Raw genomic sequence first — 198130 nt, forward strand, 5'->3', positions numbered from 1 at the left:
CGAAATCGTGCTGCTGTTCTGAAAAGCTGGGCATCTCCCATGCTTATCATTCCCTATGAGATCGAAACCCTCCAGCAGGAGCGGCCATGGGCCAATTGGCTCTTGGTGGCCGCGTGCACGCTGACATCGTTGTTCTTCCTCTTTGATGCGGAGTGCGCCCAGGCGCTGACGCCCCTGGTGCTCCAAGGCTTTTCTCTCACCGGGCTACTGGGGAACGTGCTTCTGCATCAGGACCTCATTCACTTGGTGGGGAACATGCTTTTCCTCTGGGTCTTTGGCAATGCCATCTGCATGAATATCGGCAATCTCCGCTATTTGGCGGTGTTTGTGGGCTGCACGCTGCTGGCCGGGGTGGCGCAGGTTCTACTGGATGGTAGCTCCACGGTCGGGGCTAGTGGAGCGATCAATGGGATCGTGGGCATGGTGCTGGCCATGTATCCGCTGAACCGGGTCTATCTGTTCTGGTTTTTTGCCATCCGTGGCGGCAGTTTTTCCTGTCAAGCCTGGGTAATCATCCTGGCTTGGTTTGCCTTCGATGTCTGGGGAGCCTTGGGTGGGGGCGACATGGTGGCCTACTGGGCCCACTTGGGTGGTTTTCTCGGCGGGGTGAGCATCGGCCTCAGCGGGCTGCATCTGGGTTGGTTCCAGCTGATCTGTTATGACAATCGCTCCCTGCTACAGATCCTGCGCAAGGAGCCGCTGGAGGGGTGATCCAAACGTGTCAGCAGGGGAGCGGAATTAAGGTCGCGCTCAGTCAAGTTGAGGAATGGACTAAACCCCGATCGCTCATAGCAAATCTTATCATTCAAACGCTTCCTCGACGACCTCACCATCCAGATTCTCAGGGCGGGCCACATCCAGCAACCAGAGGGCGGTGGCGGCTGTGTCGTAGGTGTAGAGGGTGGGCTTGGTGATGCTGTGCTGCTTTTTCACGCCCTGACCCCAGGCCACCCAGGGGATGGTGGTGTTGTTGATGATCGGCTCAAAGTGGCCTTTGTCTTTACCCCCATGGTCGGCGGTGAGGATGATGGTGCTGGTGTCCAGGATGCCGGCACGCTCGATCGCTGCCAAGACGTTGGCCAGAGCTCCATCACAGACCTTGAAGGCCTCCATCTGCTCTGGGCTGGCCCAGCCGTATTTATGCCCTGCGCTGTCGATGTCGGGGAAGTGGATGAAGCAAAGCTGAGGTTTCTTTTCCACGATGTAAGGGGCCGCCTGGGCGGCGACATCGGTAGCAGGCACCAGCTTTTTTTCCTCGCTGGCTGGGATGGGACCGTAGGTATAGGCACCGCCGCAGTTAAACATGTCCAGGCTGTCCTTTAGCCACAGGTGACGGAACTTGATCTTGCCACAGAAGAGCGCGGTCGTGAGATCAGGTTTGGCGGCTTTGGTGAGGGAGAAAATCGTCGGCACCTTCACCACGCCACGCATGGGAAAGTAGTCGTTCCAGTCGATGCCATGCTGAGAGATATCCACACCGGTGAGCATGGAGGTGTGGCTGGGCAGCGTCTTCGAGGGGATGATGGTGTTGGCCTGCCAGGTGTGAGCGCCCTCGGCTGCTAGGCGCTTGATGGTTGGGGCCTCCGCTTGCTGGAGGATGGTGGGATTGCAACCATCGAAGCTAAAGATGAAAACGTGCTCCGTGCGCGGGGCTGCAACGGCGAGGAGGGGGAGAAGCCAGAGGAAAGTGAGCAGGCGCATGGGCGAAATCAAAATCAGGCAGGGACGAACGCGAGCAAGCCCTGCGTTCTGCCAATCAAAAGGGGGCCTTAGCAAAATAAACTTTTCTCTTCCACGCTGCGTGGGGTGTGATATGAGGCAGCGTTCTCTCAACACGACCTGCATCTCATGAAGCTCTCGCTTTCTTCCCTCGTCATTCTCACCCTGTCATTTTCCATGGTCAGTTGCAGCACGGAGGAGCGGGATGGCCGCCAGTATCACGGCAGTGGGGGGAACCCCGTCCAGGGCCGCATGGGCGTGCAGTATAAGCGCATGCGCAGCGCTGCGGGAGAGCCTGCTCGCACCGATGACGGCAGCCTCTTTGGCAGTTCCAACAGCACTGAGCCTCCAGGCTTGCTGGACCGCAATGAGACGCCTGACGAACCTGGGGTGAAATACCGCATCAAGGCCCAGCAGTCCCCCAACCCGGCCCAGAGCCGCATGGGCGTGCGTGTCTCCCGCGAGAAAATCACCGAGTAAAGAGAGCCTTTCCAAGAGCATCGAGAGCTCGTCCAGGGATCGCGTCAAGCGGGCGTGAGTTCCGGGTGATCGGCTGTTTGATCGCTAAAGGTTCAGAGTCTCAAAACCCCACCTTGAATGGAAGGGGGATAGAGATTCATGGCGTCAGGGATTCTGCCGAAGCCGAGGCTCGAAATCCTGAGAGAGACCAGCCTTCTAACGGGCGGGATTCACCACCAGAGAATATCCACCAGCACGGTGGCCACCATGAGCAGGCTGATGAAGAGGCGTGCGATGAGGCCGGCACCGGTGCCGAGGAGGGTACCCCAGGTGGACTTCACCGCAGGAGCCATGCGCTTCTTCGCAAACAGCAGTTCAAAGATCAGACCTCCGGCCAAGGGCCCCAGGATGAACCCCAAGGGCGCAAAGAACAGCCCCACGATGCCCCCGACAAACACCCCCGAGATGCCCCAACGACTGGCTCCGAACCAACGTGCGCCTAAGGCCCCGGCAGCCATATCGACAACGTAAGCCAGCACCAGCAACAGCGCGAGAATCACGATGCCCTGCCAGCTCATGCCCGCCTCTGGTAGCAAGAAGGTATGAATGACCCCGGCGAGGAAAAGCAGCAAAGGGCCGGGAAGTAACGGCACCACAGAGCCAATGACTCCGACCAGGAGAAGGCAGGTGGTGAGCGTCCAGACGCCAAGCACCTCAAAGGGGATATTTTGGAAGAACTGAACGAACGCCTCCCAAGTCTGTGCGAGCCAGTCCATTAGGCGTTAGGGTTCGTGGTGGAGATGGCTGATTCGTGCCAGGTGATTTTGTTCGCGATAGGCTGGCGTACGCTGCGTGGCCAGCTGAGCCCTGGGCGCGGCCAGCCGAGATACATCAGCCCGACGCAGCGATCCGTGTTTTGCAGGCCTAACCAAGTTTGAAACTCAGGCGTCTCCAACACGGGAGGCGAGGACCAAAAGGAGGCGAGGCCGGCAGCGGTGGCACTGAGCATGAGGTTCTGTAGCGCACAGGCCATGGCTTCGAGCTCTTCCTGCTCGGGGATCTTATTCCCGCCTTTACGCTCCATCACACAGGCGACGATGACCGGGGCCAGGAGTGGATTTTCCCCCATCTTCTTCAGCTTGTCCTCGCGGAACTCAGCGGCAGGAGTGGTCTGGCGATAGAGGTTTTGTAAGCTCTCCGCCAGCGTCTGCCGTGCCTCACCTTGGAAGATGTGAAAGTGCCACGGCTCGGTCATGCCGTGATTCGGCGCCCAGGTGGCGTTCTCCAGCAGCTCCGTCAGCAAGGCGGCCTCCACAGGGCGCTGCGGGTCCATATCCACAGGCTTGATGGAGCGGCGATGGCGGATCAGCGCGGTGGTTTCTGCGAGGGAGGGGAGTGTCATGGGGGCGGGGTCTCGATCACATTCGAGATACGACACAGAACCGCGCGCGTCCACTGGCGGAGTGAGTCAGGGTTGATTCAGAATGGGGACCGGAGCGTTTGACTTCTTCGGTATCTGGAGCCAGCGGCCTCACGCTCCCCACGCCACTTCGATCTTTTGCTTGTGCTGCTCATGCGCGGGGTTCAGTGCGCGCAGTTCGAAGACCAGCTTCTCTGCTGTAGCGGTGGCGAGGACCCAACCATTGGGGCGATCGGCTCCGAAGACATAGGCCACGGGCGGCAGATTGATCCGATGGATGCCCGTGGCTTCATCCACGCTGTGGCTCCAGTTGTGCGTGTGACCATACACAAAGGCCTTCACTTTCTTGTGCTTGGCCAGGACCTTGAACATCGCATCGCTATCCTCCAGCCCCGTGTGCTTTTGCCCCTCAGCCACGGGCATCTGGGGATTGTGATGCACCATCACTACGGTGGGTTTCGCGGGTAGTTTAGCCAGGGTGCGATCCAGCCAGCCGAGCTGATCCGTGCCGAGTAAGCCAGGCGTTTTGTTCACCTGATCCAGGGAATCCAGCAGCACCCAGTTCATGAGGGCGCTGGAGAGCGTGCTCACGTGCTTACCCTCCAGCGGGCGCGGGTCCTGCACACTGGTCAGAGCGGCCATGAAGTTCTTGCGATGATCATGATTCCCCAGCGTGCAGTGCACGGGTAAGCCCGCCTCGCGCAGGGGCTGGATGAGCTTGGCAAAGGTGCTGTAGTCAGCAGCCTCGCCCGCCAGATACGCACAGTCGCCATTCACCAGCACGCCATGCGGTTTACTACCGAGCTTCAGCACTTGGTTGGCACAGCGGCTCAGATTCTCCGCCATGATCACGCCTCGCGCCTCAGCAGCCGGATCCGCAGCGATGTGGGTGTCTGAAAACAACACCCACGTTTGCTCCCAGGAAGGTGCGGCAGCCAAGACGCTACGCGGGGCCAAGGCGGCCGCGAAGGCGGTTTGGATCCAATGGCGGCGGCTGAGAGCTGGCAGGGTGATGGGCATGATGAGTGGCTATTTTAAAAAGGAGCCTATCGGGAGTGGGCATTTCTGACAAGCGTGTCTGAACAGACAGAATACGGAATCAAATAGACCTTTCATTTCATGCAGCACTTGGCATGCTCGTCGCGCATTCTCTCCCGCGCATGTTTCCCGAAATCTCCTCTGTCGCACGTTCGCTTGGTATTGCTGATGATCACCTCTCCCTCTATGGACGAGATAAGGCGAAAGTGTCGCTGAAGGCCCTGGAGAGCCGCCCGCAAAAGGGCAAACTCATCCTCGTCTCCGCCATCACCCCCACACCGGCAGGGGAGGGTAAGACCACCATGTCCATCGGCCTCGCGCAGGGCTTGAAAAAGATCGGTCAAAGTGTGGCCTTAGCCCTGCGGCAACCTTCCATGGGCCCGGTGTTCGGTCGCAAAGGCGGAGCCACTGGCGGCGGCAAAAGCACTGTGCAACCGGCAGAGTCCATCAACCTCCATTTTACCGGCGACTTCCATGCGATCACGAGTGCGCATAATTTGTTATCCTCGGTCATTGATAACCAGCTCTTCAATCAGCAGACCCACCTGCATCCCGGTGGTGTGCTGTGGAAGCGCGTGCTGGATGTGAATGACCGCGCCCTGCGTAGCCTCCGCACCAGTGTAGGCAAGAGCACCGAACGCAGCGCCGGCTTTGACATCACCGCCGCTTCCGAGGTCATGGCCATCCTCTGTCTCTCCGAGTCCCTGGCCGACTTGCGCGAGCGCCTGGACCGCATCGTCATCGGATTCACCGCCGAGGGTACGCCTGTTTTGGCCAAAGAATGCCACGTCACTGGAGCCCTGCTCGCTCTCCTGCGCGATGCCCTCCAGCCCAACCTCGTGCAATCCGTGGAGGGCGTGCCCGCCTTCCTGCACGGCGGCCCCTTTGCCAACATCGCCCACGGTTGCAACTCCGTCCTCGCCACCCGCATGGCCCTCGCCCATGCCGACTACGCCGTCACGGAGGCAGGTTTCGCCTTCGATCTCGGCGGTGAGAAGTTCATGCACATCAAGTGCCGCCAATCCGGCCTCAAGCCCGAGGCCATCGTCATCGTCGCCACCGTCCGCGCGCTGAAGATGCATGGTGGAGTCGAGCTGGATTCCCTCACACAGCCGGACCCCGCCGCACTTTCCAAGGGTCTCGAAAACCTCGCCGCCCATCTCGATAGCGCCGCTCAGTTTGGCCGCCCTGTCATCGTCGCCATCAACAAGTTCACCAACGACAGCGCCGAAGAGATCGCCCTCGTCCACGACTTCTGCCAAGCCCGCGGCGTGCCCTGTGCCACCGCCGATGTCTTCGGTCAGGGGGGGGATGGCGCCGTGGAGCTGGCGGAAAAAGTCCTCGCCGCCCTGCCTTCCGAGTCCAAGCCCCTGCCTTATCTCTACGACGCCCACGCCCCCGTAGAGGAGAAACTGCACGCCATCGCCACCCGTGTGTATGGCGCCAGTGGGGTCGAGCTCACGGAGGCTGCTCGTGAAAAGCTCGCCCTCTTCACCCGCAACCACTTCGGCCACCTGCCCCTGTGCATGGCCAAGACCCAAAACTCCCTCTCCGACGACGCCAAGCTCCTCGGTCGCCCGCGCGGTTTCACCATCACCGTGCGCGACTTCGAGATCGCCCACGGAGCCGGCTTCCTCGTCGCCCTCACCGGCACCATGATGCGCATGCCCGCCCTGCCCAAAGTCCCCGCCGCCGAGCGCATCCAGGTCAGCCCGGATGGCGTCATCAGCGGCATTTGAGGCCAGGATCGTCTCGCTCACCCAGCCTGCTGAGAATCGGCCCATCACGATTCCCGTTCCCTGTTTGTAGACACTATTCAGTTTGTCCACAAACCCAACCCATGCCCGCTCTACGCCTTTGGCGAGCAAGTCCATGACCCTGTGCGCCATGGGGCGTTTTTGCGCACAAATTGTGACAAGTCCAGCCCGAGCCGACAAACCCAGCCCGTGGCTGCTCTATCGGCACGGACGGTCGAGCTTCGATCCTTCACCGAGCTTAGCCGACTCACAAATCTCAAAATCGCTCTTGCATCTTTAGACCGAACGGTCTAAAACGTCTCTTGCCGAAACAAAAACACCCGCCGATCATGCCTGCCCTCACCAACCCAGCAACCGATACCAAGGAGCGCATCCTGGATGCGGCGGTGGGCATCGTGCTGGAAAAGGGGTTCAGTGGGGTAGGGATCAATGAGATCCTCAAGGCGGTGAATGTGCCCAAGGGCTCGTTTTACCACTGGTTCGCCTCCAAGGAACAATTCGGGGTGGAGCTGCTGCGCTATTTCGGGGCGAAGGCCCTGGCTTACACGCGCAAGTGGCTGACGAAAAAGGACCTGCTGCCGAATGCCCACGAGCGACTCGTGGCCTTCTATGAAGCGCGCATTTCCATGATGCTGGAGCAGGATTGCCAGCAGGCCTGTCTGGTCTGCAAGCTCTCCGCCGAGGTCTCCTCCTGGAGTGAGCCGATGCGGGCGGAGGTGGCTGAAAATTACGAGCAGGGCATCGCGCTGCTGCGGCAGGTGATCGAGGAAGGTCAGGCCCAGGGCAGCATCCGCGCCAGCCTCCCAGCGAGCCAAGCCGCGAGTGTGGTCCACGATGCCTGGCTGGGCGCTAGCCTGCGCAGCACGGCGAAGCATCAGGTGCAGCCACTGCGGGATTGCCTGCTCTTTATCCGCAGCTACCTCGTCCCCTGACGCCTCTCTTTTTTGTCTCGAACTAGACGACTGGTCTAATTTAAGCCTTTCCCATTATGAATGCCTCCCACATCGCCTTCGCTCTCCTCATCCTGAATGTGGTGGTGCGGCTGCTCGCCCGCTGAGGGCCAGCGCAACGGCCTCGTCTGCTCCCGACTCCTTTTGGCCCCTTTCTTCCGCCACGGCGGAGAACTCCACAAAAACGAAATCGAAACCTAAAAGTTAACGTCACACTCGCCCCAGATACGCAAAGTTAGTTAGTCGTCCATTCACCTCAACACCCACGATCATGAGCACCCAAACCAAACTCGCCAATCAAGTCGCCCTCGTCACCGGAGCCAGCAAAGGCATCGGCGCCGCCATTGCCAAAGACCTAGCCAAAGCCGGGGCCGCCGTCGCGGTCAACTACGCCTCCAGCAAAGCCGGGGCGGATCAAGTCGTCGCTGAAATTACCGCCGCAGGTGGTAAGGCCATCGCTGTGCAGGGGGATGTGGCGAAGCCCGAAGATGTGACCCGCCTGGTGGAAGAAACCGTGGCTGCCTTTGGTAAGATCGACATCCTGGTCAATAACGCTGGAGTCTATGAATTTGCTCCGCTGGGCAGCATCACACCGGAGCATTTTCATCGTCAGTTTAACATCAACGTCCTCGGCTTGCTGCTCACCTCTCAGGAGGCGGTGAAACACTTCCCGGCCACGGGGGGCAGCGTCATCCACATCAGTTCCACCATCACCAGCATCAAGATGCCCGGGAGTTCCGTTTACACAGGCACGAAGAGCGCGGTGGACTCCATCACCTCCGTGATGGCGAAGGAACTGGCCGCCCGCAAAATCCGCGTGAACTCGGTGAACCCGGGCATGGTGGAGACCGAGGGCACCCACAGCAGCGGCATCATCGGCTCTGACATGGAGAAGCAGGTGGTGGCCGACACTCCCCTGGGCCGCCTGGGCCAGCCCGATGACATCGCCAAAGTCGTTACCTTCCTAGCCTCCGAAGACGCCGGCTGGATCACCGGCGAGGTCATCCGCGTGAGCGGCGGTGTCGGCTAATTTTTACACTCACCCAAGCGAGCCTAAATCGGCCTTGATTGAACAGCTCAAGCTTGCCGACGAGTTGTAGAATTCCTGAGCTCGTCGGTTGAGCCGTTTCACCCAGGTCGCGTGCTTCGTTGTTCCTCATCCTGCACCACGACTGCTATTTCCTATGAAACAGGCTTCTCACTGTCTCAGCTATCTCAAAGGGCAATCCAAGATCGGTATCATTGGCTCCGCAGAGATCGGCTGGACCTTGGCGGTCAAATGGGCTGCTCATGGTCACCGCGTCCTCATCTCTAATCGACGGGGTCCGGCAAGCCTTTTGGAGTCCGTGGCCGAAGCTGGAGTGCCTCTGACTGCGGCTACGGTTGAAGAAGCCATCTCCTGTGAAGTCGTGCTGATGGCAGTCCCGTGGACTCAAATTCCGCAAGTCCTTCGAGCTGACCTGTCATGGAACGACCGAATCTTGATTGATCCGTCCAATATTTTCACTTCCTACGCACCTAACTATACGGTCGCTGATTTGGGAGATGATTCAGGCAGTGAAATCATTGCCCGGCTGGCACCTGGAGCCCGTGTGGTCAAAGCCTTTAACACATTGCCCGCCAGTACAATGTTTGCACCCCCGCCTGAGGCTGGGTTGACTCGTGTGAGTCTGATCGCTGGGGATGATCCCGAGGCTCTTGCCACCGTGGAGACCCTTGTCAAAGATGCGGGTCTTGCTCCTTTAGTTGCTGGAAGCCTTGCGATCGCAGGACGTCAGCTCGAATTGAGAGGAGCTTTCAGTCTGATTGAGCTCTTCACTCGAAAAAGATCCGCCGCAATATCAGAGACCTGAGGGATCAGTGATTGAAAGTCTCGCAAGAAACTTCGTTTGGGGAGAACGGTCGGTGCCCACGATGAAGCCAACTGTCGTCGCTTTGAGTCGTCGCCTAGATTGCATAAGGGGGATCTGTTCTGACGACCCTGTTGATGCATCCTGATCGGTCTTTGTGCTGCCGAGAGGAAGCAGGAGGAGGGGAGGGTAAGAGGCTGCTCACTCGGAAACGTGATTCTTCCTGGTTTCTCATTTGCACCGGGCGCGGCTTCCGATTACAGGCCGCGCGTGCAAAAAGCTTTCGTTCTCGGTGCAGGTCTTGGGGAGCGGTTGCGGCCGCTGACGGCGCAACTGCCGAAGCCCCTTATTCCTGTTTTTCATCGCCCGCTTATCACCTACTCTTTTGATCACCTGATGCAGGTGGGCATCAAGGATTTTGTGGTGAATACGCATCACATCCCAGAGGCTTATGCACAGGCTTTCCCTGCGGGCAGTTATCGTGGTGCAGCCATCAGCTTTAGAAATGAAAGCCCTGTGCGTTTGGAGACCGCGGGAGGCATCGCCAATGTTAGGGATCTGCTCAATGAAGAACCCTTCATCGTGTATAATGGTGATATCTTGACGGACTTGCCCCTTGATTCGTTGTTAAAAGAACACAGGGAGAAGGAGAATCTCGTCACCCTGGTATTGCGGAGTTTCGGTCCTGCCTTGCACATTTCTTATGATGTGGAAACGGGCCTGGTTACCGACATCCGCAATAAACTTGGCACGGGTCGTGAGGGGGAATATCTCTTTACGGGTATCTATGCCTGCCAGCCGGAGATACACCGGTGGCTGACGCCGGGGAAGGTGGAATCTGTGATTCCTATCTTTCTGCGAATGATCCAAGAAGGGGCTCGTCTCGGGGCCGTTGTCGTGGATGATGGCCAGTGGTGGGATTTGGGCAGCCGGGCTGCTTACTTGGCAGCCCATCAAGCGCTGCATGAGCAGGGGAAAGCCACGGCATCGGCAATTCATGCCTCGGCACAAGTATCACCTCAGGCCGAACTCCGCGGACTCAATGTGATTGGGGAAGGTGCCGTGGTGGAGGCGGGTGCGGCTCTTGAGGACTGTATCCTTTGGCCTGGAGCCACTGTCGCCGCCGATGCGGTCTTACGTCAATGTATCATCCGCAGTGGCATCCGGGCAGAGGGAGTGCAGATGAGCACGGATATGTGATGAGGGGATAAGATCAGGGGGATCCCTCTTTGCTCGGACATCATCTGTCAGGATTCAAACCGCCGCCCGGCAGGGTAGGAGCCGATGCTGCGGATCACGGCACCATCCGCCCGGGTCTGATCCAGGGCTGCGGCCACGGAGGCTTCAGCTGGGGAGCCCTCGATCTCGATGTAAAAGCGGTATTGGTTAGGTTGCCCGCGGATGGGGCGGGACTCCAGGCGCTTCATGTTGATGGCCTTTTCACTCAACGGCGTGAGGAAGCGGCAGAGGCTGCCGGGGCGATCTGGCAACTCCACCACCAGCGCCGTGCGGTTATTGGCCGTGGAGGCTGGGTTTTCCTGATGCCCGAGCAGGAAGAATTGGGTGATGTTGGGTACCTCGCCGGCGATGGGGAAGTGCAGGATCTCCAGCGCATGACGCACCGCATTCTGCCGTGGGCCGATGGCGGCGGCTCCTGCCAGCGTGGCGGCTTTTTCAGCGGCCTTCGCTGTGCTGGCCTCCACCACACGCTTGGCATGCGGATAGTTCAGCTTCAGCCATTCATCACAGTGGAAGAACGGCATGGCGTGGGAGTGGATGGTCTGGATCTCTGGGCCGGTTTTTCCCAGCAGGGCCAGTTTCACATCCAGCGTCAGCTCTTCCATGATGTGGAGCTGGCAGCGCTCATCCACGAGGCGGTCCACCGTATCGATGATGAACCCGCCGGAGGAGTTTTCAATCGGCACGATGCCCAGCGCCCCGGGATGGCTGGCGATGAAGTCAAACACCTCCCCGATGCTGGCCTTCAGCTGCACCTGAGCCGTAGGAAATCGCTTCTCCGTGAGCAAGTGAGAGAAGCTGCCCTCGGGGCCGAGGCAAGCGATGCTAGGGATGGGGGAAGGGTGCGCAGGGTCACTCATGCGTGCCGCCCATGCTCTACCGCAGAGGCGGGCAGGTCAATGACCAATGACCAGTGACCAGTGACCAGTGACCAGTGACCAGTGACCAGTGACCAGTGACCAGTGACCAGTGACCAGTGACCAGTGACCAGTGACCAGTGACTATGCCCCGAGGCTGAGATATTCCCGCACCGTGTGGTTCATTGCACGGCGAGCTGGGGGGTAAACCTGCGCCACATGGGCCAGGGTATCATCCAGGGCAAACTCCTCCGCCAGGGCATGGCGACCGGCCGCCTCCAGATGACTCACCACCACCTGCTCATAGAACTCCAGCTTCGGTGCCCCACGGCGCTCAGCCCGGTAGCGCAGAAAGTCTGGATACAGGCTGGTCAGCACCATGAACTGATTGGCACACTGCACATGGATGAAGAAACGCTGGTGACTGTCCGCATTCTCCAGGGCGCTGATGTAGTCGATGCTGTAGAGGCTCTCCAGCTTCCGCTCAGGCAGATTTTGCGCTGCGGTGGCCGGCAGGCCAAAGTCTGCACACACGGAGGCGATGTAATCCGCCACCTCCAGATCATCCACACCCACGCGCTTCAGCGTATGCCGCACCGTGACGTAGAAGAACAGCTCAGGTGAGAGGAAGGCGGCTTGACGGCTAACTAAAAGCGCTTCAAAGAGCTTCGGGTGATCCAGGATCATCCGCACCGTGTCCGGATCATCCAGGAGAGAGACGAGGCTCTCTTTCTCTCGCTGCGTCATCGCGAGCGCATCGCGGATAAACTGCCAATCAGCCGACGTGAAACGATACCAACAACCGGGGCGAGGGAACCTCATCATAATGTGGGGAGTTTGGATTCAAGAACCCTCCAAGCATTGGCCGTGCCAGAAGTGTTCATCCTCTTGGATGGGAACCATAGCTTTTTTGTTCGACGCCTTTTGAAGATTGTTGTCAAAATCGGTTGATCCTCCTTGAGGCGTTTTATTTCTACAAAAAAAGATCACATGGGTAACCATGCGACTTTTGTCTGTTAATGCCGTTTGGTCCGGGAAATGATCGTCTCTCCCACTCAAGGCACTAACCCACTCACGGCGCGCAGTCGCAGTCCAGGCAGCCGTGGGTGGCGCAGGTGCGGCAGACCTGCTGCACCTGATCACGTAGGCGACGCCTGGCACGCAGAAGCCTAACATTGAGCGTGTTTACGCGCTGGTTCGTCGCTTGGGCGATCTCGGTGGCGGATTCTCCCTCCAGATCGATGCGGCGGAGTAACTCGGCATCTGCCGAATGCATGGCGGGGAGCAGCTTCATCACGCACTGGCACACGTGGCGTTCGTCCTGGGCATCGGGTTGAGTCGCCATTTCCATCTCCAGCTTTTCCAGCGCCTGACCGCGCACGTTACGCCGACGCTGCACATCGATGATGGCATGGCGGAGCACACGGTAAAACCAGGTGACCACGCCCTCCGAGTCCTCTGGTACATGCTCGGCACGCAGGGCCTTGAGCAGGCAATCCTGCACGAGATCTTCCGCCAGCGAGGCATCGCTCAGGCGCGAGCGCACGAAGCCGGTGAAGGCGGCGCGATGTTCCAGCAGAGTTTCAGGCAGCATAGACACGATGAGGGGAGTTCCCTTCAAGATACGCACAGACAAGCCGGAAATCTCCGTGTAACAAAGTTTCAACCCGTGCGTGGGCAGTGATGAAGGGCTGCCAATGGCCTTTCGTTTCATCTCCAACGTTATCTTTCTCATGAGCTCTTCTTCCCACGATTCTCCGCGCCGCTCCTGCTGCCACACGCCCGCTTCGGAGCCTGCTCCCGCGAAACCTGAGCCCACCTCGGCGGGCTGCTGTCATTCTCACCCACCCGAGCCTAAACCGGCGGCCCCCAAGTCTGGCGGCTGCTGCCATGGTCACGATCATGGGCATGGTCATGACCATCATCATGCCTCCGTCACACCTTCCGGCTCGGCCAAATACTTCTGCCCCATGTGTCCGGGTGTGGAGTCAGACAAACCGGGCACCTGCCCGAAATGCGGCATGGCGCTGGAGCGCAATCCCTCGTGGAAACCTGCGGCTAAAACGATCTACATCTGCCCCATGCACCCCGAGGTGCGGCAGGATCACCCCGGCACCTGCCCCAAGTGCGGCATGGCCCTGGAACCAGAGACGGTGACTGAGGCGGATGAGGACGATGACCATGCCGAACTGCGGGACATGACCCAGCGTTTCTGGATGAGCGCCGCATTGACGTTGCCGGTCTTCATCACGGCCATGGTTCATGTCATTCCCGCCTGGAGTCATGCTGCTTGGGCCACCAGTGAGACGAGCCGCTGGATGCAGGTCATGTTCACCACCCAGGTGGTCTTCTACGGTGGAGAGCCGTTCTTCGCACGGGCTTGGCAATCCCTCCTGCATCGCAGCATGAATATGTTCACGCTGATCGCTCTCGGCGTCGGGGCGGCGTATGGATTCAGCTTCGTGGCCATGCTCGCGCCGCAGTGGTTCCCGGCTTCTCTGGGCGATGCCCATGGCAATCTGCCGCTGTATTTCGAGGCGGCTGCCGTCATCATCACCCTGGTGCTGCTGGGGCAGGTGCTGGAGCTGCGGGCACGTGCCCGCACCAGCAGTGCGATTCAGGAGTTGTTAGGCCTGCAACCGAAGACCGCACGGCTGATCACGCCGGAGGGAGACAAGGACATTCCTCTGAGCGAGGTGAAGGCGGGGCAACTCCTGCGGGTGCGTCCCGGTGAGAAGATCCCGGTGGATGGCGAGGTGCAGGAAGGCCGCAGTCATGTCGATGAATCCATGCTGACGGGGGAACCGGCTCCGGTGGAGAAACAACCCGGGGATGCCGTCACCGGCGGCACCTTGAATCAACACGGCAGTCTGGTGGTGCAGGCGCAGCGCGTGGGAGCGGAGAGCCTGCTCGCGCAGATCGTCCATCTCGTCGGTGAAGCGCAGCGCAGCCGGGCTCCGGTGCAGTCGCTGGCAGACCGTGTGGCCGCGTGGTTTGTGCCTGCGGTGCTTGCGTGTGCGGCGCTCACGTTTGGCCTATGGTGGAGCTTCGGCCCGCAGCCCGCACTGGCCTATGCCATTGCCAATGCAATCGCGGTTTTAATCATCGCCTGCCCGTGTGCTCTGGGCCTCGCCACACCGATGAGCGTGATGGTGGGCATCGGGCGTGGAGCGGGCATGGGCGTGCTGATTCGCCAGGCCGCTGCCATCGAAAAACTCGCGCAACTGAACACCCTGGCCGTGGATAAAACCGGCACGCTGACTGTGGGTAAACCGGAGGTCACCGACCTGATCCCCGCGCCCGGCAGCACGCTCATGCCTGATGAAGCCCTAAAGCTAGCTGCCGCTCTGGAGCAGAGCAGCGAGCATCCGCTGGCCCATGCCATCGTGCAGGCGGCGGAAAAGAAACAGCTCGCTTGGCCTAACGTTGTGGATTTCAAAAGCATCCCTGGGGAAGGCGTCAACGGTCAGGTGGGGCATCAGCAAGTGCACATCGGTAAAGCGGACTTTCTCAAGCGCGAGGGTATCACGGGCGTGGAGGCTCTCACCCAGTTGGCTGAGCCGCATCAGGCCGCTGGACGCGGAGCCATGTTCCTGGCCGTGGATGGAAAAGCCGCCGCCGTGCTGGTGGTGAGTGATCCCATCAAGTCCACCACCCCCGAGACGCTGGAGAAGCTCCGTTCCCTGGACATCTCCGTGGTCATGCTCACGGGCGACCATGAGACGACCGCCCGCCACATCGCCAGCAGCCTGGGCATCCAGCGCTATCATGCCGGAGTCACCCCTCAGGATAAGCACCGCTACATCACCGAGATGAAGCGCGAGTCGGGAGCAGTTGTCGGCATGGCAGGGGATGGCATCAATGACGCGCCTGCACTGGCAGAGGCGGATGTCGGCATCGCCATGGGCACCGGCACGGACATTGCCATGGAGAGTGCACCGGTGACCCTCGTGAAAGGGGATCTACGCGGCATCGTGCAAGCCATTCGGTTAGGCCGAGCCATGATGAGCAATATCCGCCAGAACCTGCTCTTCGCCTTCCTCTACAATGGGCTCGGCATCCCGCTGGCAGCCGGGGCGCTGTATCCCTGGTTCGGCTGGCTGCTCAGCCCCATGATCGCCGGGGCGGCCATGAGCCTCAGTTCCGTGTCCGTCATCGGCAATGCGCTGCGGCTGAAGACGACGAAGCTGGACTGAGCCCAGGAGAAAACCCTGACTCAGAGCGAGAAACGGGAAGACCGCAGAGACTTGATCCCTGCGGTCTTGCCCTCGTCAAATCCTTGTTATGGACCCCGCAGCCTGATTTTTCCAGGCAGCATACCATTGAGGAAAAAGCCGTTGCCAAAGCTGTCCCCTCCGCCCTGGAGCATCACGCCAAAGATCTTCTGGGGCTTGGTGACGCCGGTGGGGATGACGGTGCCGGTGAAGAGGCCCGTCTTCGCATTCAGGGTGATCTTCAGGTTCTCCGGCGGGTTCACCGTCACGACGACTTTGTTGGCTGTGCTGACGGTAAGCGCCTTCGTGGTCAGGACGGCGAACCCACCGCCGGTGAGGTCTGCATTGCCCGCACCGGCGGGGTTCCAGATGGTGAGAGCGCGCTGGCCTGCCGCCGGTGGCACCCACTTGGCCACGCGGGAGCTGGAACTCACATCCAGGGCAGGCAGTTCCACGCTCTGGTTGGAGCGGCCTGGGCGCAGCAGCTTGAACGATCCCGAGTTGATGTCCTGGCTGGCCGTCGGCAGGTTTGCCTCGCAGAGCGCGCGGCCCAGGCCTTTGTAAAGGGAGGCCCCCATCCGTGCATTGTTGCCCTCACCCACCCCGCCGCTGGCGAGGACGGCGGTGCCGTCAAAGAGCTTGCCCGTCAGCTTGGCATCTCCCGCCGCCGTCACCTTGATGGTGGCCGTAACGAGTTGCGGCACATCACCGCCGCCGACGACATCCGCAAAGGTGAAATAACCCGCGACCGGGCAGGGATTTAGTGCGGTATAGTTTGTTAGTCTGACGATCTCCGTCACCGTGCTGCCCAGCTCCCCGTCACTCAGCGTGACGCGGTAGGTTTGGTCGGCGGCATTCAGCAGCTCGATGGTCAGGGTGCGGACAGGACCTGTGACCGGGCCGAGGCGGACGGTCAGGCGGCCATCCACCAGCTTGCCGGTGAAGGGCAGGCTGCCACGTGCCATCACCAGCTTACCGGACACCATGCCGGTGGCGGTGATCTTGATATCCAGGCCGCCTGTGATGCCCGTGCCTCCGGCATCCATAAAGGTGGTCAGCCGCCCGGCCTGGGGCACGACGAGGTCATCATCTTCAATCGTCACCGTCAGCACCGTATAGCCTGTCGTCTGCAGATCTGGCGTCTCTGCATTGACAAAGAGGGTGATCGTTTCCTCGCCTTCGGAAAGGCCGTCATTGAGGATCTGCAACTGGACAGAGGCCTGCGTCTGGCCCGGCACCAGGTCCACGGTGACCGGGGCAAAATTATAGTCCAGTTCCGGCTTGGCCCCTGGAGCGCTCGTCGAAACGAGCGCGAGCACCTGCATGCGCACATAGCCCCCCGCTGCAGCACGAACGAGTGGAATGTTGATCCCCCCCGCATCCTCCCTGACCTGCAGATTTTCCACCAAAAAGCCGGCAGCGTCCGTCGGCTCCCCGCTCCGGATGGCAACGCCTGCCGGCGAGCTGCCCCCCACGCTGGCACCAGGGCTGGGGGCGGAAAGGACCAGGTTGAAAGTCTCTGCGGGCAGCTCCGTGAAATTGATATCCGGCACGATGGTCAGGTTCACCGTCTGCTGCCAGCCGTTCTGATCGTTGACCGGATTTGGAAAGTTCAGCACGGTATTGATGGCCGTGTAGTCGGAGCCCGCCGTGGCGCTGCCATTGGCCGTGCTGATCGTGACATTGGCGGCCACCAGGCCCGCACGGAAGCGCCGCACGTGAAAAGCCGTGGTGCCCTGGTTTTCCCCGACGCTGTTCGGCACGCTGGCGATCTCAAAGACCCCAGGATTCCCCTCCGGATAGTAGCTGAGAAAGAAGGTCCCCGCTTGGCCGCCAAAGCCGCCGACCCAGATGCGGTAGGGCGTGCCTGCGTTGGCGTTGAAGACCACCCGGCTGTTGTTTTGATAGCCGTCATCGTCATCGGAGGCCACGGGCACCAGGGTCTGCAACGTATTCCCGGTGAAGACTGCCACCACGGTATCCAATGAGTTGTTAGGCGTGCGCTCGCTGAAATTGGTGTCCACCACCGCCTGGCCGTTGAAGCCGGGCGTCCAGACATACCACACCCCGCTGCCCGGCGTATCATCCGCCAGCGTCGCCGGGCTGTCGTTGACGTTGGTGGCCCCGTCATTGTTGCCTGTCACGGTGCCTTGATCGCCGGGGAGCCCGATCGCATCTCCAAAGTAGTCGTTAGGCCGCGGCGTGGACTGCAGGGTGATGTCAAACAGCCCGTTGGCCTCCACACAGACGCAGTAGCGCCGTCCGGCCACGGTGGAAAAGACCAGCGTCTCAATGTCATTCGGCAGCACGTTGTTCGTCTCGGCCAGGAACTTCAGCGTGCCCGCGTTGCCATCCGCATCGGTCATTTCAAAGACGGCGGCACGCACGCCCGGCTTGTCATCGATGATGATGCGGTTGAAGTCGGTCGTAAAAACGGCGTCATAGCGATACCACACGCTGCGGGCCAGTTTGCTGCCGCCGATGAAAGGGTCCAGCGCATCCGGGGTGGACCCGACGCCGGTCTGATTGAGAAACACGGGTGAGGTGGTGGTCAGCACCCGGGCTTTATCAAATTTGTCATTCACCGGAGCCGCCGCATGGGCAGCCAAAGGGGCCAGCAAAGCCAGCAGCGCCAAGGCGCGGAGTGGGGGATGTTTCATAGTGGAGGGGGACCGGGAATGCCCCGGCGCTGCGCCCATGCTGCACGCGATGTCTCCACCGGGGTATTCGCCAGCCAGCGAAAAAGCATTCGCGGAATGGCGAATAGGCGGCGCGCAGGCCCTGTGATAATGTCCGGCCTTATTCAGCCCATGCCGAAGATCCTCCTCATCGAAGACCAGCCGCAGATGCGCCAGAACGTGGCCCTGATCCTGGAACTGAACGGCTTTGAAGTGGCCGTGGCGGAAAACGGCCTGGAAGGCGTGGCCAAGGCCCGCACCTGCCGCCCGGACCTCATCCTGTGCGATGTCATGATGCCCGACCTGGACGGTTACGGCGTGCTGCATCTCCTGCGCAAGGAGGACTCGATGCGTGCCCTGCCCTTCATCTTTCTCACCGCCAAGGGCGAGAAGCAGGAGCAGCGCACGGGCATGAACCTGGGGGCCGATGATTACCTCACCAAACCCTGCTCCGAGGCCGACCTGCTCTCCGCCATCCACGTGCGGCTGCGGCGGAATCGCGACATCAGCCACCAGGCCACCGTCTCGGCCCGGCCCGACTTCCGCAGCGCTGCGCCGCTGGAGTCCCTGGGCCTCACGCCGCGCGAGGCCGAGGTGCTGCTCTGGGTGGCGCAAGGCAAAGGCAACGCGGAAACGGCCAGCATCCTGGGCACCAGCGAGGCCACCGTGCGCAAGCACCTGGAGCACATCTATCCCAAGCTCGGCATCGAAGGGCGCGGTGCCGCCAGCTTGATCGCCATTGAGCGTCTCAGCAAGACCAGCCCCGGATGAAAGCGGCCGTCCTCTTTGCATTCCTACTCGCTGCTACAGCCGTGCAGGCCCAGCAGCCCACCCTGGCCGAGGTCTTTGACCTGCCGCCACATGTCACCGCGCAGGAGCTGACCCAAAAATCCCCGGACCGCACGCAACGCTATTTGGTGAAGTGCGTCGTTATGTTTCAGCGGCGGGATGGCATCTTCATGGGCTATGGCGGCGGCAGCAATTTCATCCTCACCCCACGCCGCAGCTCCACCTGGCCTGCCGGGCTCACCCCGCAGCGCCTGCGCCCCGGAGATGAGGTGGAGCTTTCCGGCATCCTCGTGAACTCGCGCGAGCTGCTCCAGTTGCATGACGTCATCTTCCGCGTCACCGCCCGCGACCGCCCGCTGCCCGTCCCCATCGAGCTGACCGAGGCGCAGTTGCCCAGCTTCCCCCACAAATGCGACCTGGTGCGGATCACCATCCCTTTGCGCTATGTGGCGCAGAGCCGACTCTCGCCCGGCCATTTCATCATGCGCCTTTTTTTGGGCGAGACCCATCGCGTCACCGCAATGGTCGGTTCATCGGCCAGCCTTTCGCGCGATCACATCCTGGATGGTTACATGGTGGAGGTCACCGGCTTCCTCACCCGCCAGAATGTCAATGAGTCCTACCTGTGGATGCGCACGCCGGAGGATATCCGCGTCTTTGGTCCCGGTCCCACCTTGCAGTTGCAGCGCCGCTGGCAGTGGGGCACGCTCGCTTTCATCCTGCTCGGCGGCATCACCCTCTGGATCATCGCCCTGCGCCGCCAAGTGAAGGCCCAGACCCATGCCTTGGTGGAGACCAACGAGCGGTTGAAGGCTAGTGAAACCGAACTCATCGCCAACCTGGAAAAGGAAAAAGAGATCAACGATCTGAAGAGCAGCTTCGTCAGCCTGGTCAGCCATGAATTCCGCACTCCCCTGGCCGTCATCCTCAGCTCCACGGAGCTGCTGCGCAATCACATGGCCCGGCTGGGGGAGGATGCCCGCCGGACCCAGATGGACAACATCATCCAAAGCACGAATATCATGTCCGGCATGATCGAGGAGGTGCTCCTGCTGGGCAAGGTGGAAGGTGGCCGCATGGTCTGCTCCCCCGTGCCCATCGATCTGGCCGCCTTTGCTGCCGTGCTGGTGGACGAAGGGCTCTCCGCCACCCGGCAGCGCTGTCCCATCCGTCTCGAAATCACCAACCCGCCAACCCACCAGGCCATGGCCGATCCCGCCCTCCTGCGGCATATCTTTTCCAACCTCATCAGCAATGCCGTCAAGTATTCCCCCGAAGGCAGCCCCATTGACTTCATCCTGACGCCGCAGGGAGACGATGTGGTCTGCGTCATCCGCGACCGGGGCATCGGCATTCCGGAAAAGGACCGCGCGCATTTGTTCGAGGCCTTTCACCGCGCCGGCAATGTGGGTCAGCGCAACGGCACCGGCCTGGGCCTCGTCATCTGCAAACGCTGCGTGGAACTGCATGGCGGGAGCATCCACATCGAAAGCGAGGAGCAGGAGGGCACCGCCGTGACGGTGACCCTACCCTTGTTTAAAAAGACCGAGGCTACCGACTGACTCTGTTGGGAAAATCTAAAGACAATTCTCGGGTTGTAATAAAGCTTCGATATAATGGTTAAAAACCTAATTCGTCCAGCAAGCTAGACTAGGCGCCCGGCGTTTGCATAAGAGCCGTGCTGTCGCCATGCACCCGCATTCCCTGCTTTATGAAACGATCCCTGATTTTCCTGCTGACGGTCTTTAGCATTTCCGCACTCCCAGCTGAGGAGGCGAAGGAATATATCAATGAACTGCAAGAAAAGCGCAGTGGCACTCCCGTAGTGATCAAAGACAAAGAAAGCATCCGCACCGAGGCTTTTTTCAAACCGCCCGTGGAGATCACTGTCGTGGCCAAGACGAATTCAACCAATCTCCGCCTCAGCTATGCGGCTGATCAGCTCATCTTCAACTGGGAGGGAAATGCCAGCCAACTCCGTGTGGATGGTGGCCCAGCGGCAGGCAAACACAAGTTCGGTGCTGGCAGCATTCCGACCAATCGCTATGTGACCGTGCGTTGGGTGGTGCTGCCGCATCAGCAGACCATCTATGTCGATGATCAACTCCGCTATCAGCATGAGGGAGATTACTCCAAGATCAACAATCCCGTGGGAGTGTTTTGCCACAAATCCAAAGTCTCTGTGAAGTCCATCCTTGTCCGTCCCTTGACGCCGTGAAATCTGCCCAGAAGTAGCCATGTCAGCAGAGGAGCTTAGTGCTGAGGCACCATCTTGGCCTCAGTGCCAGGCTCCCACTGTAAGCCCCACTCCCTCATGGCGCGGAGAATGGGGCGGAGGGCCTGGCCTTTGTCGGTGAGTGCATAGGCTAGGCGCTTGCCGCCCTCAGGCACGGGCACGTGGGTGAGGATGCCATGGGCTTGGAGCTTCTCCAGACGATCACTCAGGATGTTGGTGGGAATGCCTTCCGGGGAGGCGGTGAAGTCTTTGAAACGTGATCGGCCTAACAGAAGATCTCGGATGATCAGGAGTGACCAACGATCACCAAAGATATCCAGCGAGCATGCCACCGGGCAGGGGGAACGACGTGGGCTGGAAGCCGATGAGGAGGCGGCGCTTGAGCGGGAAGGCATGATGGTCAAGGTGAGGGTATATCACTTGCAATCCACAACTATTTTGCTTGCATAATGAAAGTAAAATAGCACGATGGATGGGATGGATACCACAGATACTCCCTTGCTCGAGCCTCCAGGTGCTGGGCTACCTGCTCTAGAGCTTATGCTCGTGAGATGGTTCTTCCGTGGCTATGTCTGGGGTGGCAGCGTTTCTGCCTTCACGACACGGTTTGAAGAAGAACGGCAGCGGGTTAGGGAGCTCATCTCCGTGTGTGACGAGGCCTTGGGCGACAGGCAGGTGCTCATCCCACGCCCGCGTGGTTTGGAGGACAGTAGCCGCCACTGGTCTGTCTGGATGACGTTGGAGCACCTACGTCTGATCCATGAATCTCTGCGCAAGGTGATGTTGGCTCTTAGCCGAGGCGTGAGTCTGGAAGGAAAGGCCAGCACGGCTGCGGTGAAACCTCCTGTCGGAATCACGTCCTCAGTCATTCCGGTTTATGAAGCCTCCTGCGACGCGTTGATCTCCACGGCACAGCAGATAAAGAGCCTGAAGACGGAGCTGAAATTTGCGCATCCGTGGTTTGGGCCTCTGGATGCTTATGGCTGGTATGCCATGGCTCCCTTTCATCTCCGTCTCCACCGCGCTCAGATCCAGACCATTTTGAAAAGGAGTCGGATGGTATAATCAGGGATTACTTAGTTGTTACGAAGGGAATGTAAGCCGTCTTGGATGGCCGACAAAGAGTCATGGATACTCTCGAGAGTTAACTTTCATGACAAACATCACGTTGCCTGTGGAAAGGAGTGCGTCATAATGCGCGCCCTTTTCCACCATGTCTTTCTCAGCACCTAAGCGTATTGTCCTGAAGTTCGGCACCGGCATTCTCACGAAAGTGCATGCGCCAGAACCGGATCCTGTGCAGTTGCGCAAGTTGATGGAAGCCGTGGCCCTCTTAAAAGCGGATGGTCACAGTGTGGTGGTGGTTAGTAGCGGTGCCGTGGCTTCGGGTCTAAAACCCATCGAATTGAACGAGCGGCCGACGGATATGACGACGTTGCAGGCCTTGGCAGCAGTCGGGCAGCCTCATCTCATGCACGCTTATGAGAATTTGTTGAGGGACCATGGTCTGCATGTCGCTCAACTGTTGGTCACCCATGAAGATCTGGAGAATTATGATCGTGCACGCCGGGTTAAAACTACCCTTGAGCGCTTGCTTGAATTCCCTCAAATCGTGCCTGTGATCAATGAAAACGACAGCGTGGCCATTGAAGAACTTCGCTTTGGAGACAATGACAAGCTGTCTTCTCGAGTTGCTCGCCTCTGGGGGGCAGATTTGCTGATGCTGCTAACCAGCGCGCCAGGCTTGCTGAAAGACATCAATCGCCCTGAAGATGGCCCCATTTCTCATGTGGATGATGTGGATCTAGTCATTCATCATGCCCAGGAAGAAAAAACGAAATTGGGCACTGGCGGCATGATTTCGAAACTTCGTGCGGTGCAAGACGCCGTCAATGGAGGGGTGGATTGCATCATTGCCAGCGGCCGTCACGCGGAACAAATTCCAGCTGTCGTGAAGGGCGGGGGCATTTGCACCCGTTTTGCAGCACGGAAGTGATGGAAAAGAGATGTAACTCAAGCGCTACTGCGGTGGGCCGATGTTCCAGCGATAAAAGTGGTCCAAAGGAGCATGAGTGCCGCTCGTTTGGTAATCAGGGAGATCGGGGTTTTCCAGATCGAGTTGGCGGCTGATCACGACGCTGCCGGAGTAAGTGGAGGTGATGCGATCCTGCGTGCCCTTGAAGGTCTGAGGAGACGAACTGCGTTTCTTGACCAAGCTCTGGGCGATGAAGTGCACGCGGTAGGTGTTGGAGCGTGTGGTCAGACGAGAATACAGGTGGGCGTAAGGGCGCTCCTTGCTGTTGTCTCCCGTGATCCGGTGTCTGGCCCAGAAGGCTTCCATCTCGCCACGGGTGACTTTTCCCGAACTGGATGTCAGGCCTTCCGGCACGAGATAGTGCTCACAGATTTGACCTGGGGTGAGAAAGACATTTCCAGGGGCAAAGACTTCCTGATCCCAGAGATCTACGGTTTGTTCGGCGTTTAGATGTGCGCGAAAGCGGTCATCAGGGCTGCTGCCATCCTTGTAGCTCGACGCTGCCGTGTCTGGGATAGCCATGAGTGTTTCAGCCTTCAGCGCGGCATGCAGAGCGGTGGCGCGGGTGATGTGGCGGAACGGGAGGATCTGATGGTTGAGGTTGATCTTTCCCTCAGTTTCCAGGTGGGTGCTCAGAGGTTCCGGTTCCAGCACGGGAGACCAGAAGAGGTCTAACAAAAGATGATCGGGAGGTGTTTGCGCTCCGAAATGGGTGGCTTGAGGTCTGAAAAGGAGCGTCTGCCAGGGCACCTGGGCACGAGTCCCGGAGGGTAAACTGCCAAACATGACTGGAGAAGGCAGAAGTCTCTGAGGGCTGAAGGCCGCCAGAGAGACGGGAGGCACGGTGGTGCCTGTCTGGGAGACATTGGTAAAGTAAGGGAGCTGCCCGGTGCGAGCCGCCGCCCAGTGACCATCGTCGGGGCGATTGATGTAAGGGCCGTCGGGAGCATTGGCGATGCCGTTATCAAAGTCGCCCGTGATGTTGGGGGTGGCATCTCCTCGGCGACCTGCATCCAACCTTTGACCATTGACGACATCCTCGAAGGTATGGCTGATCCATTCTCCGGTGTTCAAAGGCTGAACTTGGAGATCTCGGTCTGCCAAGAGAGGTGGCATGTCGGAGGTGTAGGCGGAAGCAAAGCTCAGATCGGGGAGGTAACCCGAACGCTGGGTGGGGTCCACCACCAAGATCTGATCTCGAAGGCTATGCACTTGCGGAAGCCGACCCCAATGAGGATGTGGTGCAAAGACAGGCGTATTACCAAGAGCAGATCGGCTTTCCGCCCAGCGTTGGGCTGCGGTGAGGCGATAGTCCCCATGCATGGGGGTGAGAGATTGGATCACATCTTCGGCGGAGATGAAGGACGTGCCTGTCTTCGCTGCGGTTTCCATACGAGTGGCGAGGTCTGGCTGGGGAACATCTCGGGCAAGGCGAGGCAGCCGGAGATGAAAGGACGCAGGAATGTCTGGGAGGGCCAGGGGCACCACCTGTAGGAGATCGGTGGCACTGGTGCTGGCTGGTGCGTCGTAGAGGGCAATCTTGAGCTGATTGGTTTCATCGGGCGGGGCCTCAAGGGTGAGCACTGGCGGTTCGGATGATTCCTCCACCCGCACGACGATGGGCTTGAACTGTAGCATGCCGGAGGAGAGTCCGCGCACACCCAAGCTACCACCCGCACCAGACCAAGAGCTGGGAGGTAAAGCCGTGGATTCGGCTTCAGTATGGGTGCTTTTAGGCTCAAGAGGAATGCCGTTGATGTAGTAGGTCGGCAGCGGGGCTTTGCGGTGATCCACCTCTAGAGTTCCTGGGGCTCCACCCGCGAGTGCGAGGTTGGCAAAGGGGCGATAGTCCGTCCAACCTTGGCCAGGCAGGAAGGCCTCCACGAGGAAACCCACATCCAGTTCACGATCTCCAGGCTTGGCTGGGTTTTTCTCATCTTCCAGAATGGCACGACCTTGCGGGCTAGGTTCCCCCTGGATCTTGCCGTCGGCATCCACCTCGGCTCGGCAGGTGATGATGAGAGCCACTTCACTGATGGTGAGACTGCGGCCAAAGCCCTGCGGGTAATTGGTGCTCGCCGCCGGGGTGATGGAAGGTGAGAGAATCATCGGCGAAACTTGCCCAAAGCCTTCATGCTCCACCCCTGGACAGAGCACGGAAAACTGCATGATATCGGCGAGTTGATGCTCCGCAAAATTAGCCGAGCGCACATAGTCCATCATCTCAATCAGGATAGCATCACGATCATCTCCGTATTTCGCCAGGAAGGTGGAGTAACCTTGGCTAGGTCGCTCAAACCCCGGCACAGCGCGACTGGTGAGGGAGCGCAGGTGCTCGAGCAATACGCGATTGGCACCACCCATGTGACCGCGGAAGTCCATGATGCCATTGCCGGGCTCAGAGCGTTGGACGAAATAGGGACGGTTTTTGATGTAAGTGCTGAGGGCCATCTTGTGGTTGAAGACGGTGTCACGGCTGGTGTCTGGACTGCCCAGAGCATTGCCATTGGTTAGGGTCTGCGCATGCATCGGCCACATGGATATGCGGGGGGTGCCGAACAGGGTGGTTTCTGGCCCCGCACTGCGAGCAGTGAGGAAAAAGGGGCTCTTCTTCAGCAGGCTAATGGATTCAGGATGATCCTTGAAGAAGGGACTCAGCCTTCGCTGAGTAGAGGCGTCTTCATCGGAGTTTCCTTCCCAGAGGCCGGGGAAGCGATTGGCATCCACATGGTCGAAGAGCAATTCATCGACGCTGCTGTAGCGGCTTTGGCGCACGGATTCCGTGGGGGCTTGACCCCAAAGTGCAGGCCAGTCTGTGGCCGTCGTGCCGCCGACGGAGGTGGAGGTATCACGCTCCGCAATGGTGAGACGACCCAGCCGCCAGAGATTGCGGGCATCTCGCAGATTCATCTCTTCCATGCTGGAGCTATTCGGCACCGGGAACTGCATGGGAGATTGCCTGCGATGCGGAAGCAACACGCTGCTGAGGCAAACGCCCGCTGGGTGGCCTGGCTGGCGCATGTATTCCAGGCGGGAAGGGAGCGTCTGCGCTAAGGCGCGTTCCTGGGAGGTGTCCGCACGTGGTGTGTCCCAGAAGGATCCTTCTGCGGCCGTGTTGATGTTCACCTTGCTGGTTTCATCATCCACCCAGAAGGCGACGCGTCCGACGATGGGGTTGCTGCGGGTTGCTTTCTTATTGCCAGGAGCGGTAAATCGGCCGGTAGTATCCAGCGTGCCGAGCGTGCCGTCCTGCAGCACGTAGAGCCAACGCACAGGCATCGGCAAACGTTGCTGATCGGCGTTTCGTTTGCTTGGCCCGAGGGCACCTTTCTCTTCGAGGTAACGAAAGCCCTCCACGGACGATTTAGGATCGTTAGACCAGGCCCGTGGGTCCACGATGGGGAAGCTCAGGCTGCCATCGGGTGCGCGCACCGGCTCATTGAGATCAATGAAGTCATCGGGCTTCGTTTTCCAATCGTCTGGGAGATCGGCGGCCACTTGAGTCAAGGCGGTGGCTGTCATGCTGTTGGAGCTGTAGAGCTTATACAACGTGTTGAGAGTGCCATCCATGTTGTGCACACGGATGGCACCGGGTTGGCTGGTCCACGGCTTCGGTGTTTGGGAGGGAAAGGTCTGCTCGGTTGCCTGTCGCAGTTGGGCCAGAGCCACATTCACCGCCGTCATGGCATGAAGTCGCGCCCGCTGTTGGTCCACCACAAGGGAGGATTCCTTTCGAGCTTCTCCAGAAAGGGTCAGGAAGGCCGCCATCACCACCATCATCAGCGCAAGCATGCTGAGGGTGATGATCAAGGCCAAGCCCTGCCGAGGTGAATCCGGCGGTGGAGAGCTAACCTGTGAAAAAGGAATCATACGCAGGTGATAGGGCTGGCTCAGCGGGCTTCAGGTTGTTTGAGCAGGAAGGCTCCAGAGTAGATGGGAGTGGTTTTGGCGGTTTCATTGCCCCCAGGGATTTGAGGCAGTAGGAACCAGCCAGCGGCTTTGACTTCGCCCTTACTGAGGCGGACGATCTGACCGGAGAATTTCACGCCTTTGCGAATGAGGGGTGGGCTTGTTTCAGTGAGGCTGAAGCTGCCAGTGATCGAGCCATTGGCTTTGTTCACCTTCATCGCGATCTTCGCTGGATTTGAAGCACTGCTGAAGTCCACCGTGTCGTTCTCTGTCCAAACCGCATCGGTGATGCTCGCGGCCGTGTTGGAGGCTTCAATGCCCGCGCTTTCAAAGAGGACATCGACTGATCCAGCTTCAGGCAACCCGAGCACGATGGGACCTTTCGCCGTTGGTGCCAGATAACCACCTTCGATGGTTAGGTCGATGGGGTCAAATGCGTCGGGATAAGTGCGGCCTTTGGTGAGGGGTTTCTGCCAAGTGGCCGCACCCGTGACGTGGTTGTCAATGAAGAGACCGTCGGCGCTGGCGGCCACCTGCCAGCGGCCGAACAGACTGCCTTTGCCACCATACAGAGCGGCGTAAACAGCCAGCTCTCCATCTGGACCCAGTGTTGTGGAGGCGGTGAGGGCCTGACCATCGGCTGTTTTGCCCACCACTTTGAGTGTGCCCGCAGGCAGGATGCTGAAGGTGGCGAAACCAACACCATGAGGAATGGAATCATCTGCGAGGTCGTCTTCATCTGCCAGATCCAGGGCCACGCTGTAGTAGCCCTCTCGAGTGCTGGCAGGATTGAATTTCTTATCCCAGATGAATCGCCAACCGTCTACTTCAGCCGAACCATAAGTGCCGCTGATCAAATTCGTCTCGGCATTCAGGGCGAGGCTCAATTCGCTGCCATTCACCATCACCTGCACTTGGGGTGAGGTGGCTGCCAGGAAGCCTTTGGCGGACTTTGTGGTTTTACCTGATTTGACCTTCACCGTGAAGGCTCCGGTGGTGGTGGTGACGAGGCCAATCTGACTGCCTAAGCCCTCATTGGCTGTCCCGCGCGAGGCGAGCCCGGTGAAGTTCCCAACGAGGCCGCTCGGCAGGGGTTTCACAATCAGCGGCACGCTGAGGGTTGCACTGGTCCCACCCGAGTTGACCGCGCGGATTTGCACAACGGAGACGCTCGGAGAGCTGGTGCGGCCAAAGATGGCTCCGGTGCTGGAAGTGTATTTCAAACCTTTCGGCAGCCCTGTGATGATGAACTGTTCGGGATAACCTGAAGCCGTCACGGTATAGGCAAAGTCAGCACCAGGATAAGCCACAGGGAAGCTGACCGGATTAAGCACAGGGACGGGCTTGGTGGCGGCTACTTGCAGACTGAGGCTTTGGGTTGAGGCGAAGTCGTGACTGCTCTCTACAACCTGCACGGTGAAGTTGGCGATGCCGACTGTGGTAGGGGTGCCACTGATTACGCCCCCCGGGCTGAGCTGAAGCCCTGCTGGCAAGCTGCCGCTAGCAAGAGTCCAGGTGTAGGGAGAGCCGCCGCCTGACGCTGAGAGCGTGGTTTCATAGGCCGTTCCGGAAACCGCGAGGGGGAGGGGATCTGGGGTGATCTGGAGATCAATCAGATCCCAGGTGAAGGTCTTGTTTGTCGTGAGGTGATGGCTGTCTTCAACCTGGATGGTGAACTCAAAGTGGCCTCCTTCCGTGGGGGTGCCGAAGAGCTGTCCGTCTGGGCTCACCTGCATGCCTGCGGGTAGATCACCGCTTGGCTGGCTCCAGGTATAGGGACCAGTGCCTCCAGAGACGTTGAGGAAGATGATGGTCGATTCACCGGTCTGATGAGCGGCTAGGCTCGCGCTATTGGTGATTTCATAAGGGAGCACGGTGATGGTGAACTCGGCCTCTTCTCGGTGAGAGGCGGCATCGCTGACTTCAGCTGTGAAGGTGTATTCACCGGTGGCTGTCGGTATGCCGCTCAGGATACCTCCGGCACTTAACGTTAGTCCTGGGGGCGTTTGGCCTGTGGTGACTTCCCAAGCGAAGGGCTCCACCCCTCCTGAGGCTGCGATACTGCGTGAGTAAGAGGTGCCCACACGGGCCATGGCTAGAGGAGAGGTGCTGAGGATCTCCAGAGGAGCCGGGGCTTGCGGTGCACCAGCCATGCCGCCAACACTCCAGGCCACGTCCATGGAGGCTGCCGTGAAGCTGCTGAGCGGTGCAATCGTGCGTTCGGTGACTAGCTCTGAGCCGTCACTTTGCAGATCACGGACGACGGTCAGGGTGGTGGGTTCGGTTGAGTTGTCTTTCCAAGGACCGCCGTTGTCAGAGACGCGAACGGTTTGCACCACGTCGCCGTCGCCAGGAGTTAACCCATTGGTGCGGTAGCGCAGGGCTAGGTAATCGATGCCATCCACACCAACGATGAGCATTTGAGGCTTGGTGCGTTCGGGATCGGCCTCATATGGGTCTCCGGCGAAGACATATTCTCCGGCATTGTTCAGGCCATCTTCATCAGCATCAATGCCAGAGGCTGAGATACTTTCGTTCAGATAATCGTCCTCTGCGCCAAGCACCGTGTTGCGATGGTTGAACATCAGCGTGCGCCAGAGCGCATAGGTGGTGGGGGCAAACAGAGCTGTGACGGTGATATCATTGGCGGGAAAGGTCACCGGTAGAGAGCTGCCTCGGGTGACGGTGCCATCGTAAACCCAGCCTGTGGTGCGCCAGCCTGATTCAGGGTCACCGAGGAGGGTGAGTTCTTCGCCTTCCAGGAAATAACGTCCATCCGAAGTCAGGGGCAGATTTTTATCCACGGTGCCTGGCCGGCTATAACGAGTGAAGGGGCGTGAGCGTGTGGCGAGGAGGTAACCCAACTCCTGATGAAAGGACGCTCCAATGACGACATCGAGCTGAGCCTTCCACAAAGGCATGGAGGCGGCGGGTGCGGCAAAGACGACTTTGAAATCGCGGATGTTGAGACCGGTGAGATCCCACTGAAACGCACAGACAATGCGTTCATTGAAGGCCCCTGTTTGCGGATCATCCATACCGCGGAAGGACGGGGTGAGGGTATGGGATTGACCTCCCTGAACATAGACGAGCTGCACGCTGTTCACATTCAGTCGTGAGCCACCGGTTTGAGTTTGGAAAATGACATTGGTGACCTCATCGCTGCTGTCTGCGGGAGGTTGATAGGGCACTTCGAATCTCACAATGTCTGAGAAGCTGTAGATGGCTCCCGAGGACGTGATGAAGGCATCGGTCGCGCCGTTTTGAATCAAGACCGTGCGAGAGATGTCCGGCGTCGCGGGATTGTCATCGTGATCCACAAAGACCGTGCTGGGATTACCCGCTCCATCGGTGCCCGGACCGTTACCCTCGTCTGGAGGGAGAAGCCCGGGCGGGTTTTGATAGTTGTAGTTGATGGTTGGAGGGGCCTTGAATAGGTCCCAATAGGCAAAGTCCGTGCCACCCTCGGCGCGGATGGACGGGATGATGAAGGTGCCATCCTGAGCGTGACTCACGCCCAGAATGGAGAGGAAGGACAACCCAAACGCGGCGCACCATGACAGCGCAGCTTTGGAAGAAAGACGGGGGGATAGGATACGACGCATTTGAGATGTCCTCAGAGATAGGCGGAATTAGGGAGCGACTGTTTGTTCGAGGCTGAAGGCTCCAGACAGGATCGGGGAGGTCTTGGCGGTTTCGTTCTCACCAGGGATCTGGGGGAGCAGGAACCAGCCGACGGCTTTGACTTCGCCATCGCTCAGTCGGACGATCTGGCCCTGGATCTTCACGCCTTTGCGGACCAGAACCGGGGTGCTTTCCACCAAGCCAAAGCTGCCCGTGATGACACCGTTGGCTTTGTTCACCTTGAGGGTCACAGCACCAGGGTTATCGGTGCCGTTGAAGTTAACGGTATACTTATCGGTCCAGCTAGCGCCTTCCACATCAGGATTGATCTCGGATGCTTCCACACCGCCTCCCGCAAAGCGGAGGTCGATAGCACCCGTATCTGGCAGCCCGAGTGCGACAGGACCTTTGGCTGAGAAGCCGAGGTAACCGCCTTCGACGGACAATTCCACATCCTCAAAGGCCGCTGGATAAGTGCGACCTTTGGTTTCTGGTTTGGACCAGGTCAACTCACCAGTGACGTCGTTACCGAGGAAAAGACCTTCGGCGTCTTCAGCAATCTCCCATAGACCGAGGATGCTGCCTTTCTTGGCATAGAGGCCGGTGTAAACAGCCACTTCTCCTTGAGGCCCCATGGCCGAGGCGGAGGTGATGGTCTGGCCATCAGCGGTCTTACCCACGATTTTCAGAGTGCCTGCAGAGGCGACGGTGACAGTGGCATAACCGAAACCGTGAGGGATGGTGTCATCCTCCAGGTCATCTTCATCCGCCAGATCAATGGCGACGCTGTAGTAACCTTCGCGCGTGCTGGCGGGATTGAACTTCTTATCCCAGACGGTGCGCCAGCCTTGGATAGAGGCGGAGCCGTGAGTGCCGGAGACGAGTTGTGTTTCATCATCCAATGTTAGGCGGAGTGGGCTGCCATTCACATTCACGGAAATGTGCGGGGCATTTCCGTTCAGGAAACCTTTCACCGACTTGCTCGCAGCGGCGGACTTCACGGCCAGTGTGTAGGCCCCGGTGCTGGTAGTGGTGAGGGTAAAGGTGCTGCCGAGGTTGGCATTCGCGTCTGTGTCTCGTTCAATCAGACCGGAGAAGCTTCCGACGATGCTTGGGGCCAGGGCTTTGACAATCAATGGAGCCGTGACCTGGGCACTGGTGCCCGCACGGTTGCTGGCGCGAACCTGAACGAGATACACACCGGCCACGGTGGTCTTACCGGAGATCACACCTGTGGTGGCCACATACTTCAATCCTTTCGGGAGGCCCGTGATCGCAAACTTGTCGGGGTAATTGGTCGCTGTGACAGTGTATGCAAAGTCGGTCCCTGGAGTGGTGGGAGTAAACGAAATGGCATTCACTACAGGTGCTGGCAGAGAAGCCGACACGATCAGGTTCAGTTCCTTGCTCACAGAAGATTCTTCTGCATCGGTGACGGTGAAGGTGAGCTCCACTTCGCCAGCTTCTGTCGGCACACCGGAGAGGGTGCCTTCTTCCGCATTCAATTGGAGACCTGCGGGTAAGGTCCCCGCGGTCAGTGTCCAGGTGTAGTCCGGTTGGCCAGCTTCAGCCTCAAGCGAGGCGGAGTAAGCTTTGCCAACGACCGCCGTTGGCAGCTCACTGGTCACGATGGCAAGGCCTGAGACGACATCCAGCACGTAGGTGGCTTCGGCTGCGTAGTCTTCACCATCTTTGGCTGAAACGGTGAAGGTGAGGGACCCGAGTTCGCTCGGGGTGCCGCTGATTACGCCTTCGGCACTCAGGCTCAGGCCTTCGGGCAAGGTGGATGCTTCCGCCAAGCTCCAGATGTACGGGGTGTTACCTCCCGTCGCTTCGAGTTGCACGGAATAAGATGTGCCTTTCACCGCATCCGCTAAGACTTCCGTGGTGATCTCCACCGTCTTGGCGCGCATCGTGTCGCCCACGTAGCCGTAGCGGCTGTATTTGGTGTCCACGACCACTTTGTCGAAACTGTAATGCTGCTGGTTAGGCACGCCTTTGATGTCAATGGAGTAGGTAGCTTGGTTGCCGGGAATCTCCCACTTGGCCCAGAGCTGAGCGGTGCTGGCGCTGGGGCCTTGCACAACGATGGTGGGCTCAATGTCGTTAATGGAGCCAATGTAGATTTCATTGGCAAAGTCTGAGCCGCCCATGCCGCTGCTGGCGGAGGCGATTTGCAGGATGATGGTGGTGTAGCCCTCCTCACCCACCACGCCATTTGTCGGCACGGTGATTTGTTCGTCGAGCGTCAGGTCCACTTTAGGATCAAAGGAAAGCAGGTAGAGATTTCCGCCGCCGCTGAACTGGTGGATTTCTTCGTTCTTCGTTTGGAAGCGGGCCAAGCCCATGGAGTCACTGCCGATATCAGGCGTGTTATCATTGATCACCGTGGCAGGTCCGGTGACCCCGAAGGTATCCCAACCAAAGTAGGTGGTGCCACTGGTGCCACGGCCGCTCGGCGCAAGAATGCCTGACGTTTGCTCAAGGATCGCGGCCACAGGCGTCGGTTCGTTGAGGACCATGGTGTCGCCAATCGTCTCCCCCTCTGCACTCCAGAAGGTATCTACTTCGATCTTGTCAAAGCTGTAGGCTAACGTGTCGGGTGCCCCGGTGATGGTAAAGGTGTAGCTCTCGGCATTGCCCTCGAGTTGCCAGACCGCCCAAAGTTGGCCGCGCCCCGTTTTGTTGGTGCCTTGAATGACGGTGGGGGATACACCACCAATGTCACCCAGGATATAAGGGGAGGGGAAACCTCCATAGAGTGTGACCAACTGGACCACGATGGTGGTCTTGCCCGTGACACCCGGTGTGCCTGCCGTGACCACCGTTACTTCCTCAGAAGGTGGGTTTGCAGAGGTGTAGAAGTTTCCGGTGCTTGAGGTGTGATCTTCCTCAGTCGTCGTGCGGAAGCGCACGCCTTCGGGAGGGTTTGCACCGATGTCGGGCGTGGTGTCATCAATGGGGGTGGAGATGGCTCCAAAGCTGTCCCAGCCGAAGTGGGTCGTGTTTGCACTGCCGCGGGTGACAGGCACCACGTGCGTGGATTCTTGCGTGAGGACGTAGTCAACCGCCAAGGCGGAGGCACTGCTTAAGCCGAGGCTTAACGCCGCGACTCTTGAGAATAATTTGTTAATCATGTGGGAGGGTAATGAGCAGGAACCGGGTGTTGAACCTGGGTCTCATTAGCTCCTCTCACCGCTTCGATGCTTCGCTCACCATGCTTGGAATTGTCGGTGAATTGTTTTTTCGCAAGACGGCGTCAATCCATGGCAAACGAGAGCAAGCCGACGGGCTAGAGCGGATGAATGAGCAGTGCGATTCGAAAACATTGAGAATGCATCGCATTTATAAAATGCCTCCGTTTGCCTTACATACCTCTCCCTCCTGGCTGTGGAATCACAGTCAACGGGTGGGTATGGGGACTGGGCAATGGAGCGAGGCGATTCATTCTGATGCTCTCTGTTGTTGCCTGAATTTCCATGGCGAAGGAGTGCTCCATCTCGCTTCGGGGCAGGAGGTCACGATTAGGCCTCAGACCTTGATCTGGTGCCGTGGTGTCACATCTGCCGCACGCACGCATACCCGAGATAAGCATGAGTGCCTGAGTCTGATCTACCCGGATGAGTGGATGGATGAGTGTCTGGAAGAGATCATGCCGCAGGTGCCTGAGACGATCCGGCATCTGGTGTCCTCGGCCCTGCCCTCGGGTTTCTTCCTGGGCCGTTCCTTGACGGCGGAAGATTTCGTTTGGTCCCGTAGCCTCATGATGTCCTGCCTGAGCGATGCGGCGCGGCGCATGCTGGATACCGCACGCATGACAGACTTTTTGTTGCGCGAACTTTTTGCCGCTCCTGAGGTCGATGAGTCTGCGGAACTCATGTCCCGTGCTGAGCGAATTGCCCGTGAACGCGTGGAGCGGGTGAAAAACGAAGTGCTGTTACACCTGGATGAAAATCATAACCTCGAGTCATTGGCGAGTGCGGCAGGGTGCAGCCCGCCATACCTCAGCCGCACCTTTGCTCAGATCGCAGGCATCCCGCTCATGCTATGGATCCGGCGCGCGCGCGTGGAGCGTGCAGCGGAGCTTATCGCCAGTGGTCGCTGCAATGTCTCCGAGGCGGCCTTTGCGGTCGGCTACAGCAGCTTTTCTCACTTCAGCCGTGCCTTCCATGAAGAGAAGGGCGTCTCCCCTAGCAAGTGGATCACCCATCTTGCCAGCACAAGAGTTCCGTAAACCTACGTATTCGATTCCTATGAAACCAAACCTCCTCTTCACTCTCCTCTGTCTGGCGGCTCCCGCTTGGCTGAGTGCCGCCACACCACCTCCTGATCTCCCGGCTCCCGTCTCCAGCTTCGGTGCAGCGGCGACTCCGCAGGGCCTTGTCTATATCTATGGGGGCCATGCAGGTGCGCGACACAAATACAATCGTGAGGATGTGAATGGGGATCTTTACTTCTGGAAGGAAGGCATGACGGCTTGGGAGAAACTGGGCACCAGCGAGCCAGCTCAGGGTGCCTCTCTCATCGCATTGGATAATCGCATCCTGCGCATCGGCGGCATGGCAGCGCAGAATGGCAAGGAGGAGTCGCAGAGTCTTTGGTCTAGTGAAACCACCTCCGTCTTTGACCTGTCGAAAAAAGCTTGGTCAGAGCTTCCGAAGTTTCCCGAACGTCGCTCCAGTCATGACAGCGTCCTCATCGGTGACACCTTATATGTCATCGGTGGTTGGTCTTTGGGCGGTGGCACGGTGACCCATGCGGAACCTCATTGGCATGACACCTATCTGACGCTGGATCTCACAGACCCCAAAGCCCAGTGGCAGACCCACAAGCAGCCCTTCAAACGCCGCGCTCTGGCGGTGCAGGTGATGGGGGATAAGCTCTATGCCATCGGGGGCATGAACAGTGATGATGAACCCATCACGGATGTGAGTGTGCTGGATGTCAAAACTGGTGAGTGGACCACGGGTCCGGCATTACCTGGAGGACGTGTAGGAGGATTTGGCTTCAGTGCCATCGCACATGAAGGGCGTCTCTTTGCCAGTGGTCTGAGCGGTGTCTTGCTGGAGCTGCGCGGAGATGCCTGGGTGCCGATCGCCAAATTGGAACACCCCCGTTATTTCCATCGTCTCGTGCCGGGTGGAAAAGGTCAGCTCATTGCCTTGGGCGGTGCTAGCCATAAGGGGCCGAAGCCCTCACCGGAAATCATTGCTCTGCCTGCCGCAGACTCAGCCCCCCTGGAGATGACGGAGGCTCCTGCCCCTGCAAAAAAGCCTCATGAGGGGGCCTCGGCTCCCTCCCTCTCTTGGCCCGCCAATGTGCCTGAGGCCGAGAGTGATTGGCCTGGCTATCAAGGCCCTCGTGGGAATAGCACCACCCCAGAGGTGGGTTTTCTCACCGCTTGGCCAGCGGATGGGCCGCGTGTGGCTTGGCGCGATCATCTGGGCATAGGCCTCGCTAGCTTTGCCGTGGTGGGGGAGAAGGTCTATACCGCCTCCAATGATGGCCAGGATCATGACACGATTTGGTGCCTGGCGCTGAAGACGGGGCAGGTGCTCTGGAAGCATGAAATGACCGTGCCGACCAAGAGTCATGAGATGGCAATTGTGCCCTACGGTCCTGCTGCCACGCCCACGGTGGCGGGGGATCGTCTCTATGCTCTCAGTCGAGAGGGGGATCTTGTGTGTTTGAATGTCCAGACGGGCGAGTTGGTTTGGCAAAAAAGCCTCATCCGTGATCTCGGTGGTAAACGCCCTGTTTATGGCTATGCCAGTAGCCCTGCGGCAATTGATGGGAAGCTTTATCTCGATGTAGGAGGTAACACAGGTTCCACCGCATGTCTGGCTGCGGATACGGGGAAGGTCATTTGGCAAAAGGGAAAAGGGGAGGCGGGCTACAGCACCCCTTTCATCATGCAGCATGAGGGGCAATCGGCCCTCGTGACCTTCAAAGGCGAGGCTCTGGAACTGCGTAATCCTTCGGACGGAAGCTTGCTTGCGGATTATGCCACCACCACGCGTGATTTCTGCAATTGCGCGACCCCCATCGTCACTGGCAAGACCCTCTTCATCAGCCATACCGGTGGCATGGGCGCACGTGCCTTGGACTGGGAGAAGGATAAGCTGACGGAGCGTTGGTCAGACCGCAGCCTTGGACTGCTTTTTCATAGCGGTCTGCCCTGGGGAAATCACCTCCTCGCTTTCAATGACTCCTTGCGCGGCAGCAATGAACTGCGTCTGATGGATCTCACCACAGGCGAAGTGCTCTGGAAAAATACCGAAATCCCGCGAGGCAACGGTGTGCTGGCGGATGACGGTCATGCCATCTTCCTGACCAATCTGGGTGAGCTCATCCTCGCGAAAGTCGGGGCAGATCATCTGGAGATTCTTTCCCGAGTCCAAGCCCTGCCTGCGAAAGCGTGGTGTCAGCCCGTGCTCAGTCATCGTCATCTCCTCTGCAAGAATAATAATGGCGATATCATTTGTTATGACTTGAGCAAGTGATGGAGCTTTTGCACGGACCGTCACGGCGTTGGAGATCTGTGCCGTGGTCGTCCTGCATGGTTTTGTTCAGCCAACCCATTGAGTTATTTTGCGCAGGATCACGATTATCCTTTATCTAGGGACGCGCTTTTGGGAGGCTGCTTGCAGCGCCTTCATGCATGAAGATTCCGTCCGCTTTTATCCTTTCGCTCCTGCTTGGGGCCGACTGCTTCAGCGGGATTTCCGCCAACGCTGAAGAGCCCCTCTTCGATGAGACCCAAGCGCTCACTTTGTTCGCCTTCGATGAGGTCTCCATCCCGCATGTGCAGAATCTGCGCGTGGAGATGCGCTCTCCCAAGAAGCACCCGGCCAATCCGGTGCTCAGACGCGGTGCTCCAGGTTCACCAGATGCCAAAGGCGTGCAGTTTTATGGATCGATCCTTCGGGAAGGGGACAAGTTCCGCCTGTGGTATGTGGCCTTTGATGATGATAAGAAAAACAAAGTGGCCTCAGAACGCTGGCGTGCGGCTTATGCCGAAAGCTCCGATGGTGTGAATTGGACGAAGCCGGATCTGGGCCTCGTGGAGTATGCAGGTAATAAGCACAACAACCTGATTCTGACCGATCCTGCTCCGCTGGGAGTTGTGAATGTGAAAGTGCTGCGGGATGATGAAGATCCTGATCCTGCTAAACGCTACAAGATTTCGAGTCATGTCTATTTTCGCAACACGCGTCGATTGGGCACCCTGGCTCCTTTTGTGAGTGCGGATGGCCTGAATTGGCGCATGGAGCGTGAGGTGGAGACGGTGAAGGCAGAGCTCCAGATTAAGGATGTGGTCTTGCCCCCGATTCACTTCGAGCCCAGTGGGGGCTTGTATAAGTGGCAGGGGATGTTTTATGCCTCAGGTCAAAACTCCATGAATGCCGCGCAGCCCTATCATGGACGAGTGGCACGTGTGTATCGGTCCGCAGATTTTAAGACGTGGTCACAGACGAGTAGTGTTTCTCTGGTTCGGGATGCACAGCATACCTTGTTAGGTGCAGGACGGAGTCGGGAAGGCGAGCAAACCCATGAAGGGATCAGCGTGTGGAATCGGGGGAACATGCTGCTCGGCATCTTTGGTATCTGGCATGGAGCCAAGGAGTGGAAGGATGTCACGATCGATCTCGGTCTTGCGCTTAGCAATGACGGAATTCGTTTCCGCCAGCCTGTGCATGAGTGGACCTTTCTCAAACGAGGTGACGATGGTGAGTGGGATCAAGGGGGACTCATCCAGGGACAAGGCTTTGAAAACATTGGAGAGCAAACCTTGGTCTATTATGGAGCTTGGGACCCGCGACATTGGGAGGAAGAGCCGGATCGAGGGGGCGTTGGCATTGCCATGCTCCCGCGTGATCGGTTCGGCGATCTCATTGTCGAAGAAGCGGGGAAGGGCACTGGCGATTATCAATTGCCTGAGATCACCAGCGAGTTCGTGACGGCTGCGATCCCGATGCGAGGGCGTGAGGGACTGTTTTACGTGAATGCGGACGGACTGGGCGATGAAGCCGGTTTGAAAGTCGAGCTTCTGGACTCACTGGAAAAGGGGCTGCCTGGATACTCCGGTGCTGATGCCGCGATTGTGAAGACAAGTGGTTTCCAAACACCGGTGCTCTGGTCAACCCCCGAGTCAAAGGGCAAGCTGCCTGACCAAGTGTGTTTGCGCGTGACCTTTGAAGGGAAGCGAAACACGCAGATCCGTCTCAGTGCAGTCTACCTCCGATGAGTGGCTCGGATGATTGGATGACTTCTCGCTTCAAGCTTGGCTTGAGCAGCGGATCAAACAAAACAGCCCGCTGAAGAGCGGGCTGTTTAAAGACTGAAGTGGGGGATCCGCGAGTCGATTAGATCTCGTCTTCGATCAGCTCAATGTTCTTGCCACCGAGCTTTTCCAGGAAGGTCTTGGTGCCTTCTTGGGAGAACTTGGGATCGCGAGCTTCGATGCAGACGAAGAATGTATCGTCAGAGAACTTGGCGAAGCGCTTGGAAACGAACAGAGGGTGATTCAGGCGTGGCAGGCCGATGAAGGACAGCAGACCGAAAAGCACGGTGAAAGCCGAGAAGAGAATGGTCAGCTCGAACATCACAGGGAAGAACGCTGGAAGCGTCCAGATGTGGGTGGGCTTGGCCTGAACCACGGTCGGATATGTCTCAGCCAGCTTCTGGAGGAAGCCGAAGCCAATGTCCGACCAGAAGGTGGTCTGGGTCAGGGTCTGCAGGGTGAAAGCCACGCAGGTGCCAGTCATCCCGCCGAAGAAGACGAACCAAGGCAGCTTGGAGCGTTTCACACCCATGGCATGGTCCATGCCGTGGATCGGGAAGGGAGAATGAACATCCCAGCGCTGATAACCAGCGTCCCGGACATGCTCAGCGGCATGGTAAAGATCCTGAACGTTGTCGAACTCAGCGAGGAAGCCGTGGACGCGTTTAAGTTTGGTGCTCACGATGGATTTGAAATTGAAGATTTAAAACCCGGATCAGGCGGCAGACTTGGCCACATGGCGGTCAGGATAGTTCATCAGGTCTTCTTCCTGGACGCCTTTCTCACCATGACCATCGTTGTGAGGATCAGACTGAGGCAGCACGCCTTTGACTTCGCCGATGGCAATGACAGGCAGGAAGCGCAGGAACAGGAGGAACAGCATCATGAACAGGCCGAAGGTGCCCAGGAAGGTGTATTTATCCACCCAGGTGGCCTCATAGACGCGCCAGGAACCCGGGGTCAGGTGACGCTCCAGAGTGGTGGCGATAATCACGTAACGCTCAAACCACATGCCGGCGTTCACGCACATACAGACGATCATCACGACCCACAGGTTGTGGCGGAAGGGGCGATACCAGAAGAGCTGCGGGGCAAACACGTTGAACCCGAACATGAAGTAGTAAGCCCAAGTGGAAGGACCATACAGACCGCGTAGCTGGAAGGTCTGAAGTTCGAACTTGTTCGCGCTGTAGTAGGCGATGAAGAACTCCATGCTGTAGGCGTAACCGACGATCGTCCCCGTGAGGAGAATGATCTTGGCCATGTTGTCGATGTGCTTCGGCGTGATCAGATCTCCCAGACCGTAGATCTTGGAAACGGGGATCATGAGCGTGAGCACCATGGCGAAACCACCGAAGATAGCACCTGCCACGAAGTAAGGAGGGAAGATGGTGGTGTGCCAGCCAGGAACGACGGAGGTGGCGAAGTCGAAGGACACCACGGAGTGCACGGAGAGCACCAGCGGGGTGGAGAGAGCCGCCAAGAGCATGTAGGCCGTCTCGTAGTGGCTCCAGTGGCGGTTGGCACCGCGCCAGCCGAGAGAGAAGATCCCATACAGCGCCTTACGGAGACCGGGTTTGCAGCGGTCGCGGAGGGTGGCAAGGTCAGGAACCAAACCGAGGAACCAGAAGATGGCGGAAACGGTGAAGTAGGTGGACACCGCGAACACGTCCCAGAGGAGAGGGGACTTGAAGTTCTGCCAGATGGCGTTGGCGTTCGGGATCGGAGCCAGGAACCACACCATCCACACACGACCGACGTGGAAGGCCGGGAAAAGACCGGCACACATCACGGCGAAGATCGTCATGGCCTCAGCAGCCCGGTTCACCGACGTGCGCCACTTCTGACGGGTCAAGAACAAGATGGCGGAGATGAGCGTTCCGGCGTGACCGATACCGATCCAGAACACGAAGTTGGTGATGTCCCAGGCCCAGGCGACGGGCTGCTTCTGACCCCAGACACCGACGCCGGTGGAGATGAGGTAGGCGAAGCAGAAGACCGTGAGACCTGTGAGAAGCACGGACGGAACGAACAGAATCCACCAGAGGAGGGGCTGCTTGTTCTCGACGATGCCGCAGACGCGGTTCGTGATCCAGGAGTAGGAGCGGTTGTTCAGGACCAGGGGCTCGCGGTCCAGAATGCGTGCGGAGCCTGTATGGGCTTCCGTAGAGTGGGTGGTAGCAGTGGCTTCCATGTTTCCGGCTTAGATTTGGTGGGCGCTCCAGGCGGCGATGTTCTCGGCCCCAGGCATGGCGGGATTTGGGTTGCGCAGACGGGCCAGGTAGCTCGTGCGAGGACGGGTGCCGATGTATTTCAGCAGCTCGTAATTGCGCGGGGAGGCCTTGGACTTCACGACGGCAGACTTAGGATCAGCCAGATCGCCAAAGACGATTGCATCGGTCGAGCAGGCAGCCTGACAGGCTGTCTTGACGGAGTCGGTCGGGATGCGGAAGTTCTTCGAATCACGCTGCTTCTGCTTCTGCAGGATCTTCGCCGACTCGAGGCGCTGTACACAGTAGGTGCACTTCTCGATGACACCGCGCATACGGACGGTGACGTTCGGGTTCTTCTGAAGCTGAAGGGACTCGCGGACGCCGGTCTTCTCCTTGGTGGAGAGAGGGCCCCAGTAGAGTTCGTCGAGCGGACGCTTGTTGTAATCGAACCAGTTGAAGCGGCGGGCCGTGTAAGGGCAGTTGTTGGCGCAATAACGGGTGCCGATGCAGCGGTTGTAAGCCATGGCGTTCAGACCATCTGTGGTGTGCACCGTGGCGTTCACCGGGCAGACGGTTTCACATGGAGCCGATTCGCACTGCTGGCAGGCTACCGGTTGCTGCACCATCTCAGCATTTTCGAGCTGCTCGACGGTCGGCTCGATCATGACGTCATCCGAAGGAGCGTTTTGCTCACCCCAGGTGGCGGAAGCAAAGTAGCGGTCCATACGGATCCACTGCATGAGACGACCTTTGCGGACCTGATCTTTGCCGACGACCGGGATGTTGTTCTCGGAGGTGCAGGCAATGTTACAGGCGTTACAACCCAGGCACTTGCTCAGGTCGATGGTCATGCCCCACTGATGCTGCTTCTCGTAGTCGAAGCCTTCAGGGTTGGTGGCGCTTTTCTCGCCCACCTGACCTTTGTAGAAGGAGATGTTCTGAGGGATGTGGCCATCCATGCCGGTGACTTGGGCAAAGTCAGGCTTTTTGGCAAAGGTTTCCAGGGTGGCTTCGCGATACAGCGCACGGCCTTCCATGGTGTTGTGCTCCTGCGTGATGGCCAACTCGTAAACTTCGTCGAGTTTCTCGATCTTGGCACCGGTCAGCACGAAGTCGCTCAGGCTCTTGCGCAGAGGATAAGCATTGAAACCGCGATGGCTCTTCTTGGCTTTCTCCGCGTTACCAGAGGCAACGAAACCGAGGTTTTCCTGACCGTAACCGACCGGGATGGAGATGGAGTTGGAAACGTGGCCTGGAGCCTCGATGGCGGCGATGGTCAGTTCAGCGCCATTGACGGTGATTTTCACCATCTGGCCTTCTTTCAGCCCCAGAGAGCGGAACGTGGCGGCACCGATAAGAGCGGCGTTGTCCCAGGTCAGCTTCGTGACGGGATCTGGAGCTTCTTGAAGCCAAGCATTGCTGATGTAGCGGCCATCATACACACCGGAGTCCGGGGTGAGGACCACTTCCAGAGAGTCGGCTGAAGGAGCAGCGGGGACAGCGGCTTTGGAGACTAGGCCAGCCACAGCGGCGGTATTGATCACGCCAGCGGACTTCACATAGGCGGAACCTTTGAGGAAGCCGTCACGTAGGGTGGCATTCCACTTCACTTCGTCGAGGCTACCCGCCACAGCGGTGAAGGTGTCACGCACGGCCTGGTAGGCGGCGTCTTCGGGGGCAGGTGCTGCAGGATCAGCCGCTGGAGCCACAGGGCCCAGCTTCTTCCGCCCCAGGAGGGCGAGCAGCACTTCATTTTCGCTAGAGCCGTCGTAGAGAGGCAGGATCAGTGGCTGCACCACCGAGTAGGTGCCGTCTGCAGCGCGGGCATCACCCCAGGATTCGAGGTAATGAGCGGCGGGAATATGTAGAGCGGCCTTGCGAGCGGTCACATCAGCCAGATGGCCGACGTGGATGAGCTGGATGGCTTTGTCCTTCAGCGTGGCGGCTAGGTCGGCAGCGCCGGGGGCATCAAACAGCAGGCTGGAAGGGCTCAGGGAAACGATGGTCTTGATCTTGCCGGACTCGAGGCCGGACTTGAGATCAGCCAGCGTGCCGAGTTCGGTCTCACCCGTGGACTGGAGTAGAGCGATGGTGGAGCCGTAGGCACCCAGAGCGTTGTTGATGGCAGCCACCAGAGCGTGCACTTCAGCACCGTAGCGGGAGCCAGCAAGGACGAGGGATTTACCCTTGTTATCCTGAAGGTCGCGGATGGCTGGGGCCAGCCACTCTTTCAGACCTTGAGGTGCGGTATCGGCCAGAGCTTTGGCGGAAGCTTCACCGAGTTCAGCGGCGATGACAGCGGCTGCGACTGGAATAAGGCTTGCGGCGAGAGGCTTGCGATGGTCCGCCATACCACCGGTGACGGTGTAGCGGTTCTCGAGCTGATACAGACGGTTCATGTCACCGCCTGGAGTGTCCTTGGAGCGCTGCTTGGCGAAGTGCTTGATGGATTCACCCGCAACAGGGTCGATGCCGAGGAAGTCGCAATCCAGAGACAGGATGCGCAAAGCTTGGCTCAGACGGACGAAGGTTTTGACGCCTGCGCCGAGGATGTCTTTGTTAGCCACGTCCTGACCTTCGGTTGACAGGGCTTCGTAGCCGATGAGGCTGGCCTGTGGGAAGGCGGTCTTCACTTCACCCAACAGACGGTGCGTGGTGGGGGAGGTTGTGCGGCCGACGAGGATGGCCAAATCTGCACCGCCCGCTTTCTTCGCGGCTTCGGCGCTCTGGGTCAGGAAGCTATTGACGGCATCCCAGGTGGTCTTTTTACCAGCGGCCAGCGGGGTGCTGGAGCGCTCAGGGTCATACAGATCCAGCACGGAGGCTTGAGCGTAGCTGTCGAGGCCACCACCGAGAGGGTGGAGGGGGTTGCCCTGAAGATGGGTCGGGCGGCCTTCATGCGTGATGGCCACGATCGGGGTTGCACCCGTCGCGGTGGGTTTCACCGTGGCATAGAGCAGAGGCTTGCCGGGGACCATCCACTCCACGTGATCCGTGTAGGGGAGGATGTTGGTCAGCGGACGGCGGCAGGAGGCGAGGCCCATCATGGCCGTCGAGGCTCCCATCAGCTTGAGGAAATCACGGCGCGAGGTTTCGCGCTCTTCGTCATTGAGGGTGTCACCAGCGGGGAATTCGACACCGAGCTTGTTCAGAAACTCCGAGCGGCGCTCCAGCTCGGCACTGCTGCGCCAGTAGCGCTTGCCAGTCTGCGGCTCTTCGGGGTGGTTCCAGATGCGTTTCATGTGGGGCAGTTAAAGAGGGGCGCAGGGGTTAGCGGTGGCAGGCGGTGCAGTTTTCAGGGGGCTGAATCTGCCAGTGCTTCTTGAGTTGGGTTCCCACTTCGAGCTGGGTGACGTTCTCACCGAAGGTCGTGGAGGCCAGAGAGACGAGGTCTTCGACTGTGGTGGCTTTTTTACCTTCGCTGATGGTGCCGGCAATTTCGTCAGCCTTCACACCTTTCGCCAGGAGGCCTTGATAGAAGGAAGTGCGGTCCAGTTGCTCAGGCTTGTAGTTCAGGTTGGTCACTTGCTCCAGCGGGCGCAGCTTTTGCTCAGGATTGCGGTGGCACTCAAGGCACCAGCCCATGGACTGCGGCTCAGCGTGCTTCACCACTTCCATCTCATTGATCTGGCCATGGCAGGACTGGCAGGAAATGCCGCGGTTAAGGTGGGCGCTGTGGTTGAAATAAACGTAGTCAGGAGCCTTGTGGACCTTGATCCATGGCACGGGCTGCTTCGTCTCATTGGCCTTTACGACCATTTCCAGTTTCGGACTGGAGGACTTGATGTTGCCTTTGCCTGGACCATGACAGTTAAAGCAGGTCTGGTTCGTGGGCACGTTGGCATGGCTGGAGTTCTCCGCAAAAGAGTGGCAGTAGCGGCAGTCTAAGCCCAATTGTCCAGCGTGAATCTTGTGTGAGAAGGGCACCGGTTGGGTCGGCTCATACCCTACGCGGGTGTATTTCGGTGTGAAATAATAAGCGACGCCAACACTCACCCCAAAAGCGATGAATGCGACCCCGATGGCTAGCTTGAGTGGCAGCCAATTGGTCCAACGCGGAAAGAAGTTACCCATAAATCTCGGTGAATGTGCTTGTGAAAAATTTCACAAGCAGGCTGGAGAATAGAAGTCCGGCAAGGCTTTGCAACTCTGGAAATGATTTTTTTAGCGGCTTGAAAGCACTTGAAATTCGTTTTTGGGAGTCACCATTCGAGCCACAGAAGCTTGCGCTTAAAGTCGAATGTGACCCGGTAGTCCTTGAGGAAAAAGCTGCCGATTCGGGGGATGCCCGGGGAGATGTCCACCTCGGCATCCCGGTAGGTGCCAGAAAATACGTTCAGGTCTTTCAGCTTCACGGTGCGCATGTTGGCCTCCGAGGAGGTGACGGTGCCACCGATGGATAACAAATAGAGACCTTCGATCTTCTGCCCCTGGTTCTGGAGCTTGAGTCTGGCGGCGATTTCTTCGTTGATTTCGATGCCGTTGAAGGAGCCGCTGTCCACCAAGGCTTCCCATGAGACTCCGCCGGACTTGACGGTGATGAAGGGCACGCCCTTTTTCACTATGAAAGGGGTTTTGGAAGTGCGAGCGCCAGGCCGTGCGGTGTAGTTCTGACCGAAGCCGAACACCGCTCTGTTCCTCGGATAGTCGAGCGTGAGGTAAGTGCAGTTCTCATGAGCGAGGTCAAAGCCCAGAAGGCTCTCCGGGAAATCGGCCAAATACAACATCTGGCTCTGATAGGTGCGGACAAAGCAAGGGTAGTCATGCACGGACCAAGTGCCGACAGTGAGTGGGTCCAGCAGACCGATCCGCCCCTGCTCGCTGCCGACCACGCCCTTCATCTCTACCGTCATTTCGGTCGGGTTCAGGATTGGCAGCTTCTTTTTCACCGCGAGGCTGGCCTGGATCATGGTTCGGGAGGCTCCTGTATCTAGCATCATCGGCACTTTACCCTTGGGGCCAATCTGCACGTCCACAATGGGGAGACGGGCCAGGATATCCATAGGCACGGTCACTGGAGCGGTAGGGCGGGGGCCATGATGCTTCAGCATCTCCATGAATTGTGCTTTGGAGACGACCTGGGTGTCTAGCTTGGCTAAGGTGCCAGCGGAGACCGGTCGATGATCGGCCTTTTCGACACACTGAGTTAACAGAAGAGGCGAAAACAACAGTGAAAGGGCGGAGAGCAGTCGCATCGTGCATGCTCTAACGGTCGCTCGAAATCTCCGCAAGGGTGGACTCACCTAAAAAAGAAAGTGCAGGGCAGGGGGCCACGACAGGGGCGACGAAAAAGGCTGCATTCCCGCAGACAACCCCTGCCAGATGGGGCTAAGCTGTCTGCATGTCACCGGATTGGCCGCGTCTTTTTCCCCTCGAAGACTACCGTTTTCCCATGGGGTTGCGGCGCGGGAATATCGCAGCTTTTTGGCATCCTCAGGACGGCTCAGGGCAGATGGTGAAAGAGCGTCAGAGGTGGCTTGAAAAGGACCGGCAACATTATGTGGCGGAATTGGCCGAGGCCGCGCCGATTTTGCAAGAAGCTCGTGCCTGGGTGCAGAAGATCACCACGCAGTGCGAGCCGGATTGGGCCGTGCTTTCTTCAGGGCTGGAGGGAGACGTCGACCCTGTGCTGCTAGGTGGCGAGGTGGTGTTCCCCTCCGGTTGGTCCCTGCCTGCAAAGTTGGGGCAGCCTCTGGAGAGCGTGCATGGTCCTGTGCCGGGGCTTCAGACCGCACTTGGCAAGTCGATCTCGGCTTTTCTCCGCCGTGTGGAGGTCGGGTCTGCCTGGGAACGGGAAAACTGGGGACTAGGTGCCGATGCGGAGCTTAACCACCATCCCTCCCGCCTTCTTCCGGGTCTAACAGCCCGGGCCAGTCTGGCGGACACTTGGATTCGTCTGGAGCGCCAGTTTCTCACCCGACTCCCGGTTTTCAAGACCATCCTCTTTGGAATCCGCGTCAGTCATCATCGTCTGGAGGAAGTGGCCCGGCTTCCTCGCATCGCGGCAGGGATCATTCGCGCCTTGGAAACCATGCCCGATGCCGTGGCGGAGTATAAGGGATTGCTCGAAGCGAGAGTTGGGCTGGTCCAGGAACTTCAACTCACTGTCCCGGATGCCAGCGGTAGTGGCCTGTGAGAGGGTATTCAAACAGGCTGTTTTCCAGCTTGGGGCCACGACCGATGTTGTGCACGATCCAGGGGGTCTCACCGCCATCCGGAGCAGGCACCACCAGGGCGATGTGCGGGAGCTTGCCTGCTACGGTACAGGTGATGAGATCGCCAGGACGATAGTCTGCGGCTTTTTGGGTGATGGGAAGTGAGGCTCCTTTGCGCTTGAAAAAGACCTGAAGGTTAGGCACTCGGCGGTGATCGATGTTCGAGTCGGGTTTACTCAGACCCCAGTGTTTGGGATAGGCGGCAAAGCTGCGTTTCATGTCCTCATGCACCAGCTTTTGCAGATCGAGCCCAAGAGCCCGGTAGCTGCGGATGATCTCGTCGGTGCAGACTCCCATGTCAGCGGGCACGTCTCCGCCTGGGTAGGGGATGCGAAGGTAGGATCCGTCATAACGCACGGTGTGGGCTGTTCGATCCAGGGCTGCATGGCATAGCCGGGTGGCAAAGCTCTTGTCCTCTGTCGGCAGTTGGGCCCGTGAGGCGGACGTCAGTTCTGGAGAGTCTGCACGGCATGAGCTGGTGAGGAGAATGAGGATTGCGGAAAACAGCAGGCGCATGAGTAGATGATACCCTTGGATGCCGGGGAAGGCGCTGGCGTTGAGAATCTCGGACGAGACCTTGATGCTCAACGTCTGCCGAGCCTCTGAGCATGGATAGGATGGCTGATTCCGGCCCTGCGATGGACTTTCCCGTGTGAATGACCAAGACCGGCTCAGCTTTCGCAAGAATGGAGGGGTGGCTTCGTATCTCGGGACGATTCGTTTTGTCCTTGGCTTGGTTAGGCTGGGGCTGGTAACCTATTTTAACTCGACCTTTCATCGCCATGTTTCGCATTCCTGGAGCCCTCGGCAAAGACCTGTGTGACAAAGATCTGGGCATGACCCGGCGTGACATCCTGCGTATCGGCGGGGCCTCCATGATGGGGCTGACGCTGAATAACATGTTCCGAGCCCAGGCTGCCTCGGCAGGGTCCGCCGCCGCAGGGCGCGCAGGGTGGGGGAAGGCCAAGCATGTGCTCATGATCTATCTCCAGGGAGGTCCTAGCCATCTGGACCTGTGGGACCCGAAAGAGAATGTGCCAGATAAAGTGCGTTCGGCTTTCAAAACGATCCCCACCAAGATCCCGGGGCATCACTTCACTGAGATCCTGCCTTCCCTGGCCAAGGTGAATGATAAGTTCACCACGATCAATTCGATGAGCTACACGCCTAACGGATTGTTCAATCACACGGCGGCCATTTATCAGATCATGACCGGCTACACCACGGATAAGGTGAGCCCATCCGGCCAGCTCGAGCCACCGAATGCCAAAGATTTCCCCAACTTCGGTAGCAACATCATCCGACTCAAACCGATGGATGAGCCCATGCTGCCCTTCGTGATGCTGCCGCGTCCGCTGCAGGAATCCAATGTGGTGGGCAAAGGCGGCACTGCCGGCTTCTTGGGCAAGGCCTATGATCCCTACACGCTCTATCCCGATGGTGATGACCTGGACATGGGCAAGATGGACCGCATCAAGATCGAGGATCTGCAACTGCGCCCCGACCTCTTCAGCGTGCGTCTCCAGCGCCGTGCCAAACTGCGCGAGGCCATCAATGACCAGATGCCCACCATTGAGGCTGCCGTGAAAGACATGAGCCTGGACAGCTACTACGATCAGGCTCTGAACCTCATCGCCAGCGGACGTGCTCGCGATGCCTTCGCTCTGGATCGCGAATCTCCAAAGCTGCGTGACCGTTATGGCCGCAACACCTTTGGCCAGAGCTGCATGTTGGCGCGTCGTCTCATTGAAGCAGGCACTCGTGTTGTCGAGCTCATTTGGCCGAAGGTGGCCAACTCGGATAACCATTCCTGGGATCATCACGTGGGCCTCACTCAGCGCATGAAGAACCAGAGCGGACCGATGCTGGATCAGGGCCTCAGTGCTTTGTTTGAAGACCTGGATGCCAGCGGTCTGTTGGAGGAAACTCTCGTGGTGGCCTTGGGTGAGTTTGGCCGTAGCCCAGAAAAAGGCGTCTCCACCTCTGGCAATGGCAACAGCGCCGATGGTCGCGACCACTGGCCGTATTGCTACACCGCCATCATTGGTGGAGCGGGCATCAAGCGTGGTTACGTCCACGGCAAGTCCGACAAAACGGGTTCCGCCCCGGTCGAAGATCCCGTGCATCCGATGGAGCTCCTGGCCACCATTTATCACGCGGTGGGCATTGATCCTGAGACGATCGTTTACAACCACCTCAATCAGCCTCGTGAGCTGGTGAAAGCGAAGCCGGTGACGCAGTTGTTTGCGTAAAAGCAGACTGGTTTGAATCCAGGGCTGGAGGGAGTGAGAACAAGCTCACTCTCCCGCACCGCTTTTCGGATCCAGGGCATCCCGCAGGGCATCGCCGATGAGGTTGAGAGCCAGGAGGGTGGCGCTGAAAAAGACACCGGGGCCGATGAGCATCCAGGGGTAAGTCTCCATGTTATCAGCGCCTTCACGGATCAGCACGCCCCAGCTTGCATCTGGTGGCTGGATGCCCAGGCCCAGGAAGCTGAGCGTGGCCTCCAGCAGCATCACGCCGGGCACGGTGAGGCTGGCGTAGATGATCACGGGGCCGAGCACATTCGGTAGCATGTGCTTGATCAGGATGTGCAGGAAGCCTGCACCACTGGCCCGTGCCGCGAGGACGAACTCGAGGTTTTTCAAAGCCAGCACCTGCCCACGCACCACCCGTGCCATGGTCAGCCACTCCACCGCACCGATGGCCAGGAAGATGAGCCAAAACTCTCGCCCGAAGATGACCACCAGGATGATAACGAAGGTGATGAAAGGAAAGGCATACAGAACATCCACCAGCCGCATCATCACGGCATCCACCCGGCGGCTTGAAAGCCCCGCAATGAGTCCATAGCCCACCCCGATCACGGATGCGACCGCTGTGGCTAAAATCCCCACCAGCAGAGAGATGCGTCCGCCGAACAAAATGCGTGTCAAAAGATCTCTTCCCAAAGTATCCGTGCCCAACCAGTGAGCGGGCACCGGCCCCACGGCCTGCAATTCCAGATCCTGCTGGCTTTGATCATAGGGGGAGAACGACGGACCAACGGTGCATATCGTGATGAGCAGCCCCAGGAAGATCATCGCCGCCACGGTGACACGGCTGCGGATCAGCCGGCGCCAGGCACGCTGCCCAGGGGACTCTGAAGTGACCCCGAGAGTGGGATTTGGCTCCGTGCCTTCGGTGCTGGGGGAGGCCAGGAGGGCCTCATGGCTGGGGTTCACCTCGCTCATGATTTGAAACCGATGCGGGGGTTCAGCAGAGCCTGGAGGACATCCACCACGAAGTTAAAACCGACGATCAGCACGGCGTAAAAGGCTGCTGTAGGCATGGCGAGATCGTAGTCCCGGTTCACCGCCGCTCCCACGAAGTGCTGGCCCAGACCGGGCAACTGGAAGACGGTCTCGATGACGATGGAGCCCGTCATCAACCCGGCGGCAGTCGGCCCCAGGTAATTGAGCACGGGAAGACAGGCCAGCTTGAAAGCATGTCGAAAGACAATGGCCGCCTCCGAGGCACCTTTGGCCCGTGCCGTGCGGATGAAATCCTGCGCCAGGGTTTCTCGCAGACCCGCACGCGTGAGCCGGGAGATGTAGCCGCTGTAGATGATGCCGAGGGTCACCGCAGGCAGCACCCAGTCATCCGCATCGAACCACCCGGCCGCATTGAACCAGCGCAACTTAAGGCCAAACACAAGCGCGATGACCGGCCCCAGCACCATGCTCGGGGTGCAGATGCCCAGGGTGGCAAAGAGCATGGCACCCCGATCTTCAAAGGTATTCGCCCGCACCGCAGCCAGGGCTCCGATGGGAATACCCAGCCCGAGGGCAATGAGGAGCGCAGCCACTGCAACCGTAGCAGACACCGGAAAAGCTTGGGCGATAATCTCATCCGACCCACGACCAGGTTTTTTGGGAGAAGGCGGAAAGGTGAAGGTCGCAAAATTAACAATGTGCCGCCAGAGTTGCACATATCCCGGTTGATCCAGCCCATACGACTTCACCCATTCTTTCTGAATATGTTCGGGAATGTTCTTTTCACTTTGTAACGGCGAACCCGGAGCGGTCTTCAGCAGCACAAACGTGATGCACAGCACCGCCAGGATCACCAGGAGACCCTGCACGAGGCGGCTGAGGATAAAGCGGAGCATGAGGCAGTGAGTGCGGACGAACGACAGACACCCTCAGTATTCCTGTTTCTTGGTCCGATACGCCAGAGTTTTCTCACCGATTCATCGGAGGGATCACAGCCTCCTGACGAACAGCGGGCTGTAGATGCCAAAAAAAGTCCCAGTTAGGCCAACAGCTTCGCCAGCGCGTCCGCCGTGGTGACGGGGGCCTGGCAGGCGTAGTTTTGGCAGACGTAGGCGGTGGCTTGACCGTTCACAGGGTGCATGGCCGTGAAGGCTTCATTTTGCTCGCCGAGCCAGGCCTGCGCCTCACCACCATCCGCATGCAGGATGACGGCGTGCGGTAGCAGACGGCGCTGGACCACTGCGGTCAGGGCCTGGAACTCAGGTGTGGTTTTATCCCCGGCCAGCACGATCTGCTGCTGTCCGCGAGCCAGGAAATCGGCCCCCATCACCAGCACGGGCACAGCGGAGGGGCTGCTCTCCAGGGTATGGCCGAAGAGGGAGGTGATCTTCCGCGCCTGCTCGGCATAACGCTCCTGATGCAGCATGGCGGCGAGGCGAGCCAAATTCAGCGCGGCGAGGGAGTTGGGCGACGGTTCGGCGCCGTCATAGTCCTCCTTGATGCGCAAAACGGCGTGGGCCATGTCGGTGTGGACACTGTAGTAGCCGCCTTTGTCGGGATCGAGAAAGAGACCGTCCATCTCCTCCTGGAGCGCAGCTGCCCACTTCAGCCACTGGATGTCAAAACCCGCCTGATACAGATCCAGCAGGCCATGAACGAGGCAGGCGTAATCGGTGGCAAAGCCCTTCGGCCCACGCCCGCCCTCACGCCAGCTCCGGTGTAGGCCTTTCCCCGGTGTCGCGCACAGTTCATCATGCAGGAACTGCGCGGCCTCGGCGGCCAGTTTCAGGAAGCTGGGTTCACCCAGGGCCGCTCCTGCGCGAGCCAGACCGCTGATCATGAGTCCGTTCCAGGCCGTGATCACCTTGTCATCCAGATGCGGGCGCAGACGCTTGCTGCGGGCTTCGAACAGGGTTTTCAATCCGCGCCGTTGAATGTCCAGCACCTCCTCGGGGGTCTTTTTGAAAAACTCCGCCGTTTTCTTCACGGAGTAGGCCCGGAAGAGGGTATTCACGCCCGCCAGTTCACCGTGGGGATCACTCTCAGGTCGGGCATTGCCATCCCGACGTGCGCCGAAGGAGTAGCGAAAGATGCCTCCTTCCTCCTTACCCAGCCGTTCATCGATCTCCGCCGCGGTCCAGACATAGAAGGCACCTTCCTTTTTATGGTCATCCCCTTCCTGGGCGTAGCTATCCGCATCTTCTGCGGAGAAGAACCCGCCTTGAGGATGCCGCAGATCCCGGGCCACATAGGTGACGATCTCGCGCGCCGTATCCGCTAGAAACGGCGACTCGGTGATGAGATACCCCTCGGCATAGGCCCACAGAAGCTGGCCCTGATCATAAAGCATCTTTTCATAGTGTGGGATGTGCCAGTAGGCATCCACGGAGTAGCGGTGCATGCCGCCGCCCACGTGGTCCCAGATGCCGCCATTGGCCATGGCGCGAAGGGTTTTCACCGACATCTCCGCCGCCCAGTCCGCCTCGCTTTTGCGAGCTTCATCCTTAGCCCACGATTGATGGATGCGCAGGAGCAGATTGATGGACGTGGAGCGGGGGAACTTGGGCGCTCCGCTGAAACCTGCCTCGTGGTAGTCGTAGTTGCTGGCGAGGTCGTCGTAGGCTTTCAGCATCACAGCCTCGGACTTCACCTCCGTGGCGTTGTTTTCGCCGTCCAGATACTCCTGCAGCTTCGAGACGGAACGTTCGGCTCCGGCCAGTACTTTTTCGCGATCTTCCGTCCAGGCTTTGTGCAGTTCCTTGAGCAGATTTTTGAAACCGATGCGCCCCTGGGTGTTTTCCGGCGGGAAATAGGTGCCGCCGAAGAAGGGTTTCAGCTCAGGCGTCATGAACACACTCATGGGCCAGCCGCCACCACCACTGGCGGCCTGCACGTAGGTCATGTAGGTGAGATCCACATCCGGGCGCTCCTCGCGGTCTACCTTGATGGAGATGAAGTGTTCATTCAGGTAGTCGGCCACCTCGTCATTTTCAAAGGACTCCCGCTCCATCACATGGCACCAGTGGCAGGTGGAGTAGCCGCTGGAGAGGAAGATGGGCTTATCCTCCGCCTTGGCCTTCGCGATCGCTTCCTCCCCCCAGGGCAGCCAGTTTACGGGATTGTGGGCATGCTGGAGCAGATATGGCGATTTTTCGCGGATCAGGGCATTCGTGTGCTTGGGGGTCGTATCGCGGTCGCTCATGGCTAAGAGAGAAAACGTGGCGCTAACAGGCGGGGTTGCAAGCGATGGGCGGCTTGTCAGTTGCGTTCGGGGAGGGTTGTGCTTGTTTGGACGCTCCCAATTCAAGCCATGTCTGCCCATTCTACCCCCGCTTCCAAAGAATCCGGATCCTTCTGGAGCCTTGCCAATGTGATCCTTGCCATCGTCGTCGGCGGTTTCACTCTTTTCTGGGCCGTGATGCTGTTCTTCGGAGCTGTCTCCCAGACCTCGGGCTGGGAGAAAGCCAAGGCTGAAGAAAAAACCGCCGCTGCCGCACCTGCTGCTGAGAAATCCGCCCCAGCTCCTGCGGCCGCACCCGCAGCCACAACAGAAGCGCCTGCTCCAGCTGCCACCGCTGCGGTACCTGCTCCAGCAGCTTCCACCGCAGCCCCTGCGGAGATCACCATCAAGCCAGACACCGCCAACCCTCTGGCCTACGACACCAAAGAATTTAAGGTCAAAGCTGGCCAGATCGTGAAGCTGACCTTCAACAACACCCATCCTGCCGTGCCTCAGCCGCACAACATCGTCATCGGCACCGCCGGCTCCAAGGACAAGCTCATGGGCCTAGCCATGCAGATGGCCACTGCTCCAGATGGCATGGCCAAAGGCTTCATCCCTGCGGCTCCTGAGGTCCTGTTCCACACCAAGCTGCTCCAGCCCAACACCAGCGAAACCATCGAGTTCACCGCTCCTGCCGCTGGCGAATACCCTTACCTCTGCACCTTCCCTGGCCACGGCGCCATCATGAACGGTGTGATGAAGGTGGAGTAGTTTTCGGCCCACCCCGAATCCTTTCAATCAAAAGCCCGGGTGATGAACCCGGGCTTTTTTGTCTTTTTCGCAAAGTGAATACTCCAAGCTCCCACTTCTGATGAAGAGATAGGTGGATGGTTGGATGAATGCATCAGCGCGAGTTGAGTGTGGTCTCATACCAAGCTGATGAAATCATGAGTCAAAATCGGCTTTTGAAATCCTGTTGGCCCCTCACCCCGCCCTGTCGCTGCGCGGGTTTCACCCCCACAAGTGGGGCGAGGGAGAACGTCTTTGGCAGTGCCCTACAGCAGGCTAAACGACAGTCCCTCTCCCTCAGGGAGAGGTTAGGTGAGGGTGGGGCTTTGAAGTGTCGAAGACTCGCTCTAGACAAACCCCCGCTAAACTCACTGACAGTGGGGGAGGAATCGGCGGGGCTATACCCAACGAATTCGCCTTCTTATTTCGTCAGGTTGGTATCACAGGCTAAGAGACCGGGAACGAGCTAGGCACGGACGTGACGCAAGGTCCTGGCTCAAGGAGGTATGGTCAGGCTTTTCGTGCGCGGGCCTCTTGGCTCCGGCTTGCACATATCCAATGGATCCATTCCTCGCCTTGCAGAGACAATCACCAATGACTCTGTTGGAGGAGGACGTCTTCTACGACTGGTCTCGTTGCCAGTGTGGATGTCCCAACGCTCTGAGCTCACCCCAAAACAAAAAACCCGCCCAGGTGTCCAGGCGGGTTTTGGATTGGTTTCGGTTTTGGGGGTAGGAAAATTAGGAACCGGAGATGGCGTCGGCACCGCGCTCACCCGTGCGGATGCGGACAGCTTCGATCACTTCGCTGACGAACACTTTGCCGTCACCGATTTTACCGGTATTGGCGGCTTTCACGATGGCGTCAACCACGGTTTCGCTGCGAGCGTCTTCGACGACGACTTCAATCTTGACCTTCGGGAGGAAATCAACGGTGTATTCAGAACCGCGGTAGATCTCGGTGTGACCTTTTTGACGTCCGAATCCTTTGACTTCGACGACGGTCATTCCTTCCACTCCCACTTCAGAGAGAGCTTCTTTGACGTCCTCGAGTTTGAAGGGCTTGATGATCGCTTCGACTTTTTTCATGGCTGTCGTTATTAGATGTGTGGTTTGGCGGATTGCAACGACTAGAGACAACCAAATTCAGATTTATCTCGCATCGAAGATCGTGCTGAAAAGACTGAGCGTATTCCGTGCCAAGTTTTCGGGTGAATTTGTTTTTTGGTTTTTGCACGGCTTGTAAGGGCCGTTTCAGTGCTGGCTTGCGCAGCTACTTTGTGGGAATAGCATTGAAGTTTGCTTGCCTCCTGCTCTGATAGCCGCTTTCTGTCAGGTTTGCACAGTTTTTTCTCATGAGTTCCGACACCGCCGCCCCTCCGCCCAGCAAGCGTCGTGTCTTCGTCTCCCGGCTTTTCAGCACGCTTTTGCTGTGGGCCATCATCTGGGCTGCGGTGCAGTGGGAGAAAAACTGGCTGCTCATCGCGCTCACGGGTTTCTTCGGGGTGGCTGGTGCGGTGGAGTATTATCGCCTGCTGCGCATCGATGCTCAGGCGCGTTCTTTTAATCTCCTCGGGCTGGTCATCTGCGTGGCCTACTGGATCACCATGACGTGGTGGGTGGTGCGGGTGAAGCAGACGCCGCCGATGTGGCTGGAGCTGGCCGCACTGACCGCCAGTGTGCATGGGGCCTTCCTGCTGTGTTATCGCCATCAGCTCGAGGGCACAGTGACGCTCCAGCGCATCTTCTCCACCGTGTTCGGGGTGGTTTACACCGTCATCTTCTTCGGTTTCATCGCCCGCCTGATGTATTTTAATGGCGATGGGCAATCCGCCACCGGCCTGTTCCTGGTCATCTATCTGGTGATGGTGACGAAGTTCAGCGACATGGGGGCCTATGCTTTTGGGGTGGTGCTGGGTAAGCACAAGATGATCCCGCACATCAGCCCGGCGAAGTCTTGGGAGGGATTGGTGGGAGCCTTCGTGACCTCTTTCCTCGCGGCAGTGATCATGCTGTGGTGGAAGGCGGACAGCGGTGAACTCGCCCCCATGACCTGGCTGCACGGTCTGCTACTGGCCCCGGTGCTGTGCGCGGCAGGGATCACGGGTGATCTGGCCGAGTCCGTCATCAAGCGCTGCACGGCGATCAAGGACTCCGGTCACGCTTTCCCCGGCATTGGCGGCATTTTGGATCTCACCGACAGCCTGCTCTTCACCGCTCCGGTGTTTTACTTTTATCTGGAGGCCATCTCCGCTTAAGCGCGGAAAATCAGGTCCATCCCCTCTTTCCGCACCAGCATGGCATCGGCACAGCGACGCAAAGTTCTCCTCCTCGGCTCCACAGGCTCCATCGGCACCAGCGCCCTGAAGGTGGCGCGGGATATCCCCGACCGCATGGAGATCGTCGGACTCGCTGCGGCCCGCAGTGTGGAGGCTCTGGTGCAGCAGGTGCAGGAGACGGGTGTCAAACAAGTGGCGCTGACGGATGAAGTCGCTGCGGCTCAGGCCCGCGCGCTTTTGCCCGCTGATGTGACCCTGCATGTCGGGGCCAGCGGTCTGGTGGATCTCGTTCGTGCCAGTGATGCGGACATGGTGCTGGTGGCCATCGTCGGCGTGGCAGGTCTCGCTCCTGCGCTGGCCGCCATCGAGGAAGGCAAGCATCTGGCCGTGGCCAGCAAAGAGATCCTGGTCATGGCTGGTGAAGCCGTGATGGAAGCCGCCAAGCGTAAGGGCGTGGACATCCTGCCCGTGGATAGCGAGCACAACGCCATTTTTCAATGTCTGGAAGGCCACCGCCACAGCGAGGTGCGGCGCATCCTGCTCACCGCCAGCGGCGGTCCTTTCCGCCAACTTCCTGCCGAGCAACTTCCCCAGGTGAGCGTGGCGCAGGCTCTGAAGCACCCCACCTGGAGCATGGGCCGCAAGATCACCATCGACTCCGCCACGCTCTTCAACAAAGGCTTGGAGATGATCGAGGCGCGCTGGCTCTTCGATGTTCCCATGAGCCAGATCGAGGTGGTGGTGCACCCGCAGAGCATCGTCCACAGCATGGTGGAGTTTAGCGATAACAGCGTCATCGCCCAGCTCAGCCACAGCGACATGTGTTTTCCCATCCAGTATGCGGTGACGTGGCCGGACCGCGTGCCGAACAATCTGCGCCCGCTGGACTTTGCGAAGCTGGCTGCCTTGCACTTCGAGGCCCCGCGCACACAGGACTTCCCCGCACTGGATCTCGCTCGCCACGCTGGAGAGGTGGGCGGCACCCTGCCTGCGGTTCTCAATGCCGCCAATGAAGTGGCCGTGGAGGCTTTCCTCAGTGAGCGCACGTCCTTTCCCGCCATCTGGCAAACCGTGGCCCGCGTGATGGATAAACACGAGGTCATCCAGCATCCCGATCTGGAAACGCTGATTGAGGCGGATGCCTGGGCGAGACGAATCGCAGCGGAGTGATCGTCGAAGTCATTTTTCCAGATTGGGATTCCTGGAAAAGTCCGGGGTTGGCCGGACTGGAAAAATGGTGAAGTGCTGGCGGCTGGGTTAGGGGCTTGGAAAAATACTGGCAGATGAAGTAACACTTATGCCTAGCCGAATGGTGAATTGATTCTATTTCAATCTGCTCCTCGCCTGCCTTGGGTGGATTTTTGGTGGCTGTTCTGAACGAGAAGATAAGAGTCGGCTCGCGGATCAATCCCTTCCACGGAGTCAGAGAGCTGCTATTCCCGACCCAAGCTGGGCAAGTTCGAAGGAGAAATCAGCCCTTACTCCTATGCACGCTTGTGCGATCTGCAGGAGAGTCTGCGATTTGTGGAAATGGAGGAAGACTATCGCGTTAAGTGGACGGATGCCCCGAGCTGTTTCAGCTCTGTAACATCTGAAGGCAAAACAAAGCGCATTCATCACGATGCTGAAGCAGGACCGATTGAACTTTGGGCCATGCAGGAGGTCATGGATTCCATGCAGCACTGGATTGATTGGAAAACTGCGCCTTGAGTTGAGTGAGGGAGCTTCTGAGAAAGTAAGGGATTTATCTTCAGGCTCTTTTTTCCAGTCCGGTTCCCCCCGGACTTTTCCAGGAATGGACTTCTGGAAAACTGGGTGCCCCACCACGAAGGCTGAACCGTTGGCGGCCCCCCTGGGCTCAAGGCACCATAAAGCTGGCGTTTCAAATGATTCCCCGCTAGGATTCACGATTCTCTCGCTCATGCCCCCGGTGCCGCCGCGTTTGCGCTTTTTGGATCTTCTGGTGCTGCTGCTTTCCATCTATGTGATCGCGGTACTGCTGGTGCATCTCACGGTGAAGCTGCCGGAGAATGTGGTGGAGCTGATGTGCTACCTGGACTGGACGGTGTGCGGGGTGTTCTTCATGGATTTTGTCATTCGCTTTCGCAAAGCGGAGTCGAAGCTGGCCTTCATGCGCTGGGGGTGGATCGATCTGCTGTCCTGCATCCCGGCGGATATCTTTTCGTTAGGCCGTGCGGTGCGCATCGTGCAGATCGTCAGGATCCTGCGTGCCTTCCGCTCTGCCCGCGCCATCATGGCCTACCTGCACCAGAACCGTGCCCGCAGTCTGGCAGGCACCACGGTGCTGATGGCGCTGGTGCTGCTGCTGTTTTCCATGATCGCCATCCTGGTGGTGGAGCAGGACGCGAGCTCGAACATCAAGACCCCCATGGATGCGCTGTGGTGGGGCGTAACCACGATGACCACCGTCGGCTACGGAGATCGCTATCCCGTGACGATGGAGGGGCGCTTCGTGGCCATGGTGCTGATGATCACCGGCGTCGGGTTATTCGGTGTGCTCACAGGTTTGTTCGCCCGCTTCTTTGTCGAGCCCGAGCTGAAGCGTGAGGAGACTGACATCAAGGAATTGACCGCCGAGATTCGTCACCTGCGCGAGCGGCTGGAGAAGCTGGAGCTGAAACCGAAGGAGGAGAGTGATCTACCCCACACGAATGACCGCTGCGGTTTTCACAATGAATGACACGAAGGGCACACATCCCTAAACCACGGCCAGGATAGCGCCCCTCTCAAAACCTTCGTGCCCCTTCGTGAAATTCGTGTTTCCCTCCAATCCAGCCCCAGTCCCCAAGAACCAAGCCCCCCTTGTCTCGAAAGTATTGAAATGCAGTCCAAGGACACGCACACCCGCTGAAAGATCGCGGCTCAGGTGCCCGACTCACTTCTTCCATCATGAAAGCACCGCTTTTTACCTCCCTGCTCGCCCTGGCCACCGCCTCGGGTTTGCTCGCTGAAACCAATGTCCCGCCGGAGGGTTTCACCCCCCTGTTCAATGGCAAGGATCTCTCCGGCTGGTATGGCTGGGGCACGCGTGATCCCAGCGAACTCTGGGCCATGAGCCCCGAGGAGCAGGCGGACTACAAAAAGAAATCCGTGGAAGGCGGGGCCGTGGATAAAAACGGCAAACCCACCGACGACCACATCAACGCCCACTGGAAGGTGGAAAACGGGGAGCTGGTCAACGATGGCAAAGGCCTCTACCTCACCACCGACAAAGATTACGGCGACTTCGAACTCTGGGTGGAATACAAAGCCCTGCCGCTGGGGGACAGCGGCGTCTATCTGCGCGGCATCCCGCAGGTGCAGATTTGGGACCCCAATGAGGAAGACCCCAAAGGCCTCGGCCGTGCCAAAGGCTCCGGCGGTCTCTGGAACAACAGCCCCGGCACCGAAGGCAAGGACCCCTCCAAGCTCATGGATAAGCCGCTGGGGGAGTGGAACAGCTTCAAGATCACCATGATCGGCGAGCGCGTGACCGTGATCTTCAACGGTGAGAAGGTGGTGGACAACGCCGTGCTGGAAAACTTCTTCGCTAACAAAAAGGCCGGTTATCTGGCTTATGTGAAACCCAAAGAAGGCGAAGTGGCTCCACCCAAGCCCGCCGGTTTCATGAAGGACCCCGCCTTTGCCAAAGGCCCCATCCAGCTCCAGACCCACGGCAGTGAGATCCGCTGGCGCAACGTTTATATTCGCGAGATCACCCCCGCCGAGGCTGACAAGGCCCTGGCTGGGAGCGATGAAGGCTTCACCGAACTCGTCAACGGCAAGGACCTCAGCAACTGGCAGGGCTCCACCGACAACTACGAGATGAAAGACGGCGCAATCTACTGCAAGGCCGGTAAGGGGGGCGATCTCCTCAGCCAGGAAGAATACGGCGACTGCATCATCCGCACCGAGTTCATCCTGCCCGAGGCCGGGAACAACGGCATCGCCCTACGCACCCCGCTGACAGGGAACGCCGCTTGGGAAGGACTGGAACTCCAGGTCATCGATAGCGATGGCTACAACGCCAAGATGGCTGCCGCAGGCAAAGCCGGGCTGAAGGACTACCAGTATCACGGCTCCGTCTATGGCCTCATCGGTGCCAAGCACGGCTACCTGCGCCCCGTCGGTCAGTGGAACTACCAGGAAGTGACCGTGAAAGGCCAGCACATCACCGTGACCCTCAACGGCACCAAGATCCTGGATGCCGACCTGAGCCAGGTGGACCGCAGCAAGCTCGACCCCAAACACACCCCCAAAGGCCTCGATAAAACCAGCGGCTTCATCGGCTTCGCGGGTCACAACGACCCTGTCGGCTTCCGCAGCTTCCGCGTGAAGCGGCTGTGAAGTGAAGGTGTGACCTAACAACACGATTCGATTAAGGCCCGTTTCGGCGTTTTTTGCCGGAGCGGGTTTTTTTGTATCCCATCTCCAAACTTGCCCTGCATGGGAGAAGCCTGGCAGGTCGATCATTGGCCGATATCGCTGCTCTTGAACGAGGCACTGAGAGGCCGTTGAAAGTGAGTTTCAAAATATGTGCCGAGACACTCCGCCAGAGCTTGGGCAAAACGGCGCTGATGAGCCGGAGTGTCACGTACACCTTCCCAAGGGCACTCCAGTTGGATGGCACTGATAGGGCCTGCATCATCTCGCGAGCCGTGGGCGGTGATGTCATAGGCACCGCTGAAGTAGGCCGCCTGACCGGGAGAGGGCTTCGAGGGGCTAGGCAGGCAGTGGAAGCCCTTGGCTTCCAGAAGTGCCCCGAGGCTGCTCGGACCACGGATGAGGTCGGAAAAACGGTGAGGCGTCTGACCACTCAAGGTGCGCAGACTGGTGAGAGTGCGATAGTGAGCATCACGATCCAACTGAGCGTCACTGACGGTATTCAGGAGCTTACTTGTGAGTAGATAACCCAATTCCACGCGCGGGTCCTCATGCCGATGACCGTGGATGTCGAGCGTCAAGCCCGTCCCGTGACGTTGAATCACCGCTTTCTCCTGGGCCTCAGCTTCCGCATGAAAACGCTGCCAAGCGGCGATGGCGGTTGGATCTCCCTGAGCAGCTTCCGTCAGCTCACGATTGCAGTCTAGTTTAGACCGATGCAGGCGGCAGATGACCAGATGCGGCCGACCGCCGTAGCGTTTCTCCAGCTCCTGTGCGATGAGCAGGCTCAGCTCTCGTGTGTTGGAGTCCTTGGCCGTCACTCCATAACGGCGGGTGAGCAGGCTGGCGGGTTTCAGGTCTCCGCCATGCGGAGCGGTGAGGATGATGGGGAGGGTGCCTGGGGAGCTCTCAATGTAGTTCGAGACGTCCGGCGTTTGGCCCGCCGCTTGCAGCGTCCACATCCCCAGCAAGACCAGACAACGGAGCGGAATTTTTCCACGCATAGGGTGAGCCTAGGCAGGAATCGCGCGGCCTGTCCAGCCTGGAATGCGGAGGTGCTTGGGACTCTTTCGTGTGTTGAACGGCCCATCATTTCACCGACAGGAGGAGCCTGCTGAGGGCGTTATTTGCCCCGCATGATCCGCCCTTCTTTTCTCCTGCCTTGCTTGGCCCTCACCGTCTCCGGTTTCACCCACGCGGAAAACTGGCCGGAATGGCGCGGGGAGAGTGGGCAGGGCCTGAGTGCCGCGCGGGGTCTGCCGGAGACCTGGAGCGAGACCAGCGGTGTGGCGTGGAAGACGGAGCTGCCCGGACGTGGGCACTCCACACCGGTGATCTGGGGCGAACAGATCTGGATGACCACCGCAGTGGAAAAGGCCGCCAGTGCAGCGGAGGCGGAGCGACGTCTGAAGAGCAATACCGGGGATCAACCCGTAACGGTGCTGGAGTCGGTCAGCCTCCGGGCGCTGTGTGTGGATAAGACCACCGGCAAGCTGCTGCATGATGTGGAGCTGCTGAATGTGAAGGAACCGCAGTGGGTGCATCAGCTCAATAGTTATGCCTCTCCCAGCCCCATCATTGAGGAAGGGCGGCTGTATGCGCACTTTGGCAGCTTTGGCACCGCTTGTCTGGACACCACGACACAGCAGGTGCTGTGGCAGAATCAGGAGGTGCAGATCATGCATGAAAACGGTCCCGGCTCGACGCCAGTGCTGTGGGAGGATCTGCTCATCATTCATTTCGATGGTAGTGACCAGCAGTTCATCGCCGCGTTTAACAAAAAGGATGGTAAGCTGGTCTGGAAGACGAAGCGCACGGGCGAGCTGCGGGAGAATCCGCAGCAGCGTAAGGCCTACGGCACGCCGCTGGTGGTGACCATGCAGGGGAAACCCGTGGTGGTGAGCCCAGCGGCAGATTGGGTCTATGGCTATGAACCGGCGACGGGGAAGGAACTGTGGAAGCTGCCCTATGGTGAACTGGGTTTCTCCATGTCCGTGCGGCCCGTCGCGGATGCGGAGCGGGTTTACTTCAGCACCTGCTTTGGCAAATCTCAGGTCATGGCGCTGCGCTACGCGGGCGTAGAGACGCCGGAGATCGCTTGGCGTAACAATCGCAATGCACCGAAGATGTGCTCACCGGTGGTGACGGGAGATCTGCTCTTTTACGTGGATGATGGCGGCATTGTCAGCTGTGTGGATGCGCTGACGGGGGAGTCCTATTATCGTGAACGCCTGGGGGGTAAATTCAGTGCGTCCCCCATCCTGGCGGATCACAAACTCTACTTCGCGAGTCGCGAGGGCGTGGTGACGGTCATCCCCGCCACGAAGGAGTTCAAAATCCTTTCCCAGAACACCCTGGACGGCGGCATCATGGCCAGCCCCGTGGCCGTGGATGGTGCGCTGTATCTACGCACGGACAAAGCGCTGTATCGGATCGGGAAATGAGGTGCGTGAGGAGGGTATCTACTCACCTCGTTCGGAGCCCCGGCCTTGGCCGGAATTTGGATCTGACGAGGGTCTCCCGAGGCCGCCTGACCACGGGAGACGTTAACAACGCTTCCGCTTACGCTACGATGCCGAGCGCTACGGCGGCGCCTTGCAGCACGGCGGCAATGCGCACGCTGTCATGCACAGCGGCCTCACTGACGCCGTGCTGAGTCAGGGTGGCCTCATGGGCGGTGATGCACATGCCGCAGCCAGCCAGGGCGGCACAGGCCATGGACATGAGTTCAAAGCTGACCTTATCCGTCTGCGGCTGGCCCATCCGCATCATGCGCAGGCGGGCGGGCATGGTGGCGTAGCTAGGCTTCTCCACCAGGTGACGGAAGCGATAGTAAACGGTGTTCATGCCCATGATGGAGGCGGAGGCTTTGGCATCATCGATGACGGCTTCCGGGATGCCCGCAGCGGTGGCATCGGCCAGCACGGCATCACGCAGCTCGGCGTGGCCAATGAAATAAACGGAGGCGAGAGCCACTCCCCACACCTGATCGGAGGTGAGGTTTTCAGGTCGGAGGACCGTTTGCAGATTCAGGCGCAGATCCTTAGCGGCTTCCGGCAACTTATCGCGGAGGAGATCAATCTGGGACATTGGTTTTTGGGGGGAGATGGGAAAGTGGAGGAGGCGAAAACACCGTGTGAGGGTTTGACGTGGCAGGAGCCAAGTGAAATGCCCCCTTAGGCCGCCTCCAGCAGACCCAAGGGGGTGAAATGGACAGGAATCGCCGAGGGCGGATTAGACCTTCAGGGTCGCTTCGCCCTTCTTCCAGTTGCAGGGGCAGAGCTCATCGGACTGCACGCCATCGATCACACGCAGAGCTTCCTCCACGCTACGACCCACGGAGAGGTTGTTCACGTTCACCCACTGGATGACGCCCTGAGGGTCCACCAGGAAAGAGGCACGCAGGCAGACGTTTTCCACCGGGCAGAGGATGCCCAGATCTCCAGCCAGCTTCTGGGCGGCGATCAGAGGATAGGGCAGGGTTTTGAGGTCCTCGCGGGACTGTCTCCAGGCCAGATGGGAGAATTCGTTGTCGGTGGAGCCACCGATGATCTGCACATCGCGGTCAGCGAAGTCACGGGAGCGCTTGCCAAACTCGACCAATTCCGTGGGGCAGACGAAGGTAAAATCCTTCGGATAGAACAGGAAGAACTTCCACTTGCCGGGATAGGAGGCGTTGGTGATCTCCGTGATGTCGTCGTTGGTGACGCCATTGCAGGATTTGGAGCGGAATTCAGGGAACGGATGACCGATGGTAAGCATGGGGTTTGTGAGATGTGGGGGGATTTCGAGGCGGCTCAGCCCCGCAGTCTGGCCGGTGGCGGGTGAAAAAACACACGCTTCAGCCCGGTTTTCAGTCTGCACGGGAGCCTGTCAGCGTTTGCTGATAGCGGGTTTTTGGCCAGCTTCAACGGGGTTTCACCGAGCAAATGCTGCCAAACTTGGCCTGTCCTGAATCGGCTTTAACGGTCGGCGGTCCAGTGAACGAAAGTCAAAAGGCCCCGATAAAGGTAAACTTTACAGAAAATAACTCGGTTAACGGATCTTAATCTTTAAAACTTAAGATGTATGGCGTTTCTGAATTCCGCCAGCCATTGTGCTGAGTTGGTTGGTCCCAAAGCATTCAATATCAATGGCTTCATCGCTTAACTTCCTGACGTGTAGGCATTTCGGAAGTGTTTAATTAAATTGAATTCGGCTCAATTAGTCTCAATTTTGATTTAATGACGCGATCAGAGCCTAAATTCTCGATTGCGGAATCTTTACTTAGGGCTTTATAAGTTGCCTCACGCAGCATAGTTATTGCGATTTGCAATATTGAGAAACTTGACCGTTCGAATCGCCCGATGTGACGCAATTTGCGCAATCTTCAGTGTAATCTCCTCATCGCTTACAAGGTATAAGTTGTTTTCTGGAATTTTCCCTCATCACGCTTTCCCCCCCTCGCAAATTAATCAGTTCAATTGAACTCCCGACTATGAGAATAAGTAATCTGATAAGCCATTTCTTGACCTCTACAGGGGCTTCCTCCAGGAAGATGGTGGCTGTTCCGTGTGTGAGCCTGACTAGGCTGCATTCGCGATTTTTAAGCCTAAGTGTTGCTATAATGGCGGCGCTAGCCTTGCAAGCCCATGCTCAATCTCCGGAAATTGCCGTCCGAGGGAATGGGGTAGAAATCGCTAACAATGATGTGAGCCCGAGTATCACAGACCACACCAGCTTTGGCAGTGTCAACGAAGCCACGGGTTCACTGATTCGCACCTTTACCATCGCTAACACCGGAACAGGCCCCTTGACGCTGACTGGCACCCCTTCATTTGTCTCCATCTCGGGATCGAGTGATTTCACCCTGTCTCAGGACGCTGTAAGCCCGGTGGCGGCCGTTAATGGGACCACAACCTTCCAAATCACCTTCAATCCATCAAGCTATGGGTTGAAGACAGCGACAGTGACGGTGGCTAACGATGACGCTGACGAAGGTGCCTACAGCTTCGCTATCGAAGGGACTGGAGCGGCAACCGTGGCCGGAGAAATCTGGCGTCCACGTTTGATTGACGGCCTTCGCTCTTGGAATGCTGTGGCCTCATCATCCACTGGCAGCAAGCTAGTCGCCCTAGCTGGGAGTAACAAAGTTTACACTTCGGCAGACTCAAGCTCGAACTGGACGGCTCGTGACAGTAACCGTGGATGGAAAGCCGTGGCCTCATCGACGGACGGGGTGAAACTGGTTGCCGTCGTCACGAATGGTCAGATTTATACCTCGACAGATTCCGGCGCGACGTGGACTGCCCGCGATAGCAATCGTGAGTGGAGCGGTGTGGCCTCTTCTGCCGATGGAACGAATCTCGCCGCCACTGTGAATGGAGGCTTTATCTATACGTCCTCTGACTCGGGAGTCACCTGGACGTCTCAAGCAGGCGCCGGTAGCCGTAACTGGTATTCAGTGGCTTGCTCCTCTGACGGTAGCAAACTGGTCGCCGCTGCATATACCAACTTCATCTACACCTCCACGGACTTCGGGGTGAATTGGACCGCCCGAGCCACCTCTGGCAAATGGTGGGCAGTGGCCTCCTCAAGTGATGGAACGAAGCTGGCCGCATGCCTTTATAACGGCAACATTTATACCTCGGGTGATTCTGGCGTGACTTGGGTTGCTCGCAACTCTGGCCGACCTTGGAATTCGGTGGCTTCCTCTTCAGACGGCAGCATTTTGTTAGCCGGAACCAACGGTGGTAAACTGTATTTGTCTAAAGACGCCGGATCTAGCTGGACGGAGCATGAGTCGGATCGCGCTTGGCGTGGTGTGGCCATGAACAATGCAGGCACCTCACTCATTGCGGTTGCCTATTCAGGCTATGTTTATACCAGCAATGATATCATTCAGTCGGGGGAAATTTCTCTGAGTGGGAACGGTGTTACCATCGCAAGTGGAGATGCCACTCCTGATCTGAGTGATCACACGGCCTTCGGGGGAGTGAACTACTCAGGAACCCCCTCAATCCAGCGTACCTTTACCTTGACCAACACTGGCCCTGGAAATCTTCTGCTCACAGGCACCGCCCCCAACTTCGTGCGCTTCGTGAGTGGCTCCACTGATTTTACAGTCACCTCCCAGCCTGCATTTAGTATCGGAGCGAATAGCTCAACGACGTTCACGATCACACTTGACCCGACTTCGATCGGTCTGCGGACCGCGACATTCAGCATTGCCAATGAAGATCTCGATGAAGATCCTTATACCCTGATCGTCAGTGGCGAAGGACATTTCCGTCCATCGGCGACCACGACCGCAGCAACGAATGTCGGAAGCCGTCTAGTGACTGGCAACGGCACAGTGAATCCCAATGGTCTGGAAACGACCTATGAACTCGAGTGCTCCACCAACGCCGGGTTTACCGGGACCATCAAGAGCGCACCCCAAGTGTTACCCGCTGGTTTCGCTTCAGTGCCCGTGTCTGGAGAATTGGTCGATTTGAAACCCAATACATTGTATTACGTCCGTGTGCTGGCGACGAACTCCCTCGGGACGATTGCCTCCACGGCGACCACCTTCACCACGGAATACCTTGCCGTCACTCGTAAACAGTTTGCAGCGAGCACCGGTGTGGTCGGTAACGGCGAGCTATCGACGATTTATGCGGGAATGATCAACAATTCGGGACGAGTCCTGATGCAAGGTCGTGGTTTGGTGGGGAGTGGAGGCGTTACCTCCAATAACGACAATTGGCTGATGACGGATACATCTGGCAATACGAAGGTGATCGCCCGTAGTGGAACCACTGTGGCAGGGGGAGGCTCACTGTCAGGTTCATTCACCCACTACTTGTTGACCGACTCCGGAGTGACCTTCCTGCATGATCGAATTTCAGGCACCCCGGCATCCTCCGACTATGCCTACTTCAGTTCTCCAGAGGACAGCTCAAGCCTGGATTTGGTGAGTCGTGAAGGAGACAGTCTGAGTCCAGGCCCGGGGTATTTTGTGCAGCACATTGGTAAGCCCGCCGTTGATGCGCAAAACTACATCTATTTCGTGGGCAACGTGGGTGGTGTGGCCAACAATCTGAACTCTGGCGTGTGGTATGATGATGGAGCGAGCTTGCAATCGCTGATTCGGGCTGGAGATGATCTGACAACCGCAACCACAGATCCGGCATGGTTGGGTTCTGTGAGCAATGTCCTCGCAGCGGGCGGCGACGGTTGCGTCGTCATTGCCGCGCTACAGGACAATCCGCAAGACCTGACTCAAACGACGAATCGTTCGAAGAACATCGCCATCGTCAGCTTCAAATCAAATGGCGAAGCGACAATCGTGGCCCGCAAAGGTGACTCGGTGCCTACCACAACAGCTATCCTCACAAATTTCTCGGGAGTTTCGCGGAACAGTCTGGCTGACCATGCTTATACTGCGACTGTGGCGGGCACAGGGGTAACGCCAGTCAACGATCAGGTCTTGATGGCGAAGCTCGGAACACAGCCTAGCCTGATTGCTCGTGAAGGTGTTACAATGATTGGAGGAGCCTCGATTAAGTCGTTTGGCGCCTATCATATTACCGCGAAAAAGCATGTGATCTTCCTTGCCACGCTTGATGGTGTGAGTGCGAATGTGGATCGTGTTCTGTGCCGTTGGTCCCAAGCTGGCGGAATCACCGTGCTGGCGCGTGAAGGCAGCCCCGCTGTCGGCACTGGGGTCAACTATGGGAGCTTGCAAACTCTCAGTGTGAGTGATGCGGGCGCGGTTGCATTACTCTCGGGTTTGAGTGACGGCACGGATGTCGTGATGCGCATGAAAGCCAACGATGCCCAGTTGACTCAATTGGTGAGGAGCGGGGCTGGTCAAACCATCCGTTATCAAGGGACGAACTATCCCGTCAACGCACTCTCGCTCTTTGCTGAAACGGTCAACTCTGGCGGTGGAGGCGGCGGTATGGGAACGGCCATCAATGATAAGGGCGAAGTGTTCGTCATCGTCACAGCAACCGGAGTGAAGCATGTCGGCCAAGTCTATTATTAAGAGACTTGAATAGACTGTGCCTTGATTTCAGGCATGGCTAATCTTCAAACCCCTGTGAGGCGACTCGCAGGGGTTTTTTGTGTTTCAGTTGGCAGGAGCGGAGGCTCGGATTCTTTTGCCCGTCATTGACCTCGGGGATTTCCTCGCCAAAACCTGAGGGGAACCAAACCTGCTCCCTCACCCTTGCAAGCCAGCCTTTCCTCCGCGCCTCGCACTGAACGTGCCGTCTATCGCACGATCCCTGTCCGCGAACTCTCTGCCGATCAGCTTCTCGATCTGTCGAAGAAGATGAAACTCTCCCTGTCCAAAGCGGACATGGCGGTGGTGCAGCAGATCTTCAATGAAGAAGGTCGCGACCCCACAGACGTGGAGCTGGAAGTCATCGCCCAGACCTGGAGCGAGCACTGCAAGCACCGTATCTTCAATGCCAAGATCTCCCACACCCTGAATGGCCAGGAGGAGACGGTGGACAGCCTTTTCAAGACTTACATCCGCAGCGTCACGGAGAAGATCATGGAGCAGAAGCCCGACTTCGTGCTCAGCGCCTTCGTGGATAACGCGGGCTTTGTGAAGCTGGACGATGACAAGGCGGTCTGTCTGAAGGTGGAAACTCACAACCACCCGAGCGCCATCGAACCCTACGCGGGTGCGAACACCGGTCTCGGCGGCGTGATCCGCGACATCCTCGGTGCTGGTAAAGGTGCCAAGCCAGTGGCCTCCCTCGATGTCTTCTGCTTCGGTCCCCCGGACACGAAACAGGAAGACCTGAAAGCCAAGGACGTGATCCATCCCCTGGGGGTGATGCGCGGCGTGGTGCGCGGCGTGCGTGACTACGGCAACCGCATGGGCATCCCGACCGTCAACGGTGCGATCCAGTTCGACGATACGTTCATTTACAATCCCCTGGTGTTCTGCGGCACGGCTGGGGTGATCCCGATCAAAGACATCGCCAAGGAAGTGAAGCCGGGGCACCTGCTCATCGCAGCCGGTGGTCGCACGGGTAAGGACGGCCTGAAAGGGGCCACCTTCTCCTCCGCTGAGCTGACCACGGATTCCCATGAGGAAGACCAGACGGCGGTGCAGATCGGTAACCCGATTGAGGAGAAAAAGGTCGCTGACTTCGTCCTCGCCGCTCGTGAGGCGGGTTTGATCGAGTTCGTCACGGATTGCGGTGCCGGGGGGTTCTCCAGTGCAGCTGGCGAAATGCTCAGCGAAGTGGGCGGTGAAGTGTGGCTGGAAAATTGCCCGCTGAAGGAGCCTGGCCTGGAAAGCTGGCAGGTCTTCATTTCCGAGTCCCAAGAGCGCATGGTCCTGGCCATCGAAGAGCACAATCTGGCTGCTCTCCAGCAGATCGCCGATACCTGGCAGACCGAGATTTTCGTCCTGGCGAAGGCCGATGGTAACAAGCGCCTGAAGGTGTGGCACCACGGAGAAGCCGTGTGTGACCTGCCCGTGGAAAAACTCCATGGCGCACCCCGCCGTGAGATGAAGGCCCACTGGCGTCAGCCGGAATCGGTGAACCCGAAGGTGACCGTGCGTCCGGAATCCTGGACCCAGGTGCTGAAGACCGTGTTGGGCGATTTCTCCATCGTTTCCCGTGAGCCGATCATCCGTGAATACGACCACGAAGTGCAGGGCAATACCGTGCTGAAACCGCTGGCAGGTGCCGCAGGTGACGCACCGCAGGATGGTTCTGTGATCAAGGTGGATGGCAGCCAGCAACTCGTGGCCCTTTCCTGTGCTCTGCTCCCTGAATGGGGCAAGACCGATCCTCACGCCATGGGCCGTGCCTGCGTGGACGAGTGCGTTCGTCAGCTCGTCGCCATGGGGGCTAACCCTGAGCGCATCGCCATCCTGGACAACTTCTGTATGGGCAATCCCGACTCTGAGAAAGAGCTGGGTGCTCTGGTGGAGTGCACCAAGGGCATGGCTGAATCTGCCCTGGCCTACGGCGCTCCGTTCGTCTCCGGCAAGGACAGCTTCTACAACTACTTCATCACCGATGAAGGCCCGGTGTCCATCCCCGTCACCCTTCTGGTGAGCGGTTTCGGGGTCGTGGAGGATGCCTCCCATGTCATCGGTTCCTCTCTGCGTCGTGCCGGGAGCAAGCTGGCCATCTTCGGTAGCAAAACCACCCCCGGTCTGCGCGGCAGTGTCTTTGCCAAATACACCCAGGGTGCTGGCCTCAACGGTGCCCCGACCTGGAGCGAATCCGAGACCTGGGCCAACTACGGCAAGTATTACGAGCTGGTCAAAAAAGGTGCCATCTTGGCTACCCATGACCTCTCCGAAGGTGGTCTCGCCGTCGCCCTGGCGGAGTTCGCCTTCAGCGGCAAAGGCGGCATCAAGGTGGAACTGGAGAACTTCCCCGCCACCAAAGACTGCACCATGGCGGAAATCCTTTTCGGTGAAACTCCCGGACGCTTCCTTATCGAGGTCGCCCCAGAGCATGTCGAGGCGGTGAAAGCTGCCGGTGGCGTGATCATCGGTGAAAGCACTGGCGAACGCTGGCTGCACGTGACCAACCGTGGCACCACACTCATCGACGCTTCCGTCGCCGACCTGAAGCCGATCTGGCAGGGCGGTCTGGTGCAGTATTATTGAGTTCAGAAGCCCATCGACATAAGATGGGAAAAATAAAACACACTTACCGTTAGGTAAGTGTGTTTTGTTGTGCTGGTGATCACTCTGCGATCCGCATCTCGTTATGAGACCGCAGGAGAATCCATCTTGTTACCAATATCGGCTGGGCACTCGAGCTCGGCTGCTGTAAAACACCACGCCTGGGGCACGGTAGTAATAGGGCATGCCCGGAGGGCCATAGTAGTAGCCTCGGCCCGCGTAACCTGTGCCGAAGGTGATGATGAACCTGGAGCGCGGATACGAATGGTAACGGTTCCAGTGACGGTGATGGTGATGATCATGGCCACGGATCACGCGGCTGTGATTGTGACGAGAATGCTTGTGCTTATGGCGGTCAGCATAAGAGTTCGTGGTGAAAGCAAAGAGACACAAAGCGGCGAGTGCAGCGGTTCCCCATGCACGCATTGATGAAAGGTATGAAGTTTTCATAGCACCGAGTTAGACTTGACCTTTCTTCAAGCCATTCAGCATTTGATGCATTTCATGCACATCTCCTGGCTCCATGTATTTTGCACTGGAAGAATCCTCACAATTCATGATTTCCTGATGCAGACTCGGATCGTAGGGAGCAACATCAGCCATGAACAATTCAGCGACATCGTCTGTAGCATCATCGTCTTTTGATTTTATCGTCATTGGAGGTGGCAGTGGCGGTTATGCCGCAGCACGCACGGCGCATTCGTTAGGATTGACGGTGGCAGTCGTGGATGGTGCGGAGGAGCTGGGGGGGCTTTGTATCTTGCGCGGGTGTATGCCGAGCAAGACCCTCATTGAATCTGCGGATCGGAATCTGAGTATTCGACGTGCCTCCGAGTTCGGCCTGAAAGCCACGGCGGAAGGTGTGGATGTTCGTGCCATTCGAGATCGCAAGCGTGTGCTGATCGATGACTTTGCCGGTTATCGGCAACAGCAACTGATGGATGGGCGTTTCACACTGCATCGGGGGTATGCGGAGTTTGTCGATGCACATACCTTGAAGGTCTCCCCTCGCGATGGCTCTGCCGCTTTTGAGGTTCAGGGGAAAACCTTCTGTATCGCGACGGGTTCAGTGCCCAATATTCCTCCGATTCCAGGATTGCAGGAAACAGGATTTTGGACCAGCGACGAGGTCCTGGATGCGGAGTCGTTGCCTGAAAGTTTTGCGGTTTTAGGCGGGGGAGCCATCGCTCTGGAAATGGCCCACTATCTCGAGGGTATAGGACGTAAGGTGACCTTGATCCAGCGTGGTAAACAATTCCTAACCGGTTTTGATACCGAGTGTAGCCAAGTGGTCGAGCAAGCCTATCAGCATCGTGGGATCGTTTGCCATCTCGGCACCCACATTCATCGTGTGACCACGAAGGATGGGGGCAAGCACATCGAATATCGACATGGTGAAGAAGAGGTCAGTGTTACGGTGGATGAAATCTTGGTGGCGCTGGGGCGGAAACCTGCCTCTGGCGGATTGAATCTGGAGGCGGCACAGGTCAGCCTGCACAAAGAAAAAGTCGTGGTGAAGCCGACCATGCAGACGACTCAGCCGCACATCTTTGCCGCCGGGGATATTTGTAGTCCCTTGGACGTGGTGCATGTGGCTATCCAACAAGGAGAGATTGCGGCACGTAACGCGCATCGCCTGATACAAGGGCAGCTCGTCAATGAAGAGGCGGATTATCGACTGCTGCTGTTTGGTGTCTTTTCGCATCCCCAGGTGGCCTCGGTAGGGGCCTCCGAAGCCGATTTAGAAAAGGCAGGCACGCCTTATGTGTCAGCCAGCTACCCTTTCAATGATCATGGCAAATCCATGTGCATGGGGGAAACTGATGGCTTTGTCAAAATGCTCGCCCATGCTCACACGGGTGAAATTTTAGCTGGCATCTGTGTCGGTCCTCACGCCACGGAGTTGATCCACGAGGTGGTGGTGGCCATGCATTACCGTTCTCGGGTTCAGGATTTCCTGACCATACCGCATTACCATCCGACTCTCAGTGAGATATGGACCTATCCCGCCGAGGGATGTGCGGATCAACTCACTGAAGAATGTGAATGAGGTTTTCGTTAGCGTGAGTCACTCCTCCGAGGTTTTGACCGACTCGGGTTTGGCGATGATTTTCTGAGCACGGCTGCCGAGCGAATACCTGCCGTGACCACCTGTTGACGCGAAACAAAACGTGCTTCACGAATAGAGGCATCCATCATGGAAGTGGACATGGAGACCCTAGGAACATCTTCACGTCGGCCAGCGTTTCAGGCGAAAAAAAGGTCCCTGATCCGATGGACAAAGACGCTGTCCCAGCCAAGGGAAGGGTGTCCGTGAGCGAAGAAGACCTCCAATCCACCCCCATTCATGATGCCCGCGAAGCCCTGAAGCGATACTTCGGCTTTCGCGAGTTTCTGGACGGTCAGGAACTGGTGATGGCGAACATCCTGAGCGGGCGAGATACGATGGTCATCATGCCCACGGGTGGGGGGAAGTCTCTGTGTTATCAGCTCCCAGCTATGGTTATGGAGGGCGTCACCATCGTGGTGAGTCCGCTCATCGCCCTGATGAAGGATCAGGTGGACGCCCTGGAGCGGCGTGGCATTCCTGCCACCCTCATCAACAGCACCCTCTCCCTGAGTGAGCAGCAGGAGCGCATCGCCGCCCTGAAACGGCGGGAATACCGGCTCGTCTATGTCGCCCCGGAGCGCTTCCGCAGCCGCATGTTTCTCAATACCATGCAGCAGGTGGACATCGCCCTCTTTGCTGTGGATGAGGCGCACTGCCTTTCTCAATGGGGGCATGATTTCCGCCCAGATTACTTTCGGTTAGGTGAGGCGCTGGAGGCTCTGGGTCGCCCCCAGGTGGTGGCCCTTACCGCCACTGCCACACCGGAGGTGCGAGATGACATCCGCCGGGTGTTGGACCTGCGAGATCCCTTCATCACCATCCGTGGCTTTGAGCGACCCAATCTCAGCCTGCACATCACGCACACGAAGAAGGCCGATGAGAAGTATGCACGACTGAAAAAGATCGTTCACGATTACAAAACCGGCATCGTTTACTGCTCCACCCGCAAGCGCGTGGAGGAGGTGGGAGATGCGCTGCGGGAATTTGGCATCCGCGCCATCGAGTATCATGGCGGCCTGGATGATAAAGAGCGTGAGGAGCGGCAGAATAAATTTATCTCACGCAAGCACGACATCGCCGTGGCAACGAACGCCTTTGGCATGGGCATTGACCGGCCCGACGTGCGCTTCGTCGCTCACTTCGACATTCCGGGCAGTGTCGAGGCCTATTACCAGGAGGCTGGCCGTGCCGGACGTGATGGAGAGCCGTCTCACTGCGAGCTATTTTTCAACTTTGCAGACACCAAGACGCAGGACTTTTTCATCGATGGTAACAACCCCGGCATCGAAACGCTGCAAAGCGTCTATCAAGCCCTGCTAAACGGGTCTAACCAACAGCATGAAGTGGAGCTGAGCATTGATGACATCACGGACAAAGCCGGAGTCAAAAACAGCATGGCCGTGGGCTCCGCGCTCAGTCATCTCGCACGGGCCGGTTACATCGAGCGATTCGACATCCCGGGCAAGCGCATCCGCGGCACACGCCTGCTCCAGCCGGAGGTGCTGACGCGCAATCTGCGCTTCGATGTCCAGGCTCTGCGTGAGAAAGAGCAGCGGGATCGCTCCAAGCTGAAGGCAATGATCGACCTCTGCTACAACGAGCACGCTTGCCGTCAGCAGCAGATCCTGGCTTACTTCGGCGAGATGGAGAGCCAACCCTGCGGCACCTGTGATGTGTGCCGCCGCAGCGGCGTGGTGGTCCCCCGTGAGGGCACGGCCAGTGAGATCACTCTGCTCCGCCAGGCCCTGAGTGGCATCGCCCGTATGTCCCAGCGTCATGCCGATGGTACCTGGGAAGGCCGTTATGGCAAAGGCCGCATCATCCAGATGCTGGTGGGCAGTAAATCCAAAGAGATCGTGGATGCCGGGCTGGATCAGCTCAGCACCTACGGTTTGCTCAAAGAACTGGGCACGAACGCGCTGCATCCCTTGTTTGCCGAAATGGAGCGGCAAAAGCTCATCGAAACCAGCACGGGGGAATACCCCATGGTCACCCTCACCGCGAAGGGGGCTGAGGTGATGAAGACAGGCCAGAATGTGCGGATGATGTGGCCGAGCACGGCGACCAAGGCCAATGACCCGCTGAAGCCGGGCCGCAAGCTCAGCGAGGCGGAAATCTCCACGCGAGAGCTCGGCTTCGACGACGCCTTGTTTGAAAAACTCAAACGCCACCGCAATGCACTCGCCCAGGCGGAAGGGGTGCCCGCCTATCTTGTCTTCAGCAATCAAACGCTGGAGTTCCTCACCCGCCTCAAGCCCACCTCTCTCGAAGCGGGGATGAAAATTCGTGGGGTGGGGGAAAAGAAAGCGCAGACCTACCTGCCCGAGTTCATCCAGGTGATCAAGAAACACGGTGCCTAACGTGTGGTATTGATACTGTGGAGAGTCGTGCAGGGTTGGAGATTTGGCGCGTGGATTTACGTTCGAACTGCGCCGTGGATAGGGCTGTCCCTGCATCCCGAGATGATGGAGTGGTTGGATTCATCCACATCCCGTCGGAGACAGCCTACGGATCTGACCGGATCACTTTTTCGTGATAACCGACTGCGGGTCTGAAGGCTGTCTTGAGTTGGTTGGCCTTGTTTGCTCAGAGCTCACGCACGTGTCACACGCTTAAACTCACGAGTCAGATTGGTCAGCGAGTCCTCCACGCCCATGCGCTCCAGGCTGCTGGCGCCGACGAAGCCATCGGCGGTGGTCTTCCCGAGGATGTATTCCACATCCTTCGGTGTGTTGATGGGGCCGCCGTGAGTGAGGGTGAAAACATTCGGGTTCACACTCTTAGCCGCATCAATGATCTCCTGGGTGCGCTTCACCGTGAAGTCCCAATCCACCACCGCATTCACCACGCCGATGCTCCCGCCCACCGTGGTGCCCACGTGAGCGATGATGGCGTCCGCACCGTTCTTGGCCATCTCCATGGCTTCCTCCGGGGTGGCCACATAGACGATGCTGAAAAGATCCATACGTGTGGCCAGGCCGACCATCTCAAACTCCTTCTTCACGCTCATGCCCGTCTCCTCCAGCACGCCACGGAAGTGACCGTCCACGATCGTGTGGGTGGGGAAATTGTTCACACCTGAGAAACCCATCTCCTTCACCCGGCCCAGCCAGTGCCACATGCGGCGGCGCGGATCCGTAGCATGCACGCCACAGATGACCGGGATCTCTTTGACCACCGGAAGCACCTCGTATTCGCCGATCTCCATCGCGACGGCGTTCGCATCGCCGTAGGCCATGAGGCCGCAGGTGCTGCCGTGCCCCATCATGCGGTAGCGACCGCTGTTGTAGATGATGATGAGGTCAGCCCCGCCCTTTTCGATGAACTTGGCGCTGATGCCCGTGCCTGCGCCTGCGGCGATGATGGGCTCACCTTTGGCCAGCGTCGCTTTCAGGCGATCCACGACTTCCTGTTTCGTGTAGGGATTTCCGATTCCGGTCCAAGGGTTGGGCATAGTGGTAGAGGTTTGCGGTTGTTTGCGAAAGGTGGCTGTGGGTTGTCGTCGTTTGATAACAACGGCAAACGAGCGAAGCATTCGCCACGGTAAACAACCGCAAACCTTCCTTCTGTGCACGCAGCATCTTCCATCCTCGAACTATCCGAAACGCACACCCACGGTGAACACACGGACTTCCGTGTCGTCCGCGTCAGTGAGACGGATCGCCGCTCCTGGATGCGTGGTGCGCCGGTGTGCCCCACCCTGCGCACGCACCGCATCTGCCATGCGGGTATCATGACCGCTCGTGCGCCCTACCGCATCGTGCGCATGCACCAGAGCGGACTTTATTTCCTGGCCTGTCTGGGGGGAGAGGGGCGCGTGCTGGTGGATGGCCGCTGGCAGAAATGCAGCGCAGGCATGGCCGTGGCTCTGCCGCCCTACATGGTGAACGCCTTCGAGGCCGTGAAGGGCAGGGACTGGCGTTGCTGCTGGGTGCGCTATGAGCAGCAGCCGGAGCAGAAGCCCATCCTCAACAGCAGCTCACCGCTCATGGCCGCCTTTCATGGTCAACCGCTCTGGAACGCCATCGAGGGCGTGATCGAGGAGGCCTCCCACGAAGCCCGCCCAGCGGCCATGTTTCACTGGGTGGAACTCATTCAAAGTTATGTCGAGCGCTTCGCTCAACCCTGGCAGCAGGATGATCGTCTCTGGCGCGTGTGGGAAATGGTGGCTGCCGATGTCGGCAAGGACTGGACGCTGGATGAACTGGCCTATCAAGCCCATGTCAGCGCCGAGCACCTGCGTCGTCTGTGTCGAAAAGCCCTGGGGCGCACCCCGATGCATCACGTCACCTGGCTGCGCATGCGCAAGGCCTGTGAGCTGCTCTCCACCACCAATCTCAAGGTGGAAACCGTGGCCAACACCGTGGGCTACCAAAATCCCTTCGTCTTCAGCAACACCTTCAAAAAATGGATCGGTTGGCGCCCCAGCGAGCACCGCTCGAAGATGGTCGTTTAGGTGGCTGAATCTGATTTATTCCCGCGTGATGGTCTCATCGAGATTCAGTAACACACGGGCGAGTTCATCGGGCTTCAGGCGGGCCAGCACGGCTTTCTCTTCGTTGGTGGGCTGGCGTGCGGTGCAGCGCTGGAAGGCGACATCGAAGCCATCGCGTTGCACGATCTTTTCCAGAGCTTGGGCAAACTCGACAAAAGCCTGATCATTCAACAGCGTCAGCGCCTGCAGTGGCGTATTGCTGCGCAGGCGGCGGGTGCAGGTGCTGAAGCCATCGGGCGCATCGAAGACACTCAAGCCAGGGGGCGGGGTGGCGCGGAAGACGAAGGTGTAAAGCCCACGCCGATAGCGGTCGGCTCCCTTGCTGAGCGGCCAGGTGCGCTTCACCTGCCCGAGGCTGAGCACGCCATCAGGGATGGGTGGATAGACGGGGGCACCGCCCAGCTTCGCATTGAGCAAACCGCTGGCGGTGAGGCAGACATCGCGGACGATCTCGGCATCCAGGCGCAAGCGATTCTGCCGCCAGAGCAGAAGGTTATTCGGATCGATGGTAGCGCCTGCGGACTGGGCGGTGAAGCTGGAGTTTTGGCGATAGGTCCGGCTGGTGACGATGAGGTGATGCAGGTATTTGAGGCTCCAGCCATGCTCCATGAGCTCGACCGCCAGCCAGTCCAGCAGCTCAGGATGCGAAGGCAGGCTGCCCATGGTGCCAAAGTCGTTTTCGGTCTCCACCAAACCGCGTCCGAAATATTGCTGCCACACACGATTGACGATCACACGCGCGGTGAGGGGATTGTCACGCCGCACCAACCAGCGAGCCAGATCCAGTCGATTGGGTTGAGCACTGGTGGGTTTGAGATCGAGATCATGCAGCACAGCGGGGACGGCTGGATTCATCTCGGCACCGGGCCGGGTGAAGTCACCCTTGATGTAGAGCGTGGTCTTGCGTGGTTCGGGTAGTTCCTTCATCACCATGGTGGTCACGCCTTTGGTTAGGAGTGCGGTGATTTCCATGTAGCGCTCATTGTAGGAGCGGAAGGTCTGGTCAGCAGCGCCCGGACCGCTGGCGTAGAGCAGGCGTTGCTGAGTGGCGCTGCGTTGTTCACGCGGTTTCTTGAGAGCCGCTCGGCGATCTTTTGGCAGTTGTGCCTTGGCTTCGGCAGAGAGTTCCTTTTCCCAAGCAATGGCGTCGGCTTCGTGAGCCTTGAGATAGGCGGTGATTTTGTTTTGAAGCGCTTTTTGTTCGGTATCCAGGGCGGCTTTATCCAGATTCGGGTCCGGAACGGAGAGTGTCGGTTCGTCCTGGTTGTTCAGGAAGGCATAGAACTGGTAGTATTCCTCATGGCTGATGGCATCGAATTTGTGATCGTGACACTGCGCACAGCCGATAGTGAGGCCGAGCCAGACGGTGCCGGTGGTGGCCACACGGTCAAAGATGGACTCGATGCGGAACTGCTCTTTATCAATGCCGCCTTCTTGATTGATCTGGGTGTTGCGATGAAAACCAGTGGCGATGAGCTGGCTCTGGGTCGGCTTAGGTAGGAGATCGCCGGCGAGCTGCTCGATGCTGAATTGATCAAACGGCATGTCGGCATTCAGTGTCTGCACCACCCAATCTCGATACGGCCAGATGCTGCGCGGCGCGTCAATGCTGTAGCCATTGCTATCCGCATAGCGAGCTTGGTCCAGCCACCAGCGGCCCCAGCGCTCGCCGTAATGCGGGCTGTCGAGGAGTTTGTCCACGGTGGCCTGGTAGGATGTCTCGGTTTTTGCCCCTTGGCTAAACGCTTGCACGTCCTCCACCGTGGGCGGCAAGCCGGTGAGATCCAGGAACAGACGGCGCAGTTGGGTCTCGGGTGCAGCTGGGGAGGAGAGAGCCAGGCCTTCACGCTGGAGCCGATCTTCAATGAATCGGTCAATGGGATGCGTGGCACCGCTTTTCACGGTTGGCATCGTAGGTCGCTCGGGAGCGATGTAGGCCCAGTGGCGGTCATCGCTGGGTTGCTCATCGGCAGGAGCGTGTGCACCTTCTGCGATCCAGCGCTGGATCAGGGTGACCTGGGCGGAGTCCAGTGGCCCACGTTTATACGGCATCTGCGGCACTTCCGCGTGCGTGCCCTGCACCACCTGTAGCAGCAGGCTGGCCTCGGCCTGACCCGGCTGGATGGCGGCTCCACGGCCACCACCTTGCATCGCTGCCGCAGCGGTATCCAGGCGCAGTTTGGCCTTTTGCGTGGTGGCTCCGTGGCACTTCACGCAGTGGACCTGCAGCAGCGGCTTGATCTCCTGACTGTAATCCACAGCCGCGAAGGCAGAGCCGGCGAGAGATACAAGAGCAAGCAGAGGCAAACGCATGAGGATGAATGGGGCGGAACAGATGGGAGGAGGACCATCCAATCAAGCCCAGTAATTCGTTCCAGATCAGTCTCGGCTTTCAAAAGGGTGGTTTGCGACAAAGGGAGGCTCCTATTTCGTGGATCATCAGTCCCTGTCGAACGATCTTGCAAGCCGAGCAACCGGAGCGCGAGTATGCTGAGCGAAGCGAACGCTACTCGCCACTAGTCGATGCGGTGAGTGCATCGGAGGCCAAGGCCACTGCGGTATCGAGTAGAAGGGATGATGGATTGGACTCCGATGTCCTGGGAAAGTTAGGCGAGTAGTCTCCGACATACTCGCGCTCCAGTTGCTCGGTCTGCGCAACGCCACAAAAAAAGCCGCACCCTGGTTGGAGGATGCGGCTCAGAGACTGAAAGCGACGGGTTGGGGCGCCACTTTCAAAAAGGATTATTCAGCCTTCTTCTTTTTCTTGGGAGCGGCAGTGAATTCTTCTTTGCTCAGCTTGCCGTCTTTGTCCTTGTCCTTACCGCCAAAGGCTTTCTCAGCCTTTTCAGCGTCTTTCTTGGCCTGTGGGGAGGCCATGAATTCTTCTTTGGAGACGGAGCCGTCGCTGTTGGCGTCCAGTTTGGCGAAAGCCTTTTCTGGGTCCATCTTAGGCTTCTTCTTGGCACCTTCTTCAGCAGCGGTGACGGTAAGGCTGGTGAGGGCCAGCACGGATAGGATCGTAGCGATCGCTTTCATGATAATTGTCGTTGGTTCGGTTTGATTTGGCGAAGGGGGTGGAAAGCCACAGACCCATCTGCGCCATTAAACGCGGAGCCTATCCGACAGTTTCACCTATTTTTTTAGAAAGCGCTCGGGACGAGGTTAACCCTGAGCTTATAGGATACTTGGGGGCTGAAAACCTCTCAACAAAGAAAAGTCCCTGCGACCTCACCCGGGTAAGGGGGGCGCAGGGACTGTCATAGACGTCTCCGTTTTACAGCAGCCTTGCGCCAGCTTCAGCCAGCGGGCTACGCTCACCTTTGGCTAGAGGGACGTGGGCGGCGAAAGGCTGACCGCGCATACGCTGGCGGGTGTAAACGAGGCCGTTGGAGCGGCTGTCCACATACGGATTATCAATCTGGGCGGGATCACCGACGAGCACCAGTTTCGAACCACGGGACATGCGGGTGACCACGGTCTTGGCCTCCAGCGGGGTGAGCTGCTGGGCTTCATCCAGGATGAAGAAGCGGTCGGGGATGCTGCGGCCACGGATGTAGCACAGGGCCTCGATCTCGATCACGCCCTGCTGGATCAGCGGATCATACGGGGCGGTAGCTTCCGTCTGGGCCGGTGGTTTTTCCGGCAAGAAGCGGTTCTTCTTCCGCTGCGGTCCCTGCTGGTTATCCACGGGGCGCATCAACAAATCCAGAGCGTCATACACAGGCTGCAGCCAGGGGCGCATTTTCTCCTGGAGCGAGCCGGGTAGGAAGCCGACGGTCTGACCCATGGCGACGATGGGGCGGCTGACGGTGAGGCCGTTGTAGGTGCGGCCAAAGACCTGGGAAAGCCCAGCGGCGACCGCGAGCAGAGTCTTACCCGTGCCGGCCTGACCGTAGCAGGTGACGAGGCTGATCTCGGGGTCTAACAAAGCATCCAACAAGCAAGCCTGGCCCAGGTTCATGGGCTTCACGCTGCGGCCCTGACCCACCTTGATGGACTCCGGGGTGTGGAGCAGGCGCACCAGTTCACCCTGAGCATTCATGCGGGCGGGCATGGAGGATTTCTCGCCTGCCGTGAGCAGGACGTAGTCATTCACCACGAGATCCCCAATGCGGGCGGCGGAGAGGGTGAGCTTACCACTGCTGGCAAAGCGCTGTAGCTCATGCGAGCTGACATCCACACGAGTGATCTCGAAGTTGGAGACCTCACGAGGCTCCACTTTATCATGCAGGTAATCTTCGCACTCGATGCCCACAGCGCGGGCCTTGAGCTGCATGTTGAGGTCCTTGCTCACCAGGATGACTGGCGGGCTGATCTGCTCCCGCAGCCAGAGTGCACAGGCCAGGATGCGATGATCCACCTTGTCGATGTTCGGAAAGATGCGCTCAAACTCTTTGACGCTGGCGATCTGTTTGGCCGTTTCCGGATCATAGATCACCACACGGAGGTTACCGCCGCCGGGGGTCTTTACACCATCGGTCACGGAGGCATCCGGTGCCGCGAAGGTTTTCATCAGTGCACGATGCACTTCACGGGCATTGGCACCGCGCTCCGTCATCTCGTTTTTAAAGCGGTCCAGCTCACTCAGCACATCCACGGGGATGCAGACGGAGTGCTCGGCAAATTTGTGAATGCTGGCTGGGTCGTGGAGAAGGACGTTGGTATCAAGGATGAAAGTCTTGGTTCCGACAGGGGTGCGGGAGTGGCGATGGCTTGAGGCAGACTTTCGCCTTTTTAAACTGGGAGATCGGTGGACGTGCTGACTATGACTGGAGCCAAGATCAAGGGTTTCAATGAAGGTTGGGGCTACATTGGCGGGATGGTCGTCGCGGTCCATGTGGGTTGGGTTAGGGTTAAGGCGTGGACTTTCCTTTGGGGGGAGAGCGTTTTTTTCTGGCGCAAATGGGATGCCAGAATTGCAAGTCCACAGTGTGATTTTAGAGTTTGAATCACGGGCTTATCGTGAGGGTGACAGATACACCAGCAGCGAACAAGCCATTTATTCACATTCCTTTGTTTTTTGTGAAGAACTTTGTGGTGACGGTGATGTCACGAGGCGTCCGCGGTAGTCTAAAAATCTCACAAGCCCCCTCAATGTGGGGCCGAGAATCCGTCAAAGAAACCATCGGCGCTCCAAGCACAGGCGAAAACTCTCAGGCTCTCGACCCGATCTCGGTGACTTACCTCAGCCCAGCCTCGGCCAGACGCTCTTGGAGGTCGGAGGCCAGGAGGGCATCGAGGATCTGATCCACGCGGCCTTCCATGAACATGTCCAGGTTATACACCGTCATCTCGATGCGGTGATCGGTGACACGGTTCTGCGGGTAGTTGTAGGTGCGGATCTTCTCCTCACGGCCACCGCTGCCGATGAGGCTGCGGCGGTGCGCGGAGTATTTGGCCGCTTCTTCCTGCTGCTTTCTCTCCAGCAGGCGGGAGCGCAGGATGGTGAGGGCTTTTTCTTTATTCTTGATTTGGCTGCGGCCATCCTGACAGCGCACGATGGTGCCGGTGGGGATGTGCAGCACCTGCACGGCGGAGTCGGTGGTGTTCACGCCCTGGCCGCCTGCGCCGGAGGAGCGGCAGACCTCGATGCGGACCTCATCGGCTTTCAGTTCAAAGTCCACCTCCTCAGCCTCGGGCAGCACGGCCACGGTGGCAGCGGAGGTGTGGATGCGGCCCTGGGCCTCGGTAGCCGGCACACGCTGCACACGGTGAACGCCGCTCTCATACTTCAGCACGCGGAAGACATCCTCCCCGGCGATTTTCATGACGATTTCCTTAAACCCGCCCACGTCGGAAGGGCTGGACTCCAGCGTCTCCACCTTCCAGCCACGAGCTTCGGCAAAGCGGCTATACATGCGCACGAGGTCGGCGGCGAAGAGGGAGGCCTCATCCCCGCCGGTGCCGGCGCGGACTTCCACCAGGGCATCACGGCCTTCCAGGGGGTCGGGCGGTAGGATGGAGAACTGCACCTGCTGCTCCAGCTCCTCGATGCGTTTTTGCAGAACTGGGATCTCGGCCTCGGCCATGGCAGCCAGCTCTTCATCGCCAGACTTCACCATGTCCTGGCTCTCCGTCAGCTCGGTGAGTTGTTTTTGATACTCGTCCCAGCTCGCCAGTAGGTTCCCCAGCAGGCGATGTTCCCGAGTCAGTTCACCGGACTTTTTAGCATCGTCAAAGAAGCCGGGCTGGCCCATCAGATCCTCCAGGAGCTGAAAGCGAGCGCGTTTGGTGGCGATGATGGGAGCGTAATCCATGAGCTGAAGCGGGGGCAGGAAAAAGAAAAAAGCGGCCTTTGAGGCGAGAGCGATGGAAGCACCTGCACGGGAGGTGATGGGGAGCGTGGGAGAAATCCACGCCTGCCTCAGAATCGGGCAAACCCGATGTCGGCACCATGCAGCTTGGCTTCCGCCTGAGAATGGCCGGAGGCGAGCCGGCCAACAAAAAACGGTGCTGAGCGTGCGGGCTCAGACACCGTTTTCGGAAAAAGGAAGCTGTGAGGGCTATGCGGAGACGTCGCTGAGCTTCGGAGCCGCGCGGCGAGTGCGGGCCATGCCGTAGCGTTGGGCGAACTTGTCCACACGACCGGCGGTATCCACGAAGCGCTGCTCACCGGTGAAGTAAGGGTGGCAACCGGCGCAGATACCGATTTTCAGGTTCTGCACAGTGGAGATGGTAGGATACGTTGCACCGCAGGTGCAAGTGATGGTGGTTTCGAAAACCGTTGGGTGACCTTGTTCTTTCATGGGGATGGGTTAATGAACCACGTGGAACCGACGAGGGACAGGGATCGCTTTCGCCGGAGCGTGGGGGCTAAGAGTTTGCCACAGCCTCGCAGAGGGTCAACCGGGTTTTTTAGGGTCGCGAGGCGGGCGAGCGAGCCGCTCTCCGAGTCGAGCCCTGTCTTGAGGCGGAATGAGGAGAGCTTCGAGGCCCCAAGAGTCGGGCTGAAGCCGGGGCTCCGAACTCAAGACACCGACCAAGGTCCCGCCTACCCACACTCCCCGGACTGGAGACGCTCCAGCTCGGTAAGGAGGATGTCATAGCGGCGCTCCAGAACGGTCTCTACCAGCAGGCTGCGCTGGGCGGCAGGGCGACGCACGAAGTGGTAGGAAAGGATGTCACAGACCAGCTCGGGGCACTCGATCTTGATCAGGGCGGCACGCAGGTTCTTCATGGCCTCACCGGCACAGTGGGCGGCATCGGGCAAGAGGTCCAGAGAGCGCTGTTTCAGATCGTTCACATAGTCCGGCTCGGTCTCGATGACGGTGGGTAGGGGCTCGATCTCGGCTAGGCGGAACGGTTTCTCCTGCTGCCAGCCGGTGAACTGGATGCGGCGCATACCCTGGAGCATGACATGAGAGGTGCCGTCCTCCTGTTTCTTGCAGGCGCGGATGAGCCCGGCGGTGCTGACGGTAATCAGCTCTCCACGGCTATCCGTGCTGCGCTCCGGCGTGCCGATGCAAAACATACGGTCTGTGCGCAGCGCATGGGCGAGCATGAGGCGGTAGCGTTCCTCAAAAATGAACAGTGGCAGTAGGCAACCGGGAAACAGATAGCAATCCCCCAGCACCATCACCGGCATGGTATCCGGTAGACGAAAAGCGGGGTGATTGTGGCAGGTTTCTTCCATAGGGTGGCGAGATGAGCAATGCGGCAGGTGTGAGAGTTACGCATCAAAGAACTCCTTGGAGCAAACTGTCTTGTGCAGAATTCCCACAAATCTGTGCTTCAAGGATGACGAGAAGCGGTTTTACTGCCGTGGAGAGAGGCGGAGAAGAGCAGGGGGAAGGAGGGTTGTCTCTGCGGGATGAATAGCTTTACTACCGACAAAACAAAAACGCCACGCTCGAGGTGAGCGTGGCGGATGAGGGTTGGGTCGATGAGAAGGCTTGTCTTTGGGGTAGGCTTGGTTTCCCCAGCTTTAGCGACGGAAGTCTTCACCGCGGATCTCTTCGAGCTGGCGGAGCTTTTCCTTCATGGCGTCGGGGATGGCGCGGCGTTCCTCCTCATTGTTCAGGTTCCAACTCTTTTCCTCACCGTCTTTAGGTTTGGCGGTGAAGACGGTGCGGTCCCCCTCACGGCGCAGGCTGTAGATGCCGGAGTCATCACTGCGGGTCACGTTCGTGGCTTCCCGGCGCTCCCGGTGCTCCATGTGGCGCTCACCCTCACCGCGCGGGCCGGGGCTGGCGTCACGCTTGGCCTCACCGCTATCACGGGGGCGGTCGCCGTCCCGACCACGTGCCTCGTTGCGGCTGCGTTCATCACCCCCGCGTTCACGGTCCTGATCACGGTCCCGGGGCTCCCCTCGGCGGCTGGGGCCGCTCCAGGTGGGCGGGGAAGGGGGCTGATCACCCGGGTGGCCATTGCGATTCCAGTCCCGCAGGCGCTCCTGATACTCCCGCATGTGGTTCTGGTAGCGCTCCATGGCCTCGCGCATCTCTTTCATATCGAAGCCATCCCGATCTCCGAAGAATCCGAGGCGGGGGAGGTCATCGCCCCGGCGGCCTTCTTCAGGTCGGCTGGGGATCAAGCGTTCGTCGATGGTGACGCTGACCTGGCTTTCTTTACCGCCAGAGATGAGGGTGAAGGGCACCACGTCGCCCTTCTTCTTGCTGCGCACCAGTGTCTGGAGCTGCTCCATATTGACGAGCTTTTGATCTTCAAAGCGCAGCAGCACATCGTCAGCCTTGATACCGGCGGTCTTGGCAGGGGTATCGTGCATGACTTCCTGGACCAGTAGGCCAAAGCCCTCTGGAAGGTTAAAGTGCGCACGCAGTTCCCGCGGCACTGGGCTGGTCAGCACGCCGATGAAGGGGGTCATGACCTCATCCTCGCGGGGGCCTCGCGTGGTGCGGCTGGGGCCGGATCTCGGCGTTCGCTCCGTCTTTTCAGGTTTTTTCTCCTCGCTGGGTGGTGGCAGCGCATCGGCGGCTTTGGGGGCGTTTTCAGCGCTGGGTTCCAGCGGGATTTTATTATCTTGGGCGGTCAGCGGGCTGTTCATCAGCGCCAGCAGGCCCGCCATCGCAGTCAGGGCATAGATCGGTTTCATGGTCGTCAGTTGGGTTAAGGTGGGGGGAAGTTTTGGGGTTGCGGGTGCAGGGAGGCTGGAGGCTGCGGTGAGCGCCCCGTTCCTCGTTTCGATGTCGGCTTTGAGCGTTTCTTGCGGTCGCTTTTGAGTCGGCCTTTACTGGAAGGATACCGGCAGCACGACACTGTCCTCACGCGGGCGCTCCAGCGTGATCTGGGCCCCGTCGCGGGGATCGATCCAGGCGTGGCGCTCCACGGACATGAGGCGCAGGTGCTGCTCCGGCAGGCGAGAGGTGGCGTTGTAGTGGATGCCCTCATTTTGAGCGCCCACCACCTCACGGATCGTGGCCACGGGCATCACGGTGGGTGGGGCGGAAACGGCGGTCGCAGGTGTCTGTGTGGCCGCTAGGGTGGTGTTGCGTGTGGACGGACTTTCGGTTAGGCCTGGGGCCCAGATGCTCATGACCACAGCGGCGGCGCTGGCACCCAGACCGGCCCACAGCATTGGCATCTGCCAGCGGACGGAGCGGCGGGTGGTGTCTTCGTGCAGCCATTGACGATCCAGCTCCAGTTCATGCTCCACCTGCCGCACCAAGGCGGCGGAGGGCGCGCGTGGAGTCAAACCCGCGAGCAGGGATTCGATTTCGTGTTCGTTCATGACAGGGCCTCCTGAGGTTTTGAAAAGGGGAAAACATTCGTCACTGCGGGCGGGGCAGGCTCCAGCACCAGTTCCTCCCGGCGCGGGGCCAGCCGTTTCTGCAAGGTCTGGAGGGCGTAACGGTAGCGGCCGGAGACGGTGTTGATGGACTCATCCAGGGTGGTGGCGATCTCGGCAAAGGTGAGGCCGCCCCAGAGCTTCAGCGTCACGACCTCCCGCTGATCTTCCGGCAGCGTCTTCAGCGCTTCCTGGACGATCTGGGCCGTCTCCCGCTGCTCCGGTGGGGGATCGAAAACAGGCGCATCCCCCATGGGCAGAGACACCTCCGAGGCGGCCTCCCGGCGGGCACGGCGGGTGTCACTGCGGCGTTGGTCGAGGGCGATCGTGCGCACCGCCGCATACAGCAGCGGGATGTGCTCTGGATTCCCCTCAGGAAACCGGCGCCACCAGCGGACGAAGGCCATTTGCACCACATCTTCCGCATCCGCCCGGCTCGGGCAGAGCTGGATGGCGTAGAGCAACAGCTTCGGCGCCACTTGGTCGAAGCAGTATTTCCAGGCTTGGGCAGCGGTGTGCATGCAGACGGTGGGTTCGGTTTCCATGGGCTTAACGGCACCCCATCCTTTTTTTGTGTGCGGAAGGACTTTTTTGCTGAAACAAAATCGCAGGCCTAGCGGGCCAAGTGAGTTGAGCGCTTGGATCGGTAAAAAATGATCTGAAATTGAATCTGAGGGTGACAATTCCGTCCATCTTTGAGAAAAACCGCGCGCCGATTGTTCTTGGCACTGAAAAACCGCATCCAAAACACCACCCGACAACGATGAAAACCACCCTCATCCTCCTCGCTCTCGCCGCCTTCGCTGGTCTCACCACCGCACAGGCCGACCAGATTGAAGTCGTCATGAAAGAAGCCATGAAGGGCAACAACAGCCTGCACTCCAAAGTGGCCACCGGTAAAGGCACGCCAGATGATGCCAAGAAACTGCTGGAATACTTCAAGACGCTCCCCTCGGAGACTCCCCCCGAAGGTGACGCCGCAAGTTGGAAGGAAAAGACCGAGACCCTGATCGCCGCGGCCCAGGGCGTGGTGGAGGGTAAGCCCGGAGCTAACAAGACCCTCCAGGAAGCCGGTAACTGCAAGGCCTGCCATAACGTGCACAAGGGCCAATGATGGGTCGAGAGAGCGTGTTCTCTCTGACTTTCTCAACGGGAACTCCGGGGCCGTCCAGAGTTCCCGTTTTTCTTGGCATCGACTGGCTCTGGATGGCGATTTTTGAGTCCCGGTGAAAAAATGAACGTAACCTTTTGGAAGTCTGTCCGTAAAGTAGGACAGTTCCGCCTGCATCCTCATGCCACTCTTCCGTGCCATCCTCCTCATCACCGCACTGCTGGTGCAGGCCCTGCCTGTCACCCTGCTGGCTGCGCCTGTGCAGGAAGAGTGTCCCATGAGCTGCTGCGCCTGGATCCAGAAGGCCGCCCTGGATGACTGTGGCTGTGTGGACTCCTCCACGGAGACGCCCACACCTACCCCTGCGCAGACGCCCCCAGTGAGCGGGCGTGACCTAGTGCCGCTGCCCCAGTGGGTGGCCTTGGCCCTGGATTTCGCACTTCCTGTTATTCCCAGCTCCTCTCAGGCTCAGCCTAGCTGGACCGAGGTGTCGGTTTTACCGCAGTCGCACGTTCGCCTGCCGGTTTTGTTCTGCTCTTTTCTGACCTGAGTCTGCGTCTGGCACAGCCGCATTGTGCCTACGGGTCCCGCCGGTTTCCGCATGCACCTGCACGTCCAGGTCTAGGCCCGGCGCTGTGACACCACCGCCGACGGCATGTCCATGCCTCGGTTGGCTTTCCTGGCCCTTCGCTCGCCGGATGGCCCTTCACCTCCCTCACCTGACTCCGACTCTTTTCATGAAACACCTCCTTCTCTCAGCCCTATGGCTGCCCGTAGCGGCGCTGGCTTGCGATGACTGCAAGCTCAAAGCCGCGCGCACCCCCACCGGCCCCCTGGTCGAATACGATCTCTACATTGCCGCCCAGACCGTGAGCCCCGCGGGTAAACCCGTGCGCGGTCTCACCATCAATGGCGGCATCCCCGGCCCCACCCTGCGCTTCCATGAGGGAGACTTCGCCCGCATCCGTGTGCACAATCAGCTCAAGGATGAGGAGACCTCCACGCACTGGCACGGCCTGCTGCTGCCTAACGAAATGGATGGCGTGCCGCATGTGACCACCGCCCCCATCCGCCCTGGGCAGACGCACGTGTTCGAGTTTGAGCTGAAGCACAGTGGCACCTACTGGTATCACTCCCACACGCATCTTCAGGAGCAGAGCGGCGTGTATGGCAGCATCGTCGTGACCCCACGCGGCGGCGAGCCTGCGCAGGCGGATCGGGAGCAGGTACTGCTGTTTTCCGACTGGACGAACATCAATCCCCACGAGGTGCAGCGCATGCTCATGCGTGGCACGGATTACTTCGGCCTCATGAGGAGCAATTCACAGTCCATCCTCGGCGCGGCGCAGCAGGGCATGCTCAAGGATTACTTCAGCCGGGAGTGGTCGCGCATGATGCCCATGGATGTCTCGGATGTGGGTTACCACGCCTTCCTGGTGAATGGTCAGCGCCAGACCGAGATCACCGGCCGTCCGGGAGAGCGCGTGCGGCTGCGCCTGATCAATGCCTCCGCCGCCACCTACTTCTACCTGCAATCCTCCACCGGCCCGCTCACCATCGTGGCCGCGGATGGCCCGCCGGTGCAGCCGGTGAAAGTGGATCGGCTCTTCATGGCCATTGCCGAAACTTACGATGTGATCATCACCATCCCGCGTGAGGGTCGCTACGAGCTGCGCGCCACCACGCAGGATGGCAGCGGCCGCGTCTCCGCCTTCATGGGCAGCGGTGAACTGCATGCCGCGACGGATCCGCCTCGGCCCAATCTCTATCAGATGGATGAGATGCTGAATCTCGCCCTGGAAGAGCAGGAGGATGATCCCCGGGCCTCCCTCCGTCTGCCACGGCCCGGCTCGCCCTATCGTGTGCTGAAGGCGACCCACGACACCACACTGCCCGCAAAGCTGCCCCGCAGGAAGATTACGCTGCGTCTCACGGGCGATATGAACCGCTACATCTGGTCCTTCAATGGCAAGACCGTGACGGAGGAGCCCTATATCCCCATCAAGAAGGGTGAGGTCATCGAGCTGGAACTCGTCAACGATACCATGATGCACCACCCCATCCACCTGCATGGGCACTTCTTCCGCCTGCTCATGGGGCAAGGCGCACGCTCACCGCTGAAGCACACCGTGGATGTGCCGCCCATGTCGAAGCGCATCGTGGAGTTTGAAGCCAATGAAGAGAAGGACTGGATGTTCCACTGCCACATCCTCTACCACATGATGTCTGGCATGGCCCGGGTGTTCCGCTATGAGGATACCGGAAGTGATGCGGGCACCCTTGCCCGCAAGGTTCAGACAGCCCAGGACCACGGCATCGCCAATGATCACCGTCTGGCGACGGCGGCCAGCGGCCACGCCAATCACCAAGGCGGTGGCCTGGGTGAGCACGCGCATGACATGGCCTACGTCTGGGGTTCCGCCTCCCTCCAGTCTCACATGAGTGAGGGTCTGCTCACCTGGATGAACCCCAAAAACGATCTTTTGTTAGGCTGGGAAGTTGGCTGGGTCGGCGTGGATAAGACCCAGTATGAGATTGACGCCCTCTACCAGCGTTACTTCAATCCTAACTTCCAAGCCTTTGCCGGGGCACGCTTCACCAACGATCCCGATGCCGAGGACCGCGCCGTGATCGGCTTCAACTATCGCCTGCCGCTCATGGCCTGGGCGACTCTCAGCCTGGATAGCGAAGGAGATGCCCGCATCACCCTGGCCAAGCGCTTCCAGCTCACGCCTCGGCTCGGTGTCTTCGGTCGTGTGGAATACGATACCGGCACCCGCTGGGAGTGGACCGCCGGGGCTGACTACACCCTCACCCGCCACACCTCCCTGATCACCCAATACCACTCCGAGTTCGGGCTCGGCGCTGGAGTGCTCATCCGCTTTTGATGAATGAACATCATCGACAACCCAAACAAACCCAAACCCTAACTCAAAACGCATTATGAAAACCAAACTCCGCCCCCTCCTCCTCGCCGCCCTCAGCACCTTCGCCCTGGCTGCGACCCTGATCCAAGCCGCTGATGTGAAACCCTACAAGCTCGAGACTTGCCTCGTCAGTGGCAATGAACTCGGCAGCATGGGCAAGCCCATCACCAAGGTTTACAACGATCAGGAGATCAAATTCTGCTGCAAACCCTGCATCAAGAAATTCGAAGCCAATCCTGAAAAGTATCTGAAAAAGCTGAAGTAATCCTATTGGGAATGCCTGGCTCCCCCTCTATCGTCAAACGGCGGTAAGGGGGAGTTTTTTAGCATCAGGAAGCCGCTGACACCTCTCCGGTATTCACCCGAAATCACTCAGGGGCCTCTGTTGAAACCTAATACAAATCGTGTTAGGGGCAGCAGTAACCCCCACCTCATGAGACTCCCTGTTTACGCTAGCTTTCTGCTCGCCACCCACCTCCTCACCGCCCAGATTCCCATCGCGGTGCCCGTGCCGGAGGAGACCATCCTGCGCGCTGAGCCGGTGCTGCCAAAGGCCCCCGAGCCGGTGGAGGAGATCCTGCGGCTGCAGATCTACCTGGACACCCAGCTTTTCGGCCCAGGCAAGGTGGATGGCCGACCGGGGGAATTTACCAGCAAGGCGCTGCACCGCCACCAGCGTGCGCTGGGCCAGCCGCCCACGGATATCTTTAACCATACACTGGACCTCACTGGCATCGGCCAGACCTACACCACCTACACGCTGCGCCAGGAGGATCTGAAGTTTGTGGGGGAACTGCCCAGCCAACCCTCCGCCCAGAGCAAGAAGAAATACCTGCCCTATGACTCGGTGCTGGAGTTTCTCACCGAGCGCTTTCACTGCTCGCCGGATCTGCTGGAGTTCATCAATCAGCCTCTGAAAATGAGTGCATTGAAGCCAGGAGATGTGGTGAAGGTGCCGAACGTGCAGCCCTTCCTCATCGAGGAACTTACACCCCTACCCAGCCTGCCGGAGGTGCCCGCCTTTCTCACCCGCGTGATCAAGATCGACACCCGCGAGAAGATCCTGGAACTGCATGAGGGGGAGAAGCTGCTGGCCAGCCTGCCTATCACCCCTGGCAGCGGTTACCTCGCCACACCGCCTGGCACCTGGCGCATCGTCGGCATCACCCAGATGCCCACCTTCCGCTGGGATAAAAGCGTGTTGGAGTATGGGGTGCGCAGCGGCACCTACTACAATCTGCCGCCCGGGCCGAACAATCCGGTGGGCGTCATGTGGATCGGCCTCAGCAAGCCGGGCATCGGCATTCACGGCACGAACTCGCCGCAAACCATCGGCCGCAGTTCCAGCCACGGCTGCATGCGCACGGCGAATTGGGATGTGGTGCGTCTGGCTAAGCAGCTCACCAAAGGCATGACCGTCATCATCGAAGGTGAGGCCCCAGTCCCCCGTCCTGTGGTGAAGGCCAAACCTGTGGTGGAAGAAGCTCCACCCGCAGAGCCTGAGGCCCCCCAGAAGAAGTTCCGCTGGTTCTGGCAGAAGAGGGAGTGAGGGCTGGCTGATGGGATCGGTGGATGGCTGACGCAAGCGGCAGCAAAGTGGTCCGCACACTCCGTGTGCGGGATACCGCGTGGCAGACCGAGCGAGCCACTTCAAGCGGCTTGTGCATCCAACCATCCACTTATCCAACGATCCTCATCATCGGATTGTTCGGAGCCCCGGCTTCGGGCGAAATCAAGAGTGCTGCGAGAGGTCGAAGAATCCGGTTGAAGCCGGGGCTCCAAACGCTGGCACCGAATTTCTAACTCCAGAACGTGAGACGGGTAAAGGTGGACCAACGGACTTGTATTGCTCCGCGTTTGGGAGCATTTTTTGGAAGGCAATCTGGATACCTGGGTCAGATGTGAATCTTCTGCCTTAGCCCCTCCGTTTCTTCATCTGTTATGAAACTCTTCTTCTGCCTCAGCCTCGTCTCCAGTCTTTTGCTCAGTGCCTGTCATCGCGAGGACTCTGCCACCACAGCCGCCGCTCCATCGGTCTCTGAGGCAAGCAATGCTGGTAATTACCCGCTGGATACCTGCGTCGTCTCCGGTGAAAAGCTGGGCAGCATGGGCAAGCCCTACATCATCACCTATGAAGGCCAGGAGGTGCGTCTGTGCTGCAAATCCTGCCAAGGCCATTTCCAAGAAGACCCAGGCAAGTATTTGGCCAAGCTGAAGTTGAAGTGAGTCTTTAGATTTGCTCTCACAGCTAAGAACTCCGGGAGAAAGGCGAGTCGCAAAGTTGCTCTCTTGTCTTTTCGTGACTGTGGCCCGTTATTTATTTTATCTTTGAGATGAAGCCGCTGACTTCTTGGCCGCCTTTTTCAAAATGCGAAGCCGAGAATCCGAAATTCGATCATTTTTCGCTAGAAAATCTCTAATGAAACGGGGCACCGCCCGTTTCTGGGCTGAGATCATCATCATCTCCACTCTCCAACACCACCTATGAAAGCCACCAAATACATGCTCGCCGGTCTTTTGATCGCCGGTTTCGGGGCAGGCTCCGCCTTCTCAGCGGAAGTCCGCACCTGGACGGACGTCGAGGGCCGCCAAGTTTCTGCCTCCTTCGTCAATCTCGAAGGTGACTTGATCGTTCTGCAGACCGAAGATGGTGCCCAGCACCGTTTCCCGCTGACCCGTCTTTCCGCTGAAGATCAGGCCCTGGCGAAGGCTGCAATGCAGGCTGCGGCGCCTTCCGTCGAAGCGGCTCCTGCCGGCATTCAGATGCTGGCCAATGCCACGGTGGCTCAGGCGGCTCAGAAGGTGGACCAACTCGTCGCCAATGGCTTGAAGAAGGCCAACCCAGATCGCCAGAAGGCAGGTAAGGCCCCGATCACCCAGTTCAACCCCATGGCCAGTGACGAGCAGTTCGTCCGCCGTGTGTATCTGGACATTGCCGGCCGTATCCCGAACTACGAAGAGGCCAGCAGCTTCATCAAGGACAGCAGCCCCAAGAAGCGCGCTCAGCTCATCGACCTGCTGCTGGAGTCCGATGGCTACAAGGCCACGATGTTCAACTACCTGGCTGAGATGCTGCGCATCAAAGACAACTTCGAGCAGGACAATGTGCGCGGCACGCCTTACATCAACTGGCTGAAGGACCAGATCGCCCATAACGAGAAGTGGGACAAGATCGTCTACCAGATGCTCACCGCCACCGGCAAAATGTGGGATAAGAAGGAAGATGGCACCTATAATGGCGCTGCCGGCTACCTGCTGCGCGATGCCGGGATGCCGCTGGATAACCTAGCCAATACCTTGACCGTGTTCCTGGGCACCGACGTGGCCTGCGCTCAGTGCCATGACCACCCCTTTGCCGACTGGACCCAGAAGCAGTTCTACGAGATGGCGGCCTTCTTCGGTGCCACCACTACCCGTCTGAATGCCCGTGACCTCAATGGCTCCAACCCACGTGAGCGTCTGATGGCCCAGATCGAGCCGATGATTGAAAAATCCGGCCAGGATATCCGCCGCCTGCGCAACGGCATCCAGAACTACATCAGCGCCAACCAGTCCGCCATCAAGGACCGGGACATGAACACGCTGAAGCTGCCTCACGACTACAAATACAAAGATGGTAAGCCGAACGATCCCGTCTCTCCGAAGTTCGTGATGTGGTCCCCCGAGGACAAGAACAACCCGGCCTACAAGCAGAAGAAGGGGAATGAAGAAAAGCTGCGCCTCTCCTTCGCCAACTGGCTGACCCATCCTGAGAATCCACGGTTTGCCATGACCATCGCCAACCGCATGTGGAAGCGTGCCTTCGGTGCTGCCGTCAATGAGCCCGTCACCAACATCGACGATCCAGAACACTCCGCCAACCCTGAGCTGCTGAAGCATCTGGCCAGCGAAATGAAGCGTGTGAACTTCGACCTGAAGGAATTCATGCGCATCGTTTACAACACCCGCGCTTATCAGTCTGAGGCCACCTCGGAAAACGTCGCCCTCGGGGAGATGTATTACTTCCAAGGCCCCCTCCTTCGCCGCATGACTGCTGAGCAGGCCTGGGACTCCTACATGACCCTCGTGCTCGGCCAGCCTGACACTTACAAGGCCCCTCTGCAGGACCTGTATGCCCGCTCGATCGACCTCGACCTCACCAAAGTGGACGGCCAGACCGTGCTGATCAAGTATGACGCTTTCCGCCGCATGCAGCAGAAGGAAAACGCCCTCATGGGTGGCGGCCTGGATATGGCCGGTGGTGACAGTATGATGATGGACGGTGGCTCTGCCAAGAAGACGGAGACGGCCTCTGCTTCCTCCGAAGGTGCCAAGATCCTCACCTATGAAGGCATGCGCCTGATGCGTGCCTCTGAGATCCAGCAGCCTGCTCCTGGCGGCCACTTCCTCATCGACTTCGGCCAGTCCCCTCGCATGCTCATCGACGGCAGCTCTAAGATTGGCAACGTGCCGCAGGTGCTTATGATGATGAACGGCAAAGCCCAGAAGATGCTCACCAGCCCAGACTCCCTGGTCTTCCGCACCATGAACAAGGTGACCAACCCTGCCGACAAAGTGGAGCGCATGTTCATGACCATCATGAACCGCCGCCCAACGCTGCAGGAGAAGGAGATCGCCAAACGCGCCCTCGGCTCCAACGGTGAAGATGGCTACGCCAACATGATCTGGGCCCTGATCAATACCCGTGAATTCATGTTCATTCAGTAATTCACCCGCCTCGTTTGTAACCACCCTTTCAAAAGACAACGCATCGAATCATGAAAACCGAACTTCTTCGTCTGAATGATCAGAGCCGCCGCCAGTTCATGCTGAATACGGCCAAGACCGCACTCGGCGTCAGCGTGCTGCCCGGCCTCTCCGCCCGCATGGCGGCTGCGGAAGGCGCCGCCGTCCGCACCGGCCCCGGCACCCCGGGTTTTGGCAAGGCCAAGCACGTCATTTATCTCTGGATGAATGGCGGCATGACCCATCTGGATACCTTTGACCCGAAAACCGGCTCCACCAAGGGCCCGAGCGACCCGATCAAAGCCAAGGCTGAAGGCATCGACTTCCTGGGCGGCTACCTGCCCAAGCTGGCCGAAAATGCCAATAAGCTCTCCATCATCCGCTCCATGTCCTCCAAGACCGGGGTGCATGAGTCCGGCACCTACATCATGAAGACCGGTTATGAGCCCCGCACCACCATCGTGCACCCGTGCATGGGCGTGTGGGCCACCCACTTCCTGGGTAAGATCAAAGACGTGACCCTGCCTGACAGCGTCATTGTGAATAGCGGCAGTTCCTACCCGGGCTCCGGCTTCTTCCCACCGGCCCTCTCCCCGATCCCGATCTCCAACCCTGAGAACGGCCTGCAGAACATCCGCCCGACCACCTCGGACAACCTGTTCAGCAAGCGCATCGATCTCATGAACGAGTTCGACACCTCCTTCCGGAAGAAATTCCAGACGGACGATGTGAAGGCCTACACCGAGTTCTACGACGAGACCCTCAAGCTTATGAAGAGCGAGGACCTTAAGGCCTTCGACCTCTCCGCCGAAAGCGCTGAAACCCGCGAAAAATATGGCCGCAACAACTTCGGCCAAGGCTGCTTGCTTGCCCGCCGTCTGGTGGAAGCTGGCGTCCGCTTCGTGGAAGTGCAGATGGGTGGCTGGGACATGCACAACACCATCGACAACGCCATGACCAACAATGGCAACATCCTGGACACGGCCTTCGCCGCACTTCTCTTGGATCTGGAAGCCAAAGGCCTGCTGGATTCCACGCTCGTCGTGCTCGGTTCCGAGTTCGGCCGCACGCCGGACATCAACGAAAACGATGGTCGCGATCACTATCCGCTGGCTTACTCCACCGTCCTCGCCGGTGGTGGTGTGAAGCGCGGCTTCGCCTACGGAGCCACCGACAAGGATGGCCGCCGTCCAGCCGACAAGCAGACCAGCCCACAGGACTTCTTGGCCACCGTTGGCCACGCCATGGGCCTGCCGACCGAAGAGATCGTTATGTCCCCCTCCAACCGCCCCTTCACCGTGGCGGACAAAGGGGTGCCTGTCATCGACATCTTCGCTTAAGCTGTCGCTTGAATTGAACTAACCCTTCAGCTCCCGCTCAAAGTAAGGCACTCGGTCGCAAGACCGGGTGCTTTTTTGTGGATGGCAGGTGTGATGGTTGATCCGATCATATTGGCTGTGGAGACGTCTTGTCATATCTCGCGCTTGCCTCCAGCAGCCGCCAGGCACGCCACATGAGCATGGGGGCGGCGATGCCTAGACCGATGGCCAGGGCACCCCAGACACCGGCGGCACCGAGATTCCAATGGAACGTCAGCACCCAAGCCATGGGCAGGGAGATGACCCAGTAAGCGAGCACGGCGATCCAGGCGGGCACCTTCACATCATCCACGCCCCGCAGGGCTGCGGCGGAGACGACCTGGAGACCATCGAAGAGCTGAAACAGACTGGCCACCAGGAGCAGCGTTGTCGCGACTCGGATGACCTCCGCTTCCTGCACAAACAACATCGCCAATTCCCGGCCCCAGACGAAGAACAGGATCATGGAGCAGGTCATGAAAGCGGCGGCGAAGAGCCAACTGCCTGTCAGCACCCGATGCAAGCGCTCGCGCTGCTGTGCCCCGACGATCTCACCCACCCGCACGGTCGTGGCCATAGCCACGCCCATAGGGATCATGAAGGCCGTGGCGATGCAGGTGATGGCGACCTGGTGCGCCGCCAGTGCAGCCACGCCGAGGGAGCCGACCATGAGGGAGGCGGTGACGAAAGCGGTGACCTCCGCCAGCATGTGCATGCACGCTGGAATGCCAATCGCCAGCAGGCTGCTGAAGCTGCTCCGCTGCCACCGTGCCAGCCAGTGGGGAGGCGTCCAGGCCCGCGTGGTTGCGCTCCGTGTGAGCCACAGAAACAGCACCAGGGCACCGATGCAGCGGGCGGCGAGTGTGGCATAGCCCGCACCCTCCAAGCCCAACGCAGGGAACCCCCAGTGACCGTGAATCCACAGCCAATTCAGCAGCACATTCAGCAGCACACTGCCGAGCATGATCCAGAACGGTGGCCAGGGCCGGTTCATCGCATCGGCATGGTTTTTCCACACCATGCTTATCAGCGCAGGGATCAGGGAGACCGCGCAGGTCAGGAGATACACCGGCGTTTGCGCCACGACCTCCGCGGGCTGGCGAAACCACGATAGCAAGGGTATGAGCAGTCCCATCGCAAGAACGACCAACAGCCCAAGACCCGCCGCCAACCAGGTGCCATGCCGAACAGCCTGCTGAGCCTCCTCCGGTTCATGGGCCCCATGCGCCTGGGAGACACGCACAGACACCGAGCTAAGTAGGCCGATGCCCATGACGAAGGGGACGGCTAACAAGGTATTGGCAAATGTGGAGGCCCCGAGGGAGATGACTCCGACGGCACCGATCATGACCGTGTCCGCTGCGCCCATGAGCATCTGACTGAGCTGCCCGGAGATGAGGGGCAGGGCGAGTTTGAATGTGGTGTGGGATTCCTGACCAAACGTGGGCCAGGGAGCCTGAGGAGGTGACAGAAGGTCGGATTTGGACTCGGTGTCTGGCGTGGACTCCGAGGAAGATGAAACGATGGAATGCATAAGCTGCCGCTAGAAAGATGACGAAGAAGGTTGGGGAGAGGACAGGCAGCGGCACAAAAAAACCACGGCCTCGAAGTGGGGAGGGCCGTGGTGAAAAAGAGTCGTCCTTAATCGAATAACGCTCAGAAAGCCACGGGCCCACGTCCAGCCAGGTGCATGCCTGGTCGGGCGGATCGGTTGGGGCGGACGTGGCGGTTCATGAGGGAGTTTTGCCACAGAAGTGGCGCTTTGTCAATCTGAGGGGCTCTTCCTGGAGCGCAGGCGTCTCGCCTGCTGTTTCCTGCGTCCTCGCGGGAAACCGTTCTCGGAGGCATGATCCAGGGCTCAAAAGGACGTGAAAAAACCGCTGATGGACACTCATCGACACTTATGGATACCATCAGTGTCTATGAGTTGTTCATCGCTTCCAGCCAAGCCTGGGCAGATGCTCACTCTGTTTTCGATTTATACCATTTGGACCTCCTAGAACGGTCAGCGGCGAGACGCCGCCGACGGCACGCGAGACGCGTGCGCTCCAGGTCACTCGGCCTGCTTCCTCTTCACTTCTCCAGCAGCTTCTGCATCGCATTCATGATCACAGGCTCCACCTCGGGGGCGACGTTGCTGGCGCGTTCACTGGTTTCATAACCACCTTCACCATAGGCCACGGTGGTGCCAATGTAGCCGGGGCCATAGTCTCCGTAGGCGGCGAGGCTCACATGCAGATCGGGGCGCATGGCTTTGGCAGCGAGTTGATATTCCACAAAGAGCTCACCGGGGAGATGCAGCACGCGGGCTTGACCGATCTTCAGGCAGGTGATGGAGATCTGATGCCCGGCTTCACAGCGGCGCAGCCACGCGAGTTGATCGGCTTTAGCGATGTAGCCTTTTGCGGGCTCGGTTTTCAGGCCGTGAATGAGAGATTCCTCGGTGAGATGTTTGCCAGGAGGTAAGGAGACGGGCAGGCTCAGCCAATCCACGTCCTCTGCGGTGACTGGCTGCTTTTCAGTCGCTAGATAAGCGCGCTTCATCCCGTCAGCCAGACGACTCGCCAGGAGGAGGCGATTCTCGCGATTGCCGTCGTTGTATTTGCCCGCGGCCACATTTCCCCCCGCGCCATTGAAATGCACGTGCAGGGCCTCGGGCACATCCTGACCGCGAAAGAAGCGAGCGATGCCGGGAAAGTCGGGACTAGGGATACCCAGGCGGTAGTAGCTCTGCGGATGGCAGGCGTAGTAGCTGAGCACCGCCACGGGTTGCTCACCCGTCCAGAAGCTGAGCAGGGTCACGGTGGGATCAATGGTGCCCTCGGGTTCGGCACGCAGCGCTGGATCTTTGGTGGTGGTCAGGCGCATGGCACGGATGCGGCCACCGGGGCCTAGGATGCGGCGGTTAGAGGCCACCTCCTTCACCTCAGCACTGCCGCGTCCGTAGTGGGTGATGGTTTTGGCATTCGGCAGGGCGGCTTTCACCGCATCGGCGAGGCGCTGGATGACCTGACGATGGAAGGTGCCTTCGAAGCGGCCATAGTCCTTCAGTTGAAGATCGGCGATGATTTTCTCTGCAGTGAAATCGCAGCCGGGGGCATCGTGCTGATGCAAGGTGTGCACGGCGACACGATCCGGGGTGGTGCCTGCGGCTTCAGCTAGGGCGGCGCAAAAAGCATCGTGCCCTTCATTGGCAATGCCGATCCAGTCCACGGCACAGAGCACGATGGGCTTTTCCATGCCGAGCAGGACGATCCCACGGGCACGCAGGGTCAGCTCATCCAGGCGCTTCACCGGGTCATAGGCCATCGGAGATCCGAGGGGAGGGGTGGCATCCACATCAAAGGTGGCCACCTTCAGACTTTCTGCCGCTGCCAGCAGAGGGAAACCAACCAGCAGGGCGAAAAGCAGGAGACGTTTCATAGGGCTTCTGATAGAGCGTTTCACTCTGTCGTCAGAATCCATACTTTTAGAGCGTTTTGTCACCCCTCTGTCATGAATCGTCTGTTGCTGCCCTTTCTCGCCACCTCCGTTTTTGCTGCGGATTTCCCCAAGCCGTTCAATAGCGAAAAAGGAGAACCCATGTCGGCAGAAGAAACCGCGGCCACCATGGAGCTGCCGCCAGGTTTCAAATGCGTGGTGTTCGCCTCCGAGCCGGATGTGCAGCAGCCCATCGCCATGACCTGGGACCCGAAAGGGCGTCTTTGGGTGGCGGAAAATTACACCTATGCGGAAAACCCGGCGCGCTGGGATACCACCCTGAGGGACCGAATTATCATTCTTGAAGACAAGGACAACGACGGTAAACACGATGGCCGCAAGGTCTTTTGGGACAAAGGAGCTTATCTCACCAGTGTGGAGTGGGGCTATGGTGGAGCTTGGATCTTAAACAACGGCACGCTCAGCTTCATCCCCGATAAAAACGGTGACGATGAGCCCGATAGCGAACCGGAGATCCTGCTGGATGGATTCAATACCAAGACCATCGGGCATAACATCGTCAATGGTCTGCGCTGGGGACCGGATGGCTGGCTGTATGGGCGTCATGGCATCACGGACACCTCCGCCGTGGGGGCTCCTGGCACGCCTAACGAAAAACGTGTGAAGATGAACTGCGCCATCTGGCGTTATCATCCGACGAGGAAGATCCTGGAAACGGTGGCCCATGGCGGCACCAACTCCTGGGGCCATGACTGGAATGCCGATGGTGAGCTGTTCATGATCAATACCGTGATCGGTCACCTCTGGCACGTCATCCCAGGGGCCTACTATCGCCGCATGTTCGGCACCCATCTGAACCCCCATGTGTATGAGATCATCGAGCAGACGGCGGATCACTTTCACTGGGACACCGGTGCCGAGAAATGGAGCGACATCCGCACGGGCATCAGCAACAAAACTCAAGAACTTGGTGGTGGTCATGCCCATGTCGGCATGCTGATTTATCAGGGCGGTCTGTGGCCAAAGGAATACGAGGGTGCCATGCTCACCTGCAATCTTCATGGTCGTCGTATCAACGTGGACCGCCTGGAGCGTGAAGGCTGCGGATATGTCGGCAAACACGCGCCTGACTTCATGCAGGCCAAGGACCCGTGGTTCCGCGGCATTGAACTGCTGACCTGCCCAGATGGTAACGTCATCGTCTCCGACTGGAGCGACACGGGTGAGTGCCATGACAACGACGGTGTGCACCGCACGAGCGGGCGCATTTATAAGATCGTGTATGGGGAGCCGACGAAGCAGGGGCCCGTGAACGTGGCTGCGATGAAGGATGAGGAACTCGTGAAGCTTTTGGCGAGCGAGAATAACTGGTGGAGCAGAAAAGCTCTGGAGCAGCAGTATGAACGTGGTATCGCCCCCGCTCTAAAGCCGGTGCCTACCTTAGCGGATGCCGATAGCACGGATGGCCTGACTCGCCTTCATTTGGCCTCTTCCCTGCAACAACTGGCGCTAGATGATCGCTGGCCTATTGCGACCGCTCTAGCCAAGCATGAAGAAGACGCCAACGACCGCCAGCAACCGCTAATGATCTGGTATGGCATCGAGCCCGCCGTGGCTGCCGATCCGATGAAGGGCGTGCAGCTGATTCGTGAGGCGAAGATTCCGACCGTGCGCCGTCTGGTGGCACGTCGTATCACCGAGGAGATCGAGAAACAGCCGGCTGCGGTGGATGCCTTGGTGGCTCTGATGAGTGAGATTCCAGATGCACGCAAGGATGTGCTCGATGGCATGGCCGCAGCGCTGAATGGTTGGAACAAAGCTCCGAAACCGAAAGGCTGGGATGATCTCGTCCGTGCCACCGGTGAAGCCTTGACTGGAACGGGCTCACCGCAAGATGCCGCAGTGCATCAACTCTCCACCATCTTCGGAGGTGGTCGCCCAATGGAGGAGCTGATCCCCATCATCAAAGACACGGAAGGCGATGCCTCGGCACGGCGCAATGCCTTTGCCAGCCTGACCCGCACGGCCAAGCCTGAACTGATGCCCATCATTCGCGGTTTGGTGAATGACAAAGTCATCGGCACGGAAGCCCGCAGCGCCCTGGCCGCCTATGATGATCCGAGCATCCCGAAGGCGCTGCTTCAGCCTTGGCCGGGACGCAATCAGGAGCAACAGAATGCTACGGTGGATACTCTCATCAGCCGCCCGGCCTACGCTCATGCGTTGCTGGATTATATCAAAGCAGGACGTGCGACTGCCTCCGTCATCACGCCTTATCAGGCACGGGCCATTGTTAGTCTGAAAGACGAAAGCCTAACCAAAAAGCTCACCGAAGTCTGGGGTGAGCTGCGCGATACACCGGAGGCCAAAAAAGCCGAGATGGAGAAATGGACCGCCGCTTTGACTCCAGCCGCCTTGGCTAAAGGGGATGCGGTGAAGGGGAAGCTGATCTTCATGGGCACCTGCGCAGCCTGCCATAAACTCTACGGTGAAGGCGGTATGATCGGCCCGGATCTGACGGGGGGAGATCGCCACAAGCTGACCTACTTGCTGGAGAACATCCTCGATCCAAGTGCCATCGTGCCAGCGGATTATCGCATGACCATCTTTAAATTGAAGGATGGCCGCACCATCACGGGCGTGATTCCCGAGCAGAATCCCAAGACGGTGACCGTGCAGACTCCGGCCGAGCGATTGGTCCTGGAGCGCACGGACATTGCCGAGCAGCAGCAGCTGGCCATGAGCCTCATGCCTGAGGGCCTGCTCGCGGCCCTGGGTGAAGAGAATGTCATTCATCTGATGGCTTATCTCCAGAGCACTGGGCCGGTGAAGTGACGTGTAGCTTGGCGCGAAGCGTCCCGGAGCGCGGTGGCAGAGAGGCAAGGACATCCTTGCCTCGACGACACCGCTGATACGGGAAGCATGTGATGAACAAAGGCTGACCTGAGGCTACCGGAGCGGTGTCGCGCTTGAGCGCTTGCCACCGCACTCCGGGACGCTTCGCGCGTTAGGAAAGCACCCGCTCATACATCACGACATCCAACCAGCGACCGAACTTGAACCCCACCTGATGGAGGGTGGCGCAGAGGCTGAAACCCAGCCGTTCATGCAAACGAATGCTGGCCCGGTTTTCAGCATCAATCACTCCGATGAGCGTGCGGTAGCCTTGGGCTTGAGCAGACTCAATCAGTCGCTCAAGGAACCGTCGGCCTAAACCGCGACCCCGAAATCGAGCATCGACATAGATGGAGTGCTCCAGCGTGAAGCGATAGCCGGGATGCGGGCGGAAGGGGCCATAGGTGGCAAAGCCCATCAAGGTGCCCCCTTCATCCAGAGCACCGATGACGGGGAACTGCCCTTGCTGCTTGAGGCGCCACCAAGTCTCCATGAACTCGCTGGAGCGCGGCTCATCCTCGTAGAGCGCCGTGGTGTGAGCGATCGCGTCATTAAAGATGGCCCGGATGGCTTCCAGGTGCTCGGGGCCGCATTCGATCCAGGTCATCATAGGGAAGGGTGGAAATCAGGCTGCGGGGGCCAGTGAGGCCATGTGGGCGAGGGCATCTCCGGCGACGCGCATGATACGCCAGTCACTTTTCATTTCCGCACCCAGGTTTTCATAAAACTGGATGGCAGGGGTATTCCAATCCAGCACCGTCCATTCATACCGACCGCATCCCCGCTCTTGAGCGATACGGGCCACGGAGGTGATCAGGGCTTTGCCCAGGCCGCACTGGCGGTATTGAGGCTGCACATACAGATCCTCCAGATACAGCCCAGGTTTGGCCAGAAAGGTGGAGTAGTTTTGGAAAAACAGGGCAAATCCGGCGGGTTCACCATCCACACAGCCGATTAGCACCTCCGCACAGGGTTTCTCTCCAAAGAGAGTTTGTCGGAGGCTGGCATCCGTAGCGATCACTTCATCCGATAGTCTCTCATATTCGGCCAAACCCTGAATGAGCGAGAGAATGATGGGAACATCGGTCTCAGTGGCGGGGCGGATGGAAAGTCGTTCGGGCATAACTTCGCCAGAATGTATCTAAATTCGCCACGGCTGCACATTGCCAAATCAGGTCAGGCCGCTATTCTCGTCTCGATTATGTCTCTTGAAGCCACTCTCCAGTCCGCCGCCGATGCAGGTCAGCTCCTGAAGTCCAGCCTTGAAAACATCCAGGCCCTGCTTTCCGCCAGTGATAATCCTTTGTATCGCAACAGCATCGAGGAACTCGCCCAGGCAGGCCAGTGGGATGAGCTGAATGACCGCTTCTTCCAGACCCTGAAGTTTGGCACCGGTGGCCTGCGCGGACGCACGGTGGCCAAGATCGTCACCTCCGTGGAGCGTGGCAGTGCTGCTGAAGATCAGCGTCCTGAGTATCCCTGTGTCGGCACCAATGCCATGAACTTCTACAACGTGGGGCGTGCGACTCGTGGCCTCGTGGCTTACATCAAGGGCTATCGCGCAGCCGCAGGCCTGACCGGGAAACCCAGCGTGGTGTTCAGCCATGACACCCGTCATTTTTCCCCTGAGTTTGCCAAACGCTGTGCCCAGATCGCGGTGGAGAATGGCGCGGATGTGTATCTGTTCGATGGCTGCCGAGCTACGCCAGAGATGTCCTTTGCCGTGCGTCATCTGCGTGCGGATGCAGGCGTCATGCTCACGGCTTCTCACAACCCTGCTCACGACAATGGCTACAAGGTGAACTACAGCGATGGCGCTGGCATCGTGGAACCTCATGCCACAGGCATCATCAAGGAAGTGAATGCCATTGTGGATGAGGCCTATTTGCCTCTGCCGGAAGATCAGCAGGGCCAACTGACCCTCATCGGTGAAGAAATCGACGAGATCTACCTCAAGCGGGTGGAGACCATGATGCTCCAGCCTGAATTGCTGAAGGATGAGAAGGCCAAGGAACTGAAGATCGTTTACACCGCCCTACATGGTGCCGGTGGTGTGCTGGTGCCGGTGCTGCTGAAGCGGCTGAACTTTAACTTCCTGACGGTGCCTGAGCAGGACGTGCGAGATGGCCGCTTCCCGACCGTGAAGTCGCCTAACCCCGAGAATGCCCCGGCCCTGAAGATGGCGGTGGATCTGGCCAACAAGGAAGGCGCGAACATTGTCATCGGCACGGACCCCGACTGCGACCGCATGGGCGTGGGTGTGCGCAATGCGCAAGGTGAAATGGTGCTGCTCACGGGTAACCAAACCGGTTCTCTCATGGGTTGGTATCGCCTGAAGACCATGTTCGATCTCGGCATCTTGAACGACGAGAACAAGAAGAACGCCGTTTTCCTGAAAACCTTCGTGACCAGCCCCATGCAGGACACCATCGCTGCGAAGTTCGGGGTGCAGTGCGTGAACACGCTCACCGGGTTCAAGTGGATCAGCGCGAAGTTGGCCAAGTATGAAGCGGCCTTGCCTGCCGAGATCTTGGCCAAGTATCGTGACCTCCCTGCCGAAGAATCCCGCGCGGCTCGTCTGCAATACAGCAAGTTCCTCGTCTTCGGCGGTGAGGAAAGCTACGGCTACATGGGCGATGACTTCAGCCGTGATAAAGACGGCAATGGAGCCGTGGTGATGTTCGCTGAACTGGCGGCTTATGCAGCGTCTCGTGGCCTGACCGTGGTGGAACTGCTGGATGAGGTGTATTGCGATGTCGGTTACTTCCTCGAAGTGAACCAGAGCAAGGTCTTTGAAGGCGCCTCTGGAGCAGCTCAGATCGCGAAGCTGGCAGATAGCTATGCGGCCAATCCGCCTACTGAAGTGGATGGCAGCGCTGTCGTCAAAGTGCGCGACTTCCGCAAGGATGTGATCCATGATGAAGAAGGTGAGCTGATCTCCAAAGAGAAGATGCTGTTTGTGGACTTGGCCGATGGTCGCAGCTTTGCCGTCCGTCCTTCCGGCACGGAGCCGAAGATCAAATACTACATGTTTGGTCGTCAGGTCCCGGCTGCCGGGCAGAAGCTCAGTGCCAATGAACTGGCTGCCGCTAAGCAAAAGGTCTCCGGCTCTCTCAGCAGCATGTGGTCTTGGCTGGAGAAAGACATCGATTCCCGGTTGGCCTGATGACGCGGGGGATCGCTGGATGAAGGGATGCTCTCGGCTCAGTCAGGAGCCCTGCAGCAAGATTTTTATCCAGCCTCCACATCTCCATGGATCCAACGGTTACCTATCTCAGCTCTGGCAGGTTCCTCTCTGTTTTCCCACACTTTAAGCAGGTCCAGGTTGCCTAAGCACTCAGACCGCCGATAGTCGCGCGCCCTTGGCTTCCTCCCTCGGGGATTTCCCGCATGAGCACTGCCCAAATGTCCCGTCCACCCCTGCACCGGCGGCCCGAAGCTCCGCCACCGGAGCCTTTGCGTTGGTGGCGTCCTGCCCACTGGGGCCGTTTGTGGAAAGGGGAGGACAGCTCCGTGCTGGCTTCCGCGAATCGCAATGCCATGCTGCCCGTGCTGATCGAAGTCTTTGCGGGCTTCTCCAAGCTGGATGGTGAGGTGGAGGAGGAGGAAATCGAGTCCTCCTTGGGTTACCTGCGCTACGACTACAGCGGGGCGATCTACTCCGACATGCGGCGCCTCTACTTCGAGGCCCTTCAGCAGCCGCAGGACCTAGCACAACGAGCCAAGGAACTGAGCAATGAACTCACGATGGAGCAGAAGATCCTGCTCTGTGTGCAGCTTTACCTGCTGATCTCGAGTTCACTGACGAATCAGCGTCAGATGGTGGAGTTTTACCTCTTCATGACCAACCTGGGGATCGCCGCCCAGGCCATTGACATCGTTTATCAGCTCAATGCGGGCGATAAACCCAGTGAGGAAGACTTCACCAGCAAGAGCGGCCAGCCGCTGGAAACGCTGCGCGTCGGCTCCGGCGATAACTGTGATGTGCTGCTGCGCACGCTGTCGCCGGAGTGCTCGGTTGTGGCCTTCCGTTTTCAGAATCTGGTGCTTCTGAAGAACACGGGGGGTATCCCCATTTTGGTGCGCAGCCGTCGCCAACCTCCTGGGGATTTCTCCCGCCTATATCCAGGGGAAAGGGTGGTGCTTGAGGATGTCACGCTGGATTACAATGACCTCATCTCTTACTTCAATTCGAAGAAGACGGTCACCGGGTCGCAACTCTATTTGACCCTGACCGAAACGGGTGATGCCGAGATCGCTCAGCAGCGGGCTCGTGGCACCAATTTACGTGTCAGCTTCGGTCTCGGCGTGACCGTCGAAGCGTTGCGCAACACCGATGCCACCATCAATGGCGTGCCGCTCACCGAAGGCACTCTTTTGGAAGCCTCCATCGAGGACAGCATCATCGCGCATGGGGAGATTGAAATTTCGCTACGTGATCTGCGCGTGCGGGCCCAGGAGTTCGGTGGTCAGTTCCGCCTTGAAGGTAGTCGCAACACCTATCTCGTCTCGAATAAACCGGAGCTTCTCGATGAAGGGGATATCCTCCTCTCAGAAGACACCGAAGGGGAGATCCTTCTACGCATCGAGTGCAACTACGCGCAGAAAAACGGCTCTCTGGAAGTCCTGCGCACCTCGCGCCCCATCTATGTGGGACAGATTCCTGTGCGGGATCGGATCCTGCTGAGTGATGGAGATACCATCACGCTCGGGGAAGGGCAGTTCCTGCGCTGTCACTTCAGTGACCGCATCATTGAAGAAGAGCGCAACACCATCCGCCAGATGGAAGTGCGCGAGCTTGCGCATCGCTTCGATGGTCGTGATACCGCTCTGGATGGCATCAGCTTCATCGCGCGCCGTGGTGAAATGATCTGCGTCATGGGCCCGAGCGGATGTGGGAAGAGCACGCTTTTGCGAGTGCTGGGCGGTCAGCTCAAGACCCGTGGCGGTGAGGTGCTGATGAACGGGCTCAACCTGTATAGCAATCTCACCAACCTCACACCCTACATCGCTTACATTCCCCAGGAAGATGCCTTTGATCCTCTGCTGAAAGTGCAGGAGAACCTGGACTTCTCCGTGGCGGTGCGTTGTCCGCACCTGAAGACGGAAGAGCGGAAAAAGCGTGTGGATGCCAAGCTGGCTGAACTGGGCCTGGCGGATATGCGCAAGCGTCTGGCCGGCACGCCACAGCAGAAGTTTCTTTCAGGCGGCGAGCGCAAGCGTCTGAATGCCGGCCTGGACATGATCGGCATCTCGGATGTCTATCTCTTTGATGAACCCACCTCGGGACTGTCTTCCAAGGATAGCGAGCACGTGTTGGAGATCATCCGTAGCTTGGCTCGCAACAAGATCGTTTTGACCTCCATCCACCAGCCGAGCATGCGCCTCCTGCAGATGTTCGATAAAGCGCTGCTGCTCGATAAAGGTGGAAAGATGGCCTACTTCGGCACTCCGCAGGGACTGATCGAATACTTCTGGAAAGCCTATAACGATGAAACCGGGCAGCGCGAGGCTGAGATGCCCGGCAATCTCACTCCCGACTTTGTGTTTGATGTGCTGGAGACTCCGCTGCGTGACATCAGCGGGGACATTATCCAAGAACGCAGTGCGGACGGTCACCTCGTGGCGGCACGCCGCTTCCCCCCTAACTTCTGGCGAGATCGCTACCAGAGCCACCTCATGCTGGAAAGCATGGCGAAGGCGCAGGCCTTCCCGGGGAGTACGAATCTGATTGCGCGACCTCGTGAAGATACTCACACGGGCAGTCGGTCACGGGCCATGCCGAAGCCTCCCAAGCACACGCTGCGGGAGGAGAGCATCCTTTTCTACACCCTGCTAAAGCGGGCGTTTTTGAGCAAGCTGCGTAATCGCACCAACCTGCTCACCACCTTGCTGGAGGCACCCTTGCTGGGCTTCCTCATCTCCAGCGTGCTGAAATACAGCGAGGAGGAGAGTTACACCTTTGCCACGGCCTTTCACATCCCCACGTATCTGTTCATGAGCCTCGTGGTGGCCATGTTCTTGGGGTTAACCAACAGTGCGGATGAGATCATTCGTGACCGGCATACCCTCAATCGAGAGCGCAATCATAACCTGCGGACCTTCTACTATCTGAGTGGTAAGATCATCTCTCTCAGCACCTTCGCGCTGATCCAGTGCTTCATTTATCTGTGGATTGGCAATACCGTGCTGGAGATCCGAGACATGTTCTTCATTCACCTCTGGTGGATGTTCATCACCGCTCTCACGGGAATCTGTCTCGGCTTGCTCATTTCCAGCATCGTCACGGACAACCGCACGGCGATCAACGCCATCCCGCTGATCCTGATCCCTCAGATCATTCTGGGTGGGGCCTTGATCAAATACGAGGAGATGAACAAGAACCTCGACTTCGTGTATTCCATGCAGCGTTGGCTGGATAAGGCGGGCATCACCGAAGAGAGCGAACCGAGCAAGCTGAAGGTGCCCTTCATCTGTCAATTCATGCCTCTGCGTTGGAGTTATGAAGCCATGCTGATCTCTCAGGCCAAACTGAACCCGCTCACCGCCGCTCAAGATCAGCTTGAGGCACGGATTCAAGAACTGGTCAATCTGCCTCCCGACATCAAGATGACCTCGGATCAGCAGCGTGATCTGGACGCGGCCAAGCAGGGCCTCGCGGTTGTCTCCGGCCTGTATGCCAAAACGGATCGAGCCGTCGCGGAGAAGCTCAGTCAGATTCGCGATGCGACCATGCGGGGCAAGGTCACACCGAAGCTGCTGCAGAGTGCCCTGGGCGATGACGATGGCATCAGTGCCGAGGAGATTTACGTGAATCGTAAGGTGCTCGATCTGGTGACCAAAGCCGAGATGGAACGGGAGGATTACCGCCGGAAGACCAGCCCGAATGTTTTCTTTGGCACCGTGAAGCGTTACTTCGGCACGGACTTTAACACCCTGTGGATCAACACGATGGTGATCTTCTTCTGCCTCGCTCTCCTGATCACTGGCGTCGAGATGTCTCTTCGGCGACAGTTGACCAAGGTTTGAGTCGCGAAACGTCGCACGTGTTGTGCGTTGCAACAGGAAAACACCTCATGAATAAGGGGTGGGGTGTTTTTTAAATATTTGGTTATCAATGGGTTAGGAAACGTTGTCTCGGCTTGGCACCCGTCATGCCATGAGGAGTGGCTGCTTGCTGAAAGCATCATCCCTCCCCATGAAAACATCCCTCATTCATCGCTGCAAAGTCAGTCTGGCGTCCCTGGCGCTCGGTGCCTGCGTCCTTCTTCCCGCCGTTACCTCTCAGGCGGGTGAGTCGGCCAAGCTGTCTCCCATTGTGGAGCCCCCACCCTCATCATCCTGGGTGCATGCCCTGCTGAAGCTGGACTTTTCCGATCACTACATCACCCCGCGTGGTCTGAATGTGGAGAACCAGGGGCTCGTCTTTCAACCTCTGTTCCTGGTCTTCTGGAATCTGTATTCGAATCCCGATGGCTTCCTCAATGACGTGACCCTTACCACTGGGGTCTGGAGTTCCTTCCACAGTCGGGAGTCGGGACCAGATGAAGGAAATTGGAATGAGTTCGACCCCATCGCCGGGCTGGGCTTCAAGTTCGCCAAATACTGGTCTTTCGACGTCAACTACACGGCGTTTGAGAGCATGGTGTCGGCTTACCCCACCTCCCAGCATTTGGAACTGAAGCTGGGCTTCAATGACGCTGCGTTCACAGGCAGCCAGGTCTTCTCTATCAATCCCTATGTGGCCTTCTGGAAAGAACTGAAAAACAAGTCCACCGTGGCCTTCAATCCTGCCACTTCCAGCGAGAGCTACTACTTCACCATCGGGATGACCCCGACCATTGATCTGAAGAAGGTGAAGTTCGAATTCCCGACCTTCATCAACATCGTCGATAACGACTTCTACCAGCAATTCGATGGCACGGGTGGGGGTTCTGGTGTGGCGGTCATCCGCACGGGGGTGCAGGCCACCGTGCCACTGTCCTTTGTGCCGAAGAGCATGGGATTCTGGTCCTTGTATGCTGGGGTGAAATACTATCACCTGGACAACCCAGGTCTGTTGGACGGCAACCAGGTGCTGGGTGCGGATGGTGCTCGTAAGCGTGACCTCGTCCAGTTTCACGGCGGTATCTCCATCTTCTTTTAAACCCGGCACGCTAATCGCATCAAAGCCGCCTCATCTTCTTCGAAAGGAATCCTCATGGACATGAATGCCCCCCTCACCATTGAAGCGGAGCCCTACACCTTCGAGCTCATCCCTTCCAAGTGCGCCTTGCTCATCATTGACATGCAGCGCGACTTCTTAGAGCCGGGCGGCTTTGGTGAAATGCTTGGAAACGATGTCACGCAGCTTCGCCGAGCCATCGAGCCTAACCAAAACCTCTTGGAAATCTGGCGCGCTGCCGGACTTCAGGTGCTGCACACGAGGGAAGGGCATCGCCCTGACCTCGCGGACCTGCCTCCGGCTAAAAAAGTGCGCGGGAAAGGCTCGAAGACGATTGGTGATACCGGTCCCATGGGCCGCATCCTGATTCGTGGCGAGGCCGGGCATGACATCATCCCTGAGCTCTACCCTCTCCCGGGTGAGCCGGTGATCGATAAGCCGGGGAAAGGCGCTTTCTTCGCCACCGATCTGCACGCCATCTTGCAGAATCTCGGCATTACCCAGCTTGTCGTCACCGGAGTCACCACGGAGGTGTGTGTGAATACCACCGTCCGCGAGGCGAATGACCGCGGTTATGAATGCCTCGTGCCGGAAGACTGCGTGGCCTCCTACTTCCCCGTCTTTCAGGAGATGGGGCTTCAAATGATCAAAGCCCAAGGTGGGATTTTTGGCTGGGTCACGGACTCCACCAAGATCATCTCCGTCTTGAACTGAACTGTGCTGTTTTGCCATCCCCTCACTTGATGAAAACCTCAATGACTCTGCCTCTATGACCACTTCTGCTAGCTTTAAACCCAAAATCTGGACCCCAGGAGATTGGAATGCCTTCTTTGGATTCGGCACCAATATCTTGGTCAATCTCCTGACTCTCACGGCGCTGCTGCGCTTCGTTTTGAAAATGCCGGATGACGTCGTCTTCGGGCGCATCCTCCCGGCCACGGGGTTGATGCTCTGCATGAGCACGATTTACTACGCCTGGTTGGCTTATAAGCTGGCGAAGAAGACCGGGCGTAACGATGTGTGTGCTCTGCCCTCTGGCATCAGCGTGCCGCACATGTTCGTGGTGGTCTTTGTGATCATGCTGCCCATCTCCTTAAAAACAGGAGATCCGATCAAAGGTTGGGAAGCTGGTTTGACCTGGGTTTTCATTCAGAGCTTCGTGCTCATGATTGGCGGCTTTATCGCGCCCATCATCCGGAAGATCACTCCCCGCGCCGCCTTGTTAGGCACTCTGGCGGGTGTTTCGATCAGCTTTATCTCCATGCGCCCCGCTTTGGAGATGTTCACCACCCCGGTGATCGGTGTGGTGTGTTTTGCCATCATCCTGCTGAGCTGGTTCGGCGGTGTGCGTTACTATAAAGGCATTCCTGCTGGCCTCGTGGCGATTGCCGTCGGCAGTCTCATCGCTTGGGGATCCAACCTCTTCGGTCTGAATTACGGGGGGATGACACTGGCCAAGCTGACGGAATCCTTCGCCAACTTCGGATTCTCCATCCCGCTCCCTGCGGTGGGACATATCTTCTCGGGCTTTGAGTTCCTGGGGATCATCCTGGTGACAGCCATTCCTTTCGGCATCTATGACCTCGTCGAAGCTCTGGATAACGTGGAAAGCGCTTCGGTGGCTGGTGACGACTTCCCAACCACACGAGTGCTTACCGCCGATGGTGTGGTGAGCTTGATCGGTTGCTGCTTGGGCAATCCTTTCATCAATGCCGTTTACATCGGGCATCCGGGCTGGAAATCCATGGGCGGAAGAATTGGTTATTCGGCAGCCACGGGCGTGGTGGTTATCTTGTTCTGCACCTTCGGCATCATCTCTCTGATGTCCTCGCTGATTCCCATCGTGGCGATCTCGCCGATCCTTCTCTACATCGGTATGTTGATCGGTGCACAGGCTTTCCAGGAAACGCCCAAGAGCCATGCTCCCGCCATCATCCTGGCGTTAACTCCGCATTTGGCCGCCTGGGGCAAGCTGCTCATTGATAACTCACTCGGTGCTGCGGGAACCAACGCGGCCGCCATCGGCTTTGAGAAGTTAGGCCAAGTCGGTGTGCTCTATCACGGTCTGGAAGTTCTGGGAGGTGGAGCCATTCTCAGTGGCGTCATCCTGCCTGCGATTGCGGTCTTCGTGATTGATCGCAAGTTTGCGGTCGGTGCCGCCTTCGCTTTCACCGGTGCCTTGCTGACCTTCTTCGGTCTGATGCACGGTGAGCAGATCGGCTTTGCTCAATCTCCGGTCATGACAGCGAGCTACGTGTTGGTTTCTGTCGTGTTGCTGGCCTGCGCCAAGTTTGCTGTGGTGGCTCCCAAGCCCGCAGAAGAGGAAGAATTGCACGGCCATTTACCGGCCGTCGCTGACTGAAGTTAATCTTGTCTTTTTGGTGTTGGTGGAACCCCCGGGTGGTTTTGCAGATGTGGTGATCTGCAGAGCCACCCGGACTTGGTTCACTCTTTGCTACATATTTACCCATTCCATTTTCATTCCATGCCTTACGTCGAAGCTGATCCCTATCCCTGGCCTTACAACGGTGACCTCCGGCCTGAGAACACCACGTTTCTGGTCATCGACATGCAGACTGATTTTTGTGGCCCAGGGGGCTACGTGGACAAGATGGGTTATGACTTGAGTTTGACTCGGGCACCGATCGAACCCATCAAAAAAGTTTTCGAGGCTGTGCGGGCCAAAGGTTACCACGTGATGCACACGCGTGAAGGTCATCGGCCTGATCTGGCGGACCTTCCGGCGAACAAGAAGTGGCGCAGCCAACGCATCGGTGCCGGTATCGGTGACGTAGGACCTTGTGGGCGTATCTTGACCCGGGGTGAACCTGGATGGGACATCATTCCGGAGCTTTATCCAGAGCCAGGTGAAGCCATCATTGATAAACCTGGCAAAGGCTCCTTTTACGGAACCGATTTGGACATGCTCTTACGGCAGAAGGGGATTCAAAACATTGTCCTCGCGGGGATCACGACGGATGTGTGTGTGCATACGACGATGCGTGAAGCCAATGACCGAGGCTTTGAATGCTTGCTCTTATCCGATTGCACAGGTGCGACGGATTACGGCAACTACTTGGCAGCCTTGAAGATGATCAAGATGCAGGGAGGGGTGTTTGGAGCGGTCAGTGACTCGACTGCGTTCATTCAGGCGGTCATGGCCTAACCGCTTGATAGGCGCTCCTGGGGTGTGTTTTAAAATTCGGGAGAGGCTCGCCTGTGAGAAGGTGTTGAAGAGCAAGGCGAACGCCGATGGGGCTATGGGAACATAGCTCCGAGGCGTTCAACGCAGATCTTCGGCACCTCACTCACAGGCCCTTCGGGTTGAGTCAGAACGAAGGCCATGGCGGCGTTACTTCGCTGGGCCTGTATCACAGAGGATACAGGCACGGCGCTCGCGCCTTGCCCTGACCTCCGTTCTGACTCAACGAGCTCTTCCCCAATTTAAAAACACACCCTTAATTTAGCTTCTTCATCCTCAGACCCGTGCCAAGGTCCTCCTCATTGTGAAACCTGACGAATCCTCCTCCAAACCGAGTTTCAATTTCCCGCACTTCGAGCTGCGAGACATCTTCAACATTTTACAGAAGGAGGACGAAATCCCCTGGAGCTATTTCCGGGATGGCGTGGACATCTACCGTTTTTATGGGGATGGCATCACGGGTCCTACCGCCGCCTTGATCCGCTTCCGCAAAGAAGCGCGCGTGCCGATGCATCTGCATGAAGGCTGGGAGCATATCCTGGTCTTGGCAGGGAGTCAGCGGGATCAAAACGGCACCATCCATGCGGGGACCCTCCGCATTCATCCTCCCGGCACCTATCACAGTGTCGTGAGTGAGGCGGGCTGCATCGTGCTGGCGATTTATGAGAAACCTGTCCGATTTATGGAAAAGCCTCACGCTCCAGCGGAGTTGCCTGATGCCGAATGACGTCTGAAGCACACGCTGGCATGGCGAGTGCTGATTCGGAAGTTCCCGCTTCGATGCCCCTTTCTGCCAACTCGGATGCTCCGGTCAGGGCACCGGCGATTTTTGCGCTGGTGCTCGGGATGGTCGTGAGCGTTCTACTGACGATGCTGCTCCTCAGGTCGCGGGAGGATGCTTGGCAGGATGAGGTGCGGAGGCTGGCGCAGGACCGCACCGAGATTATTCGTGGTCAGATTGTCAGATCCATGGAGGTGCTGCATGGCATCGTCGCCTACTTCGAGACCGACAGGGAGGTGACTCGGCAGGAGTTCGGCTCCTTTGTGGGCCAGGCCTTGAATCGACAACCCGAACTGCAAGCTCTGGCTTGGGACCCCCGCGTGCCGGGACCGGAACGCCAGGCGTGGGAAGATCGTGCCCGCGCAGAAGGCTTCTCCGACTTTCATTTCACCGAAGAAGAACGGGAAGGGATTTTCAAACCCGCGCGTGAGAGCGGTGAGTATTTTCCCGTGTTTTATCTGGAGAGTCTGCAGAAAAATGCTCCAGCGTTGGGCTTCAATGTCGCTTCTGAGCCTCGTCGTCGCGAAGCCTTGGAACTGGCCCGCGATACCGGACAACCGAAAGCGACTGCGCCCATTCGACTGGCCCAGGAACAGGCAAGTCAGCGCGGATTCATCGTCTTCGAACCCCTCTATCAACACGAAGCGAAGACGGTGGAGGAGCGGCGCGAATCTTTGTTAGGCTTTGCGACAGCCGTATTCCGTATCGGTGATCTGATCGATTTGTCTCTGGCCAGCGCCCATGAAAATGGGGTGGCCTTGTCGCTACGAGATAAGGCGGATGGCAGTCTGCTTTATCATCAGTCTGGGGCACGGCTACAGGGATATCCCGCATGGACCACGGGAGTGGATGTGGCCGGGCGGCATTGGGAGCTCCTGTTTGAGCCCACCGCTGCTTTTTTGAGCTGGCGTTCAGACTCGATGCCCTGGATCACTCTCGCCTCGGGAATGCTCATCACCCTGTTGCTTTTCAGTTACCTCTGGAAAAGCTCCACTCAAGCAGCCGAGATCAAACGGGCACAAAAAGAACTGCTGACTGAAGTGGGGGTGCGTAAGCAAGCGGAAGCCAAGGCGGAGGCGGCCAGCAAGGCGAAGTCTGAGTTTCTGGCCAACATGAGCCACGAGATCCGCACACCGATGAATGCCATCCTGGGGTATGCGCAAATCCTGGCCAGGGATAGCGCCCTGCCTCGCTTCCATCGAGATGCGGTGGCGACGATCCTGAACAGCGGTGATCATCTGCTGCACCTCATCCAGGAGATTCTGGATCTGTCGAAGATCGATGCGGGACGCATGGATGTGGAAAAAACAGACTTCGATCTCGCGGCGCTGGTGCGAGAGATGGGGGCGATGTTCCAACATCCCTGTGAGGAAAAACAAATCGGTTTTCGAATCGATGCGCCTTTGCTGGACCGGGCCATGCCAGTGCATGGTGATGAAGGGAAGCTGCGTCAGGTGTTGATTAATTTGTTAGGCAATGCGGTGAAGTTTACGCATCGTGGTCGGGTGACTTTGCGCGTGACCATGCTGGATGATGAAGGCTGGCGTTTCGAGGTGGAGGATACCGGCATTGGCATCAGCCCTGAGGCGGTGAAGCGCATCTTTGAACCGTTTCTTCAGGAGGCAGGCAGTCGAGGTGGAACCGGCTTGGGGCTGGCCATTGCGAGGCGGCAGATGGAGATTTTGGGCGGTGAGATTGGGGTGCAGTCGGAGTTGGGCAAAGGGTCCTGTTTTGAGGTGCAGTTAGCACTGCCCTCGGTGGTCGGGCCTGGGGCATTGCGGACGTCAGCGCGTGAATTGGTGAGGCTGGCTCCTGGACACTTCGTCCGGGCTCTGGTGGTGGATGACATTCCCGAAAACCGGGAAGTGCTGGCTTCCATGCTCACTTTCATTGGTTGTGAGGTGGTGCTGGCAGAACATGGTCGGCAGGCGGTGGAAGTGGTGCGTGTCTCGCGTCCCCAAATCGTCTTCATGGATATTCGCATGCCTGAGGTGGATGGCTTGGAGGCCACCCGGCGCATCCTTTCGGAATTCGATAGTGAGGAGGTTAAGATCGTGGCGACTTCGGCTTCAGCCCTAGCCCATGAACGCGATCTGTGCCTGAAGGCGGGCTGCGATGACTTCGTGGCCAAACCCTTCCGTGCCGAACGAATCTACGGTTGCCTGCGGAATCTGCTCGGCGTCGAGTTTGAATACAAAGACGAGCCGCTGGCTCCAGATCTCAGTGATTCGATCGACCTGAGTCAAATCGTGCTGCCTGAAGAACTGGCGGGACGTTTGACCATGGCCGCCGAACTCCACAGCGCGACGGTGCTGAAAAGTTGTCTGGCAGAGCTGGAGCAGCTCGGAACTGCGGGGCAGCGGCTGGCACAACACTTGCGCGGCTTTCTCGCCAGCTATGACATGAAAACCATCCAAAGGGTCATTGCCCAAATCTCCGTCTCATGAATCGCGCCCGCATTCTCATCGCCGATGATACCTCGGCCAGCCTCTCCCTGCTGAGTCATGTGCTGGAGCCCCAGGGATACGAGATCCTCGCGGTTTCCAGCGGTAAAGACGCCCTCAAGCTGGCCGAACGTGCGAAGCCGGATCTCATCCTCCTGGACGTGATGATGCCGGGTCATGATGGCTATCACGTGTGTCGGACTCTGAAAGCCGAGGACGCCACCCGCGACATCCCCGTGATCTTCATCACCAGCCGCAATGACACGGCGAGCATTCTGAACGGTTTCCGCGTCGGAGCGGTGGATTACATCGTCAAACCCTTCCAGCCAGAGGAGGTGGTCACACGCGTGGCCACGCATTTGAAGATCAGCGGTCTCACTCGTGAGCTTCAGCAGCGCAATGCCGAGCTGGAAGCCGAAGTGGCGCGACGGGTGGAGGCGGAGCATTCACGGGACAAGGCCAAGCAACGTCTATCCACCCTGGTATCTCGGGAGGCTCAGCGTTGGAGCTTGGACGGTTTTGTAGGGGAAAGCCCGCATACCAAACGATTGCTGGCCGATCTGGAACGGCTGCGCCAATTTCCGAAAACCAGCGTGTTGATCATGGGGGAAAGCGGCACCGGTAAGGAATTGATTGCCCGTGCCATTCACCACCACAGCTCCAGAGCCGAAGCGGCCTTTGTTCCTGTGAATTGTGTGGCAGTGCCTGGAGAGCTGTTGGAGTCGTTGTTTTTTGGTCATGTGAAGGGGGCTTTCACCGGGGCGACGGCAGACCGGAAAGGATACTTTGAACTCGCTGATGGCGGCACCTTGTTTCTGGATGAAATCGGCGACATGCCCGCAGCGCTTCAGGCTAAACTTCTACGCGTGTTGGAGGACGGGGAGGTCACGCCGGTCGGCTCGACGAAATCACATCACGTGGATGTGCGGGTGCTCAGTGCCACCAATGCCGACCTCTCAGCCAAGATCATGACGGGAGACTTTCGACAGGATCTTTACTACCGCTTGGCACGCTACACCGTGACCACGGCTCCTCTGCGGGATCGGCAGGAGGACATGCCTTTGCTGGCCGAGCATTTCCTGCGTATTTTTTCCACCGAGATGGGCATGTCACCTCCCTCTCTGGATGCTTCTGCTCTCAGCTTGCTGCAGAGCCACAGCTTCCCCGGAAATGTGCGGGAACTGAAAAACGCGATGGAGCGGGCCCTCATCCTGAGTGGAGGCAAGACCATCAAGCGGGAGCATTTGCAGCTCTTTGACATGGCAGTTCCGGCTTCCTCGCCTACCCAGGCTCCAACCTCGGCTTCCAATCGTGTGACGGCGGACAGCGTGCCGATGGATCTGGAAGAGGCCGAACATGTCTTGATCCAGCGCGCCCTTGAGCAAACGGGCGGCAACGTGACCGAAGCCGCCCGTCTGTTGAATGTGAATCGCAGCCGGATTTACCGACGCATGCCAGCGACGAAGTGAGTCGAGATCAGCGCATCGTCTCCAACCGCTTTTTCAAAATGTCTTTCTGACTGAGCCCTCCGAGCTTCGACTGGGTGGCATCGATCCACTTTTGCTCCAACTCGTTTTTCGTCGGGCGTTGGACTTGATAGAAAACGCCGAACTTCCCAGGGGTGGGCAGGTCTGCCAGTTTGAAGGCGGCGACGTCATCGGTCACATCATGCTGGGTTTCATCGATGAGGTCGTAAACACCCCCTTTGCGCGGGGTGCTGTCATCGAAGGAGCCGGAGTAAAACATCACGCACTCACTGAGGCATTCCACCACGCTGAAACCATCATGCTTGATGGCACGTTCAAAGGTGTCCGTCATGTGCTTCACCTGCGCAGCGTGGGTGCGGGCGATGAAGGTCGCGCCGCTGGCCAGGAGTTGCTTCATGGGATTGATCGGGCGGTCAATGCTACCCGTCGGGTCCGTTTTGGATTTGAAACCCTGGGGGCTGGTCGGGCTGGTTTGTTTTTTGGTTAGACCATAGACGAAGTTGTCCATGATCACATAGGTCAGCCGGATGTTTTTACGTGCTGCATGGTTGAGGTGATTTCCCCCGATGGAGAAGCCGTCTCCATCTCCACCGAAGACAAAGACGTGCACGTCTGGGCGGCTGAGAGCAATGCCCGTGGCCAGTGGTAGCGCACGGCCATGGATGAAGTGGATGCCGTGGCTGTTGACGAAGTAGGGGAAGCGCGAGGAGCAGCCGATCCCTGCCACGCAGACGATCTTTTCATGAGGATACTGGAGCTTTTCCAGCACCTTGTAAAAAGCGGCCAGGACAGCGAAATCTCCGCAGCCAGGGCACCACGTGGGGTGATCGGCTGTCAGGATCTTTTTCGTGAGCTTATTTTCAGCGACAGGGGCGGCGGAAGCCGGAGCCTCCAGGGTGGCAGAGGACATGGTTGTTTTGGGTTGGAATACCCAGGCTAAACGAATTCAGGATTGAGGGTCAATCAAGAAGCCGCTGCTTTTGTAGAAATCCTCTATTTCTCCAATCAGACAAAATCGGTAATCGAGCCGAAATCTGCATCGAAAAGGCGACGGTAGGTGCGGAAAGCAAAGCTATCGGTCATGCTGGCCACCCAGTCGCACACGAGCCGCGCGCGTGTCGCCTTATCCGGTGCGTTTTCGATCTCCGCCTCTTGAGCTGCAGGCATGAGGTGCAGACTGTCGCTGGTGTGATCGACATAACGTCTTTGCAGCACTTCAAACAAGCGGGTGAGGATGAAGTCGGCTTTATAATCGAGCTGCTGCAGTTGAGGGCTTTTAAAGACCAGATCGAGAGCGATGCGTTTGTTCAGCTTCGACTCAGCCTGAACGGTGGGATCGATCTGCAGGCGGAATTGATGCCGCTTGGTCATGGGGCTGAGGAAGGTGGTGTCCATGACCAGCGAGGCCGCTTTGATGTAGTGGCCGATGGCGCTGTTCATCTTTCTCTCCACCCGTCCTTCGCGGATGGCAGCGCAGAGTTTGGTCAGATGGGTTTGGCTCGCATCATCGAGCGACTGCCTTTCCGCCCATTTCTCCAGCTTGGTCACAGTGATGAAGCCTGCATGGATGCCATCGGCAATGTCGTTGAGGGAGTAGGCGGTGTCGTCCGCCCAATCCATGATTTGGCACTCGATGCTGCGGAAGCCGTTGCGGACGTTCCCAGGCGTCAGTTCAGCGGGGAAGGCTTGTTGCCCAAGGGTGAAATCCAGCCAGCCTTCTTGATCGTTGTAGAGGTAGTGATTTTTGGCGTCCGGGGTTTCCACCTGGAGCGTCTTGTATTTCAGCACGCCATCCAGCAGGGCACGGGAGGGGTTCATGCCTTCCCGGCCTTCATTGAACAAGGTCTGAGTGAGGATGCGTAGCGTCTGCGCATTCCCTTCGAAGCCTCCATAAGGCAGCATCAGCCGGTGCAGTGTGCGCTCACCGGTGTGGCCAAACGGGGGATGGCCAAGGTCATGAGACAGGCATGCACATTCGACCAAATCCGGGTCGATGAAACTCTCCTCATCCAGATGCTCGCTCTCGCGCATCAGGTAAGCGCAGATGGACCGCCCAATCTGAGCGACCTCGATGCTGTGAGTCAGGCGAGTGCGGTAAAAGTCATATTCGCCGGAGAGGAAGACCTGGGTCTTATTCTGGAGTCGGCGGAAGGCGCTGCTGTGAATGATGCGGTCCCGGTCAATCTGAAAGGCATTTCGATACTCGCTCGGATGCAGGACTCGCGGCTTGCGAGTTTCGATATCGAAGTCGTTGTAAAAGCGATTGGCGGGCATGAAAGGCTCGTTCTACGGAGGCAACGGACGACGTCGGCAAGATCAGATGGTGATGGTCGGACGCGTTGGCTCCAGGCTCATGCCATCGTTCAAACGGCCGCGCATTTCCGAATCATCCAGGGCACGGTCCACGGCATCCTGGAGCGCTCCGGAGACCAGATCCCGTAGCAAGGGGACGGGGGAACCACTGCCGGGCACATACATGCCACTGCTGCGTTCTCCCGTATAGACTTTGCTATGAATGATCTGGCCACTGGCCGACTCCAGAACGGTCACCCGGACTCGAGCATAACCATAAGGGCGCACGAGCATCTGACAGTAGAGGTCCAGCACCTCACCGGTGACGATGTAACGGGAACTGCGCGGAGCCGTCAGCATGCCACGGGCCTGGAGGCCGTAGCCGAAGGCATTCGTGACCACTTGGCTCACCGGCACGCGGGTCTGCACATTTTCCAGGGGGGTGCCGATCTGGGTGCGCACCGTGCCGAGATCGGTCGGCTCCATGTCGCGCCGATCACGGAACTCGCGAGTGGCGAATTCAGGTTGTCCAGGACGCACACGCCCAGGATCGGGGGAATAATCCAGGCTGACTTGGGAAGTGCTGCTGCAGGAGACCAGTGCTGTGGCAGCCAGGAGAGTGACGAAGGTGAACAGGCGCTTCATGATTCAGACCATGATTAAGCGTGGATGCGGCACTTTCAATCAGTCATGCATTTCACCTTGATGCGGCTCTCTAAAAACGAACAGCCCTGCCGGACTTGGCGCACAGGAAAAAAACCCCCAAAACCTGGTGCCAATAATTTATCCGGCAGGGCCGATTTATGAGTTATATTCGTTCTTAACTTCTTGAGGCAATCCCAAAAAATGATCTCCTTGGCAAAAAGACTTCTCCCGTGGATACAATGTCATGACAATACCCAGGTAGGGGAAACAGCGAGTCATCCACTTTATTTTTCGACGGGTTGGCTGACGGCATTGTTTTTGATTTTTACGCCCTGGTTCGCCACGGCTCAGATTGGCAGCAGTGTGCGGCAGGTGATTGTGGCCCAGGCGTCAGATTGGAACTCGAACACGGCCACTCTTCAGGCCTATCAACGTGAGTCGGCACGCGCTTCCTGGCAGCCTGTCTTTGCACAGCCTGTTCCAGTTTTACTTGGGCGTGCGGGGTTGGCTTGGGGCAGGGGTGTTTTCAATCCTCCGCGCAACGGTGTCTCCATGAAGGTGGAGAAGGACTGGCGAGCCCCGGCCGGGGTGTTTCAGCTGGGTTCACTTTTTGGTTATGCCTCGCGGCCGCCATCTGGCACCCGTTGGCCTTACATTCAAGTGGGTCCGTGGGATGCTTATGTGGATGACTCCAAGAGCCCGTATTACAATCAGCATGTGCGTATCGATCCTCGGAAAGGGGTGCCGCCTTGGTTTGAAAAACAGAGGATGCGCTTGGGGGATGCGGCTTATAAATGGATGCTGGAGATCCGCCACAATCAGGGTCCCGCAGCTCCTGGCTACGGCAGTGCCATCTTCTTCCATGTGCGCCGAGGCCCTACAAAACCGAGTGCAGGTTGCACCACGATGGCCGTGGAAAACCTGGAGAAACTGATCCGCTGGCTGGACCCGCAAGCTTCTCCTCATTACGTGTTGCTGCCCAAGGCGGATTACCAAGCCCTGCGGGGTCCCTGGCGCTTGCCGTGAGCGGACAGAGCTTCCCCAAAAGAAAAGAAAAGCGGAGAGTGAGGGGGCTCCTCAACTCTCCGCAGCAAGATTGGATCTGGAAAAGGGGCAGTCTTACTTCGCCTCTGGCTTCCAATTCTTCACGAACTCCAGGCACTGCTTGATCTCGGGCAGGCTGGTTTCCCAGTTGTATTCATACTCCACATGGAGAGGGCCGGGGTAACCCTGAGTGTGATACTCAGCCAAGATGGCGGAAATGTTGGAGACACCGGTGCCGAAAGGCAGGTCGTGCGCCTTGACGTTGCCAAATTCATTCAGGTCCTTCATGTGGCTGTCAAAGATGCGGCCTTTGAGCAGGCGGATACATTCGACCGGGTTCAAGCCGCTGCGCACCCAGTGGCCCACGTCTGCGCAGGAGCCCATGCGGGGGTCACGATCTTTGACGAGGTCCAGCACATACTGAGGATCCCAGAACAGGTAGGAGCGATCCAGTGGGCGCTTCGGATGGTTGTGGATGGCCATCTTGATGTCGAACTCTTTCACGAGGGCTTCGATACCATCGAGACCGTTCACATCCGGTTCGGTGATGACGATGCCGATGCCCATGGTTTTGCAGAACTCGAACACCTTACGATCAGCGGCTGGGTCGCTACCGAGCTTGATGACACCGTAACCGACGGGCGTGATGCCTTGCTCAGCGAGCTTGGCTTTCACAGCAGCGATGATTTCAGGAGAGGACTCGTGGTTGAAGACCTCATCCTTTTTCTCGGGGGAGAGCTTTTGCTTGGGATAGAACTCAATGGTCTTACCTCCGGCAGCGGCGGTTTTCTCAATGGCTTCCATCACCGTAAACATGCGGAAGCTGTAGGCCTGACAACCAGCGAAAAACTCGCCAACCTTGGCGGATTCGGGGATTGGGGCTGCAAAGGCACTGGCGGCCAGTAGGAGGAGAGGGAGAAGGAGTTTCTTCATGGGCGGAAAAGAACGCGGTTTGTCGTGGCTTCTTGCTTGGGTTGGTGGGGGGGACATCCTGAGCAGAAGATCGTGGATGGCGAATACGTTTTTCTCCAATGCGTCTTTTCTCTGTCGGTTGCCTATTCGTCATTGTTCATGCGGCTTCGGCCCAGCTCCCTACCGCCAAGCCCGTTCCTCGGGTGCAGGTGCTGCCTTTGCCACACCACATCACCTCCTTCCAGTTGGAGGGGCGGGAGCTGACTGCGTGTCATTATGAACCGCAGGACATGCGGCCTTTTTGGTATCCGATTCGGGCTTCCAAAGAGATCAGTCTGACACGCATGGGGCATCCGCATGATCCCTGGGGGCACAGCCATCACAACAGTGTGTGGATCTCTCATAACAGTGTGAATGGGCTCGACTTCTGGGGCGACCACGCCAAACAACAGGGCCGGATCGTGACGGTGCAGGTGCCACGCGATGCCTATGAAGATGGAGATGAATTTGCCTCCATGCGCATGATCAACCACTGGATCAAGGTGGAGGATCAATCGGCGCAACTGATCGAAACACGGCGAGCTGAGGTGCGGCCTCTGGATGGAGCGAAGAGCTGGATGATGATCTTGGATCTCGAGTTCACCACCCCCAAGGGACAGAAAGCCGAGTTCGGGGCGACTGGGTTTGGTCTTGTGGCTGTGCGAGTGGCCAAGAACATCGGCGTGCATGACGGCGGTGGTCGATTGCTCAACTCCGAGGGTCAGATCAATGAGAAGGCCATGTTTCGCCTGCCCGCCCGCTGGGTGGACTACAGCGGGCGCATCACCCCGGAGGACGATGGTTTCGCCGGCATCACGCTGATGAATCACCCGATGAATCCAGAGAATCCCACCGCTTTCCATGTGCGCGATGATGGCTGGATGGGTGCGTGTCTCAGTCTGGAGAAACCCATCGAGATCACCGAGGCCAAGAAGCTGCGGGTCCGCTATGCGCTCTGGGTGCATGATGGCGTGCCGACTCAGAAGCAGAGCGAGGTGCAGTGGAAGGCCTTCGTCGACTTACCCGTGGTGGATCTCAATGCACAAGCTTCAGGGAAGTGACAGGGGCTTGGCTTTCTTTTTGAAGGGCCAGTTGGAGGCGAGGGTGACGGTGAAGGTGTGGTTATTCTCCCAGATGGCCCCACCCCGGCGCTGGATCGTTTGCTCCAAAAAGCCGAGCTCGATGCGTGTATGCGGGCTGAGTTTGTGACCCACCCCGAGGAAGAGGCGATTCTGATCGAAAAAGTTGCCGCTCACATTGGAGCCAAAATTGACGAAAATTTCCTCCGAAAAAGCGAGGTAGGTCTTCTTGCTCGCTGTCAGGGGTAGCGTTGTGCGGAGCATGTATCGGATGCGGTTTTCATAGCGCCAATTTTCCACATTCCAGTCATTGCCAGTTCTCTCCATTTCGCCGATCCAGCGCTGTTCCAAACGAAGGCGGTTTTGCCACTCCAGACCGAGTGCTTTCACGGAGTAAGTGATCTGCTCCCAGGCCCGATGTTCGGGGAAATCGAAGGCCACGGGGTAGTCTCCATATGGGTAGGTTTTGGCATAGGCCCAGCCTGCGCTCAGAGTGAGGGATGGACTCAAAGTGTAATTGAGGCCCGGACGCACCATCCATTGCTGCCATTCATCCACGAGATCCGAACGACGTACCTGTCCTTCCAAATGCAGCCCCCACGGTCCGTCACCCAGAGGGTGATCTCCCACATAGGTCATCCAGACATGAGCGTTGGAATCCAACTCATTATCCGATGCCTCGGCCGTCACTTCGAGAGAGAACAAAGAGAGGGCAGCAAAAAAGAGAGTCTTTAACCCTGGATTATTTTCTTGGGTATGGGTGGCAGTCTTTAGCATAAGAAAGAGGCGTAAACCAAAGAGCTGGATGGGTCAATTTGCCAAAATCTGACAGGCCGAATAAAGAGTTCTTTAGGGTGGAAAGAACTCAAAATGGGTTAAGAGTCGCAAAAAAGGACGATTAAGTCCGCGTAGCTTTTTGTCTCCCATTCAGGGGACAAACCCCCAAACCCCATCCCATGAACCCCCGTAACATTGCACTTATCCTTGTCTTCGCCGCTCTCGGCTATGGCATTTGGCATTATCATTCCGACGCTGGGCGCCTCCGCCAGCAGATCGATCAGCTCAAGGCGTCCCACGAATTGGCGCTCCAAGCGAAAGATGAAGAACTCCAGCGCTCGTTGGCCTCTCAGAATGAGCAGCATCAGAAGGCCATCCAGAGTCTGAATGACGACTTCGATAAAAAACTCGTCAGCCTGCGTCAGGATCAGCGTCAGCAGATGGCCAGCGCCTACAAGGAGTTTGAGAATATCTTCTCCGGTAACAAGCAGACCATCGAATACATCAACCTGCTGGAGAGCAAGGTGAAGTCTGGGCAGGCCCTGTCGAAGAACGAAGTGGAGCGCCTGACCGTCATCACCAGCGGCATCAGTTTCCTCCAGAAGCAGTATCAGAAGCCCATGCAGGAGTTCAACGCTCTGCAGGATTACTTTGAAAATGCTTCGAAGCGTCCGAGCGAAAAGCCCAAGTCCAACTTCGGTTTCTTCAAGCGCATGTTCAGCAAGGACTTCCGCGAGGCAGAAAAAGAGGCTTTGCGTGAGGAAGGTGCCCGCCGCGCTTTCACCGAAGCTCAGGGCAAATTTGAAACCGTGTATGCCTCCGCTCAGCGCTCCATGCGTGGGGTGAATCTGGATGCGGATGCTCAGGTCAAGAAGCTGAACGAGCTGATCGAAGACAAGAAAGTGGCCAACGCTGAGGACCTGACGAGCTTCTTCGATAAAGCCCGCCAAGCCCTGCGCACCCACCAGGACGTGCTCGACTTCGAGCCAGACTCGGTCCCGCAAACTCCCAAGGTGCAGCCGTGATTTTGGGCAAGTTTAGCTTGCTCAAATCCGTATTTTTCTGCCACGCTTAAATCCTTTTTATGGAAACCAACCCATCTGCCTCCTCGCGTCGCGAGTTTCTGAAGTCCACCGGCAAGACCGTTGCCGGGCTGTCGGTGCTGTCCGGTATCACCCTGCCTCATGTTCATGCCGCTGGAGATGACACCATTGATATTGCCCTGGTGGGTTGCGGTGGTCGTGGCACTGGCGCTGCCAGCAACGCCATGGGCGTGAAACAGCGCACTCGCTTGGTGGCGATGGCAGACGTGCAGGAAAACCGCCTCGAAGCCAGCTTCAACGGCCTGAGCAACAAGCACCCGGATCGCTTCTCCGTCTCGGCGGATTCGAAGTTCATCGGCTTTGATGCTTACAAGCATGCCATCGACATGCTCAAGCCAGGTGATGTGGTCGTGCTGGCCACACCTCCAGCTTTCCGTTGGGTGCAGTTCAAATACGCCATCGAAAAAGGCGTGAACGTCTTCATGGAAAAGCCCATTTGCGTGGATGGCCCGAGCGGCAAGCGCATGCTGGAACTCGGCAAAGAAGCCGAAGCTAAAGGCCTGAAAGTGGGTGTCGGCCTCATGTGCCGCCACTGCCGTGTGCGTGGTGAGCTTTTCGATCGCATCCAACAGGGGGAGATCGGCGATATCATCCTCGGTCGTGCGTATCGTCTGCAAGGCCCAGTGGGCACCTGCTTTACGCTGCCTCGCGATAAAGAGACGGAGAAGAGCGAACTGATCTGGCAGATCAAAAACTTCCACTCCTTCCTCTGGGCCAGCGGTGGTGCTTTCAGTGACTTCAACATCCACAACATCGATGAAATCTGCTGGATGAAGAACGACTTCCCGATCGAAGCCAAGGCCACCGGTGGCCGCACGGATCGCGGTGACTACATCGATCAGAACTTCGATCACTACAGTGTGGAATACACCTTCCGCGATGGTAGCAAGTTCTGGCTGGAAGGTCGCAATGCCATGAAGACGCACAACGAGTTTGCCTCCTATGTGCATGGTTCCAAAGGCATGGCCGTCATCTCCACCGCCGGTCACTTCCCATCTCGTGCCATGACCTTCAAAGGTCAGAACAAAGATCCGAAGGAAATTATCTGGCGTGGTCCGAAGCAGGAGCCCAACCCCTATGACATGGAGTGGGAAGACCTGATCGATGCCATCGTGAACAACAAGCCTTACAACGAAGTCGAGCGCGGTGCCAAAGCCAGCCTCGTCACCGTCATGGGCCGTATGTCCGCTCACACCGGTCAGCTCGTGACTTATGATCAAGTCGTGAACCACGACCAGGAGTTCGCTCCGAATGTGGATAAACTCACCCTGGATGGCCCTGCGCCTATCCTGGCGGATGCCAACGGCAAGTATCCGATCCCTTACCCAGGTGCCAACGGCATGTATGAGTATGTGGTGAAGGCGTAACTTTGAGTGATGTCGGTGGTGGGTCTCTCGCCACCGATTTCCCAACGATTCACAAAAAAGGCACCGAGGTTTTCTCGGTGCCTTTTTTGTTTGGAGGAATAATACCAGCCTAACGAAATGGTGAGTTAAATTTGATTCCTGAAATCAGGCTTGCCCCTCCCCCAACCCTTTCGCTTAGAGGGTTTTACCCCCGCAAGCGGGGTGAGGGGGATGTCTTCAGGCCCTTCAATACAGCAGCCCAAAGGACAGTTCCTCTCCCCGCTTGCGGGGAGAGGTTAGGTGAGGGGCCGAGACGCGATGACTCCACCAACTTGAACGTCGTGAAGAATCAAGCCTCCACCTTCGTCCAGCTTGCATTGGCTTTGCTGGAGGCGACGACGGCTTCGATGAAGGCCATGCCACGCACGCCGTCTTCGATCTTCGGATAGTCGTTCTCGATGGCGGTCGGTTCGCGACCTTCCAGGCGGGCGCGGATGGCGTTGGCGAAGTTTTTGTAAACGTTCGCAAAAGCTTCCAGATAACCTTCCGGGTGAGCGGGTGGGGTGCGTCCTGCGGCAGCAGCTGCGGCGCCGAGGTAGCCGTTGGCGGTGCGATAGACCTGCATCGGTTGATCCAGCCACTTCACCAGCATGGTGTTCGGCTCTTTCTGGTGCCATTCGAGGCCGCCCTTCTCACCATAGACGCGGATGTTGAGGTTATTTTCCTCACCCACGCTGATCTGGGAGCTGTGCAGCACGCCTTTCGCGCCGTTGTCAAAGCGGAGCAGGATGTTGGCATCGTCATCGAGCAGACGGCCTTCGACGAAGGCGGTGATGTCCGCTGCCAGTTCACTGATCTTCAGACCGGTGATGTATTCGGCCAGGTTTTCAGCATGCGTGCCGATGTCACCCACGCAACCAGCAGCGCCAGACTTGGTGGGGTCGGTGCGCCAGGAGGCCTGCTTCTGACCGCTTTCCTCGACCCGGGTGGCCAGCCAGCCCTGGGGGTATTCCACCACGACTTTGCGGATCTTACCCAGGGTGCCATTGTGCACCATTTCACGGGCTTGCTTCACCAGTGGGTAGCCGGTGTAGTTGTGGGTCAGGCCGTAGAGCAGGCCGGTCTTCTTTACCAGTTCAGCCAGTTGCTTGGCTTCATTGAGATCAAAGGTCGCGGGCTTGTCACTCAGCACATGGAAGCCGTTTTCCAGAGCCATCTTGGCGGGGGGAAAGTGAACGTGGTTCGGGGTGACGATGGCGATGAAGTCCATGCGCTCACCTTCGGGAAGGGCGGCTTCGGCCTTGATCATCTCCTCATAGCTGCCGTAGCAGCGATTCGCTGGCAGGAAGAGATCGGCTCCGCTCGCCTTGGACTTCTCAGGATCGGAGGAGAAAGCGCCACAAACGAGTTCGATCTGCTGATCAATCGCGGCTGCGATACGGTGAACAGCTCCGATGAAGGCGCCGCGTCCGCCGCCGACCATGCCATAACGAATTTTCCGGCTCATAAACAATTTCTAGGGTTCTGGGGTTGGATTGAAAAAGAGGTGCGGAGTGTGGCGCAGACGCACGGGGCGGGTCAAGCGCAGAGCGGAGCTTTCGAAATCGGAGGTGGGCTGGTGGATTCTGTGCTGGGCATGAACAAAAAAGCCTGCGGTGAGACTCGAAAAAGCGAGCGAGTTTCCACCGTTGTCCTACATTCCCCTTTCTCGATGAATCTTTCCCTCCGTCCCGCGACCCTGCAGGCGCTCCAGGCCTTTCACAGCCGTCGTCAGCGTCTTTTGGGCCTTCGTGGCTGTTTGGGGTTCGGATTGATCCTTTTAGGCGTGTGCGGAGTGATCGCTCTTTTGGATCGTGCCTGGCTCATGCCTGAGGGGCTGCGACCTTGGCTGAGTGTCGCCGTTTATTTGACCGGGGCCTATGTGGCCTGGCGAACTGCTTTGCATCATCTTTCGTTAGGTCGGGAGCTTGCCGAGACGGCGCGGCTCATGGAAAGAGCGGCTCCTTCACTGCGCGAGCGGCTGGTGTCGGCAGTGGAACTCTCGGATGGTCATGCGGCGGATTCATCGGAGTTTCGTGCGCGGCTTCAAGACGAGGTCGCGGAACAGCTGAAGACGCTGAATGTGACGGAGCTTCTGCCGACGCGAGCTTTGAAGCCGTGGCTCAATGCCGCAGCGGTGCTCCTGGTGGTGGTGGCTGGATTGTCTGCGGTGCCGATGCTGCATTTTCCAGGATTCCTGCTGCGTGCGGCGGTTCCTTTTGTCAATTTCGCCCGGCCATCCACCATCAAGATCGCCATCATCGAACCAAGCCCAGCAGATAAGCGGGTGCCCTTCGCATCAGACCTGGAAATCGTGGCCGAAATCACCGGTGGGGTGCCTGAGGCCGTGATCCTGGAGACCGAGACTGCGGGGAGCAAAACCCGCCGGACAGAGATGGTGCGGAGCTATGAGACTCGCTATGCAGGGCAGGCCGCTATCGGCCAGGGAGATGTGAGCTATCGCATCCTGGCCGGAGATGCCATTTCATCGTGGTTCACGCTGTCGGCCCGTGCTCGGCCACGCGCTGTCGAGTTTGTCAAAACCATCGTGCCGCCTGCTTACACAGGCTTACCGGAAACGGTGCTGACGGAAGAAAATGGGGACCTCGAGGCACTGGACGGTAGTGTGGTGAAGCTCAAGCTGAAGCCTAACCAGAAGATTCAAAAAGGCGATCTGCTCATCAATCCTGATCTCGCCGATCATCCGGAGGCGGTGCCGATGACGTTGGCTGCCGATGGCACTCTGGAGGGCGAGATTTCCGTTGTCTCGGAGCATGAGTCCTGGCGCAGTGCGCTGACGGCAGAAGAGACGGGTTTCACGAATGAAGAAAGCTCCCCCTGGAGGATCATGAGCATTCCCGATTTGCCACCTGTGGTGCAGATCCTCGAACCCCAAGAACAACTCTCGATGATGGCGGATGAAACGGTCCGTCTCACTGGCAGGGCAGGGGATGATGTGGGACTGGCTTCCATCCATCTCACTCATGCCGTCAATGGTGCCAATTGGGAGGAGCGGGAGCTCAAAGTGTCGCCGGGTAAAGAGATCACCGTTCAGGAAAGTTTAGCGCTAGGTCCCCTGCAGGCAGGCCCTGGAGACGCGGTTTTGATCAAGCTAGTGGCCAAGGATCTCAAAGGGCAGAGCGCCGAATCTCCGGTGGTGCGCATCATCATCCTGGAACAGACGGTGGACCCGCAGCAGAGGCAGTGGGCGCAAGAGATGCGTCGATTGGCTCAGCAAGCCACGACTCTGTCCGAGCAGACCCGTGAGCTGAAACAGGCGGTGGATAAGATTCCCAAAAAGGAAAAAGACTCGGCCAAGGAAGAAGCCAAGTCGGCTCTGGCACGTGCGCAGACGGAACTGCAACAGGTCACAGAACGTAGCGAAGACCTGTGGAATCAGCTCAAGCAGGCCGCGACGACAGCGCCCTCGCATCTGGACAGCATGAAAGTGCAGCTCCTGGGAGAGAAGCTCCTGCACATGCGTCATGAGGCCTTGGCCAATCTGAAGAGTCTATCACAAGGCCTACCGGAAAATGTGGATGGCCTGCGACGCTCTGCCAGTGAGGCTCATGGAGATGCGGATGTCATCGAGCAAGCCGCACGCGCTTTTGCCACCGAGGATAACGCCAAAGTCGTGGCTCAGATCGCTCAGCAGCTCAGTCGCCAAGAAGCTCTGCTGACCGAGCAATCTCTGGCCTCCAATCGCGACAGCAGCCAGCGTCCCAAATGGCACGAACAGCAGAGAGCGGCGGTGGTGGCCAGTGAAGCTCTGCGGCAAGAGCTGGAGAGCCTGAAGCCCGTGCTGGATGGCGGGCAACAAAAGCAGGTGGAGGAGCTGAAAAAGCAGATTGCTGAAACGTCGGCGGACTTGAGTGCCAGTCTGGACAAACCGGACCAGACCAAAAGCCCGGAGCATCTCTATGGTGCAGCTGATAATCACCGGCAGCGTCTTGGCCGAGCCGCCGACACGCTGCTATCCGTGGCTGAGAATGCGGGTAATAAGGCCGCCCAATTTCGGGACAAACTGGCGCGTCAGGAAAATCCTGCCCTGGTGGCCCTCAATGATGCGCGGGGTGCCTTAGCTCAAGCAGCTGCGGAGGCGAAGGATCCCAAGCGTCAGGCCAAGACCGATCGGGAAGGACGCACGGCGACCGAACAAGCTCAGAAGAAGCTCGCGGAAGCGACCCAGCAACTCGAAGATCAAGCGGTGCTCCGCGAGCAGAATGCGCGGACAAACACGCAAGCTGCTCTCGATGCGAATCGCGCCAGCCGAGCCGCGGGCCAACTCGCCCGGGAGGTAGCGGATCTGCCGAAAGAGCAAGCCACCATCCAAGCAGTGCAGGCGAAGGTGGAGTCTCTCGCTCAAGCCACCCGAGCCTTGGAGACAGACGCCCAGGCGCAGACGGCGGCCGAAGCTATCGCCGAGGCCGTGGCGAATCCCGATCCCTCCGAAAACGTGACTCCTGCTCGCGCTGCGGAACAGGCACGAGCCGCCTCCGAGGCTCTGCGCCAGTTGCCCGATCAGCTACGTCGAGCGAAGACTCCTGAATCTCAAGGATTGGCCAGTGCCTTCCAGCAAGCGGCAGATGCAAGCCGCCAAACGGCCGATCATTTGCAAGCTTTGGGGCGGCAGTTCGCTCGACAGCCCGGAACACCTATGGATGTCGAAGGCGGACGACGGCTGGCGGCTGAGGCCGAACAAAAAGTGGCGCAAGCCATGGATGGGTTACAGAGTCAGACTGCCGCTGCGCGTGGCACCCTGGAACAACTCACTCCGGATGTGAGTGACATGATGAAAGCCGTGGCTCAAGACCTGAAGCAGACACAGCAAAGCACTCAGCAAGCTGCGTCTCAAGCCGAGGCCAATCAGCCGGTCGACGAAGTCGCTCAAAAGGCGAGGGACTTGCAAGAGGAAGCCGAGGCCAACGCCGCGAAGATGGCGTCGCTCCAGGCAGCGCTTCGACAGGAAGCCAATGCCGCAGATCTTGAAAAAATGGATGAGAGGCAAATGGCGCGGATGGCCGATGTGGCTCTGGCGCAGATGCAGCAAAAGAGCCCGCAGATCTCTCAGAATCTCAAGCAGGCAGCGGAGGCCAGTCAAAGCCAGCCTCAGGCCCAGAATCTGAATCAAGCGGCTCAGGCCCAGCAAGAAACCTCCGAGTCTCTGGATCAGTTGGCTCAAAACATGGCCAAGGTGGAAGATGGTCAGTCTCTCACCGAGGAGGAACTGGCTGCGATGCAGAATCGCGAGAAGGAACTTGGTGTCGATGAAGCTCTCGAAGAGGCCTATAAGCGCGCGCAGGAATTGGCTCAGATGGCCCAAGATGCCGGTCAGAACCCGGCGGCAGTCTTGGCGGAATTGGAAAAGGAATTGCCCAAGAATCCCGCCATGCAAAAGTCACTCGCGGAGCTTTCCAAACAAACCGCTCAGGCGAGTGAGCAAGCTGTGTCGGCCGAAGCTCAGCAGCCCAGTAACATCGGTCTGGCCGCGGAGCAGGCGGCGCATGATCTGGCGCGTGTGGCTCGCCATCAGCAGCGCCTAGGACAGCAGGATGCGGCCCGGCAGGTGGCCCAGGCCAGCAGCCAGCTTCAGCAGCAGGCCCAGGCAGCGAAAGGACGTCCAGGAACTCCTCAAAAACCCGTCGGTCCAGAAGCTCAAACCATGGCCGCAGAAGCGGCCAAAACAGCGGGGTCTTTGGCTGCTGCCACACCGCCCGCCATTTCAGCCAATCCCTTTTACGATATCCAGGGAGCTCTGCTCGCGCAGGCTTTGGACCAGCTCGATCAGACGGTGAATCCCAAGCAGGCTCAATCGGGGCAGCAGGATGGCTCTCAGTCGGGTCAACAGCAACCAAGCGGCAGCCAGCAGCAGAAAGCTCAGCAAAACTTAGCCGATGCCAAGCAGAGCCAGCAGCAGTCCATGGCCAATCAGCGCAATCAAGGACAGACCCCAGGTGCTCAAAAACCCGGTCAGCAGCAGGCCCAAAACCAAAATCAGCCTAACCCAAATGATCCTTCACAGCCTTCCGACAGCGAGGGAGGCAATCAATCCATGAAAGTGGTGGAAGGGGTCTTGGGGGGGGAATTGATCATGATCAATGGCGACTGGGGCCACCTCCCCTCCAAGATGGCGGCGGATCTCACGGAAGCGACGCGGGGTGAGGCGGCTCCTGAATACCGTGCAGCCATTGAGAATTACTACAAAGCCATCGCCACCAAGGCGAAGAAGTAGGGAGCTTGGTTCTTGGTTCTTGGTTCTTGGTTCTTGGTTCTTGGTTCTTGGTTCTTGGTTCTTGGTTTGCGAGGCGGTGTGGAAGGGGCGGGCGCAGGCCTCATCCGTAACTGGCTGAGACATCACCATTTCTTGTTGGTTTGTGACCAGTTGGGGCGGCGGAGTCTAGCCCGGCATGTGGACTGCTGAGGCTTCATGGTATGTCCCCCCATCCCCCCTGTTTGAAAAAGTGGTCTGCCGGTCTGGTGCTTGGCTTGGCCCTGGTGATAGGCGTGCCCAAGGTTTCTTCGGCTTCGACTTTGCTCTTATCCCACACGGGAGCCGCCAATCCGACCACGGAAGGATGGACCTTCAGTGGAACCGTCGAGACAGGTGCCATCACCAATGACCAAGACAGTGGCGTGGATGCATGGCGGGTGTATGAGCAGGGTGGGGGAGTTTCCCATGCAGGAACATACAATAAGACGCTCACCACCACCCAACTTTCGGATGCTGTCCTGACAGGGTGGACCATGGACGCTACGATCCGGTTTGTGCCCCCGGATTCACTGGCCAATACTCCCTTGAGCAACAATGCCTGGTGCACCTTTTTAGTGGACGAAGGGGTGGCTGGAAAACGCGATCTCTATGGCATCTACTTTGGCAGCGATACCTCCGGCAATACGCTGGTGAGACTTTACAGTTTTGGGTCCACCTACACCGTTTCTCCTGGCTACCACGACTATAAGCTTTCGTGGGACCCTGAAACGGGTTTGGCCTCTTTCTTCATCGATGGTGAGTTTAAGACCAGTTACTCCGGCACCACGATTGATAACACCGGCACGAGCCGTGTGTATTGGGGCGATAACACCACGACGGTGGCGGATGACGGGCGCGGTGCCCACTACGCTTACGTTGGTTTGACGGTGGGGACTGCGGCTGCCATGGCACCCGAACCCACGCGGGTAGCTTTCTTTGTATTAGCTTCGCTGGGCTGTCTGCTGCGGCGTCAACGCATGATTTGTTAGGTTGGAAAAGTCGAAAGGCACGGATGATGCAGTATCATCCGTGCCTTTTTCTTTGGGATAAACGGGAGGTTGTTATTCCCCTGGCAGCGGCTCCGTGGGCCAGGTTTCCACCCAGGGCAGGCCGTGCTCGTTCAGGTCAGCCATGAAGGGATCGGGATTGAGCTGCTCCACATTCCAGACGCCGGGTTGGCGATACTCGGGGTTCGTGAGCAGCTGTTTGGCCGCGATCATGGCAGGCACACCGGTGGTGTAGCTCACGCCTTGGCTATTCGTTTCCGTGTAGCAGTCTTCGTGAGACTTGATGTTGTAAACGTAGTAGCGCTTGAATTCGCCGTCTTTACCGGTGCCTTCGATCCAGTTGCCGATGCAGGTCTTGCCCTTGGTATCGGGACCCAGGGTGCCGGGCTCAGGCAGGAGCGTCTTCAGGAACTCGATCGGGATGATCGGCACGCCTTTGTGCATGACGGGATCGATGCGGGTCATGCCCACATTCACCAGCACTTCCATGTGCTTGATGTATTGATCGCCAAAGGTCATCCAGAAGCGGGCGCGACGGATGTCGAAGTGCTTGGTCAGGGACTCCAGCTCTTCGTGGTAGAGGCAATAGATGTTCTTCGGCCCGATGCCATCTGGGAAGTCGAAGCTGCGCTTGATCTCCAGCGGCTTGGTTTCCACCCAGGCACCGTTTTCCCAGTAGCGACCGTTGGCGGTGACTTCGCGCAGGTTGATCTCAGGATTGAAGTTGGTGGCGAAAGCCTTGCCATGGTCACCGGCATTGCAGTCGATGATGTCCAGCGTGTCGATCTTGCTGAAGTGATGCTTCAGGGCGTAGGCGGTATAAACATTGGTCACGCCGGGGTCGAAACCGCAGCCGAGAAGCGCGGTCAGACCGGCGGCCTTGAACTTCTCCTGATAGGCCCACTGCCAGTGGTATTCAAACTTGGCCACATCGCGCGGTTCATAGTTGGCGGTATCGATGTAATGCACGCCTGCTTCCAGGCAGGCATCCATGATGGTGAGATCCTGGTAGGGCAGGGCCACATTGATCACCACTTCCGGCTGGAAAGACTTCAGGAGCGCGACCAACTCTGGCACGTTGTCGGCGTCCACCGCGGCGGTCTGGATGGGGCGCTTCAGCTCAGCGGCGATGCTGTCGCACTTCGACTTGGTCCGGGAGGCGAGCATGATCTCGCTGAACACGTCAGGGAGCTGCGCGCATTTGTGTGTAACCACGCGGCCAACGCCGCCTGCACCGATGATGAGAACTTTTGCCATAGAGGGTAAGGCGCAAGGGTGGCGGTGATGCTCCGGGAGTCAAGCGATGCGGTGTGAAAGAAGAGTTTAAGGTTTTCGAGGTCCGAGGCTCTCTGGCGGTTAAGAACTTGCGGTGTGAGGGTGTATTCTGATACCCCTCTATCCCCACATCTATAAACTTTCGCCCTCCCTCGTTCATGTTCTCCCTTTCCCATAAAACCGCCGTCGTTACGGGTGCTGGCTCTGGCATCGGTCAGGCCATTGCCCTGCTTTTTGCCCGACAGGGAGCGCATGTGGAGGTGCTGGACCTCACTGTCGAGGCCGCTCAGGTTACGGTGGATCAGATCATCGAAGCGGGGGGCAGTGCACGCGCGGTGGCCTGCGATGTGTCTGATCATGTCGGCGTGAAAAAGGTGTTTGAGGAGATCAGCATCCGGCGGCCTCGTTTGGACATTCTGGTCAATAACGCGGGCATTGCCCACATCGGTAGCGTTTTGACCACGACTGAGGGAGACATGGACCGTCTGTATCAGGTGAATATCAAAGGCGTGTATAACTGCGCCCAGGCCGCTGTGGAGCGGATGCTGCCGCAGGGGGGGGGCGTGATCCTGAACATGTGCTCCATTGCGGCCCAGATGGGGCTCGCGGATCGTTTCGCCTATTCCATGACCAAGGGCGCGGTGCTGATGATGACCTATTCGATGGCGAAGGACTTCATCAAGCAGGGCATCCGCTGCAACTGCATCAATCCAGCACGGGTTCACACGCCCTTCGTGGATGGTTACCTTGCGAAAACCTATCCCGGTCAAGAAGCGGAGATGTTCCAGAAGCTCAGTGAAGCCCAACCTATCGGTCGCATGGCGAGCCCGGATGAAATCGCCGCGCTGGCGCTGTATCTGTGCAGTGATGAGGCGGGCTTCATCACTGGTAGTGCCTACCCCATCGATGGGGGCGCGGTGAACCTGCGCTAAGAAAAGATCCCCGCCAGTGTTGGCCGAAACATCTCGACAAGCTGGGTCGTTTTGATTTCTCTGCCCCTACGCATGAAACCGCCCGCCTTTCTCGCTCTCGCCCTCTCTCTTGCCGCATCCTTTGCCCAGGCTGAAAACTGGCCCAACTGGCGTGGCCCCCATCAAGACGGTGCCAGCACGGAAAAGAACCTGCCGGCAAAGTTCAGCCCTACGGAAAAGGTGAAGTGGGCGGCCGATGTGCCCTCCATCTCCGCCTCCGTGCCCGTGGTGTGGGGAGACAAGGTTTTCCTCACGGCTCCGATCCAGGATAAGCAGCAGCTCGTCGGCCTCTGCTACGATGCGAAGACGGGCAAGGAACTGTGGCGCAAGGTGGTGTCTGAAGGAGGCCTGCAATGGGATAATAAGAGCAATCTGGCCAGCCCCTCTCCGGTGACGGATGGGGAGCGTGTGGTGTTCCTCTTCGCCGATGCGGTAGCGGCGAGTTTCGATCTCGAAGGGAACCTGCAATGGAAGCGCGACTTTAAAGAATCTCACGGTGCCTTTGCTACCCAGTGGACGTATGGCAGCAGCCCCGTGCTGGATAGCGGCAAGCTCTACATCCAGGTGCTGCAACGCAATGAGACCTTCGAGTTTCAGGGCTTCCCAAAAGGCACGCCAGGGAAGGACATGAGCAGCTACATCCTGGCTGTAGACCCAGCGACAGGCAAAGACCTCTGGAAGCACATCCGCCCCACCGAGGCTCAGGTCGAGTCCCTGGAATCCTTCAGCACGCCGGTGTTCTGTGATCATAACGGCAAGCGCGTCATGCTGATCTCCGGTGGCGATACCCTGTCCCTGCACGATGCGGCTACCGGCGATGAATACGCACGTCTCGCTACCTGGAACCTTCCTGGCGATGGCTACAACAAGTTCTATCGCCTCGTGCCCTCTCCTGTGGTGGGTGATGGCGTCGCACTCGTCTGTGCGCCGAAGAAATCCTCGGTCTATGCGATGTCTCTCGATAGCAAGGGCAAGGACGTGCAGCCGCTGTGGGTGAGTGACTCCAAGGTGGTGAGCAGTGATGTCTCCACCCCCGCTTTCTATGAAGGCAGCTTCTATGTTCTGGATAGCGACCGCCGCACGGTGAGCCGTGTCGAGCCGAAGACTGGCAAGGTTCTCTGGATCGGCGAAACCGGCAGCAAGGCTAAGTTTGAAGGCAGCCCAACCGTGGTGGATGGCAAGATCTACATGATCAACTTCTGGGGAGATGTGTATGTGGTCAAAGCCGGCGGCGATAGCTTTGAGCTTCTGAGCGTGAACTCCATGGGCAATGGCAGCAAGCCGAACGGTGATGCCGCAAGCTGCCGCAGCAGCATCGCCGCAGCCAATGGCTGCCTCTTTATCCGCACACAGGAGAAGCTGTATTGTGTGGGAGAGTGAGTTCTCGATACCTTGGATTCGATACAAGACAGGCCTTCTGATGAAGGCCTGTTTTTTTTGTGCTTCAATGCAGGAATAAATTTTCGCTGAGGACGTGTGGCTTGCTGTAACTGGTGGATGGAAAAGGGGATCATTCTTTAGTCATGTCCTCCCGATTCTTTACCGTTCTCGCGTTACTCATTCTTCCCTTCTTCTCACAAGCTCAGACCCAAGTATCCCAAGAGCCCGTGCTGGGCTTTGAGGTGGGAGCCAGCCTTCAGTCTCGCTATGGACTTTATTACCGTGCCTCGACGGGCAAGTTCTACGGCACTTCGTCCCGGGGCGGGGCCTATGGGGCCGGGACAGTTTTTGAAATGGATGCGACGGGAGCCTTCCAGAATTTATCATTTTCCGCTGTTGGCGAAGCTGAGGCTTTTCCAGGGGCTTGGCCGATGAGCGAATTGGCGGAAAGCTCGGATGGCTGGTTGTGGACGACGGTCGGTAACAAGGAGGCGCTGGCTGCACAGCAACTTGGTAGTATTGTGAGGTTAAGGCCGGAGACTGGTGAATGCCAAGTGATGGCTAGATTCACGGGGAACACGGGGCTGATCGAAGGTAGCTTTCCTCAGGCTGGCTTGGTCAATGATGGGAATGGTTTCTTTTGGGGAAGCACAATGTATTCGAATGCCGCTCAAAATTCGGGGTTAGGCACGTTATTCAAAATTAATGAAATCACCGGGCAGTTCACCAAGATGTTCAGCTTCACGGGCGGCACGGGTCTGTATAAAGGCAAGAAGCCAGTGGGCACGATGTATAAAGATGGTTCCGGAAACCTGTGGGGGGTGACGGAAGAAGGGGGCGCATTAGATCGCGGCACGATCTTTAAATATGACATCGCCTCGGGCACCTTCACAAACATCACCGACTTTTCCGGCAGCACCTCACCGACCGGTAACCAGATCACAGGCACCTTTCCCAATTCACGTCTGGTGCCTGATGGTGCAGGATACCTTTGGGGCACCACGCGCACGGGCGCAACGAATGGCAATGGCACCATCTTTAAGGTGGAGATGGCAACGGGGACCGCCACGCATGTGACGGAGTTTAACAACAATGGTGCTATTCAAAGCGGCATGCTGACTCCCGATGGGCAAGGTTATCTGTGGGGGTTCACCAATGCCGGAGGGACCAGCAACAAAGGCACGATCTTCAAAATTGAAGCAGCGAGCGGAACCCTGACTACCGTTTTGCAATTCGCTACCCTTAGCGGAACCAATGCCGGGATCTCGGGGCCTTCATCAGCGCTGGTGCGCACGCCCGATGGTTACATGTGGGGCACGGCAGGCACAGGGACCAGTTGGATCGTGTATAAGCTGAAGATCAGCGATAACACTTTCACCAAAGTGGCTGAGGGCCTGTCATCAGGGCAGACCCTTTATGGCAAGAGCCCTCTCGCGGGGGTGGTGGGGAGTGAAGGTAGCCCGTGGCTCTGGGGCACGACCTCGTCGGGCGGGAACGCCGGTTTAGGCACCTTGTATCGAGTCAATCCAGAAAGCGGACAGGTGGAGGTGTTGAAACACTTCACCGGCACCTCAGGCAGCGTTCTCGGCTCGAAGCCCTCCGGTAAACTGACCATCGCATCCAATGGTGTGCTCTGGGGCACTACCGAAGAAGGTGGCACTGGCAACTTTGGCACGATCTTTAAGTATGATCCCAGCACGGCGACTTTTTCCGCAGTCTACTCCTTTACTGCTAATGGCAACGGAGCCAGTCCGCTCGGTTTAACGTTAGGTGCCAATGGAGTCTTGTGGGGAGTCGCTAGAAGTGGCTCCGACGGTATCCTTTTCAGCTACAACCCAAGCACCAATGTGTTCACCAAGGTGTATGGCTTTACGGCTCTTACCGATGCCAATGCACTCGGGCGCTATCCGGATTGCAAGCTAGTGTCAGATGGCAATGGCTACCTCTGGGGAGCGACCACGGAACGTGGCCAGAACAACGACGGAACCATCTTCAAAGTCGAGGAGGCGACAGGCACCGTTACGCTGGTTTATCGTTTGAACAATGATTCGGCTTTGCCGCTCTCCACACGGGCGGCCGCAGTGAAAGGTGAGCTTTACTTCGATGGCTCCGGTTACCTGTGGGGCATGTGGGGGAATGAAGTGACGGGCGGTGTATTCCGTTTCAATACGGCTACGAGCACGTTCGAAAATGTGTTTGTGAATCAGAGCAGTTCTTACCCGTATCAAACGAGTTACCCTGGCACACTCGGCAAGGCAACGAATGGCACCTTTTGGTTTGCAGGTACGGAGACGACTCAGGCCACTTCTGCCCCCATCTATGCCACGGGAAGAGATGTGGTGTGGCAGATTGACCCGACTGCCCAGACTCCAGCAGCGACGAAGCGTTGGTCCCTTGCAGAGGGCCTGACTTCGTCATTCGCTCCTTCCAACTATCCCACAGGTGCGCTCTACGAACATTCGGATGGCTATCTCTATGGGGTCAATCGTGACAAGGGAACCACTCGTGATCTCCGTCCGGCGGGTGGCGGTATGCTTTATCGCATTCGGTCAGGACCCGCAGTGACCACGATGCCGATCGGCACTGCTGGGGTGTTTTCTTCTGTCTCTGGGACAACAGCCACTCTGCGAGCGAACGTCAACCCGAACGGTCTTACCGTTACACCCGAGTTTGAGTGGGGCCCCACCAGCGCCTTGGGTCAAGTGGCCAGTGCTTCAGCGGCCACCCCTGGTAGTATCGGCAGCATTGTGACGGGCACGGTGACAGGATTGGCTCCAGCCACCACTTACTACTACCGCTCTCGGGTCCAGACTGAGACAGGGTATGCCTATGGAAATATGCTCACTTTCCTAACAGGAAGTGTCACTGCGGTTCAAGGTCCCGAGATCGCGGTAGAGTCGCCCTTGGCAGTTCCTCTGGTGAATAATTCGGGCACGGTGAGTTTAGGGCGTGTGCCCGTGGGACAAAATCGCAAGCAGCCCGTAGTGGTTCGTAATGAGGGACAGAGCACCCTGTCGGGACTTACCGCCAGCATCTCCGGGTCTTCGGATTTTACCATCGTGAGCGATGTCTCTCCCACCTCATTGCTGAGCACGTTTCATCGTGCAGGTTTGATGGTGCTCTTTACACCGAGCGGAGCAGGCGTGCGCACTGCGACTCTGACCATCACCAGCAATGATAGCAACGAAGGCAGCTTTGAGATCCATCTATCGGCTGAAGGAGTGGTGGAGCCAGATATTGAGGTCACCACCAACGGTGGAGCTGGAATTGAGGTCGGCAGTTGGGTCGATTTCGGTAGCACTGCGATGGGGGTGGCGACCAACCAAACACTCCTCATTAAAAATGTGGGTAATGCCACTCTAACCGGCATCTCCTTCGAGATCATTGGTTCGGCTAAGGATGATTATGGTTTTGGCTCGGTTCCTGGGGCTTCACTGCTGGATGGGGGAAGTAGCAATCTGATCCTGTCGTTTACTCCATCTGAGATGGGGGCTCGTGACGCAACGCTGCGTATCCGCAGTGATGATCCTGATGAAAGCGTCTATGAGATCAAACTCACAGGCAAGGCGATTTCAGCCCCTGAGATCGTGGTGGAATATCCGGCGCAAACCGATCTCACCGATGGGGTGAGCACCGTGAGCTTTGGCAATGTGCCCGTGGGGGCCTCCGTAACCCGAGAGTTGGTGATCAAGAACATCGGCTCGGCTCCCTTGACCGGTGTTTCGGCCAGCGTCGTGGGTCAGCCTCAGTATGTGGTGACCACTGCACCGCTGGCGACGATTGCCCCGGGAAGCAGCAGCACTTGCGTAATTACTTTGACGCCCCTCGCTGCGACATCCGTGATTGCTCAATTTCAGATCACCAGCAATGATAGTGATGAAAATCCCTTCAATCTGACCTTGAGCGGTGCGGGCACGACCTCTCCTGAAATCTCGGTCGAAGTTGGAGCCACGGTTCTGATCGATGGAGAATCCGAATTGGATTACGGGATGGTGAACATGGGGGCTACCGGTTCAAAAACCATCACGATCAAAAACCTGGGGAATACTACGCTCAACAGCCTAGCTGTGAATATCGGCGGAGCAGATGAGGCGAGCTTCTTCGCAACGGCTCTCAGCCAAACCAGCCTGGCTCCGAATGGCAGCGTGGCTTTTGTGCTGACTTTCTCACCTGACGCGGAGCGGGCCTTTGCCTCGACCCTCCAGATCTCCAGCAACGATGCCGATGAAGCTTCATTTGATGTGGGTCTCACGGGTGAGGGTGTCATGCCTCAGAGCCCCTTGTTCCCTGAGCAGGAGCTTTCGCGCTTGGTTCTGATCGGGGACACGACGACCTTCGAGCCTGAAGTGAATGGTGCGGTGCCGATGACTTTTCAATGGAGGAAAAATGGAACGGTGATCCGCAATGCAACTCAGGCCTCATTCACAGTTTCCAATCTTTCAAAAGCCAGCATTGGCGCTTACAGCCTGCTGGCTGAAAACAGTGAAGGGTCTTCCACCTCATCACCTTTCTATCTGGGTGCGGTAATGCTTCGCCAAGGCTCCCTGCCATTCAAGGTCGGCACGAAGCTGACGCTGAAAAACACCTCTTATCTTCCACAGGCCGCAGGTGTGAGCTACCGCTATCAATGGAAGCGATCCGGCAATGTCTTGCAGGATGGAGAAACGATCACCGGTAGCGAGATCAGCGGTGCCAGCAGCCCTGTTTTGACTGTGAATAACCTTCAAGTCGCCGATAGCGGTAACTACACCTGTGTAGTCACGATGATGGCACCCGATCGCACTGATGAGATTGCTGACGGCGATACGGTTGTACAAGTGGTTGAAAAACCTGTTTTTGAGCCAATTGAACTCGGGCCGACAAACGTTGCGGAGGCTGTGCATGAAGTCATTGAGGCCTCGTTCAGCCCAACCAAATATTCGGCAAAGGGTCTGCCCCCTGGGGTGAAGCTAAACGCCGTCACCGGTGAGCTGACGGGGGCTCCTACAGCACCTAGGCTGGTGAAAGGGGTGCTCATCCCTTATCAGGTGATCTTTACCGCCACGAACTTGGCGGGTTCGACCTCGACACCCGTGCTCGACTGGCTGGTCAATCCGCTCCCAGTAGGCGTGGTGGGCACTTTCAATGGCCTCGTGGCTCGCAATGCGTTGAATGCTTCCGTGGAAGGGGACGCCGGTTTGGGCGGTTCGATCAAAGTCGTGACAACCAGCTCAGGGAGCTTGAGTGGAACCTTGAAATGGGGGGCCTTATCCTACGGGTTCAAAGGCGTTCTTGTGATGCCGAATGGCGAAGGCAATCCGACGGCTGAGGTGACCATTCCACGGAAGAGCCCCTTGGAACCCTTGGAGTTGAGCTTTACCGTGAATGCCTTGGGTGAAGATCCTGAAACCAGTGGACGCTTGGCGGGCTCCGTCTCAGCCGATGGTGCCCCCGTGACCGTTGACGCGTGGTTGGCCTCAACCACTGATCTGACGTTAGGGCTCTACAATTTGGCGCTGCGGCCCAGTGAGCCATTAGACCCAGAAGTCGCTCCGGCTGGATTCAGCTATGCGACCCTGAAAGTGGGGGCCAAAGGAGCCGTGACATGGACGGGGCTGCTGGCAGATGGAACCAAGATCACAGGTAGCAACACGACCGGGCCGAGCGGGCAAATCTCCCTCTATCAACTGCTCTATAAGAACACCGGGAGCCTGCAAGTGGCTGTGACGGCCGATCCCGCCGATGGGGTGGATGGTGCTGCTGAGTGGCTCAAATACGAACAGACCAAGACTCGCAGTTATGCCGACGGCTTTTATGTGGAATCGGAGGTCACAGGCGGGCTTTATATCCCTCAAATCATCTCGGCTGATTTGACGCTGAAAGCCAGGAGCGGTGGACTTGAAAGCACGCTGGAATATCCGGCGGCTTTTGATTCCAAGAATGTCCTGATCGTGACCGATGAGGGTGAGAAGTTCTCGCTCAAGCTGAATGTGAAGACGGGACTTATCACGGGTAGTTTCGAGCAACCCGGCATCCCGAAAGTTCGCAAGGCAGTGTCTTATGCTACTTGGGTTCCTGGGCTCGGTGGCATCGGCTTCTTCCTCCTGCCTGAAGATACCTCCACCACTTCGCCGATCTACTCCGGCGCTTTGGAAATCCACGAAGAGTCCGATCTCTGAGTTGGGATACCTGATCGTAGGCTAACCTCTTTCGAGCCCGCAGAGTGAACCTCTGCGGGCTCGATGCGTTTGGAGCTGTTGCGCGAGGCCAAAAAAGCATGCGGTGGAGAACACGATGATGCACGGCACCTCTTAGGATGCTTTTTCTGATGGGTGCATCCTTAATTCTTATTGATCCGAATCAGCCTGTCTTTACCCTCTCTGGGCTCATGCTTAGCCATGCCGTTGATCTCGATTGTCATTCCCACCTTTAACCGAGCGCAGGCTTTGCAGGCTTGTTTGGAGAGCCTGTATGCGTTGGATGCGGTTCCGGGCGGGTTTGAGATCATCGTGGTCGATGACGGCTCTCAGGATACGACGCGGCAAGTCTGCCAGGCATGGCCTCAGATCAGATATGAATGGCAGGCCAATCAAGGCGTGGCCAGAGCGCGGAATCGAGGTGTGGAATTGGCACAGGGGGAATGGATTGCCTTCATCGACGACGACTGCCAAGCTCGGCAGGGGTGGTTGACTGCATTGTGGAAGGCTTGCGGAGGAGATGAATCCGTGATGGCGGCATCACCGCTGATCAATGCACTCAAGCAAAACCCTTTTGCGGAGGCCAGTCAGTCTCTCTTGGACTATGTGTATTCCTGTTACAATACGGAGGCCGAGAGCGCTCACTTTGTTGCAGGAGCCAATTTCATGGTTTCCAAAAAGCGATTTCTGACCCTCGGCGGGTCGGATGGACGCTACGCCGGAGCGGGGGCTGAAGATCGCGATTTCTGCGCCCGCTGGCTCGAAGCGAACGGTCGCATCGTGTGTTTAGCGGAGGCGAAGGTTGAGCACTCGCATCACATGGGATTGCGGGAGTTTTGCCGCCAACATTACTCTTACGGGTTAGGCGCTTGGCGTTTTCATCAACAAGCTCCTGTGGGGAAGGGGGGGCGGGGCATGCGCACGCCGGGTTACTACTGGAACATGCTCACTCATCCGATGCAGAAGCCGGGTGGATGGGAAAGACTGAGACTGACGGGGCTCATCGTCTTATCCCAAGTGATGTCCACGCTCGGTTATGCCAGGGCGACCTTACAGACTCCGAGGTCCTAAGACACGTATGGAACATCTGCAGGCTTTTTATCAGCGCACCGGGCAATCCTCTTCTCAAATGGCGGGTGGTGTCTGGCTGGTGGAAACGCGACTCAGTGTTTTTAGCACACCGGGGAGCATTCCTTTACGACCGACGAAGTCCGAGATTGTGAATCTCCTTCAGAGGACGGGTCGCATCGCTGCTATTTTTGGCAGTGGATTTGAAACGGGCAAAGAGGTCAATTCCTTCGTGGTGCGTGATCGCTCGTATGGCATGCAGTCTTTGCAGCGACAGTTTCGGCAGCAGGTGAAAATCGCTTTGCAGCATTGCCATTGTCGCCCGGTGGAGTGGCATGAGATGGCTAGGCTGGCCCTGCCTGTGAATCAATCAACGATGGCTCGACGTGGCGTCCATGCCCCACGTTATACGGATCCGATGTGCTGGGCCGCCTATTGTGAGGCGGCATCTCTGCTGCCAGGGTGCGAGGCCATCGGCTGCTTCGTGGGTGGGGAGTTGGCGGCTTACATGATCACTTGGCTGCATGCGGGCGTTTGTTATGGCTTGTATATGCTGTGGACGGAAAGCTTGCGAGCCGCTCATCCGACGCATGCCCTGTATTATGAAACCGTGCGCGATCGCATGAGTCGGCCGGAGGTCGAAGCCATGTGTGTGGGACGGCAAACCGTGCCGGCGATGACTTCGGTGGATCGTTTCAAACGGCATGCCGGGTTTATGCCGGAGCCCTGTCATGTGGGAGTCATCCTGCGCCCAGGTGTCTCTTCGATCATGACGCATCCGTGGTCCGTGCGCGCACTTCGCTCCATACGTCAGCGTGCCGGGCATCGCTGGCCCAAGCTTCATCACGCCGAGGTCTTTGAGGTGGCTGCGGAAACACACCTGTCATAAGTTATCGATTAAGGCCATGAATCCCAGCATCACCATCATCATCACGCAGCGTGAGGCTTTTGCTCCCAGTCGAGAGAGCTTGGAAAGTGTGCTGGCTCATACCCCCGCACCCTTTGATTTGATTTATATCGATGGAGCCTCTCCTCCGACGGTGCGTGATCACCTGCGCATGATGGCCGAGAAATATGGATTTCGGCTTTTACGTCAGGAGCGTTTTCTATCACCCAATGAGGCGAAATGTTTGGCGTTGCCCCTTATTCAATCCGACTACGCGGTGTTCATCGACAACGACGTCTTGGTGCAGCCCGGCTGGCTAGAGGCTCTGGTCAATTGTGCTGAAGAGACACAGGCTGGAGCTGTGGCACCCCTCTATCAGGAGAGGCTGGGCTCGGAAGAAAAACTGCACATGCTGGGGGGGCGTTGCTACATCAAGGACGATAACCAGCAGCGGTGTTTTGTCTTAACGCACGATCAGCGTAAGGGCAGTTTAAAGTTTGCCGCCACCTCACGCTTCCAGACAGAACATATCGAGATGCACGCATTTCTCGTGCGAGCGGACTTGCTCCAAAAGCATGAACTTTTTGACCCCCAGATTCCCTCATTACCCGAGAATGGCGATTTTTGTCTCACGTTGTTAAAAGCGTCGGTCGAGATCTGGATCGAGCCTAAGGCGCGTGTCACGGTGCTTCTCCCGGAGAGAGTGCATGACGACGATCGCGCCTTTTTTACCACTCGCTGGAGCGATGCCTGGGTCGATCAAGGATTCCAGCGTTTCACTGAAAAGTGGCAGCTTCGCGGGGCTCAGCCTGTCTTAGAAAGTCAACGACGCTGGAGCGTGGCTCATCGGGTCATCGCTTATCCTGATTCGTGGCATCGACGATTGAAGGTGAAAAGTGATTCCATTCTCAATCGCCGTCTGCTGGCACCTTTGGAGCATCATTGGTTAAACCGTTGAGACGCTTCAGGGAGGCTAAGGTGAGGTAGAGAAGGGCGAGAGGCCAGATGATTAGACGCAAGGACCGACCGGGTATCTCGACCAGGAAGACCTGAGGGGTCCAAACGGTGATGCCTACCGCCAAGACGATCCCCCAAGCGACGGAGCTACGTTGTCGCAAGGCGTTCTCGATCAAACCCAGGAGCAAGAAGGTCAGCATGACATCATCCACGTGGAGATGATAAAAACCGAGCCTGCCAGCGACCCCGGCGGCGGCCAAATGCACCAGGATCGGGAGATCCTTGCAGGGAGATAGCAGGTAAGGAAAGAGGATGGCCATGGCCGTCATGGCGCTCACGATGACGGCGGCTCGATGGCTGAACTCCAGGCGAGTCAAAACGTGCACGAGAGTATCACCCAGCGAGGCATAGCTGAGAGATGATTTGACATAGCTCGCCTCGAGCACCTGCATCAACGTATGTCCGGTGTAAGCGCAGGCCCCCCAGCCGAGCATTCCCATCACCACGAGTCCCGTGGCCAGTGCCAGCCATTGGCGTCGTGCAGCCAACACGGCGGCGAAGGATAGCCCGACGTGCGGTTTGATCATGGCTCCAGTCCAGGCCAGGCCTGCCCAGAGGCCTCGCCTCTGCATCACCGCGCTCGACATGAGGATGAGCAAGGCATTGATCATCAATCCATGATGCCCTGACTTCACGGAGGACAACGTCGCTGACATGGCCCAAACGGCACTCATGGTAAAGAGTGCTCCAGATCGGCCCGCCAAACTGCCGAGCCGCCAAGCGTAAAGACTGATGCCAATGAACGCCAGAGTGTTCAAGGCCATGAATAGCCGGACGTTGGTGGCAAAGGATTTGAAGGGAGAGACTAGCCAGAGTTGAACCAGAGATGTGGGTGGATAAACCGTGTGCGCTCCGGGTTCGACCACGCCGGGGGCATAGAGATGTGTGTTCGGATAGACTCCCTTTTCCCAGCAGCGCAGTTCTTGCTGTCTTAGCTTGAGGTCAAAAAAACGGTTCTCTTTTGGCAAATGGGCGAAGGCCAGAATGTAGGCTCCAAACAAGAGGAGCAGACCGCAGGTGGCCCAAGGTAACCAAACTCGGTCAGCCATGAAGGTGGAGAGCCTGAGTCGGTGATTCATGGGCTTGCTCCGACAATGGTATTGACTGAGGACTTGAGCACCTGCTCCTCATGCCCGCTGCGCTCTGTATTGACGGCCCAAGGGTCCGCATTGGGATCTCCCAGCATGCGCTGCACCGCAGCCATCGCGCTGAGCATGGAGTGATCCTGATTATTGTAACGGTGCATGCCGCTCCGACCCACCGTGGCGAGATTAGTCAGGGTTTCCAAATACCTGCGAACGATCGCCAAATTTTCGGCATAAGTGGAATCATAGACGGGATAGGCATTGAGTTGCCGGATGACCATTCCGTTTTTCACAGCATCGGCGGCGGCTAGGCCTAGAGATGCCATTTCTTCCGTGGCTAGGCGGATCAGTTCCTCATCCGTCATTTCCCATAAGGAGTCTCCCCGTGAGCAAAAATACTCCATGCCAAGGGTGCTCAGTTCAGGATCGCCCACCATCTCGGCCGACCAATTGCGAAAATTTTGCACCCGCCCGACTTTGTACTGCGGATCATGGATGTAGAGCCAGTTGTCCGGAAAAAGATTCTGGGCTCGCACTGCCAAAGTGACGATGAGGAAATCGCGATGCTTGAGGTTATTCGAGGCCGTCAGGACTTCCTCAGGAGGTTGCGGACGTAAGGCTCGAATCAGGTGTCCGAGGGGCATGGTCGAGACGATTTCATCGGCTTCGACACCGACCGTTTGGCCTTCTTTGAGAATCAGGACCTCAGTCACTTTGCCATGGGCATGGTGGAGTTCGATCGCTTCAGATTGAGTCCAGGTCTGCCCTCCTCGTGAGGTCACGGAGCGGGCGACACGCTCCCACATCATTCCTGGGCCAAGCCGAGGATAACGAAAAGTTTTGATCAAAGAACGCACATTGCGTTTGAGCGATAGGCTATTCAAAACGGCAGCTCCAAGGCTTAACCCATGAATGCGCTGGGCGGCCCAGTCCGCCCGGATTTCCGTGCAGGGAATGCCCCACACTTTTTCGGTATAGCTTTTGAAGAAAGTCCGATAAAGATGCCAGCCAAAGCGATTGCTCACCCAGTCTTCGAAGGACACTTCCGGATGCACAGGCACCAAGCGAGCGCGAAGATAACTGAGCATGGCCCGGACACTGCCGACCAAACCAAAGTTTTTCAGGGTTTCCACCAGCTTCAGAGGGTAGGAATAAAAGTGCCCTTGATAGAAGATTCGGGACAGTCGTGGAACCTCGATCATATCGGCGGCCAGCCACTCCTGCCAACGCTTCTCCACGGTTTCGTCTTTGGTGAAAAAGCGGTGCCCACCGATATCCACACGATGCCCCTGCCATTTCACCGTTCGGGCGATGCCACCCCATTCCAATGAAGCCTCGATGACCAGAGGCAGTCTGCCATGCCTGAGACATTCATCGGCCGCTGTCAGCCCGGAGGGACCACCCCCGATGATTAAAACATCCACCTTCATGCGACTTCGTTCTTCGCGGTGGATTTCATCACGGGAGTCGGGTGATCGATGTGTTGGAATGATCGGCGGAGTCGTTCGGAGATATGGATCACTGAGGCCCACATGAAGCCAGTGCCACAGATGATGTTGTAGGCCACCAAAAGGGGCACACACTGCAGTGCAAACCGTCCACCATAGCGTTTGGATAAGAAGGTCAGAAATCCGTAGTGACCAAGCACAGCCAAAACTTGCCACCACAAGGTCAGCCAAATGAACTGGCTGATGCCGCAGGCGGCCCCAGCAGAGACGAGCGTTAAACCTTGCGCTGCCACAGCGATCCTGGCTGCCCAGGGCGTGTTCAGCCCTTGCGGCATCTGCGCCGAGCGTAAGATCAGCCGAGACCAGGGAACTGCCCGTTGTAGGAGGTCGGTCTGCCACATGGCCAGCAGAGGCCATCGTTTGAGATGCTTACCCTGCAGGTCAGCGTCGAGAATGATCCGATGCCCCTTGTTTGCCAACCGCACACCGAGTTCGATGTCTTCAATCGACGGTAAGCGATAGTTCTCATCAAACCCGCCGGATTGAATGAAGACGTTTTTTTGAATCGCTCCACAGCCCGCCCAAAAGGTCGCTGCGGGCCCCGCATTGGTCCAGTGCACATAGTGATGCATTAGATTGCGAAATCGAGACGTTAGTCCCGGCTCGGAAGGGCTGTCGTCGTAACAACCGAAAACGGCGTCACCTTTCTGTTCTGCAAAGAAATCACGCACCCTCTCCAGAGCGCCTTCATGCACCTCAACGTCGGCATCGACAAAGAAGATGACCTCCCCCTGAGCATAGCTCGCGCCCCAGTTCCGCATGACGGCGGGTCCGCGGCGCACGGCTGACTGATGCACTTGGATTTGAGGCCCGAGGTCCGCAGCTTCGGCATGACCATCCAGCATCAATAAAAACTCATCGGATCGGCGAAGTTGCCTGTGTATCGCTGCAATGCAATGTCGCGCCTTATCATCGAGATTGGCACAAGGCATGATGACCGTGACCCTGGGAGGCATTGGCTTAGATGTCTTGGATGGTTAAACCCTTCAATCGATGAGGCAAATGATCTGAGCCATTGAGATAGGATGATGGGAGAGGCGCAGGCGCATAAGGGCTATTAATTCCGCTACCTAACATGCGCAAATTTTTTCCAAGGTCTCGAAGAGATGCATCTTCTACGAGACCCGGTTGAACACTGACGTTATGGCGTGGATTCCATCCAGAAAGCGTAGAGGCTTCCGTCTCGGAGGTGGAAGCGGAATTTCACAGGGGTGCCACGCACGGCATCCAGGGTTTCGGTGCCTTTCCAGCGGATGAGAGTGCGGGTTTGATCTCCCTGGAAGACTTCACAGTTCTCCTGAGTGTAGGGGGAGATGACCTGCCCATTTTCATCGAGGACTTCCACCGTGAGACTGCCTTTCACAGCGGCATTCACATGCAGACAGCGGCCATTGAAAGCGACAGCTTCGGTCGTTAGGGTGCCGCCTGTCTCCGCAGCATCCATGGAGGCGAAGCCGTCTCGACGCAGGATGGCCATGCCGATGGCGGCTCCGCTATACATTCCCCGGTGGCCATTGGGGGCGCTGCCTGAGTAGCCGGTGTAGGGGAACCAAATCTCGTCGTCCTTGACGACGCAGACGCCAGTCGTGCCGTGGATGTAGGCCCGATCCCAATCTCCTTCCTTGCGAGTGGCAGCGATGAATGGCTGACGGTCGGGGCGATCCCAGTGAAAGCCATCCCGGCTGAAGCCCAGTTTGATCTCGGTGATCTTGGGGAATTTGCCTTGATCACAAATTTTGTTATTCGGCCCGAGGTGGATGTAAAACTCTCCCAGCATGAGGCTTTCATAGGCCACGGCATTGAGGCTGTAGAGCTGAGCGGGATCACCGACTTCAGGATCGGGTTGATCGAGGTGATCGGCATTGCACCAATAGACCGAGTTGGACCAGTCGGCTCCTTTGAGGAAGTCGCTGTTTTCCGCATACCAGCGGCTGCGCCCATGGGGGCCATCTTGTTTGATGCTGTAGCACCAAACCTTGCGGAAGGGATTGTAGAAGAAAGAGCAGTAGTCGCCTGCTTTACCCGTGCTCACGCCTTGGGACCACACCTGGCCGTTCGGCGAGACATGCAGGGTGTGGGGACGGCGGTCGGTCATCAGCTTCACACGCTCTAGGGGATTGCGTGCATTCACATCCAGCCAAACGCTGTTGTCTCCACCCGCCCAATCCCGCCCGGATGGCAGCAGCAGGTTTCCAGTGAGCGTGTCGCTTTTCGGCCTTTGCCAATTCAAGAGATCCGTGCTGGTGGCGAGGGCGAGACCGCCGCGCCATCCTGCGGTGTAAAACATCTTGTAGAGGTTCTCCTCCGGATCATGGAAGACACCGCCATGACCGAGGTAACAAACAGCTTGTTCATTCCCCTCTAAACCCGTGGATGCGAGTTCCTCGGCGGTTTCTGGTTTGAACACGGGATTGGCTTCATGCTTGCGAGCCTGATGCCAGGTGCGTTTTAAACTGGTGCTTTCGATCAGGAAGTCATCCACGAAGAGCTGCCTGCCACGATCAATCGGGATCACCTTGGGTTTGTGCTGGAGATAGGGCACCGGCATGGGGGCGTAGCTTTTCGGGTCGCCATTCTTCGGGGGCCATTCGGGCGGGAGTTCGATGCCGTTGTAAAGCCTGCCTGTAATGACTGGCCCGGTGGCTTTGCTCACCATCATTTTGATTTCACTGCCTGGCGTGATCAGTTTTCCTGCCAGAATGTCAGCCTCGGTAAAACGATGCATGAGGATCTCCCGCTCGCTCGCTCTGCCACGATCATGAACGATATGGATGACCCCATCCGGTGACTGAAAGCCATCGGGATAGGACACGCCGTTGCGCTCATCCAGCAGCAGACCGCCTTGCCATGTTTGCCCATCATCTTTCGAGAGGAAAGCCATCATGTGACTGCGGCTTTTCAAGCGCTGATCCAACGGGCCGTTCTTCACCAGCAGCAGATTTCCTGAAGCCAGTCGGCGTAGGAAAAAACGAGCGCTGACATTTTGAATGGAGGAAGGCTTGGGCGCACTCCAAGTGCGACCCTGATCGCTGGAGAAGCTTTCGGCGATGCCATACTTGGTGCGGGCCATCATCCAGAGACGGCCATCTTTGAGTTCCACCACCATGTGTTCATCGAAGTCCGTCTCAGGAAACATCACCCCGCCACGGCGTGTCCAGGTGGTGCCTTGGTCTGTGGAGACGAAGACATTGGCCATTCTCACCGCATCGAGATCGGCATAACCCTTCTCTCTCAGTTCAGGCACGCCGATACGGTCGCGTGTCCATAACGAGATGGGGAGCAGCCATTCACCATTGCTCAGCACGGTGGGTTTGTTCAAGGTCATGCCGTGCCAGATGCGGCGGGGCTCAGACCACACGGGGTTTTCGTCGTCTGGATTGTCGCAGGTGATCGCCCACAAGCCGGCGCGGCCATCGAACATGTGCAGGGACTGATCATAAAACAGCCACAGCCGCCCGGTGGGATCGGTCCAAAAGTTACCCACCAGCACACTGGCCTCCAAGCCCGTGGGGGCGTCAGGCGCATCAATCACCAGCCGTGGCTCTGACCAGGTCTTGCCATCATCATCACTGCTGGCGGCGACGAAGTAGGCCCGCGGGCTGTCTCCTCCGGCGACCCAAGCGGCCCAGATGCGGCCTTTCGCCGTGCGGTCAGCACCGATGACCATGGCATAATCACGCTGCGCGTCGGAATACTCGGGACCGGGGTTGGTATTGATCTTCACCGGTTGCAGCGGCAGATCCAAAATCGACTGAGGCAGGGGGCCCTCATTCTGGGCCACGAGAAAGCCGGGAAGAAAAGACAGGAGCGCGGTTAGGCAAAGCTTCTTGGGTTGGAGCATGAGGAGAAAACGACGTGAAGGGGAGCACTCGTTATCTCAAAGTAGGCTTTGCGATGTTATGTTAACAATCGACTAAACGATCTCATTTAAATCGCCCAATAATCTGCGTAGTTCGGCCAAGCTGCCTTTGGGCATCTTGGCTGCCGCTTCGTGCTCCATCTCTTGACTGATGCGCAAGGCAGCCTGGATGCAGCGGCGGCCTTTGGCCGTGAACACCACGCGTTTGGCTCGTCCATCCGCCGGATCGGCCTGGATGCGCAGATAGCCATGATCGGTGAGGGATTCGACCAGATACGCCATGCTTTGTTTGGTCATGCCCGCAGCCGTGGCGAGATCTGTCAAGCGGCCGCCCTCTGTTGGGAGATGGCGAAACACGGCGCTGTGGGCGCTGCGGATTTCAGGAAAGCCTTCGGCTGCCAGCCGCTCATAAAGGCGAGCTTGCAGCCTTGCGTAGGGGCGGCGCAAGAGCGAGCCGAGGGTTTCGGCGAGGTCAGGAAAAGGAGCTGAAGCCATGACAAAGGAAATAAATTGACTTGGTCAGTTTATCTGACGAATTATAGTCAGTCAAACTGACTATTGAACTCAATCACGAAGTATGAATCCTGCTGCTTGCCTCATTTCGTCTTGGGCGGACCTGCCTGCTCATAACGTCCTCGGTGTGGAGGTTGCCATCCTCACTGGAGGTGCCGAGACCCAGGGGGCCATGGCCTCTTATCATGCGCGTTGTGTGCCAGGGGCTGGGGCACCACCGCATCTTCATCGGGATGCCGATGAGGCTTTCTTCGTGCTTGAAGGTGAGTTTGAGATTCTTTGCGGAGAGGAAACTCGGAAGGCAGTGCCAGGGGATCACGTCTTCATCCCACGTGGGGTGGTGCACGCTTTCAAGGGAGTCTCTGAGCAGCCCGCGCGGCTTCTCGGGATGTGCACTCCCGCTGGGCATGAGAACTTCTTCCGTGATGCAGCAGATCTGGCTGCGAGTGGGGAGATGAATCCAGACAGCATCACTGCGCTCTGTGAGCGGCACCACATCGAACTGATCCATGGGTAGCGGGAATCACCCGCGGATGGACTGCACATTTCGGCGGAAGCCTTCCCGCAGGAGCGCGAGATCGGAGTCCATGGCGATCCATTGAAAACCCAGCTCGCTCATCGCCGGGAGGTCCTGAGACTGGCGCACGAGAATCCCGGTCTGCTTGCCATGCTGAGCCGCGGCTTGGGCGACTCGCTGCAGGCAGCTTTCATAGCTCAGATCGGTGCCCCGAGCTCGGAGATCATGACCGAGATCGGCTGGACCGACGAACAGAACATCAATGCCTTCCACGGCGGCAATCGCCTCGGCATTTTCCACCCCTTGGAGAGTTTCAATCTGCGCGAGAATCAGAGGCTGCTCCTGAGTTTCGGGAAGGGGTGGGTTTAAACCATAGTCATACACTCGCACCGTCCGTGAAAAACCCCGATGACCGCGTGGCGAGTAATGAGCTGCCTGGATGATGGCCTTCGCCTCATCGGCGGTATTCACATGAGGCACCATGAGGCCTCTAGCACCCCAGTCCAGCACACGGCCGATCAGATCGGGATACGGCGCTCCGACCCGCACGACCCCGCGCGTGGATGAGCCGCGCAGAGCACGCAGTTGGTTGGGCAGGGCGGCTTCGGATTCACAGCCATGCTCCAGGTCAAGCAGCACCCAATCGTAGCCACAGGCGGCGGCCAGTTCGGCGATGACTGGTGAGCCGATGGAAAGCCAGGTGCCGAGTTGAAGCGAAGGGGAAGGGGAGTTCATGGGGAAAAATTACTGCAAGGTGGAGATCTCGGCATCTTCACGCAGGCCTTGCATGGCGGCATGAAGTTTGGCCATGGTGAGTTGACGTAGATCGTCACCGCTGCGCCCGGCACCGATCAAGAAGAAGCCATCGTTACGATCAAAATACCCGGCTCCGACACGGATCACCGCTTTCACGATCATGTTACGCAGCAAATGCAGCCAAAAGCGGCGGCGATGTTCCGGGGGTAAGTTTGAAACTTTAGCATAGCCCTCGACGGCGGCTGCGACGGCTTCGCCCGAATGAAAACACCCAAGCAAGGAGAGATCATCCATGGCATCTCCTGCAATGGCGTCATCCCAATCGATGTAAGCCGCGATCTCGGTGGCACTGCCCAGGATGTTCCAGAGTGCGAGGTCCTTGTGCACGAGACAGCCCTTGGGAAGTTCTAACAGATGAGCGTAGTCGTCGATCAATCGTTGAATTTGGTGGACCTGTGCCAGGGTTAGAAACTGACGCTCCAGCAAGAAGCCGAGATGCTTGTCGAGATTCAGCCGGAAGTAGTCGGCGTATCGGCTGTGATAGCCTCTGAAACTCGGGGTGTCCGATTGAAAAGGACCGTAGCCCTGGACCGGTATCCCCTGCCAGGTGGCGATGGCCTTGCCGATCTCATGGAAGGTCGAGCTTAACGAGAGCTGCCCGGCTTTATGCCAATGATTGAGATCAGGATGCGGAATCACCTGCATGAGTTGCCAGGCAAAAGGAACCTGCGTGCGACTGGCGTCGGCGGCGTGGATCTGAGGAGTGGGAAGGCCCAGAGCACGCACGGCTTCTTGCACTCGGGATTCGGTTTCCAAATGCGTATCTTGTTCTGGACCGTCTTCGATCCTAACAAAAAGCGTCTCTGATCCAATGTCGGCCAGAAAGGTGCGGTGATTGCCTTGTCCAGGGCCTGGGTGGAGCGTGATGGTTCGATCAGGGTAATGTTGGCGCAAGACGGTCGTCATCGGCTCTTGGAGTTGCGCGGCAGAGACTTGCTCGGCTGTGCCGTGAAAGGCTGCGGGCCGGTCGCACTTCCAATAATAGATGTGCTGTCGGCTCATGCGGATGGCGTTTCATCCTTTCCATCGGAGGGCACCGGTCTGGCACGCCACCAGGTGGCCAAGAGACTGCCGAGAAGATTTTGCATCACGGCACTGAAGATGGCGGGGAGGGCTGAAAGGGGTTCGGTGGGGAAATGCTTCGTCGCGAGCGTTGCGGCCATGCCGCCATTCTGCATGCCGACTTCGATGGAGACGGTGCGGGCCGTATCTTCCGAATAGCCGAGAAGGCGAGTGACACCATGCCCCAGCAGGAAGCCCAGGACGTGGAGCAAAAAGACCGCGAGGGTCATCATGCCCGCATGATTTGACAAGACCTCGGCCTTGGAGGCGACGATGCCGCCGGTGATGAAGCAGATGGCGATCACTGAAACCACCGGCCCCAGCCAGGCGATACGTGCGACCGTTTTGGGAAAGCGCCAGTTCAGCAACACACCGATCACAACTGGCACCACCACCGCTTGCAGTGTGGTCTTGCACAACCCCCAGGCATCCACGGGCACATAGGTGCCGGCCAGCGTTTCGCACCAGAGCGGGGTCATGATGAAGGCGAGCAAGGTGGAGGCCAAAGTGAGCACCACGGAGAGCGCGACATTGGCCCGTGCCAGATAGCAGATCATGTTAGACGCCGTGCCGCCCGGGCAGCTTGCCACCAGGATGAGACCCACGGCGAATCCCGGTTCCAAATTTAGTAGCTTAGCGATGCCCCAGCCGATCAAAGGCATGAGCGTGTATTGCGCAGCGAAACCGAGAGTCACGCAGCCGGGCATCTTCAACAGACGGCGGAAATCTCCCATGGTTAAAGTGATGCCCATCCCGAGCATCACGGTCGTGAGAGCCGCCAGGATCCACTGGCCGGAAAACCAGCTCAGCAGATCGGGCTTCAGGTAGCCGGTGATGGCAAACAGCACCAACCACAGCATGTAGAGATTGGTGAAGCGATGGAGCAGCGCTTGCATGCTAGGAGGAGGCGAGATTACGGCAGCGGAGGCAGTTTGGCACTGTAGTGAACGGCACGGTGGCGATTGTCGTCGTAAGCGAAGTGCAGCCATTCCTTGTCCTCGCTGACAAAGCCGTCTGGATAGTTGAGGCGGCCCTTCGGCCCATCGCTGGATTCCTGCACCAGCACGCGCTGGTAGGGCCAGGTCTTCATGCCATCGAAGCTGATCCACAGCGCCAGCGGGCTGCGGTGTTTGGGGTTCGGATTGTGCAGCAGCGCTACGGTATCGCCGCCGAGAGGATACAAGGTGGCCTTGCTGCCGGGATTCGGGATGTCGGTCTTTTCAGCGAACTCAGGCCAGGTTTTGCCTCCATCTTTAGACTCGGCATAGAAGAGCACACCTCCCAAACGGTCCGCACGGATGATCATCGCAATGCGGCCATCACTGAGTTCGACGATGTTATTTTCTGCCCACCCATGGTAGCGGTCATTGTCAGAGATGCGGATGTTCCCATGCTCTTCCCAGGTTTTTCCACCATCGCTACTGATGAGCACCCCATTGCGTGGATTGCTCACGTAATGAACCAGCGCTTTATGCCAAGGCTTCTCTTCAGCAGGCGGCGGCGGCACCTCCGGGCCTGGGCCTTCATAGTGCTGGAATGGAATCATGATCCGGCCATCTTTGGTGACGATGTGATTGCGAATGAAGGTGAAGTTAGCCAAGCGGCCCGGCATTGGTTCGGGCTTCGACCACGTTTTGCAGTTGTCATCGCTGTGGATCATCCATGATTTCCAATGGCGGCCCCAGGTCTCAGAGTGGGTGGAAAAGAACGCGGTGCAGCGATTTCCCCGCACCATGAGCTCAGTGACGCCTTGCCCCACTGTCAAACCCGCGCGAGGCAGCCCTGTATTCACGGCTTCCAACGGCGTCCAGGTCAGGCCTTGATCACTACTCCGGGTTATCCCGACATAGTTATTCGGAGAGGGCTCGAAGTCATCCCCAGCCAAAATCATCAAAGCCCAACTGCCATCCGGAAGCTGCCTCAGCGTGGTGTCACAGACCATTTTATTGGGGCTGATTCCGTCGTAGGGGATGCTCGTGCGATCTTGCTTGGCATCTTCTGCGGCCTGCTGAGCCCAGTCCTTGGCAGGGCAGGGGAGGCTGTTCGCAAGCAGGGCGGCGGTGGCAAAGAATATGGATAGGCGGATCATAGGCTGGTGAGGCTTATCAACGCTGCCACAGCCTGCGTTCCTCAGGAGGAAGCGATGAAGTTGATGTTATGTTAACAAGGTGAGCAGATCCGAGGAATGCCACGCAGGGGCTGAGGAATGCTTTTTCCAGGTCAAGCCCCGCTTGCCAGAGGCGGAAAGGGATTCCAATGTCCAGGCTTCCCCATGCCCAAGTATATCGTCACCATCGGTCTTGAAGTCCACGCGCAGCTCACCACGCAGAGCAAGATGTTTTGTGGCTGCCCTGTGGAAGTCGGCGCTGAGCCCAACTCGAATACTTGCCCGACCTGTTTAGGCCTCCCTGGGGCACTGCCCGTGCTGAACGAAGCGGCGATCGAAAAGACCATCCTGACCGGGATGATGCTGGGCTGCTCGACTCCTCCCGTCGTGAGCTGGGACCGGAAAAACTACTTCTATCCGGACATGCCGAAGAACTACCAGATCACCCAGATGCCGTTCCCGCTCTGCTTGGGCGGTGGCGTGCCGCTGTATGATGTGGCCTACCCGAAAGATGCGCAAAAGAGCATCGCCAATCCCGGCAAGGTGGTGCAACTGACCCGCATTCACTTGGAGGAAGACGTGGGCAAAAGCACCCACCACGACAAGTTTACGAGCCTCGATTTCAATCGAGCTGGCACCCCGCTGATGGAGATCGTCAGTGAGCCGGACATCGACAGCGCGGAGGAAGCGGTGGCTTACCTGAACAGCCTGCGCCAGATCCTCATCTATGGCGGAGTCAGTGATGCCGACATGGAAAAGGGCCAAATGCGTGCCGATGTGAACATTAGCGTGCGTCCGGAAGGGCAAAAGGAACTGGGCGTGAAGATCGAGCTCAAGAACATCAACTCCATGAGCGCGATCCGCCGGGCCATCAAGGCGGAGACGGAGCGCCAGATCGATGTGCTGGAAGGGCGCAATCCCGAAAAATTGGTGCAGAGCACCCGTCGCTGGGATGATGATCGTGGCGAAACCACCCCTATGCGTACCAAAGAAGACGCCCATGACTATCGCTACTTCCCCGATCCGGATCTGATCCCTCTACGCACGGAAAAGATTGTCGAGCGAGTCCGCCCTCTGGTGCCTGAGCTGCCACATGAGAAGCGGGCTCGCTTTGAGTCCGATTACGGTTGCAGTCCCTATGACGCGGGCGTGCTCGTCAGTGACAAATTCCTGGCGGATTATTATGAAGCCGCTGTTGGCGCTGATACCAAGGTGCCTGCGAAAAAAATCGCCAACTGGGTGATCAACGATCTCCTCGGCCTGCTGAAGGATACCGAAGACGGCATCAAAGCCTGCCCGGTCAAACCTGAAATCTTGAGCGAACTCGTGGCCATTGTGGAGTCCGGCAAGATCAGCAACAACCAAGCGAAGGAAGTCTTTGCCGAGATGTTTGCCACCGGTCAATCCGCAGCCCCGATCATCAAAGCCAAGGGCTTCGAGCAGGTGAGCGACACCGGCGCTCTGGAAGCCATCGTGGAGCAGATCCTGGCGGCAAATCCCGAAAAGGTGGCCGAGGTCAAAGGTGGCAATGAAAAAGCCATGAACTGGTTCACCGGTCAGGCCATGAAAGCCAGCCAAGGCAAAGCCAACCCGAAGATCGTTACTGAGATCGTGCGGAAGAAGCTGCTGTCCTAAGGGGCTGAACACCCCGCTGCGCTTCATCTGCGAGATGTCAGAAAAGAAAAAGGCCTGAAGAGAAACTCTTCAGGCCTTTGGATTGATGGTCGTGAGCTTAACCGAGCTTAGGGAAGCTCGGCAGGTTTCAGTTCGACATGACCCGCGAAGATTGGGCTGGTCTTCAGCGTCTCACCCTCACCTGGTTCTTGAGGTAGAGTGAAGAAGCCGATGCCTTTCTCAACGCCGCCATCGGTGATCAACTGACCGAAGAAGGAGGACTTCCGCGCCGTAGCACCGGTGCCCAAGGCAAAGCTGCCGCTGAGGGCTCCTGTGCTGGCATTGACAGAGGCCAGTTTAGTTGCCGTGGTGGTGTCTGGATCTTGAGTGAGCTTGTTACCCGTGTTCAGCGCGATCGTCGCATCCGCCGAGTTATCGGTCAGGCCCCCAAAGGTGAAGCTTAGCTGCAAGTCGCCAGGCTCAGTTAGGCCAAGCACGAGCCCTGTTGGCTTGACATAGATTGCACCTCTTGCGTCCAGAGGCACTGGGCTATCTACTTCCATGCTAGGCATGCCAAAGCCTGCCACATAGGTGCGGGTCTTGGATTTGCTGTCAGCAGGTTTGACCCATTGGACTTGACCGGTGAGGGTGTTGTCGGTGGCTGCCTCTTCCCCATCGGTGTCCTGCGGATCAATGGTTAAGCTGCCAACGATGGAGCCAGGAAGCGGCTTATACATGGTCTGGTAGAAGACGACCTTGCCGCCGACACCAACGAAGCTTGCGCAGGTGATTTTGTCCCCATCGGCGGTGCGACCGGCGATCTTCAGAGCGCCCTTGGCACTCTTGAAGGTGCCGAAGCTCCAGCCTTGCGGGATGAGGTCTTCGTAATCGACGTGCTGCTGTTCAGGATCCCCCAGCTTGAGGCCGAAGTTGTAAGCGCCGTCGTAGGCGGCTGCCGTGACGAGGTCCAGTTTACGCCAACCTTCGATGAGAGCTTCTTCACCTCCTGCGCTCAGTTTGCTGACATTGGTTAAAAGACCTGTTTCTCTGTCAATTTCAATGACAAGCTTGATGACTGAAGGCAGGCCTGTTTTCGCCGAGGGCTTGAGGTCGAATTCCGCCGTGGGATTTCTATTTTCCGAGTCTCTGAAAACGTTGATGGCACCTTTGAAGGCCAGCTTGGTAATCCCGAGCATGACACTGCCGCTGACTGCACCCGTCTTCGTGATGGTGGCATCCAGGCGCCCGCCCAAGTTGCCATTCAGCACCGCATTGTGAGCAATCGTTCCTGCATAAATTCCCTCAACCCCAGAAGGGAATGGCTCAATATTAACGGATGGACTGACGACGTAGGAGCCTTCGCCCTCAGTGTTTTTGGCATAAAGCTCGACTGCATAGTCGCCGTCTTTGGTCGGACGACCCGTGATCTCGCCGGTTTTAGCATTCAGCTTGAGACCTGGTGGCAGGAACTTGGCTCGATAAGTCAAAGCCGCTTTGAAGGGATCTGGATCGATCTTGATCGTGTGTTCATAGATCCCTCCGACAACGCCGTCAGGCATATCTTGCGCCGACAGGACGATGGGGGTTTCTCCATAGACATTGAGCTGGGTGCTCGCGCCGCTTTGACTGCCTCCGGGGTTGGTCACTCGGCATGTGTAGAGGCCCGTGTCATCTGCGGTGAGTCCTTTGATGGTGAGGACTTTCGCGCGTGTGCCAACGAATTTAGTGCTTTCCGTTAACTCAGTGACACCATCTTTAATCCATTGGTAAGTCAACTGGTTGCCCGAGGCGTTGACTTTAAAGACGGCAGATTTACCCAAGCCTTGCACGGATACTAGAGCGGGTGAAAAATCTTCAACGACCCCGAGTTCTGCTGCATTGCTTAGGGCCGTGAGAAGCGGGCCTTTGACAAAGTAGCTGTAAGCGCCGCCATCTTTGATGGTCACGGAAGGGATCGTCAATGTTTCGCCCGTTTCGGTCTTGAGTGTGGAAGAGCCTTTTTTCCAGTTTGGAAGCAGTGGGAGAGTGCCCGTTGCTTCTGCCTCGAAGGTGGCTGGTTGACCGACTTTGACCATCAACGATTCGGGATGGTTGGTAATCGTCGGGTCCTTATCACCAGTGCCTGCCAACTGGAGGACAAAGGGATTTTCATCGGAGTCGTTGCTCAAAATCGAGAGCGTGGCACTCCTTGGGCCTCCTTCTTTGGGGGTGAACTTGAGGATCAGTTCGCTGGTCGCACCGCTCGAAAGCGTGGCGGGAATTTTCGAACCTAAGGTGAATTCGGCCGCGTTCACACCACTGATCAAAGGCTTGATCCCGGTCAAAGTATTCAAACCCGTATTGGTGATGGTGATGGTTAAGGTGGCGCTTACGACTGGTTTTTTATATTCAATCGAAACCGATCCAAGATCCAATGTGTCATTGATGGCCAAGACTGCATTTTCAATCTTACGGCGGACTTCAATGTCTGAGCCAATGAAGACCATTCGGAGTTCATCTCCTGTCTCGAGATCTGCTGCTGAAAACAGCATTTGATTTTTGAAGGCGGAAAAATTTGCCGGATTGGAAGAGGCCGAGGACGGGGCAATGTTACCGAGCATTGTTGTGCCGGCTGCAGTGCCATCGGAGATCCAGACTTCATTGCCGTTCACCCCGTCATCCGCCGAAAAGCACAGAATCCCATCCACATTGCGCATGTTGGAGATGTTTGAGCTCTCAATGCCTGGGCGGATGTTTTTGACCATGATGGTGTTTCCTGCGGCACCGCTGCTCACCCAGAGTTCGCGGCCATTTTTACCGTCGTCGGCAGTGAAAAAGAGTTTGCCCCCGACCTCGATGAGGTCTTCGGGATTTGAACTGCCTGATCCGGCGACGATATCTTTGACGATGGCTGCCGTCGCAGAGGTGCCACCTAGGCGCCACAGCTCTCGGCCCGTTGTGCCATTATTGGCGGAGAAATACACAAAGGAACCCACCACCGTAAGCTCCTGCGGATCGGACGATGAATTCGGGTTAATGTCGATAATCTGGGTTCCGGCAGACGTGCCATTGCTCTTCCACAGTTCCTTGCCTTTACTCGAGTTCCCGTTGAGGATGAGTGCGGAACTGCTGCCCGTGCCCAGAACGACCACCTCCGTGGGAGATGTCGGACCGTCAAGCCCGTTGGCAGTGGTGCGAATGGTTACCGACGGGTTACTAATCTCCCTCAAGCTCTGTGAGGCCACGAAGTAAACCTTGGATTGATAACCGACGAAATTGGTCGGTGAGGACGAGTTACCCCCAGCACCGATATTGGCAATCAAAGTGGCAATCCCGGTGGCTGGATCAGCGACCCACGGTTCTACCCCGATGCTGTCATCGCTTTCGTCAGTGCCTCTGGCGGCAAAATAGAGCAATCCGTTGATGCTGGCGAGGTGTTCGGGATTGCTCGCTCCCGTACTATGAATCTCGCTGTCATCGCTTTTCTTAACGAGCACTGTTCCGCCTTCAGTGCCGTCTGTGAGCCACAGCTCACGATTCGCACCCGTATCATCCGCAGTGAAGAATACTTTATCGTCAACGGGCGTGATGAGTTGAGGCTCTGAACTTTCACTCCCGGGCCGGATATCCTTGATCAAACTCGTGCCTTCTTCGCTTCCATCCGTTTTCCAGAGTTCTTCTCCCTGGACTCCGTCAGTCGCTGAGAAGTAGGCTTCTTCAGCATTCACGACCCGAAGCTCTTTGGGGGATGAACCTGCATTGCCTGTTTGGAAGGCCTTGACCCGATTTGTTGCATTCGCATTTTCGCCGTCCGTGACCCAAAGTTCGGTGACGTAAGCTTGGTCTGTTTCAACCGGAGTTTTTAAGAGGAAATAGAGCAAGCCTCCGATTTCAGTGAAGTGTGAAGCCGTGGCACCCACGTCAAATTGTTTGATCTGTTTGATACTGCCAGTGGGCGCTGGACAATTGTATAAAAAGAGGTTTCCCGCAGAATTAACGGCGGTGAAAACAAGCTTGCTGCCAAAGGGGGTGAGGTTGCTTGGATTCGAATCGGATTCCCCTGCCGCATTATTGATATCTGTGACGCGTGTGGCGTCGGTGGTCCGACCGGTGCTACGAAATAGTTCTATACCGGTGCCATCATTGGCGGTGAAAAAGAGAGTATTATCAACAACCGTGAGATCACCAGGATTTGAACCGATGCCGTTGCCTCCGCGAATGTCTTTGATCAATTCCGTCTTGCCCGCCAAGCCCGTAATCCCATCACTCCTCCAGAGTTCTCGCCCGTTCGTGCCGTCATTGGCCGAGAAATAGATGTAAGTTCCCGCCTGTGAGCCGGCCACGGTCATGACTGCTAGCGACTGAGGGGATGAACTGGCCGTGCCGGGAATGAGATCTTTGACAATCTGGGCTCCCGTGGCCGTGCCGTCGGTCACCCACAGCTCAGCCCCTTCGACGCCGACTGTATCGGCCACGAAATAAATCTTGCCGTTCATGCCCGTGAATTCCGGGTCGAGGTTAAGAAACGGGGTGTCACTGCCTGGCCGAATGTCTTGAAGAAGAGAAGCTCCGTTGACTCCGTCGGTTTTCCAAATCTCCCGTCCGCGGTTCCCGTCAGTTGCCGTAAAATACAGGGTGTTGCCGAACGCAAAAAAGTGGTTAACGGCTGATCCTAGGCCGTTCGCCTCGTTAATGTTTTGGACTTGGACGGTCCCCGCTGTCGTTCCGTTGGAGCGCCAGAGTTCACGGCCGAAGCCATTGCTAAACCCTTCGAAAAAGAGATTCCCATTGAACGAGGTCAATCGATCCGGGCCATTGTTCGTCGTGAACTCCATGAGCTTTGTCGTGCCACTGAACTGGCCATCGGTCACCCAGAGGCTCGGCTTGTTGCTTGGTTGCGTCGTGGTGAAGTAAACACGATTACCGACGGTGGTCAGGGATACAGGTGCCGAGCCATTTGAACCTGTCACAATATCACGAACTTGGGTCGTGCCTCCTTCTGTGCCATCACTGCGCCAGATCTCGGAGCCGCTTAAGGGATCATCAATGGCAATGATCAGGATTTCACCTGAACCAGGGTTCACCTTGACCATGGATTTAGCTGAATTGTTGGCGGCAGGAGGCTGCGTATTGATGTCGGCAACCTGCCCAAATCCTGGCTGTGAATGGAACAGAGCCAGAGCTGCGAAGGCCGACATGAATAAGTGGGTTTTTTTCATGGTTGTAAACACAGCGTATGGACACGCGGCTTCGAAGGCAATCCTAAAATGTCGGAAGCTCAGTGTATGTTAGGCCGATCGAGGGGCGGTTAGACGGTGGTTGGGGTAAATCACCGCTACCTCTCTCTGCCCTTGCCGGAGACACGATCCTCGTCCATAAACCCCGCCCCAATTATTATGAGTCGCACGTTTAAACTCGCAGTCCTCCCCGGTGACGGCATTGGCCCTGAAGTCATGGCTGAGGCTATTCATGTTCTCGATACCCTGTCTGCTAAGGCGGATTTTAAGTTCGAGTATAACCGCCAACTCGTCGGCGGTGCTGCCATCGACGCTGTGGGCAAGGCCTTGCCTGCGGAAACGGTCGCTGCCTGTGAAGCGAGCGACGCGATTTTGTTCGGCTCTGTCGGTGGTCCGAAGTGGGAAAAGCTGCCCCCCAATGAGCAGCCTGAGCGCGGTGCTCTTCTGCCTCTGCGTAAGCACTTCGGTCTTTTCGCCAATCTGCGCCCAGGGATTTGTTACCCTGCGCTGACCGCTTCCTCTCCCATTCGGCCTGATCTGGTGGAGGGTGGTTTCGACGTGCTTTGCGTACGCGAGTTGACGGGTGGTCTTTACTTCGGTCAGCCGAAGAGCCGCACCGAGTTGGCGGATGGTGACATCGAGGTCATCGACACGATGGTTTATAAGAAGAGCGAAATCGAGCGCATTGCTCACGTCGCCTTCAAGGCCGCTCAGCTTCGTCGTAAACAGGTGGTGTCTGTCGATAAGGCCAACGTTCTCACGAACAGTGTGCTGTGGCGGGAAACGATGGTGGAAATCGCCAAGCAGTATCCCGATGTCACACTCTCTCATCTGTATGTGGACAATGCGGCCATGCAGCTCATCAAGGCTCCTCGCAGCTTTGACGTGATGGTGACAGAAAACCTCTTTGGCGATATCCTCAGTGATGAGATGGCCATGATCTGCGGCAGCCTCGGCATGCTGGCCAGCGCCAGCTTGGGTAAGCCGAAAGGTGATGGTCTTTACTTCGGTCTCTTTGAGCCAAGCGGCGGCACCGCTCCCGACATCGCGGGACAAGGCATTGCGAATCCGATCGCTCAGATTCTTTCCGCAGCTCTTCTCCTGCGCTTCTCTCTGGGGATGGAGAAAGAAGCCGTCGCGATTGAAAATGCGGTGCGCAAAGTCATCGAAGACGGTCTGCGCACGGGTGATATCTACACCGGTGTCGAAGGCACCCGTAAAGTGGGCACTCGCGAAATCGGTGCGGCCATTGCAGCAGCTTTGTAATTCTTGCGGCCTCAAAACGCCTGACGCTTTAACGGGGGACCTGATCGGGTTCCCCGTTTTGGTTGGAGACGAACCTGAGTGAGGCGGTGGAATCACCTTGCGCGAGTTGCATGCCGCGTTTCCTCTGTGCGCATCATCGTATGACTGATTGGGAAAGTTGTTATGTCGAAGGACACACCCCCTGGGATAAAGGTATCCCATCGCCCCCCTTAACAGCCTGGGTGGGGAAATATCGACCTGAGGGAAAGGCACTCGTTCCAGGATGTGGCATCGGCCATGATGTGGTGATGCTGGCGCAGGCGGGGATGGATGCTCATGGGGTGGACATTGCGACGACCGCAGTGCAGCGCGCTCAGGCAACGCATCCTGATCATGCCGCACGTTTTCATTTGGGGGACCTCTTTGCGCTGCCACAGTGGCGGGCTTCATTCGACTATGTCTTCGAGCACACATGCTTGTGTGCACTGCCACCGTCGATGCGTCAGGATTATGTGCGTGCGGTGCATGCGCTGCTGAAGCCCGGTGGTTTGTTGGTGGGCGTATGGTTTATCAATCCGGACATGGAGCCTGGAGAAAGTGGCCCGCCCTTTGGGTTGCCTGTGCCTGAGCTGGATCAGCTTTTTTTCAGTTCTGAGTGGACGGTGATTGAGGATTATGTGCCTGAGTCGGCTTATGAGGGACGTGCAGGACGTGAACGTTTGCGTGTGTTACGGAAGCAATCGTGATGAGTCCTCCCGCGACGATCTTTGCTGACGAAGAAGCCGTTAGGCCCACGCATGTGGAGGTGGATCTCACGACGCTGGCGGAAAACCTCGCAGCGATCCGCACGCATGTGGCAGGAGCCAAGGTCATGACCATTTTAAAAGCCAATGCGTATGGACATGGCTTGGTGCCGGTGGCTCAGCACATGGTCCGATGTGGAGCAGACTATTTAGGCGTGGCCTTTTTGGAGGAGGGCATTCTTCTTCGGCGGGAAGGCATCACGACGCCCATTCTGGTGCTAGGCGGGATAGCCGGGGAGCAGATTCCACTCTTTCTTAAATACAACCTGACGCTGACAGCGCCATCCGTGGAAAAGCTGCGCCTCATTGATGAAGTGGCTTCCATGCTTGGGGAGCGTGCGCGTGTGCATCTGAAAGTGGATACCGGCATGGAGCGCATCGGCATCCACTATTACAATGCGGAGACGCTGCTGGAGGCGGCACTGAGTTGTCAGCACGTGGAGGTGGAAGGCATTTTTTCTCACTTTGCTAATGCCGACGCTGAGGATCTCGGTCACGCGCGTTTGCAGGTGGAGCGCTTTCAGGAAGTGCTGTCTTTTTATGAGCGGCGCAGCTTACCCACGCCGATGCGGCACATGGCCAACAGTGCAGGAATCCTGCAACTCCCCGAGAGTCATTTCGATCTCGTTCGCCCTGGCATCCTGTTGTATGGAGTTTACCCCAGCCAAGAATGCTTGCGCACCATCACGGTGAAACCGGCACTGACATGGAAAAGCCGAGTGGCTTATTTTAAAGTGGTCCAGGCCGGGCATCCGGTAAGCTACGGCTCGACTTGGCAGAGTGATCATCCGGTGCGCATGATCACCGTGCCTGTGGGTTACGGTGATGGATATTTTCGAGCGCTTTCCAGCAAGTCGGAAGTGATCGTGCGTGGTCAGCGTTACCCTGTCGTGGGGCGGGTCTGCATGGATCAACTCATGGTGAATCTGGAGCAAGGCACCGCATACAATGGCGATGAGGTTGTTTTGCTTGGTAGCTCAGGCGGGCAATGTATCTCCGCTGAGGAAATCGCCTCGTGGGCTGGCACCATCCCGTATGAAGTGCTGACCAATATCAACACACGGGTTCCGCGACTCTACCGCAGTGAAGATGCGTGATGAAAGGAAAATAAAAAACGCCGCCAAGATGAACTCAGGCGGCGTTTGAAAGGGGCTGAAGTTTTTAACAAGGCTCAGCGCCAGGAGACGATATCGTCTTTGGTGAACTCTTGGCGGTCTGGACCGAAGCTGTAGATGGCAGAGGTGCTGTTGAGATATTCGGGAGCATCGGTGGAGATGCGCTGATCGTTGTTGGATTTGTCAGGATTCTGAATGCGATTGTCGTAGTTGGTATCCAGCAGGACTTTGTAAGGTAGCCCCCAAGTATCCACGAGCTGCACAGGCGTTCCGTCATTGGCGCCGCCGCTCGGATCAATGATTCCAAACAGATTGTTTTTTGCCGAGGGGAGATCAATGAATTTGATGGCCTTAGGATTCATGTTTGTGGAGGCTCCGCTGGAATCGACATTCGCAGTCAGGATGTTGACCATCGGCTGAGATGTGCCGTCGGTCAGGAATGGTTCAATGTCTGAATCACCTCCACCCAGATCATCGGGGTTGATGGGGAACCGATTGTATTCCGTGCGATAGTGACCGATGGCGACCTGAAGATCTTTCAGGACGGTTTTGATCTTCAGATCTTGAGCACGCTTCATCACCAAGTTGGTGGCTGGAACCGCGAGAGAAACGAGGATGGCGATGATGACGATTACGACGAGCAACTCGATCAGAGTGAAGCCGCGGCGGAGGAGAGATAGACTAAGGGGGGGCGTTTTCATGGAATAAAAAGTTGGTGGTGGCGATCAACGGTTGGCGCTCGCGATCAGTCGCGAAAAGCCTCGGTGGATGTTTTTATGTTAAATCAAAAACGCGTTCGCCCGTCAATAAGTCATCCATCAAAGACGTGTGTTTGGGCGCTCAGACATGACACGTTTGGCGTTATGCTCGGATCAATTGCACGTCAGTCCGCGCGTCGCTCTCCAACTTTTCATTGTCAACTAATGCTTGCATCCTATAATCGCACGACAATTATCGGCGCTCAGTCAGTTTATCTAACCCCTAAAGACCCGATAAAGAACAACAACCTCTATGGCAAAAACAGCGAGTAAAGGCAGCAAGGCAATCAAATACGTTTATTCCTTTGGAGCAGGAAAAGCGGACGGAGACGGCTCCATGAAAGCTCTGCTTGGTGGCAAAGGCGCAAACCTCGCTGAAATGAGCCGCATCGGTTTGCCAGTGCCTCCTGGATTCACGATCACCACAGAGGTCTGCACTTATTATTACGCCAACAAGCGCAGCTACCCAACCGAACTGCAGAAGCAGATGGAAGCCGGTGTCGCCGCCATGGAAAAAATCATGGGCGCTAAGTTTGGTGATGCCAAAGGCATGCCACTCCTCGTTGCTGTGCGCTCCGGTGCACGTGACTCCATGCCTGGCATGATGGATACCATTCTGAACCTCGGTCTGAATGACCAGACGGTTCTCTCCTTGGCTTCCGTGACCAAGAACGAGCGTTTCGCTTGGGACTGCTACCGCCGCTTCATCCAGATGTATGGTGACGTGGTGCTCGGCGTGCAGAAGCGCGAAGGGGAAGATCACGAGCCTTTCGAAACCGTCATCGAAGCTTACAAACACGAAGTCTATCATAAAGACATCATCGACAGCGACCTGACTGCTAACGACCAGCAGGAGCTGGTGAAGCGCTTCAAGGCTCTCGTCAAGGAGCGCACCGGTAAAGTGTTCCCGAACGATCCATGGGATCAGCTTCGTGGTGCTGCAGGCGCTGTGTTCGGTTCCTGGATGAACGACCGCGCGATCGTGTATCGCCGTAAGTATGGCATCCCTGCTGAGTGGGGCACCGCCGTCAACGTGCAGGCCATGGTGTATGGTAACACAGGCGACGACTCCGGTTCCGGCGTGGCTTTCACCCGTAACCCAGCCAACGGTGTTAACGAATTCTACGGTGAGTTCCTCATCAACGCTCAAGGTGAAGACGTCGTTGCCGGCGTGCGCACTCCTGAGCCTGTGCTGAAACTCAAAGACGCGATGCCGAAGCCCTACGCTGAGCTTCTGAAAGTGCGCTCCATCCTGGAGAAGCATTTCAAAGACGTGCAGGACGTCGAGTTCACCATCCAGCAGGGTAAGCTGTTCATGCTTCAGACCCGTAACGGTAAGCGCACCGCCGCTGCCGCTCTGAAGTTCTCCATCGACATGGTGAAGGAAAAACTGATCGATTGGGAAACCGCCGTGCTGCGTAACCCAGCTGACCAGCTTGACCAGCTTCTGGCTCCGATCTTCGATCTGGCCGACGTGAAGAAAGCCAAAGCCATCGCCACCGGTCTGCCTGCGGGCCCTGGTGCTGCTTCCGGTAAAGTTTACCTGAACGCTGACCGCGCTGTGATCGCTGAGCAGAAGGGTGAAAAAGTCCTTCTCGTCCGTAACGAAACCAGCCCGGAAGATCTTCGCGGCATGATCGCTGCTGAAGGCATCCTCACCGCCAAAGGTGGTGTGTCTTCCCACGCCGCTCTCGTGGCTCGTCAGATGGGTAAGGTTTGTATCTGCGGCGCTTCCGCTCTGGAGATCGACTATGATAAGAAGACGGTCACCGTCGCTGGCCAAGTGTTCAAGGAAGGTGACTACCTCTCCATCGACGGCACCAGCGGCACGGTTTACGCCGGCCAGCTCAAGACTGCCGATTCCGAAATCATCACCGGCACCATCGGTGGCGACAAGGCCGCTCAGGAAACCGAGAAGTTCAAGAGCTTCAACCAGCTCATGAAGTGGTGCTCTCAGGCCACTCGCCTGCAGGTGCGCACCAACGCTGACAACCCCGAGCAGACTCAGAACGCCATCGCTTTCGGCGCTCAAGGCATCGGTCTGACCCGCACGGAGCACATGTTCTTCGAAGGTGATCGTATCGACGCCGTTCGTGAGATGATCTTGGCTGAAACCGAAGCTGCACGTCGTGCCGCTCTCGCGAAGATCCTTCCTTATCAGCGTGAAGACTTCATCGGCATCTTTGAAGCCCTCAAAGGCCTGCCTGCCACCATCCGTCTGCTTGACCCACCTCTTCATGAGTTCGTTCCTCATGACGACAAGTCCCAGGCTGACCTGGCCAAGAAGCTGGGCATCACCACGGAAAAGGTGACCGCTCGCGTCAACGCTCTTCATGAGTTCAACCCGATGCTCGGCCACCGTGGCTGCCGTCTGGGGATCGCCTACCCTGAAATCACTGAGACCCAGGCCCGCGCTATCTTTGAAGCCGCTGCTGAAGTCCAGAAGAAGGGCATCAAGGTGAAACCTGAAGTCATGATCCCTCTCGTCGGCTTCAAGAAAGAGCTCGACCTCCAGGTCGCGATCGTTCATCAGGTCGCCGCGCAGGTACAGGCGGAGAAGAAGGTGAAGCTGAGCTACAGCGTCGGAACGATGATCGAAGTGCCACGTGGCGCTCTGACCGCCGATGAAGTCGCCCAGACCGCTGAATTCTTCAGCTTCGGCACCAATGACCTCACTCAGACCGCTCTCGGCATCAGCCGTGACGACATGGGCAATTTCTTGCTCCCATACACTGAGAATGAGATCTTCAAAAAGAACCCCTTTGCTAGCCTCGACCAAACCGGCGTCGGCCAGCTCGTCAAGATCGCCATTGAGAAAGGCCGCTCCACACGTCCTGACATCAAGCTCGGCATCTGCGGTGAGCACGGCGGTGACCCGGACAGTGTGAAGTTCTTCCACTCCGTTGGTCTCAGCTACGTCAGTTGCAGTCCTTTCCGTGTTCCCGTCGCCCGCCTTGCTGCTGCACAGGCTGCGATCGAGGAAAAGCGCGCCGCCGCTAAGGCCGGTGCTGCTGAAAAGAATGTCCGTGGAAGCAGCAAGTCTGCTCCTGCGGCAAAACAAACAAAGCAACCAACAACAACAACGAGGAACAACAATATGGCTAAGAAAGCTGCAAAGAAGGCACCGGCCAAGAAAGCCGCCCCTGCGAAGAAAGCTGCTCCTGCAAAGAAGGCAGCTCCTGCGAAGAAGGCTCCTGCTAAAAAGGCCGCTCCTGCGAAGAAAGCCGCTCCTGCTAAGAAGGCCCCTGCAAAGAAGGCCGCTAAAAAGGTAGCTAAGAAGAAGTAATTGGAAGAGTCTCCCTGAGACTCCTCACCACGGCGAAGTGATTCGCTTTCAAAAGCCCTGCGAGGAAATACCTCGCAGGGCTTTTTGTTGTTTTGATTCTGGGGCTCGGTCGATGGAGGAAAGCTGCGAGATCTAACCCAGCGTCACGTGGCGCAGCGAATCCCAACCGGAATAGGTAGAAACCGCCTCCAGGCTCTCTGCTGATGAGCTGTAGGAATGCCCGCTCACGATCAGAGTTTGGAGACCCGGCTCAAGGCGGGAAGGGGGGAGCGCTTTGAAAGGTCAGCGATTCCGGTGGAAGTTGGGGATCCGACCCGACGGAGCCTATCGCGGAGCGCCGTCGATCTCTGGAAGGAGCTTAACCCAAGGCAAGCCATGCCGTAATTTTGCGAGCGCTTTCCATTATTTTGTTTGGAAAGCTCAATGAATACCGATAATCTCTAGCTTATCGTAGAGCTTCAACGAGGGATAGAGTGACTCAGCACCGAGTTTTCGTGCAGCTTGGGATCATTCTTGCTAACAGCCATCTCAGCCATATTTGCCCCAACCTCTCGTTTCCGAGAACATTTCTTGCAAATATTCTCATTTATAATAGAAACCGTTGAAATTTAAAGCCGCTTAATGAAGGTTAATAACACCATTGTCGTCTCCATCGGCCAAGCTGGTAATCAGATTGCCGCTTCGTTTTGGAAAACCATCTGTCAGGAACACGGGATCGATCCCCTCACGGGTCAGACCGCAGGAGGAGCGACGCCACGTGGAAATTGGAGTGCTTTCTTTTCGAGCCTTGGCGACTCTGGAGGCGGTAGCTTCGTGCCAAGAGCGGTGATGGTGGATTTGGAGCCCAGCGTCATCAATCAAGTGAAGTCCACCAGTGGGTCTTTGTTTAACCCGGCGAATTTGATCTCGCGCACGGAAGGTGCGGGGGGAAACTTCGCCGTGGGGTATCTCGGAGCCGGCCGTGAGGTGCTGCCTGAGGTCATGAGCCGCTTGGACTTCGAGATCGATAAGTGTGACAATGTCGGCGGCATCATTGTGCTGCATGCCATCGGCGGCGGTTCCGGCTCAGGGTTGGGCTGCTTGCTCATCGAGTCTTTGAAGGAAAAGTATCCTGAATATCCGGTGTTGAGCTGCGCGGTATTGCCCTCGCCGCAGGTCTCCTCCGTGGTGACGGAGCCCTACAATACGGTCTTTGCCCTCAACACGCTGCGCCGTGCTGCCGATGCGTGTTTGATCTTTGATAACGAGGCCCTGTTTGATTTGGCCCACCGTAAGTGGAACATCGAAAGCCCGACGGTGGATGACCTGAACCTGCTCATTACCGAGGCCTTGGCGGGCATCACGGCGTCCATGCGTTTCAGCGGTTTCTTGACGGTGGAAATCAGTCTGCGTGAGCTGCTCACCAATCTGGTGCCGCAGCCCTCTCTGCACTTCCTGATGTGCGCCTTCGCCCCGCTGACGGCTCCTGACCGGAGCAAGTTCGAGGAGATGGGCATCGAGGATATGATCAGATCTCTCTTCGATAACGACTCGGTTTACGCCGCATGTTCACCCATGGAAGGCCGTTTCCTTAGCACCGCGGTTCTGTATCGCGGCATCATGGAGGATAAGCCGCTGGCAGATGCTGCGCTCGCGGCGATGCGTGAGAAGCTGCCGCTGACTTACTGGATCCCGACCGCTTTCAAAATTGGTTATGTGGAGCAGTCCGGTATTTCTCACCGGAAGAGCATGGTGCTGCTGGCGAACAACACGGAGATTGCCCGCGTGCTGGATCGGATCTGCCACAACTTTGACAAGCTCTGGCAGCGCAAAGCCTTTGCCAATTGGTATCTGAACGAGGGCATGTCCGAAGAGCAGATCAATGGCCTTCGAGCCTCGGCTCAGGAGTTGATCCAGAGCTACCAAGTGGCGGAAGAAAGCGGGGCCAAAGCGAAGATCCAAGACGTGTCTGGGGAGACGGTTTCCCGTTCCAGTTCCATGGATGACCCACGCAGCACCATGAGCTTGCGCGATCTGGTAGAGCGCCGTCGCTGATCTGTATCGCCAATCATCAGCATCAATAGATTTCAAAGAACCATCCCGGAGGAAACATAGTGAGAGAGATTTTGAGCATTCACGTCGGTCAGTGTGGCAACCAAATCGCCGATCGGTTTTGGCGTTTGGCTTTGCGTGAGCATGGCTTGACGGAGGCGGGAACGCCTAAAGATGGCGCCGCCGTCGCAGCTAATACCAACATGGAAGTCTTCTTCCACAAGGTGCGTGATGGGAAGTATGTGCCCCGCGCCGTTTTGGTGGACCTTGAGCCTGGAGTCATCGCCCGAATCGAGGGCGGGGACATGTCCCAGCTCTTCGATGAAAGCAGCATCGTCCGGAAGATCCCAGGGGCCGCGAACAATTGGGCTCGCGGTTACAATGTGGAAGGTGAGCGCGTGATCGATCAGATCATGAACGTGATCGATAGTGCCGTGGAGAAGACCAAAGGATTGCAAGGCTTCCTGATGACGCATTCCATCGGTGGCGGTTCGGGCTCGGGATTGGGCTCGCTCATTCTAGAGCGTCTTCGTCAGGCTTATCCGAAGAAGCGCATCTTCACCTTTTCGGTGGCCCCCTCGCCCCTCATCTCCGATTCAGCCGTCGAGCCTTACAACGCCATCCTGACGCTTCAGCGCATCTTGGATCATGCGGATGGCGCGGTCATTTTGGATAACGAGGCGCTCTTCCGCATCGCGAAAGCCAAGCTGAATCGCAGCCCGAATTACATGGACTTGAATCACATCATCGCGCTGATCGTCAGCTCGGTGACGGCTTCACTCCGCTTCCCTGGTAAGCTGAATACGGATCTCAGTGAGTTCGTGACCAACCTCGTGCCCTTCCCTGGCAACCACTTCCTGACCGCCAGCTTCGCTCCCATGCGTGGCCCCGGGCAGGAGGGGCAACTCCGCCCGAATTTCCCTGAATTAGCTCGTGAGACCTTTGCCCAAGACAACTTCACTGCGGCCATCGATTGGCAGCAGGGGGTTTACCTCGCCGCCAGCGCCCTCTTCCGTGGGGATGTGAAGGCGAAGGAAGTGGATGAAAACATGGCCAGCATCCGCAAGTCTTTGAACTACGCCAGCTACATGCCCGCCTCTGGCGGTCTGAAACTTGGTTATGCCGAGACAGCCCCGGAAGGCTTTGCCTCCAGTGGTCTCGCTTTGGTCAATCACACCGGGATTGCCGCTGTCTTTGAGCGTTTGATCTCTCAGTTTGACATCATGTTCGACAATCATGCCTACACCCATTGGTATGAGAATGCAGGGGTGTCTCGCGAGATGATGGCTCAAGCCCGCAATCAGATCGCCCAACTTGCTCAATCTTATCGCGATGCCAGTTAGTAGAAAACTTGGCCTCGTGTAGCCCTTTAAAGCCGTGGACTCCCCTCTCGATCGTCAGCTCGCTGCCGCCTCTCGCAGTGTCGAAGAGGCGCGGAGAATGGCTTATCACGACGATTCGAAGATCGGGTATCTGGTGGAGCAGATCAGCGTGCTGGCAGATCTGCGGCAGAAAGAGGGAGACTTCCGCAAGGCCGAGTCGCTGTATCGTGAGGCGCTATTCAGCGCTCAGGAGCAGCGTAAGCCGGACCCGGAGTTGCTGACGGGCATCCATTCCTTGCTGGCGCATCTGTATGATCGCTGGGGCCGGATGGATCTCGCCTCGCAGTTTTATGAGAAAGCCCTGAAGATCGCCGAGCGAGGCGGCATCGCCCAGAGTGATAAGGTGGCGATCATCAAAAACAATCTGGCGATGATCTTCAAGCAGCTCCGTGACTACACCCGTGCGGAGCAGCACTACCAAGAGGCGCTGGAAATCTTCCGCAAAACGGATGGTGAATACAGCGCTCGGGTGGCTAGCGTTTTTAACAATCTCGGGGTGCTATATTACAGCAACCTGGAGGTCGAGCAGGCGCAGGAGATGCATGAGCATGCGTTGACGATTCGGCAGAGCCTTTCGAATGATCAGGCGGACTCGGGGGATCTCTCACAGACCTACATCAATCTCGGCGCTGTTTATAAAGCGGCGGGAGATTTTCAGAAAGCTGAGGCCTGTGTGGATCGTGCTAAGAAGCTGCGGGCCAGCATGAATGGCTACCACCCGCAGCCGCGCCGTGCGGCGTCTTTGCTTGTCGATAAATCCCTGTGAATCCTGAGTTTTCCCATCTCCACCAGTTGCTGCGCCAGCGGCTGGACCTCATTGCTGACCACGCTTTTCGTGATCGTGATCCCTCGGCCCATCTGGCTGAGCTTCAGCGGCTGTCGGAGGCTCTCGCGGCGGAGCATCAGCGTCTCAAGCCCAAGCTCCCGCCACGACTGAATCATTATCTGGTGCAATCGAGCCTGGTGAAGGCCCTGGATTTCCTCGAAGGGCGGGCCGAGTGACCTGAGCAGCGAGGCTTTAAGGCCGGAAGTTCACGGAGTTTTACTTGCTGCTGCCGGGGCTTTCTGGTGCAATACCTTGTCCCCCAAAGCTCTGGCTCATGAATCTTTTGCGCTGCCTCGCCTTCAGTCTCTTTTTACCCATGGGGTTATGGGGGGCGTTTCCCTCGCTGTATCTGAAGAACATCTGTGATGGCCAGATCCACGCCCCCACCAACATCACCCACGCCGGGGATGGCAGCGGGCGGCTTTTCATCTGTGATCAGATCGGCAAGATCTACATCTTCAGCCAGGGGATGCTCCAGCCCAAGCTGTTCCTCGATCTCTCCGCGAGCGGATTGAACCGTGTGTTTGTCGGCACCAACCTGAACAGCTATTCGGAGCGTGGTTTGTTAGGCATGACCTTTCATCCCGATTATGAGCATCCCTTCGCACCGGGGTATCGGCGGTTTTATGTGAACTACACCGCTCCTGCGAGCACTGCGACGGATCATTCTTCGGACCCGCAGAACTGTGTCACCGTGATTGCGGAGTTCCGCGTGTCTGAGGACGATCCCAATCTCGCCGATGTCACCACCGAGCGCCTCGTGCTGAGTTACGGCCAGCCGCAGCCCAATCACAATGGCGGCCAGCTCGCCTTCGGGCCAGATAAGATGCTCTACATCGGCAGCGGGGATGGCGGCAGCGCCAATGACAATGCTGAGGGGCATACGGGCGGCAGTGGCACTTCCAGTCCTGGTCGGGTGACGGGAACCCTCGGCAACGCCCAAGACAAGACCAAGCTGCTGGGCAAGATCCTGCGCATCGACCCGCTCGGCACCAACGGCCCAGGCGGCGCATATGGCATCCCAACGGATAACCCGTTCGCCAATTCGGTGGGCATGGAGCGAAAGGAGATTTATGCCTGGGGGCTGCGCAACCCTTGGCGCCTCTCGTTCGATACGCCTGAAGAGGGACCTGCCCGATTGTTCTGCGCGGATGTGGGGCAAAATGATGTGGAAGAGGTGGATCTCATCACCTCCGGTGGAAACTATGGCTGGCGCGTGAAGGAGGGGAGCTTGGACTTTGACAACACCACGCCCTATGGCGGTGGCAGCCTCATTGGCCCGATTGCCGAATATGCGCATCCGAGTGCGAGCTTGGAGGGCACGGATTCGATGCCGAAATACGGCACCTCCATCACCGGAGGGTATGTCTATCGTGGCACTGCGATTCCTGGTTTGCAGGGGAAGTATCTCTTCGGAGACTATGCCGAGAATGGCATCGGTAACGGTGGCGGAGTGCTTTTGGGATTGGAGGAAACCACCCCGGGGGTGTTTGCTCTGAGTGAAGTCACGCCATTCAATAGCTTACCCGCTTCCGCTCGCATCTACGCCTTTGGCGAGGATGAAGCGGGAGAGCTTTACATCGCCGTGAAAACGACCTCAGGCGTCACCTCATTGAGCGGCGGTCGGCCAGCCGGTATCCTTTATAAAGTGCAGCCTGTCGCTGAAACCCCGATCCAACTGACAGCGGTGGCGGACAATACCCTGTATGAGCCGAACGGATCGGTCACGAGCAATGCCAAGGGCATCTATCTTTTTGCCGGAAAGACCGGGGAAAGCGCCAATTACAAGGTCCGGCGTGCGGTTATGAAGTTCGATGTCAGTGGTCTGCCTTCGGATGTGACCTTCACCTCAGCGGCGTTACGTCTGCATCTGAATATGCAAGTGGGGCAGGACTTCACGATGAATTTGCATCGACTGTCTGAAAGTTGGGGGGAAGGCACCTCCAATGCAGGCTCACCAGGAGGTAATGGGATTACGGCAACCACCGGAGACGCCACCTGGAACCATCGTTTTTACAACACCACCGCCTGGACGAATCCAGGGGGAGACTATGAGGCGCAGGCCTCGGCCAGTTACGTGATTGGTTCGTCCCTTTCAGATCCCTATCCCACTTGGCAGAGTGCTAAATTGCTTGAAGACGTTTTGGATTGGAAAGCCACTCCGAGCAGCAATCAGGGCTGGATCTTGATCGGGGATGAGAACCAAACTTTCACGGCCCAGCGTTTCTCCAGCCGAGAAAACACCACCGCAGGCAATCGCCCGACGCTCATCGTCAACTATGCCTCGGCCCCCAGCCCAACCCATTATGAAGCCTGGTTGGCAGAACATTTCCCGGAAGAGCCCGTCGGTTTCTATCTGGATCCCTATGGCGACTTGGATAACGACGGTATTTTCAATCTCCATGAATACGCCTTTGGCCGCAGTCCCTGGGTGAAGGATGAAGAACCGGGACTCACCACCAGCACTCAGCCCGGTTCCGCAGGCAGCACGCTGCACATTTTAAGATTCTGGCGAGACAGCGCGGCGACCGATCTCAGTTATCAGCTCCAGACCAGTGCCGACCTCGTGACTTGGAAAACCATCGCTACCAGCCTCGCTGGCACCACCGCCATTGGGAGCAACGGCGGGGTGGTGCTTTCAGATACTCCAGGCACAGGCACCCTGCGCCTCGTCACCGTGCGGGAGACGCTGGCTGCCGGGGCCAACTCTCGGCGCTTTGTCCGGCTGCATGTGACTCGGTCGTATTGAGGTGAGCAAAGGGGGGGACGGTTAAATTGGTAGTGATCTCGATTCTGCTTGGAAAGCTTGGGCGTGTCTCGTTACGTTTGATCCTCATGAACCCCGTCTCCATCCCCCGTCGTCAGTTTTTCAATCGCTCCCTCGGTGTCGCAGCCGTGGTGGCCATGCTGCAGGAGCAAGCTTGGGCGGCAGATGCCACAGCAGGCAAGGTGAAGCACTCCGTTTGCAAATGGTGCTACAAGGACATCCCGCTGGAGACGATGTGTGAAGCCGCGAAGGAGATCGGGCTGGAGTCCATCGAGCTGCTGGATCCACCAGACTTTGCCACCCTGAAGAAACACGGGCTGCACTGCGCCATGGTCAGCTTCCCCACGGCGAAGGGACCGGATAACAAAAAGATTGGCAGCATCCCGCATGGGTTCAATCGGCTGGAGAATCACGATCTATTGGTCGAGGCCTATGAACCGCTGCTGAAGACCAGCGCGGAGGCGGGTTTCAAGCAAGTCATCTGCTTCAGCGGTAACCGCGATGGCATGGATGATGAGCAGGGGCTGGAGAACTGCGTGGTTGGCTTGAAGCGGCTGATGCCTCTGTGTGAAAAGCTGGGCGTGACGCTGGTGATGGAGCTGCTGAACAGCAAGGTGAATCACCCAGATTACATGTGTGATCACAGTGCCTGGGGTGTGGCCTTGTGTGAAAAGCTCGGATCACCGCATTTCAAGCTGCTCTATGACATCTATCACATGCAGATCATGGAGGGAGATGTCATGGCCACCATTCGCAAGCAGCACCCTTACTTTGCCCATTACCACACTGGCGGTGTGCCCGGACGGGCGGAGATTGATGAGACGCAGGAGCTGAACTATCCCGCCATCATCAAGGCCATCCAGGAGACGGGTTATACCGGATACCTCGGTCAAGAGTTCATCCCGAAACGGCCAGATAAACTGGCTTCACTGAAGCAGGCCGTGGGCATCTGCTCGGTCGGTTAACGAAGATCCACTTTTTCACTTCACTCGCTATGTCAGCTTCGCGCATCAAACACATCAGTCCGATCCTGGCAGCAGCGTCGGTGGAGGAAACGGTGTCCTTTTATGGGGAGGTGTTGGGCTTTCAGGTGGTGCTGCAGTCGGCGGACTACGGCATCGTCGAGAAGGATGGCTGCACGATCCACTTCACCAAAGCGCATGATGAATCCGTGATGGAGGCCGTGCGGGGTCATGCGGAGATTTACATCGAGGTGGAGGACATCCAGGAGATCTGGCAGCGGGTGCAGCCGTTTCGGGATCGGTATAAGATCACGGAGCTGGCCGAACGGCCCTACGGCATGACGGAGTTTCACGTGATTGATCCGAATGACTGCCTGATCTTCGTCGGGCAGGAGACGCGGTGATGAGCCCTGGAGCGATGAGCTTCCAACCCCGCAGCCGTGAGCCCCAAGCGCGGTATTCCTCAGCCTGGGGTGCAACCCCAGGATCATGGCATTCCGAGTCGTTTGTTTTCACAGAGAGCCCCACAGGGGCGGCGCATGAGTCGAGTTCCGCCCTTGGCAGGGCTCTACCGTTTCGAAGGACATCTTATTGCAGGAACCCAGGGTTACACCCTGGGCTAAGGGGCGTCGCGCCTATGGCGCTGCACAAGAGACACGAAGATGGATCCTAAAGCGCAGGTTTGGAAACCCGCGCTCCATGATGCATGCAGTCTTGTCATCTGGGCTCTGATATGAAGAATCGAGGCATGAAATACGTCCTCGCGCTTGATCAGGGAACCACCAGCAGCCGGAGCATTCTGTTTGATAAGAAGGGCAAGGTCATTGCCACGGCGCAGAAAGAGTTTACCCAGCATTATCCGCAGCCCGGATGGGTGGAGCACGATGCGGAGGAAATCTGGACCACCCAGCTCCGCACCATGAAGGAGGTGCTGAAGAAGGCCAAAGCCACCGCCAAAGACATCGCGGCCATAGGCATCACCAATCAGCGCGAGACGACTGTGGCCTGGAACAAGAAGACCGGCAAGCCGGTGGGCAAGGCCATCGTCTGGCAGGACCGCCGCACCGCCGCTTTTTGTGATAAGCTCAAGGCCAAAGGCGCGGAGGCGATGATCCGGCACAAGACCGGTCTCGTGGTGGACGCTTACTTTTCCGCCACCAAGATGCACTGGATGCTGAAGCATGTGCCTCAGGCGAAAGAGCTGGCTAAGGCTGGTGATCTGGCTTTCGGCACCGTGGATTCCTGGTTGCTCTGGAAGCTCACGGAGGGGGCGGTGCATGCCACGGATGTGAGCAATGCCTCCCGCACCATGCTGTATGACATCGCGTCAGGATCTTGGGATGCGGAGTTGATGAAACTCTTCGGCGTGCCTGCCACCGCCCTGCCTGATGTGCGGCCTTCTAGCGGCGTGTTTGGTGAGACTTCCTTGTTAGGCGGCAGCATCCCGATTGCCGGGATTGCGGGAGACCAGCAGGCGGCGTTGTTCGGTCAGGTGTGCACAAAGCCGGGCATGGTGAAGAACACCTATGGCACCGGTTGTTTCATGCTCATGCATACCGGCACCAAGCGCATCGCCTCAGGCAACAATCTGCTGACCACCGTGGCGTGGCAGATCGGCGATGGCCCGTTGGAATACGCCGTGGAAGGCAGCGTCTTCATTGCCGGAGCGGTGGTGCAGTGGCTGCGGGATGGGCTGGGCCTCATCAAGAAATCCTCTGAGGTGGAGGCGCTCGCTGCGCAAGTGCCAGACACCGGGGGCGTGTATCTCGTGCCCGCCTTTGCCGGTCTGGGGGCTCCGCATTGGGATCCGTATGCGCGCGGTCTCATGTGTGGCATCACCCGTGGCACCACGAAGGCCCACATTGCCCGGGCGGCGTTGGAGGGCATCGCTTATCAGGTCACGGATATCCTCCATGCCATGCAGGCTGATGCCGGAGTCAAGCTGCGCGAGCTGCGGGTGGATGGCGGGGCCAGCAACAACAACCTCATGATGCAGTTCCAGGCCGATCTTCTGGGCGTGCCGGTCGTGCGTCCGACGGTGACGGAGACGACCGCTCTCGGTGCCGCTTATTTAGCGGGCTTAGCCACGGGCTTCTGGAAAAACCAGGCCGAGATTGCAACCCAATGGCAGAGTGACTGCCGCTTTGAACCCGCCATGAAAGCCGCCCAAAGGAAGGCTCTGATGGCAGGCTGGAATCGAGCGCTGGAGCGGACGAAGGGCGAGTAAAGGCCGGTTGAGAAGGCGTGGATTGTTTTGGACAGGATTTACAGGATGACAGGATTAACAAACTTTAGATCGAGTCTGTAAATACGGTGCATCTCTCTCCCAGACCCTCATGAGTTTGGTCGATAAACCTTGGGGCTTTGATAAACGGGCAGCCCGTAGAATGGGGAACCCCAACGGGGTTGCGGCATTGAGCCCAGGGTTGGCACAACCCTGGGTAGGCCATGTCATCTCCCGCCGCATGTCGGCAAACCCCAACGGGGTTTCGTCCATGCAGGATGTTCAACGGCATGGATAGGGGTGTCCCAAACGGACATTCGGGTGAGCCTTCGACGATGGACATAACCCCGTTGGGGTTGCATTACGAATGATGCGATTTCGTGCCTACATCCCAGGGTTCAGAGAACCCTGGGCTCAGAGACACAATGCCGTTGGCATTGATTGAAGAGCAGAATCAGCGTTGAATGTGACCCACGGGATTCCACCAAAATTGAGGATGGTTTTTTACCTCTCCTGTAAATCCTGAGAATCTTGTCAATCCTGTCTCACTCGGCCTGATGAAACCGAGTGGCATTGCTTGCTCTGAGATCAAGCCAGTCGCTTGCCCACTTCGCTGGAGAGGGTGCGGTTATCCACGCGGCCTTCGGCGCGTTCGCCGAGGACTTTCATGACGGCGCCCATGTCTTTCTTGCTGGTGGCTCCCAGCTCGAGGATCACGCTGTTGACCAGCTTTTCCACCTCGTCGGCGCTCATGGCGGCAGGGAGGTATTTTTCCAGGACAGCGATTTCGGCCTTTTCGGTTTCGGCGAGGTCAGCACGGTTGGCGGCCTCGTAGCTGGCCACGGAGTCTTGGCGCTTTTTCACTTCCTTACGCACCACGGCGATGGCTTCGGCCTCTTCCAGTTCACCTTCAGCGCCATGCTTTTCGATGGCGGCGTATTTGATCGCCGACTTCAGGCCCCGGACCACATTGAGGGTCACAGTGTCTTTGGCCTTCATGGCGGTTTTCATGTCTTCGGTGAGTTGGGCGGAGATGGGCATGGGGAAAAGGAAATTCGAGTTGGTCTTAGCGTGGCGTGGGAGTGGGGGCTTGTCCAGAGGCGGGCCGTGAAGAATGTGAGAGCAGGCACATACCGCACGCCCCCTCTGTGAGGCTCGGTTTACTCAGAGATCAAGGCGGCGATGGCCTGCTGAAGCTGCTCAAACTTCACCGGCTTGACGAGGTGGCTGGCAAACCCGGCCTCACGACTGCGGCGGAGGTCTTCTTCCATGCCATAGCCGGAGAGGGCGATGCCGGTGGGCACGAGATGCTGAGCTTTCAATCGCTGCATCAGCTCCAGACCGGACCCATCGGGCAGACCCAGATCGGAGATCACGAGGTTGAGTGGAGAATCGCTCTTTTGTGCCAGCTCCAGGCCCTGCTGGATGCTCTCCGCCGTGAGGATCTGATGCCCGGCGCGCCGCAGCATTTGGGCGAGCACGAGGCGGGTCGGCTCGTGATCTTCCACCAGGAGGATGTGCAGGGATTGGCCGGTGGGCGGGCGGAGGGACTTCTCTTCGGCGGGGTGGTCGTGAATCAGGGAAATAGAATCCTGAGCGATGAGGCTGACGCTAAAGACGGAGCCTTGTCCCAGACCCGGGCTGCGGGCGGAGATGGTGCCTCCATGCAGATGAACGATGGCCTGGGCGATGGCCAGCCCGAGGCCAAGGCCACCGAACTGATGGGAGCCGTTGGTCTTTTCCTGCTCGAAGGGGAGGAAGAGCTGATCCGCTCTCTCCTGGGGAAAACCGACCCCGGTGTCACGGACCTCGATGACCAGCGTATTGGCCTCGTGATCCTGAAAGGAGTGGACGCTGATGGTGCCTCCCTCGGGGGTAAATTTGACCGCGTTTTTCAGCAGGTTCCAGAACACCTGCTGAAGCCGTGCCGGGTCCCCCATCTGGCGGGAGGCGCGTGCGGTGAGATTGACGGAAAGCGTGAGGGATTTGGCCGCTGCATCGTCTTGGATGATGCCCAGGGCGTGACAGACCACCTCGTGCACGTCACAGGGCTCGGGTTTCAGGTGCAGCTTGCCACGGGAGATGCGGGTGAGGTCGAGGAGGTCGTCAATGAGCCGTGCCTCCAGGGTGACATGCCGCTCGATCATGGCGAGGGAGTTCCGGACATCATCGGAGACCAGGGGATCGTGGGCCAGCTCGGCAGCGGTGAGCAGCACGGGGGTCAGCGGGGTGCGCAGCTCATGGGAGAGAGCGGCGAGGAAGTCGTCTTTGGCTTGGCTGGCTTTCTCGGCCTGTTCTTTGGCTTCCCGCAGCGCGCGCTCCGCATTTTTCCGTGTGGTGATGTCGCGGATGATGATCACAAACATCGGCGGGTCGGCGGAGGTTACCGCATTGATGCTGAATTCCACCGGGAACTCGGTGCCATCCCGATACAGCGCGGTCATTTCTAAGCGGTGGCCGATGACCTTGCTGATGCCCGTGTCCAGGTAGGTTTTTAACTCCTGATGATGGAGTTCACGCAGAGGTTCCGGCAGGATGCAGTCGGCCAGATTGCGCCCCATGATTTCATGCCGCCGCCAACCAAAGGTGTGTTCTGCGGCGACGTTCCAGTCCATCACGGCACCATCGTCACTCATCAGGATCACGGCATCCAGGGAGGTTTTGAGGAGGGACTGATTGCGCCGTTCTTCCTCCCGCAGAGCGGACCAGGCATCCCGGGCGCGGAGCTCCTGCACATCCAGGGCACGGCTGGCGGAGACGATGAGCGCGTAGAGCAGGATGAGCCCGCCGAAGAGCATGAAGGCGGTGCCTTCCCCCGGTGCCACCAGGCCCCAGGAGCGGCCTTTTCCCACCAGCCAGGCCAGGACGATGAGGGAGATGGTGGAGCCGGGTAACAGCCAGCGCAGCAGGGTGCCTCCTGCGCCCTGCGACAGGATGCGCCGGATGGGCTGCCGATCTCCACGCAGAGCGAGCACCCCCATGGCGCCTAAGACGAGACTGACCGCCACATGCAGCAAGACATTGGTGGAGCGCAGAATGCCTGTGAAGCCCGATGACCCGGTGAGGTAGCCGACCAGGGCAAAGCACGCGGGCAAAGCGGATAGAACAGCCAGAATGGGGGCTGCAAACACTCGCCGCACACGCCCGATGTCCAGGCTCCAGTCGAGCCCGATGAGGGCCAGGCCTAACATGAAGAATGATAAGGCGGCGTTCAGACTCATGCGACCGGGGGCCACCACAATGCGGTTGGCTTGGTCCTCAGGGAAGGTGGCTGGGGCAAACCATTCATCGAAACCCAAGGTCAAGCCTGCCAGATCCTGAAACGCGCTGACACCTCCGAGGATGGTGACGAAGACGCCGAAGGTCATCGCCAGGGTGCGCAGGCGGTGAGGACCGGTGCGTGGTGCCCGCAGCCAGGTGAGCAGGGAGAGGGCACTGAAGAGAAGACCCAGCGCCGTATTGGCCCGCATGATCATGATCCCCGGCCACGTGGCGATGAAGCGCAACGGCGGTAGCCACCACATCGCCAGATTACTCAAGGCAATGACGAGGATCACCAGGCCCGTGATGCGCACCGTCCACTCACAGATGCGCTGTGCCGAAACGAGTGGCACCTCGGCTTCAGATGCCATGAGTTTCGGAGGGGAAGGAAAGGACACGGAAATGAATGCGAATGCTAATGCAAGGTTCTCTCACAGAGCTGACGGTTTCCAAAGTGGATTTTCGTGGAATCGCAGGTCCATAAGCTTCGGATCAGCTTGCAGGATGCACACTTGAGGAGAAGTCGGAAACCTCAGAGCAAGCCGCGCGCCAGACCTGCGGATGCGGGCCCCGTCTCTGACGAATTCTTTGCACGAAGGAACCTGCCAGGGGCAGGGAGTGCGGTTTGAGTGAAGGTCATGCTCGCGCAAAAGCCCCCCAGAACGCCCTTCACCCATCGTGCCCACGATGTCATCTTCAACCGGGTGCATGGGGGAAACTTGGTTTATAATACCTGCTGGGAAGACCCTCGGCTGGATCGCGAGATGATGAATCTCCAGGCGGATAGCCGTGTGGTGATGATCACCAGTGCAGGGTGCAATGCCCTGGATTATCTGCTGGAGGGTCCGGCGGAGATTCACGCGGTGGATATGAACCCGCGCCAGAACGCCCTGCTGCAACTGAAGCTGGCCATGATTCAGCGCGGGCAGTTTGAGGATCTGTTTCGTCTCTTCGGTTATGGGGAGCATCCCGAGTTCCGACGCCTCCTCAGTGAGGTGAAGGATCAGCTTCACCCCTATGCGCTGCGTTACTGGAGCTCGAAGCATTATTACTTTCAGAAGTCGGCCTTAAACCCATCCTTCTACTATCGCGGCACGGCGGGACAGATGGCCTGGATCGCCTTGCAAACGTTCCTGCGCAGCCCCCGTGTGCGTGACTATGTGGAGGCTCTCCTGCATGCCCCAGATCTCCACGCTCAGCAGGCCCTCTATGAGCATGTGAAACCTGCCCTGTGGAATGGTCTCGTGTCCTGGCTGGTGCGTCAGCCCATGGCCATGACCATGCTGGGGGTGCCACGCGCCCAGATTCGGCTCATCGAGGCGCAGTTCCCCGGTGGGCTCAAAGGTTACATCCAGTCCAAGCTGTCCCAGGTGCTCACGGAGGTGCCGTTTCAGGACAACTACTTCTGGCGCGTCTATCTGACCGGTCACTACACCCGCGACTGCTGCCCGAATTATCTCCGCGAAGAGCACCAGTCCGCCCTGGTCGCCGGGGCAGGGCGCCTCGCCACCCACAGCACCACCGTCGCCAATTTCCTGCGTGAAAATCCCGGCCCGTATTCCCACTACGTGCTGCTGGATCATCAGGACTGGCTGGCGGCGCATAAGCCTCAAGCGCTGGCTGAAGAGTGGCAGCTCATTTTGGAAAACAGCCGCCCCGGCACCCGCATCCTCATGCGCTCTGCCAGCCCGGTCATTGATTTCATCCCGCCTTTCGCCCGGGAGCGCCTGCAGATGACTCACACCCAACCCCTGGCCGATTACCTGCATCTGCAGGACCGCGTGGGCACTTACGGTTGCACCTTATTAGCCGATGTGATCGCATGAGCTCAGACACGACGAACCAAAAGTCACTCAACGGCTATTACCGCTGGCATGCGCGCATCTATGACCTCACGCGCTGGGCCTTCCTGTTTGGCCGGAAGTCCATCATCCAGCGGGCCGCCACCCAGATGCTGGTGCCTGAGCGCATCCTCGAGATCGGCTGCGGCACCGGGCAAAACCTCGTGGAACTGGCCGAGCGCTTCCCCAGGGCCCAGATCGTCGGACTGGACCTGTCAAAGGACATGCTGGACCAAGCCCGGCCCAAACTGAAGCGTTATGGCGGCCGTGTCGGGCTGCTGCATCAGGCTTATGACCAACCCATCGCGGTGAACACCAAGTTTGACCTCGTGGTCTTCAGCTACTGCCTGACGATGATCAACCCCGGCTTCGAGCAGGTGATCTCCCTGTGTCGGCAAGACCTCAGCGAGCGCGGCGTCATCGCCGTCGTGGACTTTCATGAGAGCCGCTGGGCCTGGTTCCGCCGCTGGATGGGCGTGAATCATGTCCGCATGGACGGGCAGGTGATGGAGCAGCTGCGCCAGCACTTCCAGCCCCTCATCTGCCAGATCAGCCACGGCTACGGCGACCTCTGGCGCTACCTGCTGTTTGTGGGCAAGTGATTGCCTGATGGAGAGGCGTGCGGACACTGTTGTCCGCCTTCTTCAAAGGGTGGTGAAGTCCGGAAGGAATGCCCCGGCTCCGCCCACGTTCGGAGCCCCGGCTTCAGTCGGATCAGAGGCTAACCAACGATGTGTTGATTCTCTGAGGTCCGCCTCAAGGCGCTGCTCCGAACCCTGCTCTCAAGAGAAAACGGGACAACCCCAGACACGGGCCGTCTGGAAGAGGTGTGATCTCCCACAGATTCGGGGAGGCCAGCAGATGGGGATGGATTGACCTCAATCTGCTGGCCTCCTTGAATCGGCTGGAGATCCTCTGAGTGAGACGGATGAGGCCAATGTGGTGCCCTCTCTTTCAGATTTCCCTCGGCACGACTCCCGGGGCTGAAAAAACCGTCTTCGCTCTTGACAAACCCTTGGTTAATCCCATCCGCCGACCGGGGTTTGATCCACTCAGATCGGGTTAAAAAAATCGCGTTTTTTTGAATTAGTCTAACGCCTTATTCATCAATGAATTACGCTCCTCTGCTTGAGCCACTTCCGTGACCTCTTTGAAAAAAGAAGTTGCGTCTTGCCACGGTGATTCATCCGGTCCTCATCGCATGAAAGATGCGAATACACACACAACAGCCGGGCAGCCCGAGTGGCTGCGAGTCAAAGAGGCCTGCGACTACAGCCGCCTCACCAAAGCCAAACTCTACGACCTCATGAACCGAGGTCACCTCCGCTTCTCCTCCCTGAAGGAAGAAGGCCAAAGCAAAGGCACCCGCCTCATCCACTTCCCCTGCCTGCGTCACTTCATCGAGAGCCGCGCCCGTGGGGGAAGGGCGGGATGATTGGATGATGGATGGATGGTTGGGGGGCAGCGCATAGCCCTGCTTAACCAATCATCCATTCATCAGCGGCAGGCGCATCGTCGTAGGCCGGATGTGTTTGGCGCCATGGACTTTGCTAACACGAAAAACCCCTTCGCCAAATGATCCGGCTCAGGGAACGCGCGATGACTCGAGAACATCCTGCATCCGTTCGACTCCCCAGCTTCCCAGAGGCCGGATAGTTCAGCGAAGCAAGACGAAGAGCCAACGGCCTCCACCGCGCTGAACACATCCGGCCTACAGCCCAGCAGCTCAGGGGGCGACACGTGTCGCCCCCGCCCTTTGACACGGCAGGTCCTCACACCCACCACGCTCGCCGCCTGAGTTGACACCGCAGGTCCGTCAATCGCCAACAACCAAGGACCAGGAACCAACAACCAGGAACCAGGAACCAGGAACCAACAACCAAGAACCTCTTCCCCCATGTCCCCGCTCGACCGCGCTGCCGCTTATCTCCAGCACCTGCCGCCCGCCATCTCCGGCAGCGGCGGACACAGCGCCACCTATCGGGCCGCATGCGCTCTGGTGCAGGGGTTTGCCCTGGGTGAAACCGACGCCCTGCCGCTGCTGCAAGCCTGGAACCACAGCCACTGCCAGCCGCCGTGGACCGAGCGCGAGCTGCGCCACAAGCTCCGCAGCGCCACGCAGTCCAGTGCCCACGCCCAGCGTCCTCTGGGTTACTTGCTGAATGAGGATCGCCCGCGTGCACCCACAGCCCGCGCCTGCCGTCAGCCTAGCTTCTTTTTGACACGCACGCTTGGGACCATGAACTGCGAACACGAAACGAACCGACAGGCGCAGCAGCGCCAAGACTGGCCCGCCTTCAGGCCGCTGAAACCTGCCCTGATCGAGCGCATCGCCCAGCAGCGGGGGATGCGGCCGGATGCCGTGGATCTCGCCCAGCGGCACGGTTTCCTCAGCGGCGGCCTGGTGGATGGGCAGGCCTGCTACCTCCTGCATGAGGGCAGCTTTGCTCAGGCTCGGCGGCTGGATGGGGAGCCTTTCTGGCGCGCCGATGGGAGCCCGCTCAAGGCCAAGAACCTGCCCGGCAGTGAAGGGGCTTTCATTGGGCAAAGATGGTTAGGATCGGCCACGCATGTCTTGCTCGTGGAAGGCGCCATCGCTTTGATCGAGGCCCTGGCCGCCTGGGCACTCGTGGATGCGCCGCAGCCCTGGGCCATCCTCGCCGCCACCAGCGCCAGCTCCCGCTTTGCCCGCGATCCCGCCCTGCTGCACCAGCTCCGTGGCAAGCACCTGCGCCTCGTCCCCGATGCCGATGCCTCCGGCCTGAAAGCGGCGGCGGCGTGGCTGGCCGAGTTAGACGCCGGAGGCATCTCCGTGGATGTCTATGCCCTGCCGGAAGGCTGTAAAGACCTCGCCCCGCTCATCACCCCTTCCGGTCATGCTCAACATGCGGACACGCTCAGCCAGCTCTTCATGACGGAGGCGAAGTAGGGCGGGTTTGTCCGGCCTTCGATAAGCCTATCTCGCTGGATTCCGTCGCCGGATAACCCGCCTCCTCGAGCGATGCGAAACCACCCCTGCAACCGCAACCGATCCTTCGCCATGCCCGACCCTAGAGCATCCACCCCGCCCGAAAAGCCGGGTTATCCGGCAACGAGATGGACAGGCGAAACACATCCAAAGCCGGACAAACCCAGCCTACGCCCACCCCTTCCAACCTTCTAACCCGGAACCAAGAACAAAGCACCAAGAACGCATCCCATGCAAGACATCACCGAAGCCCTACGCCAACACCCCAGCTATCAACAGACGCTACAGCAGCACACCGCCCTCGCTCTCCACACGTCGGAAAGGTCCGCCGGGCCTCTGGATCTCAGCCCCTGCCTCATCACGGCGAGCGATCTCCAGAATGCGCTGCTGCCGCCACGATTGAAGTTGTTGGATCGTTGGTTATGCGCGGCCGATCTCGGTTTCATCTTCGCCCCACGCGGGGTGGGGAAAACGTGGCTGGCTATGGCCCTGCCGCTCGCCCTTTCCCAGGGGGGCTCCCTGGGGCTGTGGCAGGCCGGAGAGCAGCCCGTGACGGTGCTCTATGTGGATGGTGAAATGCCCCTGGAGCTGACCCAGCAGCGCACCCGTCTGCTGGGGTTGGGTGAGCGTGTGCAGTATCTGCATCACGAGACCCTCTTTGAAGCGCTCGGGTGCAGTCTGAACATCGGCCTGGAGGAGCATCGGGAGGCCCTCACCAGCCTCATCGTGAGTCACGGTTTCCAATGCGTGATCCTCGATAACCTCAGCGCCCTCGCCAGTGGGGTGGATGAAAACAAAGGCAGCGATTACGAGCCCATCGGTCAATGGCTGCTGGAGCTGCGGCGGCGCAAGATCACCGTCATCGTCATCCACCACGCCGGGCGCAACGGCTTCATGCGCGGGCACTCGAAGCGCGAGGATGCCTGCTCCTGGATCCTGGAACTGCGCAATGCCAAGACCGATGCCGAACCGGGGGCGAAATTCACCACCCACTTCGCCAAACCCAGCCGCAACACCGGCCAGCCCATTCCCGATCTCCTCTGGCATTTCACCACCAGCGACGAAGGCCTCGCCCACATCGACTGCCAGCTCGCCATCACCAGCGAGTATGAGCAATTCATCCAGCATGTGAATGAGGGCGTGGAGAAGCAGGTGGACATCGCCGAGCTCATGGGCAAACCCAAAGGAACCATCAGTAAATGGGCTGCCAAAGCCTTGGAGCAGGGCCTCATCAGCGGATCTAAAAACAAGCTGCTCCCGCCCAAACCGAAGTCATCGCGAGATGAGGACGACGACTGAAAAGTTTCCAAGTTTCCATGCCTAGACACGGAAACTTGGAAACTTTTTACGAGCCAGGAAACCCAGCGGAAACATTTTGGAAACGTGCTTGGGGAGCAGTGGAAACTTGTGGAAGCAAGTTGGAAACTCGGAGTTTCCAGGGGATATAAAAAGGACTGAAGTGGAAACTCCATCAAGGATTCAGAGGATCGGCTTAGCCTCTGCACGCAGGTCTTTAAGCAGACGTGTATACTCTTTCTCAAAGACATCATGGTCCTTCCAAAGAGTAAAATCAGGGATGTAATACTGCCTTACTTCCACGGCCAGATCCTGGCCGCCATCGGCATCGAAGCATTCCCACTCTCTCAGTGTCTCATAGTCCACCAGACCTATCGGGAAGAGCTTCCGTTGACCCGTCTTCCGTTCGGCCTTGCGGGCCTTGCGCAGCTCCGTCATCACCCACTCGCTTTTCAAGCTGTTGGGGGAAAGCAGGATGAGAAGCTTGTCATGAATCTTGATAGCCTCATCAATCTGTTCATGCAGTTTCTTACCTCCCTGAATATCATGCGGGGCATACCAAACCCGCACATGATCTTGCTGAAGCCGTGCATGTAAACGAGTGGCAAACGCTTCGTCCTTGGAATTGTAACTGATGAAGCAGGAATAGAATTGAATCCCTTCCTCAGCACCAATGAGGGCCTTGGCCTGGGTGATGAAACTATCCGGTACACCACAGCCGCGCAGGAAGACCTCGGGTATCTTGCCTTTGGACAGATAAAGGGTATCAATACCAATGGAGGAGGGATAGTTATGAATGGCGGACTCCAGGCCAATAGTGGTGCTGAGTCTCACATTAGCGAGGACTGTTGTGCCAAATTGGGCATAGCTCAGATTTGCGCATATTAGGAGGGAGTCCAAGAACTTTGCACCTTGAAGCTTGGAGTCACGAAGGTCTGCTGAAGTAAGATCCGCCAAGGACAGATCCGCATCAATCAGGTTTGCCCCATTGAGTTTTGCATCAGTGAGAACGGCATATGATAGGTTAGCACCATGCAAGGTAGCTCCTATCAGATCAGTTCTAATGAACTGGGCATTCATAAGACACGCGGCGGTTAGATCTGCCTCTCTTAAATTTGCTCCGCTGAGGTCAGCTTCTCTGAAGTCAGTCCCAGAAAGCTCCGCTCCAGAAAGATCTGCTCCTCTCAAGTCCGCTCCAAAAAGAAAGGATTTGCTTAGATCTGCTCCGCTGAGATCTGCTTTAACAAATGTTTTATGGCTGAGTTGCGCCTCTGTGAGATCAAGGCTTTGTCTTTGTTTGTTGTTCTTGCGCCACTCATTCCATGCCGTGACGCCCTGGTTGAGTATTTCCAGATGCTGCGAGTTTGCCATGCATCAGACCATCATAAATGCATGAACTGGCAATCTTTTTCGTAAAAGGATTGTCTTGCTGCCTTGGTATGAATCCCCCTTTTCACCTCACAAAAAAAGTTTCCAAGTTTCCCTGTCTAGGGGTGGAAACTTGGAAACTTTTACAGGCCGTGGAAACATGGCGGCAACTTTTTGGAAACTGCCCTTGGAAGACATGGAAACAAGTGGAAACCTTTTGGAAACTCCGAGTTTCCAAAGGGGCGTGAAAACGGAGGGCGTGGAAACTTTTTGGCCCGTTGGTATTGGCCCACGGGTCGGATGCCAGCGGCATCGGGTGAAATGAGCGTGATGGGCGGATGATCTGGATGACATGTTATGTCAGCCTTCGAATGCGGCCCAAAGGGGCGCTGGACTCAGCCCAGGGCGCGAGCCCTGGGTGGGTGTAGCAGGGATCATCTTGCCACGGGAGCGCTCTGACGGAGCGCGGGATAGCGGGGATCACCCTGGACTTGATCGCAGGCTCTCCCGCGACCTTTCAGGCCGCGACGGTGGGTGGGCGAGAGTCGGGTGACGTGCTCCCAGGGCTTGCGCCTTGGGCTGACTCCTTGGGCCTTTCAGGCCCAGGTGGGGAAGTGGTGATCCCTGCGAGATCGGGGAGGGCGGCTGGTCTCGACGCCACCCTTAGCCTTCGAATACGGCCTCATCTTCAAAGGTGTCGTCTTCCTTTAATCTGAATGTGAGGTCCCCCCTTACCTAACCACCATACAGCTTGTTCAGATCGAGCAGGTGATGTCCCAAGACCGATGGTTGGAGGCGATCCACGACGATGACGAGAAAGACGTTGGGACGCCGAGTGCAGACGTGGACCAGATCATAGGCGTCTGTGGCGGGACGATAGATACATTCGACGTAGCCCTTCCACACTTCGTGCCCTTGGAGATCCGCAGCAGGCACGGCGGCAACATAAGGCCAGATATCCACCTGAGGCTGGGCTTCGGCGGTGACATTCCGCATGGGGGCCACCAATAAGGCGCGGTAAGTGGCTTCATCGAGCAGGCGGGTCTCCATAGGCGCGGACTTCCAGAGTGGATCGTTAGGGTTTGACCAAGAGTGTTATCCCATTCGGGAGATTCGGATCAAGCCTCTAACAGGATTCCTTTCATCAACTCGGCCAGGGTTCATGCCGTCAGAACGGTTTCCCGCGAGGACGCGTGAAACGGCAGGCGGGACGCCCGCGCTCCGGGATCGGGGTTCGGAGCACCGCCTTGAGGCGGAATCTGGGGTGCGGGAGTATCGTTGGTTAGGTCCTGCACTTCCGGCTGAAGCCGGGGCTCCGAACTCAGGAGGGGGCTTGAGCGGTGTCACATGGCTTCACCGCCGAATGATCCGGCTTCTGGGAAGGCTCGCATGGCTCTCGTGTCATCGACCTCTCCCTGAGCCGGATCGTTTGGCGATGGGGACCGAGATGTTGATCCCGTGAA

142 protein-coding genes are annotated in these 198130 nt (G+C 57.9%); 79 read left to right on the plus strand and 63 right to left on the minus strand.

Annotated elements, in window-relative coordinates:
• Positions 1-39: 39 nt before the first annotated feature.
• Entirely contained in the window at positions 40-711 is a 672-nt protein-coding gene (locus B5D61_RS14390; protein WP_078814083.1) for a rhomboid family intramembrane serine protease, read from the plus strand.
• Between the two features lie 90 nt (positions 712-801).
• On the opposite strand, the gene B5D61_RS14395 is transcribed toward B5D61_RS14390, so the two are convergent.
• The gene (locus tag B5D61_RS14395; RefSeq protein ID WP_176159446.1) at positions 802-1701 is read right to left on the minus strand and encodes an alkaline phosphatase family protein; all 900 of its coding nucleotides are present in this window, start codon (positions 1699-1701) and stop codon (positions 802-804) included.
• Between the two features lie 147 nt (positions 1702-1848).
• On the opposite strand from B5D61_RS14395, the gene B5D61_RS14400 reads away from it, so the two are divergent.
• Positions 1849-2199 (plus strand): hypothetical protein, encoded by a 351-nt coding sequence (locus tag B5D61_RS14400; protein WP_078814085.1) that lies wholly within the window; start codon positions 1849-1851, stop codon positions 2197-2199.
• A 209-nt stretch (positions 2200-2408) separates the two neighbouring features.
• Here the strand turns inward: B5D61_RS14400 and B5D61_RS14405 are convergent, their stop codons facing one another.
• The 3 genes from B5D61_RS14405 to B5D61_RS14415 form a co-directional block, all read right to left on the minus strand.
• Positions 2409-2954 (minus strand): DUF456 domain-containing protein, encoded by a 546-nt coding sequence (locus B5D61_RS14405; RefSeq protein ID WP_078814086.1) that lies wholly within the window; start codon positions 2952-2954, stop codon positions 2409-2411.
• Complete coding sequence (locus tag B5D61_RS14410) at positions 2954-3580, minus strand: nitroreductase family protein (RefSeq protein ID WP_078814087.1); 627 nt, start codon at positions 3578-3580, stop codon at positions 2954-2956. The genes B5D61_RS14405 and B5D61_RS14410 overlap by 1 nt, the downstream gene beginning before the upstream one ends.
• Before the next feature lie 129 nt (positions 3581-3709).
• The gene (locus B5D61_RS14415; protein WP_078814088.1) at positions 3710-4618 is read right to left on the minus strand and encodes a metallophosphoesterase family protein; all 909 of its coding nucleotides are present in this window, start codon (positions 4616-4618) and stop codon (positions 3710-3712) included.
• A 140-nt stretch (positions 4619-4758) separates the two neighbouring features.
• Between B5D61_RS14415 and B5D61_RS14420 the strand changes: the two genes are divergently transcribed.
• The 5 genes from B5D61_RS14420 (at position 4759) to B5D61_RS14440 (ending at position 10393) form a co-directional block, all read left to right on the plus strand.
• A complete protein-coding gene (locus B5D61_RS14420) occupies positions 4759-6375 on the plus strand; it encodes a formate--tetrahydrofolate ligase (RefSeq protein ID WP_245846546.1) in 1617 nt (538 codons plus the stop codon).
• Between the two features lie 347 nt (positions 6376-6722).
• Positions 6723-7325 (plus strand): TetR/AcrR family transcriptional regulator, encoded by a 603-nt coding sequence (locus B5D61_RS14425; RefSeq protein WP_078814090.1) that lies wholly within the window; start codon positions 6723-6725, stop codon positions 7323-7325.
• 289 nt (positions 7326-7614) lie between these two features.
• Positions 7615-8373, plus strand: coding sequence for a glucose 1-dehydrogenase (locus tag B5D61_RS14430; RefSeq protein ID WP_078814091.1), 759 nt, complete (start codon positions 7615-7617; stop codon positions 8371-8373).
• A gap of 154 nt (positions 8374-8527) precedes the next feature.
• Positions 8528-9196 (plus strand): NADPH-dependent F420 reductase, encoded by a 669-nt coding sequence (locus B5D61_RS14435; RefSeq protein WP_078814092.1) that lies wholly within the window; start codon positions 8528-8530, stop codon positions 9194-9196.
• 267 nt (positions 9197-9463) lie between these two features.
• Positions 9464-10393 (plus strand): nucleotidyltransferase family protein, encoded by a 930-nt coding sequence (locus B5D61_RS14440; protein ID WP_176159447.1) that lies wholly within the window; start codon positions 9464-9466, stop codon positions 10391-10393.
• Between the two features lie 47 nt (positions 10394-10440).
• Here B5D61_RS14440 and B5D61_RS14445 read toward each other — a convergent pair whose 3' ends face one another.
• From B5D61_RS14445 to B5D61_RS14455, 3 genes are all read right to left on the minus strand, one after another.
• Positions 10441-11292, minus strand: a complete 852-nt coding sequence (locus tag B5D61_RS14445; protein WP_078814094.1) for a prephenate dehydratase — start codon at positions 11290-11292, stop codon at positions 10441-10443.
• Positions 11293-11433: 141 nt separating this feature from the next.
• Positions 11434-12114, minus strand: a complete 681-nt coding sequence (locus B5D61_RS26365; RefSeq protein WP_176159448.1) for a hypothetical protein — start codon at positions 12112-12114, stop codon at positions 11434-11436.
• Positions 12115-12361: 247 nt separating this feature from the next.
• Positions 12362-12883 carry an RNA polymerase sigma factor gene (locus tag B5D61_RS14455; RefSeq protein WP_176159449.1) on the minus strand — a complete coding sequence of 174 codons (522 nt, stop codon included), beginning with the start codon at positions 12881-12883 and terminating at the stop codon, positions 12362-12364.
• A 139-nt stretch (positions 12884-13022) separates the two neighbouring features.
• On the opposite strand from B5D61_RS14455, the gene B5D61_RS14460 reads away from it, so the two are divergent.
• On the plus strand, positions 13023-15485 hold the full coding sequence (locus tag B5D61_RS14460; RefSeq protein ID WP_245846547.1) for a copper-transporting P-type ATPase: 2463 nt from the start codon (positions 13023-13025) through the stop codon (positions 15483-15485).
• An 86-nt stretch (positions 15486-15571) separates the two neighbouring features.
• Here B5D61_RS14460 and B5D61_RS14465 read toward each other — a convergent pair whose 3' ends face one another.
• Positions 15572-18163 (minus strand): Calx-beta domain-containing protein, encoded by a 2592-nt coding sequence (locus B5D61_RS14465; RefSeq protein ID WP_176159450.1) that lies wholly within the window; start codon positions 18161-18163, stop codon positions 15572-15574.
• Between the two features lie 150 nt (positions 18164-18313).
• On the opposite strand from B5D61_RS14465, the gene B5D61_RS14470 reads away from it, so the two are divergent.
• The 3 genes from B5D61_RS14470 (at position 18314) to B5D61_RS14480 (ending at position 21188) form a co-directional block, all read left to right on the plus strand.
• On the plus strand, positions 18314-18952 hold the full coding sequence (locus B5D61_RS14470; RefSeq protein WP_078814098.1) for a response regulator transcription factor: 639 nt from the start codon (positions 18314-18316) through the stop codon (positions 18950-18952).
• On the plus strand, positions 18949-20532 hold the full coding sequence (locus B5D61_RS14475) for a sensor histidine kinase (protein WP_078814099.1): 1584 nt from the start codon (positions 18949-18951) through the stop codon (positions 20530-20532). The genes B5D61_RS14470 and B5D61_RS14475 overlap by 4 nt, the downstream gene beginning before the upstream one ends.
• A gap of 149 nt (positions 20533-20681) precedes the next feature.
• Entirely contained in the window at positions 20682-21188 is a 507-nt protein-coding gene (locus tag B5D61_RS14480; protein WP_078814100.1) for a hypothetical protein, read from the plus strand.
• A gap of 35 nt (positions 21189-21223) precedes the next feature.
• Here the strand turns inward: B5D61_RS14480 and B5D61_RS14485 are convergent, their stop codons facing one another.
• Positions 21224-21601 (minus strand): winged helix-turn-helix transcriptional regulator, encoded by a 378-nt coding sequence (locus B5D61_RS14485; RefSeq protein ID WP_078814238.1) that lies wholly within the window; start codon positions 21599-21601, stop codon positions 21224-21226.
• Between the two features lie 145 nt (positions 21602-21746).
• On the opposite strand from B5D61_RS14485, the gene B5D61_RS14490 reads away from it, so the two are divergent.
• Positions 21747-22271: a DinB family protein gene (locus B5D61_RS14490; protein WP_176159451.1), complete on the plus strand. Its 525-nt coding sequence runs from the start codon at positions 21747-21749 to the stop codon at positions 22269-22271.
• A 148-nt stretch (positions 22272-22419) separates the two neighbouring features.
• Positions 22420-23202, plus strand: coding sequence for a glutamate 5-kinase (proB, locus tag B5D61_RS14495; RefSeq protein ID WP_078814102.1), 783 nt, complete (start codon positions 22420-22422; stop codon positions 23200-23202).
• Between the two features lie 24 nt (positions 23203-23226).
• Here the strand turns inward: proB and vccA are convergent, their stop codons facing one another.
• From vccA to B5D61_RS14510, 3 genes are read right to left on the minus strand one after another with little or no spacing between them, the layout of a single operon-like run.
• Positions 23227-27111 (minus strand): Verru_Chthon cassette protein A, encoded by a 3885-nt coding sequence (vccA, locus tag B5D61_RS14500; RefSeq protein WP_078814103.1) that lies wholly within the window; start codon positions 27109-27111, stop codon positions 23227-23229.
• A gap of 20 nt (positions 27112-27131) precedes the next feature.
• The gene (locus B5D61_RS14505) at positions 27132-30755 is read right to left on the minus strand and encodes a putative Ig domain-containing protein (protein WP_139373271.1); all 3624 of its coding nucleotides are present in this window, start codon (positions 30753-30755) and stop codon (positions 27132-27134) included.
• Positions 30756-30782: 27 nt separating this feature from the next.
• On the minus strand, positions 30783-33911 hold the full coding sequence (locus B5D61_RS14510; protein ID WP_078814105.1) for an Ig domain-containing protein: 3129 nt from the start codon (positions 33909-33911) through the stop codon (positions 30783-30785).
• A 353-nt stretch (positions 33912-34264) separates the two neighbouring features.
• On the opposite strand from B5D61_RS14510, the gene B5D61_RS14515 reads away from it, so the two are divergent.
• The 3 genes from B5D61_RS14515 to B5D61_RS14525 all read left to right on the plus strand — a co-directional run bounded on the left by B5D61_RS14515 (position 34265) and on the right by B5D61_RS14525 (position 39022).
• Positions 34265-35008, plus strand: a complete 744-nt coding sequence (locus B5D61_RS14515) for a helix-turn-helix domain-containing protein (RefSeq protein WP_176159452.1) — start codon at positions 34265-34267, stop codon at positions 35006-35008.
• 19 nt (positions 35009-35027) lie between these two features.
• Complete coding sequence (locus B5D61_RS14520; RefSeq protein WP_176159453.1) at positions 35028-37277, plus strand: outer membrane protein assembly factor BamB family protein; 2250 nt, start codon at positions 35028-35030, stop codon at positions 37275-37277.
• Between the two features lie 158 nt (positions 37278-37435).
• The gene (locus B5D61_RS14525) at positions 37436-39022 is read left to right on the plus strand and encodes a glycoside hydrolase family protein (protein WP_078814108.1); all 1587 of its coding nucleotides are present in this window, start codon (positions 37436-37438) and stop codon (positions 39020-39022) included.
• Between the two features lie 118 nt (positions 39023-39140).
• Here the strand turns inward: B5D61_RS14525 and B5D61_RS14530 are convergent, their stop codons facing one another.
• From B5D61_RS14530 to B5D61_RS14550, 5 genes are all read right to left on the minus strand, one after another.
• On the minus strand, positions 39141-39740 hold the full coding sequence (locus B5D61_RS14530) for a DUF3341 domain-containing protein (protein ID WP_078814109.1): 600 nt from the start codon (positions 39738-39740) through the stop codon (positions 39141-39143).
• A gap of 33 nt (positions 39741-39773) precedes the next feature.
• A complete protein-coding gene (gene nrfD / locus B5D61_RS14535) occupies positions 39774-41252 on the minus strand; it encodes an NrfD/PsrC family molybdoenzyme membrane anchor subunit (RefSeq protein ID WP_078814110.1) in 1479 nt (492 codons plus the stop codon).
• 9 nt (positions 41253-41261) lie between these two features.
• Complete coding sequence (locus B5D61_RS14540; RefSeq protein WP_078814111.1) at positions 41262-44513, minus strand: TAT-variant-translocated molybdopterin oxidoreductase; 3252 nt, start codon at positions 44511-44513, stop codon at positions 41262-41264.
• 28 nt (positions 44514-44541) lie between these two features.
• Positions 44542-45345 carry a cytochrome c3 family protein gene (locus B5D61_RS14545; RefSeq protein WP_078814112.1) on the minus strand — a complete coding sequence of 268 codons (804 nt, stop codon included), beginning with the start codon at positions 45343-45345 and terminating at the stop codon, positions 44542-44544.
• Between the two features lie 128 nt (positions 45346-45473).
• Positions 45474-46466, minus strand: a complete 993-nt coding sequence (locus B5D61_RS14550; protein WP_078814113.1) for an aspartyl protease family protein — start codon at positions 46464-46466, stop codon at positions 45474-45476.
• Positions 46467-46612: 146 nt separating this feature from the next.
• Here B5D61_RS14550 and B5D61_RS14555 point away from each other — a divergent pair, with 146 nt between their 5' ends.
• A complete protein-coding gene (locus tag B5D61_RS14555; RefSeq protein WP_078814114.1) occupies positions 46613-47407 on the plus strand; it encodes a heme-dependent oxidative N-demethylase subunit alpha family protein in 795 nt (264 codons plus the stop codon).
• Here B5D61_RS14555 and B5D61_RS14560 read toward each other — a convergent pair.
• Complete coding sequence (locus tag B5D61_RS14560; protein ID WP_078814239.1) at positions 47373-48002, minus strand: DUF1287 domain-containing protein; 630 nt, start codon at positions 48000-48002, stop codon at positions 47373-47375. The genes B5D61_RS14555 and B5D61_RS14560 overlap by 35 nt on opposite strands.
• Positions 48003-48268: 266 nt before the next feature.
• On the opposite strand from B5D61_RS14560, the gene B5D61_RS14565 reads away from it, so the two are divergent.
• Positions 48269-49738: a DUF1501 domain-containing protein gene (locus B5D61_RS14565; RefSeq protein ID WP_078814115.1), complete on the plus strand. Its 1470-nt coding sequence runs from the start codon at positions 48269-48271 to the stop codon at positions 49736-49738.
• 45 nt (positions 49739-49783) lie between these two features.
• On the opposite strand, the gene B5D61_RS14570 is transcribed toward B5D61_RS14565, so the two are convergent.
• The 3 genes from B5D61_RS14570 to B5D61_RS14580 all read right to left on the minus strand — a co-directional run bounded on the left by B5D61_RS14570 (position 49784) and on the right by B5D61_RS14580 (position 53942).
• Positions 49784-50719: an ABC transporter permease gene (locus tag B5D61_RS14570; protein WP_078814116.1), complete on the minus strand. Its 936-nt coding sequence runs from the start codon at positions 50717-50719 to the stop codon at positions 49784-49786.
• A complete protein-coding gene (locus B5D61_RS14575; RefSeq protein ID WP_078814117.1) occupies positions 50716-51636 on the minus strand; it encodes an ABC transporter permease in 921 nt (306 codons plus the stop codon). Before B5D61_RS14575 ends, B5D61_RS14570 begins: the two co-directional genes overlap by 4 nt.
• A gap of 143 nt (positions 51637-51779) precedes the next feature.
• Positions 51780-53942: a thioredoxin domain-containing protein gene (locus B5D61_RS14580; RefSeq protein ID WP_078814118.1), complete on the minus strand. Its 2163-nt coding sequence runs from the start codon at positions 53940-53942 to the stop codon at positions 51780-51782.
• A gap of 108 nt (positions 53943-54050) precedes the next feature.
• On the opposite strand from B5D61_RS14580, the gene B5D61_RS14585 reads away from it, so the two are divergent.
• Positions 54051-54734: a plastocyanin/azurin family copper-binding protein gene (locus B5D61_RS14585; protein WP_078814119.1), complete on the plus strand. Its 684-nt coding sequence runs from the start codon at positions 54051-54053 to the stop codon at positions 54732-54734.
• Positions 54735-55492: 758 nt separating this feature from the next.
• Here the strand turns inward: B5D61_RS14585 and B5D61_RS14590 are convergent.
• A complete protein-coding gene (locus B5D61_RS14590; RefSeq protein WP_078814120.1) occupies positions 55493-55840 on the minus strand; it encodes a P-II family nitrogen regulator in 348 nt (115 codons plus the stop codon).
• Between the two features lie 266 nt (positions 55841-56106).
• Between B5D61_RS14590 and B5D61_RS14595 the strand changes: the two genes are divergently transcribed.
• The 5 genes from B5D61_RS14595 to B5D61_RS14610 all read left to right on the plus strand — a co-directional run bounded on the left by B5D61_RS14595 (position 56107) and on the right by B5D61_RS14610 (position 61377).
• Positions 56107-57009 carry a phosphatidate cytidylyltransferase gene (locus B5D61_RS14595; RefSeq protein WP_078814121.1) on the plus strand — a complete coding sequence of 301 codons (903 nt, stop codon included), beginning with the start codon at positions 56107-56109 and terminating at the stop codon, positions 57007-57009.
• A 39-nt stretch (positions 57010-57048) separates the two neighbouring features.
• On the plus strand, positions 57049-58200 hold the full coding sequence (locus B5D61_RS14600) for a 1-deoxy-D-xylulose-5-phosphate reductoisomerase (RefSeq protein WP_078814122.1): 1152 nt from the start codon (positions 57049-57051) through the stop codon (positions 58198-58200).
• A 279-nt stretch (positions 58201-58479) separates the two neighbouring features.
• Positions 58480-58740 (plus strand): DUF6438 domain-containing protein, encoded by a 261-nt coding sequence (locus tag B5D61_RS27290; RefSeq protein ID WP_483878480.1) that lies wholly within the window; start codon positions 58480-58482, stop codon positions 58738-58740.
• Between the two features lie 211 nt (positions 58741-58951).
• On the plus strand, positions 58952-59731 hold the full coding sequence (locus B5D61_RS14605) for an ion transporter (RefSeq protein ID WP_176159454.1): 780 nt from the start codon (positions 58952-58954) through the stop codon (positions 59729-59731).
• Positions 59732-59940: 209 nt separating this feature from the next.
• Entirely contained in the window at positions 59941-61377 is a 1437-nt protein-coding gene (locus B5D61_RS14610) for a 3-keto-disaccharide hydrolase (RefSeq protein WP_078814124.1), read from the plus strand.
• A 122-nt stretch (positions 61378-61499) separates the two neighbouring features.
• Here the strand turns inward: B5D61_RS14610 and B5D61_RS14615 are convergent, their stop codons facing one another.
• Positions 61500-62417 (minus strand): N-formylglutamate amidohydrolase, encoded by a 918-nt coding sequence (locus B5D61_RS14615; RefSeq protein ID WP_139373273.1) that lies wholly within the window; start codon positions 62415-62417, stop codon positions 61500-61502.
• A gap of 132 nt (positions 62418-62549) precedes the next feature.
• Between B5D61_RS14615 and B5D61_RS14620 the strand changes: the two genes are divergently transcribed.
• Positions 62550-63857: an outer membrane protein assembly factor BamB family protein gene (locus tag B5D61_RS14620; protein ID WP_078814126.1), complete on the plus strand. Its 1308-nt coding sequence runs from the start codon at positions 62550-62552 to the stop codon at positions 63855-63857.
• Positions 63858-63975: 118 nt separating this feature from the next.
• Here B5D61_RS14620 and B5D61_RS14625 read toward each other — a convergent pair whose 3' ends face one another.
• Together B5D61_RS14625 and B5D61_RS14630 are read right to left on the minus strand one after the other, a co-directional pair.
• On the minus strand, positions 63976-64503 hold the full coding sequence (locus tag B5D61_RS14625) for a carboxymuconolactone decarboxylase family protein (protein ID WP_078814127.1): 528 nt from the start codon (positions 64501-64503) through the stop codon (positions 63976-63978).
• Positions 64504-64647: 144 nt separating this feature from the next.
• Positions 64648-65175 (minus strand): peroxiredoxin, encoded by a 528-nt coding sequence (locus B5D61_RS14630; RefSeq protein WP_078814128.1) that lies wholly within the window; start codon positions 65173-65175, stop codon positions 64648-64650.
• An 844-nt stretch (positions 65176-66019) separates the two neighbouring features.
• Here B5D61_RS14630 and B5D61_RS14635 point away from each other — a divergent pair.
• Positions 66020-69424 (plus strand): DUF7453 family protein, encoded by a 3405-nt coding sequence (locus tag B5D61_RS14635; protein WP_217698983.1) that lies wholly within the window; start codon positions 66020-66022, stop codon positions 69422-69424.
• Between the two features lie 183 nt (positions 69425-69607).
• A complete protein-coding gene (gene purL, locus B5D61_RS14640) occupies positions 69608-72028 on the plus strand; it encodes a phosphoribosylformylglycinamidine synthase subunit PurL (RefSeq protein WP_245846548.1) in 2421 nt (806 codons plus the stop codon).
• 129 nt (positions 72029-72157) lie between these two features.
• Here the strand turns inward: purL and B5D61_RS14645 are convergent, their stop codons facing one another.
• Both B5D61_RS14645 and B5D61_RS26370 read right to left on the minus strand, forming a co-directional pair.
• Positions 72158-72496, minus strand: a complete 339-nt coding sequence (locus B5D61_RS14645; RefSeq protein WP_217698984.1) for a hypothetical protein — start codon at positions 72494-72496, stop codon at positions 72158-72160.
• 9 nt (positions 72497-72505) lie between these two features.
• Positions 72506-72649: a hypothetical protein gene (locus tag B5D61_RS26370; RefSeq protein ID WP_176159456.1), complete on the minus strand. Its 144-nt coding sequence runs from the start codon at positions 72647-72649 to the stop codon at positions 72506-72508.
• Between B5D61_RS26370 and B5D61_RS14650 the strand changes: the two genes are divergently transcribed.
• Both B5D61_RS14650 and B5D61_RS14655 read left to right on the plus strand, forming a co-directional pair.
• Entirely contained in the window at positions 72648-74096 is a 1449-nt protein-coding gene (locus B5D61_RS14650; RefSeq protein ID WP_078814131.1) for a dihydrolipoyl dehydrogenase family protein, read from the plus strand. The genes B5D61_RS26370 and B5D61_RS14650 overlap by 2 nt on opposite strands.
• Positions 74097-74320: 224 nt before the next feature.
• Positions 74321-76516, plus strand: a complete 2196-nt coding sequence (locus tag B5D61_RS14655) for a RecQ family ATP-dependent DNA helicase (RefSeq protein WP_078814132.1) — start codon at positions 74321-74323, stop codon at positions 76514-76516.
• Between the two features lie 233 nt (positions 76517-76749).
• On the opposite strand, the gene B5D61_RS14660 is transcribed toward B5D61_RS14655, so the two are convergent.
• Entirely contained in the window at positions 76750-77610 is an 861-nt protein-coding gene (locus tag B5D61_RS14660) for a phosphoenolpyruvate hydrolase family protein (protein WP_078814133.1), read from the minus strand.
• Between the two features lie 114 nt (positions 77611-77724).
• On the opposite strand from B5D61_RS14660, the gene B5D61_RS14665 reads away from it, so the two are divergent.
• Positions 77725-78612 carry an AraC family transcriptional regulator gene (locus B5D61_RS14665; RefSeq protein WP_078814134.1) on the plus strand — a complete coding sequence of 296 codons (888 nt, stop codon included), beginning with the start codon at positions 77725-77727 and terminating at the stop codon, positions 78610-78612.
• A gap of 15 nt (positions 78613-78627) precedes the next feature.
• Here the strand turns inward: B5D61_RS14665 and B5D61_RS14670 are convergent, their stop codons facing one another.
• The 9 genes from B5D61_RS14670 to B5D61_RS14715 form a co-directional block, all read right to left on the minus strand.
• A complete protein-coding gene (locus B5D61_RS14670) occupies positions 78628-80964 on the minus strand; it encodes a PSD1 and planctomycete cytochrome C domain-containing protein (protein ID WP_078814135.1) in 2337 nt (778 codons plus the stop codon).
• A 429-nt stretch (positions 80965-81393) separates the two neighbouring features.
• Positions 81394-81687: an EF-hand domain-containing protein gene (locus tag B5D61_RS14680; protein ID WP_078814241.1), complete on the minus strand. Its 294-nt coding sequence runs from the start codon at positions 81685-81687 to the stop codon at positions 81394-81396.
• Between the two features lie 238 nt (positions 81688-81925).
• Positions 81926-83488 carry a PhoH family protein gene (locus B5D61_RS14685; protein ID WP_078814137.1) on the minus strand — a complete coding sequence of 521 codons (1563 nt, stop codon included), beginning with the start codon at positions 83486-83488 and terminating at the stop codon, positions 81926-81928.
• Positions 83489-83831: 343 nt separating this feature from the next.
• Positions 83832-84908: a peptide chain release factor 1 gene (gene prfA / locus B5D61_RS14690; protein ID WP_078814138.1), complete on the minus strand. Its 1077-nt coding sequence runs from the start codon at positions 84906-84908 to the stop codon at positions 83832-83834.
• A 246-nt stretch (positions 84909-85154) separates the two neighbouring features.
• Positions 85155-85397: a 50S ribosomal protein L31 gene (rpmE, locus tag B5D61_RS14695; protein ID WP_078814139.1), complete on the minus strand. Its 243-nt coding sequence runs from the start codon at positions 85395-85397 to the stop codon at positions 85155-85157.
• A 245-nt stretch (positions 85398-85642) separates the two neighbouring features.
• Positions 85643-86284, minus strand: a complete 642-nt coding sequence (locus B5D61_RS14700) for an LON peptidase substrate-binding domain-containing protein (protein WP_078814140.1) — start codon at positions 86282-86284, stop codon at positions 85643-85645.
• 291 nt (positions 86285-86575) lie between these two features.
• Positions 86576-87703, minus strand: a complete 1128-nt coding sequence (locus tag B5D61_RS14705; RefSeq protein WP_078814141.1) for a S1C family serine protease — start codon at positions 87701-87703, stop codon at positions 86576-86578.
• Positions 87704-87838: 135 nt separating this feature from the next.
• The gene (locus B5D61_RS14710; RefSeq protein ID WP_078814142.1) at positions 87839-88339 is read right to left on the minus strand and encodes a hypothetical protein; all 501 of its coding nucleotides are present in this window, start codon (positions 88337-88339) and stop codon (positions 87839-87841) included.
• The gene (locus tag B5D61_RS14715; RefSeq protein ID WP_078814143.1) at positions 88336-88941 is read right to left on the minus strand and encodes an RNA polymerase sigma factor; all 606 of its coding nucleotides are present in this window, start codon (positions 88939-88941) and stop codon (positions 88336-88338) included. The genes B5D61_RS14710 and B5D61_RS14715 overlap by 4 nt, the downstream gene beginning before the upstream one ends.
• A gap of 218 nt (positions 88942-89159) precedes the next feature.
• Between B5D61_RS14715 and B5D61_RS14720 the strand changes: the two genes are divergently transcribed.
• From B5D61_RS14720 to B5D61_RS14755, 8 genes are all read left to right on the plus strand, one after another.
• Entirely contained in the window at positions 89160-89510 is a 351-nt protein-coding gene (locus B5D61_RS14720; RefSeq protein WP_078814145.1) for a hypothetical protein, read from the plus strand.
• Positions 89511-89688: 178 nt separating this feature from the next.
• Positions 89689-90057: a hypothetical protein gene (locus tag B5D61_RS14725; RefSeq protein ID WP_078814147.1), complete on the plus strand. Its 369-nt coding sequence runs from the start codon at positions 89689-89691 to the stop codon at positions 90055-90057.
• Positions 90058-90244: 187 nt separating this feature from the next.
• On the plus strand, positions 90245-92395 hold the full coding sequence (locus tag B5D61_RS14730) for a multicopper oxidase domain-containing protein (protein WP_176159457.1): 2151 nt from the start codon (positions 90245-90247) through the stop codon (positions 92393-92395).
• Positions 92396-92450: 55 nt separating this feature from the next.
• Entirely contained in the window at positions 92451-92699 is a 249-nt protein-coding gene (locus B5D61_RS14735) for a YHS domain-containing protein (RefSeq protein WP_078814150.1), read from the plus strand.
• A 168-nt stretch (positions 92700-92867) separates the two neighbouring features.
• Complete coding sequence (locus tag B5D61_RS14740; RefSeq protein ID WP_078814151.1) at positions 92868-93983, plus strand: L,D-transpeptidase family protein; 1116 nt, start codon at positions 92868-92870, stop codon at positions 93981-93983.
• 392 nt (positions 93984-94375) lie between these two features.
• Entirely contained in the window at positions 94376-94660 is a 285-nt protein-coding gene (locus B5D61_RS14745; protein ID WP_078814153.1) for a hypothetical protein, read from the plus strand.
• A 258-nt stretch (positions 94661-94918) separates the two neighbouring features.
• On the plus strand, positions 94919-97141 hold the full coding sequence (locus tag B5D61_RS14750) for a DUF1549 domain-containing protein (RefSeq protein ID WP_078814155.1): 2223 nt from the start codon (positions 94919-94921) through the stop codon (positions 97139-97141).
• A 50-nt stretch (positions 97142-97191) separates the two neighbouring features.
• Entirely contained in the window at positions 97192-98499 is a 1308-nt protein-coding gene (locus B5D61_RS14755) for a DUF1501 domain-containing protein (protein WP_078814156.1), read from the plus strand.
• A 106-nt stretch (positions 98500-98605) separates the two neighbouring features.
• Here B5D61_RS14755 and B5D61_RS14760 read toward each other — a convergent pair whose 3' ends face one another.
• Positions 98606-100051 carry an MATE family efflux transporter gene (locus B5D61_RS14760; RefSeq protein ID WP_078814158.1) on the minus strand — a complete coding sequence of 482 codons (1446 nt, stop codon included), beginning with the start codon at positions 100049-100051 and terminating at the stop codon, positions 98606-98608.
• A gap of 539 nt (positions 100052-100590) precedes the next feature.
• Positions 100591-101940 (minus strand): hypothetical protein, encoded by a 1350-nt coding sequence (locus B5D61_RS14765; protein WP_078814159.1) that lies wholly within the window; start codon positions 101938-101940, stop codon positions 100591-100593.
• A 72-nt stretch (positions 101941-102012) separates the two neighbouring features.
• On the opposite strand from B5D61_RS14765, the gene B5D61_RS14770 reads away from it, so the two are divergent.
• Positions 102013-104793 (plus strand): PVC-type heme-binding CxxCH protein, encoded by a 2781-nt coding sequence (locus B5D61_RS14770; protein WP_078814161.1) that lies wholly within the window; start codon positions 102013-102015, stop codon positions 104791-104793.
• A 172-nt stretch (positions 104794-104965) separates the two neighbouring features.
• On the opposite strand, the gene B5D61_RS14775 is transcribed toward B5D61_RS14770, so the two are convergent.
• Together B5D61_RS14775 and B5D61_RS14780 are read right to left on the minus strand one after the other, a co-directional pair.
• A complete protein-coding gene (locus B5D61_RS14775; RefSeq protein WP_078814242.1) occupies positions 104966-105460 on the minus strand; it encodes a GNAT family N-acetyltransferase in 495 nt (164 codons plus the stop codon).
• 18 nt (positions 105461-105478) lie between these two features.
• Positions 105479-105976, minus strand: a complete 498-nt coding sequence (locus tag B5D61_RS14780) for a GNAT family N-acetyltransferase (RefSeq protein WP_078814162.1) — start codon at positions 105974-105976, stop codon at positions 105479-105481.
• A gap of 78 nt (positions 105977-106054) precedes the next feature.
• Between B5D61_RS14780 and B5D61_RS14785 the strand changes: the two genes are divergently transcribed.
• The 9 genes from B5D61_RS14785 (at position 106055) to B5D61_RS14825 (ending at position 120913) form a co-directional block, all read left to right on the plus strand.
• Complete coding sequence (locus tag B5D61_RS14785; protein WP_078814163.1) at positions 106055-108019, plus strand: phospho-sugar mutase; 1965 nt, start codon at positions 106055-106057, stop codon at positions 108017-108019.
• Positions 108020-108258: 239 nt separating this feature from the next.
• Positions 108259-111882, plus strand: coding sequence for an ATP-binding cassette domain-containing protein (locus tag B5D61_RS14790; protein WP_217698985.1), 3624 nt, complete (start codon positions 108259-108261; stop codon positions 111880-111882).
• Positions 111883-112051: 169 nt separating this feature from the next.
• On the plus strand, positions 112052-112999 hold the full coding sequence (locus B5D61_RS14795; protein WP_078814166.1) for a hypothetical protein: 948 nt from the start codon (positions 112052-112054) through the stop codon (positions 112997-112999).
• 54 nt (positions 113000-113053) lie between these two features.
• Positions 113054-113731: a cysteine hydrolase family protein gene (locus B5D61_RS14800; protein ID WP_425440070.1), complete on the plus strand. Its 678-nt coding sequence runs from the start codon at positions 113054-113056 to the stop codon at positions 113729-113731.
• 55 nt (positions 113732-113786) lie between these two features.
• Entirely contained in the window at positions 113787-115379 is a 1593-nt protein-coding gene (locus tag B5D61_RS14805; protein ID WP_078814167.1) for a regulator, read from the plus strand.
• A gap of 123 nt (positions 115380-115502) precedes the next feature.
• A complete protein-coding gene (gene biuH / locus B5D61_RS14810) occupies positions 115503-116183 on the plus strand; it encodes a biuret amidohydrolase (protein WP_078814169.1) in 681 nt (226 codons plus the stop codon).
• A 340-nt stretch (positions 116184-116523) separates the two neighbouring features.
• Positions 116524-116946 (plus strand): cupin domain-containing protein, encoded by a 423-nt coding sequence (locus B5D61_RS14815; protein ID WP_217698986.1) that lies wholly within the window; start codon positions 116524-116526, stop codon positions 116944-116946.
• Between the two features lie 53 nt (positions 116947-116999).
• Positions 117000-119447, plus strand: a complete 2448-nt coding sequence (locus B5D61_RS14820; RefSeq protein ID WP_176159458.1) for a CHASE domain-containing protein — start codon at positions 117000-117002, stop codon at positions 119445-119447.
• Complete coding sequence (locus B5D61_RS14825; RefSeq protein WP_078814173.1) at positions 119444-120913, plus strand: sigma-54-dependent transcriptional regulator; 1470 nt, start codon at positions 119444-119446, stop codon at positions 120911-120913. The genes B5D61_RS14820 and B5D61_RS14825 overlap by 4 nt, the downstream gene beginning before the upstream one ends.
• Before the next feature lie 7 nt (positions 120914-120920).
• Here B5D61_RS14825 and B5D61_RS14830 read toward each other — a convergent pair whose 3' ends face one another.
• The 3 genes from B5D61_RS14830 to B5D61_RS14840 form a co-directional block, all read right to left on the minus strand.
• The gene (locus tag B5D61_RS14830) at positions 120921-121841 is read right to left on the minus strand and encodes a thiamine pyrophosphate-dependent enzyme (RefSeq protein ID WP_078814174.1); all 921 of its coding nucleotides are present in this window, start codon (positions 121839-121841) and stop codon (positions 120921-120923) included.
• Positions 121842-121936: 95 nt separating this feature from the next.
• Positions 121937-123205 carry a dGTP triphosphohydrolase gene (dgt, locus tag B5D61_RS14835; RefSeq protein ID WP_078814176.1) on the minus strand — a complete coding sequence of 423 codons (1269 nt, stop codon included), beginning with the start codon at positions 123203-123205 and terminating at the stop codon, positions 121937-121939.
• Positions 123206-123247: 42 nt separating this feature from the next.
• A complete protein-coding gene (locus B5D61_RS14840; RefSeq protein ID WP_078814178.1) occupies positions 123248-123868 on the minus strand; it encodes a YajG family lipoprotein in 621 nt (206 codons plus the stop codon).
• Between the two features lie 318 nt (positions 123869-124186).
• On the opposite strand from B5D61_RS14840, the gene B5D61_RS14845 reads away from it, so the two are divergent.
• On the plus strand, positions 124187-124894 hold the full coding sequence (locus B5D61_RS14845) for a L,D-transpeptidase family protein (protein ID WP_176159459.1): 708 nt from the start codon (positions 124187-124189) through the stop codon (positions 124892-124894).
• A gap of 93 nt (positions 124895-124987) precedes the next feature.
• On the opposite strand, the gene B5D61_RS14850 is transcribed toward B5D61_RS14845, so the two are convergent.
• Complete coding sequence (locus tag B5D61_RS14850) at positions 124988-125845, minus strand: sugar phosphate isomerase/epimerase family protein (protein WP_078814181.1); 858 nt, start codon at positions 125843-125845, stop codon at positions 124988-124990.
• Between the two features lie 98 nt (positions 125846-125943).
• On the opposite strand from B5D61_RS14850, the gene B5D61_RS14855 reads away from it, so the two are divergent.
• On the plus strand, positions 125944-126924 hold the full coding sequence (locus tag B5D61_RS14855; RefSeq protein WP_078814183.1) for a DUF6807 domain-containing protein: 981 nt from the start codon (positions 125944-125946) through the stop codon (positions 126922-126924).
• Here B5D61_RS14855 and B5D61_RS14860 read toward each other — a convergent pair.
• Positions 126913-127719 carry a DUF2490 domain-containing protein gene (locus B5D61_RS14860; protein WP_078814185.1) on the minus strand — a complete coding sequence of 269 codons (807 nt, stop codon included), beginning with the start codon at positions 127717-127719 and terminating at the stop codon, positions 126913-126915. The two genes, B5D61_RS14855 and B5D61_RS14860, sit on opposite strands and share 12 nt — an antisense overlap.
• Positions 127720-127898: 179 nt before the next feature.
• Between B5D61_RS14860 and B5D61_RS14865 the strand changes: the two genes are divergently transcribed.
• Together B5D61_RS14865 and B5D61_RS14870 are read left to right on the plus strand one after the other, a co-directional pair.
• Positions 127899-128744 (plus strand): hypothetical protein, encoded by an 846-nt coding sequence (locus tag B5D61_RS14865; protein WP_078814187.1) that lies wholly within the window; start codon positions 127899-127901, stop codon positions 128742-128744.
• Between the two features lie 59 nt (positions 128745-128803).
• A complete protein-coding gene (locus tag B5D61_RS14870) occupies positions 128804-130189 on the plus strand; it encodes a Gfo/Idh/MocA family protein (protein ID WP_078814189.1) in 1386 nt (461 codons plus the stop codon).
• A 328-nt stretch (positions 130190-130517) separates the two neighbouring features.
• On the opposite strand, the gene B5D61_RS14875 is transcribed toward B5D61_RS14870, so the two are convergent.
• A complete protein-coding gene (locus tag B5D61_RS14875; RefSeq protein WP_078814190.1) occupies positions 130518-131675 on the minus strand; it encodes a Gfo/Idh/MocA family protein in 1158 nt (385 codons plus the stop codon).
• 204 nt (positions 131676-131879) lie between these two features.
• On the opposite strand from B5D61_RS14875, the gene B5D61_RS25770 reads away from it, so the two are divergent.
• Together B5D61_RS25770 and B5D61_RS14885 are read left to right on the plus strand one after the other, a co-directional pair.
• Positions 131880-136439, plus strand: a complete 4560-nt coding sequence (locus B5D61_RS25770; RefSeq protein ID WP_139373274.1) for a hypothetical protein — start codon at positions 131880-131882, stop codon at positions 136437-136439.
• Between the two features lie 221 nt (positions 136440-136660).
• On the plus strand, positions 136661-137446 hold the full coding sequence (locus tag B5D61_RS14885) for a hypothetical protein (protein WP_176159460.1): 786 nt from the start codon (positions 136661-136663) through the stop codon (positions 137444-137446).
• A 72-nt stretch (positions 137447-137518) separates the two neighbouring features.
• On the opposite strand, the gene B5D61_RS14890 is transcribed toward B5D61_RS14885, so the two are convergent.
• A complete protein-coding gene (locus tag B5D61_RS14890; RefSeq protein WP_078814195.1) occupies positions 137519-138721 on the minus strand; it encodes a saccharopine dehydrogenase family protein in 1203 nt (400 codons plus the stop codon).
• A 176-nt stretch (positions 138722-138897) separates the two neighbouring features.
• Between B5D61_RS14890 and B5D61_RS14895 the strand changes: the two genes are divergently transcribed.
• The 6 genes from B5D61_RS14895 (at position 138898) to B5D61_RS14920 (ending at position 150178) form a co-directional block, all read left to right on the plus strand.
• Positions 138898-139671 (plus strand): SDR family NAD(P)-dependent oxidoreductase, encoded by a 774-nt coding sequence (locus tag B5D61_RS14895; protein WP_078814196.1) that lies wholly within the window; start codon positions 138898-138900, stop codon positions 139669-139671.
• A 72-nt stretch (positions 139672-139743) separates the two neighbouring features.
• Positions 139744-141090 (plus strand): outer membrane protein assembly factor BamB family protein, encoded by a 1347-nt coding sequence (locus B5D61_RS14900; protein ID WP_078814197.1) that lies wholly within the window; start codon positions 139744-139746, stop codon positions 141088-141090.
• A gap of 143 nt (positions 141091-141233) precedes the next feature.
• Positions 141234-147248, plus strand: coding sequence for a choice-of-anchor tandem repeat GloVer-containing protein (locus tag B5D61_RS14905; protein ID WP_078814199.1), 6015 nt, complete (start codon positions 141234-141236; stop codon positions 147246-147248).
• A 219-nt stretch (positions 147249-147467) separates the two neighbouring features.
• The gene (locus B5D61_RS14910) at positions 147468-148337 is read left to right on the plus strand and encodes a glycosyltransferase family 2 protein (protein WP_078814200.1); all 870 of its coding nucleotides are present in this window, start codon (positions 147468-147470) and stop codon (positions 148335-148337) included.
• Positions 148338-148344: 7 nt separating this feature from the next.
• Positions 148345-149223 carry a GNAT family N-acetyltransferase gene (locus B5D61_RS14915; protein ID WP_176159461.1) on the plus strand — a complete coding sequence of 293 codons (879 nt, stop codon included), beginning with the start codon at positions 148345-148347 and terminating at the stop codon, positions 149221-149223.
• Positions 149224-149239: 16 nt separating this feature from the next.
• Positions 149240-150178 carry a glycosyltransferase family 2 protein gene (locus B5D61_RS14920; RefSeq protein ID WP_078814203.1) on the plus strand — a complete coding sequence of 313 codons (939 nt, stop codon included), beginning with the start codon at positions 149240-149242 and terminating at the stop codon, positions 150176-150178.
• Here the strand turns inward: B5D61_RS14920 and B5D61_RS14925 are convergent.
• From B5D61_RS14925 to B5D61_RS14945, 5 genes are all read right to left on the minus strand, one after another.
• A complete protein-coding gene (locus tag B5D61_RS14925) occupies positions 150129-151316 on the minus strand; it encodes a glycosyltransferase 87 family protein (RefSeq protein WP_078814204.1) in 1188 nt (395 codons plus the stop codon). The two genes, B5D61_RS14920 and B5D61_RS14925, sit on opposite strands and share 50 nt — an antisense overlap.
• Positions 151313-152752, minus strand: a complete 1440-nt coding sequence (locus B5D61_RS14930) for an NAD(P)/FAD-dependent oxidoreductase (protein WP_078814205.1) — start codon at positions 152750-152752, stop codon at positions 151313-151315. Before B5D61_RS14930 ends, B5D61_RS14925 begins: the two co-directional genes overlap by 4 nt.
• The gene (locus B5D61_RS14935) at positions 152749-153786 is read right to left on the minus strand and encodes a glycosyltransferase family 2 protein (protein ID WP_078814206.1); all 1038 of its coding nucleotides are present in this window, start codon (positions 153784-153786) and stop codon (positions 152749-152751) included. Before B5D61_RS14935 ends, B5D61_RS14930 begins: the two co-directional genes overlap by 4 nt.
• Before the next feature lie 185 nt (positions 153787-153971).
• The gene (locus tag B5D61_RS14940; RefSeq protein ID WP_078814207.1) at positions 153972-156671 is read right to left on the minus strand and encodes an exo-alpha-sialidase; all 2700 of its coding nucleotides are present in this window, start codon (positions 156669-156671) and stop codon (positions 153972-153974) included.
• 72 nt (positions 156672-156743) lie between these two features.
• A complete protein-coding gene (locus tag B5D61_RS14945; protein ID WP_078814208.1) occupies positions 156744-157184 on the minus strand; it encodes a MarR family winged helix-turn-helix transcriptional regulator in 441 nt (146 codons plus the stop codon).
• 82 nt (positions 157185-157266) lie between these two features.
• On the opposite strand from B5D61_RS14945, the gene B5D61_RS14950 reads away from it, so the two are divergent.
• Positions 157267-157719, plus strand: coding sequence for a cupin domain-containing protein (locus B5D61_RS14950; protein ID WP_078814209.1), 453 nt, complete (start codon positions 157267-157269; stop codon positions 157717-157719).
• A gap of 6 nt (positions 157720-157725) precedes the next feature.
• Here the strand turns inward: B5D61_RS14950 and B5D61_RS14955 are convergent, their stop codons facing one another.
• Genes B5D61_RS14955 through B5D61_RS14970 form a run of 4 tightly spaced genes read right to left on the minus strand, consistent with a single transcriptional unit; the run spans position 157726 to position 161686 of the window.
• Positions 157726-158454 (minus strand): HpcH/HpaI aldolase family protein, encoded by a 729-nt coding sequence (locus B5D61_RS14955; protein ID WP_078814210.1) that lies wholly within the window; start codon positions 158452-158454, stop codon positions 157726-157728.
• A 9-nt stretch (positions 158455-158463) separates the two neighbouring features.
• On the minus strand, positions 158464-159537 hold the full coding sequence (locus B5D61_RS14960) for a phosphotransferase family protein (RefSeq protein ID WP_078814211.1): 1074 nt from the start codon (positions 159535-159537) through the stop codon (positions 158464-158466).
• Positions 159534-160493, minus strand: coding sequence for a bile acid:sodium symporter family protein (locus B5D61_RS14965; protein WP_078814212.1), 960 nt, complete (start codon positions 160491-160493; stop codon positions 159534-159536). The genes B5D61_RS14960 and B5D61_RS14965 overlap by 4 nt, the downstream gene beginning before the upstream one ends.
• A gap of 17 nt (positions 160494-160510) precedes the next feature.
• Positions 160511-161686 (minus strand): sialidase family protein, encoded by a 1176-nt coding sequence (locus tag B5D61_RS14970; RefSeq protein ID WP_078814213.1) that lies wholly within the window; start codon positions 161684-161686, stop codon positions 160511-160513.
• Positions 161687-161869: 183 nt separating this feature from the next.
• Between B5D61_RS14970 and gatB the strand changes: the two genes are divergently transcribed.
• Positions 161870-163339, plus strand: a complete 1470-nt coding sequence (gene gatB / locus B5D61_RS14975) for an Asp-tRNA(Asn)/Glu-tRNA(Gln) amidotransferase subunit GatB (RefSeq protein ID WP_078814245.1) — start codon at positions 161870-161872, stop codon at positions 163337-163339.
• Between the two features lie 107 nt (positions 163340-163446).
• Here gatB and B5D61_RS14980 read toward each other — a convergent pair whose 3' ends face one another.
• On the minus strand, positions 163447-168516 hold the full coding sequence (locus B5D61_RS14980) for an ELWxxDGT repeat protein (RefSeq protein WP_078814214.1): 5070 nt from the start codon (positions 168514-168516) through the stop codon (positions 163447-163449).
• Between the two features lie 177 nt (positions 168517-168693).
• Here B5D61_RS14980 and leuB point away from each other — a divergent pair, with 177 nt between their 5' ends.
• The 3 genes from leuB to alr all read left to right on the plus strand — a co-directional run bounded on the left by leuB (position 168694) and on the right by alr (position 171679).
• Positions 168694-169800: a 3-isopropylmalate dehydrogenase gene (gene leuB / locus B5D61_RS14985; RefSeq protein WP_078814215.1), complete on the plus strand. Its 1107-nt coding sequence runs from the start codon at positions 168694-168696 to the stop codon at positions 169798-169800.
• A 110-nt stretch (positions 169801-169910) separates the two neighbouring features.
• The gene (locus B5D61_RS14990; protein ID WP_078814216.1) at positions 169911-170525 is read left to right on the plus strand and encodes a methyltransferase domain-containing protein; all 615 of its coding nucleotides are present in this window, start codon (positions 169911-169913) and stop codon (positions 170523-170525) included.
• The gene (gene alr, locus B5D61_RS14995) at positions 170525-171679 is read left to right on the plus strand and encodes an alanine racemase (RefSeq protein WP_078814217.1); all 1155 of its coding nucleotides are present in this window, start codon (positions 170525-170527) and stop codon (positions 171677-171679) included. Before B5D61_RS14990 ends, alr begins: the two co-directional genes overlap by 1 nt.
• Before the next feature lie 74 nt (positions 171680-171753).
• Here alr and B5D61_RS26660 read toward each other — a convergent pair whose 3' ends face one another.
• Positions 171754-172398, minus strand: a complete 645-nt coding sequence (locus tag B5D61_RS26660; RefSeq protein WP_078814218.1) for a type II secretion system protein — start codon at positions 172396-172398, stop codon at positions 171754-171756.
• Between the two features lie 310 nt (positions 172399-172708).
• On the opposite strand from B5D61_RS26660, the gene ppdK reads away from it, so the two are divergent.
• From ppdK to glpK, 9 genes are all read left to right on the plus strand, one after another.
• A complete protein-coding gene (ppdK, locus tag B5D61_RS15005; protein WP_078814219.1) occupies positions 172709-175741 on the plus strand; it encodes a pyruvate, phosphate dikinase in 3033 nt (1010 codons plus the stop codon).
• 621 nt (positions 175742-176362) lie between these two features.
• Positions 176363-177775, plus strand: coding sequence for a tubulin beta chain (locus tag B5D61_RS15010; protein ID WP_078814220.1), 1413 nt, complete (start codon positions 176363-176365; stop codon positions 177773-177775).
• 59 nt (positions 177776-177834) lie between these two features.
• On the plus strand, positions 177835-179115 hold the full coding sequence (locus tag B5D61_RS15015; RefSeq protein WP_078814221.1) for a tubulin beta chain: 1281 nt from the start codon (positions 177835-177837) through the stop codon (positions 179113-179115).
• A 34-nt stretch (positions 179116-179149) separates the two neighbouring features.
• On the plus strand, positions 179150-179920 hold the full coding sequence (locus B5D61_RS15020) for a tetratricopeptide repeat protein (protein ID WP_139373277.1): 771 nt from the start codon (positions 179150-179152) through the stop codon (positions 179918-179920).
• Positions 179917-180156, plus strand: coding sequence for a hypothetical protein (locus B5D61_RS15025; RefSeq protein ID WP_078814223.1), 240 nt, complete (start codon positions 179917-179919; stop codon positions 180154-180156). Before B5D61_RS15020 ends, B5D61_RS15025 begins: the two co-directional genes overlap by 4 nt.
• Before the next feature lie 98 nt (positions 180157-180254).
• A complete protein-coding gene (locus B5D61_RS15030) occupies positions 180255-182729 on the plus strand; it encodes a PQQ-dependent sugar dehydrogenase (RefSeq protein ID WP_078814224.1) in 2475 nt (824 codons plus the stop codon).
• 86 nt (positions 182730-182815) lie between these two features.
• Positions 182816-183712, plus strand: coding sequence for a hydroxypyruvate isomerase family protein (locus B5D61_RS15035; RefSeq protein ID WP_078814225.1), 897 nt, complete (start codon positions 182816-182818; stop codon positions 183710-183712).
• Positions 183713-183741: 29 nt separating this feature from the next.
• A complete protein-coding gene (locus tag B5D61_RS15040; RefSeq protein WP_078814226.1) occupies positions 183742-184113 on the plus strand; it encodes a bleomycin resistance protein in 372 nt (123 codons plus the stop codon).
• Positions 184114-184457: 344 nt separating this feature from the next.
• Positions 184458-185936, plus strand: coding sequence for a glycerol kinase GlpK (gene glpK / locus B5D61_RS15045; protein WP_078814246.1), 1479 nt, complete (start codon positions 184458-184460; stop codon positions 185934-185936).
• Between the two features lie 585 nt (positions 185937-186521).
• Here glpK and B5D61_RS15050 read toward each other — a convergent pair.
• Both B5D61_RS15050 and B5D61_RS15055 read right to left on the minus strand, forming a co-directional pair.
• Positions 186522-186974 (minus strand): GatB/YqeY domain-containing protein, encoded by a 453-nt coding sequence (locus tag B5D61_RS15050; RefSeq protein ID WP_078814227.1) that lies wholly within the window; start codon positions 186972-186974, stop codon positions 186522-186524.
• Positions 186975-187093: 119 nt separating this feature from the next.
• Positions 187094-189565: a PAS domain-containing hybrid sensor histidine kinase/response regulator gene (locus B5D61_RS15055; protein WP_078814228.1), complete on the minus strand. Its 2472-nt coding sequence runs from the start codon at positions 189563-189565 to the stop codon at positions 187094-187096.
• Between the two features lie 267 nt (positions 189566-189832).
• Between B5D61_RS15055 and B5D61_RS15060 the strand changes: the two genes are divergently transcribed.
• The 5 genes from B5D61_RS15060 to B5D61_RS15080 all read left to right on the plus strand — a co-directional run bounded on the left by B5D61_RS15060 (position 189833) and on the right by B5D61_RS15080 (position 195302).
• On the plus strand, positions 189833-191020 hold the full coding sequence (locus B5D61_RS15060; RefSeq protein WP_078814229.1) for a BtaA family protein: 1188 nt from the start codon (positions 189833-189835) through the stop codon (positions 191018-191020).
• Positions 191017-191637 (plus strand): class I SAM-dependent methyltransferase, encoded by a 621-nt coding sequence (locus B5D61_RS15065; RefSeq protein ID WP_078814230.1) that lies wholly within the window; start codon positions 191017-191019, stop codon positions 191635-191637. The genes B5D61_RS15060 and B5D61_RS15065 overlap by 4 nt, the downstream gene beginning before the upstream one ends.
• Before the next feature lie 599 nt (positions 191638-192236).
• Positions 192237-192470, plus strand: coding sequence for a helix-turn-helix domain-containing protein (locus B5D61_RS15070; RefSeq protein WP_078814231.1), 234 nt, complete (start codon positions 192237-192239; stop codon positions 192468-192470).
• A gap of 462 nt (positions 192471-192932) precedes the next feature.
• Positions 192933-193964, plus strand: coding sequence for a hypothetical protein (locus tag B5D61_RS15075; protein ID WP_078814232.1), 1032 nt, complete (start codon positions 192933-192935; stop codon positions 193962-193964).
• Positions 193965-194234: 270 nt separating this feature from the next.
• Positions 194235-195302, plus strand: coding sequence for an AAA family ATPase (locus B5D61_RS15080; RefSeq protein ID WP_078814233.1), 1068 nt, complete (start codon positions 194235-194237; stop codon positions 195300-195302).
• 180 nt (positions 195303-195482) lie between these two features.
• Here B5D61_RS15080 and B5D61_RS15085 read toward each other — a convergent pair whose 3' ends face one another.
• Together B5D61_RS15085 and B5D61_RS15090 are read right to left on the minus strand one after the other, a co-directional pair.
• Positions 195483-196670, minus strand: coding sequence for a toll/interleukin-1 receptor domain-containing protein (locus tag B5D61_RS15085; RefSeq protein ID WP_078814234.1), 1188 nt, complete (start codon positions 196668-196670; stop codon positions 195483-195485).
• Between the two features lie 732 nt (positions 196671-197402).
• Complete coding sequence (locus B5D61_RS15090) at positions 197403-197717, minus strand: hypothetical protein (RefSeq protein WP_078814235.1); 315 nt, start codon at positions 197715-197717, stop codon at positions 197403-197405.
• Between the last annotated feature and the right edge of the window lie 413 nt (positions 197718-198130).

Source organism: Prosthecobacter debontii (assembly GCF_900167535.1).
Lineage (GTDB): Bacteria > Verrucomicrobiota > Verrucomicrobiia > Verrucomicrobiales > Verrucomicrobiaceae > Prosthecobacter > Prosthecobacter debontii.

Bases quoted from the DNA above. Each gene is read 5' to 3' on its own strand.
- B5D61_RS14625 (WP_078814127.1), bottom strand. From the start codon at position 64,503: ATGTCCCAGATTGATCTCCTCCGCGATAAGTTGCCGGAAGCCGCTAAG.
- B5D61_RS14800 (WP_425440070.1), top strand. From the start codon at position 113,054: ATGGACATGAATGCCCCCCTCACCATTGAAGCGGAGCCCTACACCTTC.
- B5D61_RS14920 (WP_078814203.1), top strand. From the start codon at position 149,240: ATGAATCCCAGCATCACCATCATCATCACGCAGCGTGAGGCTTTTGCT.
- B5D61_RS14545 (WP_078814112.1), bottom strand. From the start codon at position 45,345: ATGGGTAACTTCTTTCCGCGTTGGACCAATTGGCTGCCACTCAAGCTA.
- B5D61_RS14390 (WP_078814083.1), top strand. From the start codon at position 40: ATGCTTATCATTCCCTATGAGATCGAAACCCTCCAGCAGGAGCGGCCA.
- B5D61_RS14430 (WP_078814091.1), top strand. From the start codon at position 7,615: ATGAGCACCCAAACCAAACTCGCCAATCAAGTCGCCCTCGTCACCGGA.
- B5D61_RS14600 (WP_078814122.1), top strand. From the start codon at position 57,049: ATGGCATCGGCACAGCGACGCAAAGTTCTCCTCCTCGGCTCCACAGGC.
- B5D61_RS14415 (WP_078814088.1), bottom strand. From the start codon at position 4,618: ATGCCCATCACCCTGCCAGCTCTCAGCCGCCGCCATTGGATCCAAACC.
- B5D61_RS14610 (WP_078814124.1), top strand. From the start codon at position 59,941: ATGAAAGCACCGCTTTTTACCTCCCTGCTCGCCCTGGCCACCGCCTCG.
- B5D61_RS14710 (WP_078814142.1), bottom strand. From the start codon at position 88,339: ATGAACGAACACGAAATCGAATCCCTGCTCGCGGGTTTGACTCCACGC.
- B5D61_RS14540 (WP_078814111.1), bottom strand. From the start codon at position 44,513: ATGAAACGCATCTGGAACCACCCCGAAGAGCCGCAGACTGGCAAGCGC.
- biuH (WP_078814169.1), top strand. From the start codon at position 115,503: ATGCCTTACGTCGAAGCTGATCCCTATCCCTGGCCTTACAACGGTGAC.
- alr (WP_078814217.1), top strand. From the start codon at position 170,525: ATGAGTCCTCCCGCGACGATCTTTGCTGACGAAGAAGCCGTTAGGCCC.
- B5D61_RS14900 (WP_078814197.1), top strand. From the start codon at position 139,744: ATGAAACCGCCCGCCTTTCTCGCTCTCGCCCTCTCTCTTGCCGCATCC.
- B5D61_RS14655 (WP_078814132.1), top strand. From the start codon at position 74,321: ATGGACAAAGACGCTGTCCCAGCCAAGGGAAGGGTGTCCGTGAGCGAA.
- B5D61_RS14525 (WP_078814108.1), top strand. From the start codon at position 37,436: ATGAAGATTCCGTCCGCTTTTATCCTTTCGCTCCTGCTTGGGGCCGAC.
- B5D61_RS14470 (WP_078814098.1), top strand. From the start codon at position 18,314: ATGCCGAAGATCCTCCTCATCGAAGACCAGCCGCAGATGCGCCAGAAC.
- B5D61_RS14790 (WP_217698985.1), top strand. From the start codon at position 108,259: ATGTCCCGTCCACCCCTGCACCGGCGGCCCGAAGCTCCGCCACCGGAG.
- B5D61_RS15050 (WP_078814227.1), bottom strand. From the start codon at position 186,974: ATGCCCATCTCCGCCCAACTCACCGAAGACATGAAAACCGCCATGAAG.
- B5D61_RS14755 (WP_078814156.1), top strand. From the start codon at position 97,192: ATGAAAACCGAACTTCTTCGTCTGAATGATCAGAGCCGCCGCCAGTTC.
- B5D61_RS14760 (WP_078814158.1), bottom strand. From the start codon at position 100,051: ATGCATTCCATCGTTTCATCTTCCTCGGAGTCCACGCCAGACACCGAG.
- ppdK (WP_078814219.1), top strand. From the start codon at position 172,709: ATGGCAAAAACAGCGAGTAAAGGCAGCAAGGCAATCAAATACGTTTAT.
- B5D61_RS14570 (WP_078814116.1), bottom strand. From the start codon at position 50,719: ATGAGCGAGGTGAACCCCAGCCATGAGGCCCTCCTGGCCTCCCCCAGC.
- B5D61_RS14745 (WP_078814153.1), top strand. From the start codon at position 94,376: ATGAAACTCTTCTTCTGCCTCAGCCTCGTCTCCAGTCTTTTGCTCAGT.
- B5D61_RS14635 (WP_217698983.1), top strand. From the start codon at position 66,020: ATGGCGGCGCTAGCCTTGCAAGCCCATGCTCAATCTCCGGAAATTGCC.
- B5D61_RS14770 (WP_078814161.1), top strand. From the start codon at position 102,013: ATGAATCGTCTGTTGCTGCCCTTTCTCGCCACCTCCGTTTTTGCTGCG.
- B5D61_RS14915 (WP_176159461.1), top strand. From the start codon at position 148,345: ATGGAACATCTGCAGGCTTTTTATCAGCGCACCGGGCAATCCTCTTCT.
- B5D61_RS14910 (WP_078814200.1), top strand. From the start codon at position 147,468: ATGCCGTTGATCTCGATTGTCATTCCCACCTTTAACCGAGCGCAGGCT.
- B5D61_RS14935 (WP_078814206.1), bottom strand. From the start codon at position 153,786: ATGCCTCCCAGGGTCACGGTCATCATGCCTTGTGCCAATCTCGATGAT.
- B5D61_RS14475 (WP_078814099.1), top strand. From the start codon at position 18,949: ATGAAAGCGGCCGTCCTCTTTGCATTCCTACTCGCTGCTACAGCCGTG.
- B5D61_RS14700 (WP_078814140.1), bottom strand. From the start codon at position 86,284: ATGGAAGAAACCTGCCACAATCACCCCGCTTTTCGTCTACCGGATACC.
- B5D61_RS14875 (WP_078814190.1), bottom strand. From the start codon at position 131,675: ATGAGCCGGAAAATTCGTTATGGCATGGTCGGCGGCGGACGCGGCGCC.
- B5D61_RS14705 (WP_078814141.1), bottom strand. From the start codon at position 87,703: ATGAAACCGATCTATGCCCTGACTGCGATGGCGGGCCTGCTGGCGCTG.
- B5D61_RS14970 (WP_078814213.1), bottom strand. From the start codon at position 161,686: ATGATCCGCCTATCCATATTCTTTGCCACCGCCGCCCTGCTTGCGAAC.
- B5D61_RS14575 (WP_078814117.1), bottom strand. From the start codon at position 51,636: ATGCTCCGCTTTATCCTCAGCCGCCTCGTGCAGGGTCTCCTGGTGATC.
- B5D61_RS14925 (WP_078814204.1), bottom strand. From the start codon at position 151,316: ATGAATCACCGACTCAGGCTCTCCACCTTCATGGCTGACCGAGTTTGG.
- B5D61_RS14410 (WP_078814087.1), bottom strand. From the start codon at position 3,580: ATGACACTCCCCTCCCTCGCAGAAACCACCGCGCTGATCCGCCATCGC.
- B5D61_RS14950 (WP_078814209.1), top strand. From the start codon at position 157,267: ATGAATCCTGCTGCTTGCCTCATTTCGTCTTGGGCGGACCTGCCTGCT.
- B5D61_RS14405 (WP_078814086.1), bottom strand. From the start codon at position 2,954: ATGGACTGGCTCGCACAGACTTGGGAGGCGTTCGTTCAGTTCTTCCAA.
- B5D61_RS14750 (WP_078814155.1), top strand. From the start codon at position 94,919: ATGAAAGCCACCAAATACATGCTCGCCGGTCTTTTGATCGCCGGTTTC.
- B5D61_RS14560 (WP_078814239.1), bottom strand. From the start codon at position 48,002: ATGCGCCTGCTGTTTTCCGCAATCCTCATTCTCCTCACCAGCTCATGC.
- B5D61_RS14730 (WP_176159457.1), top strand. From the start codon at position 90,245: ATGAAACACCTCCTTCTCTCAGCCCTATGGCTGCCCGTAGCGGCGCTG.
- gatB (WP_078814245.1), top strand. From the start codon at position 161,870: ATGCCCAAGTATATCGTCACCATCGGTCTTGAAGTCCACGCGCAGCTC.
- B5D61_RS15035 (WP_078814225.1), top strand. From the start codon at position 182,816: ATGAACCCCGTCTCCATCCCCCGTCGTCAGTTTTTCAATCGCTCCCTC.
- proB (WP_078814102.1), top strand. From the start codon at position 22,420: ATGTCTTTCTCAGCACCTAAGCGTATTGTCCTGAAGTTCGGCACCGGC.
- B5D61_RS15085 (WP_078814234.1), bottom strand. From the start codon at position 196,670: ATGGCAAACTCGCAGCATCTGGAAATACTCAACCAGGGCGTCACGGCA.
- B5D61_RS14890 (WP_078814195.1), bottom strand. From the start codon at position 138,721: ATGGCAAAAGTTCTCATCATCGGTGCAGGCGGCGTTGGCCGCGTGGTT.
- B5D61_RS14605 (WP_176159454.1), top strand. From the start codon at position 58,952: ATGCCCCCGGTGCCGCCGCGTTTGCGCTTTTTGGATCTTCTGGTGCTG.
- B5D61_RS14860 (WP_078814185.1), bottom strand. From the start codon at position 127,719: ATGCTAAAGACTGCCACCCATACCCAAGAAAATAATCCAGGGTTAAAG.
- B5D61_RS14905 (WP_078814199.1), top strand. From the start codon at position 141,234: ATGTCCTCCCGATTCTTTACCGTTCTCGCGTTACTCATTCTTCCCTTC.
- B5D61_RS14895 (WP_078814196.1), top strand. From the start codon at position 138,898: ATGTTCTCCCTTTCCCATAAAACCGCCGTCGTTACGGGTGCTGGCTCT.
- B5D61_RS25770 (WP_139373274.1), top strand. From the start codon at position 131,880: ATGAATCTTTCCCTCCGTCCCGCGACCCTGCAGGCGCTCCAGGCCTTT.
- B5D61_RS14715 (WP_078814143.1), bottom strand. From the start codon at position 88,941: ATGGAAACCGAACCCACCGTCTGCATGCACACCGCTGCCCAAGCCTGG.
- B5D61_RS14480 (WP_078814100.1), top strand. From the start codon at position 20,682: ATGAAACGATCCCTGATTTTCCTGCTGACGGTCTTTAGCATTTCCGCA.
- B5D61_RS14660 (WP_078814133.1), bottom strand. From the start codon at position 77,610: ATGCCCAACCCTTGGACCGGAATCGGAAATCCCTACACGAAACAGGAA.
- B5D61_RS15080 (WP_078814233.1), top strand. From the start codon at position 194,235: ATGCAAGACATCACCGAAGCCCTACGCCAACACCCCAGCTATCAACAG.
- B5D61_RS14445 (WP_078814094.1), bottom strand. From the start codon at position 11,292: ATGAGTGACCCTGCGCACCCTTCCCCCATCCCTAGCATCGCTTGCCTC.
- leuB (WP_078814215.1), top strand. From the start codon at position 168,694: ATGAGTCGCACGTTTAAACTCGCAGTCCTCCCCGGTGACGGCATTGGC.
- rpmE (WP_078814139.1), bottom strand. From the start codon at position 85,397: ATGAAAGAACAAGGTCACCCAACGGTTTTCGAAACCACCATCACTTGC.
- B5D61_RS14735 (WP_078814150.1), top strand. From the start codon at position 92,451: ATGAAAACCAAACTCCGCCCCCTCCTCCTCGCCGCCCTCAGCACCTTC.
- B5D61_RS14630 (WP_078814128.1), bottom strand. From the start codon at position 65,175: ATGCTTACCATCGGTCATCCGTTCCCTGAATTCCGCTCCAAATCCTGC.
- B5D61_RS14435 (WP_078814092.1), top strand. From the start codon at position 8,528: ATGAAACAGGCTTCTCACTGTCTCAGCTATCTCAAAGGGCAATCCAAG.
- B5D61_RS15090 (WP_078814235.1), bottom strand. From the start codon at position 197,717: ATGGAGACCCGCCTGCTCGATGAAGCCACTTACCGCGCCTTATTGGTG.
- B5D61_RS14980 (WP_078814214.1), bottom strand. From the start codon at position 168,516: ATGAAAAAAACCCACTTATTCATGTCGGCCTTCGCAGCTCTGGCTCTG.
- B5D61_RS14840 (WP_078814178.1), bottom strand. From the start codon at position 123,868: ATGAAGCGCCTGTTCACCTTCGTCACTCTCCTGGCTGCCACAGCACTG.
- B5D61_RS14460 (WP_245846547.1), top strand. From the start codon at position 13,023: ATGAGCTCTTCTTCCCACGATTCTCCGCGCCGCTCCTGCTGCCACACG.
- B5D61_RS14520 (WP_176159453.1), top strand. From the start codon at position 35,028: ATGAAACCAAACCTCCTCTTCACTCTCCTCTGTCTGGCGGCTCCCGCT.
- B5D61_RS14685 (WP_078814137.1), bottom strand. From the start codon at position 83,488: ATGGACCGCGACGACCATCCCGCCAATGTAGCCCCAACCTTCATTGAA.
- B5D61_RS14615 (WP_139373273.1), bottom strand. From the start codon at position 62,417: ATGCGTGGAAAAATTCCGCTCCGTTGTCTGGTCTTGCTGGGGATGTGG.
- B5D61_RS14795 (WP_078814166.1), top strand. From the start codon at position 112,052: ATGAAAACATCCCTCATTCATCGCTGCAAAGTCAGTCTGGCGTCCCTG.
- B5D61_RS14865 (WP_078814187.1), top strand. From the start codon at position 127,899: ATGAACCCCCGTAACATTGCACTTATCCTTGTCTTCGCCGCTCTCGGC.
- B5D61_RS14855 (WP_078814183.1), top strand. From the start codon at position 125,944: ATGCGTCTTTTCTCTGTCGGTTGCCTATTCGTCATTGTTCATGCGGCT.
- B5D61_RS14510 (WP_078814105.1), bottom strand. From the start codon at position 33,911: ATGATTAACAAATTATTCTCAAGAGTCGCGGCGTTAAGCCTCGGCTTA.
- B5D61_RS15055 (WP_078814228.1), bottom strand. From the start codon at position 189,565: ATGGCATCTGAAGCCGAGGTGCCACTCGTTTCGGCACAGCGCATCTGT.
- B5D61_RS14740 (WP_078814151.1), top strand. From the start codon at position 92,868: ATGAGACTCCCTGTTTACGCTAGCTTTCTGCTCGCCACCCACCTCCTC.
- B5D61_RS26370 (WP_176159456.1), bottom strand. From the start codon at position 72,649: ATGGCTGATGTTGCTCCCTACGATCCGAGTCTGCATCAGGAAATCATG.
- B5D61_RS14455 (WP_176159449.1), bottom strand. From the start codon at position 12,883: ATGCTGCCTGAAACTCTGCTGGAACATCGCGCCGCCTTCACCGGCTTC.
- prfA (WP_078814138.1), bottom strand. From the start codon at position 84,908: ATGGATTACGCTCCCATCATCGCCACCAAACGCGCTCGCTTTCAGCTC.
- B5D61_RS14775 (WP_078814242.1), bottom strand. From the start codon at position 105,460: ATGACCTGGATCGAATGCGGCCCCGAGCACCTGGAAGCCATCCGGGCC.
- B5D61_RS15075 (WP_078814232.1), top strand. From the start codon at position 192,933: ATGTCCCCGCTCGACCGCGCTGCCGCTTATCTCCAGCACCTGCCGCCC.
- B5D61_RS14485 (WP_078814238.1), bottom strand. From the start codon at position 21,601: ATGCCTTCCCGCTCAAGCGCCGCCTCCTCATCGGCTTCCAGCCCACGT.
- B5D61_RS14945 (WP_078814208.1), bottom strand. From the start codon at position 157,184: ATGGCTTCAGCTCCTTTTCCTGACCTCGCCGAAACCCTCGGCTCGCTC.
- B5D61_RS14490 (WP_176159451.1), top strand. From the start codon at position 21,747: ATGCTCGTGAGATGGTTCTTCCGTGGCTATGTCTGGGGTGGCAGCGTT.
- B5D61_RS14830 (WP_078814174.1), bottom strand. From the start codon at position 121,841: ATGTCCTCTGCCACCCTGGAGGCTCCGGCTTCCGCCGCCCCTGTCGCT.
- B5D61_RS14620 (WP_078814126.1), top strand. From the start codon at position 62,550: ATGATCCGCCCTTCTTTTCTCCTGCCTTGCTTGGCCCTCACCGTCTCC.
- B5D61_RS14420 (WP_245846546.1), top strand. From the start codon at position 4,759: ATGTTTCCCGAAATCTCCTCTGTCGCACGTTCGCTTGGTATTGCTGAT.
- B5D61_RS14820 (WP_176159458.1), top strand. From the start codon at position 117,000: ATGCCCCTTTCTGCCAACTCGGATGCTCCGGTCAGGGCACCGGCGATT.
- B5D61_RS14955 (WP_078814210.1), bottom strand. From the start codon at position 158,454: ATGAACTCCCCTTCCCCTTCGCTTCAACTCGGCACCTGGCTTTCCATC.
- B5D61_RS26365 (WP_176159448.1), bottom strand. From the start codon at position 12,114: ATGATGAGGTTCCCTCGCCCCGGTTGTTGGTATCGTTTCACGTCGGCT.
- B5D61_RS14650 (WP_078814131.1), top strand. From the start codon at position 72,648: ATGAACAATTCAGCGACATCGTCTGTAGCATCATCGTCTTTTGATTTT.
- B5D61_RS14505 (WP_139373271.1), bottom strand. From the start codon at position 30,755: ATGCGTCGTATCCTATCCCCCCGTCTTTCTTCCAAAGCTGCGCTGTCA.
- B5D61_RS14645 (WP_217698984.1), bottom strand. From the start codon at position 72,496: ATGAAAACTTCATACCTTTCATCAATGCGTGCATGGGGAACCGCTGCA.
- B5D61_RS14565 (WP_078814115.1), top strand. From the start codon at position 48,269: ATGTTTCGCATTCCTGGAGCCCTCGGCAAAGACCTGTGTGACAAAGAT.
- B5D61_RS14670 (WP_078814135.1), bottom strand. From the start codon at position 80,964: ATGCGTTTGCCTCTGCTTGCTCTTGTATCTCTCGCCGGCTCTGCCTTC.
- B5D61_RS14805 (WP_078814167.1), top strand. From the start codon at position 113,787: ATGACCACTTCTGCTAGCTTTAAACCCAAAATCTGGACCCCAGGAGAT.
- B5D61_RS14960 (WP_078814211.1), bottom strand. From the start codon at position 159,537: ATGAGCCGACAGCACATCTATTATTGGAAGTGCGACCGGCCCGCAGCC.
- B5D61_RS14785 (WP_078814163.1), top strand. From the start codon at position 106,055: ATGTCTCTTGAAGCCACTCTCCAGTCCGCCGCCGATGCAGGTCAGCTC.
- glpK (WP_078814246.1), top strand. From the start codon at position 184,458: ATGAAATACGTCCTCGCGCTTGATCAGGGAACCACCAGCAGCCGGAGC.
- B5D61_RS14465 (WP_176159450.1), bottom strand. From the start codon at position 18,163: ATGAAACATCCCCCACTCCGCGCCTTGGCGCTGCTGGCTTTGCTGGCC.
- dgt (WP_078814176.1), bottom strand. From the start codon at position 123,205: ATGCCCGCCAATCGCTTTTACAACGACTTCGATATCGAAACTCGCAAG.
- B5D61_RS14585 (WP_078814119.1), top strand. From the start codon at position 54,051: ATGTCTGCCCATTCTACCCCCGCTTCCAAAGAATCCGGATCCTTCTGG.
- B5D61_RS15030 (WP_078814224.1), top strand. From the start codon at position 180,255: ATGAATCTTTTGCGCTGCCTCGCCTTCAGTCTCTTTTTACCCATGGGG.
- B5D61_RS14725 (WP_078814147.1), top strand. From the start codon at position 89,689: ATGCCACTCTTCCGTGCCATCCTCCTCATCACCGCACTGCTGGTGCAG.
- B5D61_RS15070 (WP_078814231.1), top strand. From the start codon at position 192,237: ATGAAAGATGCGAATACACACACAACAGCCGGGCAGCCCGAGTGGCTG.
- B5D61_RS26660 (WP_078814218.1), bottom strand. From the start codon at position 172,398: ATGAAAACGCCCCCCCTTAGTCTATCTCTCCTCCGCCGCGGCTTCACT.
- B5D61_RS14940 (WP_078814207.1), bottom strand. From the start codon at position 156,671: ATGCTCCAACCCAAGAAGCTTTGCCTAACCGCGCTCCTGTCTTTTCTT.
- B5D61_RS15060 (WP_078814229.1), top strand. From the start codon at position 189,833: ATGCTCGCGCAAAAGCCCCCCAGAACGCCCTTCACCCATCGTGCCCAC.
- B5D61_RS14555 (WP_078814114.1), top strand. From the start codon at position 46,613: ATGTCACCGGATTGGCCGCGTCTTTTTCCCCTCGAAGACTACCGTTTT.
- nrfD (WP_078814110.1), bottom strand. From the start codon at position 41,252: ATGGAAGCCACTGCTACCACCCACTCTACGGAAGCCCATACAGGCTCC.
- B5D61_RS14850 (WP_078814181.1), bottom strand. From the start codon at position 125,845: ATGAAGAAACTCCTTCTCCCTCTCCTCCTACTGGCCGCCAGTGCCTTT.
- B5D61_RS14990 (WP_078814216.1), top strand. From the start codon at position 169,911: ATGCCGCGTTTCCTCTGTGCGCATCATCGTATGACTGATTGGGAAAGT.
- B5D61_RS15010 (WP_078814220.1), top strand. From the start codon at position 176,363: ATGAAGGTTAATAACACCATTGTCGTCTCCATCGGCCAAGCTGGTAAT.
- B5D61_RS14595 (WP_078814121.1), top strand. From the start codon at position 56,107: ATGAGTTCCGACACCGCCGCCCCTCCGCCCAGCAAGCGTCGTGTCTTC.
- B5D61_RS14425 (WP_078814090.1), top strand. From the start codon at position 6,723: ATGCCTGCCCTCACCAACCCAGCAACCGATACCAAGGAGCGCATCCTG.
- B5D61_RS14550 (WP_078814113.1), bottom strand. From the start codon at position 46,466: ATGCGACTGCTCTCCGCCCTTTCACTGTTGTTTTCGCCTCTTCTGTTA.
- B5D61_RS14870 (WP_078814189.1), top strand. From the start codon at position 128,804: ATGGAAACCAACCCATCTGCCTCCTCGCGTCGCGAGTTTCTGAAGTCC.
- B5D61_RS14400 (WP_078814085.1), top strand. From the start codon at position 1,849: ATGAAGCTCTCGCTTTCTTCCCTCGTCATTCTCACCCTGTCATTTTCC.
- B5D61_RS15040 (WP_078814226.1), top strand. From the start codon at position 183,742: ATGTCAGCTTCGCGCATCAAACACATCAGTCCGATCCTGGCAGCAGCG.
- vccA (WP_078814103.1), bottom strand. From the start codon at position 27,111: ATGATTCCTTTTTCACAGGTTAGCTCTCCACCGCCGGATTCACCTCGG.
- B5D61_RS14780 (WP_078814162.1), bottom strand. From the start codon at position 105,976: ATGCCCGAACGACTTTCCATCCGCCCCGCCACTGAGACCGATGTTCCC.
- B5D61_RS14395 (WP_176159446.1), bottom strand. From the start codon at position 1,701: ATGCGCCTGCTCACTTTCCTCTGGCTTCTCCCCCTCCTCGCCGTTGCA.
- B5D61_RS14590 (WP_078814120.1), bottom strand. From the start codon at position 55,840: ATGAAAAAAGTCGAAGCGATCATCAAGCCCTTCAAACTCGAGGACGTC.
- B5D61_RS14720 (WP_078814145.1), top strand. From the start codon at position 89,160: ATGAAAACCACCCTCATCCTCCTCGCTCTCGCCGCCTTCGCTGGTCTC.
- B5D61_RS14765 (WP_078814159.1), bottom strand. From the start codon at position 101,940: ATGAAACGTCTCCTGCTTTTCGCCCTGCTGGTTGGTTTCCCTCTGCTG.
- B5D61_RS15065 (WP_078814230.1), top strand. From the start codon at position 191,017: ATGAGCTCAGACACGACGAACCAAAAGTCACTCAACGGCTATTACCGC.
- B5D61_RS14930 (WP_078814205.1), bottom strand. From the start codon at position 152,752: ATGAAGGTGGATGTTTTAATCATCGGGGGTGGTCCCTCCGGGCTGACA.
- B5D61_RS14965 (WP_078814212.1), bottom strand. From the start codon at position 160,493: ATGCAAGCGCTGCTCCATCGCTTCACCAATCTCTACATGCTGTGGTTG.
- B5D61_RS14825 (WP_078814173.1), top strand. From the start codon at position 119,444: ATGAATCGCGCCCGCATTCTCATCGCCGATGATACCTCGGCCAGCCTC.
- B5D61_RS14680 (WP_078814241.1), bottom strand. From the start codon at position 81,687: ATGAAAGCGATCGCTACGATCCTATCCGTGCTGGCCCTCACCAGCCTT.
- B5D61_RS14580 (WP_078814118.1), bottom strand. From the start codon at position 53,942: ATGAGCGACCGCGATACGACCCCCAAGCACACGAATGCCCTGATCCGC.